A 230,686-nucleotide genomic window follows, 5' to 3' on the forward strand; every position below is an offset into this window, starting at 1 on the left:
AATTTAATTCTTTGCCTTCAAAATGTAAGCAGATTTATTTAAATAGTCAAACATTGATTTTTCTTAATATTTAATCTAATATAGTTAGTGTTTTTATTACAAAAATCTGAATTATCATACTTTGGAGGTTTCGTTATGGGAGTCATCGAGAAAATCAGCAGCTTTGCCGGAAAAACATTTACATTATGGGTGTTAATTTTTGCCGCTGTTGCCTACATTATGCCCAATCATTTCGTTTGGATTGGCAGCTATATTGTTCCTTTATTAGGGATTGTTATGTTCGGCATGGGGCTTACTTTAGAATTATCCGATTTTAAAGAAGTATTCACACGTCCTAAGGATGTTGCTCTTGGAGTAATTGGTCATTTCATCATTATGCCGTTGCTTGCATTTTTGCTCGCAGTTGGGTTGGACTTGCCAAGTGAAATTGCTGTTGGCGTCATTTTAGTAGGCTGCTGCCCAAGCGGTACAGCATCTAATGTTATGGTATTTTTGGCGAGAGGAAATGTTGCCCTTGCAGTTGCCATTGCATCCGTTTCGACGATATTAGCACCAATTGTGACACCATTGCTGATTTTGCTGTTTGCAAGTAAATGGATACATATCAGTGTAGGTTCCTTGTTTCTTTCAATTGTACAAGTTGTCATCATTCCATTAGTTCTTGGTTTTATCGTTAAACGCTTTTTTGGAAAGCAGGCTAAAGCTGGTGCTAAAGCGATGCCGCTTGTTTCGGTAATTGCGATTGTTTTAATTGTGTCTGCCGTTGTTGCTGGCAGTGCTGAAAGATTGGCTGAAACTGGGCTGATTATTTTTGGAGTCGTTATCCTTCATAACGTCCTTGGCTTTATCATCGGCTTTTTCTTTGCACGTCTTTGTGGTATGGACTTGGCCAAGCAAAAGGCTGTGGCAATGGAAGTAGGCATGCAAAATTCAGGATTGGGAGTTGCGATTGCTACAGCTCATTTTTCACCGCTGGCAGCAGTTCCTAGCGCCATTTTCAGCGTTTGGCATAACTTGTCTGGTTCGCTTCTTGCCAATCTGTTCAGCAGAATGAAAGATAAAAACAACAGTGAAGATCCAGAAATTAACAATAACCTTCATGCTTAAATGTTCAACATATATTTGCAAATCATCACCATTTAGCTGTGAAGTGAGTCTATTTCTCTTTCAAACTGACTAAAATAGTAATATTCTAAATAATAATGCTATTCAAATAACCTTATGGTAGGATAATACTATTAGATTGTCATTTCAATTCGTTTAAAGAGAGGAGAACACATACATTGATCATTAAAGTTGATGATTTACAAGGACCTGAAATTGCAGGCTTATTAGAGGATCACCTTCATAGCATGACACTTCATTCACCGCCTGAAAGCATCCACGCCCTTGATTTAGAGGGATTACGCAAGCCGGAAATAACGTTTTGGAGCGCCTGGGAGGATGGTGCGCTGTTAGGATGCGGCGCATTAAAGGAATTGGATAAAAATCATGCAGAGGTAAAATCGGTAAAGACTGCTCCTGCCCACTTGCGAAAAGGTGTTGCTAAACAAATTATGTTACATATTTTAGAAGCCGCACAATTCCGCGGCTATGAACGCTTAAGCCTTGAAACAGGCTCAATGGATGCTTTTTTGCCTGCAAGAAAGCTATATGAAACATTAGGATTTACTTATTGTGGTCCATTTGCAGATTATAAACATGATGAGAACAGCATGTTTATGACAAAGCTGCTGTAATTTTTCAAAGAAAACGGCTTTAGGAAACACACATCCTAAAACCGTTTTTTCTTTATTCTGTGATACGCAGTTTATCCCATACAGAATGCCATTTTTTTTGCTTTATTCTTGCCTCGTAAATATGTCTGTTGTTTGCCTTTTTAAAGGGCGGGGTTGGTTTAACCTCAAGGAAAACAGCATCTTTTATCCCCCATGGAGCACAAAGAACGATGCTGTCATCTTTATGAAGCTTTACTCCAAGCGCTGTAGCCGTTTCAGGAAAATGTGCTATCCCATCAGCAGAAGATTCATATGGCGGGAAGTTATTTAAAACATGCATGCGAGCTTGATTTTTTACAGACCATGGCAGATTCGGATTGTATTGTTCTAATTTTTTCTCTAGCTGCTTTTCCTTCTCTTCTGATATTTCGGTTGAGTCAAAATAAATCACATCAATATCAGCAAGAGGTGTTCTATGTGAAAAACCATGGATTTTATCCCAGATTTTTGTTCGGACAAACCCTGCACAAATCCACCAATCAGGCAAGTTGAGCTTACGGACCGTTCGTAAAATGTCCATCATCCATTCATCGTCATGAATCCACTCTTTAATGTCTAATTCTGTTTGTATCATGATTACACCCTCTTTTTTTATTGCTTCCCTTTTTATAGTAACAGAGAGCAAAAGTGAATTGTAAATATCTACTATAGGAAATCAATAAAAAAAATGCACCTTCAGCTGAAGATACACTTAAAGGATGGCCTCAAAGCTTTCCATTGTGATTGGTTTGGAGAAATAAAAACCTTGAGCCTGCTCACAGCCAAGCTGTATAAGCTTTTGTACTTGTGCTTCAGTTTCAACACCTTCTGCGATAATTTCCAGCTTAAGATTATGTGCCATAGAGATTATGGCAGAAACTACTTCAATATTGCCTTCTATTTGATCAATAAAAGACTTATCTATTTTTATGCAATCAACCTGAAGCTTATGAAGATAGGACAACGAACTATAGCCTGTACCAAAATCATCCATGCTGATGCTGATGCCCAGCTCACTTATTTTCTTTAATGTCTCATTGACAACAAGCTCATTCTTCATGACAATTCTTTCGGTTATTTCCAATTCAATAATGCTGCCGTCTATTTTGTACTTTTGCAAGAGTCCCGCAATAAATGAGACGAAGTCCTCTCTTAATAATGTGACAATTGAAATATTAATAGAAATCCTGCCGAATGTTTTCCTTGAAGTTGCCCATCTATGAATATGCTTGCACACTTGAGCAAACACATATTTTTCCAACTTTACGATTAGACCGCTTTCTTCTGCCAGCGGAATAAATTCATTGGGCGGTATAAAGCCTTTTTTATTATGTTTCCATCTAAGTAAAGCTTCAGCTCCAATAATCTTGCCGCTTTTTATATGATACTTAGGCTGATAGTAAACGGACAGCTCCTGATAATCCATGGCTTTTTGCAAATCACTCTCTAAACCGACTTTATGGTCTGCATGTAAGGACATTTCCTTGTTAAATTCCTTGAACCCATTAGCCCCTGCTTCTTTCATCTGGTACATCGCGATATCTGCGTACTTTACAAGGTCATCCACATCTGTTGTATGCTCGGGGAATCTGCTGATGCCAACACTTGCTGTCAAAATAATCTCATAACCGTCTATAAGGATTGGCTGTCTAAAAACATGATTAATAGATTTAGCAATTGATTTATACATATCCTTGTCACTACTGCCATCTGGAATGATAATCAAAAATTCATCTCCGCCAAATCTTGCCACTTTGCCGTTCTCTTCTACTAAATTATTAAGCCGTTTTGCTATTCTTTGCAGCAGACTATCCCCGAATGAATGCCCCAGAGTATCATTAATGCTTTTAAAGCGGTCAAAATCGAGGAGCATTAATGTAAACGGAGTGTTGTTTTCCACATATTGATTCATCGTAATCTTTGCAAGCCGTCTATTTGAAAGCTGTGTAAGATCATCATGAAAGGCTAGATGTTTTATTTGCTCTTCTGATTTTTTCTTTTCGGTAATATCCTCAACCAGTACAAAGGTGCCGATGAACTTTTCCTTTGTGATAATCCGGACTGCCGTAACAAAAACATCTTTTCGAGTATTATTCTTTAAAACTATTTCTGTCTCAAATTTATGAACCTTCCCTTTAAAATGACCTAATAGATAGTGTTTAATCTTCTCCTTATCCACCTTCATGAAGATTTCAGAAATGCTCTTTCCAACCAATTCCTCTTCCTCATATTCTAGTAGTTTAATTCCTTCAGAATTCACACTATTGATTACTCCAGCTAAATCGATGCCAATAACGGCAACGGGGTTATGCTCAAACAGGGATGTATAAAAGTTTGCCTTTTTATTTAAAATAGTATCTCCTAAAAAATATGGCAGCAGCATTAATAATAAATTCGCTGCGATTGTTAAGGTGAATGGAATAAAAATCTCGTAATCACTATACATATAGCCTAAATTAAATTTCAAAATAGAAACTAATACAATATAGGGGATATTTGCAAGAGACACACCTGCAAGGACAATTCCGATATATTCCAGCCTTTTTGATGTTGCTTGAAAGACATCATCAGTGGTTATCAAAATCACAAACCGGAACACAGAAAAAGCAGATCCTATTGTTAGCAAAGAAGTAGTAATATACAGGATGATATTGAAATGGAGATGATTTTTAAACATCAGGGCAAAACCAATCGTATCAGCGGCGAGAATACATACTGCTAAAAATAAACTCCCCCAAAAATATTGGCTTTCCTTCACTTCCTTGGTTTGTGCCAATGCCAGAATTACTAAGGAACCGATAAAACAAAACAAATAGATGCTGATTAAATAGAGCAGATAATTACTAGGCGAATATGGTAATGGCACCATTTGCATAATGAGATAAAGGGTTATCCAAAAAGTAAAGCCTAAGAGCAATGAACCAAAAATAAGAATTCCATTTCTATTTTTCTCATTTTCGTTCTTCCTTACTTTCTTGCTGATCCACAGCCCTAAAGCACAGCTTATGATAGACAGGATAGGAATTACGATCATATATTGTGTATGAAAATGGTCTAAGATGTGATGAAAAGGCAATGATATGACCTCCTGAAGTTTTAGCATGTTCCTATATTTCATTTATTAATCTATGAAGATTTATTATACACTACTTTTGTCATACGACTATACTGCTATTTTTTCTTTTAGTTAACAAATATTATCTTTTTAATGCACTAAAAACTGCACCTCTTTTATTAAAAGGTGCAGTTATAAAAAGATTGCTTATTTCGGATATGTCATTTCTTTCGGTTGGATATAGCTATCAAACTCTTCTTCTGTTAATAATTCTAGTTCTAATGCTGCCTGCTTTAAAGTGGAGTTATCCGCGTATGCTTTTTTCGCTATTTTTGCCGCATTTTCATAGCCGATATGCGGATTTAAGGCTGTTACAAGCATTAAGGACTCATTTAAATTTCTGTCGATTTTCTCTAGGTTTGGCTCAATTCCAACCGCACAACGATCATTAAAGGAAATAATGCTGTCACTAAGCAAGCGGGCGGACTGAAGGAAGTTATAGGCAATGACTGGCTTAAAGACGTTCAGTTCAAAATTCCCCTGACTTGCCGCAAAGCCGATTGCAGCATCATTTCCCATAACTTGAACAGCTACCATTGTCACGGCTTCACTTTGGGTTGGATTCACTTTTCCTGGCATAATAGAGCTGCCTGGTTCATTTTCTGGAATCATGATTTCTCCAATGCCGCAACGAGGCCCACTCGCAAGCCAGCGCACATCATTCGCTATTTTCATCATGTCTGCAGCCAATCCTTTTAACGCTCCATGTGCGAATGTTATCTCATCATGGCTTGTCAGTGCATGAAACTTATTTTTTGCTGATAAAAACTCTTTGTTTGTGAATAAGGAGATTTTTTCGGAAACTCTTTCAGAAAACTCTGGATGGGCATTTAAGCCTGTACCGACTGCTGTGCCGCCAATTGCCAGCTCACGCAAGTACGGCAAACTCGCTGCTATCATGCTTTCGGACTTTTCAAGCATGCGGTGCCAGCCGCTGATTTCCTGCCCTAATGTCAATGGGGTCGCATCTTGTAAATGAGTTCGCCCAATTTTAACAATTTCAGAAAACGCAGCTGCTTTTTCCTTAAAAGTCTCTTTTAGTTTGGCTATCGCCGGCAAGACCGTATCTTCCAGCTGAACAACTGCAGCCACATGAAGTGCTGTCGGATATGTATCATTTGAGCTTTGCGATTTGTTTACATCATCATTCGGATGCAGCCTGATGTCTAATCCTTTTTCAGCAAGCCATTTGTTGCCTGCAAAAGCAATCACTTCGTTAACATTCATGTTGGACTGTGTGCCGCTTCCCGTTTGCCAAACCACAAGGGGAAAATGCTCTTCAAGACTGCCATTTAAGATTTGGTCAGCACCGTAGCCAATCGCTTCCGCTTTTTCTTTTGCTAATAAGCCTAGTTCTTGGTTTACAATAGCAGCGCTTTTCTTTAAAATAGCAAAGGCGTGAATAATCTCCATCGGCATTCTTTCTGTTCCAATTGGAAAATTCTCTTTGCTTCGCTGTGTTTGTGCTCCCCAGTAACTTTCTGCCGGCACTTTAATTTCTCCGATTGTATCTCTTTCAAGACGGTACTCCATTGACATTCCTTCCTCTCTATAAAAAATGTTTTCGTTTCTATATCCTATTATATACGGTGCTGCCTGAATTTTCATATTTTTATCCTTGTAGAGAAGGTGATAATTCATTTTACATATTTTGTATATCTTAAGCAGTAACAGGAGAAACTGACATTAAGTTAACTTTAAGAGGTATTTATATGAGAATTATTGCTGCATTGATTTCCATGATCATGCCAGGATTTGGCCAAATTTATAATCGTGAGCTGTTAAAGGGCGTAATTTTTATTATTTTTGAGCATTTCGATAATATGCTTGGCAGAATTAATGAAGCTATCGCACTTGATTTTAACGGTTACCATCAGCAAGCAGTAGAAACAGCCTCATTTGACGTTCTGCTCTTTTATCCTGGATTTTATGTTTATGCAGTCTGGGATGCTTGGTTTTATGCTAAGGAAGGTGCAGATAAAACAAGGTCTGCAATTCCCTTTGTTGCTGCAGGATTTTTAGGGGAAATGGGTACGATTTTTGCTGAAAAGCTTCCCTTCCCTACACTGACTATCGGATTGTTAATGATTGTGCCAATGGGTATTGGAATGGTTATATTTCGGAATCACTGACCATTAGTTTATGTTGATATTGCCGACAGAAACGGATATGGTCAACTTGTCTTTAGCACTGGAGGCTTCTTTCACCAACTCTTTGCCCGGCCCAATTTTTTTCACAGTTAAAAGGGAGTTATTTGCTGTTATCGCTCCGTTTTTAGTGATGGCATGTATGGCTGTATTAGTTGTATAAAGTTCTTTCGGGAGCTGTATATGAACATTGCCATTAGAGACTTTTAGATAATTTTCTCCTTGAACACGCAGCAGCTCAAAACTTTTTATTCCGCCTACTTTGTTATCAATATTCACTTGGGCACTTACTTTCCCTAAAGAGACACTGCCATTGTTTGATTTAATGGCAAGCTTTCCTCCTTGAAAACTACTTAACTGAATACTTCCTACTTCGGAATTTATGGAAAGTAGCCTTAAATCCGTAATTTGACCGATTTCTGTCTTTCCGTTCTGATTAGTTATTTCTAATGTATCTATCATTCCAGAAGGGATATTTAGTGTTAACTTCGCTCTCATTTTTCGACCAGGCAAGTATTTCTTCCAGCCTTTATTTAATATATTTATAGATATATAGGCTTTATCACCTTCCTCCTTTACTTGAACAGACGGTGTAGACAGCAATGATTTTTTTCCGTTTAATTCAAGGGATAAATCCGGCTTGTCGGTAACTACTTTAAGATCGGAAAAATCTGATTGTAGAATTAGATGACTAGATTTTTTTAAACTGATGCGTTGTTCAAATTTCGTAGACATAATTCCTGCTATTGAAAATAATGCCATTATTAATACCCCTCCTAAAATAAGTCTCTTTATGGACATAGTATATCTTCCCCCCACCCTTAATATTTTAATAACTAAAATATTTAATAATTATAATATATTCTAAATTCGATAAAATATCCATTTAATTCAAAGAAAAAAACAGATCGTTGCGACCTGTTTAAGTTATATCCTCAATATGTTTAAAGAGCTTATTAATCTCTGCCAGTGTGTTGGTAATACTCAGGAGCTGTTCATCTGTAAATTTTGAAAAGATGGCGTTGACTCTGTCTTCCCCTTTTTTCGTTAAAGCAACACGGACAATACGCCTGTCATCCTGCAAGCGAATTCTTTCCGCATAGCCCATTCTTTCCAGCTTATCACACATATTAGTAGCAGCACCTGGTGTCAGTAGGAAAACCTCTGCTATTTGCGTGATTTTCAGAAATCCAAACAGTTTCAAGCGAAGCATGAGGAGCACGAGATTTTCAGATAAGTCCTCATCAAAGGTTAGCAGCCGCATAAAGTTATTGGACTTAACTTGAATATGAAACATCTCCTCCATTAAATTTCGAACTGTATCATCGTTTTGTTTTATCACGTTTAACATCCTTTGTTAATTATTTCAATAACTAAAATATATAGTGACTATTATAACTGCAAAATCTGTTTGATTGAAATCAGGAAGTATCATTTGAATTTTGCAAAAATTATCACCTTCATAATTTTAGCAAAATAAAGCCTTATCATCCAACATTAAGGATAATAAGGCTATTGTAACAAAATTTTTAAGCGGAACCGCTCTAACTAATTTACTTTCTCTGGATGAGGAATTCAAATTCTATCGTTTCATTAGCATGAATTAAATGCTCCTCATGAACCGGCGCACCCCAGCTGTCATCACCGCCAACGCCCATCTGCCTGCCCGCCACAGTCACAACTGTATAATGGATAGGCGGCAGCTCATAAACATGCTGCGCATTCTCAAGCTCAAAGGCAGTATATGGCGAGATATTACATTCAAGTGGTGTATTTACAGAAGATATTAAAATACCACGGCCATTTTTTGATGTGGCAGATACATGTCTGACACCTGTTCGATTTCCTGATTCTTGCGGCATAACATACCCTGATAGACTCTCTTCCACCTCTTGCTGAAAATGGCATAGTTTTGCGCCCATGTTCCTGTCAGAATAGTTCTCTTCTGGTCCGAGAGCATACCATTCTAGCTTTCTGTAATCTGCTGGAAGCTTAAACGCAAGCGCAAAAATCGGCAGCTGAGGCAGACTGTCAGCTCCTTTATACGCTGACTTCACATGCACACTTCCATCTGAATAAACGGTGTAGGTGACTGTTACCTCTATGTCTTGATGCACAGAGAATTCATATGTGAAAGCAACACTTGTTTGACTGTTGCTTTCCTCCACTTGAATGTCCTTACACCTACGCGCAAGACTTGCCGCATACCAGATTCCCGAATGATAGCTTTGTGAAAACCCACGGTCATTGTCTGTTGTCGCTCTCCAAAACAGTGGGGCAGGAGGTGATGAGATCATTTCTCTGCCAGCATAGCTCAAAGAAACGAGACTGCCAGATGCTTTAGAAAATAGCACAGAAAAATCTTTACCATGAACACCAATATTAACATCACCATGGACAGTTCGCAGTTCTCCAACAGGCGGACTAAATTGTTTGCTGCCCTTTTCATAAACATACTGTCCGAATGCAATCTCAAAGCCTGCTTCTGCCCAAAGGGTATTTTCCTTCAGTGTAAGTGATGCTTGAATACTATATTCACCTAAAGCTGCATCCAGATTTTCAGGCAGATCGAACTTGAAATATTGAGAGCTTTGCGGTTCAACTCCTGCCAAAGTACTTTTTCTGTACAGTTCCTTTCCTTCCAAAAACAGCTTATATTCTAATTGATAGCTGTCTGTATTTGTGAAGAGACTCTCATTTCTTATCGTGACACCATTTTCGTCTAATAAGAGCTTATAATCTTGGTAAAGATATTTAACTTCCTGCATTTTGGGTGACAGTTGGCGGTTTGCATATACAATTCCATTTGTACAAAAACCGTAATCTGTCGGCCTGTCGTCAAAATCGCCGCCATATGCTAAGTATTCCTTGCCAAACCGGTCTTTTTTATAAAGGGACTGATCGATATAATCCCAGATGAATCCGCCTTGGTACATAGGATATTTTTGTTCTAACTCTGTATATTTGTACATGCCTCCAAGTGAATTTCCCATCGCATGCATATATTCACAGCTTATATATGGCTTCTCTGGATTTTCAGACAAGTATTTTTCAATAACAGCCGGTTTTGCATACATACGGCTTTCCATATCACTTGAATCATTATAAGCACGGTTGTGAAACACTCCCTCATAATGGACGAGTCTGCTTGGGTCTGTCTCTCTGAAATAGTTGGCAACGTTCAAGATAACTTCACCAGCATAGGATTCATTCCCGCACGACCAAATTAAGATGGAAGGATGATTTTTATCGCGCTCCACCATTGAAATGGCTCTGTCCATAACAATATCTTGCCATTCCGGTTTATTTCCAGGAATATTCCACGACGGCTCAACAGCCCCCATTTTTTGCCATGACCCATGTGTTTCCAAGTTCATTTCATCAATAACGTAAACACCATATTCGTCACAGAGCTCATACCAATAGCTTTGGTTTGGATAGTGAGAAGTACGGACAGCGTTGATGTTATGCTGCTTTAATGTTTTGATATCCCACAGCATGTCTTCTTTCGAAATTGCTCTGCCTTGTCTTGGATTAAATTCATGTCGGTTCACACCTTTAAACACAATTCGTTCACCATTGAGGCGCATAATTTTATCTGATAGCTCAAATCGCCTGAAGCCGAGCCTTTGTGGCACCACTTCTGTCAGGTTGCCAGATTCGTCATAAACACTAATGAATAATGTATACAAATATGGACTTTCTGCGCTCCAAAGGGACGGCTGGTCTACATTGATTGTTAAGGACCAATTGCTTGCCTCTTCCACTCCCATTGCTGCAGCTATTGTTTTGCCCGTTTTGTCTCTAAGCTCTGCGCTTAGTTTAGACGCAGGTTTTCCTGTCAGCTTAACGGTTGCTGTTAATTTACCTTTTGTAAAAGTTTCATCCAGTTCAGGACGAACATGAAGATCTGTGATGTGAGTGGTAGGCACTGTGTAAAGATAGACATCGCGGAAAATCCCAGAGAACCTCCAAAAGTCTTGATCTTCAAGCCAGCTGCCAGTACTGCGCTGATACACTTCAACTGCAAGCTTGTTTTCCCCTTCTGCCAAATAGGGCGTGAGCTCAAATTCAGCAGGTGTGAAGGAGTCTTCACTATAGCCGACAAATTCCCCATTCAGCCATACGTAGAAAGCTGATTCTACCCCTTGAAAAGACACATTAACAGCACGCCCCTTCATATTTTCTGGAACAGAAAAATATTTGACATAACTGCCTACAGGATTATGATCGGAAGGAATTTCAGGGGGACGGATATCATTGTGGCCGTCCCACGGATACATCGTATTCACATATTGAGGCGTGCCATATCCTTGCAGCTGTATATGACCCGGAACGGTGATGTATTCCCAGCCTTCACAATCAAAATCTTTTTCATAAAACTGTTGTGGCCTGCTGTGTGGATTTTCTGCATAATGGAATTTCCAATCTCCGTTCAGACTGTGCCTGAGCTTCATCGGCACTCGAAGATTTGCCTCTTCAAATGTTTCATAATAATTATGGTCTGAATGAGCCAAAAGACGGTTAACAGCAAATACCTTCACATCTTCAAGCCAATCTAACGTTGGAATAATTTTCGTCATTGATTACACTCCCCTTGCTTCTATTTAACTGATCCCATCATGCCGGCAACGAAATGCTTCTGCATGATGAAGAAAATGAATGCTGCTGGTAATGTCGCGATAACAATCGCAGTCATAATTACGCCGAAATCGGGAGAATAGCTCGACCCAAGAACAGAAATCAATAATGGCACTGTTTGGTTTTCTGGAGACTGTAACACAACCAATGGCCATAAATAGCTGTTCCAGCTCGCCATAAACGTGATGATGGCTGCTGCTGCATAAGTCGTTTTCATTGTCGGCACATAAATCCTGAAAAAACAGCCTAGCTCTGTCAAACCATCAATTCTGCCTGCTTCCAAAATATCTTTTGGAAACATCTTTGTGCTCTGACGAAAGAAGAAAATTAAAAATGCAGTTGTAACTGTCGGCAAAATAACAGCTGCAATCGTGTCAATACCTATATATGGCGCAGATTGTGAAATCATGCCAAACATTCTGAACAAAGGCACCATTAACGCTGCAAACGGTATCATCATCGACAGCAGAAGAATGTTAAAAACCATGTCTTTCGCTTTGCTTTTGTAAACTTCAAAGCCATAGCCTGCCAGTGATGCAATCAGCAGTGATAAAACAGTAGTAATGATTGATATTTTCGCGGAATTTATCAACGCTGGAATGATCTCTACTGTTTCAAGCAGGTTTTTGAAATTTTCAACAAAATGCCCACCTGGCAATAGACGCCCCTTTGTAACATCAACTGATTTATTCGTTGCACTGACAATCATCCATAAAAAAGGGAAAATCGAAACGATTGAAACAATCGTTAAAAAACTGTAACTAAATACTTTCTTAATCATTTTTGTCACCTGCCACTTTAAACTGGATGATAGAGAAAATAACAATCATAATAACAATGGCATAAGAAACCGTTGCCGCATACCCAAAGTCTGGGGTGTATTTAAAGGAGAGATTATAAATGTACTGGGATATCGTCATCGTGGCGTTCCCTGGCCCTCCCTGGGTTATATTCATAACTTCATCAAACAGTTGGAGTGTGCCAATTGTAGAAGTAATCGATGTAAATAAAATGATCGGCTTCAGCATTGGAATTGTAATCTTAAAAAAGGTTTGAATGCTAGATGCACCGTCCATTTTAGCTGCTTCATAAATAGACTGGTCGACATTTTGTAATGCAGATAAATAGAAAATCATGTTATAGCCAGTCCAGCGCCAAGTGATTGCTGCAATAATGGCGATTTTGGCCCAAAAAGGATCTGTCAGCCACTGAATGGGCTCGGAGATAATAGAAACCTTTAATAAGAACATATTGATAATGCCATCATTACCGAATAAATATTTAAAAATAACCGAGTAAGCTACCAATGAAGTTACACATGGCAAAAAGATAGCCGTCCGGAATACACCTTTAAACTTTAACGTCTTATCATTTAACAGAACGGAGATAAATAATGCCAGCAGTATCATTACTGGAACTTGGATAATGAGATAGATAACCGTGTTTTTCACTGTTGTCAGAAAAGTCGGGTCCTTAAATAACCGGACATAATTATCAAAACCGACAAAGGTCAGGTTAGTGCCTGTTCCTGATTGAAGGGACAAGATAAAAGCTTGCACCATTGGATAAAAATAAAATAAACAAATCATGGCCGCGGCAATAGTTATAAAAGACCAACCGATCGCATTATTTTTTGTGCGCAGGCTTCTGGAAGTTCTTGCTGTCTGAAGATCCTGATTCGTTCTAGCTGGAATCACAACTCAACACTCCTTGCATTCTGTAATAAAAGAGAGCCTTGGTATTTAGTAAGAAAATCCAAGGCTCTAAAGTTTACTCGATTATTTAATCTGCGCCTCTGCCTGCTTTTGGGCATCCTCTAGGGCAGTATCAAGAGCTTTACCTTTTAAGTAGTTTTGAGCCTCTACGACAAGCAGATCTTCAATGGCATATGTGTGCAGTCCATAGTTAATTTGCGGGATTTGCTCTGTCCAGTTCGCAAAATCCGCGATGACTTGCTGACCATTAAAGAAATCATCTGCTTCTTGATATGCTTCACCTTCCACTGCTGGAGAATAAGTGCCGATAGCACCTACTTCTTTATTCAATGTTTGGTAAAAATCAACATTAGAGCCAAACGTTTTCGCTAGGAATTCAGCTGCTTTTTCTTTTCCAGGAACATTTAGAACATACCAAGAGCTTCCGCCTAAGTTAGTAGCATTAATGGAGCTTTCCACATCTGGCAAGCGCGGCATAGAAACAACTGCCCATTTACCAGCTTGAGAGCTTTCTGCTTTAACAGATGGAGTAATCCAGTTTCCTGATGGAACTGTGGCTACTTCACCGCTATTGAAACCTGCTAAAAATTGACTCCAGTCCGAAACAGGTGAAACAATATCTGCATCCAATAGTGCTTTATATGTTTCAAACGCTGTCTTTAAAGCTGTATTTCCCGATAAGTCAGGCGTCACACCATCTTCCTTTGTATACCATGATCCAGCAGACTGAATCATCATACGAATCAAACCAAGATCATTAGGGTCTTGTGTAAGCATGTTTTTGCCTGTTGCTTCCTTCACCTTTTTGCCGATTTCAATATACTCATTCCAATCAATATCCTTTAAGTCATCCACTGTATAGCCAGCTTGCTCTAAATAATCTGTTCTGACATACAAACCTGCTACCCCTGTATCAAATGGGAGACCATAGTTTTTGCCGTCTACACTTGTAGGTGCAATTTTATATTGAGCGAAATCCTCTTGCTTAAAAGAATCACTCAACTCATAGAACATGTCTGGATATGCTTGAAGAAAGCTTTGTGCACGATAATCCTCAATTAGGACTATATTTGGCAGCCCCTTCGTCGTTCCTGAGCTTAAAGACGTATTAAGCTTTTGAATGATATCATCTTGAGCGTTTTCCATTACTTCAATATCAAGGTCAGCATTTTCAGCGGCATAGGAATCTACTGCCAAGTTCATCGCCTTAATGTTGAAGTTAGGATCCCAAGCCCATACCGTAATTTTATTTGTATCCTTAGAGTCTCCTGAAGCATTCTCTGTATTGGAGCCAGATGAACAGGCTGCCAAAAGTAGAACGCTGGCTAGTATTAGTGCAAGAATCTTTTTCATCGATTTCCCCCCAAGTATGAATATTATTTGTAAGCGTTATCACTTACAACTATTATGTTATCATCCTATTGGGGTGCATCGTTAGGAAGATATTTTTGTGTTTTTGTAGTATTTTCACAAAAATGAATCCGCTTCCAATGTTCAAATAGGACTTTTTTTAGATTTTATTATTTTCTTTGAACAGGAAGGGTGATTCGTACCTTTGTTCCTTCGCCAACCTCACTGGAAATTTCCACGCCGTATGATTCGCCATAGATGAGCTGAATCCGCTCATGCACATTTCTTATGCCAATGCCAGAAAACTGCTGCTTCCGTTTTGTTTGCGGAAGATGCTCATCAGCTATTACCATCCCATCCCCATTATCAACAATTTCACAAATCAAACAGTCGCCCTCATGCCATACAAGAACATGAATATACCCTTGCGGTTTATGGATAAAGCCATGAAAAAAGGAATTTTCCATAAACGGCTGCAAAATTAGCTTTGGGATCAGAATGTCGTGACAGTTCGGTGCAACAAAATAATTCACCTTAACGGAATCGCCATAGCGCTTCTGATTAATAAGCACATAATTGCGCAAATTATTTATTTCCTGATCTACGGTAATCGTCTCATTTACATCACCAATTGTATTTTGCAATAAGGATATGAGCGAATTAATCATTGCTTCTGTTTCGGCAATATTGCCTTTACTTGCAATAAATTTAATGGATGCGAGTGTATTGTACAAAAAGTGGGGATTAATTTGCTGCTGTAAGGCAGCAAGCTCAGCATTCCGCCGTTGTTTCTGTGACAGTACGAGCTGATCGACATACTCATGTAATTCATCAAGCATGGAATTAAAGGCAATACCAATCTTTCGAGTTTCATATGTTCCTGAAACAGCAACATATTCATCAAAGTCATAATCTGATGCACTCTCAATTTGTTTGACAAGACTGGACAAAGAATTCGTCAGCCTTCTTGAAACAAGGAGAACGATAAACAGCGCTGCGATAACAATGCTTAATGAAATAAGCATAATTTTTTTCTTATCAATTAAATCACCAAAAGCTGTATGCTTATCAATGATATTGAACATGTACATATCAAAGGCTGGTACATATTCCATCATCATTATTTGCTCCTTACCCATAAACTCCCCTATCAGATAATCATCATGATCACTATTGCCAAGCTCTGAGGCATACTCTTTTAGCTCTTTAGAGGTGCTGCCGACTTTTTCTGACAAGCTGCTTGAGACAATGACGCCTTCTTTATCAACTAAAAAAACATCATTGCCTGGACTTGTATAACTAGAGTAAAATTTCCGAAATTCGTTTTCTCGTATAGATATATAAGCCGCTCCGTAAGTATATCCAGACCTATTCACAAGTGCCCGTGAAGCAACAATATAGCTGCCGCTCTCATCATCATTTAGCCGCTTGTCATATTGATAGATTAATCTGTTCGGGTTTTCAGCCGTTTTCTCCGCTAAACTGCTTTCCTTTAACTCTGTATCAGTAATTGGCCAAAACGTTCTGTCGTTTGTCGCATAGCTCAGACCATTTGCACCAACTACAATAATGCCAACCTCATATGCTGCCATATTGGGTTCAACCCGTTTAATTAATTGGCTCATCTGATAGATGGACTGAAACTGTACTGCATTTGTTTCCCTTTTTTCTGTCAATATGTCCTTTATGGCAATGCTTTGCTGTATGCTGTTAGTTGCAAGAACGACTGAATAATGATATTTCTCGTAACTTTCTTTCACTTGATTCATCACCTTCGCATTCGTAATACTGAATTTATCGAAAAAGAATTGTTCACTCATGCGAATTGTTGTCCATGTGATGGTGATGGATACGATGATAATAATCATTACAGTAATCAAGGACATCGTAATAAATAAATTGCTGTGTCTAAAACGTTCAGGAATTAGCTTCATAGTATGCTCAACTCTTTTCCACCCATTGCCTGCGCCTGAACTGGCTCGGTGATAATCCTGTCATCTTTTTGAAAACTTTACAGAAATAGCTGTGGTCTGAATAGCCGACAATTCCGCTGATTTCTGAAATTGGTGCAGTGCCTGCAACAAGAAGCTTAGATGCCTCTTCTATTCTAACTCTGTTAAGGTACTCGCTGAAGCCTTCTTTCATATGCGTTGAAAAATAGCTGGATAAATAGGATGGATTAAAATGAAAATGCTGCGCTACATTAGTAAGTGTCAAAGGCTCACGATAATGCTCATTCATATATGCAATGATGTTTTTGATATTGACATTTTCCGGCTTCGTTTTTACTGTATTAATTACCGTTTTTGTATCACGCAAAAAACACTCCAGCTTTTTAACAACTTCTTCTGCACTATTTGCCTCTTCTATTCCTTTCAAGTAAACATATTTCGACTGTTCCAAGCTATGAATCTCATATTCCATATTGCTAAGCAGGATGGTGATATTAAAAATAATATTGCTAAAAAAAGACTTATACTCATACACATCCAATGTATACATAGAAGAAATAGCTGCAACATGATCCTCCAAATAAGCAAAAGCAGAATCAAAGCGTTTACATTTAAATTCATTAATAAACCAGTCTAAATGAAATTTCTCCAGGTCTGTCACAGTGATATGCAAATGTTGTACAGTGAGAACCGGAATATCTGGAAAGTAAAAGCTGCATTTTATTAATTTTAGAATTTCTTCTTTATATATCTTTCCTATTTGCATAAAATCCTCAAATTCTCCACTTACTATCAATTGAAGATTGTATTTTATGGCCACTGTGTTTTCCAAAAAAGAGTGCAGTGCTTTAAAATTGTCCCCGTTAATAAGGAGGATGTTGTCTGTAATAAAGCAGATATAGCCTTGTTCGCTTAAACCACTGTTAATCCATGTTTTAACAGCAGAAGACAGTTCTCCTGTTCCGTCTCTCTGCTCAACTGAAACGAGACAATACTTCCTATGCAAAAAGCGATCTGTTAGTTTAAGAGAATGTTCCACTTCATAGCCTGACAGCATTTTTCGGACAGCATTCGCAACAAAGGTATTCAAAGCCTCCTCTTCATCTATTTTGCGAGCAGGCAGCCTTTTTTTCATCTTTCTCAACACAGCTAACAAACTTTCTGCATCTAGCTTTGGCTTTAGAATATAATCTAGAACCCCATTTTGAAAAGTTGAGCGCACATAATCAAAATCGCCAAAGCTGCTTAACACTACCACTTCAATATGAGGATATTTCTCCTTCACAATTCTCGTTAATTCTTCTCCATCCATTATTGGCATAACAATATCAGTAATGATAAAATCCGGCTTTACAACCTCTATTAAATCAAGAGCTTCCTGCCCATGCGCTGCCTCGCCGACAATTTCAAAGCCTTCTTGTTCCCAATTGACGTAATGCTTAATCCCCTGCCTTATCAGAATTTCATCATCAACAATAAGCAATCGGCCTCGTTCTAATGCCATTGGTTTCCCCCCTGACGGTGAGTATGTGTTAACAAAAAGCAGACATTCCCGGCTTATCAATGAAGCCTTTCCTTTAGCTCATTCACTCTAAAAATACAGTGCTAATTCATCCTATGTAGATTGATCCTTTTATAGGTTTCCTTATATTAGCATCGTTGCAAATTGGTTTAATTGCCCCCTTCCGCCGCTTTCCATTAAGTATATCACGTGTTTTATACGGTATTAACTAAAAAAATGAGAGAACGCATCGGAAAGTTATCGTATTTATCAGCAACAAAAAAAGCATAGTCTTAAGTAAACTACGCTTTTCTTAAACACTTCTGTATTATTATGGACCGCTTGTTTATCTATGCTATTAAGAATTAACAGATACTTCCTTGACCTTCGCTGCTGATTTATCTTTTGGCAGCTTAAGTGATAACAGAAATCCTAACCCGCTAACTACTGTAATAACCAAAAAAGTTATTCCTAACGCCATTTGTTCCGAACTTAAATGGTTGTCAAGGCTTGTGTAAAAAGAGACTAATATCGATATTCCAACAGAACCTGCTATCGAGGTCAAGGTACTATACACAGCTACCCCATGTCTGAATAGGTGTTGAGGCAATATATTCATAGCACCTGTTTGAACTGGCGTCATCAGCATACCAATCCCAACCATTCTTATCGTATATAAGATAACAAGGAGCAGAATTGACTTTTCTATATTTAAGATACTTAAAGGGATTGTAGATAGTGTAATAACCCCGAATCCAAGAACGACAAGCAATTTCACCCCAACTTTATCAGTGATTCGTCCAACAAATGGTGATATCAGCCCCATTAATGCCGCACCTGGCAGCAAAATAAGTCCTGAAGTAAGGGCAGAAACTCCCTCCACATTTTGCGTATATAACGGGACAATAGTTTCTGTACCAAACATTGTTCCAAATGCAATCGCAATCAGTATGCTAGAAACTGTAAATGTTTTGTATTTAAATACTCTAAATTCAAGCATTGGCTGAGCAAGCTTTAATTGTCTTTTCACTAACAATATTAGTGCAACAATTCCGATACTGACCCATGCATAAGTAATCAGGCTTCTCCAGCCTATCGATCCTGCAAGACTGAGTCCATATAGAATTCCTCCGAAAGCAAGGCTTGATAATATAATGGAAAGACTATCAATACGCTCATCTTTATTTGTTTCTGTCACATTCTTTAGTGTTACAAGCGAAAAAATTAACACTATTAAAAGCATTGGGAGAGTACCGTAAAACAGATAGCGCCATGATAAAACATCTACAACTCCTCCAGCTAAGGAGGGACCGATTGCAGGGGCAAAACAGATTACTAGAACAAGCAAGCCCATGGCACTTCCCCGCTTCTCTTTTGGAGTTATTGTTAAGATGATATTGGAGACTAACGGCATCATAATGCCCGCACCGATAGCTTGAATAAATCTTGCCATTAGCAGCATCGAAAAGGAAAAGGACAAAGCTCCTAATATAGTGCCTATTAAAAAAATGATTACAGCAGAAAAGAATAATTGCCTTGTTGTAAACCTGGCAATTAAAAATGCTGAGATAGGAACGACAATTCCATTTGTTAGCATAAAGGATGTGATAAGCCATTGTGCATTATTGGCATCTGTATGAAACTCCTCCATAATTTGCGGCAATGCTGTAATTAATAATGTTTGATTTAAGACTGCAATAAAAGTACCGACTAATAATAAGGTCATTAATATTTTTCTGTTGTGAATCGTTATAGTGGTTGATTCGTTCATCTTGTGCCCTCATTTCTGATTACATATAATTTACAACTCTCTTTCATTTTAGCGATTATCTTTTAAAAGGACTTTCTCATCCTTTTTCACAAAGTATTAAATTTTTATCCTTCCTTTACTGCTCCCTTATTTAGATTAAAAATTTATGGTCATTTTTTAATCTCTCGTACAAAGACATAAAAAAACACGCATTTATTTATCCCCTTTGCTTGCTAAAAGAAGGTTCAAAAAGAACTGCGTGTTATGATAACCCTTACATTTTATTTATTGTCTTTATTGAGATGTTTTTCATCTAAGCTTTCTCTAATTTTCGCTGCCTTTTCTTCTGTTAAGCCATACAATTTAACTGGAATAATAGCTAACAAGAACAAGATGGCTGGAGCAATATTAACTACTAGATTGATGCCGTTCATCGCTTCTGCGGTTTGTTCTGCATTGGCAACATACCCAAAAAATCCTAGTAACGAAACAGTTGCTGCACCGCCAATAGCGCTGGCAAATTTCGTAGCAATACTCGTTGCAGCGTAAGCGGTACCATCTGCACGCACCCCTTTTTTATCCTCCATTTCATCAATCGCATCAGGCACCATCGCAATTACAAGTGGAATACCGAATTGCGTTAGTCCAAAAATGAATGTCCCTATTAATAGTAACGGTATATTATTAAAATCTACAAAATATAAAAGAAGAAGTGAAAGAGATGCTAAACTGTAAGAGATGTATAACATATTTTTTTTGCCAATGTTTTTAGCAAATCTTGCAAATACGATAATCCCGATAGCTGCGCCTATGGCTGGTAAAGGCATGAATAGCGCAATTAAATCCATCCTTTTTATAACATATAGGTAGTAATAAATCTGCACTCCCATTCTGCCAAAAAAGGCGGTTAAGGAAACTAACAATATAAAGAATATACATATTAAGGATTTACTCGTAACAATAGCTGCAAGGGAATCTTTAATAGATATTTTATTTTTATTTATCGGCTGAACCACTTCCTTACATTTGAAAAAAACCATATAAAACAGCGGGATAGCAATTACTGAGAGAACAAGCGCTGTCATGGTATATCCTTTTGCCGTTATTTGCTCTCCTGTGCCTCCACTAAAAAACAAGATTAATGGCATAGAGATAACAGCAAGCAACACACTGCCTAGGTTTGTGAAAAGCATCCTGAAGGAGCTTAACGCTGTGCGTTCACCAGAATCTTTTGACATTACTGCAGCTAAAGATCCATAAGGTAAATTAACAACTGTATATAACAGCCCTAAACCGATATACGTAAACAAAGCCCAGGCAATTTTAGCTTCCGTATTTCCGCCAAAACCAGGAGCTGTGAAGGCAAGTACACTGAATAAAGCGAGAAATGGTGTCCCATATAATATATATGGTCTGAATCTGCCATATTTTGATTTTGTACGATCTGCTAAAACACCAATCATCGGATCTTTAACTCCATCTAAGATTCGAGCAACTAACATAATCATCGCAACAATTGCTGGTGTAAACCCAACTACGTCCGTATAAAAAATCGTAAGATAGGAACCGCTGAAGCTCCAAAATAGCTGACTTGCAAAATCTCCTAAACCATAGCTAATTTTGGTTGAGAAAGACAGTCTTTCCTTATCCTTCACGATTATGCTCTGTGAACTTATACTCTCTGTAACAGCATTACCATCCAAGCCTTTGCTCATTTATACTTACCCCCTTATATTATATAAATCTTCCAAATCAGTTCACTATTATAATCTCTTCCTCTCTGCCTTGTATTTACAATAAGTTAAGCGCTTACTTAATCATATTGTATATACATCACCCTCCTGCAGATATCCTTTTTTTACACTGTTAGCACATGATATTTAATCTAATAAATATCTGTTTTTACAATGGGTTAAAAATTGCATACTGCTTTTACCTAACGTTTTGTCAGCAAAAAAAAGCCCATACTTTTAGTATGGGAGCTTACCGAGCAATCAATATTATACTGTTTGTAGATTTTGTAATATTTTACGTTCCATTTGTAAGTGGCGTTTTGTCATTTCAACAGCATTTTCTGATGCTTCATATTCTGACATAATATAGCCTGTAAATTTAGAATGCTTGATAACTGGCAATATATCTTCATACGGAATACTCGCTTCTTCTAAATGATCATACATATAATGAAACTTCCCATGAAAATATAAGACATGTGGCATTATTTTCGCTAGTCCTGTTAAATCAGGTTCGCGGGTAAACGTTACAAAGCCATACATTCCCTGAAAAGCTCCCATTACCGCCTCATTCGCTCCAGCATTGATTAAACGTTGTCTAGCTTCATTTTGTGGGATGCTGTCATAGCGAAGATTAGCAGCCATTTCTAACAGCTCTAATGGCGCCCCTTTTTCTAATGCTTCATCCCAGTAAACTTTATTTGGCTTTGTTGCAAAACAGCCGAAGTCTGGAACAAAGCCAATATATTTGGATCCTGTTTGCTCAAATATTTCCACATACTCCTGAACCTTTGGAGAAGATGGTGTTTGCGGATTATGAATCTCAACACCTATTTGCACTCCGTAGTTCTCAGCATAAGGAATTAATTTCGAAACTGCCGCTGGTGATAAGTGTGGTTGTACCCTCATTAATTTACATCCCAATTTGCTTGCTGTTTTTATATCTAAAATTGTCGACTGCACTAATTCATCATCTGTTAAATCTCTTCCAGTTATGACACCTCGATCAGCACTAGCTCCGTAAGAGACAAAATCAATTCCATAATGATCGGTCATGCTTTTCATTTCATTCACGACTTTTTCACTTGCATATGGGTAAGAAGGCAGCATGGTTGCTCCAACTAGCTCAAAGCCTTCCGCCCCTATTTCTGCCGCTGAACGGATACAATCTTCTAATGATAGCTTGCCTTTTACAAAATCTGTTGAAAAACTAAATAGGGAAACTCCTAATTTTATCTCAGACATCTAATTTAGTTCTCCCTTCCTTCGTATTTAGTGTCAGCGTCTTGCTGCCGCAAGAATCTAATACTGCGTAATTGTGGTTTTCTGTATTTCCAGGAACATACATATATGCATTTCGAAGCAAGAGGGTTACATCAATCTTATAATCCCCCTCTTTTATTCCTCCTGGAGAATAAACTTTAATAGTAGCTGGCTTATCTACATTCCAAAATTCTGAAACTAAATTAGGCAATTGACCTATTGTGAATTCCTTTCCATTAAGACAGAAATTAATATCATTGGAATCAATTATTTTATCGTTTACAGCAATTGATAGCTCTTCAATGCAAGATAAGTAATGACCGCGATAATAGCTTAATCTTATTTGAAATTCATAGCCAATCTTTTTTCCATTTATTGTTGTGTTAATTAAACTATTATCTACGACAGTATCAACAAAAGGCAATTTCATTATGAACGTCATCTTGTTACTCCTTTTCAAAAATAATTTCTTTCCCTGTTTCTGCTGATTGGTAAATAGCGTCTAAAATTTTCGTTACGACAAACGCTTCCTCTGGTTTAACAAGGGGTTCTTTATCTTCTCGGACAGCCTCTAGCCATTGCTTTGCTTCGAGCACTTCTGGTGAGTTATTGCTGCCATCGAAATAGGCAATGTTTCCAACCGGTGATCTTCGCTCTTCCACTAATCGTCCATTATGTGTTGTGTTATAAACTAATTCTTTATCCTTATAACCCATGCCCGAAATGATTTCTGCTCCTCCTTTTGTGCCACAAAGAGTAGTTGCCGCTTCTTTTGCGTTTAATATGTTTAGTGCCCAGGAGGATTCAAGGAAAATAGTGGCTCCGTTGTCCATTTTGATATATCCAAATGCTGAGTCTTCTACTTCAAATGTTTCAGGATCCCACGGACCAAATAAATTTCCTTCTGTAGCTTCTGCTAAGCTGCCAAGCTTATTAAATACAGAGCCTGAAACAGAAACCGGCTTATAATTATTCATCAGCCATAAAGTAATATCTAGAGCATGTGTACCAATATCAATTAGTGGCCCACCGCCTTGTTGTGATTTATCAGGAAACACTCCCCAAGTTGGAACAGCACGACGGCGGACAGCATGTGCTTTTGCAAAATAGATATCTCCAAGCTCTTCTTTTTCACAGGATTTATATAAAGCTTGTACTTCCTCTCGAAATCGGTTTTGATAGGCTACGGTGAACTTCTTCCCAGACTTTTTCCAAGCCTCCATCATTTTCGCAGCAGCCTCTGTATTATGAGCCATCGGCTTTTCACACATAACATGTTTTCCTGCCTCAAATGCTGCAACAGTAATCGGACTGTGCATAACATTAGGTGTTAAAACGTGTACAATATCAATAGATTCATCTTTTAATAGTTCCAGATAATTCTCATAAACCTTTGCATCGGTTGATCCAAATTCCGCAGCTGCTTTTTCTGCACGTTCGATATGAATATCACAAAAAGCTACCATCTCACACATCTCTTTAAATTGCGATAATGCTGGAAAATGTTTTTGATTAGCTATTCCGCCACAACCGATAATTCCGATTCGAAGTTTACTCATTTTAAGTCTCCTTTATTTTTCAGGTATATTGGTTCCGCTTACAAAGATAATTTTACCTTTTATTTCAGCATATTCCTTTTCAATTCTTAACATCTCAAACGCAAATTTTGGACTTTTTCTAGGCTCTGTTTCAAATGTAAAACATAAGAGGTTAAAAGTTACGGTGACATTTTTAACCTCTTATGTTTATAACTATTTTTCAGGCAAAGGTTTTTTACACAGCTTGCTCCTATCTTTAAGAACCAATAAAAAAAGAGGATGAAAAATAATGATCATTTTTCATCCTCTTTTCTGGCATCTGCTCATTCTCGATATAATAAATTCAATTCATACAATCTGATTTCATGCGGCTTGAGCTCTGCAGTTATTTTGATTGCATTGTTTTCGACATAAATATGATCAACTTTCATGGAAGGTACACATCTGCGCTTTAAATATCCAACCTCGTCTGGCTTCATATCATAAACAGAACCAAAATTTAACCACTCATCAAGCACACTGCCTTGTTCTCTGTTTAGGATTTGTTCTTTCATTCTGTATTCACCCTTGGTGACACCTTGTATCTCCAATGAAATAGTAAGCTTGTCATTATTTTCAAAAATATCATATTGTTCCTTTATATCCGTGCTTCCTTCTGGATGTAAATAATAGGAATAGTCAAAGTGTTTATAATTAAAGCAGATGATTTGATATCTATCCCCTGATTTTTTGGTGATAATATAGTTCGGTCCCTTGGCAACAAGGATTTCCCCTAAATGTTTTAATAATACAAAGGCATGATAACCAGGTTTTCTGATTCCATTTTTCGTAACGAGCCCTGCTCCTCCATGGAGAAGATTTTTAGCATCTCTAAAATCACTAAAAATATCGGAAAACATCCAATAGCCCATCATATTAACATTTTGTTTAATATTATCTACAATATTCTTCACTATATATGCCGCTTTAAAGCAGCTGTCATTAAGATAATCTCTGTTAGATATGGAAATATTCCACTCTGTTACATTAAGCTCCATATTGTCAAAACCAGCGTTCAGCATAGATTCTCTTACCTGCTTAAGCTTCATCTTCATATAATCAGGATTGGTAGAGAGCATATTCTTTTTAGGAACATTTCTATCTGAATCGACTTCAATGGAGTACAAATAGATCGACAAAAAATCCGGCATTACTCCGTTCAATTTCCACTGTCGAAAGAACTTATCTAATTTTTCCCTTTCTAAATCCATAGGCAATCCACATCCACCAACTTTAGCAGATGAAACAATTTCATTTACCGTCTGTTTTAAGCAGCTGAAAATATTAAAATATCCCTCAAACTGCCCCGGGTCATGCCGGATGTTTTTAACAAAATTATTACTAGGATTCTTTAAATTATGTATAGGATCAATTTCATTGCTCCAAATTTCAAAGTACCATGTTTCCACTTCTTCAATACTGTATCGTTCAATACAATGTAATAAAAACGCTCTTAATAATTTCTTCCATTCTTCAAGTGATCTTTTACTGTTTGTTTGAAATGTGATGGTATGCTCAAAAGACTTGGACACTATTTTCGGCTTGGGTCCAAGTTCAATAAACGGTTTTAATCTATTTTTTATTAAAAAATCCAATAACTTATTTATATTTGTAAAGTTGTAAGTGGAATTATCTTTAGAATAGTCGTCCACATGCATTTCATCACTAAATAACCCCCAAAACCTCGCATAAGTAAATCCTATTTCGTTTTGCATAAAAGTGATTTGTTCCTGCATATCTGAGCTTAATATATCGGTTGCATATCCTATATTAATTGTTTTGTTCCAATATTTTGTAAAAGCATCCATCTTGCCTAATTTAACTATAATATCCTTTTCTTCAGAAATCTTCTTGGTTGAATCGTCTGCTGTAATTACATCTTCTAAATATGTACGTAATGCTCTAAAAGCCTCTTTTTTTTCAGCTGTTTTATCTTCTTTTAAGATTTCATGTTGTTCCTTTGGTTCTATATGCTGTTTTCTATATTCTATTGGTTTCACCTGAAATCTTTCATTAAAGACTCTATTAAAAGCTGCTAAATTAGGGAAACCATTGTCTAATGCAATTCGGGTAATCGATTTATTTGTGTATATTAACTCATTAACCGCATGTGCTACTCTAACTTTGTTTACATATTCGGAGAAGGTTTTTCCTGTTTGCTTTTTAAAGAACTTCGATAAATACGGCACTGTTATATATTGAATACTTGCAACCTCTTCAAGGGATAATGGCTCTCTAAAGTTATTCTCAATATATTCAAGTATTTCTACTAATCTTTCATTTTGACCATTTTCTGTTGTATAACTTCTTTTTTCAAGCGGCCTGCTATCCTTTAAATACTCTAGCTGAAGGATAGAAATTACGTTAAACACTTTCTCTAAAAAAAATACCATCGAGGAATTGCGTTGATTTAAGTAAACAGCCAACAGCTCATCTAGGCTGCTTCGCAGTTTTTGATGTGATAAAGCTATCTGTTCTATTGAATTACATTGAAATAATGGATTTTCCTGACCAAGAAGAGAGCAAGTTTGCAAATAATTCAAATGAAAAACGATAAATAAGTTATCAGAATCAGAATGAAAAGAATGCAGCTCGTTTGAATTAACAAGTAGAAAATCAGATTTATTCAGTTCGGTCGTTTTATTGTTCGCTTTTACCTGTAAATTTCCCTTTATGACATAGATTATTTCTATATCCTTATGGACGTGATCAAGGGTACTATTGCCATGCATGACGGAAATAGCTATAATTTTTGAATCTATTGAAGTTTGGACAGTTTGTGTATTAAACATCCTTTAGCCTCCATAGTTATTCTATTTTTTCTTAAAAACTGCCGCTATAATCTTGTTAAAAAAAGGGGAGGACCTGTACTTACTAAACACAGGCCCAAACTTACTATTAATCTAATAAATTACTTAATAAGGTTTGATGATAACTTACCTTTTTAATACTATCGACCTCCATAAAATCTTGTATATGCCGATTCCCTTCATATTCACTATTAATATATCCTTCGTAACCAGCCTCCGCTAATATGTCAATAATCTCCTTATACGGGATACTAGGCTCTTGATAATTCTCTGTCACATCATAAAATTTACCATGGACATGCATGATATACGGTATATAATTCTTCAAAATATGCGGATCTGTGTATATTAAATGCTTTGCCAATTCAGCATAAGCCAGGTCCACTTTATTGGAATTTTCCATACTAGCAACAATTTCTAATGTTTTATCTTTTTCCACACCGTTAGCATAGTTTTCACTTATAAATTGGATTATCTCCGGTGTGCCACCGTCACGAATATATCTTTGTTCCATAACTGGTGGTATACGTTTAACAAAAATCCCTAAATCCGGCATTATTCCAAACCACTGGGTACCACTGCTAATGATATATTCCATTCTTTCCTCAAACCAAGGAGTTCCGAACGTAAAAGGAGAATGTACTTCCAACGCAATTTTTACTCCGTACTCTTCGGCATAAGGAATACTTGCCTGTACAACTTCTAGAGGTGTTGATACTAAAGTTCTGAGAATCTTAAATCCTAGTTTCTTTGCAAGCTTTAGATCTCTTACCATCATATCTACATTTTCTTCCAATGTTAAAAGTCGATTCGCATACAATTTATTATCTAAAAAGGCATCATACGCAACAGGCTCTACACCATATTGTTCCATCCAGCCAAACCATTGCTCAACAAATTCATCGGATGCTTTCGGGTATCCAAAAAGCATTTGCTCTGGTAAAAGTTCAATCCCTTTTGCACCAGTTTTGGCAACTTCAGCAATACACTGTTCGAGATTTAATTTTCCTGTATAAAACTCTTCCTGATAACTATATAGTGATACCCCTCTTTTAATATTCGCTTTCTGTGTCATTTTTCCCACCCCCGTCATTAAATAATTAACTAATATTCTCTTCCAGTGTCAGTATCTTTTGATTTTCTCCTATATTTGGCCATGGTAGATAGGAGATTCGCAAACTAACAAATACGCGAACCTGATGCTCTCCTGGGTTTAATCCGCCTTGTTTTCGAACAAATAGTGTTGCTTTTTCGCCAAATTCCCAACGATTATTTATAACGGTTGCTAATTCTTTATAAGGGAAACTGCCGGAATTAACGGTGAACACCATATCTTCCTGTAAAAAGGCTGTTCCGTTAACTTCTAGTTCTATATGATTAATTAAAGACAATGCAATACCTCGGTAGTAGGGAATCCGGATTTTCAGCTCAAAACCTATTATTTCACCATTATCTTCTACATTCCTAAAACCTTCCTCACACACTAAATATTGTTCAAACACAGCTTTATACCTCCCTCTAATTTTAGGATGAACCGTTTCGCTTAAATTTGTAAGCGCTTTATTAAATATTTTCTATACTATATCACTTGCTATTTTTTTATACAATTTAATTTCCCATGTTTAAGACTTAGCAGCCAGATATCTGCTTACACAAAATATTGACTTAAATAATTTTTGCTAATGATAATAGAGTCTTTTCTTGATTTTAATGAATCCTCAAATGCTTTATCCTCCACTTCAATCACGGCATTGCCTGTATAGCCGATATCTGTTAGTGCAGATATATAAGTACCCCAATTAACATCACCAAGCCCAGGTAATTTGGGAGATAGATATTCAAGGGGCGCAGCCATAACTCCTACATCATGTAAACGATCTTTATATATTTTCACATCTTTAAAATGCACATGAAAGATTCGATCTTTAAATTCAAACACTGGTTTAATATAGTCCATTTGCTGCCAGACAAAATGGGATGGATCAAAATTAAGCCCAAAATTTTTACTTGGAATCAACTCAAATACTTTTCGAAAGATAGCTGGAGTTGTCATAAGGTTTTGGCCCCCTGGCCATTCGTCATTTGTAAAAAGCATTGGGCAATTCTCAATGGCAATTTTCACCCCTAAGTTTTCCGCATATTCCACAATAGGCTGCCAAACAGCACTTACCATTTTAAGATTTTCAGCTACAGACAGATGCTGATTTCTGCCAATAAAAGTGTTTACGAGATTCACATTGAGTTGTTTAGCAGCCTCTAAACATTTTTTAAGATGAGCAATATAATACTCGCTCTTTTCCTTATCCCCATCAAGAGGATTCGGATAGTAGCAAATAGCAGAGATTTTCACATTTTTAGCTTCCAGATAATTACGGATATAGTCAACATCTACATGTTCCACATCAATATGTGTTACACCAGCATATTTTCGGACCGCTTTTCCCCTTGGCCAAGCACATAATTCCACACATGCAAATCCGTTTTCTGATGCAAAATCTATGACTTCTTCAAATGTACAACCATCTAAAATAGCACTATTAAATCCCAGCTTCATTCCTACTTCTCTCCTTTTTTCAATCATGGTTTTTAACTTAGTTTATTATTCTTACTCTTTTCTCTTTATTTTTAAAAAACACAGGTTCGCCCATACTTGCAGATACATAAAAGCGATCGATAATATCCATCATATATACACCATGTTCTGCAGGAGCAGATAATTCTTCAGCAAAAACAATGCTGTTTACAAAGTGTTCAAACTCATTCTTTAGCTTTATGTTAGGATTAAGATTTGGAGTAATATCAACAGTTGTGTCAAGTAATTCAGAAAAAACCTTCAGCTCCCCGTTAATAATGCTTGCTCCTCCATTTGTTCCTAATATTTCAAGGTATGTTTGATCATGTTCAATATTAGAAGCCCAAGCAAATTCAAAATGCACAATAGCACCGGATTGAAGGCTTAGTAAGCCAGCAGCACTATCTTCTACATTAAAAACACCTGCTGGATTTCCACTGTAGCCATTTCTATTTCGAGTAGCTGTTTGGTGGAAATTTTGATAGGTTGCCCCTGTAACATATTTCGGCTCAGGCAGTCCCATTAAATAAAGAGCTAAGTCGAGAAAATGAACACCTAAATCAATCATAACCCCGCCTCCAGCAACCTCCTTATTTGTAAACCAAGTTCCTCTTCCTGGTATGCCGCTTCTTCTAATCCAACCAGTTTTCGCCTTGTATATTTCTCCTAAATAGCCGGCATCAATAAGCCTTTTTAAAAAAACCGCTTCATTTGTAAACCGATTATTTAGGCCAATCATTAACTGTTTACCTGATTTGTTTTTAGCATCGACTATTTTTTGCGCCTCTATAGCATTTAGTGCTAACGGCTTTTCACAATGTACATGGACACCGTGCAGCAAAGCATAAATAGCGATCGGAGTATGAAAGGAATTAGGTGTACAAATGCTAACAATATCTAAATTTTCTTTATCAATCATGTCAGAATAGCTAGTATAGATGTTTTTAACATGATACTTTTTTGCTATCTTATTAGCATGTTCCTGATTGACATCACAAATGGAAACTAGTTCAATATTAGGCAAACTTAAATAATTGCTTAAGTGTTTTTTTTCTGCATTACTGCCGGCTCCAATTAAGCCATATCTTAGTTTCTTAGTCATATTAATCCTCCTGCTCTTTAAAAAATGAGTTTTTTCATAAATTCAATTGTATAATTCACACCACTCTTTCCAAGTTCCCCCGTCCAGATGGGTGAATGCGGTTCAATACTTAATCCCCCTGTATAGCCTTTTGCTCTTAATAAAGAAATAAATGATTTCCAATCAGTTTGGTCCAGTCCAGCCGGAGGATCATCTACTCTTGTTCCATTAACTATTAATGAACCCTTTAAATGAATATGATTAAAACGGTCACCCCAATCTAAAGTCTCCTGTAAATAGTCTCCACCAAAATACCTGCTGTGTGACGGATCGAATTTAATCCCTAAATCTTTTAAATGACCATGAATGATTTTCCAGACTTCCGGATTATGAACAAAATTCACTTTTCTGCAATTATAGGAAGAGATTCTGACTCCCTTTGGCTTTGCATAATCAATGAGAGCAGAAAAAAACGCGATTGCTGAAGAGCAATTATCATAGTAAGATAACTCATCCACATAGTTACAACCGCTTACAAAATTTCCACATTCTAATTCACTTGCAACATCAATTAATTGAAAACACTTCTCTAACTCAGCTTGTATGACATGCCCTTGCTTATCTAAGCGAATGGATTTCCATCTGCCTATGGAAGCAACTTCTATCCCATACTGCTTTTTCCACTTTACTAATTGGTTTCGGTTCTTATGGAACTCAGCAACATCCTGGCCTTCGTTCACGCATAGTTCGATAAAATCTAATTGGCTTTGATTAGCATCCTTAAAGCTTTCTCGGGTGGGTTTCGCGATGATTCCCAGCTTCATCCTTTTCACCTTCTTGAATTAAATTCACTTACATCATTATTTAGCTCTTCCATTAAAATTTTAGACTTTCTTTCGTCCTATTTCTTTCAATCTATTAACCAAAATGTTTCGTTCCTTTATTCAAACTTTTTTAGAATAATGGGCAAAATAAAAAGAGGTTAAAAATTAACAAGGAATTTTTAACCTCTTTCTGTAATAAGCTCAGTCTGTGACAACCTCCACCTTATCAGCTACTCTGTTGTCATCCAAATGAATGACCAACCACTCACTGTCTATAGAAACTAATCCGCGCTCCATCCCAAGATGATAAACAATATTATCCTCCTCTTTAAAGTAGTTCATCTCGATATTGCTGCCTAACAAGGCAATAATCTCCTGTTCCTGTTTGCCCTTTAATGGATGGTTTGCTAATAAATCATCAATCATATAGGTTCTTTCTGTCTCATATTGAAGCCATTTATCGGTTGTGAATGTTGATTTGTATTCATTTTGGCCTAACAAATATAAACAAATGATTGGAGGAATGGTAAATAGCAGCAATGATATGCTGTTTGTAAGCGTTAGTTTACCTTTTCTCCTCATTAAGCCTGTAATCCAAATCAGCAATATGGGCACCAAAACAGCAGGAACACTTATGATGCTAAAGGAAGATTGACCAATATTAATGATAAATATACACGCAAAATAAAACAGTACGTAAAATGCTATTCCTAAAAAACGCCATATTAGCTGCCAATCTTGTTGCATTCTTTTCCTCACCTTCTATATTTTTACATCTATACTAAAATAACATAAGAATAAACAATCGGAAACACTCCTTTACAAAAAAAGAGACAATCATGTTGCGATTGCCTCTTACTTTCTTATAAATTGTATTTTCGAATCAAATATGTTGGCGTACAGCTCCATGCATGGCAATAGCTGTTGATAAGATAGCTTCCGTACGGGGAAAATTTCTTGTCATGAGGATTATAGAGCTCCCAGAAGGTATCTGCTCCGTCCTTAATCATGCCTCCCCAATATGCTTTCATTTCCAGAATGGCTCTGTCTTTGTCCCCCGCATGCAGCAATGCTTCGACTAAATGGTGGTACATATACGGTGTTGCAATGCCGATATCTGGGTTTTCTTGAAACAAACGGTTTAACAGCTGTCGATTTTCTTGCTGTGGGAGAACACCTGCCAGCACCATCCAAATTTGGCTGGCCCATGAAACTTGGCGGTCTTGCCCACTCACAAAAAATTGCTTCTCTTCATCCCATAGATGCTCTTTTGTTGCTGCCATAATTTCCTTTAGCCGCAGCTTTAAATATTCCGTTTGCTCTGTTTGAAGGATACTTGAAAGCTCTATTGCCTGTTTCATTACATAGATTAAAACCCCTTGTGAAGGTGCTTGCTTGTTCAACCCATCCTGCCAGTCGATGAACGACCACCAGTCAGGAGAGTCTCTAAGAATATCATTTTCATCCAAACGTTCTAAGGCAAGCTCCAGCTGTCTGTATGCAGTCGGCCACAGTTCTTTCAAGGTTTCTAAATCGTTTGTAGCAGCATAATAATCACGTAGTGTTGACAAGAAAAATAACGAATAATCAAATAAATACGTGTCATCAGCAATCAGCTGTGGGGCAACGAATACATTTGCAGCAACTCGGCCGCCTTTATCAGGAACTGCTGCAAACAAATACAGACAGCGTTTCACAAGATCATTTGTTTGAAAAGTTTCATAGTTTGCGAGTGCCTGTAACCGCAGATCTCCCAGCCAGAGGCGGCGGTCGCGTTTTGGACCATCCTCAAATATATCTTGCATGCAATCAGCTAGTGTCTTTATGCTGATTTCATCTAAGCTTTGTAACAGTTGATCTTCATGTAACGTTGCCACCCCTATTTGATCAGCAGAAGTTACGGCCCTGCATTCTACATTTTCAAACGCGACACGGTATTTTGGTGATGTAGCCAAAACTTCTAACTTAACGTACCGAAAGCTGTATCTTCGCGGCAGTGTGATAGCACCTGGGAGCACATCGACATAAACCGTTTCTTCCTGCAGCCATGAACTGCTTAGCCAGCCATCATAATCTGTGAACGGCTCTGCCATTTCAACTGGCATTTCACCGATTGTTAAACGCAGCTTTAGCGGGGCATCGGGAGGGCTTCCGACAGGACGAACATCAAACGAAAGATATCCTACATAGTGGTCGCCAAAATCTAGAATGAAGGAATCGTTTTTACCATAGTCATTTTGCGATAATGCGCTGATTGGTGCGATAAATTCTGTTTTCCATCCATGGATTACAGCTTCATCCGCTTTGACTTTAACCAAAGCTTTAGGACTAACAGCTGTTTCGTGAAGAACAGGCTTTAGCTTTTCTGCGGTTTCTTCGAACCCTTCGTTTCGGACAATCACTTGGTCGTCGATTTTTTGAAAGTTCATATGGCTTCCTCCTTTGTTTCCGTCTTGATGCGGGCATCAATTTCGGCTCTGATTTGCGGATAGATTTTGTCGAGATTATAAAAATGCATAATAATCATCGAAATAATCACACAAATTGCCGGAATAATAAGGTAGCCCATTTTAATTGCCAGCAATGCTTCTTTCGTTTGCACTTCATTCGGCACATAATTCCCCCATGTCAGCATCATGCCAAAAAGGGCGCCGGCAACTGCCATCGTTACCTTTCCGATAAAGCCATTCAACGCACTCAAAATCCCAGCAGCATTGATACCTGTTTTCCACTCCCCATAATCAACAGGGTCTGCCTGCATGGAAAAGTAGATGCTTTGCCGTGCTCCATGGCCAATCGCTGACACAATAGCACCTGTAATAAGAATCGCAATATTGCCGCCTGCCGCCAGCATAATGAAAAGTCCTACTAAATTAACGGCGCTTGAAATCATAAATAGTGTGCGCTTATACATTCTTTTTGCAATAATCGGTGTTAACACCGTGCCGACAATAGGAACGAATGACCCGATACCTGCAATCAGGGCAACAAGGTCTGCTCGGTCTAGATTATAAGTAAAATAGTAGATAAGCGCTCCTTGCTGAAAGAAGTAGGCTCCCCACATAAACAAAATATTCACTGCAAAAACATAGTAAGGCTTATTGCCTTTCAATGTAGATAATGCTTGTTTTACAGTTGTTTTTTCTGCTTGTACAACAACCTTCTCGCGCACATTGCGGAATGTGTAGAAGAATAAAAAGCAAGCGATTACAGAAAAGATAACCATTGTCCAAAAGAAGCCTTGAGATTGGGACCCGTTACCTAATGTATTTACCATCGGCATTGTCAGTACACTGACAGCTGTCGAGCCGAACAAGGCAAAGATAATCCGAACAGTTGCAAGCATTGTCCGCTCCTGCGGATCACTTGTCAAGTTCGGCAATATGGACGCCAGCGGGATATTAACCATCGTATAAGCAATCGACAGACCTGTATACGTAATATATGCATAAAGCAGCTTAGAAGCAGGACCCACATCCGGTACATAAAAGGCCAGTATACCAAGCAAAGCAAACGGGATGGCTCCGTATAGGAAATACGGCCGTGATTTGCCCCATTTTGTGTTAGTCTTGTCAATGATGATTCCCATCAATACATCAGCAACACCATCAATTATTCTTGTCAGCAAAAACAATAAGCTTACTTGGGCGGCTGCAATGCCGACAACATCTGTATAATAAAACATTAAATATAATCCAATCATCTGCCAAACGAGATTACATGAAAAATCAGCGGCGCCATAGCCAATGCGCTGACGCCATACACTTACTGCTCCGTTCATTCTCATTACCTCCTGTGATTCAAAAAGTCGAACTAGTTCTTACACTTATTAAAACGCTTTCTGAATACGGATACAATAAACGGTTTACAGATAAAATATGCTCTTTTTACAGATGAGGTCTTAAGCTGTGTCAATTCCCCTTTTTCCGATATTGATATGGTGTGCAATGATAATGCTCCTTAAATTTGCGATGAAAGAAGCTGCTGCTCTCATAACCAATTTCATAGGCAATGTCAGCGATGCTTTTAGAGGTGTTTTTCAAGAGAACAGCTGCTCTAACCATTCTTTGTGACTGTAGCAGTTCAATAAACGTCTTGCCGGTGCGCGTTTTTAGCATATTGCCTAAGTAATTTGGATTAAAGTTAAATACCTTTGCAAGTGAGGTTAATGTACAGTCCTTATAGTTATTTTCAATATAATGAAGAATTTCCATCATATTCGTGCGGCCGATTTTTTCGTAAGTTTCGAAGTTTTTATCAAGCTGATAAATTCGCATCAGTTCAAAAAACAAAACAGGCAGCAAGGCATTAATAATATCTGTCGAATAGTCTGTCGGAAAAAAGAACTCACACAGCAATTTTTTGATAGTATGCTGCAGTTCGTCATGCTGCTCTGAATGAAACAGAATATATCTGTCATGAAGCTGATTCTCTGTTATAGCATTCAGTAAAAATTCAGAAACGACACCTTTCCCTGTAAATTGCGACCAAAAAGCAGTGGAGAAGGTGTCTTTCTTCATAATGATATTGACGAGGATATCATCCTTCCCCAGTGCAGGAATACTGTGTGGAACATCTGTATCAAGAATACATACTTGTCCTTTCGTTAATAGTATTTCCTCACCATTTATAATTTGGCGGCATGTGCCTGAATACACATAATTGATTTCTATAAAGGAATGCATATGCAAAGGCATGTCTGCATAGCGATGATGTTTATTTATAAATATTGGTCCTCTATGAAAAAAATACTCTTCCCGCATTCTAGGGATTGCATCCCCATTTTCTATATGTAATTCATGACCATCAAAGTCATTCACATTTTCTCCTGTCTTAATTTGAAGTTCTTCAATATAATCAAGACTTCGCAATAATTCATCAAGCTGCTGGAGATTCAACTTAGCCACTCTCCCTTTCCCAATATAACCTCCCTCTTACTCTGAAAAAGTGAGCAGCATATCGATATGAGGAATATTATCCTCTAAGTAACTACTAGAAATAGACTTAAACCCAAATGAAGCGTAAAATTTCTCTAAATGACTCTGAGCCTGAATCTTGATTGCTGTCTCGTTTAGGTCATCTTGGATAAACATAATTGCTTTTTTCAGTAAATCATGGGCGAGGCCCTGTCCTCTGTATGCTTTTTTAACGAGCACTCTGCCGATTGACGCTTCTTTGTAAGACACCCCTGCAGGCAATATTCTTGCATAGGCAGCAATTTCTCCGTCTAATTGGGCGAACAAATGATAGGATTCAATATCCTTTCCATCCACCTCTAAATAAGGACAATTTTGCTCGACAACAAACACAGCTGTTCTTTCTTGTAAAATCGTATACATTTCAACAGTATTTAGCTCATTAAATGCTTTCAAATTCCATTCCATCATAAATCTCCTCGATAAGTGTATTTTATCCGTTTATTATATATGAATTTGTACAAATTTCTAACAAAAAAAGTTAAAATAGGACTCTTTCATAAATCATGTGCTTTGGCGGCAAGCTTACCTGTTTTCCTTAAGGATTGCATCTTCCACATGAACAATGCACATCCAACTTCTTTAGGTAGGAATAATCTCTTTAGATTTAATATTTAGAATTTATGAACTTTAATATTTTCCTAAAAAAATAGGAAATTTGGACGATAGAAAATACGTTCATTACATACATACTTTTTGTTTTTCTGGCAAACTCATTGAAAGATGAGGACGCAAAGCTTCAGGTCTAAGGCGTATAAAGCTACGACGGCTGGGTTGCAGGATGTTTCCATATTCTTTGCAGCCCTTGATTCTTTAAGGGCTTTTTTTGTTAGAACACATAAAGGCATCCAATACATATCATAAGGAGGAAATTATGGATTTACAGAAAGTACAGCAGTTATTTCCAAGTGAGGATGGAGATCGCGGGCAGCAATTAAGACTATTAGGTTATATTGAACAACTAATTGCCGGTATTGACAGCAAAAAAGATCCAAACAAAGCTACATTAGGTCCAATGCAAGAAAAAAGTGATGATTTCTACAAAGAAATCGTGGAGTCTGCGGCAGCTCCCGAATCAGGAATGGATATGGAGGAAATAGTCAAAAAACTAGTTGATCTATCAAACGGACATCCTTACCATACAAGAAATTTCGTAACGAATGTATTACCAATGGCAAGCATACCTGGGATTATTGGACTATTAACCACATCGATTCTAAATGGAAATAACTTATGGGATGTATATGGTCCGGCAGCTTCTGAAGCAGAGGTAAAAGTTATTTCCATGATGTCCAAGCTGGTTGGTTATGATTACAAAAAAAGCTGGGGTTATACAACTTGGGGTGGCCAAGGAGCTGTTTTCAGCGGTCTCCGTTTAGCAATTGCCAAGCAATTCCCGCATGCTAAAGAAGAAGGAATCCCTAATAACCTATACTGCTTTGCTTCTGAAAATGCTCACTACAGCTTGTTAAAATCTGTTGAAGCAACTGGAATTGGAAGCAACCATTTAATTCGTGTGAAAGCAGGCAATGACTTTGCGATGGATATGACAGATTTCAGAAGTAAACTGGAAGAAGTCATTCAAAAAGGCGGTATCCCTGTATATGTTGTCGCAACTACTGGAACAACAGATAGTTTCGGCATTGATGATGTAAAGCAAATCAAAGAAATTACAACAGAAATAGAGAAAAAGCATCAGTTAAAACCAATACATATTCATGCCGATTCTGCTTTAGGTGGTTTTTATTCCCTATTTTCATCCTATGATTTCACCCAAAATCCTCTTGGGTTTGAAAAAGAGGTTTTAGAGGGACTGCGTCATATTAATGAAAGAATGCAGCATATCTCCTTGGCAGACAGCTTATGCTTTGATTTCCAAAAGCTTGGTCAAACACCATATTTAACAAGCCTTTTCTTAATTAAAAATGGCGAAGATCTTGGTCTGCTTGATCTGGAAGAATTCGAAACACCTTATGTCGGTAATCGTGGGTATGGAAGCTACCATACAGGTTATACGTTAGAGTGTTCAAGAATGGGAAGTGCCATCGCAATATATGCTGCTTTATTGGCATTCGGCGTGGAAGGTTACCAGCAAATACTCGCTAATTATGTACGCGTAAATCTTGAGTTTAGAAAAAAATTAACAGCAAGAATTCCTAATATGGGTATCACAAACTATCAAAATATCGGTCCTATTACTACATTCCGACTCTATCAAGATACAGTTCATTGGGATTTAGAACAAAATGGCCAAGCAACGACAGAACAAATCTTACATACAAACGAATTAAACAATGAATTATTTGAAATACTTGGTCAACAGCGGGAAGATGTGTTTTTTGGAGATACGAAAAAACAATGCTTAGTGAATGCTAGTGATTCAAAAGAGCGCCTGCCGATTTATGTAGCAAAATTATTCTCCATTTCTCCATATACGGAAGTAGAACATATCGATCATTTTATTAACGCGATTGAAAATTCTATTAAAAAGATGGAGGGACTAAAAATTGAAGTTACCATCTAGAAATAAATCGATCTTATTTAAAAATATTCTAGATTTTGTTATACCGATTGCTATATTTTCTGTTATTTTTAGTGCTACTCTTTATACTTTTTCGATGAATATTATCAATAATTATGTTATTGATCAATTTGAGAATCGCTTAGAAACTGTTCTAAATGACATGGTAGAAAATATTGATCCAGCTATAGTTCAAAGCGCCGACAGCGGAAGCAGCACAAGCTATCACGAGCTAATAACTACAGTAAATCAATACCAAGTAAAACATGAGGTTGAAAATACTTATGTTCTAGCGAAAAAGGATAATAAAGAATACATTGTTGCCTTAAGCAACACAGATGCGCAGGGTTCAGACTATACTTTCTCAGATGAAATGAAAAAAACTCTTTCTGAGGGAACAACTCATTTCAGCGACATTTATAAGGATGAATTCGGCATTCACAAATCGATATTTGCACCTATTAAAGGAACAGATATGATTGCTGGAGTTGATATGGATGCTTCTTTTATCAATAGCTTAAAATCTTCAGCCCTTTATACGTCATTAGCTTTAACACTGATATTTATTATCTTAGGAATAGTCATTGCCTACTTTGTCAGCAAAAGAATTACTAAACCGATTATTTCATTAAAGGACTACGTAAATGAGGTTGCTGATGGCAACTTGGCTATAAAAGATTTAAATATAAACAGAAAAGACGAAATCGGACAGCTTGCAAGTGGAGTTCAGCATATGGTCACAGACCTTAACACTCTTATCCATAAAATTGCTAAGAACGCCCAAGAAGTTTCGACAACCGCTGAAGAACTAAGCTCAAGTGCAGAGCAAACAAATCTTTCTGTTGTTCAAGTAACTGAATCTATTCAGGAAGTTTCAAATGGTGTCGAAAATCAGACGCAAAATATTGATAAAATGAACAAAGGAATATTTAATGTTTCTAAAGGAATGGAACTCATTTTTGATAATGCAAAAGAAGTTTCCATAAACTCAAATCAAACTGCTGATATTGCCACGAATGGATCAATGGTTATTGACTCAGCGATTGAGCAAATGAATGTTATTCATCAATCGATGAAGCATACTTCTGAAGTTGTTAATAGATTAAGTACACAAACGAATGAAATCAGTGAAATTATTTCATTAATCACTGCAATTGCAGACCAAACTAACCTATTGGCATTAAATGCTTCGATTGAAGCTGCAAGAGCTGGTGAGCACGGTAAAGGATTTGCAGTCGTAGCGGAGGAAGTACGAAAATTAGCCGAAGAATCTAGAACTGCTGCAAATGACATTACAAATAAAATAGAAACGATAAAAGTAGAATCTTCCAACGCTGTAGAAGCAATGAACACCGGCTATAGCAAATTAGAAGATGGAGTTGCAACGTTTGACCAGGCTAGAGGTGCTTTTGTAAACATCCAAAAGTCAGTTGAAGGAGTTAACAAGCAAATCACAGAAGTTAATGTTGCGATTGAGGATATGAATAATGGTGTGCAGCAAGTTTCCAAATCAATGGAGGAGCTTAGCGGAATATCTGTTGAAACAACAAGTAATGTTCAACAAATTGCAGCAACCTCAGAAGAACAAACGGCCATATTTGAAGAAATTGCAAATTCAGCTTCCACTATGTCGACAATGGCTGAAAGTTTGCGCGACAGTGTTAAGAAGTTTAAATTGTAATAAGGTTAATTTAACAGGGTGTCTAAAGTTTTCTTTAGACACCCTGTTATGCTATTGATCTAACTGAGGCGGCAGCGTCTTAAATCCACTTGTTCGCTTATACAAAAAGAAGATTCCTAGCACCAGCCACACCGTGCCGAGAAGCAGCGCCAGTCTGTCCATACCAGTCCATACATATACGATGACGGCAAACCCAAGTGCCGGTAATACAAAAAATTGCAGATGATTCCAGCCTGTTGGCTTCCAAATTTGACTGCTATTAAGTTTAAGTCCCTCCCCTTTCTTCTTCACATAATACAGCCAGATAACAGAAAGATTCAGTGCAGCAAATCCAAAAAAGGCGCCGTAGTTTACTAGATTCGAAATGGTACCGATATCTACAGTGCTCCCAAGAATAAATTCAATAGCAACAATCATCATAATGTTATAATGTGGCGTATTAAAGCGTTTATTGACTCCTGCAAATATTCCCTTTGGCAAAAGATTATCACGTCCCATGCCATATAATAGTCTTGACCCCGCCGCAGTTGCCACGAGGTTAAACACTGCAAGTGAACTCAAAAAGCCAGCACTGTAAAAAAGCCCAAATCCTTCTCCTCCACTAATCACAGACACTTGATATAACACAGTGTTAATCCAATTTTCATCACTCACATAGTTCCTCCAGTCAGGAATAACTAGCATCGCTGTATAACTGCACACTACCATTGTGACTAAGCCGATACCAACACAAAGAAAAATTGCTCTTGGTATATCTTTTTTGGGGTTTCGCGTTTCCTCAGCCATTGTGGTGATTGCATCAAACCCCAAAAAGCTGAGCACCGCCAAAGATGTTGCGCCAACTAATCCTTCTAGACTATCAAAATGAAAAGGCTGAGTACTAAACAATGTTCCTGTTCCCACATCATTTGCATAAACTGCCCTGCCCCAGACTAATATACAACCCCAAACAACAAATTCACCAAGTAGTAGAAACCAAATCCCCATTTTTGACATCAGCTCTACACCGAATAAATTTAGTATCCCAATACCAATAGAGAAAGCTGCAAGTAACACCCAAAAAGGAATGCCAGGAAAATATTGTTGGACGAGATAAGCTGCACTCACAGAGGTGACAGTTGGTATTAACACATAATCTAAAGTAATAACCCAGCCTGCCAAAAAACCAAGATGAGGATTCCAACCTCTTCCTACATAGCTGTAGACTGAACCTGCTAACGGAAAATTCTTCACCATAACAGAATAGCTGTTTGCAGTCAAAAGCATGGCACATCCTGCGAGCAAAAATGGCAGGGCGACTGTGCCGCCGGACGTCGTCAGAAGGACGCCGAAGATAACAGCAGGCGCTAATGGCAGCATGTAGTTCAGCCCAAAGGCCGTCAATTGAATAATATTCATCGATCCATGTAATTCTTGTTCATAACCGAATTTTGCTGTGAGTGAATCCTGCTGGGCACTATTTTTCTTTTGCAGCTCCAAATGTTATTCCTCCTTGTTAATGTGAGTGATTATGAATGCTCGTATCCAATTCCCCTTGTTCACTGCTCATTGTTTCGGCAAAGCCTACAGTGCTGATAAGGATAATATTCATTATAAAAAATGCAGAAAAGACCTTTAGCTTCCCTTTAAACGCAGCGGGATTACTTGTTACTGTATCCTTTGTCAACAGTAACAGGACGAAGTAAACGCTAATTAAAAATAGGAAATCCATAGCAAGAATCATGAAGATTGCTTCTATCCCTGTAAGCATCACACCGAGCATGGTTCCCATCATCGCTCCCATCAGGCTTGAGGCTTGTGCTTCCATTATTCCTTTGACTCCAAAATCTTTTCCTGAAAAAACAGCAAGAGCAGCGCTTAAAATGATAGCTAAAACAGTCATTAATGCAAAAAACCCAGGAAACCATACAGCTAGCAGCAATCCAATTGTCACACTACTTGTCATGGACAAAAACATAGGAATACACGATGCATATGGACTGACTAACTTAAATTTTTTTAACTTTTGGCTCAATCCAAAGGAAATAATATATAAGATTACCATCAACAAACTTATTCCGTTTATCATGAATTCCCCTCCAAACTGGAAGGAGAAGAAAATTATTTTCTTCTCCTTCTTGTTTTAATTCGTACTGCAATTAGAATTAGAGTGACAAGCTGTTTTCGCTTTTGGCCGAGGCAAATCCAAAGCTGGATTTCGGTCGAAAAAGCCCACTGGCTTTAGCTGGAAATTGATATAAGCTGTTGGCATTACTGGCCAATCTTCTGGTCTTGTAATATGATGGTGCCCCATTGTATACCAAAGTACGATATCATCATTTTCGATATTCCGGTTTTTTGATATATACTTTGGCAAACCGTCACCGCCTTGATGCTGATTTGGATAGTTGCCTGTAGCGTACTTTTCCTTATCATCAAACTTTGTTACATAAAGATGATGTTTAAGAAAGCTGGCCCGTTTCATTACACTTGAATTTTCTCGAGCGAACGGCAGGCAATTTTCTCCTGGCATAATCTTATATCCCACAGGTGTTCCAACAGCATTTAGAGAATTGGGATTTATCACCTTCCATGTCCGCTGTGTTGCCAAATCTAACGTTCGTTGTGCCTCCAATTCTGTCTTAAAGACCTTTGTATCAATATAAAAAGCATTATCGTGCGGATTGTCTGCTCCTTGTTCTTCAGGCAAGGTATTGATTTCCATAACAGAATTGTTCATACCATCAAGCATAGTGTCTATTCTGTAATTAAAGAAATGCTGATGATAAGCGGCGTTCAGCTTTGGAGCGATTTCTGTTCCATATTTTGATTTTCCACTCTCATCAAATGTTCCTGTATTAAGCATGCCTGTCAGCTTTACTTCATTCTCAATGGTGCCGTCTTGATAAAAGCTCCAATAAAAACCATAATCATAATTCCCGACCGTACAGAAGAAAGAAATCACCAACCTGCGAGACCGGCGTGTTTCTACCTGTTCAGTTCTCCAGTCAGTATGCTTCCAGGCTATTCCATAATCCTCCTCATGTAGACATACAGCGTTCGGTATTGTCCGCACATTTCCCTTACTGTCTGTCATAACGGCATTAAAATAGCGAATTTCCCCTAAGCAGTCACAGCCCAGCGTCAACGAGTTTGCCAGCTGCCCCATTCCATATTCACCTGCGTCGAAGGCGTTTTGAGTATTGTGAGCAAAGCTTGAGTCTGCATACGGAACGACCATTTCTGACAATGCAGCCCTGTAAAGAATTGGTCGCACTACTCCTTTATCCTCATAACCAACTGTATAAAGGACAAGACCTTCTCTTGGCGTAAAACCGAAACGAATATGCCATTTTTGCCACTTAATATAATGTCCTTCCACCTCAAAGCTTGGACCTTCCGGCTGAATTATTTCCAGTGGTTTTAAGTCTGTTCTTAATGTAATACAGTCTGTTGCCTCTGGCGTGTAATTAGCATCAAGAGGCGGCAGTGGACGGATGCCGTGATCTTCAAAACGATGAATTTTCATTTTATTCAAATCGACATATACGACAATCCCTGTTAATGGGTACGCATAGCCATTATCATTCGGAAATTTTCGCACCCAGCAGATTGCCCTTGCCAGCCGCTTCCCTTCATCTTCTTTGACCCCAAAGTTACCAGCAGACCACGGATCTACCATAACAAGGTCGGGATTTGTAATTCCTCTTCTTTTTAGAGCTTCTTTAAATTCAGGACTGTTCTTCACAACCTGTTCACATTCCTCAAACTCATCCAGCATTATACCAGGTTGGACCCCCGGGATATGGTTCCATTCGAGAACCTTTCCCATAGTGATTGAAACTATTGCTTCAAAAGTTTGTTCCGATTCATTGTCTAGAATAATAAGGAAAGCTTCGCGATTAATGTCTTCACCTACCTTATATTGAAGAACAACATCCTTATCTGGTTCATTTAAAACGACTGTGCAAAAGCGAATACTCTCAGCAAGGTTTTTTTCCTGTTTAAGAATGGCTACTGCTTTTGTTATTTCCTCAGCTGTTAATGGTTCGAGGGGGTGATTGACCTTATTAATAACACTTTGAACACTCATTTTAGTTCCTCCTTGTTTTTGGTTGAACTAAATATACTTAATTTTCAGAATATAAACATTGTAAAAAACGGAACATGTTAGTTCACCTATAAAAACTATGTAAGATAATTTAACATTATTGTGGTGCAATCATAAACGGTTAACTTATAATGTTTAACAACTTGCTTATGTAAGAAATTACGTATCGTAGGAGGAATTTTATGTCTTTTCTATTCAATCCCACTCAGCCTGAAATGAAAAGGTACAGCCATTATTATGAAGAAGCAAAACCTCCTGCGTTTTTGCGGCAGGAGATTTATTTGTTCTATCAATTTAGAGTTCAGAATACTTCGATTGTCCATTTACCTGTCATACCAGATGGCTGTATTGATGTGCTTTTTTGCTTTCATCCGCACAATCCGTTTGCTGTCGTAGCTACCAGCCCTGTCGAACGCTGCACTTATGATTTCATGGCAGACTGTGACTATTTCTGTGTACGTTTTTATCCAGAGCAAACGAGCCTCCGGTTCCAATGCTCCATGAAGGAAATTAATGCTTACAAACAAATATCCTTTTTTGATATCATCCGTTGCCATCCTTCTATTTTGGAGGAATTAGCCCAATTAAAAACATTAAATGAACGCATCCACCGATTTGCCTTCTTTCTACAATCACAGACTCAGAGCGGCAATTACGACTTGAACCTAACCTCGTATTGTCTTGAAAAGATTTATACCTCTCACGGAATGTTAAATATGAAAGAATTATCTTCCCTAACCGGTTATTCTGACCGTTATATCCGCAAAAAGTTTGAACATTATATTGGCTTTTCTCCAAAAGAATTTAGCCAAATTGTCAGACTGCAAAAGTCAGTGGAAAGCCTGCTCGCTAACAATTCAGCAATTAACGAAAAGACAGTAGATAATTTTGGTTTTTATGACAAATCTCATTTCTATAAGGACTTCAAAAAGTACATGCATATTACGCCAATCCAATATAAAGGCATTTGCTCGCTGACTTAATATTATTTTAAAAAGGAAAAGAATGGTTTCCAGAGCTAATTACTTTACAGAATTCGCCCGATGTTGTATCCTCTTAAGGTAGCATATTTCATGTCTCTGTAGCTCAGTAGGATAGAGCGGCAGCCTCCTAAGCTGTGTGTCGTGGGTTCGATTCCCTCCAGGGACGTCATCATAAAAGCTGGCACTTTGCTGCCGGCTTTTTTCTGTCTGCGTCTTAAATTCTCTGCAAAAAACTGCTTATATTTATTGCTTCTCCCCCTAATTGTTTACAGCCATTTTAAAAAAATAGTAATTATTAAATAAAACGCTTGCTAAAAACTTGTAAGCGGTGTCATAATCATTTTATATCATTATCATAGTGTTAGTTTTACTTATTTAAATCATTATCCTAAAAAAGCAGTTATTTAAAGACAAGGGTATGGTGAGGCTATGTTGGTTAATAATTTGAGGGAAAAATTGCTTTCAGAAAATGAAATTGAGGCATTTGCCTTGGCATCTGGAACGGATGATCTGCATGAGATTTTATCCAGTCTAAATTCAGCTTCACAGAGTGCTGAGGATGCAGTTCTGTCAGCAGATTCTTTAATGAACAAGACAGACAAGATTACCATCATGAAACATCCCCGTTATGTCGATATTAAAGTACATAAGCATGACTTTCTAGAAATAAGCTATGCCTATATTGGCGGATTTACACAATGGATTAATGGAGAGACAGTTGTGATGAAGGAAGGCGACTTGACGATATTGGATACAGATGTCATGCATACCATCCAAAAGGCAGATAAAGACACCGTCATTATTAATATTCTCCTCCGCAAAACTTATTTCAATCATAATATTCTTGCCCGTTTGACTGAGAATGATCTCATATCTAAATTTGTGATTGATGCCATCTACAAACCGAAAATGAAAGGCCGTTACCTTTACTTTCCTTCATCAGGAAATGAAAAAATTAGAAATTGTGTGGATGCTGGATTATTAGAATATTACAATCCTGATATTGGCGGCCAAGAGGTACTCAGCTGCCATATCGTCTTATTGTTTACAGAACTTATGAGAATGTCTAAACAACAACCGAAGACGTTGGCAGAAGATGTCTCAAGTATTGCCATTGTTGATATACTCCAATATATTGAAGAGCATTATTTAACAACAAGCTTAAAGGAGGTTGCGAAGCATTTTCACTTCCATCCTAATTATTTGAGCAGGCTGCTGAAAGAAAATATCGGTAAAACATTCAGTGAAATGGTGCAAGAGCTTCGCCTCCGTCAAGCAAAGCTTCTCCTCGAAAACACACAAATGCAAATAAATCGGATTGCTGACGAAGCAGGCTACACTAATTTCAATCATTTTTATAAAAAATTTAAAGAGTATTATCATACAACTCCTGCTGATTACCGTAAACGTGTGATTTTAGAAAAAAATATTCTTGAATAACTAACATGTTTATGTACCTTAAGCCGACTGAAATAACCAGCGGTTTAGGTACATTTTTTTTTATAAAACTCAGAAATAGCTTTAAATGGAGAATTGCTTCTTTGACAATAGCTTATCTATTTTCTATAGTTAGGTAGGACTATTCTCACAATTGAAGGAGGAGGAAAATAATGATGGAGACGAAATTAAATTCCCGTGACAAAATACTGCAAACAGCTTCTCGGCTTTTTCAGCTGCAAGGTTACCACGCGACAGGCATGAATCAAATTATCAGTGAAAGCGGACTGCCAAAAGGTTCTATTTACCACCACTTTCCTCAAGGAAAGGAATCATTGGCAATCGAAGCCGTCCACTATACAAGCAGTTACATTGAAAGAAAGCTGCAAACGATTATGGATGAAATAAATGACCCTATTGAAGCAATTCAAGCGTTTATTGCCGATACTTCAAGTCAATTTGAATCACCTGAACATATTGAAGGAATTCCGATCGGATTGCTGGCAAGTGAAACGGCACTTATTAGTGAGCCGTTGCGTCTTGCATGCGTTGAGGCATTTGCAAAATGGGAAAGAATTATTGCTGCTAAACTAGTGCAAAACGGATACAACCAAGATTATGCATTAAAGATGGGCATGCTGATTAATTCCATGATCGGCGGGGGGATTATGCAGTCGATAACCCGTAAGGACAAAGCACCATTGCTGGCCATCAGTGAAATTATTCCACAAATTTTTAACAACAAAGGGTAGAATTTATTATCCCTTTGTATTATGATACTAGACAGACCGGTCTAGTCAATTACAAAGGAGATAAAAGCATGAACTTATTAAAAGAAACAGGACTACCAACAGAAAAAAAACCTTATTTACTAAGAAGCGGTGCTGGGGAACATCGTCTCTTCGGCAGACAAGTTGCCACCATAATGGCAGATTCACCTAGTACAGATAATATTTTTGGGATGGTGATGATTACTGGAGGTAAAGAGGATTCCTTTCCTTCTCATATCCATGAAAACACACATGAAGGAATATTGATTTTAAGCGGCAGACTGGAAATAAAGCTTGATGGCATCAAGTATTTGCTTACAGTTGGCGACTATGCCCACATACCTGCTGGAACTGTGCACAGCTATGTTATGAAAGCCCACAGAACAAGATTTGTCTCTTATACTGCCAATGGTGAAATCGCAGAGCTTTACCGAATTATTGGTAAACCCTACAACCAACCTGAATATCCGCCAAATGTTAATAGTGACATCCCAACTGAAGTTTTGCTGGATGCTACTTTACATACAGATATACAGTTAAAAAAACAGCCTGACATAACTTCTGAAGTAGCAAGTGTCACGAGCCTGCCTGACAGAGCAATTCCCTATGTTATCTACTCAGGTGAAGGAGACCGTCTTTTGACAGGAGATCAGCTTCATCGCATTATTGCATCACAAAAAAATACAGATGGCCAATTTATTATTGTTGCTTCAGACGGGCCTGCTGGTGACAGGATTGTTGAACATTATCATGAACATCATACGGAAACATTCTTCTGCCTTGAAGGGAAGATGACGATGTGGGCTGACGGCCAAGAGATTGAGATGCTTCCAGGAGATTTCCTTCATGTTCCAGCAGGCACCGTTCACTCCTATCGCCTAGACTCTCACTATACTAAGATGGTCGGCTTGCTCGCTTCTGGTTTATTTGAACCATTTTTCCGCATTCTTGGCGACGATTTTGAGCATTACACCTTCCCAAGTGAAGCGATGCCGCTTCGTTTCGACCGGGTTATCGAAAACTTAGATGTTCTTGATCTAAAAGTGGTCAACAAACCAAAATAAATAGCTAATAAACGATTAAAAGGAGAAGAAAAATGGTTGTCGCTGTAAATAAAGAAAAACAAGGTATAGACAGGCTGGTAACAGTTCTTGTTTTTGCATTAGTTATTTCTGTCATGAATTCCACTATGTTCAACATGGCCATTCCTTCTATTACTAGAGAGTTCAATCTGCTGCCAACAGAGGCAGGCTGGATTGTGACAGCTTACATTATTATTTATGCAATCGGGTCTGTCATTTATGGAAAGCTGGCTGACAAATATATGCTAAAAACATTGCTAACCTTTGGTTTATGCACTTTTGCAGCAGGGAGCATTCTCGGTTTTGCAGCAAGCAGCTTTCCTTTGCTTGTTGCAGGCCGCTGTCTGCAAGCGATGGGAGCATCTGTCATGCCAACTGTGTCAATGATTATTCCCACTCGCTACTTCAATAGTGAAAATCGAGGACGAGTATTAGGTTTAACATCTGCTGGCATGGCGTTAGGAACGGCGATCGGTCCAATTGTAGCTGGCTGTGTGACTAGCTTCTTTAATTGGCATTATTTATTTATTGTCTCCTTGCTGTCTCTTGTTACCTTGCCGTTTTTCCGCAAATACTTACAAGAAGAACAACAGCAGAGATATGGAAAAATAGATATGGTCGGTGCTGCCTTCCTTGCTGGAACACTCGCTTTTCTGCTGCTGGCTATAACACAAAGCTCCATTTGGTATGCTGCTTTATGTGGTTTATTTTTTATGCTGTTTCTATGGCGGATTCAATCAGCAAGAGACCCATTTGTACAGCTTTCTTTATTCAAAAATAAACAGTTCTCCTTAGGAATTGTCATTTCTGGACTTTGTTCAGGAATCGGCTTCGGAATTCCCTACTTGACACCGTTGCTGCTGCAGGATGTTAATGGACTGTCACCGATTTTGAGCGGCTTGTATATGTTTCCGAGTGCCTTACTTGCAGCAAGTTTAGGGCGAAGCGGCGGAAAACTTGCTGATTTAAAAGGGAATCATGTTCTTACTTATATCGCTCTGCTCGGTTTCTTTGTCGGCTACAGCATCCTTTCCATTGTGGCAGGCTTGTCACCGTATATTATTATGTTTGTACTAATGTTTGCTTGTATCGGGCAAACCTTTATGCAAATTGCCTTGTCCAATACTGTATCAGGCACACTCGTAAAAGCAGACGTTGGTGTCGGAATGGGGATTTTAATGATGACGAATTTTATCTCTGGTGCTCTTTTCACTACATTAATGAGCAAAGCGCTCGAAAAAGGCAGCTTTTCAGTTCAGCTGAATCCGCTCCTTCAAGCACAAGACAGTTTAAACTACAGTAATATTTACACAGTGCTTACTGTTTTAATTATTATCGTCACATTCACTTACCATTTCCGCTTTAAAAGATATAGTGCGGTGCGTGGATAAATAAGAGTATACAAAAAAGGAAGGCTAAAAAAGCCTTCCTTTTGCTATCGACTAACTAGCCTTTGAACATGAATAGCTAAATACAGCTTTTCATTGTTTGTAATATCGTAGTCGAACTGTTTCTTTATATATTCTGAGATTTTTTCTGTACATTCAACACTTCCTGGATGTTTCTGTTTAAAAGCATCATATAAAAATGAATCATCATCCGCCAAGTATGTTTTACTGTACAGCCGTTGTGCAAAAAACTTCAAATGGGTTAGAAACCGGAAATAGTTCAGCGATTCTTCATCAAATTCCATTTTATAATGATATTTAACAATATTCATAATATCCTGAATGACCTTTGTTATGTTAGCAATATTAGGCATTTCCTCACTTAAACCAGCATTGACAATATGCATTGCAATAAAGCCAGCTTCATCTTCCGGCAAATCTACTCCCAGCTTTTGTTTTACGAGCTGCAAAGCTTCCTTACCAATTGTGAACTCATCTTTGTAAAATCGTTTGATTTCCCATAATAAAGCATTGGTAATGATATGTCCTTTTTCTATTCTATCAACAGCGAAGTGAATATGATCTGTTAAGGAAATATAAAAACTGTCAGTAAAGCTTCTGCCGAGCCTGTCTTTAGCAAGCTTAATGATTTCTTCTGTCACTTCCATATATTCAATGGGGACTTCATAAAGAAGGGTCTTGAACTTTTGCGATATATCTTTATTCTTCAGCTCAAAAATCTTTTCAATTTTTTCTTCATCCACGATATCTCCTGGCTTCTTCTGCCAAGCGAGCCCCTTTCCAATAATGATGAGCTCTTCCTGCTTGTCATCAAGTACACTAATGACATTATTATTAAATACTCTGGTTATTTTCATGTAACCACCTATTCGTTTAATATCGTATGTTTCTCTTTATTATAATAGAAAAAGTGATCTAAAAGGACTATTTTTCGAAAATTCAAAAGAAGGAAAGCAACCTTCTGCTTTCCTAAAATGATGCTGATTATAGATTTTCACCGTTTGCAGCGATAACCTCTTTATACCAGTCAAAACTCTTTTTCCGTGATCTGGCAAGCGTGCCGTTTCCGTCATTATCCTTGTCCACATAAATATAGCCATAACGCTTTTTCATTTCTCCTGTTGATGCACTTACAAGGTCGATTGGTCCCCAGCTAGTATAGCCAAGCACTTCCACACCTTCATCTATTGCTTGAGACAGCTCTTTTAAATGCTGACTTAAATAATCGATGCGGTGGTCATCCGAAACTTCCCCATTATCTGTGGGAACATCAATAGCTCCTAAGCCATTTTCCACAACAAACAACGGTTTTTGGTAGCGGTCATATAATTGATTAGCTGTAATGCGGAAGCCTTTTGGATCAATTGTCCAGCCCCATTCTGATTTTTGGAGAAACGGATTTTCAATGGAACCGAACACATTTCCTGAAGTAGTCTTATTGATTTCTGGGTCTGTGCTTGTTGTTCTGCTCGCATAATAGCTGAAACCGATATAATCTACTGTATTGTTAAGCAGAATCTCTTCATCTTCTGCTTCCATTTCAATCGTAATATTATTGTCTTTAATGAATTTTTTCGCATAGCCTGGATATTTACCGCGGGACTGAATATCAATAAAGAAGAACGAATCACGGTCTTTCTCCATTGCGTCAAGAACATCGTCTGGGTTGCAGCTGTAAGGATATGTCTGTCCTGCAGCAAGCATACAGCCGATTTTTGCATCTGGAATAATGTCATGGCAAGCTTTCACAGCAAGTGCACTTGCCACAAGCTGATGATGTGCTGCCTGGTATTTCACCTGCAACTTATCCTCACCCTCTTTAAACACAAGGCCAGCTCCAACAAACGGCAAGTGAAGTAGCATGTTGATTTCATTAAAGGTCATCCAGTACTTTACTTTATCTTTATAGCGGTTGAACAAAGTTGTTGCATATTTTTCAAAGAACCCGACAAGCTTGCGGTTTCTCCAGCTGCCGTAATTCTCCACCAAGTTAACAGGTACATCGAAATGAGCGATTGTCACAACTGGTTCAATGCCATGCTTGTTCAACTCATCAAACAAATCATCATAAAATTTCAAGCCAGCCTCATTCGGTTCGGCATCGTCACCATTTGGGAAAATCCTTGCCCAAGAAATCGATAAACGCAATGCCTTGAAGCCCATTTCGGCAAATAAGGCAATATCCTCTTTATAACGGTTATAAAAGTCAATTGCTTCATGTGATGGATAGAACTCACCCTCAATTGGTTCATAAGAAGTCAGATTACCCATCATAATGTCAAATCTTTTTTGACCCGTCGGCAAAAGATCAACTGTTGTTAATCCCTTTCCATCAGCAAGATATGCTCCTTCAGCTTGGTTTGCAGCAATCGCGCCGCCCCATAAAAATCCTTTTTGAAATGCCAAAATATTTCTCCTCCTTCATATTTAACGCTGGTTAAGTAAGGAGCTGATTCCTTCCTTACTTAACCAGTCTTTTTCTTTTATTTTACATCTAGTTTCAATAACTCATCCACTGTAGTGACTTGTTTTTTATTCGTCAGCTCCATGTTGAAATCCTTGTAGTTCGTCACAACAACAGGAGTTGTTAACAACTTGCCAGCTTTACGGATTTCTTCCATGTCAAACTCAATCAACAGCTGACCTTTCTCGACATATTCCCCTTGTACTGTATGTGCTCTGAAATGCTTTCCTTCAAACTGAACAGTATCCATTCCGATATGAATTAAAATGTCAGCACCAGAATCTGTTGTAATTCCTATTGCATGATTTGTCGGGAAAAGAGCTGAAACTGTACCAGATACTGGTGCATACAGCTTTCCTTCAGTCGGTTCAATTGCTAAGCCATGACCTAATGCACCAGTTGAAAATGCTGCATCTTCTACTTCAGATAATAATTTCACTTCTCCGTTTAAAGGACTTGTAATTACTTCATGCTGTACAACCGCAGCTGCTACTTCATTAGAAGCTGCTTTCACTTCTGAATTTGAGCTGTTTTTCTGTTCTTTACCGATTCCGCCAAACAAGTATGTTAAAATGAAAGCAACTACGAATGCCACAACAATTGCGATTAATGCACCCCATAGATCCATACCAAGCCCATCAGGACTGATGTAAGTTGGTATTCCGAATATCCCAAGACCGCCAATAATGTAACCCTTTACATTAGCGAATCCTAGAACAGCTCCACCTGCAGCAGCACCAATACAGCTGATGATAAATGGTTTTTTCAATGGCAATGTAATACCATAAATAGCAGGCTCTGTTACACCGAATACGCCGGAAATAAATGCTGGAATGCTCAATGATTTCAATTTTTTATCTTTCGTTTTAATTAAGATGGCAAGAACTGCACCTATTTGTGCAAAGGATGCTGCAAATACTGTTGCAAGAATTGTATCGAAGCCCATTGTCGCCACATTGTTGATCGCAATTGGCACTAAGCCCCAGTGAAGACCGAAAATAACGATTACTTGCCATAGTCCGCCAAGCAAAATCCCTGCAATTAATGGACTTAAGTTATAAATGAATAATGAACCTGCACCGATCAAACTGCTTGCCCATGTTGCAATTGGGCCGATAACCATAAATGTTATTGGAATGACAATTAATAATGTTAATAATGGCACTACGAATGTTTTAATAACATCTGGAATAAAGGAACGAAGCCATTTTTCCACTTTTGCTGCAAAGAATGTAGACAAAATAATTGGTATAACCGATGATGAATAAGACATTAAAATCACTGGAATTCCTAAAAATGTTACATAAATTGGTGATTCAAACATGGTTCCTGCAAATACTGTGTAAAGCGGGTCACCTGTAGTTAGAGTTGAAAGGGTCGGATACACTAATGCGGCTCCGATTGCCATACCGATGAATGGTGTACCGCCGAACTTTTTGATTGCTGTATAACCTAAGAAGATTGGCAAGAAATAAAACAGAGCATCACCAGCTGCATTTAAGATTTGATACGTGCCGGATGTGTTTGTCAGCCAACCAAGTGCGACAAATAGTGCATTAAAGCCTTTGATCATCCCTGATGCAGCTAAAACTCCAAGGACTGGTGTAAAGATGCTTGAAATCATATCAATAAAGCGGCTGAATAGGGAACCTTTTGGTCCTTCCTCTTCATCAACTTGCTCTTGACCTTGAAATCCACCTACTGTGACTACAGCTTTGTATACATCTGGTACATGGTTTCCGATAACTACTTGATATTGCCCGCCGCTTTTCATCACTGTGACAACATCATCCATATTTTTTAGAACCTCTGTATTTGCCTTGCCTTCATCCTTCAGCTTAAAGCGAAGGCGTGTAATACAATGGACTACATTGGAAACGTTTTCTTTTCCACCCACATTAGCAATAATATCTTTTGCCAGCTGCTCATATTTCATTTTTGACCCTTCCTTCTTTTATCTATTTTTATATTTTGCCAAATAAAAAACCTGAGCCCACTAAATCACACTATTAACAGCGTGTTCTAGTCAGTTCAGGTTATGCCCACTTAAGGTAACATTCCATCTAGGAACTTTTATTAAGTTGTTATTTGATAGGTTAAATTTATCATGAGAACGATTACATGTCAACGCTTTCAATAAAAATATTTTTGTAACTTTACAGATTAGTTGCATTATTGAGAATAGATTTATTTGTATTATCATTTTTCCAGTTATTTTATGTATATTTTTAAAATTGGGTCGCAATCTATTTGTAGGGATAAATAGGCATTTCTTGAGCATTCCTTGTATGCTGGACTTGATTAGAACATATTGAATAATAGGTGAGAACATGTTTAAGGATATAGCAATCGAATTGAGTGTCGGCTTCATTACACTGCTGCTTATGCTAAAAGTACTCGGTAAAATACAATTTTCCCAAATAACACCTTTCGATTTCATTACAGGAATGGTATTAGGAAATTTTGTAGGTGATTCGATATTCGATGAAAGAACAACTGTTTTGGAAATTATTTTTAGCATTTTGCTCTGGGGACTGCTTATTTACATAGTTGAGTTTTTAACACAGAAATCATTTGTTTTACGCAGCTTTTTTGAAGGCAAGCCGTCCATATTGATTAATAAAGGTCATATAGACTATAAAAAGTTAAAAAAAAATCATCTCGATCTCAATCAACTGCAGCATCTGTTAAGAAAACAAGGATATTTTTCTTTATATGAGGCGGAGTATGTCATCTTAGAGCAGGATGGTAATATAAGTGTGGCACCTAAGCATCGTTACGCCACACCCACAAAAGAGGATTTACATATTGATGAACAAAAAGTCCAGCTTTCTTATGCACTCATACTTGATGGAAAAGTGGACAAGCAAAATTTACAGGAGCTGGGCTTTGATGAAAACTGGCTTAAGCTGCAATTATCTCAGCTGCAAATAAAAGATTATAAAGAGGTCCTTTATGCAGAATGGCAGGAAGACAGCGGATTACAACTATCGAAATATGAATATTCATCAAGTACTTAATTTTATTTAGGAAGGTGATTATATTGAAAAAAATGTTCATGTTGCTGCTTTTAACAATACTCCTTTATAATGGTGACCTTGTGTCTGCAAAAACAGAAGAGAAATCTGAAAAAGTAGATGGGTATTTTACAGCGGAGGATATCTTATTTTCTATTATTGAACCAAAATTAATCAGAATCGTACATAATCAATACGACAAAGACATGATCGTTAATCCAGTTAAGGTTGAAGATGTTGCCATGATGCAAAAACAGATAGAAAAAGGCAAATATAACGGCTGGTTTGAGGTTAAGCTGTCCGTATTAGTTGGCGAACCTGATGGCGAAACGAATATGGACACCGTCATTTTAGAAATTGATGCACCTAATATTGGCGGAACAGCTCCTCGGCTCGAAAAAGATGGGGTAAGCGGCATTGAGATCAAGCTTGTTAAATATTATAAAGGAAACTAAAAAAGGGCTGCCTCGCTGGCAGCCCTTTTAACCACTTTTTCTAATGCCCTTAATTAGACGTGAATATCTCTTTTCTACACTAGATTCAGACCTGTTTAATAGCTTGCTAATCTGTTTATAGGTTAATCCCTTTTCAATCAGCACATGCAGCTTTTTTAGCTCGCTTGTTGTCCAATGACGGTAGCGAACACTTGTTCTCGCCGCTTTTATGTTGCCAGACACCCATTCAGGCAGGGTTGAAAAATCTTTTTTTGACAGCTTCGTAAAGTCAATTAAGCTTTTATTCTGTTCGGCCCATTCCCAAAAATTCTTCATTTTAATGAGAATAAATTGCTTTTTATATCTCGTTACCCTCGTAACTGTCTTAAGTCCATATGCTTCCCAGCTTACAACCGTTTTCGTCGTTACGCCAAGCTTGTTTGCGAGTTCTCTTGCCGTTAACATGCCTGTCTGCTTCCTTGTTGCACCAAGACCAAGGCGGCTCAGTTTGTTGGAAACTGCTCCTGGTGTCCGCCCGAGCTCTTTTGCAATTGCAGTCACTGACCTTTGTCCAACTAATGTTTGTAGAAGATTAATTTCTTCCGCTCTCCATGGTTTTTTGCTCATACATTCTCACCAAACTTTAGTTTTAGATTTTAAATTGCTTAATAAGATTGTTTAATTCTTCTGCAAGCTGAGCCAGACTAGTGGAGGAAGAAGCAATTTCCTGCATGGATGCGAGCTGTTCTTCTGTCGCGGCAGTAACATTTTGCGTGCCAGTCGCAGTTGTATCCGCAAGTGATTTAACTTCATCAACAGATGTGTGCACTTGTTCGTTTGATGCAAGCAACTTATGGACTAGCTGCTTTTCTTCCTCTATTTGCGGCGTCACATCAGAAATAATTGTTTCAATATTAGTAAAATTAACACCAACTTCTTGGACGACCACTAAACCTTCTTGTACTTCCTTTGTAGCCTGATTGACCATGTACATTGTTGAATCTGTATCCTTTTGAATTTGGCTGACAAGCCTGGAGATTTGCTGCGCTGAAGCCGCGGATTCGTCTGCCAGCTTTTTTACTTCCTCGGCGACTACACCAAATCCCTTGCCAGACTCCCCTGCCCGTGCTGCTTCAATCGCAGCATTAAGCGCTAGAAGGTTCGTTTGGCCAGCAATACTAGTAATCACATCGTTAATATTGCCGATTTCCTTTGATCTTTCTCTAAATTCCTTGAACGATTCAGCCACAGAATGAACGGTATGATTAATTTGTGTCATTTGACCGCTGACTTTATTAATCACTTTTCTTCCATCAGCTGAAACCTCTGCAGCATTTTGGACGTTTTCTGTGATAACCTCTGTATTGGCAAGAACTTGCTTTGACATGACTGCATTATCGTCGATGATAACAGAAACATGATTCATATTGCTCGCTTGTACTCCGCTTGCTTCCGAGACATCTACAATTGTAGCGGTAATGAACTCACTCGCCTTCGTATTCTCCTCTGCGCTGGCACTTAATTGTTCTGCTGCCGCAGCCACCTGCTCAGACGTAACTTTTACCTTCATCATTATGTTATTTACATTTTGAATCATGTTATTAAATGACTTGCTTAAAAAGCCTAATTCATCCTTTGCCTCATACGTTCCTTTCACCGTGAAATCACCTTTTTCGACTTCTCCTAGAAGCTTGACAATTTCTCTAATCGGCACATTTATTGCTTTAACGATGAACAGACCAATCACAAAGCTGGTAATTGCTGATACGCTAATGGTGATGATGAGAAGGATGGTTACCTTTTTTTGCATATTTATGGAATCATGATATGCCTGTTCTGACTCTGCTTCTAATAAGCTGGTAATTTCGTGCAACAGACCGTTTACTTTCTTTCTAATTGATTCTGCCTCTTGTAAAAAAATAGCATAAGCTTCCTTGTTTTTATTTTTAACTGCCAGTTCTATTATCTTGTTATTTGTTTCAATTAAGTCCCCTCTTGCTTTCATATAATCAGCAAATAGAAGATTCACTTCTTTCGTATGATTATATTCGGATGAAGGAAATTGTTTTGTTAACTGCTCCTGGTCTATTTTCAATAAATTTAAGTTATCTATATATTGTTCATTCAAGCTATCATCACTCGCAAGCATCAGCTTAAAAATTTCCATATTAATCATTAAGCTTTTAGTTTCCATATCGTGTATTAACTTAATCGGCCCAAGGTTTTCTTTAAAAATAATCTCAGAACTTTCTGATATCTTATTTATAGTGACAATACTGAATACTCCGAGTGCTATTAATGGCACAAAAAAAGTGACAAACAGTGTCAACAATTTGTTTTTAACTTTTATATTTTTGAAAATTTTCATTTTCCACACCTTCCATTATTATTCATACTATTAAAAATATTTCCTTCACTAATGGTCTGATAGTAATCTATCAAATTAATAATCGTAAACAGATTCTGATTGAATTCTATTGTTCCTTCGCAGAACGCTCCATAAGGCATATCCAAAGCCGTTTTTTTAATACCATTTTCCTTTAAATACTCAATATAAATAGCATCGTCGATTACAAATGAAAGATATTGATCGCCAACATCATACACAACAAGTTTTGAAGAGGAAGATAAATCAGATTTCTTTTGGAACAAAAGTTCACTTGTATCAATGATTCCTGTAAGCAGCTCTTCTGCTTCTTGATTAGGATTAATTGTTAATAGCGGCGTGTATTTAAGCTTGGTAAAACCAATAAACCTGGAAGAATCCTTTATCGTTCTATTAAAAAACTCAGAGTCTTGAATGGAATCTGTCAAACACAATGTTTTCATATTTTTCAGTGACAAGGCGAAAAAGTCCTCTCCTATAAGAGTCAATAAATAACCAGTCATTCGTAACCTCCTATAATTTTTAAAATAATGAATGAAAGCTTAATAATATCCTTTTCAAATGTCTGCTCCTAACTGCTTGGCCAGCAGATAAGCTTCATGTGTTTCCACACCATCGTGAATGAAATAGATAACGTTTTCAATAGTGTCTGCATGCTTTTAGATAACTTGTTCTAAAAGTCACTCAAGACTTATTTGGGCTGCATAGCTGCATATAGTTCTGACTGACAGCAATAAATTGGTTGAAATTGATGTGTAATCATGGTGATTTGTTCTTCCAAGCAGTTCTTTTTCACCAACCGGTCTCCTGTCCTCCTTTAAGTTTGAATAGGTAAATGCAAGCACAACTTTTTACTAGTGCCTGCAAACTGAAGTCTAATATAGAAAAACCGAAGCGTAAATGTAAGAAAACTAAACACAGTGTAAAGAAAAACTTACTCTCAAAGCTAGTTTAGGAAGGAAAACAGAGGCTTAATGCTCTAACAAAGCCAATCATTAGTTTTTAGTTCTACTCTCAAATATTCCATCATCTTCTATATTTCTGTCAGTTATCTCTAACATGAAACTTCCCGTTCTAAAATTGAGACAACGAGAAAAAATTTTTTTAGTACTATTGAGATAGTGCAAATGTTATATATCCATCACTTCAGTAGTAAGCCTGAAATCCATTGTCTATTACAAGCAGGAGGACCAAGATGAATTTGGAACAAATTGATTATTTATTAGAAGTAGCAAAAGAAAAATCTATCCGTAAAGCAGCAGACAAATTGCATATAACCCCTTCGGCAATCAGCCAATCCATCCTTCAAATAGAGGCAACACTTGGAGTGACTATTTTTCGGCGTTCTAATAAAGGAACCATTCCTACATCAGAAGGGAGTATTGTTTTAAAGCAGGCATTTGAGCTCCAGTGCAAATTTAAAGAGCTGTATGAGGGAGTAAAAGGCATTGCCCAAGGAAGCTTAAGTGTTCCATTGCGAATTGCCTTCACACCAACCTTTGGAAATGTAGGCTACAATGCCTTCATGGCTTTGAAGGCAGAACATAAAGAGCTGAAGGTTGAAATACAAGAGGGAATGCATGAGGAGATTATGGAAACAATTATTAAAAATAATGGCGCATTCGACATTGCCTTAATTGTAGAAAACAGAAATCTGTATGCTTATGATGACTTGTTCCATATAGAGCCCCTTTACAGCAGCTATGTCTGTGTTGCAGTTGGCAAAAACTCCTCCTTACGATCAAAGAAGTTTCTGACCACAGCTGATTTAACAAATGAAAGCATCGCTATATTTGAAACGGCAACACATCGCGAACTAGTGAAAAAGACAGGACTAGAAGACAATTCTGTGTTTGTAACATCCAATAACAGTTTCCTAATCAGAAAGGTTGTAAAAGATGGTCATGCTATTTGTGTACTTGACGATTTTTCCTTAATGAATCATCCAGACACACTGAATGGCGAAATTATCGTGTTACCTTTTAGAAATCCACATTATATTTATCGCGAAATGTGGGCGGTATATCCTAAAGAAAGTGCTAAAAATGAGAATGTCATGAACTACTTAAACACAGTCAAAAACTTAATACGGCAAGGATGCCCATTAGAAGCATTAGGATGACATTTGTTAGGAGGGTCCATAATGGAAGCCCTCCTATCCCGCTTCATCCTTCTATTTTTATGGCAGCATTATCTCTTTGGACCACTCCATATGAATTCTTTTTAACTGTAATAAACGCAATAGTAAATGCAGTTCCGATGGCGAGGATAATGCCTATAATCGCGTATGGAAAATATGGACCAACATAGGCAACAAGGCTGACAATGCTTGAGAGAATATATCCATAAATTCTAACTCCCATTGCTGCAAAAAATGTTGCTGCAACAGTACTTCCAATTGTACAAGCAATAAATGCCTTACGGTTTTTTATCAGCACTCCGAACAAGGCCGGCTCTGTTATTCCTAAAATGGCAGAGATTGTCGCAGATAATATAATAGACTTTTCTGTCTTATTATTCGCTTTAAAAAACATCGCGAAGGTTGCTCCGGCTATGGCCATATTTGTCATAAACATCATTGGCATCAGCATATCATAGCCCTTATCTGCAAAGTTCTGCAAGGCAATCGGAGTAATGGCATGATGCACTCCGAACACAATTTCAATTGGTCTTGCTCCTCCCATTACAACCCCTGCTAATACTGGAGAGATGTCAAACAGCAGTTCTACCATATAAGCCAGCCCTTTTCCTACATAACTGCCCAGGGGACCTGATGCGATAAGTGTAAATGGAATAGTTAAAAATAATGTCAGTGTTGGTGTAAAAACTGTGCGCAAAACAGACGGCATAAACTTATCTACCCATCTATAAATATAACTTAACGCCCAAACAGAAAGAATAATAGGAATAACAGTGCCTGAGTAATTAATTACCGGAATAGGCAAGCCTATAAATTGAAATTGACTTACCTCGCCAAGCTTTGCTGCATCAAGCAAGGATGGGTACATAAAACCGCCTGCTACTGCTATAGCTAAGTATTGATTTGTTTTAAATATTTTGGCTGCCGATGCTGCTAAAAAGAACGGCAGAAAATAAAAGACACCGCTGGCAATTAAATCGAGAATGACTACTGTTTCGCTTTCCTTTGGCAATATATTGAGTGCCAGTAAGCCTGCCAAAATTCCTTTAATCATACCTGCACCTGCTATAGCAGGAACAATAGGTCCAAAAACACCAGAAACTACGTCCAGCAGTCTCCCGAATAAGCCTTTTTGCGTTTTATCTTCCTTCAATTGGCTCCCTTCATCATTCTCATTCATCTCCAGTTCCTCCATTAAAGAAGAATAGTAGGATTGTACATTTGTTCCGATTATGACTTGATACTGATCACTCTTTAATTGCTCTCCGATTACTCCGTCTATCTTTTTCATATTTTCATGATCTATCATAGACTGGTCTATTAAATCAAAGCGAAGTCTCGTCATACAATGCCAGGCCTTCTTTATATTTTCTTTTCCGCCAACATAGGCTATGATTTTTTTAACAGCTTCTTTTTCCTTCATATTCAGCATCCTTTCATAATTCAGGTAACGAACAAAGTAAAACTTGCTAAATGGAGCCTTGATTTGACAAGCAAATAATAGCACAGCATCAGCATTTATGAAAACGGTTTAAAAATAACCAAAAAAAGAGAGAATCCCTTTATTCACTTGGGTTTCAACCTTCCTGTCTCCGCAAATTGGTATGGTAAATGAACTTATACTGATTACTTACCTGACCAAATTGACTTCTAGATTGGCTCTGTGCTTAAATGAAATCACTAAATGACTTGATTTGACACGAATGAAATGAAGAGAGAAGGAGATTAATAGTTGGAACCGACAATCATTACTGACATTGCATCATTTGTCACTAACCCGCATCGCCATAATCTTATTGTGGTGAAAGTAGTAACAAATAAAGGAATTTATGGATATGGATGTGCGACTTTTCAACAGCGCCCATTAGCAGTTCAAACAATTATTGAGGAATATTTAAAACCATTGCTCCTTGGCCGGGATGCCAATCATATTGAAGACATTTGGCAAGTAATGATGGTCAATGCGTATTGGCGCAACGGACCTGTCATCAATAATGCGATTGCAGGTATTGATATGGCGTTATGGGATATTAAAGGAAAGCTTGCTAATATGCCACTTTATCAGTTATTTGGAGGTAAGTCTAAGGATGCCATTGCTGCCTACACACATGCGGACGGCCTTACGATAGAAGCGCTATTCAGTGAAGTCGACAAGCTGATTGAAAAAGGCTATCGTCATATTCGCTGCCAGCTCGGCAAATATGGCGGGAAGAACCATAAGATGCATTTGCCTACGCAAATTAGCGGAGGGGAATTTTTTGATCAGGACATCTATCGCAGGGATGTTGTCGCAATGTTTAGCGCCTTGCGGGAAAAATACGGATTCTCCATTCATTTCCTGCACGATGTGCATGAAAGGCTTTTTCCTAATGATGCCCTGCAGCTTGCGAAGGACTTAGAGGCATATAAACCTTACTTCCTGGAGGATATCCTTCCGCCTGATCAAAATGAATGGCTTGCACGATTGAGAAGTCAATGCAGCACTCCGATTGCCACAGGAGAATTGTTCAACAACCCACTTGAGTGGCGCAATCTGATTGTCAACAGACACATCGATTTTATCCGTTGTCATGTCTCCCAAATTGGTGGCATCACACCTGCATTAAAGCTTGCTGCCTTATGCGAAAATTTTGGTGTGCGAATAGCTTGGCATGGACCTTCGGATATGACTCCAATAGGTGTTGCTGTTAATACACACTTAAATATTCATTTACATAATGCGGCGATCCAGGAAGTACAGGAACCTGATGAAGAAACGAAAAAAATGTTCCCAGGAAATGTTGAAGTAGTGGATGGCTATATCTATCCTATCGAGAGAAATGGGATTGGCGTTGAATTTAATGAGGATTTGGCACGCAAATATCCTGTCATCTACCGTAAGCATGAGTGGACAGAATCACGTATTCCAAACGGCAGCATTCACACACCGTAACAGCTACATCTATTGCTTAGCCTCCTGCATGAATATGAGGAAACTAATCTTATCATAGAGGTATAATGATGAAAAAACGAGATTTCATTGCAGAAGATATTCTTAGTAAAATATATCAAAATAAATACAAGGCTGGACAAAAGCTCCCTACAGAACGGGAGCTTTCTAGTATATATGCTGTTTCAAGATATACCATTAGAGAAGCGTTAAAAAAACTTGTCAATATTGGGTGTGTATCCATTATTCAAGGTTCCGGTATCTTTGTTTCAGACACTAAATATAAAAGCCCCTTGATTTATAATTCATTAACTGAAAAAAAGTTCAACGAAATCACTTCTGAAATAATCTATTTCAAAAAAATTAAGCCTAATCAAGAATTAGAAAAGATATTTGATTTGCGCCAATTGCCTCATGCACGATTATGGGAATATAAACGAGTCAGGATTGTCGACTATCAAAAAATGCAGATTGAAACGTCGGTTCTTCCTTTTACCTATTTTCCAGATCTTAATGAAGAAAAGATAAAAAGCTCTGTTCATGATTATGTTCAGCAATGCGGTTATCACATATCCCACTTTATCACAACATATCATGCGATCAATATTACGAAAGAAGATGCAGAACTGCTTAACTGTAAAAAAGGAAGCGCAGCTATGCGGATTATTAATAGAGGAATTTTAGAAAATGGTAAAGTGTTTGAATACAGTGAAATCATTAATTTGGATTACTCTGTATCTTATTTCACTCCGTTCAACAAACACAGTCATGAATATAGAAAAAATTAAAAAGACCAGGTGCAATTTATGCCACTGGTCTGTATTTTCTTATTCCATAGTTTAAGAGTGATGCTCTACAATCTTATTCATATCTTCAAGCTTTGCCGTAACCTTCCCGGCATATGTATAATCACCGTAGCAATAAGGGTACCGGAAGTTTAGTTTATCGTTATTGCAAGTATACAGCTCAGGCGATTTTTCTACCATGTATTCAGAGTAGGATTTGGCTATTTCCTCACTGTGATTTGTCTCCTTGCTGACAACGTAATCAATATAGCCTGGTCCCATATTATAACTTTGAATAATCGTATCAATGTCTACCCCGTTTGCCTCTCCATATTTGTACATTTCAGAAAAATGGAAGACTCCTTGTTTAATACTTTCAGTCGGATCGGTGATTTCATTTCGGCTCAGGCCCGCAGATTCTGATGACTGCATCGGGTCAGTGCCTTTCCCATGACTTTCCTGATCCATAATCGCAAGCAAAACAGGTGCAAACTCATCAGGTTCGAGGTCATTTCTTTCTAATTCATTGATGATATCAGGCAAATAATTCACTAATCTAGTTTGTTCCGTATGTTTAATGGTTTTAGCGGTCACTAAGTATCCAATATACACAATCATTATTAACAGAATAAGAATCGGCAGCTTCCTTACTTTTCTTCTTTTCTTCAATTTAACCCCTCATTAAAGCAATATAATAATTTTTCGTCGTTATTTACGTTTTCCATTATACAGGATATAAGCAGAAATTTCTTTCTTCAACAGAAAGGTCAGAATATTTTTACCTTTTCGTTCTTCTGAGAGGAGATTATTAAAAAAGGAGATTGATTGGAGCGTAAAGGAAAGACTGCTACTTAGGATGAATGGGACAGGCAAGAGCCTAACACAAATCTCTTCGGTACATATTATCCTTTGCAGATCCTTGAAGAATAAAAAAGAGCAGCTATCCTTTAAGTTACATGGTGTAGAGTGAGAAAGCTGCTTTTACTAGGCTGTACTATTAAACTAACAATCATCTTCTTGCTAATAGTTCGACTGCTTCTTTCACTGGAACAACTTTCGCAAACCGCTTATTCCAAATTTTGTAGTTATAAAATTGATAGGTTTTTTCCCCTGATAAAAACTCATTATCATATGTACTGTTCGTTTCTTCTGGTATGATTACTTCGAATCCTAGCTCGAAAGCGCTTTTGCAGGTCGAATCAATACAATATTCTGTTTGCAGGCCAACTAAAACAATCGTGCTCGTTTCATTGTCTTGTAAATACTGTGTCAATCCGGTTTTTAGAAAAGCACTATTATAACGTTTTCCAAATCTCTTCTCCTTATTTATGGGAGCAATGGCAGAAAAGACTCTCCACCCATCTGTGTTTCGTTCAAGTTCCTCGCCTGGATCGTCTTCATGCTGCACATAGATTACTTCTTGATTATTATCCCTTGCAGCACTTATCAGCAGCTTTATATTCTCCACCAATTTTTGCTCATTATATGGATGTTCTGCCATCAATGCCTCTTGAACGTCAACTACCAGCAAGACTGTTTTGCCCATTGTATTCCCTCTCCTTTAACACGATAATAAGCTTTATTTGATAAATAAGGATAAATTTGAAAGGTTTGCTGCTTATACGCACCAAACCTTTTTTAAGTTCCATATGAGATTAACGTTTCGCTTTTTTGTATCTATATGTTAAAAATTTGTATAATCCATAAACTAAAGCAAGCAGCACTAGTAAGTTTAATAGCTGCCAAGCACCAGTTAAAAATGACATAGTTTTCCTCCGACAATTTCCTCGCAGATAATCTTACCATGTTTTTCAATTTGCTAATAGGGGCTATGGAAGAATTTCTTCCTAGATTATCTAGTTCTGGCGGAATGATTTCTGATAATTACAACAGATTACTTCTTATTAAACTTTTTATATGGTATATTTTAGCTATTAAAATTAGCTAGGAGGAATAGGAATGACAGTAAACGATTTTCGCAAGCCTGATTTTGAGATATCTCCCCAATTTATTAATCGCTGGTCGCCGAGGTCTTTTGTAGAGAAGGACATTTCCGAAGAGGTTTTATTCAGTGTCTTTGAAGCAGCACGTTGGGCTCCTTCAGCTTCAAATATGCAGCCTTGGAGATTTGTTATTGCTCGTACACAGGAAGATTTAGAAAAGTTTCATTCCTTTATTGTGCCAGGAAATCTTACTTGGGCCAAGCATGCTTCTGCTTTAGCTGTTATTATTTCAGAAACAAAGACGGAAAGAGGAGAAAATGCGTGGCATGCATTTGACGCTGGTACTGCATGGAGTCATCTTGCGCTAGAAGCTGCCAATAAAGGCTTGGTTACCCATGCTATGGGCGGCTTTGATAAAGAAAAAGCTCGTCAAGTTTTGAATGTGCCAGAGGAGTATGCACTTCATGCAGTAATTGCAATCGGCTTTCAAGGCGAAAAAGATGCCTTGCCGGAAAATTTGCAAGAACGGGAAATACCAAGTGGCAGACGCCCATTAAAAGAATCTCTTTTCGAGGGAACCTTTGGTAAAGAAGCTCTTAAATAACGACTAAATACATAAGAAAAGGGAAGATAGAGCAATATTCCCTTTTCTTCCTTTAAGCATTATCATCCGCATTTTCTTGTGTCGGTTCTAACCCATCCAAAATCATATAGCCTTCTTCATATTTAAAAATTGGCCTATAAACATCTCCCCAGCTTTTTAATGTTTCTTCAATGAGCATACGCAAGGAAGAAGCCGTTTCGTCTTTCTCGTTCGTATTATTCGTTTTATGTCTGCGATGATAAAGCATAAGCTCGTCAATCCAATAAAAACGGTGTGAGACAATAAGCTTTAGCAATATTCTAATATCCTCGACATACCTTCCGCCATATGGATCATCTACAGGCCAGCCGCCGACCTCTCTTACTGCAGAGGTTCTGTAGCATCTTGGCCATATAGACGTGTTTGCAAGTAAAAAATCATATGGATTAGTATAATGTCTGCCTTGTTTGATTCGCGACATATAAACCTGTCCATTTTCATCTTCAAAGCTAATATTGATATTGCCGCTGATCACAGCAACATCTTCCGGCTGTTGTTTCGCTTCATTAGCCATGCTTTGCAATGTGTTCGGATAAAGCCAATCATCAGGATCGAGCTGTACAAAAAAAGGTGTATCTATATGGCTCAGCCCTGTATTCAAGCTAGCCGATTGTCCTAAATTCTCTGGATGTCTTACATATGAAATTCTAGGATCGACAAGAAACTGTTTTACTAACTCTGGACTTTCATCGGTAGAACCATCATCAACCAACAAGATTTTCCAAGAGAAATAAGGCTGTGCGTAGATGCTGCTGATTGCATCAAGTATATATCTCCCGGGGTTATAAAACGGAATCAGGACTGTAATAATATTATCCATCTTTATTGCCTCCAACCTTTCATATTAAATACATATTTATTCTATGAGAGGAAGTATAAAAATGTATGTTCAAACATCTTCCTTTCGCAATTTTGGCATTCGCGTAGTAGATTTCAATATTTATATGTCTATTTAATATAAGCAAAAGGCCTTTTACTTTAAAAGAAAAGACCTACTTAAAACCTATTCTGTTATATGTACTATAAAAAATATAAATATTTAATTCTTATAATTAAATGTCCATATTGTTTATAAGGTATTAATAATGAGCTTCAATCGCTAAAATCCCTTCAGTATTAAAAGTATTTTATGCCTATCAATAAGGAATATTTCTTTGCACTATCCATCCTTGTCTATATTTTATAAATGAGGTTATACCAAGCTGTCCCTGCATGCTGGGACTCTGATAGACCATGGTTTTTAAATCCTAATTTCTCATAAAAAGGAATCAATTCTTCCTTGCACGTTAATGTAATTCCTAGTCTGTTATTTTTAATTACAAGCTCTTTTAATTTGTTCATCAAAAGCAGGGAAACCCCTTTGTAACGGGCCTCTTTTGCTACCGCTAATCCAAGAATACTTTGAAATCCGCCTGCAGACGGATTTTGCTGAATACTTTCAAACAAATCATCTGTTATATATGGATAAGGAATGATTGGACCATTAATATAGCCAATGATTTTCCCCTCTTTTTCCGCAACAAGAAACGTATCCTTTATTAAAGCAATTCTTTCTAAAAAGGCTTCCTTTGTTGCTGCTTCTTCTTTTGTAAACCCTTCATTTTCAATGGTTAGCAATCTTTCCAAATCCGTTTCTTTCACATTCCTTATTTGAATCATTTTTCCTATCAACCTTCCGTTTATCTATTATCCGTTCAAGCTTATTATGTATTTTTTCTAGTAACATACCGTCTAACAATTATTCTATTTTTTCACCTACTTCTTGTAAAGAGAGAATTACTTCTTACATAAAAAAACAGGAAAAAGCCTGTTAACTCTTTCCTGACATCATTCAATATGAAGGTAAATTCCATTTGATAATAAGACCTAGATGTGTGAGTCCCCCTCCGAAACCATACAAAAGCAGGCTGTCTCCCTCTTTAATTTTTTGGTCATATAATCCTAGTTGAATCGCCAGTGGGATAGAACTGGAGGATGTATTCCCATATGGTACCATGCTTGTTAAAGTCTTTTCGATTGCCGCACCTGATTTATCACAAATAGACTCAATCATTCGCAGATTCGCACTATGGGGAACGAACCAATCCAGTTCCTCTATCGTCATATCTGCCTTTTTTAAAAGCTCTGCCATTGCTCCAGGCACCGTTCTTGTCGCCCATTTATAAACCTCGCGGCCATTTTGAACCATCTTCCCGTTTGTCTTTAAAGGCTCACCATTCATTTGCTCCGACATGGCAGTTCGGTACACATGAATTCCTCCCTCTCCGTTTGTACCCATATGGGATGCCAGAAAGCTAGGATTTTCCTCATCATATTCAACGAGCATGGCACCAGCACCGTCTCCAAATAAAATACATGTCGTCCGATCTGTATAATCAGTCACCTTAGACAGCGTTTCTGCAGCTACGACGAGCACTTTTCGATGCATTCCTGAAGTAATCAGACTATTCGCGAGATGCAAGCCATATGTGAAGCCCGCACATGCAGCACTTAAATCGAATACTCCAGTAGAGCTCATGTGAAAATGTTTTTGAATTTGGGCAGCTACACTTGGGAAGCTGAAATCAGCTGTAGTTGTCGCAACAATAATAAAGTCTACGTCTTCAAGTGACTTTTTTGAGTTTGCAGCCAAATGTTCAATCGCCTTGATTGCTAATGTGGAAGAAAACTCGTCTTCTGCTGCTATCCTTCTTTCTTTTATGCCGGTTCTTTGCACAATCCATTCGTCATTTGTCTCTACCATTTGGGCCAAATCATCATTTGTCAGCCTTTTATCAGGCACGTATGTCCCGATTGCCGTTATTCTTGCTTTAGATATCATGATTGTCTCTCCCTTTGTTAATTTATAACCAGTTTATATATCCAACTATTAGTATCAGGTACTAAATTTATAATATTATTTTCTCGCTTCATTTGTCAACATACTAGTATTGGAAAAGGCACTGTCCTTTAAATAAGAAAAAGCTATTTTATATAAAATGTTTAAAGCCTTGCATCTGCGACTCAGCTCTTCAAAAACGGGCCATTACCATAAAAAAGACGCTCCTCTAAATAGGAACGTCTTCATTCTTTATCCTTGTTTTGCTGCAAGCTTTTTCTTGGAACTGCGGAAGGCATGCTCAATTTCTTCAAGTGAGCGTCCTTTCGTTTCAGGAACAAATCGTTTTATAAAAATTAGACTCAATATTCCTAATCCTACAAACAGGAAGAAGGTAGTCGATAATCCGAATGCATCAAATAAAACAGGGAATAGCAATCCTACAAGGAAATTCATCATAAACAGACAGAATATTGATATTCCCATCGCTAACCCGCGCATATGAAGGGGAAAGATTTCAGATTGCATCAACCATGTGACAGGTGAAACGGCACCTTGCTGGAATGCTAAAAATAACACCGTCAAACTGAGAATAATAAATGGCAGCATGGCAGATCCTTTCATTACAATCGAAATGATACCGATAAGCAGCAGAGATGTGCTTGTCCCTGCCATGCCGACAAATAGCATTGGGCGTCTGCCCACCTTGTCAAGCAAGGCTATTCCTACGAAAGTCGCCAATACGGAAATGACTCCATTGGCAATATTGCCGATAAGGGCAGCTTCCGTTGAAAATCCTGCATCCTTTAATATTTCTGTTCCATAATACATAATGGAGTTTACTCCTGTTAACTGCTGTATCATGGCGATTCCAATTCCTATAAGTATAATTCTGCGAACATGCGGAAGTTTTAAATCCTTAAAAGTAGCTTTTTTAAGCTTTCCTTCTTCTTTGATTGTATTTTCAATTTCCTTCAGCTCTCTTCGTGCTTGAACTCTTTCTCTTATCTTTTCAAGCACTGCCTGTGCTCCTTTTATATTACCTTTCGAAGCTAACCAGCGCGGACTTTCCGGAACGATTAGCATTCCTATCCACAACAGCACTGCTGGAAGTGTTGCGATAACTAACATATATCTCCAAACATTACCCATTTCTCCGAAAGAATTCGCAAGGATTGCATTAAATATGTAAGCGAGCAGTTGCCCTGTAACAATCATTAATTCATTTTGTGTAACAAGTCTTCCCCTTTTCTCTGCAGGAGCCATTTCTGCTAGGAAAGCAGGAACTGTCACCGATGTAGCTCCGACGGCAAGACCTAAAACAAATCTGCTTAACACCATGATTTCCATATTAGGTGCAAATGTACAGCCGATTGTTGCGATAAGAAATATAAATGCGACGCTGATGATTGTTTTCCGTCTTCCCTTCCTGTCAGCCAGCCTGCCTCCGAAAATAGCACCAAAAGCTGCCCCGAACAAAAGAGAACTAGTGACTAGCCCTTGTGTAAAAGGAGTCAAATTCAACTGGTCTTCTCTTGACATATAGGGAAGAGCACCATTTACTACGCCGGTGTCATAACCATATAAAAGACCTCCAAAAGTTGAAATGAATGTAATGAGTTTTAAGTATGCCTTTTGTGAAAGCTTCTGTTTTTTCTGCACATTTCCTGTCTTACTTGTGCGGTCTGTAGAAGATGTTCTCACAAAACCAGGTTCTTCGCTTGTTTTCATGTACTACTATCTCCCTTATAAGAAAAAATTGTGAGTTATACTTCCATTATTCTAAGAAGTGTATACAAGTTAATTACCTTTTCAGGAGATTGTTTAAACATAGAGACAGAAAATACAAGGTAAATGAAAAAAAGCTGCCATTTTGGCAGCTTAGTGTCGGACGACTTATTCTTGCTCATTTTCGACAATGAATTTTGCTTGCTTGTCCATTTTTAAACCAGCAACACATAAAACAATAATAAGAAGAAAGGCAATCAATGCCATCAGAGGAATCGTAATGAACCCAAATAAGTTAAAATAATCGGTCGTACATGATACTCTTCCACATGAGCCTAATTCCGGTGGAAACAGCATAATATAATTATGGTAAAGAGAAATGATAAACCCTATACTCGCTAATGATAAAAAGCTCCAGATTTGATTATAATCTTTCCTTATAAGAGCTAATCCAACAATGACCGGCAGAGGATACATAAATATACGCTGTAACCAGCAAAGCTTACATGGTTCATATTTCATAATCTCTGAAAAAAACAGGCTGCCGAATGTGGCAATAGTCGAGACTAGCCATACAGCCATCAAAAGTCTCTCTTTATTTTTATTTTTCACCTAACATATCCTCCTTGCTGCAGACGAAAAGTTATTGTTTTATAACTGTCATCCATGTCTTCACATTCTTAATACGATAACATAATTTTCTCCTATTAAACATGGCTTGTCTATCCAATTATGGGTATTAAGACAACCATAGGAATTAACTCTTTGTTTGCCAAACATTTTACTCACTTATTATAGTTTATTTGCGGCAATTAATGTAGGTATGAAAACAAGGTATTGACTTTTGCCAATACCTTTTATTTATTTCACTCTGCTTGTGCAATCACTTCCAGACTGCTATCCTCTGCATAATGAATGATATTAGTGATTTTGTAAAATTTTTTGTCGATTTTAATGGTTTCTCCTATGGATGGAGATGTCTGAAAGATGATCTGTTTGGATTGCCAGCCTCTCTCTTTGTCTTGATACAGTGTATTTAATCTTACCAAAAGGATCACCTCCTATCAGTGTGCTCCCCATAACATATAATTTTTTTTGTTATTTATGACAATTTTTTCTGTTACAGCTATATCTCGTCAGCAAGCTAAATGGAAAAAACAGGACATTGCTGTCCTGCTTTTTTCTAATCTTTTTGGTTATGTACTATGCTGTTTTTATAAATTCTTATTTTGTATCTTCCAATACATCTCGGATAAATAACCCTAAATTTCCGCTCGAATCAAAAAAGATTGACCATAAAAACAAAATTGGAATAGCTACTGTTAAATAACAGTATTTGAATACTTTTTTCATATCTTTTCAAACCATCCTCTCACTAAACATTACTATATTTTACCATAAAAATTTCTTTATTTCGAATAATCTCACTTTTCTGTCGTTGTATTGGAACAGAATCAAAACTTTATAATAAAATAATTTAAATAAGTCTGGTTCACTAAATGACAAATAAAGGGAAGGATTTTTTATGGGTGTAATCAGTGGCAAAGCTTTAATTGAACGTATTGACAGAATGAATACAGAAATTTGGCTGGACGGCTCCAAGCTAGTGGAAAAGCCTTCCAACCATCCAGCATTTAAAGGAATTCTTCAAGCAAAGGCTGCTTTATATGATATGCAGACAAATCCGAACAGATTAAAGGACATGACCTTTCCCTCTCCACTTACAGGCAATCCTGTCGGTTTATCCTATTTGCAGCCAAAAACGATGGAGGATTTACGGAAAAGACGTACAATGATGGAAGCCTGGGCTAAAGCGACTTATGGAATGATGGGCAGAAGCCCTGATTATTTAAATACGGTGATAATGAGTCTGGCTTCATCTGCTGGACTGCTCGCTGGTGAAGAAAATTGTTTTCCAGAAAATATTAAAAATTTATTTGAAGAAGCACGTGAAAAAGATTTGACTTTTACACATACATTTATCACCCCACAGGTTAATCGGTCCCAGGTATTTTTGGAAGACAGCAAGGAACCAATTTCCGCAAAAGTTGTAGCAAGAACCAAGGACGGCTTAATAATTAAAGGGGCACGGCTGTTGGCCACTCAAGGCGGTATTACAGACGAGGTACTCGTTTTCGGAGCACCTAAATTTGATAAAAATGAAGCGTTCGCCTTCAGTATTGCATCAGATACACCAGGGCTTAAGTTTATATGCAGAGAATCCTTTGCAGGCGGCGATTCACTCGTTGACTACCCTTTAAGCGCAAGATATGAGGAGATGGATTGTATTCTCGTCTTTGACAATGTTCTTGTTCCGTGGAATCGGGTGTTCTACTATGACAATCTTAAAGCAGCCAATGACTTTTTGAATAGGAGCTCCTTTCACCACTACGCATTGCATCAAGTGCTGATAAGACAAATAAAGAAAACTGAATTCATATTAGGCATAGCCGAATCTATAATTGACACCATTGACATTAGAGAGTATTCACATATACAGGAAAAAATGGCGGAGATTATCATCGCATTAGAGACTATGAAAGCTTTATTAGAAAAGTCCGAGCATGATGCACAGCCTGATCAATGTGGACATCTCGTACCAAATATCCTTCCTCTTCAAGTTGCAAGCAATATTTTCTCGAAAAGTTATCCCCGTTTTAGTGAAATTATTCAGTTGATTGGTGCAAGCGGACTTGTGACATTGCCGCAAGAGAAGTCTTTTCATTCTGCTATTCGCAATGATTTACTTCAATACATGCAAGGTGCAAGTAAAAAAGCGGAAGATCGCAATAAAATATTTCGGTTAGGCTGGGATTTGACGATGAGCGCTTTTGGCACAAGACAGACTCAATACGAACGATTCTTTTTCGGTGACCCAATACGCTCAGCAACCAGTTTATACAAACATTATTCATTGCAGCAGCATGTACAACAAGTAAGCGAGTTTTTAAACTTGCAGCAACCAGATGAGCACAGTTCATAAGAGCCTGTATCTTTTGATAATAGGCTTTTTTGTTTTTTATTATCTCATTGCTTTGCCCTTCTATACAATAAATGGCACAAATCTTCCTCATACATATTCAAGTTTGTTATAGGGAAAACTGAATTTGAAACTTATTAAGGAGGGTTCTAGCGCCATGAAAAAAGTAAAACATTTGCTTGCAGTCGCAGCCTTGACAGCAGTTATGACAGGGTGCGGCAATGATGATGATAATAACGGCACTGCCATGAATGATAATAATAATAACAATACCGAAAACAACTTGAACGCTGACAATATCGGCAATAACTCAGACGAACGCAATAAAGCGGACCTTGACGTAGCTGATAAAGCGGCTGAAAAGATAAAAGATATGAAAGAAGTGAAACGTGCAGTTGTCATGAAGACAGATGAAAATGCCTTTGTTGCTGTACAGCTTGAAGGAAATCAAGAAGATGGTGTAACAAATAAACTAGAAGATAAAATCGCTGACAGAGTGAAGGATACGGATAGTGAAATTGATAATGTGTATGTATCTTCAAATCCAGATTTTTATGATCGCTTCACTAATTATGCTGATGATATTGAAAATGGCAAACCAATCAGCGGTTTATATGATGAATTTGTTGAGACAGTAACAAGGATTTTCCCTAATTCCCGCTAGAAAAGTAAAACACCCAAACCAGTGGTTTGGGCGTTTTTAGTTTATTAATAAGGATAGTATGGGTATGGGTATGGCGGATATGGATAATACGGATATCCTCCATAATACGGGCCGCCAATAAGAGCACCAGCAGCTAGACCCCCTAGCAGTCCCGCAGCGAAAGGTGCACCAAAGCCGGGCCGAAAACCCCATGGACGATAAAATGGGCGTCTGCCAAAGCCAATTGGTCTTCTTAAATCATTTTGGTAAAATCCATAATTTGCAGCTATCTCATTCATCTGTAGTTTACCTCCTCTTTATAATCCCTAATAAGATATTCACCCACCCAGCGTCTTGCTTAGGTAAAAGCACTAGTCATTACGGAAAAAAATCGGAGACAAAATCAGAGGCATTCAAGAATAGCGATTTTCTTTAAATCCTTATTATTGTTTTTTGTTTTCCTGTAGCTGTCTTTTGATGATTTCCGGTAAACGGCTAAGAAGTCTTTAACAGACAACACCTTAAATCTCGCTTCTGCTTCCACCTTCATTTCTAACAGGTTATAAGCAACTCCTGCAAAGTGAGGCAGGTCTTCTTCATAGGCGAACCCTATTTCAAACCCATTTTTCTCAAACTTATGCTCGTGTAAATCTGTCAGTTCATACGACAGCTTTTCCATCATTTCCTTTAAAAGGGGCCATTTCTCCTCTATATAAGATATTGGCACAAGAATATCAATATCCTGTGGGTTAAAGTTAATACCCGTTACGACTTCAAGCCCTAATGACCCATATAAAACAGGAGTTATACCAAGGTTTTTATTTAAGGCCTTTCCTATATAGAGGAACTCTTGATAAAGTTCGTCACTTGTCACTTGACCATCTCCCTCCTTTACACCTAACTTCAGTATAAAATACCTTTAAGGATGAATAAATCATTATCTCATTTAAACAAATCAACAAAATAGCCGATATAAATATATAGTAAGACAAAAGGGGTAATAGATATGGAAAGAAAATATTTAAATGTGATGGAAGAAATTGTAGAGTCTCTTGTTACCTATTTATTACTAAGTCCAGATTTTCAGCTTTTTTGCAAGTGCGAAAAGTGTAAAATGGATATAATTGCATACAGCCTAAACAACCTGCCTCACCATTATGTAACAACAGAAAAAGGCAGACAACATGTGTTTGACCACTTAAACACAGAAGAAAACAGAAAATGGATAAATAAACGACTTATTAGCGCCATCTATCTTGTAGGAAACTACCCAAAGCATGAGCAGCAGTAACTAGCTGTTATAGAAAAATAAAAAAGGAATGAACTGGACTCACCAGATCATTCCTTTTTTGCTGTTAGTTTGTTGCTGGTTTTCTATTTGGGCTTCCTTGCTTCTCAAGCTCTTTAACTGCTTCTTGACTTGTATCGACTCGTTTAACAAACAGTGCCAGAATTAAAGCAATAGCATTAATAGCAAGTGTCACGTAGAAGGAATATTGAATTCCCTCAAGCAGCGCTTTTTGTGTAAGCAGTGCAGCTGAAGCTTCTGTCACAGAAGCTGGATCTACTCCAGCCATCATACTTTCCGCTTCGTTTTTTGTGACTGTATTCATAATTGTAACAAGTATCGCTGTCCCGATTGATCCTGAAACTTGCTGAGCTGTATTATTAACAGCCGTTCCATGAGGATTCAAACGTGTTGGCAATTGGTTTAAGCCGTTTGTCATGATTGGCATCATTACCATTGACATTCCGAACATACGCAATGTATAGACAAGAATGATATAGGCATGTGTTGAATCTATTTGCAAATGTGCCAGCATATATGTCGATACACCTGTAATAGCCAGACCTATAACGGCAAGAACACGGGGACCGAATTTATCGAACAGCCTTCCTGTGATCGGCGACATAATCCCCATAATAACTGCACCAGGAAGCATCATTAAACCAGAATCAAGTGGCGATATCCCTCTGACGTTTTGTACATATGCTGGTGTCAAAATCATCCCGGAAAACATCGCAACCGCATTAACTATCGCAATAACAGAGCCTAGCGCAAACATTGGATATTTATAAACACGCAAATCAAGCAGCGGTTCTTCCATTTTTAATTGTCGCATGATGAATACCGCCAATGCTATAGCACCGGCAATCAATGATATTAATACAACTGGATCAGACCAGCCGTCGGAGCTTGCGGAGCTGAAACCATATAACAATCCGCCGAAACCGATGGAAGATAATACAACCGATGTATAATCTAGTGTTGCATTTTTATTTTGTGTCATAACATTCTCAAGCTTCCATGCTGCCAGCAGCAAGCTGATTACAGCAAGCGGAAGAATCATTTCAAATAAAAGTCTCCAGTCATAAAATTCAACAATATAACCAGATAATGTTGGTCCGATTGCAGGAGCTGTAATCATAACCAATCCGAAAATCCCCATAGCAGCACCACGTTTTTCACGGGAGAAGCTAATTAGCATGATATTCATTAACAGCGGGCCCATAACCGAAGACCCTGCCGCTTGGATCATTCGTCCTGCAAGCAATGTGCCAAAGTTAGGAGCAAATGCTGCCAATGCAGTACCTGCTGTAAAAATGGCCATGGAGGTAATGAATAGGCTTCTGTTCGAAAATCTAGTTAACAGGAAGGCTGAAGCTGGTATTAATACACCACTGACAAGCATATAGCCTGTTGACAGCCACTGTACCGTCGAATAATCGTCAATTTTTAGGTCAACCATAATTGATGGTAATGCAACATTCAAAAGTGAGTTGTTTAGAAATGATACAAATGCACCTACAAATAGAATGGCAATCATCAAATATGGAGGTTTCTTTTGTTGTAAACTGGAATCCATATAGTTTTTGTCTCCTTACCCTTAGTAAATTAATTTATCTTTTTATTATCTGCACATGCTAATTGGAGTATGTCAGGACGTTTGATAATTTGCGCAGAGATGTTTTGCTTCTGAAGTGTGTCGACAAGCTTTTTTAATTGCATGTTGATTAAATCCTTCATCATACTTCTTCCCTGCCGAATCCCCTTTTAAGAAGATCCATTTGCTTCAGATAACTGTCAGTCGCCTCTGCAACGGTTAAATCCTTCACATACATTTGAACAATATTATGGAAGGTAACGGCTGTCATAACTCTTACCATGTGATGCAATTCACTTTCATCCTTTAGGTTCAGGTTGCTTTTGTTAATCGATTGGGAGATATTTAAGAAAAGACTTTTTTGCTTTTCTTCGTATACATTATTAGCTAATGTGTTCTCCAATTTATAGTTCATATTCAAAAAGGCGTTTTTAAAAAAGTTTTCATGATTTTGTTCTTTATGATTTGTCACCATAAATTGAAAGGACTTAATAAAGGTTGCGAATAAATCTCCGTCATTTTCCTCTAATATGGAAAGGAATCGCTTCGTATTTTTCTTGGAGATTTCACTTAATAAATAAAAATACAAATCCTCTTTGTCATCGAAATACTGATAAAAACTTCCTCTCGGAATACCTGCGCTTTTAATAATATTGGCAATAGATGCCTCATGTAGCGGAACTCTTGAAAATTCTTCTTTTGCAGCATGAATCAACGTATCTTGCTTATCTGCTGCTAAATGGAAAAATGTTTGTTTTGGCATAAGACAACTCCTACTTCCTATACATGACACAGTGTCACATCTGATAACAAAATTTATTATATGTGACAGCGTGTCATCTTGTCAATATATTAAGATGACATCATGTCACTTTTTTCGGAAAAAATCTTAAACAGATACAAGTTAGCATTTTCCTATTATTTCAAATCGATTATAGGTCTAAAAGATTACACAGTGGCACAAAAGCCCTGCAAGAGAAAACCAAAAAAAACCAGAACAAGACTCTTTCTAAAAAGGTCTTGTTCTGGCTATCTTTGAATGAGCCTGTTATTTGTTTCCTTTTTGTCTGTCTATTTCCTGCTTAAGACGACCTTCCGGTGCGAAGTCCTTTTCCCAGTTCGGCGGCTTAATGATTTTTCCGTCTTCTTCTCTAAATCTTGGTTTACCGTCTTCAAACAGCTTGCCCATATTTGCTTCTTGAACAATCTTAAACAGATTAAATGGCTCTACGCCTGCAATGACAAAGCTTCCTTGGTTAAAATACTCCACATCTGTCAATGCGTCCATTTGTGCAACAAGCACATCATCGACAGGCTTTTTCTCTGTCGTAATTTTAGCAGCGGCTTTATGAAGGCCAGCAAGAAATGCTTGAAACAGCTCCTGAAATTTTTCTTCTTTTCCGTCAGCTGTTGCATAAAGAAATTCTACAAGCTCTTCTCCTGTCCATACAGCTCTGTTTACAGCTGTTTTTTCTTCAATCGGTGCAGGTGTTTCTCCGACTTGATGTCCGAATGCTTGGTGAAAATCTTTCACCATATTATACATAATATTAAGGTCTTTATTTTGTTCGTTTCCCATAATGACTCCCTTTAAAAAAATTCTTCCATGAGTATTTTACCATTAATGCTACCAATATGGGACTTCCATTCTGTTTTTTTTGTAATCCTTGTAAGAGAATATGCGATTTCCTTTTATATAACAACGTTTTGGCCACCGCGGCCTGAACCAACGAAGCAATGTGAAAAAACATTAATTTACTAGTATTTAAACCCCTGTTATAATACTAGAGGAAAGAGGTGTTGAATCAGTGGATATATTCAGTGTTAAAGAATTGTCAGAGGTTGTACGTCATGTAGAAGTCGAAGGTCAAGGGGGTATTTTTACAGAAGAAACTGGAAAACTGCCAAAGGATTATCCAAAAGAATTTCTGAGTAGAATTGTCAACTATATATCCGATCAAGTGTTGATTAATAAGATTGATGCTTTAACCGAGGATGAAGCACTTCATATGTTTGTTAAATCCGTTTATATTGTACGAATCAAACATTTGGAAAGCCCTAATAATTTCGAGGAAAATGCACTTATAGAAAAAGTTTTTGAAGATTATATAATGGAACCTTCCGCGCTTAATTAACCTGCGCTCTTTAGATAAATGTTTTCAGGCTGTTGAGGGCATACCCAACGGCCTGAACTCTCCATATATTAAGTCCTTATCGAGTCCGTTTGTTGCGATTTAGATTACTTACGATTATTTCCACCGTATTTTTCTTTGCAAGTAAATTCTCATATTTTCTTTGAGACATTAAGTTATATTTCCAATCCGCTTGCCATTTTTTTGTTTTCAACTCATAAGTATTCACAGGTTTCCACACCTTTCCAATCATTCTAACAAAGTTTTACCCGCCTACATCATTCTGTAAACATCTTTTTTTATTTCAAAATAATAAATATTCGCTGTCTCTTTTTCAGCTGTTGGAGTACAATAATAAACAGTGAAAATAGGAATGGAGCAGTTAAATGGAAATTAGACAATTAATGTACTTTGTTGAAGTAGTAAAGCAGAAAAGCATGACGAAAGCATCTGAAAAACTGCATGTTTCCCAGCCTGCCCTTAGTAAAGGTGTCAAAAGTTTGGAAGAAGAAATCGGCATCACGCTAATTAATCGATCAAATAAAACACATGAACTAACAGATGCTGGCCAGATCGTTTACGATTACGCGCAAAAGATAATGGCTCAAATGGATGAGATGGCAACTACCCTCCACGATATGACTAATCTTGCTCGCGGGAACATTAACATCGGTATTCCGCCAATGATCGGCAGCCTCTTTTTCCCTAAAGTTATATCTGCATTTCACAAGGCGTATCCGAATATTCAAATCAATATTAAAGAGTATGGAGCGGCTAAAGTAGTCAAGAGTGTCGAAGAAGGAGAAATTGAAATTGGTATTGCCGTATTGCCAATAATGGATGAGTCTTCGTTCCACGTCTTCCACCTTGTGAGTGAAGAAATTAAATTAATTGTCCACAAACAGCATCCTCTTTCCAATCGAAAAAAAGTCCATATGAAAGAACTTATAGATGAAGAGTTTATTTTTTACAGTGAGGATTTCGCCTTATATGAAATGATGAAACGTGGATTCATCAACGCAGGATTTGAGCCGAACATCATCTTTAAAAGCTCACAATGGGACTTCATGATTGAAATTGTTGCTGCGAATTTAGGGATTTCCATGCTTCCAGAATCGATTTGCAACCGCACAACAAACAATCAAGTAAGATTTATTGATTTAGAACCAGTAACTAATTGGCAGCTTGCTGTCATAACAAAAAAAGACCGTTATTTATCTGTCGCCGGGAGAAGATTTATTGATTTTATTCTTCAGCAATAAATGATCATCTCCCCTGCTCCTCCCCCATTTACGCATCACCTTCTGCACGCACCCATTATAACTATTGGTTATTATAATTATAATAATTATGTATTTTACGAATAGCAACATTCAGCGTATGATAACTTATATAGTTAATCTAAGGTTTAAGGGCGAGCATTTATTCCATTGATTGACAGGGAAGGTGATCGTATTGAAATTTCTAATCATTATCGGGCAAATTGCTTTTATACATCTTTTTCTTTTTCTTGGAATGGGAGTAAAAATGGTTGTGTCAGTTCCGCTGCCAGCATCCATGATTGGTCTCATTTTTTTATTTATAGGTTTACAGCTTAAGTGGATTAAACTGAAGTGGGTAGAAACTGGTGCAGCCTGGCTGCTGGCTGAACTGCTGCTGTTTTTCATTCCATCTGCTGTTGGTATCGTCAACTATGAAGAAATCCTTAATATGAAAGGAATTGAAACGGTTCTTCTCATTGCTGTCAGCACCTTTATCGTGATGGGAGCAACCGGATTTACAGCAGAAAAAATCTATAATAGAAAGAGAAGTTTAAATAAATGAACATTATAATGTTTACTGTATTAACGTATATATTTTACAGAGTGACAAAATGGAGTTATAAAAAATGGAAAAATCCATTGCTACATCCGCTCCTGCTGTCACCACTGCTTTTAATTCTGTTTATCAGCTGTCTCCATATTCCAGCAGGAAGCTATTTAGAATCATCGCGGTTGTTGACACACCTGCTCGGCCCTGCAACAATCGCCTTTGCGGTGCCGATATATAAACATAAGCATCTGTTGAAAAAATATTTCGGTGTTATGCTAATAAGTGTCACAACCGGTACAGTAGTAGCTATCACGTCATCTTTTTTTCTATCACAATTAATTAATTTGCGAGCAGATTTCATTATAAGCATATTGCCGCGATCCATCACAACGCCAATCGCAATTGAAGTATCGCAGGAAATTGGCGGACTTCCGACATTAACAACCGTGTTTGTCATCATTACTGGAATCATCGGCGGGATAATTGGACCATATGCAATAAAACTTTTATCCTTGAAATCGCCTATTGCTAAAGGATTAGCTTTAGGAATGGGTGCACACGGTGTCGGAACAACAAAAGCGATGGAATTTGGCGAACAGGAAGCAACCTTTTCGACCTTGGCAATGATATTAGCTGCTTGGATTACGGTGATTTGGGGCAGTTCGCTCATTCCTTTGTTAATGAATATTACAAGCTAAAAAAAAAACTAAAATCCAAAGGATTTTAGTTTTTATTTTGAGTAAATGCTATTATTATTGACGACTTGCAACTCTCTAGTCGTTTTTTCCATATCACTGCCGCATATTGGGCATTTTGGTGTTTCAGTGCTTTTAAAATTGTCCCGAATCCAGCATTTGCATGTTTCAGATACACAATCCCAAACTACAACTTCTTCTTTTACAATTTCCTCGTTATTCTTTCGGCCAAATCCCATTGCCAAATGAAACACCTCCATGAAGCTTTGTTTGATTAGAGCCCACTATCAAAAAAAAAGAGCCCGTAAAACATAAAAAATCACTTGCAAACGTAAGAAATCTACAGACTAGACCTTAAAAACAAGTGACCAAACATATCTATCTTTCTTTTAACCTATCTTCCTATTATAACATACATATATAAAAAGTCAAATAATTAATATTCCATCTTATCATATTCCATTTCAATTGAAAAGCATTAGCTATCCTGTAAGCAATATGATATTATTTTCGAGTATGCAATAAATTCACCCATACTTTGAAATACTATGCAGTGATAGATATAGGAGGTCATCAATAATGAATATAACAGAGTATACAGTGGAAAAGATCGAAGATCCAACTGGCATTTTATCAGGAGAACGATATGAATTCTTTTTAACTCTGGAAGAGGATGAGGAGGACGAGCTGTTTGAGGACGGCACCATTCAATTAAAGGTATTGTTCTTCGTTGAGGAGTCAGAAATGAAAGTGTTAAATTATGACTTTTATAACAGCAGCCAAGACAAGTACTTGGATTTTGCTTTAGAAGAGGACGAGCTTCAAGAAGTATTTAATTTTTGCAGCAGTCATTACAAAGAGGCTTAAATTACATAAAAAGAGCAGGAGACATGTCTCCTGCTCTTTTTATTATACTTCGACCGACTTGCCATCTTCCACAATATGATGCATTAAATGCGCAAGATAGTGGATTGGACCAAAAGCGTCCTCTGCTTCTTCCTCTTCATCCTCATCAATTTGCAAATCATTTAAATGAAGTGCTATAAATTGGTAGAAGTCCTTTAATTCAAAGGAAAAACAAGCAGATGGTGTTTCACTTTCTTCCAGATATTGAAGAACTAAATACGATTCTTTTCCACTTTCATCAACTGCATCAAAATAGATGAAGTAGCCGATATTCGTATCCAACTCAAACAGCTGTCTAGTTCCACCGCTAGTTACTCGGTTAAAATCTTCTTCACTCAATTTTTGGACTGTAATGTTTTCCATTCCATCTTCTTTATGAAATTCAACAGTAAATTCTTTCATTATGTAGCACCTCTTTCTTTATCAGCCTTTATTGTAACAGACTTTGTCCAATTAACAAAAATATTGCTTCTAAAAAATTATGCTAAAAAGAACCCTGTCATTAGCAGGGTTCTTTATCATCAGCATATTAAAGTTTCGTTACGTTAACAGCTTGCGGGCCACGTGCGCCTTCTTCTATATCGAAGTTAACTTCTTGGCCTTCATCCAAAGTTTTGAATCCGTCTGTTTGAATAGCAGAAAAATGAACAAATACGTCATCTCCACCTTCTACTTCAATAAATCCAAAACCTTTTTCTGAGTTAAACCATTTTACTTTACCTGTTGCCATTTTATTGCCTCCTAGATTTAAATAACCAGGATATACATTTATATCCTTCATTTGTTTATATTAACCAATTGGAAGAGAAATTAAACATAAAAGAGAAATATTTTTATTAATCTCTATTTCTGTTTCTGTTTCTGCTTCTTCTTTCTCCGCCGCCGCTGCCGCCGCCACGGTTACGGTCATATCCACGTCCGCCTCTGTCATTACGACGACGTCCGCCAGAACGGTCACCTTTCGGCTTCTTAGAACGAAGCGGTTCAACTGCAGTCAATTTAACTGGCGTTGCATCTGGCTCTTTTGTAAGAAGCTTCAATGCACTTGCAAGCAATGTCACAGAATCAGTTTCTTCCAATAATGTTTCAGCAAGACGCTTATATTCTGCAAATTGATTTTCTTCAACTGTTTTTTGGATTTTGTTAATTGTTGCCTGTTGGTTTCCAGCCAATACATCTGTAGTAGAAGGTATCGGGTTTTTCACCATTTTTTTCTTCGTAACATTTTCAATGATGCGAAGATGATCCAATTCTCTTGGAGATACAAATGTTACAGCATAACCTTTTTTACCTGCACGGCCAGTACGTCCGATACGGTGTACATAGCTTTCAGGGTCTTGCGGAATATCAAAGTTGTAAACATGTGTCACACCGCTGATATCCAATCCGCGGGCAGCTACATCTGTCGCTACCATGATGTCAATTGTTTGTTCCTTAAAGCGACGGATTACTTGATCCCTTTTGCCTTGCGGAATATCACCATGAATTCCTTCTGCAGAATATCCACGCTTGATTAAGCCTTCAACCACTTCATCAACACGTTTTTTTGTTCTACCGAATACAATTGCAAGTTCTGGTGATTGGATGTCAAGAAGACTGCACAACACATCAAACTTTTGGCGCTCTTGTAATTCGATAAAGTTTTGCTCAATATTTGTAACCGTCATTTCTTTTGCTTTAATTTTAACAAGCTCTGGTTCAACCATGAAGCGTTCTGCTAATGATTGAATTCTTTTTGGCATTGTTGCAGAGAAAAGCAATGTTTGACGTGTTTTTGGTGTTTCACTTAGAATTCTTTCGATATCTTCAATGAAGCCCATGTTTAACATTTCATCTGCTTCGTCCAAGACGATCATTTTTGTATCTTGCAGACGAATTGTTTTACGTTCGATATGATCGATTAGACGACCAGGAGTCGCTGCAATAATTTCTGGTTTTTTCTTCAATCCGCGAATTTGGCGGTTAATGTCTTGCCCACCGTAAATTGGTAATGTACGGATGCCTTTCACTGCACCGATACGGTTAAGTTCTTCTGCAACCTGTACAGCCAACTCCCTAGTAGGTGCGATTACAAGACCTTGAACTGGTTTACCCACTTCAATTTTTTCTAAAAGAGGCACACCGAACGCTGTAGTTTTACCAGTACCTGTTTGTGCTTGTCCAATCATATCCTTGCCAGCAAGACCGATTGGAATCGCCTGTGCCTGGATTGGTGTTGGCTCTTCAAAGCCCATATTGGATAATGCTTTTTCTAAACTGCTGCTTAAATTAAAATCTGAAAAAGTGGTCAATACTTTTTCCTCCTTCATTATTGCTCATTGCATTTAATACTTATAAAGAATGGACGTTATCTATTATGATTGTCCATTTTGGATACCCTAGCCTATTTTACCCAAATTAGTAGGCATTTAAATAATCTTATCTTGAAAAATATTGGAGCAAGAGCGTTTTATAAATAATAATAAATATATACTCTCCACTTCCATTCACTTTTTTTCATGTTCTAAAACATTCTGGAAAAAAATATTAGGGGATTTAAATTCCTGATGAAAATGATTGGGTTTATGGAGAATGGCGAAGCACTTTTTGTACTACACTAAAAAAAGGTGATGCATTAAGGAAAGGCATCACCTTTAATCTAAAAATTATTAAGCTTTAGTAACGTTAGCTGCTTGAGGTCCACGGTTACCTTCAACGATTTCGAAAGTTACGTCTTGACCTTCTTCTAAAGTTTTGAAACCTTCTGATTGGATAGCGGAGAAGTGAACAAATACGTCTTGTCCTTCAGTAGACTCGATGAAACCGAAACCTTTTTCTGCATTAAACCATTTTACTTTACCTGTGTTCATTGTAAAACCTCCAAAATTGTGTTACACCTTTAAGAACTTATATAAATCTTTAGGAATCAGTGAAGCATCGCTACCTTTTCGGACATAAGCTATATTTGCAACTATGACCATCTATCCTTAAAAAACATATACCGAACTTACAAGCGTTAAATACATCATATATTCAATAGTGACTTTTGTCAAACATATTTTTTTCTTAATTAAATTCCTTCAGCAGAATCCACTGTGTGCTTCAGCAGCATACTTATTGTAACAGGACCTACTCCGCCTGGTACTGGAGTTATTGCAGATGCGTTTTCCAGGCATGCCTCATAATCGACATCACCGATATTGCCTTTATTATAGCCTGCGTCTAATATTACCGCGCCTGGCTTAATCCAGTCTCCTTGGATGAAGTTCGGCTTGCCGACTGCTGCCACTACGATATCAGCCTGTTTTACGTGGTCTGCTAAATTTGTTGTGCGGGAATGGCATGTAGTTACTGTTGCATCTTCATTTAACAGCAATGCAGATACCGGTTTACCTAAAATCGGGCTTCTGCCGACAACAACAGCATGTTTTCCGCTCGCTTTAATACCGTAATGCTCCATTATCTTCATAATGGCTGCAGGCGTACAAGATGGGAATTTGCCAAATCCAAGAGCCGTTTGCCCATAACCGAAGCTTGTTACCCCATCAACATCTTTTTCGATTGCAATCGTTTCAAATGCCTTTCTTTCGTCAATATGACCAGGAACAGGATGCTGCAGCAAAATTCCATGGACATTATTGTCGTCATTTAAGGCTTGTATCGTTTCAAGTAATTGTTCTGTTGTTGTCTCTTTATCAAGATGGATTCTTTTACTGTCTATTCCTAGCTTTGCACACGCATTTCCTTTCATGCGCACATATGTCTCGGAAGATGGATCGTCTCCAACGAGAATTGTCGCCAGACAAGGTGTTACGCCTTTTGTCTTTAACGCTTCAATTCGGCCTTTCAGTTCTTCCTTAACAGCATTCGCTACCACGTTTCCATCCAGTATTACTTTTTCAGACATGTATATCCCTCCAGGTATTGTGTTAGAAAGGTTAATTTACCTTTTGCCCAGACGACCGGCTATACACTTTTCACAGCTCCCATATGGTTCATTCCATTATTGTCGTCAGTCACTGCGAAACGAATCGTTTTTACTACGTAATCATAACATAGCTTTAATTTCATGAAAACATGTTTCGACAATAAAAAAGGCATCTCCGCATATTTGGGAGATGCCTGCTGTTTCGTGCTTGTGATAGATCTTTACTCATTTATTATTCGAAAATAATTAGACCTATGTAAAAACCGCACTTCTTGGCATATACTTAAGGGTCATGCACCGTGAAACGTGCCATACCTAAAACAATGAAAGCCCTGCCTCTCTTTCATCCTTACGGCTCCGAGGCCGTGCCAGTGTGAATTAGTTCTATGAATTAGAACGGTGGCAAAAATAACATTAACTAGAATAATTTTTTGGAAGGGTTAATCCGCATTTAGGAGATTATTTTAATGTGATTTTTGGAGAAGATTGTTAAAGTGGTGTTTGTTCTATATATCAACTGTTCCTTGTTGTCTTGCTTCTACATAACTTTACACAAGTTCTTTATGATCAATTCCGTTCTTACCTCAAATACATACAAGCAATATCATATCCTATTATTTACAGTTTGTCAATTCTATTTAAACCAAAAGATTAGTCACGGGATTGCCCGTGACTTAATTTTTTTACATTATATGATCCAATAGCTCTTCTGACTGTAAATCAGCTGGCACTGTAGCATGGAGGATTTCCTTTTCAAGCTGTTTTTTATAAAACAGCTGTTCTGCTTGATCCCATCCATAGTAGCTCGCCATATATGCCAATACCTCTTCCTTATATTGAACTGCTTCTTTGATGCCAAACAGCAGCAAGCCTGTTCTGCGCAGGAGCACATCGACTGGAGTCATCGCAAGCTCGTGTTCCAATGCATAATGCACTTTTGCCCATAAAAGCACAGGCATATTATTTTCAGCAGATGCTTTCTGTTCTTTAACAATGCGGTAAACAACCGGAGCATTGCTTCCATACATTCTCGCAACAGCTTCTGCATCTTCCTTCGTCAAGCCAGCATCCATTCCATCTGGAACAATACCGGCAACATAGCTGTCAAACTTGCTCGATCCCCCCACTTTCCCGCCAGATATTGGCAAATGCTTTGTCTGACATTCTGAAAAGCTTTTATTTGCTTTTGCAAATTTCCCACTGACTAAATTGACAACTGTTTCCGCCATTTTACGGTAGCCAGTCAGCTTTCCGCCAGCAATTGTCACAAGTCCAGACTCCGATTCCCAAATCTCGTCTTTTCTTGAAATTTCAGACGGATCCTTACCGTCTTCTAAAATCAACGGTCTAACTCCAGCCCAGCTTGATTCCACATCATCCTCTGTCACATTGACAGAAGGAAACATATATTTAATTGCATTTAAGATATATGTTCTGTCCTCCACTGTCATAGCTGGGTTAACAGGGTCTTCTTTATAGAAAGTATCTGTTGTTCCTACATAAGCTTTCCCATCTCTAGGAATGGCAAAAACCATTCTGCCGTCTGGTGTATCAAAATAAATGGCTTGCTTTAAAGGAAAAACCGATTGGTCGATAACAAGATGGACTCCTTTTGTAAGCTGCAATGTTTTCCCTTTTCTGCTGCCATCTTTTTCCCGAATGCTGTCAACCCAAGGACCGGCAGCATTAACGATAACTTCTGCGAAAACAGAATACTTCTCGCCAGTTAAAACATCTGTTACTGCTACTCCATTGATTTTCCCTTCTGTATCGTAAAGGAGATTTTCTACCTTTGTATAGTTTAATGCTGCCGCCCCTTTGTCTATCGCTTCCTTCATTACTTCTATTGTTAATCTGCTGTCATCTGTTCTGTATTCCACATAATAACCGCCGCCTTTTAATCCATCCTGTTTAACTAGCGGTTCATATGCCAAGGTTTGTTCTTTCGAAAACATTTTCCGTCTTTCCTTTTTTTTCACTCCTGCAAGAAAATCATACACCCTTAATCCAATGCTTGTCGTAAACTTGCCGAAAGTGCCGCCTGTATGAAAAGGCAACAGCATCCATTCTGGTGTTGTAACATGAGGTCCATTTTCGTAAACAACAGCCCTTTCCTTTCCGACCTCTGCTACCATTTTTACTTCAAACTGTTTCAAATATCGGAGTCCGCCATGAACAAGCTTTGTAGACCGGCTAGATGTGCCTGCCGAGAAGTCCTGCATTTCAACTAAAGCAGTTTTCATGCCTCTTGTAGAAGCATCCAGGGCAATACCAGCACCAGTAATTCCCCCTCCGATTACAAGCACGTCAAATTTGTTTTCTTTAAGTTGTTTTTTCAGTAAGTTGCGGTTTGTTTTCATTTTGGAAGTCCTCCTAAGGAATAATGTCCAACAAAAAAGAGACCACAAAGCATCATTACCATTACTTGATAACGACTTTGTGGTCTCTCCTGATCTCCGGACATTTTATTAACTTGTTTTTAGTATAACATACTTTTTTATATATTCACAGTATTTTGAATTAAATGATGTAATTTTAGTTTTTGAATGCCATTGTAGCGTTGACTGCTTTTTTCCAGCCAGCATATAGCTCTTCTCGCTTTTCTTCCTCCATGGCAGGATCGAACGATTTTTCTAACTTCCATTGTTCAGCGATTTCAGCTTGGTCCTTCCAGAAGCCGACAGCCAATCCCGCTAAATAGGCCGCACCAAGAGCGGTTGTTTCATTGATGACAGGTCTTTGAACAGGTACATTTAAGATATCTCCTTGGAATTGCATCAAGAAATTGTTCTTAACTGCTCCTCCATCTGCTCGTAATGTTTTTACGCTAATGTTCGAATCCGCTTCCATTGCAGATAAAACATCTCTCGTCTGATATGCAAGTGATTCAAGTGTAGCTCTGACGAAATGCTCTTTTGTTGTTCCTCTTGTTACTCCGAACATAGCTCCCCGCACATCACTGTCCCAATACGGAGTTCCAAGCCCAACAAATGCTGGCACTAAGTAGACACCATCTGTTGACTCCACTTTTGTCGCATATGCTTCACTGTCTTTTGCATCCTTCAGCATTCTTAAGCCGTCACGAAGCCATTGAATAGCAGATCCTGCTACAAAGATACTACCTTCTAGGGCATACTCCACTTTTCCATTCAATCCCCATGCAATTGTTGTCAGCAAACCATGATTGGAACGAACAGCTTTTTCTCCTGTGTTCATCAACATGAAACAGCCTGTTCCATACGTATTTTTTGCCATACCTTCCTCAAAGCATGCCTGACCAAATAATGCTGCCTGCTGGTCGCCAGCCACACCAGCAATTGGAATATTCTTTCCGAAGAAATGATAGTCTACTGTATGAGCATAAACTTCAGATGACGGCTTTACTTCTGGAAGCATTGACTTTGGAACAGTTAAAATTTCAAGCAGTTCCTCATCCCATTTAAGGTCATAAATATTAAACATTAATGTGCGAGATGCATTCGTATAGTCTGTTACATGCGCCTTTCCGCCAGACAGCTTCCAAATAAGCCAAGTGTCAATCGTCCCGAACAGCAATTGACCGTTTTCCGCTTTCTCTCTTGTACCTTCGACATTATCTAGAATCCACTTAACTTTTGTGCCTGCGAAATACGCGTCAATTAACAAACCCGTTTTATCTCTGAACAATTGGTTGTATCCTTGTGCTTTCAATTCTTCACATATTCCGTTCGTTTGTCTCGATTGCCACACAATCGCATTATAGACAGGCACACCAGTCTCTTTATCCCATACTACTGCTGTTTCCCGTTGGTTCGTAATACCGATGCCTTCAATTTGATCTGCCTTAATATCTGATTCTGATAAAACTGTTGCGATTACAGAGAGAATCGAACCCCAAATTTCACTAGCATTATGTTCCACCCAGCCTGGCTTAGGAAAAATTTGTGTAAACTCCTTTTGTGCTGTATGAACGATTTCCCCTTTTTTGTTAAAAATAATCGCTCTTGAACTTGTTGTCCCTTGATCTAAAGATAAAATATATTTCTCCACAAAAATACCCCCTAATTAGTTTTAAAAATTAATCTAGTATGTGAAAACTAGTATTATGCTGCTTTTTTCATTTTAATAGAATTGTTGCTTTTTGTGCCAAAAAATGCAAGCACTAACACCACTATACTTACGATGATAACTAGCCAAAAATAAGTAGATACTGTTCCTTTATAGAAATATTGATAAAATACAGAAGCTAATCCGCCTCCAAGAATTGGACCTACTACAGGAATCCATGCGTACTTCCAGTTTGAATCTCCCTTGCCTGCTATCGGAAGCAATGCATGAGCGATACGGGGCCCTAGATCTCTTGCCGGGTTAATGGCATAACCAGTTGTTCCGCCAAGAGACATACCGATTACAACAATTAATAGTCCAACTGCGATTGGGTTTAAACCTTCTGCAAACGAATTAGCTCCAATGTAAAGCAAGCCTAAAACTAACATGAATGTCCCAATTAATTCTCCAAGCAAGTTAGAAAATGTGTGCGGGATTGCCGGGCCTGTAGAAAATACAGCTAATTTCGCGCCTGGATCGTCTGTTGCCTTCCAGTGAGGTAAATAATGTAAGTATACGATGACTGCTCCGATAAATGCTCCAAGCATTTGAGCTATGATATATTCAGGCACTAGGCTCCATGCAAAATCACCATTAAGAGCAAGTGCTATTGTTACGGCAGGATTTAAATGGGCACCGCTGATACTGCCGACAGCAAAAGCACCCATCGCAACAGCTAATCCCCAGGCAACCGTTATCACAATCCACCCGCTATTATTAGAAAACGTTTTCTTTAAGTTGCTGCCCGCAACTACTCCTCCCCCAAAAACGATTAAGATCATTGTACCAATAATTTCACCTAAAAATGCAGACATTCAAAATCTCCCCCTTTACACCGAATGAAAAACAAAGTTAAAAAACAGCAAAAAAGGAGAGCACAACAGAAAAATATCACATCAAAATGTGAAAATCTGTGTGCATCTCCTTATCTCCGACACGTTTTATTAACTTGTAGGTTCATCATAACCTACTATGAAAACGCTGTCAACACATTTACAATATTTTCTCTAGAAAAATAGTAAGAACCTATTTATCCCATAATGTCCGTCTGGAAGTAGTTATGCCAGCTGCTCCAGCTTTAATCGCATTATTGACATCCGCTTCCGACCGTATTAGTCCGCCTGCTAATATCGGAACATCCAGCCGTTGTTTAATTTCTTCAATCATCCATGGCATCGTCCCTGGGAGAAGTTCAATATAATCAGGTCTTGTCCTTTGAACCAGTTTAATGCTTTTTTCAATGGCGTGGCTATCAAGAAGGAAGACTCGCTGTATGGCAATTACATTCTTTTGCTTAGCTTTTAGAATGACAGATGATTTTGTCGAAATCAGTCCATACGGCTTAAATTCCTGGCAAATAAATTCTGTAGCAAAGTCATCGCTCTTTAACCCTTGGATTAAATCCACATGATAAATCATTTTCTTGCCTGCACTTCTTGCCAGCTTGCTGATATTTTTCAATTGAGAAATATGTATTTCCAAGAAGACTCCTACTTCATAATCGCTTTCCAAAAAGGCTTCGAATTCCTTTAAATTTGATGATGCAGGTATTATTTTTTGGTCCATCTTTTACCCTCTAGTCATTTATTTTTTCTCTCTTCATAATAGCGGAAAACAAGGATGCATACTAGCAAAAATGCAAACCCAACTGCAAAGCCGCCAACAACATCTGTCGGGTAATGAACACCTAAATAAATCCTGCTTATGCCAATCATCAGAATGACCAAGCATGCAATAATAATCGTTGCTGCTTTTTTTCCTGCTGTCTTCCAGATATGCAAGAATACATATGCGGCACTTCCATAAAAAATTAAGGAACCCATGCTATGTCCACTCGGAAAACTGTAACCATGCTCTGTAATCAGCGGCAAAATATCCGGCCGCTCCCGTTTGAATATCCATTTCAAAAACTTATTAAGCAAGCCTCCAAGAGCCGGTGCACAAATCAGAAAAGCGGCAAGAGAAAATTTCCTGTAAAGGCATAAAAGCACTGTGCCAACCACGACTGCCACCGCGATAAACTTAATTGAGCCTAAATCGGTCAATATCACTGTCCATTCGGTTGTAGCATCACTTTCAAAAGACTGAATGTAATCAATAATAACTTGATCAAATGCGATTATTTCCGCTCCCTGTATTCTCGAGGCAACAAAAATAAACATGACGATAAACAATACGACTATGGTTAATATGGTAGTTACATATTTTAATGTCATTTGCTCTGTTTTATTCAATAATTCTCACCTTTCTTATAATGGATTGCCCATTTACATAGAACTGTAGACATAATTACCTAAAAAGGAAAATTTGTCAAACAAAAGCATGCAAAGGGGCAATCCCCCCTTGCATTATGCTTCTTTCGCGACTTTTTTTCTTGTTTTTGTTTTTGTCTTTACCTTTTTTTCTTCTGCTGCTGGCTGTTCCGGTTTAGTGTTGTCTATTGATGCTTGCAATGCTGCCATTAGGTCCATGACATTGGAAGTTTGCACCTTTTCTTTACTTGTAACAATTTCTTGGCCAGTTTTCTTGGCTTCAATCAATTCAAGGAGGGCTGTACGGTACTCATCCGTATACTTTGTCGGATCAAAAGCTGTTGTAAGCTGATCAATTAGCAGGATCGCTGTTTCCAGCTCTTTTTTGGCGATAGTTGCTTCTGCAGGGACATTAGGGACATCTTCAGCTTTCCTGACTTCATCAGGAAAATGAATAGTTTCCATTACTAGTGTATTTTCATACACCCTAATGACTGCAAGCTGCTCCTTCGAGCGAATGATTATTTTGGCGATACCGACCTTGCCTGATTCTATTAATGCCTCACGGAGTAGTCCGTAAGCTTTGTTACCTCCATCACCAGAAGACATATAATAACATTTATCATAATAAATAGGATCTATCTCTTCCATCTTAACAAAGTCGATAATTTCTACTGCCTTATCTTCATTTTCTTTTTGGAGCTTTTCCAAATCCTCTTTATCAAGAACAACATATTTACCTTTTGCATATTCATATGCTTTTACAATATCCTCAGGTGCCACTTCCTGTTCACATGCAGAGCATTTTTTTTCATATTTAATCGGCGCATGACATGTTTTATGCAATGTCCGCAGCTTTATATCTTTATCCTCTGTTGCTGTGTGCAGTTTTATCGGGATGTTAACTAATCCGAAGCTGATGCTTCCTTTCCACATTGTGTGCATACCATCTATTCTCCAATCCTAAATATTTCTTAGTTAATGTGTTTCTTATTAATAAGTTGGCTATTCCGCATGTCTTTCATGCAATGAAATCTTGGAAATGAATGAATTAGTCTCACTAGCGTACACTATTTCGTAAATAAACATTGTTAGGAGTACTGGTTTTATGAAATATACTGCTTCCTTTACAATAACAGAGTACCGCAAAGCTGATATGCTCTTTTCAGTAGGTGTTTCTGACAATGGAAACATCAAAAATGTCGGACAATTCAGTGAAGGATTAACAGCAAAAGAGTTAACCGCCTTATCAGGCATCTTAGAAAAGAATAAACAGTCTGAAGAAAAAGGCGTAATGACAGTCACACCTGGAATTTGTGTAGATTTAGAATTTACTTCCTTTGCCAATGGGCAAATTGAAAATCCAGTATTTCTCCAATTTGTTTTTGAAAAGTCTTGGCAGGAATGCACCTATGAAAAATTACTACAACAAATTGGCATAGAGCAACAAATTACCCACCCAGATAAGCCATTATTTCCGGGTAATGAGTTGCGCAAAATCGACTTTATTGAATATTTAACAGAAGTGAAAGATGTAATGCTTCCATTTTTACATAACCGCTTGCTAACTGTTATTCGTTTCCCGCATGGATTGTTTGGCGATTCCTTTTACCAGAAGCAATGTCCAGAGTATGCGCCTCCCTTTGTCCAGACAAGCTGGAAGGAGGATATTAATTACATTGTTTGCAATAATGAGCAGACACTTATGTGGCTTGGCAACCAGCTTGCATTTGAGTTCCATATTCCATTTGAAACGATTCTGTCAGATAGCATGCCGTCTGAAATTGTGTTTGATCTCGACCCGCCATCAAGAGATCATTTTTCACTTGCCATTAAAGCGGCCCAAATATTAAAGACCATTCTGGACGGCCTAAAATTAATCGCCTTTATAAAGATATCTGGCAATAAAGGTATCCAAGTTTATATCCCGCTTCCAGAAAAAACGTACACATATGAAGAGGCGAGAGTCTTTACTGAATTTATCGCTAATTATATGGTAACTATGGAACCAAAGTTATTTACGATTGAGCGCTTGAAAAAAAATCGCCATAACCGCCTGTATATTGATTATATCCAGCATAGTGAAGGAAAAACGATTGTTGCTCCGTATTCTATAAGAGGAAATGAAGGCGGATATGTTGCCTGCCCAATTCATTGGGAAGAGCTGACAGACAGCTTGACACCGCAGTCATACTCAATGAAATCCGTACAAAAGCGGATAAAAAACAACATAAACCCGTTTGCAGATTATTTTGAGGCGAAAAAAAAGCAGTCCTTAAAAGCTGTACTGCAGTTCATTCAGTCAAATAACTCATGAAATGAAACGGCATACAAAGAAAAGAGAACCAGCGAGTTCTCCTTTTTTTGTTTATATAAAGATTTTACATAAGCGTTTCATTAAATGGATAAATCATTTCCTTTGTAATTCCTAAATTCTCAAAAAAATGCTGCTCAATAAAGTAACTTATTTCTCTCAATTCAGAAGAAGTCGGAAAAGATGAAATATTGATTTTGGGTATATGCTCAATACATGTATTTACAGGATTTAATTCACCGGCCGATATAAGTAAATCAAACTCCTCATACATATACAGCAGATTTAAACTGGAAGGGTCCAAGCTGGATATTTTTAGCTTACTGTCAAAATGATAGGCTAATATTTCACGAATATAATCTTTTTCACTGTATGTTCTACACACAACAGCTACTTGGATTTTGTGATGGTTCCATCTCCTTATTACAGCTGCTTGTACTAAGGAGAAAATCTCAAGTGTATCAAGCTTTTTAAATAGGAGTGAGTATGGAGTCAGGCATTCCTCAGCAAGCTTTTCTATTGCTTGAAAAAGCTCGTTCTCTTCAAAAAAATCTAAGTATTGCAGAGCAGAATTTTTCACTGTTTCTGTCTCAAATTCCGTTTCAACAGATATTCGCTTTAGTGACTGATACAAGTGGAACAAGAAAATATCATCCTGTGAAATCGGAAAACCAATAAACCGATCAAGCTTTGCCAAATATTGAGCCATTGGATAGCCTCTTTCCGTTTTCATCGAGCTATGAATATATTTTAGATGCTTTGTTCGGTTAAGTGGCCTTTCCTCGCTCATTATAAATATGGAAAAATAAAGGATTTCCTGGAGCTGAACCTCTCTGCGCGGACATTTGACCATATATGGCGACAGCAGTTTAGTTAATTCGAAGTATTTGCTTCCAGCATGTGTATTCAACACTTTATCAGGATAAGAAATATAATGACCCATTGAAGCCCGATGATTGGCTATAAACAGAATAATAGTCAGTCTGTGCAGCGCCCCGGTTCTGTATGACATGGAAAAGTTGGAAAACAGCCTGACTAAATGCTCTTGGAACTTAACGGCATCAAGCCCTTCCTTCACAATATTTGTTTCAAAGGACATGAAGTCCAAATATTGCATAATGAAACGACGAATCTTCTTCTCGTCCCCGACCAAACGGAAGGGACTCGCAGTCAGCATTACTTCTGCCTGTTCGACAACTTCCTGCAGCTTTTCAAGATGCCTATAAGCGGTTGATCTGCTGATATGGACTTCCTGACATATTTGCGAAACATCAACTCCATCATTTAATAAAATGATCTTCAATGTGTGCAAATACGTGTTTTTTTCTCTGATTTGTCCCAATAGATTTTCCAGCGTTCCATTCTCCGGCTTGATAAGCCTTACTCCAAATGTTTCATTCTTTTCAAAAACCCAATCCTCCGGCAGGATACTTTCCAAAAACTCTAAATCACGCCAAATGGTCGTTTTTGAAAAACCTGTTTTATCCGAAAGAACCGCGAGGCTGTTCCACTTATCTTCACTAAGCAGCTGAAAAATTAAGTCAGAATAACGTTTATAAAATCGATTCATCCACATCACCTTTATGCCAAAGATATATTCTATTTTGTTTAATTTAATGAAATTAATGCAGAATAGACCAGTTTTTGAATGTAGTTACTAAGATTTTTTATTAAACGCCTTATCAAAGATTGACCCATCTGTACTTAATTGCTTTGACAACAGCCCTAGTACGGCTTTTTGTCCTAGACTTTTTTAATATACTGCTAATATGGTTTTTAACCGTCTTATCACTGATTTGAAGATCGTCCGCTATATCAAAATTGCTTTTTCCCTTTGCGAGAAGCTGAAGAACAGTAAGCTCTCGTTTTGAAAAGATATGAAGACCAGCCGAATTATTATCATTCCGCTGTGTTATATGACGGTATTGCTGCAGCACCTTGCTTGTAATAAACGGGTCCATATAGTTTTTCTCAGCTAGCAGACTTCTAACTGCCTCCTTCAGCCAAATCTCTATTTTCTCCATTTTGACAAACCCCATTACACCAATTCTTAATGAGGCATTAAAGTCTTTTTCCTCATCTTCCTGAAACAGCATAATAATCTTCGCTGCTGGATCTTCATCCAATAGCTCTTTCGCTGCTTCTATGCCATCAACATTAGGCATTAAGCTTGAAATAATAAAGACATCCGGGTTATGAGCCTTCTTAATTGGCAGAGCAAATCTGCCATCTTGTCCTTCTGCAATAATTTGAAAGGACTGGTCTTCTCTCAGCATTTGTCGCATTTTCTCTCTGGCACGCGGATTATTGTCTAAAAGTGCTATTGTAGCCATCAATTATTGACTCCCCTTTGAAATACTTGTTGCTTATTTCCAAACACAGCCAAAAATTCGTAACCAAATCCCAACTTTTTGAACAATAAGCAAATGTTGAAAAAGCTAGAAATTTTGATGAAAGAGGGTGCTTATTGATTAAAAAATAAGGAATTGAATGTGAATGAAATTAATAACAATCTACATTTTACAATGAGGATTAAGTTAGCTTCATCCCAATAATGAAATGCAGCTTTTCATTATCTATCATTAATTCTTTAATACTTGTTTTTATCTTATAAAAATTGAAAAATTTCTGTTAAAGCAATACATTCTTAGATTTTTATATATTAAAAATAAATCCCGGCAAAGAATTATCTCAAATGTAAAACGATTCGTTCCGTTTGAGAGCATCAACTTATGCCATTTACATGCTATTCTTGCATAGAAGACTTGTTAACCTTTCTTATGAAGGAGGAATCATGCTTTGAATAACCATATTCAGGATTTAACATGCAAATTATTGAAACATTGCCGCAGGACATTAGGACACTCCATGCGCGTTGCTGACGAACTGCATCAGTTTAGTGCTTTTATTGGTATGGGTTCATCTGCGAAGATTTTTTATATGGGGGCTTTACATGACATAGGGAAGCTGAAAATCGACCCTTCCTTGCTTAACAAGAAGGAAAAGCTGACTGAAATGGAAATGCGGGAGCTTAAGCGTCACACTCTGTATGGTAGACAGCTGTTGGAGGACAGACAAATCTTTTCCGATGAATTTTTAAATACTATTTTATATCATCATGAGAATATAGATGGGAGCGGTTATTACGGATTAAAAGGCAAAGAAATACCTCTTTTTGCGAGGATGATTCGCATCATTGACACATATGATGCTATGGCTTACGGACGAGTCTATCAAGATCCGTTATGTGAAGACCAGGTAAAACTAAAAATGGAAAAGCTTATAAGAACTGTATTTGATGATATGCTTCTTTACTCTTATTTTAGTTATCTGGAAACAAAAAAGCTTCGCTTGCTCAAGGGCGCATTGCAACACTCCTAATAAAGCGTTGCATGAGACTCGCAACGCTTTAAAAAAACTAATTTTCCATTCTGCACTCCAGGGGATCTGCTGTTACGAATGCTTCAATTATAGGATGTCTTAATGTATGATTCTCAATCCATTCTAGAAAACTGACCTTCACTGTAAGCAGCGGCTTTAACCAAACCATATTGCTTTTGTTTGCCATACTCGCAAAAGGGCAGTTGCCAGTTTCAATGGTTTTAAGAATTTTGGTGAGTTCTGCCCAATCCTTATTTGTTAATTTGCCATTGCCGACACTGCCGATATAAACCAAATGATCTGTTTGATCATAAAGACCAAGATGCAGGGAATTGGCTACACCATTTTTATATGTTACTCCGCCTATAACAGCAATCAAGTCATGTTGTTTTTTTCTTTTCAGCCAGCGCTTATCCTTGCCTCCAATGGAGTAGCTGCTTGTCAAATCCTTAAAAACTACCCCTTCTAAATCATTGCTAAGGCAGGCTTGCAGCAGCCCCTCCTTGTCGTGAAAGCTTTCGACAAGCTGCACATGCTCATTCGGTATAAAGTACTTCTTTAAAAGCTCCTGCCTTTCTGCAAGACTATGACCTGTCAGCAACTCGCCATCTAGCTGTATTATGTCAAATACCATATAGGTTATTGGCACTTGTTCTAGCATTCCTCCATTAACGCCGACACTTTTTAGCCGATCCCGTCTCATTACTTCGTAAAAAGATGGCTTCCCTTCCTTTAAAGCAATCAATTCTCCGTCCAAAATAAAAGAAGCTGCTGAAAAGTAAGCAGTTGTATCGATCAGTTCTGGATACTGTTTAGTCCGCTCATTTAATTTACGATTAAAGAGCTTTGTTTCACCAAATTCATGGTATGTTAGTATTCTTGTGCCATCCCATTTCACTTGGGCGATCCAGTTATCACCTGTAGGTATAGTTTCCGTTACGATTGGTTCGAAAGGGACAATTGGTTTCATTGTTTCAGTCCTTTTTTCTTTAAGATTCCTCAAATCGCCTGTTTTTATGCTTTGGCGAACCAAGAAATCACCAGGACTAATTAAAGTATGAATATGTAAGTAAATGAACTAGGAAGCCCTTTCAAATCTAAACAACTTATATATACTTTACACTTAACCCAAAATACACGACAACAGAGGATAGTAAAATAACAGCAAAAAACAAAATTTTTCCTTTGCTAGACCATTTATCCATCCAGCCCCATCTTTTACGATTTCTATCCAATAAGAAGAAATCCCCTGCAACTGCTAATATGATAATAAGGTACACAAAAAAAGAATTCAAAGCTGTTTACCTCCTTCATTTTCCTAGCTGTTTATTACAAATTATACCATAAAAAAAGAGCTGCATTAAAATGCAGCTCCATTAAATTAAAAAGTTTTTGCCAGATCCTTTGCTCGTGCTATGCCGTTTTCCTTGATTTCCTGCGCCTTATCCGGCATTGCTGCATGGCCTTCAATAAACAGACCTTCAAATGTCGGCACCCCAAAGAAGTGCTTAATAATAGCGTTTAAATAGCGGTGACCCATTTCTAAATCGGCTGTTGGACCTTCTGAATAGATGCCTCCGCGAGCTTGAATATGAAGGGCCTTTTTGTCTGTCAGCAATCCGACAGAACCTTGATCTGTATACTTAAAGGTCTTCCCTGCAACAGCAACAGAATCAATATATGCTTTCATAACAGGTGGGAAAGAAAAGTTCCACATCGGTGTGACGAAAACATATTTATCGCCGCCCACAAATTGATCACTTAATTCAGCCAGTCTGCTTACTTTAGACTTTTCTTCATTAGAAAGCTCATCAAACCCTTTTCCTGATTGAAGCTTGCCCCATCCACTGAACACATCACTGTCGATTTCAGGAATGTTTTCCTTATACAAATCGATATGAACAATTTCATCATTTGGATTCTGCTCTTTGTATGATTCAATAAATGCCTGTCCTGCAGCCATGCTGAAGGATTGGGAATGGTCGTGCGGATGTGCTGTAATATATAGTAATTTTGCCATTGTTAATTGCCTTCTTTCCATTAGTTTAGGCACTTATTTTTTGATGAAAGGAAGAAAAAAATACTGCTGTTGCTGTTTTAGATTCTTCCAATCGATAAACATTATTACCAATTAAAAAACCCGGAAGGCAAGTCCTTCCAGGCAAAATTTTATACAAGCTTTTCTTTTAAGTATGTTTGGGCTGCTTCCTGCAGTTTACTGTACTGAGACTCTTCCTGTTCATTGACAACTTTATCATGAAGAATAAAATCACTTAGATTGTTAAGATCTGCTTCCACACCTGCTTCATAAACATATGTTGCATTGCCGATAAGATCAATACGATACTTGCCATCATTTTCATGAACGTAACAGCGGACTTTTCCGCCATTATTGTAGACCTCGATAAATTCACCTGTGTTATTGAAGCCGTTTAAGATGGACACAAGTGATGATGCTGACATAGCTGTTCCGCATGCATTTGTAAATCCAACGCCACGCTCATATGTGCGAACATAAATATTGCCTTTGTCTAATATAGAAACGAAGCTGACATTCACTCCATCAGGGAAAAGTTCATTAGGTCCATTTACATAGCTGCTTATCTCTTCTTGCACCGAAGATTCGATTGTCTCTTTGTCGACAATTGCAATCAGATGAGGATTTGGCACAGCTAAGGCAGTAAATGTAAGCTCCGGATGAAGGCTTTCAATCTTTTCATTTAAAAGCGTCTTCTGCTCGATACGTAATGGCAAATCTGTTGTTTGGAAGGAAACGGGGGAAATCTCCACCAAATATGTTGGAATCTCTGGGAAAATGTCTGCTTCGTTGTTCACTTCAAGATTCGCTTTCATTGTTTCTATAACCGCTTCTTTCACATCAAGAAGTTCACAAACATAGCGGGCAACACAGCGTATCCCATTGCCGCACATAGATGCTTCTGACCCATCTGCATTAAAAACTCTCATGCGGGCATCTGCTTTATCACTCGGCATCACATACAATATTCCGTCTGCTCCTAATTGGGAGCTCCGGTCGCAAAAGGCAATGGCCAAATTTGCGCGGTCTTCTTCTGAGAAGGAATAGCTAGGATTGGAAATCTCGTCGATTATCAAGAAATCATTCCCGCTTCCGTGGCATTTAGTAAGTTTAATATTCATCTGTAATTTCCTCCAACGTTAACTTATATGTTACATTGTACTTCTGCAGTTGCCATTATTGCAATCATAAAACCATTGTTTTATGGACATTCGCTAAATAAATAAGCCTATGTCCTTTTGTTTAGCTTTAGGACACAGGCTCTTCATTACATTTTTTTGTCTTCCATTAATTCTTTTGCCCAATTAAGGGATTCTGCATATACTTTGAACAAGTCTTTTTCCTCAATCCCAAGCTTTCTGCAGCCTTTGCTAATTTGAACCCAGTCTGCTTTTTCGACTGCAAGCACTAGATCAAGCACATCCCTTTGTGTATTGCTTTTTCCAGAGAGCGCATCTATGATTGCTTCATCAAGGGGAACTTGAACTAATATCTCTTCCATATCAAGATTCAAGATTGAATCCATTAATGAAAACATTCCTGTCAAGAAATGTCCGGAGGTATTGATTTTCCCTGGTATGAGTTTTGCAACAGACTCACACATTCTCGCCCTTATAAGACAGTTAGACATAATCTCATACGAAATTCCATTATTCCAGTCTTTTTCTCTTACAGCCAGAACGTACAGCCATTTTTGCAGTTCCATCAGCCCGATAAGAACAATCGCTTGCCTGATGCTTGTAACCTTATGCTTAAGGCCAAAACCTAGTGTATTAATTAATTTAAGGAGCTTGTACGATAAAGAAATATCCTGTTCAATCAAATTAGAAATCATATCAATGTCTGGATCAATGGAACGAATATGTTTGGAGATACCATAATATGTATGAATATAAGCAGGTACATCATGTGTAGACATGATAGAAGGCTTTGAGAAATAATAACCTTGAAAATAATGATAGCCGGCAGTCCTTGCTGTCTCATAATCTTCCCTAGTCTCAAGCTTTTCAGCAACCATCTCTTTGCCAAGCTGTTTGGCGAGGGTCTCAATTTCAATCCTTGCAGCTTCATCCGTATTCATGAAATCAACTTTAATGATATCTGCCGTGATAAGCAATTCATAGGCATATGGATTTGTATTGTCAAAAATATAATCATCCAGCGCAATTTTATATCCTAACGCCTTTAACTCTTTGCATATATTGATTATTTTTCTGCTTGGCTCGACAGTTTCTAATATCTCTATCACGATTTCTCTCGGTTGAAAATATGTAGGCAGCCCTAGATCCAAAAGATTTTCTGTAAAGTTAATAAAACAAGGTTTTCCATCCGATAACTTTTCTATGCCTATATTTAAAAAACTATTTATGATAACATCTGCTGTCGCATGGTCTCCGTCAATATTTGGAAACATATTAACTTCGTTATTTCGATATAACAATTCATAACCGTACACTTCTTCCATTCTGTTGAACAGCGGCTGCCTAGCCACAAAAACTTCCATTGAAATACCTCCGAACTTCTTTTCTACTCATTTCAAAATATTTAGTATTATTCTAATAAACAAGGCCTTCAAAGGCTGTCGAACTCTGTAGCATTTCTAAAAAGTGACTATATGCTCTATTATAATGGGTAATTTAGCTCAGCCCAAATTTATGTGGCAGATTTTCCCCAATATCTTCAATAAAAACTGGCCGCCATAGGCATAAAACCTATAGAAGCCAGTTATTATCAGTGTGTATATTGAAGGACAAAATTTATTAGGAACAAGGAAGAAATGAAGTATAAAGGTAAAGATACTTCTTTTGCTTTTCCGAGCGCTATTTTCAAGATTGGATATAAAATAAATCCAATTGCCATTCCATCTGCAATGCTGTAAGTGAAAGGAATCATCGCAATGATAAAAAAGCTTGGAAAACTTTCACTTAAATCCTTAAGATCTAGATTACGAATATTTTGCAGCATCAGCCCGCCGATAATAATAAGAATCGGTGCAACAGCACTATTCGGAATCAGCTTTATCACAGGGATAAAGAAAGCAGAGCAAATGAAAAGCACCGCTGTCGTAACAGATGTCAGGCCTGTTTTCCCACCTGCAGCCATGCTAGCAGTGCTTTCAACCGTAGATACAGTCGGGCTGCTGCCGAAAAAGCCGGACAGAAAAACAGATACAGCATTTGCTTGAAAAGCTCGTTTAAAACGTTCCGGTTTTCCGATATATTGAACATGATTGGAAACGAGTCCAATATTTTCGAAAACTAATACCATTGATAAAGAGAACACCGCTACCCAAAATGGTATCGTAATAATCTTATCAAAGGACATATGACCAAATACACTCCAATAATCCTTTAACTGTACTGAATCGCCAGCAGCTCCTGTGTCTATCAAACCGAACATCCATGAAATCAATGTTCCAACTAAGATAGTAATCAGGAAGTTCCCTTTTACATTTCTTAAAAATAAGATAATGCTGATGATTAATGTAATGACTGTTGCCAATACATGCAAATCACTAAAGGAACCAAGTGCAATAATAGAATTACTGCCTTTTTGGACAATTCCGCCCTTTTCGAGGCCAATTAGCATCAAAAATAAGCCAAGTCCAACTGTAAGCGATTCTTTAAGGGAAGATGGTATGGACTGACTAACAATGCTTGCCAGCTTTGTAAACGCAATCAGCATGAACAAAAGCCCTGAAACAAACACGACAGCAAGCGCTTCCTGCCAGCTCAATCCCATTGACTGAACGATTGTATACGAGAAAAGCGCATTAATGCCCATTCCTGGTACAAGTAATACCGGTACATTCCCTAGAAACCCCATCAACAAACAGCCGAAAACAGATGTCAAGATGGTCGCGATAATAGCAGCTTCAAGTGGAATTCCAGCCTCTGATAAAATAAGCGAGTTGACAGCGACAATATAGACAACTGTAAAAAACCCAATCAGACCTGCAAAAAATTCCCCTTTGAAAGTAGCTTCGCTTTCTTTCATTTTAAAGAATTCTGTTATATAGTTTTTCATTTATTAAACCTGTTTAAATATAGCCCTCTCCCTACCCGCATCACTCTATAGAAGTTTTACTTCTTTGAACATAAATTTCAGTCCAAAAACTACTTACCACTTTAGGTGAGCCACAATTGAATATGATAGCAGATTTCCATTACTTTGCCAATCCTTTTACAATAAAATTGGCCAAATCCCTTTCCGCTTCCAGAAAAGAATTTGGCCAATAACTAAGATTATATCCTTTATATGTTAAACCATTTCTTTATATAGATTCGCCATTTCAATAGCGTTAGTTGCAGCTTCCCAGCCTTTGTTTCCAGCCTTTGTACCTGCGCGCTCAATCGCTTGTTCAATCGATTCCGTTGTTAATACGCCAAAGATAATTGGTACTCCTGTTGCAAGAGACGTGCTTGCAACCCCTTTAGCTACTTCATTGCTGACAAAATCGAAATGTGGAGTCGCTCCGCGAATAACTGTACCTAAAGTTATAATTGCATCGTATTTATTTGTTTCAGCTAGCTTTTTCGCAGCAAGAGGAATCTCAAATACTCCTGGCACCCATGCAACATTAATATTCTCTGTTTCCACACCATGACGCTTCAAAGCATCTTCAGCACCTGATAATAGTCGTGTTGTGATGAACTCATTAAATCTTGAAACGATGATTCCTACCTTTAAGCCGCTTCCAATTAAATTACCTTCGAATATTCTAGTCATTTTACTGTCTCCTTTTCATCTTCTCTTTTTTGTCTGTATTCTGCTAAGTCTTTTATTGTAATCATTTTCAAATCGAACTTTTGAGCTATTAATTTTAAGTCATCTACTCTAGCCATCGTCCCATCCTCTTTTAAAATCTCACAGATAATACCAGACGGGAAACTGCCAGCCAATTTTGCCAAGTCAACCGCTGCTTCTGTATGGCCATTTCTTGAAAGAACTCCACCGCTGTGTGCAATTAGAGGAAAGATATGACCTGGTCTAGTAAAATCAGCAGCTTTGGCATCTTTTTCTACCATTTTTTCAATTGTCAGTGCCCGTTCAAAAGCGCTGATTCCTGTCGTTGTGTCTTTATGGTCTATACTGATTGTGAAAGCTGTCCCACGAGGATCATTGTTGTTGCTTACCATCGGCGACAGTTCAAGATGGTCTGCAAGCTCCTTTTCTATCGGAACACAGATAAGCCCTCTGCCTTCTTTTGCCATAAAGTTAATCATATCCGGTGTCACTAACTCCGACAGACCGACTAAATCCCCTTCGTTTTCCCGGTCTTCATCATCTGTTACGATGATCAGTTTACCTGCTTTTAAATCTTCTAACGCTTCTTCAATGGAATGAAACATATTATTTCCCCCTTTTTTTGAGTTTAAATGTTTTGCCTTAATAGAAGCCGTTTTCCTTCAAAAAGTCAGGGGTAATGTTGCTGGCACGGCTGCTGTTTGCCTTGTCTCTGTTCATAAACGAATAAAAATATTTTGCCATCATATCAAATTCAAGATTTACGATATCTCCGACCTGCTTCTTACCGACAACCGACTCGGAAGAAGTATGGGGAATGATGCTTACACCTACAGAATGGTCTTTCGTCTCGAAAATGGTCAGGCTCGTTCCGTCCACTGCAATAGATCCCTTCTCTAAAATAAGATGAGAGAATTGTTCTGGGACTTCTATTTCCACGCTAATGCTGTTTTCGATAGTTTTTCTCTCCAATATTCTGCCAACACAATCTATATGGCCTGTTACAAAATGACCACCAAACCTGCCATTTGCTGCCATAGCCCTTTCTAGGTTGACAAACGAACCATTTGTCAGGCGGGATAGAGATGTATCCTTAAAGGTTTCGGGCATTACATCTGCTGTGAATTCATGTTGTTTGAAGCTAGTAACAGTAAGGCAAACTCCGTTTACGGAAATACTGTCCCCTAATTTCATATCTTCCATGATGACTTTCGCTTGTATGGCAAGGACAAGGGTTTTGCCAGTTTTTGAAATATTTTTTACCACACCCGTTTCCTCGACAATACCAGTAAACAATAAGCTTCCTCCTCTAGTTAATATTGCAGGATTTTTATTAAATAGCTGCCTTAACACCATAATTGGGGCGTTTAAAAGCAAATCTAGTTTAGTTATTAATGAGAACAAAATATAAACCGCTGCTGTATGTAATCCAGTTTTTTTCATTTTGACCATTCCTTCATAAAATCATGCAGTGCCTGCCTACAGTTGATAAATCAAATAAAAATAAAAAATCCCGTATAAATATTTATACGGGAGATTGTACAACAAATAAGCGGCTTCATATTTTAAAGGTTACGCCAAAAAAGAGCAGCTTTTTTTGATTTTTAACTAAAAAGTCATCGTCAAAAAAGCGTACCTGAAAATACACCTGTTCATACTAAACACACTTTCATTCCATTTTAGAATGATAGCAGCTTCTGTTTGCCTTCTCCCATCCAGACTATACTGTCGGCTTTGGTTTCTCACCAAATCCACCGTCTTATTATTCATAAGCCGGGTCACGGGCTTAGAGTATTTATACACTCATCACCGCCGGTTGGGAATTTCACCCTACCCCGAAGGCGACCACAACGTCGTGGTCCTTTACTATTTAATTGTTGCTAGTTTACACTAGATATACGCATAATGCAACTACTCTGCTTCAATTTTTTTAGTGCATTTATTTGAGAAAATAAATGTAACTTATTGATAGTATTAGACGTATTAACAATAAACAAACGAAAAATATTTAGTAAGAATGGAGCTAATGTATGACAGAAAATGAAGCTTTTTTATTAAAAGAATTGGATGAAGTGAAGAAATGGGAGAAGGATCAAAGCGGTCTTTGGTTTTGGGAAAAGCTAAGCCGGCTGCCCTTCAAGTTGATTGATAAATTAACACCTGCTTTCATTCAAAATAAAATCGGCCAATTGCTTGATGAAATGGGAAATTACATTCAAAGCGGCGGAAAATTGCTGAGCGACATCTCTTCTTCCAAAAAATATTATAAGCATCTTAACGTTGAAAATTTTGAAGAAGTAAAGGATCTCCCCCTCGTTGAAATGAAAGCAGCTGTCGGAAAGCTCACAAAAAGCCGGAAAACAATAGCAACATTACAAGGTGCAAGTACAGGGATTGGCGGCTTATTTACTTTAGGCATCGATATTCCCTTGCTGCTGTCGATGCAAATAAAAATTCTTCAAGACATCGCCATTTGTTATGGCTATAATCCAAATGAAAAAAAAGAAAGAATCTTTATTATTAAATGCCTACAATATGTTTCTGCAGACGTTATGGGCAAAAACACCATTCTGGACCAGCTATCCCATTTTGATGATAATTCTGAGAAGGTCCAAAGAGAGGTTGTCCTTGAAATGCAAGGCTGGAAAGAGGTTGTATTCGCCTATCGGGATGCTTTCGGCTGGAAAAAGCTATTTCAGATGGTGCCGGTCTTCGGGATTGTATTCGGCGCCTTTTCCAACCGCTCGATGATTCACGACATAGCCGAAACAGGCGAGATGTTTTACAGAAAACGTAAAGTTATCGAGAGGCTAAGCAAACCAACAAATAATGTTGCCGGTGATTAAAAGAGCTGCATACAAAAAAAGAAACGGATCAAGAAGCTTGATCCGTTTTTTCTAGTTTTGCAGGATATAATATCGGGAGCCGAATTACAAATTTAGTGCCGTTTCCTTTTTCACTTTCAACTTGAATGCTCCCTCCCATTTCTTTTATACAATTGTATACAAACATCATACCAAGACCAGTGCCATTTTTTCCTTTTGTAGAATAATATGGTTCTCCCAATCTTGACACTTCCTCCTTACTCATGCCAATACCTGTATCACTTATGGATATCACGGCTTCTTGTTTTTGTTTTATTGTTTTTATCACAAGAATGCCGCTGGAGTGCTCCTCCATTGCCTCGATTGCATTTTTGCATATGTTCACAAGGCATTGGCTGAAATATTGCTGGTTGCTCATAATATGTATGGTGCTTGTCTCCACTTCCATACGTATGGAGCTCTTATTCGCCAGAGGATGAAGCACCTGAGTGATTCGCTGTATTTCTTCTTCCACGTTTAATGCTTCTATTCCATCCATTGGGTTGGGATTAGCAAATGCCAGATAGTCCTCAATTACCTTAACTGCCTTGTCAAGCTCACTTAACGATATGTCTAAATAATTTTTTTGATTATCATTTAAAGCCGTTTCCTGCAAAAGCTGCATAAAACCCTTTACAGATGTCAACGGATTTCGTACTTCATGGGAAATGGAAGCTGCCAGTTGACTGACTGTTTCCATCTTTTGAGCTTGAAATATTTTATTTTGAACGTTCCACAGTTTTTGAATGACCTCTACTACATAAATAATTAAGCATAATACGATAGATTGGATTAGCGCATATTGCAATGCGAGCTTAATAGGAATACCAATACCAGACACCCATCTGACTGCCGCTAAAGTAATTATCGTAGAAAAAATCCCGATTAAAAAGCTGTAAAAGACTTTCTGCTTAATAGATCTCTGCAAGAACCACCTTCGCACAAATAACAGTCCAATCAAATGAATGGGAGCAACAACAAGAGTATTGATTACACCTATTCCATCAAACAAGCTTCTGTATAATATATTTACTAAAGCTAAAACGAGAGCAGCAATGGGACCTCCATACAAGGAACCAAAAATCTGAGCGACCAATCGCAAATCAAAAAGAATACCATTACCAACCTTAATAGGAAAACTTATGCATGCTATAATTGCAGCAGAAGATGATAAGATGAGGAGTGATTTCTTATTTTCCATTTGGCCATTCCTTAAAACAAATAACAGCGGAATAAAGCAGCAAAATAAAAAAAGAAAGAAACCGTTTACTAAAAAGTCGTCAAGCATGATGTATTCACCTTTCTTATCCTTTTTCTTTCATTTTATATGAAGGGAAATTGTTTCACAATGGCTATTTGCTCTCCCTTTTAAGCAGCTGCTTCAGCTTTTCCTCTGTTCCTGATCCATCTACTGGTGTGTAGATGCTGCATCTTAAATCATTCATCCCATGAACCTGAAGCGAAGTGAGATTGTACAGCATTTTCCCAGCCTTTGAATGGCGAAATTCAATCATCACCTCTGGAGCTGAGCTGACTTCACTTTCATTCCACATCACTTCAAAATCAGGGTATTTATCAATCATTGTTTCGATAAACTCAGAGTACCAATCATCTGCCATATACTGCCCTAAGTACGTGCGAAAAATAGAGAGAAAACCTTTAGCGAAATGTTCCCAATTTACAGCTAGGGCTCTTAATTCTTTTCTAGCAAATAACAGCTCAATTAAGTTTCTATTTTCAAGGGAAAGCATATTAAAATCCAAAAAAACTTGTGCAGCTGCTTCGTTCCAGCCGACGATATAGCTTCGCCTGTCTGTAATGATGGTCGGACAGTAGTGAAGTTCGCTCAATATTCTCCTTATAGAAGGTGTAATCAGTTCCCCTTCCTCCATTGGAATACCAGCATTTTTTGTCTCCTCCAATGCCAGTCCAAATAAATACCGCTTTTCATCCTTGTTCAATCGTAATGCATCTGAAACGGCTTCTAATACAGAAATGGACACTTTTATGTCTCTGCCCTGCTCAAGCCATGTATACCATGTGGTGCTTACACCGGCAAGCTGGGCTACTTCTTCCCTGCGAAGCCCTGTTGTTCTTCGCCTCCCGCCTAAAGGCAGTCCGACCATCGCCGGCTGAAGCTTTGCCCGTTTCATCTTTAGAAACTCAGATAATGCTCGCAATCGAATCTCGTCATTCATTCTTTTCACTCCTTTTTAAGATAGTACTATTTATACTAGGATAAACTACAACTTGTAATAGGATAAGTAAACGATAAAATAAAGAAAAAAACAAGCTTTTGGAGGAATGTATAATGAAAAGAGTCGTTGTGACTGGAATGGGTGTTATCTCACCAATCGGAAATAATGTAGAGCAGTTTTGGGAAAATCTCTCTAACGGAATATCTGGCATTCGCAAAATTGACCAGTTTGATGTATCTAATTCCAAAACAACTATTGCAGGAATGATTGCAGATTTTGATGCAGTCGGCAGATGGGGAGCAAAGGAAGCAAAAAAACTGGACCGCTTCGCACAATTTGCATTAGCGGCAGCAGAAGAAGCTTTAAATAGTTCAGAACTTGATTTGGAAGTAGTCGACAAAGAAAGGCTTGGAGTATACGTCGGTTCAGGAATCGGCGGCTTGAACACACTCATTGATAATGTAAATATATTAAATGACAGAGGTCCAAACAGGGTTAGTCCAAATCTAGTTCCGATGATGATTTCTAATGCGGCTGCGGCGCAAATCAGCATAAGGCTAGGCGCATTAGGTCCTTCCCTCTCCCCTGTTACGGCATGTTCCATTGGAAATACGTCAATAGGTGAAGCTTTTAACGCGATTCGCAATGATGATGCAGATATTATGTTTGCTGGTGGTGCAGAAGCTGCCATATCCCCATTATCTCTCGCAAGTTTCGGAAATGCACGAGCTCTATCGACACGAAACGAGGAACCTGAGCTCGCAAGCCGTCCATTTGATGAAGAACGAGATGGGTTTGTGATGAGTGAAGGTGCAGGGATTTTAGTGCTAGAATCATTAGAACATGCAGTTAAACGAAATGCGCCTATCCTCTGTGAAGTAATTGGATACGGAGCAAGCTCTGATGCTTATCATATGGTTGCTTCCCACCCTGAAGGCACAGGTGCTTATTCAGCCATGCGAAATGCATTGAGAAAAGCCAACATTTCACCTGCAGATGTTGACGTAATCAGTGCCCATGCAACGAGCACAAAGGTTGGTGATTTATCAGAAACGCTTGCGATCAAAAAACTGTTTGGCCAAGATGCCTATCGCATACCTGTAACAGCAAATAAATCAATGCTTGGCCATATGTTGGGCGCAGCAGGCGGCGCAGAAGCAGTCGCTCTTATTAAAAGTCTTTTGCATCAGCTTATTCCGCCAACTATCAACTTGAAAAAGAATGACGCTGACTGTGATTTGGACTATGTGCCAAACGAAGCGAGAAAAGCGCCAATAACAATTGGATTATCTAATTCCTTCGGTTTTGGCGGCCATAACTCAGCAATTGTATTGAAAAGCTATCAATAAAGTTAAGGCTGGCAATCACTTTGCCAGCCTTAACTTTATTCCATATGTGTTTGAAAGGAGCAATTCACCAATCAAGTATTTTTATTAATGATCCTTATAAGCAAATATTTTTGCCAATATGGCATAAATATGAATAATATCCTTATTAGAAGCAGAATGATGGATGGAAACAACAGGATGGTTCGGATCTAGAAATCGCTTTTGCCAATCTTTTGGCATCCATCCCTTTTTGACATTTACAATGGCAATGCCTCGTTCATCTTCTAAACAATAATCGGTAAAAGCAAGCGATCTTTTCAAGCACAGCTCTTTTTTTTCATATTTATAAACAGTTTTCGTTGCTTTGTCTGTCCGCTTCTCTTCCAACTTGCTGATAAGCTGTTTTTTTCTGTTTCTAATTTCAACACATTGTTTTTTGACTGTAAACTGATATTGCAGCATGTTTTCCCCATTATAGAACCCATACGTTTTTGCTGTGAATATATCGAAAAACGGCGGCAAATACCATCGAAATAACGTAAATTTGTCATCCCTAATCTCGCCGAGCACTGTGCCCTCACTATCAAAGATAAGCATTCTTAAAGAAGGTGCAGGTAAAAAGGATAACAAGACCGTCTTCGATTGGAGAATAGAGGTAACCTTCTGCGCCTCCAATGTATCTGTAAGCCTCTCACAGCGCCTTCTTTGAATTAAATAAGAGGCAAACGCTGTAATGCTGTATAAGCAAAATGGTATGATTAGAAGAAGAAATAGACGATTCAGCTTAACGCTAATGAACAGTGCAATAAAGAAGATGACTGGAATACAGCTAATAAGGCTCGCGTTTAAGAAGGCAGTGGCTGATTGTCTGTAGTACTTTTCTATATTCATCACAAACATGGCTCCTTACTGATATTTTCCGTTATAATCTAGTATTCTATATTCTATTAACAGCCTCTATCATCTATGATTGATTGGAGTGATATTTTTGAAAAAAATGAAATTCGTTATTATTTTTTGTGCTGTTCTATTGCTTGCTTCTACGTCTTATTATTATGTGAAGATGAAAAGAACTGCTTCTGCTGTTCCCCCTGAAGGTATTCCTTATATCATTATTCTCGGAGCAAAGGTGGATGGTGACGAGTTGTCCAAAGTATTAAAAAACCGGGCTGATGCTGCTATTTCCTACTGGAATAATAATAAACAGGCAAAAATCGTTGTTACAGGAGGCAAAGGAAATGGCGAAAATATAACAGAGGCTGCGGCTCTCAAAAACTATCTGCTCGCAAATAATATTGCAGAAGATAAAATCCTTTTAGAAGATCAGTCTACATCGACGTATGAAAACCTGCAAAACAGCATGGATTTATATAATATTACAGAAGCGGTTATCGCAAGCAGCGACTTCCACCTATACAGGGCTGTCACTATAGCCGAGAAAAAAGGGATGAAGGCCTATCCTCTTGCAGCTAAAACACCCGCTTCTGTTATTATCCCGCTTACTATTCGTGAATTTTTGGCAATTGGCAAAATGAAGATACTAGGTTTTTGACTCTTCTACTAATCGAAAAACCCCAATGGGAATATTACCATTGGGGTTTCTAACTTTAAATAAATTGTTGCTCTTTCCATTTTCCCAGAGCTGCCTTCGCATCGCGATAGCCTTGCATGTATAGATTTTCCAGCTTTTGCGGATTTCTCTCCATGCGTCCAACGACCAGCTTTTCCTGCGGTCTTACTACCATGATATTTCCTTTTTTCTCTTCCTGTTCCACATATTCCAGTGTTTCATTATATAATTTGTATCTTGCTTCCATTGCTTGCTGCAACCCTTTGAATTGGGGATACTTTCGTCTCACAAAAAAAGCAAAACGTGATTTAGATTTACGATAACCGAGATTCCTTGTTAAAATGACAACATTTCTTTTAAAGCCATCCTCCTGCGCCCTTTTTAAGGGAATCGGATCGGAAATGCCGCCATCTAGCAGTTTCCTCCCTTTGAAATCAACAACGGGTGCTAAAAATGGCAGAGAGCTAGAGGCTTCCAAAGCTTTTAGGAGCTCCTCTTTATAATCTTGTTTGCCATAAAATACACTTTCGCCTGTTTGAATATCTGTTGCACCAATTTTAAATTCTGCTTCATTGCCATAAAACGCTTCATAATCAAACGGAACCATCGTGTTAGGAATCTGATTGTAAATGAAGTCCATCCCGAAGAATTGACCTGTTTGTCGAAAATTTCGCCATGACATATATCTTGGATCTGTAACATAATCCAAGCTTACCTTTTTGTTTCTGCCAGCTTGCTGAGACATATACGAGGCCCCATAGCTTGCCCCTGCTGAAACTCCGATTACATATGGGAAATAGACATTATGCTCCAGAAAGCACTCAAGCGCACCGGCAGTATAAACCCCGCGCATGCCTCCCCCTTCCAGCACTAAACCGATATTTTCCTTCATTTCTATCCTTCTTTCTCTTACCTTCATTCTTAACTATCATAATCGATTAAGCTCATGAAAGGAAAAAAAAAGACTTTCTTCGTTAAGAAGAAGTCTTAAAAACGCATCAGAATATATAGTTGCTCCCAAACCGAGCATTTTTAACGGCAACTAATCTTAAAAGAAAATTCTTTAGTTAAAAAATTGTCTCTTTTTCTCCAGTTACCTAATAAAACGAATGGTAAGAGGTATACGATAATCAGAACCTTCATATGACTTAATAGCAGCTATAATCGTAAAGATGAAGCCAAGAAGTGCAACAATTGGCATTAGAACAAAGCCGACAAGCACAAAAATCAGCAACCAGCTAATAAAACCGTAAATGGCGTACGAGATAAGGAAATTAAAATACTCTTTACCATGATATTTTACAAATTCTGAATCACTTTTTATTAAATAAATAACTAATGGACCAAGAAATGCTGTGAAAAAACTGGAAACATAAATAAGCATGGCAAATATTCTTTCATCATGAGTTACTTCTTTGTGGAAATTCATTTTGTCCTCCCTTTTGGGTTTCAATAATATGTTGTCTTATTATATACGAGCATAGTGTTAATATGTTTCAGTTTTTATGCCCTTTTTTCTTAATTGGGATGTTAAGATAATTTTAAGGTAAATGGACTATTATTCCTTTAGGTATTCACCTATTAATCTTTCATCCTAAATTCTTATTTCATTTTTTCTTACACGTCATGTATACTAATGATTGTCTATTCTACAAATAAAATACAAATATTTTCAATAAGCGGGAGAGATGTAAGTGTCTGAACTAGTACATACAATCTTTGACTTTTTATCATCCTTAGGCTATATGGGTATAGCTTTAGGTTTAATGGTCGAAGTAATACCAAGTGAAATTGTTTTAAGCTATGGAGGCTATTTAATCCATTCTGGCCATATTAATTTTTTCGGTGCTCTCATTGCCGGTGTTATCGGCGGAACGATTGCCCAACTGTTTTTATATTGGATTGCGCTGTATGGCGGAAGACCATTTATCGACAGATACGGGAAGTATATTTTAATCAAAAGCTCTCATGTGGATGCTTCTGAAAAATGGTTTCTTAAATATGGGACGGGCATGATTTTTCTGGCGCGGTTTATCCCTGTTGTCAGACATGCTATTTCGATTCCAGCCGGGCTTGCAAGAATGCCAATTGGCCAATTCACCCTTTATACGACTGCAGCGATTATTCCATGGACCGTCTTATTTCTGTTGCTGGGAATGCGTTTAGGTGATCATTGGGAAAATATTGAAACATATGCAAAACCTTATATTACACCAATTATTATTGGAGCTGTTGTGCTGCTGGCTGCATACGTACTTCTGCAATTCCGCAAGAAAAAAAATAAATAAAGTATTTACAAAAACATTACAATTACCTATATTATTTTCAAGACTTTTTTTGTAAAATAGAAGCAGTACGATATTATTGCAGGAAAACAATAAATAAAATATAGGGAAGGCAAATGGTGCGCCACCTAATTAGGTTCTAGTGGGTTCGATTCCCACCCCGAAATTTTTTACAAGCTACAAGTTGATAAAAAATTTCGAGGGCGGAGGCACTTTTTGTTTTTCCTTTGCACACACTGCCCTCATGTATAAGGAGGGTATTTTTATGCTGAAAAAACGTGAATTGGAAGATTGCGCTGTCCTATTTGAAATGATGAAGCATCCGGATGTATTTCCCTTTGTCCGCCAAAAAGCGGCATCTTATGAAGAATATTTATTTATCACAAAACAGACGATAGAAGCAGAAGAAAAAGGTGAACTGATCTCTCGTACCATTCTTGATGAATGGCATAATCCGATAGGAACCATTAATCTTTATGATATTCAAGACGGCATCGGGTTTTTAGGAACTTGGATAGGCAAACCTTATCATGGAAAAGGATATAATAAAATAGCCAAGGAACTGTTTTTTTCAGAAGCCTTCTTTGAGCTGAATATTAACAGTATTTTAATGCGCATAAGAGAGCATAATCTCCGTTCCGTTAAAGCAGCAGAAAAACTCCCTTATGCCGTACATGCTAATGAGACAAGAAAATCGATTGTAGAAAAACTCAAGGAAGAAACAGGAGTAAGCTACGAATTATTTGAAGTCCCTAAAGATGTTTTTACACTATATACAATGCGCTCCAACCAGGAACAGACAGACGATCTGATGGAGGCATAATTATAAAGGTCAAAAAAATGCTCAGGATTTATTCCTGGGCATTTACTCGTTTGGTACAGTCAATATTTCCTTCCCATCACTTTCACCTGAACTTCCAGTACATTCGCTTAGTATGTACTTTTTTTCCGTTTCTTCCACTTTCATAAAAATATCCTTACACATGTATTCCTCAATAGAATCACCATCAACACTTGCAGAAATATTGATTTGCTTTCCGTTAAAGATTAATCTTTCAACCATACGCTGTCCTTCTATCCCGTATGAAACAAAGTTCACTTTTGCTTCTTTTCCCTTCTTTACCTTATCTATAAATCTATTTAATCCATCTAAATTTTCAATTTGATTATGATTGTCAACAACCTGTTCTACACCTATATTTTTTATCCCATATTGCTGACAACCAGACATCATGTGAAGAAGCAACAGCAGACCGATAGTAGCTCGTCTCATAAACCTATCTCCTTGTAATTTTATACAGATAATACCATAAATAGTTATTACTTACACTCATTTAGCATACAAGCTTACTTCGTGAGTCATACTTACCTTCCCTTCCTAATATAGTACACATAGGACAACTTTCTATATAGGAGTGTATTTTTTTATGATTGAATTTTTGAATACTCATATTTGGGCAAGTATATTGCTTGCAGCAATCGTATTTGGAGCAAGCCTCCTGCTGCGCAAATGGTTTACTAACTATTTTTTTAAGTTAATTCTCAGCTACACAAAAAAGAAAAAAATTCATGCTGCAAGCACTTTTCTTGTTGCTTTTGAAAAGCCTGTACGCTGGGTGTTCGTTGTCATTGGCATACAGTTAGCCTTCCTGTTCCTCCCTATTCAGACTGTAAGTTTTGAATCTAGTCTCGTCCGCTCCTGTTTTATCGGGCTGTTAACATGGGGATTGTTTAACTTGAGCAGTGTGACCACCCTATTGTTTCCTAAGCTTATGACAAAGCTGGATATTAATGTAGATAAGATTATCGTGCCTTTTATAACAAAAATGTTAAAAACACTTGTTCTTATGCTCGGTTTTAGCATTATTGCTCAGGAATGGGGTTTTAATATAAATGGATTTATCGCAGGACTTGGGCTTGGGGGACTTGCGATTGCTCTTGCAGCAAAGGAAACGGTCAGCAACCTTTTTGGCGGAGTAGTCCTGGTGACAGAAAAGCCATTTACGATTGGGGACTGGATTAAAACGCCGAGTGTAGAAGGTACAATTGAAGATATTACGTTTAGAAGCACCAAAGTACGGACTTTCGCACAAGCACTTGTAACGGTTCCAAATTCAACGCTTGCCAATGAACCAATTATTAATTGGTCTAAAATGGGAAAACGACAAGTTTCGTTTTACTTAAAGGTTGATATTCACACGAAAAAAGAAAGATTACAAGCTACCATTGCCAATATGAAAGCAGTGCTCGAGCGTCATCCTGGTGTTCACCCTGAAACCATTCTTGTTTCTCTTGAGTCCTTAAATGACAGCAGTGCTGATATATTAATTTACTTTTTCACAAAAGCTACCGATTATAATGGGTATTTACAAACAAAAGAAGATATTAACTTTCAAATTATCGAAATTATCGAGAAAAAAGATGTAGCATTTGCTGTTCCGAAAAGCACTGTCCATGTAGAGATGCCAGCTGAATTAAACACCGCAGACAGATTATTCTCTCATGGCTAAATTAACAACAGAAAAGTCATGCTGTTTTGCCATATTTTCCTTTTATCTGTGATATAATCGAAACGTTATTGAACAAAAGTGAGGAAATATGATGAATCAAACCTTTACAACAAAGCAAAAACTCAAGCAAATGTTAGTTATTTTACTGCCTGTTCTAGTCACACAGGTGGGCATGTTCGGTCTTACTTTTTTTGATACAACGATGGCTGGTCATTACAGTCCGATTGATCTTGCTGGAGTTGCTGTCGGAAGTTCTTTATGGACCCCTATTTATACTGGCTTAAGCGGTATATTGCTTGCTGTCCCTCCGATTGTCGCTCAAGCAGTCGGCAGAAAAGAGGAATCGAAGGTCAGTTTCTCCGTCGTTCAAGCAATCTATCTGTCATTATCAATGGCAGTTCTATTAATCATTCTAGGAGCTGTTTTCCTAAAACCTATCTTGCAGAGTATGGGTCTTGAACAAGAGGTTCAAGACATTGCCTTCCATTACTTAGCTGCATTGAGCACAGGCATTATTCCGATTTTCTTTTATTTTGTGCTGCGGTCCTTCATCGATGCCCTTGGCCAAACACAAGTAACAATGTTTATTACGCTTTCTGCACTGCCGGTCAATATTGGGCTGAATTACGTATTCATTAACGGTATTTGGATATTCCCAGAGATGGGCGGTGTCGGCACAGGCTACGCTACAAGTATTACATATTGGTACATGCTGTTAACTGCACTCCATATTGTTTATCATAATCAGCCATTTGCTGGATTTAAATTGCTTAGTAAATTCCATGCTGTCTCTTGGGAAAAATGGAAGGAAATCTTGAAGATTGGTGTGCCAATCGGATTCTCGATCTTTTTTGAAACAAGCATTTTCAGTGCGGTGACATTGTTAATGAGCAATTATGACACGAATACCATTGCTGCTCATCAATCAGCTATTAATTTCGCTTCCCTTCTGTATATGGTTCCGCTGAGCATTTCAACGGCGCTGACAATATTGGTTGGTTTCGAAGTTGGTGCAGGCAGGCTGAAGGATGCAAAACAATACAGCTGGATGGGTGTTTTCACTGCCATCAGCATTGCTTTTGTGAGCGGCATCATCCTGATGGCTTTCAGAGGTCCGATAGCAGGCATTTATACAAATGATGCTGAGGTGTTAAAGCTGACAGCAAGCTTCCTTATATATGCGATATTCTTCCAGCTTTCAGATGCCATCCAGGCACCTGTTCAAGGAGCATTACGAGGTTATAAGGATGTTAATATTACCTTGATTATGACACTAGTCAGCTATTGGGTGATTGGACTTCCTTGCGGTTATCTGCTTGCCAATTATTCAAGTCTCGGTCCTTTCGGCTATTGGATCGGCTTAATTGCCGGTTTGGCAACAGGTGCTGTTTTTTTAAGCAGCAGACTGTATTCCGTTCAGAAAAAACAGGCCTTGGCACATAAATAAAGGAGGAATCAAGACGATTCCTCCTTTTTTCTTTCACACTATTTATTGGCTCATTTTTAGCCATCATTTCAATAAATGCATCCACCATTGTGTGCCTCTGCCTTCATGCAAGATGGACAGGGCCTTAGAAACTGGCATCCCCTTTCTGTATGTCCTGTCTGACGTCATTGCATCAAACGCATCAGTAACTGCCAAAGAAGGATATTTCTTCGCCTTTTAGTCCGTCAGGATAGCCTTTTCCATCAAATCTTTCATGATGACTTCGCACATCTTCAAGAATGGTGGCCATTTCTTTTTGCGGCTGTACTTGTTTAAGGATGTTTTCACCAATGACTGGATGTGTTTTATGTGCATGAATCTTCCTCTGTCAGCTTCCCTTCTTTTAACAAAACATTATCAGGAATATCTATTTTGCCAATATCATGCAATATCGCTGATTTATACAATAACTCCAACTCACTTGTAGGCAGCTTTAAGTTTTGCCCAATTAACTGCGAATAGACGGCAACCCTATTTGAATGGCCTGCGGTGTATTGGTCTCGGCATTAAGGGTGGTACTGAGCACCATCATAAAACTGTCTAAGAGCTGTTTATTAAACTTTTCACGCTGAATGATTGTTTCATTCATTTCATGAAAGCCTTTGAACAATTCAGCAAACTCGTCTGTATATACCATGCTGTTTGGCTCGGAATACTTGCTTGTGCCAACACTCTCCATTAAATTTTTCAGCTGATAGATAGGTGTGATTATATCCTTAGAGAGGAATCTTGCCGTTAAAACGGAATAAACAATCGTTATAACAAGGATTACAATGGCCCAATTCCAAAACGGAAAATCTTGAATATCGCCACTGTCAATCAGCTTGACTCTTGTGGACAGCAAGATAATTACTAATGGAAGAACACTGATGCTGACTACCGTAGTTAAAAACTTCTGAAATAACCATAATAAAACAGAGTATTCGCATATCTTTGTCCTAATATTTAAACTGGTGAACATAAAGGCACCGCCAACCCCAAAAACGGCTAAAAAAGATCCAATCATGTAGTTATATAACAAACTGTTCATCAGTTTTTATAAGTATCCAAATCCATGCACCTAATTTTCGTAAAATAATATTATTATCTTATCATCAATAGGATAAAAACAACTGTTCCTTTTACCCGTCAACAGAGTGGAAAATTAATACAAGCGATTATAACACGAATTGGGTGCAAATGAATATGATATAAAAAAATCGAGCACTTCTGAAAGAAAGGATGAATTTCCAATGTTCCCATGGAATTTATTCCCTTTTAATAAAGACACGAAAAACAAAATGCAGCAAATGAGACCTGCCGAGATTCAAAAGTATGTACATGATATGATGGATAAGCTGATGCCAGAATCTCTGCAGAAAATGAACACTGATGAAATGTTCCAAAATATGTCACAAATGACGAATCGACAAACAGGAGCTGAGCCGAACAAATTTGATTATCTAGTATTTGAAACACACCATCACGTCTATGTACGAATTCCTATTAAGGAAGAAATTTGGCTGGAAAGAGTAAAGGTATACTACACCTCCAGTCAATTGATTATTCAACATATACCAGATGAAGAAAGCAAACATACAATTAATCTTCCTTCCCTTGTCAGAAGAAAGGGATCAACAGCCAATTATAAAGATGGTGTATTAGAAATCATGATTCAAAAAAACACACAGGTGCAATATTCTGAGATCGAAGTGTCGGATCTACATTAATCTTCCGAGAAAGGGTGTGCCGAAAATTATGTCGTTTGAAAACCTGGAAAAAATTTATCAGTTTCATGAAAATCCAACTAATGATATGCTCTGGAATAACTTATTTCAAGACTCGCCAAGCCAGCAGCATTTTTTTAATGGTAGGAATGCCATTAAAAGCAATAATCAGTTTCCCCCTTGTGATTTTTATACAAAGAATGGAGTTTGTTATATTGAAGTAGAGCTTCCGGGCATGACCCCGGAAAATGTTGCCGTTAAGTGTGAAGATCATACGCTTCATATTGCTGGGCATTTTAAGACACTTTGTGAAGAGTATGCCTATTATTTAAAAGAAAGGCAAAACCGGAGTTTCCATAAAGTGATTACATTGCCATATGCCATTAGGAAGGAAGAGCTTTCTTTCCAATTTAAAAACGGAATACTAATCATCCAAATACCGCCTGCATCGAAATAAAAAATCAACTCGGTTGCTTTGAGTTGATTTTTCTTGTTTGTTACCCATTATTTAAAGCTTTTATCGAAGCAGTAGAAAGGTCGTTCTTTTCCAGGAAAATGTAATTCTCCTACTTTGTTAAAGCCATTTTTCAGAAACAGATTTTGTGCTTTTTCATTGATGGCATATGTGTCTGTTTTTAAATAGAATGTGTCATTTTCAATAGCAAAAATTTCAGCGAAAGCAAGGAGCTTGCTTGCTATTCCCCCGCCGCGTATTTCAGGATCAACCATTAGCCTGTGAATAACATAAAAGTTTTTTTCCGTTAATGTCCATTCAATTAAATCATAGTTTTTACCGCCGATACGGTCAATCGCAATAGAGCCGACTACTTCTTCATCCATGATTGCAACAAATGCAGAACTGTTTTCAATATCTGTTTTAAAATCCTTTTCAGCAGGATATTTATCAGACCATTGGTCATTTCCTTCTTCATTCATTATTTTTATTGTTTTTGCTGCTATATTCATAATTGCATCTAAGTCATTTATCGTTGCTAGTCTAATTTCCACGCTCAATTCTCCTATTATAGTATTTCTTTATTATTCCCCGTTTACTTGAGACTATTTCATTTTTTCTAAAATGAACTATATGAAAAACCATTATATAAATTTCTCATCAAAAAAACCACTAAAGTACACAGCTACAGAAAATAAAATAAAATTCAAAAACGCGGAAATTTTCACATAAAGAAAAAAACCAAAGGAACTATTCCTTTGGTTTTTTCAACAACTATTATTTACCTATAAATTGCTGTGTCCAGTAATTCCCGTCAGCTACATAGCCTACCCCAATATGAGTGAAATTGCTGCTTAAAATATTAGCGCGATGGCCTTCACTGTTCATCCATGCTTTCACCACTTGCTCTGGTGTTGTTTGACCTTTAGCAATGTTTTCGCCAGCTGCTTTGTAGGAAACACCAAATTGCTTCATCATATCAAATGGGCTGCCATATGTCGGGCTTGTATGATCAAAATAATTGTTCTTGCTCATATCCTCAGACTTAGCTCTTGCAACTTTGCTTAACTCTGTATCTAGAGTTAAAGCAGGAAGACCTTGTTTAGCTCTCTCTGCATTTGTCAATTCAACAACTTCTTTTTCAAATGCACTCACACTTGAAGAAGTTTGTGTGGCTTCCGTCTTCTGTTGGTTTGCCGTTGTATCCTGTGCATTAGCAGTGTTTGCTGTTGTAGTTGTTTTATTGTCAGTTGCTGTTGTGTTTGTAGGTGCTTTTGTTGTTGCTGTCTCCTTATTTACAGTGTTGCTTGTGCTGCCATAATAGTTTTTAAGCAACTTATTTATATCAATATTACCTGAAAACTGCTTCATTAAGGCATTGATTTGCTCTTCATTAAGATTATATGATTGATACGTTACTTTCACCGCTTCTCTCTCTTGATTAGAAGCTGCATCTGCCTGATGCATAACCGGATTTGACATGAATAGAGCTGCAGCTGCTGCTGTTGAAAAGATTAACTTTTTCTTCATCTAAAAAATCCTCCTAAAATATGAATTTCTTAATATCGTATTAAAGGCTTGCTTACAGAAAAATCATATCATACGATTTTTGTCATATTTGTGGATAAAATATCCAACAAGTAAAAGCTAATTAGCTGCAGCAGCTTTTATTTCGCTTAAACCACTTATCGCCCAAAGCATGGTGAAAACTTTTCTAATTCATTAGAAGTTCAAATTATTTTACTTAATTATCCAGCAGATACATATTAAGTATGAAATTAAGTATTGACAAGTTTTGAAGCACAGTCTGTTCATAACAAATATGACAATAACTTGACTTACATAACAGGAAATCAATAATTGTTACTACTGAAAAAAGGGCTGTATATATCCAAAAAAAGGTGGAATAGTAAAAAGGAAGAAGAAGATATAAAGATGGAAGGAAGTATAGTTATGAGTACACCTTATGCTTGCCCAAATTGCCGGACAAATAGAAGCAGATTCAATATTATCCGCCAAGTGCCCCAATCTGTAAAGTTAGACCCTCAAACTGGAAATATTGTAGAAGAGTATACAGCAGATAATCTTTCCCCCTTTCATATTGGCTATAACGGTCCTGACAATCGTATCCAATGTGCAGCTTGCGGACTGGTAGATGAAGAAAGAACTTTTGCTAAATTTGGAGAGATGCGCTAATAAACAAACAAGATAAGCCGTATGCATCTGCATACGGCTTTTGTTTCTATAATGGAAAAAACTCGTCATCAATTAAAACTTTCCACGGCTCAATAGGTGAAGTTCTGACTAACGTCAGCCTTTTCATTTCACTTTTTCTTTTTTCATTTTGAATATAAAGCTGCCACTCCAAGTTTATGTGTAAAACAGTTTCAAATTGATAGTCCTTTGTCTCCTCCACTTTAAACAGCTTTACATTTTCCAGTTCTTCCAAAGCAGCTCGCCAATCCAGTTTTTCTGTACTTAAGTGGTTTAAGATTGTATTATCCTGCTCTTTCATTCCTGCAACAAAGGAGCGCACAGTATCATTTGGATCTTGCTTGTCTAGCTCCATTTTTAAAATACCAGCTGCTTTATATACCATGAGCTTATGTGATAAATCCATATTGTCGGTCTTATGGGTAGTGCTTCCTAAAAAATGAATACAAAAATGGCCTGGAAACTTATTCTGTAATGCTCCTGCCCCATGTGGCATCCCATGCATCGATGCAGCTAGCACTTGATCATCCTTCAAAACAAGAATCGATCTTCTTTTCCAGCTCCATTTTCCGCCGTAGATTTCTTTCATAATCTTTGTATCAGCTGTTGTAAGTGGCTGGACATCAGCATGCTGTGACCCTGCTCTCCGCTGTGCATGAAATAACTTGCCTGTTTCCATATCATAAATGGAAAACTTGCTGTAACGTGGAATGACCTTATCTGCTTCCTTCCATTCGAGCAGCTGAATGCCGTATGTGATTGGAGCATTCTCCTTTGTTTCAGCATGGACGTTTGACACCATAAAAAGACTTGCGGCAACAGCAACAAAAAGAATGAACTTTCGCTTTTTGAACAAAATTACCCTCCTCTACACTTTAGCTAAAGAAAGTTTGCCCGTTTTATTGATAGTTCATTCTAAGTTATTGCGGCAACTTGTCAGATTACAGATTGTCTAACTGTTCTTTGATATGCTGCCAATCAATATTTTCACCGATAAAGACTAGATTTAATGGCATCTTCATATCTTCTCTCATCATTAAGGGCATTCCGTAGGAATACTGAAATAAATCAGGGTAGTGATTTTGATGGAATTGCACATAGCCTTTAATGCGATATATAGTGTCAGGAAGCTCCTTAAGAAATGCTTCAAATTTATCTGAAGCAATTGTATGTTTAAAATGATAGACAAACGAACTAAGCTGTAACGTTTGAATTGTTGTTTTGACTGTTTCTTTCGCGAATTGCATCGTCATATCTTTCAATTTTTGTACTGGAAGCTTTGAATAACTTGTTAATATAGCGAATGCTTTCGGATTGATGCTTTGAAGCTCAAACGTGACTTTTGATTTTTCCGCCTCTGTTAACTGGTCCTGTTTATTTATTAATATCATGTTGGCATGACGTATTTGCTCAATTAGAAGCTGCCCAACTGCTGGACTCATTTTGGAACGCTCTAGCCAAAGCTTCCCATCCATAACCGTTATAATTCCTTTAAGCAATAGTTTATCAGCAAAAATGGGTGAAAGGATACTGTCCATCGTTTCAACAGGATGTGCCGCACCAGTAGTCTCTAGGTAAATTACATCTGGCTTTTCCTCTCTCAGCAGTGTTTGCAGCTGGCCTTCAAGCTTATCTTGAATCGTGCAGCACACACATCCTCCTAACAGCTCCTTCAGCGGTACATCTGCTTCGACTTCATTTGAATCAATCGATATATCACCAAATTCATTCATTAAGACTGCAACTTTTCTGCCTTCTTCCTTTTCATGAGTGAGCAGTCGCTTCAACAAAGTTGTTTTCCCGCTCCCTAAAAACCCTGATAATATAAATACTTCCGTTTTTTTCATCGTTATCCTCCTTAACTATAAAAGCATAACAATGGAAAAAGGAGGGCAAGTAGAAAATGCCGCTCCTTTCCATATTACTTTTTCAGTTCTTTATTTAGTATTTCGATTGCTTTTTTCATTTGCGTATCATTCTTTTGGATTTTTTCACTTAACTTTTCCATGAGCTTAAGCGTTGTATCTCCAGTAATGACGCCATCTACCTTTAATTTTTCTTTTTCTTGGAATTCCTTCACTGCTTCCTCTGTACTTTCATCGAAATAGCCGTTCGCATTTTCAACTTTATAGCCAAGTGCATTCAGCATTTCCTGTGCAGTTTTCACTTCATTGGAATTCGAATCCAGTTTTAACTTCGTATCTGGATTAATAATCGTCAATTTTGCATAGCTTGGAAGTTCTACTTTATAGGTCGGTTCAATTCCTTTTTCATGAATCCAGCTGCCATCTGGTGTCAACCATTTATCAGTGGTGAATTTAATATTGCTTCCATCTGATAATTCAATAGCACTTTGAACAGTACCCTTACCGAAAGACTTCACTCCGACTAACGGAACGTCTGCAGACTGATTTACAGCAGCAGCAAGGATTTCAGAAGCGCTGGCGCTTCCCTCATCAATCAATACTACTAATGGCAGCTTGTTTGCATTCGTGTTTTCTGAAGCAACTTGTTCAATTTTACCATTTTTATGCTCCACTTGGAAAATAAGCTCTCCTTCAGGAATAAACAGGTTGGCTATTTCTTGAACTTGTGTCAGCAATCCGCCTGGATTTTGTCTTAAATCAAGAACAATCCCCTTCATGCCTTTCTCTTTGAACTCATTCAGTTTATCAACAAGTTCTTGGGCTGTGTCTGACGAGAAGCTTGTGATTTGAATTTCAGCTATTCCGTCATCACGAAGTTCTCCATAAACCGTCTCAATTGGAATGGTGTCCCTGACAATATCAATTTTTAACGTATCTTCACTGCCAGCTCTCTCTATTTCAAGGCTTACAGTTGTCCCTTTTTTGCCTCTTATAAGTGTGACAGCTTCAGATGAGCTCATGCCTTGCAGGCTTTTGCCATCTACAGTCAAAATATTGTCATTCGGTTTCACTCCGGCTTTTTCTGCAGGAGACCCTTTTATTGGAGACACAACAATAATGCTGTCATCCTTTTCTTGTATTTCGGCTCCAATTCCTTCAAATGAAGAAGAAATACTTTCATTAAAGCTAGATGCCTCCTCCTGGTTCATATAATCAGAATAAGGATCATCTAATGCTGTGAACATGCCGTCAATGGCTCCATTCACCAAGTCTTCTGTGTCGACATCTTGATAAAATTTATCCTTTATCGTATCGTACGCAGAGTAAAGCTTAGAAAATTCGCTTCTGTCTGTACCAACAGTAACAGCTGGCTCTTCGCCAAACGCGAGTGCAACGGTTGTAATCCCTGCAGCTAATATAACCGTAAAGAAAATAAGCATGACAAAGTGAAATTTCTTTATGCGGATAAAACTGTGATCTTTATCTCCCGCTTCGTTTTCCTCATTTATGTTCTTTTCATTCTCCAAATAATTCACCACTTTCATTTGCCCTTTTGGCACCGCGATACATGCCTTTTATAATCAACAGTATCAAAAAAATTGGGTTAATTTATGACATAATTATGAATAAATTTTGAACAAAATATCTTTTCTTTAGATTTTTCTAACTTGTTCAAAATATTCCTCTAATGTCCAATTGTTTTCAAAGATATCTTTTGCTGATTTTTTGCCGACATACCGGTAATGCCATGGCTCAAATTTATATTTGGTGATATCCTCTTTTCCTTTCGGATAGCGAAGAATAAACCCGTAAAGATGGGCTTTATCATGGAGCCATTTTCCTTCTTTCGTGTCTTCAAACTCTTCGGTGAGCAGGAAATCGGCACTTTCAGCAGAGATATCCATTGCAAGCCCTGTCTGATGCTCACTGTTTCCTGGATATGCGACTGCTTCTTCTGCTTTTTTCTCTCCGACCTTATCAACTTCTGCCTTAAACAGAACGGACTGACGGTCGTAGGATCGGTAACCTGACACTGCATACAGGATGACACCGTCTTTTTTTGCAGCATTGAACATTTCTTCCAAGGCAGATGCTGCTTCTTTTCTCAAATAGCTTTTTTCGATGTCTTGATCTCCAAAGGAAAACAGCACATCTGGCCTTACCATATCTTCCGGTGCATAACCATCAGGTAAACCGAAATCCTTGTTGACAAGAGAGACAGTATTCGTCGGATTTTGAATAATGTTCCGGCCGTCCACCACTTTAATGTCATTGAAAAATGCTGCTTCAAGAGTCCAAGGGATTTCCTCCTCAGAACCTTCGCTTTCTGAGTCATTTTCCTGTGTGCTGTCTGCAGTTCCTTCTTCATTTGATTGCTCTGTGTCTTTATCTCCATTCCCCGTTGTTTCTTCTGAAGCCTTATCCTTATTTAAAAAGGGAATGTGTTCTGTAATGCCATCCAGTTTACTGCACCCTGTCAAAAGGGCAGTAAGCAACAGCAGCAGCGCTAGTTTTTTCATTCTCCACCCCATATTACACTTGTACAAAAGTACGCTTATTCTTTAATTGCAGCTTCGAGTGACACCTCAATCATTTCATTGAAAGTTGTCTGTCTTTCTGAAGCTGTCGTTTCCTCTCCTGTTAAAACATGGTCACTTACAGTTAATACAGACAACGCTTTGCGGTTAAATTTAGCTGCTAATGTATAAAGTGCTGCTGATTCCATTTCAATCGCTAGAATTTGGTATTTAGCCCATTTTTCCAGCTCAGAATTATCGTTATAGAACATATCTGCCGTAAATACATTCCCGACTTTAAGAGAAAGGCCCTTTTCAATGCCTGCATCATATGCCTTTTTAAGCAGATCAAAGTTTGCTGTCGGTGCATAGTCTACGCCACCGAAAGTAATGCGGTTCATTTGCGAGTCAGTTGAAGCGCTCATTGCTAAAATGACATCGCGAACTTTAACATCCTGCTGGATAGCACCGCAAGTTCCGACTCTGATTAGATTTTGAACGTTATAGCTTGTCATTAATTCATTCACGTAAATTGCGATTGAAGGAGCTCCCATGCCTGTTCCTTGAACAGAAATTCTTTTTCCTTTATATGTACCTGTATATCCAAACATATTTCTCACTTCGTTATAGCATACCGCATTCTCCAAAAAATTCTCCGCGATATACTTTGCTCTCAAAGGATCTCCAGGAAGGAGTACCGTTTCTGCAATTTCGTTTTCTTTTGCGCCAATATGTACACTCATTTTTAAGTACCTCCATTGATAAGAACATTTCAATAAAAAAATATATTAGGAATCATTTCCATATCCTAAACATTCACTATTTGTACTATATCATATTCTAGATTTGGGATAAATACAATTAATAGCAGGATAACAAAACTTTAATCGGCAATACTAATTTTAGCTTTTCCTTTGGGTTAGGAAAACATGCTAATACACACAAGTAACTTTTAAAATTTAAATGTTGAAGGAGATATTATTATGGGAAAAAAGCATCGCAATCGAATTAACTCTCCTAAAAAAAATAATCATATACCGAAAGAAGCCATTATTGCTGAACACGAAGCACATGGCAAAGAAATGTCTGCTAGAGAAAGAAAGAACTAAAAAAAGCAGGTGTGACCAAAAACAGTCACACCTGCTTTTTTAACCTGCATATTTGTTGATTAAATGATAGAGATTCCCCTTTAAGTCTGCCAGCTCCTGCTTATGAATACGCAAGGAGACATAGCTTTCATCCATATCAAGAGCCTCTGCGAATAATCCAGACAGCCCCCTTTGTTTTCTGTCAATCTGAAGCATAACATCGAGCTCATTTTCTGTAGCTGTTAGAATGACTAATTCAACCTCATCCAGCTTACCCCTAAAAGAACCGGAGACCGGAACGAATTCAAACTCCTGCACGAATGGAAGTCGCATTCGATGTGCCCGGCCTGCCTCTTTACAGCCGCCGCTTTTCATATGAAAACCCAGCTCCTCAAAAGCGTGGAACACTCCTCTAGTGAATGGAGATGGAACGATATTAATATGGTCCACATCATTCGGGTCAATAGCTTGTTTAATATCAAGGCCTGTTGAGATCCATACTTTTGTTCTGCCTATCGTAAAGGGAATATCATATGGAAGCACACTCGAAAATGGGATAACCTTTTTCTCTTTTGCCTCAATAGTAAAGGCTCCTGCAGCAAGGAATTCTCCAATCAAGGCCGTTTGTGATTCCTTTTTGTCGTCTCTTTCTATTTCGTATTGTGTATACAGTCTGACATATATGGCGTCAATATTTTGAGCAACATTGCCTCCTGTAATATTTATTTCTCCCTCTATCTGTTCACCTGGTAAATAATCGGATTTTTTCAGCACCGTATCAAGTTTTGCTGCGCCAACGCCTACACTTGCCAAGGCTTTTTTAAATATAGACATAATAATTTTTTCCTCCCGCTATTTGCAAAATGATTTTGTTGTAATCATTTACGGAAGGGATGTTATAAAAGTTTCAATTAAACTAAAAAAAAAACAATAAAAAATGGCAAGAGCATTCTCCTGCCATATGAACGAAATAACCTGCTTTTATATTAAACTGTTTTTTCCAAACTTACATTCACTATTCATCCAATTCCTCATCAATAATGCATTTCTCAAGAAGATATTCAAAAGTTATGTCAGCTAATTCTTCCATTTCATCTTCTGTGGGAACGTATCCCCTTTTTAATAGCTCACGAAAGAAAAACTCAGCAATTTCCTCCGTATCTATTATTACGTCAATCTCTTTCAAGCATATCGCCCCCTTTTGTAAGAATATATGTGACATAAGGTAAAACATGCAAAGCTTTTGTACAAATTATCGGATAAATTAAAATATTTTTCAAGAAAAAAGAGACATGTTTAGAGGGCCAGGTTCATATTTATTACTATTGACACTGCAAAACCTAAAATATCGTGAATAATGGGGGAAAATACTGTGAATAAGTTCCAGCATTTAGTCGAAGCTTTTAAAGAAGATGTGAATGAAGATAACAGCAGTATTTTAGGAATATTTGACAAAGGACTCAAAGCATTGTTTTCATTAGTATTGTTCGGCTGTATTCCTTACTTCCTATACCTTATTCTCTAATCTAGTGTAGGACAAGCTTAGAGCTTTTGCTTATCATCCTTGCTGCTTAACTGTTTTAGCTTTCTAATGGTCAGTCTCATTGCATGCTCATACTCTAAATCTTCGAACATCTCATACAATAATTGATAGTCATTATATATATCAAGCAAACCATCAATCAATTCTTGCTTTTCCTTCGTGCTTTCAAGCAGCTCTTTTTCCGACTTACGGTAAGAGCTGTTAGTTTTTTGCAAGTTTACCGGTTTCTTTTTCTTATCCATTATATATAAGAGACCCAGCTTTTGAATAAAGCTGTCAGCATTTTCTGCATCTGCCACTAAAGTGAGTTCTTCTTCCCCTGCCTCAAGCCATTCTCCATCACTAACTCTTGACAGTTCATAAATGATATCTTCCCATGCATCTGATTTGTAACGCCAAATTTCTGTGCGGAAACCCATGATTTTAAAAAGATTGGATCCATAGCCTTTTACTTTGACAAGGTCACCTATAAAATAGCGATATTCAATGTCTATTTTTTCCGTATCCATCAGCTCTCCTTCGAATTCTGACAGCATCTGCAGACTGGATTCCAAATATAATCCTTCACTTTTATTCACTTCGTAGACATGCATGTCATCAAGCCACTTCACGTCTGTGATTTTGCCAACGGTTCCATAGATAGTGATGACAACAGTATCGCCAATTTTAAACTTCGGTTTTTTTCGGTTTCCCATAGTAAAAAGTCCTCTCTAAACAGATTGTGCGATATTCGGTCCGCAAAAAGCAGCACCCTTGCCCCCACAGTCATGCTTAAAGACTTAACAACTAAAGTGGGGGATTTTAATAAGAAACTACCCTTTCATAAATCCACATCTCATCTTCATCCTTTTTTTGTTCGCTGTTTTTCTTATCTGAGATAATATATGCATCATCCTTGCTAATCGCCAATACTCATGTTCTATTTCATTTCGTTTTTTTCTAAATCAGCCATTATACAGGGAATGGACGTTTTGTTAATCCAATATATGTAGCTGACAAACTATTTTAGAATACACTTTAACCAAAACACGGGTTTCATTAAAAAATGGGCAAATAAAAAAGCATTTCGCAAAAAATGCAAAATGCTAATAACGGATTTCCTTTTCTTCTTGAAACAGATACGTTTCCCAAGCTTCATCAAAGATTCTCATACTATCCAAATAATGACCATTTAGCTCTAAATAATTGCTTATTTCATCATAATCAAAGCTGTTTTTTGGGAAGCTGTGATCTAAATAAGCATGATTGGCAAAGTGACTTATGTTATCTTTTGGCTGGGGATGGCGGAATTTCATTAAAAAATGATAAAAAGATTTAGTCATCGTTCCTCTTCCTTATCCGAAATAATATACCGTATACTATACATAACAAGAAATAATGGTGCAAGCATTATTCACTTTTTATAAGACTTCCAATCTATGCCTATTTAACGCTCCTCTTGGTTCCTATTATGTTTAATTCAGAAAAGGCAGGATATAATATAGCATGGCGATATTTAAGAAAGCGGGGAAATACAGTAACTTCTATGAAAAACAAAACTTTTATTCTAGTAATTACCAGTGTATTTGGGATAGCCTTATTTTTGCTGTATTGCCTCTATCATCCCGGCAAAACAAGCTCCAGTACTAAAAACGTCTACGACAAAATAAAGGCAAGTGAACCAGTATCCTATCTTGTAATCGGAGACAGTATCGGAAGAGGTTCTGGTGCGAGCAAGGATCAGACTAAATGGTTTTATTTGCTTGAAGATAAATTATATGACAATTATGGTTCTCCATTAAAACGGAACATGATTGTTCAAAGTGGAGCCACAGCTTTTGAAGGCTTATATAAATTCAAGAATTCCAGTATCCAAAATATTGATCTAATCTTTATCGTCTTTGGAGAAAATGACCGTAAATACATGAATAATGACGTTTTTTATTATTTATACAGCCAGCTTCTTCTCCAAGTAAAAGAAAAATATCCTGCAGCTGAAATCATTACCCTTACAGAAAGCAGTTTAGATAATGAAAATTTTGCAGACGTCATCTCTAAAGTGTCTGGGGAATACCAGGCAACAAATCTTGACATGAGAATTCCATTTCGTGAATCAGGAAAAAGAGCAGAAGAATTAACGAAGGATTTGGTTCATCCAAATGATAATGGCTATCAGCTTTATGCTGAATATATTTACAAGCATTTCAACAAACAGATACAGAACAAGGAAAAGAGTACAGAACTGCCCTTGAATGACTATGCGGCTAAAGCAATCAATATGGTAACAAACAACGATTATACATTTAAAGACAGCTCTTATGTGAAAAAGCAAGGATATTATACTACTGATGATAAGGGTGCCGAACTTGGCTTTACCTTTAAGGGCACCTATCTTGGCGCAAATGTAATAAGAGGTCCGCTGGGCGGCTTAGTTGATGTCTATATCGACGATGAATTTGTAACAAGTATTTCGACATGGTGGCCATTTGAAAAACCAAGGTCTGAGTTTATTGCCGGCGGACTTCCAGATGAAACACATAAGGTAATCTTTCGCTCAGCAGGTAAAGCTTCCTCCCATAACACTTCAGGGTATCACAGAGTGCAGATTTCGTCTGTGATTGTTCAAGACAAATAGTTAACATAAAAAAGGCAATCCTCTAAAACGGATTGCCCTTTTCTTTGTATTGATTAATCTTCAATCAAACAACACTTTGTATTTGCCGTAGCCTTCTTGCTCCAGATCTTCCTTTCTGATGAAACGAAGAGAGGCTGAGTTCATGCAGTATCTTAAGCCTGTTGGATCAGGGCCATCATTGAATACATGGCCAAGATGGGAATCAGATTCTTTCGTCCTAACCTCTGTCCTAACCATAAAGTGACTAGTATCTGTTTTTTCTACAAGATCTTCCTCACTAATAGGCTTAGTAAAACTCGGCCAGCCGCAGCCTGCATCATATTTGTCATTTGAACTGAACAAAGGCTTGCCAGAAATGATGTCGACATAAATACCATCAGCAAATTCGTTCCAATATTCATTATGGAAAGGAGGCTCTGTTCCATTGTTTTGAGTTACTTCATATTGAATTGGTGTCAGTTTGTCTTTTAATTCTTTTTTATTCATGCTTTTCCCCCCAGTTGTTTTTAATAAAAGCAGCTCTTCCTGAGCCTACATGATAGGCGTTATAATGCAGCGAATTTTTTTTGTAGTAATCTTGGTGATAATCCTCTGCGTCATAAAATACAGATGCCGGAAGTATCTTCGTTGCAATCGGCTTGTTAAATTTGCCGCTTTCTCCTAATGCTTTCTTTGAAAGTTCAGCAAGTCGTTTCTGTTCTTGATTATGATAAAAAATAGCTGTTTGGTAGGATTGTCCTCGATCAAAAAACTGGCCGCCTGGGTCTGTCGGGTCAATCTGCTGCCAATATATATCAAGCAGTTTTTCGTAAGGGAACAATTCGGGATCGAATGTAATCTGGACTGCCTCATAATGACCTGTCGTTTCAGAGCAGACTTCCTTATAAGTAGGATTTTCCTTATGGCCGCCCGTATAGCCGGAAACAACAGAAATAATTCCAGGCTCCTGATCAAACGGCTTCACCATACACCAGAAACAGCCGCCGGCAAATGTTGCTTTTTCATATTGTTTTTCCATACGATACACCTCTATTCCATTTAGTATGTATACTATCTTTTCCCTATAGGGAGTGTAACAACACTTCTTTTATTAGCTTAAACAAAATCGCCTGAGAAAGCAAAAAAGAGGCTTGCTGAATAATAAAAAGGAGTGCATGCCTGCACTCCCCATTCTCATTATTATTTTCGCTTTGCTTTTATCGTTTTTTTGATACTCTTCCATTTCTTCTTCTCATCTGACTGAGCTTTTTTATTCTGCTTTCTGTCAAGGTAAGCAAGTTCTCGCTTCATTTTGAAATAGCTGTTCAGGCGGCCTGACTCCAGCTCTCCGTCCTCTATTGCCTGTTTGACAGCACAATTAGCTTCCCCCATATGACCGCAGTCTCTAAACCGGCAATTTTCAGCCAATTCCTCGATATCAGTGAAACTCTCTAAGATACCGGCACTGCTGTTCCACAGCTGCAATTCTCTCATCCCTGGTGTATCAATCAAAACACAGCCATTAGGCAGCACGAGCATCTCCCGGTAAGTTGTCGTATGACGGCCTTTGTCATCGTCTTCCCTAATTGTTTGCACCGCTTGCTTCTCATAACCTAATAAATAGTTCGTTAATGTAGATTTGCCTACACCGGAAGATCCTAAGAGGGCAATTGTTTTTTGCGGCTGCAAGTAGTCGTTCAAAAGATCAAGCCCCCGATTCTCATGGACACTTACCGCGATTACCGGCACACCGAATGCGACTGCTTCAACTAAAGCGACTGAATCCTCTACATTGTTAGAAAGCTCTGATTTAGTAAGGAGAATCACTGGATTAGCGCCGCTTTCCCATGTCAGTGTCAAATATCTTTCGATTCTGCGCAAGTTTAAATCCTCATTCAGAGAATTAACTAAGAATATCGTATCCACATTTGCTGCTACGATTTGCTCTTCTGTAGTCTGGCCAGCTGTTTTTCTTGAAAATTTACTTTTTCTCGGAAGAACTGCCATTATTGTGCCTTTTCCTTCATTAAGCCGCGGCAGCACAGCGACCCAATCTCCTACTGCAGGATAGTCCTCTCTTCCGACAGCTTCAAAGGAAAGTTTTCCTGACACCTCACACAATAGCTCGCCGAATTCCGTAAAAATCCGGTAAATCCTCTTATGCTCTAATGCAACCCGACCTGCAATAATACCCTCTTTATTTAAGTGCGCTAATGCGCTTTTTAGCTCTTCATTGAACCCGATTTTATTTAAATCCATTTTAATCCTCCATTTTTATGCATAATAAAAAACCATAAGCACGTACAGCCCATGGTTTTCACATGCATTCAAATGCAGAATCTAATTCACTTACTTCATAAAGTAAGCGTAGGGCTGTACGATATATGCAATTGCCTTATTTACACAGATTAACTTTTTCATCGTACATCACCCTTTCCGTTATAATTAGTTATAGTATATACCATTTTTTTCTTTTTGTACATATAATTTCCGATTAGAAGATTATTTTTTAGATAGGCACTGTATCATTCGCTTTGCATAAGATGAAGCAAATTGAGCAAATAGGAGTGATACTATGAATAAACAAGGAGACAGCTTTCCCATTCATGAAGCGGGCATGTACAATCTGTTAAGCGATTATTATAAGTATACAAATCCAGAACTTCATATTTACTATTACCAAAAACATCTTCAAAGCCTGAAAATGGCACTCCCGCAAAACATAACAGCAGATACGGAAAGGCAAGCAGAATACGGCAAAATCCGCTTTATCCATGCATCTGTTCAAAAGCCAGCTGTTGATATTTTCATCAATGGAGTAAAAATATTTAAAGAGGTACCCTTTAAAAGCACTACAAATGATATGACCCTGCCAGTAGGCCGCTATCAAATAGACATTTATGAAACAGGGAAGATGGTTGATTCGCTCTGCAGCCAAAAAATCCTTGTAGAAAGTAACATCTATCATACTATTACCTTTTTAGAATCTGCCAATCAATATTTAAAGCTTTACTCCTACCGGGAAGATCCTTTTGTGCATGCAGCTGAAACAAAACTGCGTTTCATTCATCTTCATCCAAAATTGCCAGCATTAAATATTGCTGTCCAAAAAGGAGATGTTGTTTTTCCTGGTTTACACTTGAAGGCATCTACTTCTTACTTAGGGCTATACCCGATGACTGTCTATTTAGAAGCGCGAGATGCAGACACAAATAGACAAATTGCAACTCTTCCTCCTTTAACATTAAAGGAAAACAAAGCGTATTCTGCTTTGATTCTTGAAGGTTCCTCAGAGGAAGCTCCCACAGATATCTTGCTTATATCTATATAAAAAAGGCAGAATATCCATTCTGCCTTTTTACAATTGATTATTCCGTTGGCAAGAGCAAGTTGAAGCGAATTCGATTGTTTTCCAAATCAAATTCCTCTACTTCCGCCGCCATACCGTCGCCGATTTTCATATTAGTAAGATGCACATCAATAGTCTCATCATCTGGATTAATATTAACCCATGATGGAAGCTTATACTGATTCTCAATAAATTTCATTACATAGGAAACGGGAAGAGACAGCTGTCCGATACTGATCGATTTCTGTCTTAATGTAAGGTCCCCATTGTCCAATGGAATTGGTTCAAATGTAAGCTTCATTTCTATATCACTGCTAAAGATCGGCAAATAGCCAAAAAGCTCTACTTCGTCATTAAGATTTACTTCATAATGAACAGGCCCATTTAAGCCTTCTTTTTCCAAATAATTGTTGATAAGCAAAGTTAAGTCTTCTTTATTTGTTGTCACTTGAAACGGAATAACATCTTCGTTCTGTGAATCCACCCTGTCTGCCGATTTGTCAGCAGGTAAAAACACAAGGGTGACAAGGACTAACAGGATAATTATATTGATGGTTGCTAATATTAAAAAAGCTGTTTTCCATTTTTTCTTAAACAAACTCATTCTCCTCTGTTTTCTCTATTCAAGCGCTTCAATGCTAATATTTCCCCAATCGCCTCTTCTTTTACTGTCTGATAAATTTCGTCAGCAATCAATTTATAGCCTTTATCGTTCGGATGAAAATAGTCTGTATAAAGAAGGTTTTCAGATGAATCAGCAAAAATGTGTTCAATGGGCACAAAATAAGTATTGTTATATAGAGTAAGAATATTTTCTCCCGACATATTCCATTCTGTCACAATATCATTCATTTCATCCACGTCAGAAAACCATTTTGTAAAGGGATTATATACACCAACGAGGACTATCGCAGCTTCTTGATTATCTTTGCGAATTTCCTTCAGTATATTATAAAGATTCGTCTCAAATGTCTTCATTTGCCCTGTAAAATCATCGAGCTGCAAATTTGAGATATGATCGCGAACAACTTTCATAATATCATTGCCGCCTATTGTTAAAACAACCATATCTGCATCTCTGATGGAATTCTTGACTTCATCAGATTTAATTTTTTTGAGCAGCTGGTCTGTCCGATTGCCTTTAACACCAAAGTTGCTGATAGTGACGTTCCCTACTCCCTCTTCCTGCTTAAATAGTTGCTGCAGATAAGGGACATAGCCGCCTTTGCCAGTACTGTCACCAACACCCTGTGTCAAGGAATCACCGGCTGCGACAACATTCAAGTCCTCCGATATAAAGCTTTCTGGGACTTCCTGCTTCATGGCTACAACCGTTTCTTTCGAATCATTCCTATGAAAGGAAGTGTTGGTTGTACAAGAAGTAAGCAAAAAAAGCGTTATAATTGAAATCAGTAAGGTAAATGGTCTCATTGGCTAACACCTACCTTTATTGCATTTTTAATCATTATAACATATGGATAAAAGAATGGTTTTTACATTTTTATCCTTCTACCATTAGGCCAAAACTATGCAAATACTTTTTGCCTTTATTGAAAAAAGACCTATTCATTAGGCCATATATTGTTTTACAGAATGAATGATAGGTAAAAAATAGCTAAAACATTTAGTATGTATGATTGAATAGGCATTTGAAAACAAGCACTTAACTATATAGTGGGATATAAACCTTAAAAGTTGTACCCTTGCCTTTTTCACTTTCGACTTCAATCTTGCCTTTCATTTGTTCAATCATTTGATAGCTGACCATCAATCCCATGCCAGTACCCTTTTCTTTTAAGGAATAAAAAGCTGTTCCTAGTCTGCCTAATTCCTCTTCTGTCATTCCAATACCCGTGTCCTTAATTTCAAAAACCCCAAAACCAGCTTTTTTGTATAAACACACGCTTAACACACCTCCGTTAAGCATGGATTCTATTCCATTTTTAAGAATATTGATCAGCACTTGCTTCAATTCACTGCTGTTTGCGCGTATATAAACCTGCTGGATGTCACGTTCAAAAGTAATGCTTTTCGACATCAATGCATAAGAATGCATTAAGTCAATTACCTTCATGATTAAATCTTCTCCATCGACTTTTTCACTTTGTTCAATTCCAGGCTTCGCTAAAGATAAGTAATCATTAATAATTGTCTCTGCTCTGTTCATTTCTTCAATCATAAGCTTTATGTACATTCGTTCCTCTTCACTAATATGTTCTTTAGCAAGAAATATCTGCAGGAAACCTTTAACAACAGTCATTGGATTTCTTATTTCATGGGCAACAGAGGCTGCTAATTGGCCAATCGCATTCATTTTTTCCGCACGCTGCAGCTCCCGGTGGATTTTCGTGTAGTTCATAATATTGTCCATCTCGTTTAAAGCTTCTTCTACTGAATTCAGCTCAATATCCCGAGACAATGTCCCTAATTCTTTCGAGGTTTTAGAAAGTCTTGTAAAAAGCATAGCAAGCTTTCTAACCATTTCGTTAAGACTGTCGCTGATTGCCCTTATATCGGATGCATGATGGCTGTTTAGCTCCACTTCCAAATTGCCGCTGCTAATCTCCTTAAGTCCCCATATTACCTCTTTTAAAGGCAATAGAAGCTTGCTGATTGCTCTTTTCGTATAGACAAACAGAAGTGCAGCCAAAAACAAGAATAGAACCACAAGCCACAATGACAGCTTGTGAATGCTGCTAAACAAACTATCTGCTGAAATATCCATTCCTATCGCGCCGATAACATTCATGCGCTCGTCTGTTATAGGTATGAATGCAGTATAAATATGGCTGCCATTCTCCTTGCGGAAGCCGCTGTAATCCGGAATTTTTATTAGAGGAATTTTGCTCGTTAACGCTGCACTGCTTGATGTGAAATAGGCTCCATCTTGTTGAAGGACTGACCATTCCTTGCAGGAGGAAGCTTCGTCATATATACAAATATATGTTTGAAGCACTTTTTCTTGTTGGAATGTATAGCTCGATAAGAGGTGTTCCTTATCATCATCACTCATAGAGCCGCTGGCGTAAAACTCCCCATCCGTTAAATGGTGCGCTGCAAAGTTTAACAGACTGTCCGTGTGTTCAGAGACAGCTTTCTTCCACTCATGAGAAGTGATGACATAGATGGATATTATTGCAGCAATTAACAGGAAAAAAGGCATACAAAAAGAGAATAATTGAATTTTATTTAAAAGAGGAAATTGCTTCACTTTTTTCATCATGTTACCCACCAAATCCTTTTAATTCCTTTTTCTAGAAATATAACTAAAAGAATTCGACAGAATTAAACGAAATTCCTCTTATTCCGCTAACTTTTTTTATGAAAGAAGGAGACGTTTAATTGTCCCCTTTCATTTTAGCGAGTTGCTCCTCATATAAATTTCTTAATATATAGACTTTATATAACTCTAATTTTCTTTGTTCTTGTGGATGCCGGTTCAACCCTAACTCTTTTAATCGGGCAACATACCAGCCTTTTGAACCATAATATGCCATTATTCTCTCCCCCTTAAAAAAAGATCCCCTTTACACTATATGTTAATAGGTTATTTCCTATGACCTAAAGCTGTGTACAAAAAAAAGAGATTGATTAATATCAATCTCTAAAAAAAGCTATTCCGCATAATAGCTAAAACCTAAAGCTCCTTGACCTGTGTGTGTGCTAATAACAGGTGTTGTGAAATCAATTTCTATTTTATTAAACCCTGAAACTTTTTCGATTGCATCTGAAAGCATTTTCGCATAATCAAGGCTGTCGGCATGAGTTATGCCTACTCTTTTAATCGTTTTCCCAAAGCATTCCTCCGCGAACGCATTTGCTAAGAACTTTACTGCCTGTGCTCTGCTTCGCACTTTTGTAACGGGTGTGTATACTCCGTCTTCCAAGGAGGCAATCGGCTTAATGTTTAAGAGTGAACCTATAAAGGCTTTTCCTTTACCAATCCTTCCACCTTTAATTAGGTTTTCAAGGGTATCGACGACAACAAATAATTTAGTATGCTTTTTGACATGCTGAATTTTTGCTAATATGTCCTCTTTATCGACACCGTTTTGTGCCATTATAGCAGCCTCAATAACTTGGAAGGATAAGGCTTTAGAAATATACTCAGAATCAATTACGGTAACATCTGCCTCTGTTAGTGCTGCAGCGCTTCTTGCAGAGTCAACTGTTCCGCTCATTCCTCCAGTCATATGGATGGAAATAACCGTATATCCTTCGTCTGCCAATTTATTATACGTTTCAAGAAAAACTCCCACTGGAGGTTGGGATGTTTTCGGAAGATTTTCTGCTTCCTTCATTTTTTGAATAAATTCTGCTGGGTTTATATCTACTCTATCTAAAAAGGTTTCTCCGTTTATTGATATTGATAACGGGATTACTTCAATGTCATATTTTTCAATTAATTCTGATGCCAAATCTGCCGTTGAGTCTGTAACAATTTTAATCTTTTTCATTTCACACTTCCCTTAGTAAAAATCTTGCCTTTTGTAAAGCGTTTTCTTAAACTAAAATTATACATCATTAGTCCTATAAATGGCAAGCAGAATCCTAAACTGGCAATCTGGCAATAAAACACCGTCTACAACTATATAAAAAACCCCTAATGGAATCAGGGGTTTCTCTAAAAACTGTTAACGCCTTTATACAAGCAAGTTAAACAGGTTTGAATCCTTATTCAGCTCTGTATACGGAAAGCCTTTCAGATCCATTCTTTCAATAAGTCCTTTATAGTCTTCTCTGTGCTTCAGCTCCAAGCCGACTAATGCTGGACCATTTTCTTTATTGTTCTTTTTGATATATTCAAATCTTGTTATATCATCATCAGGACCGAGAACCTCATCAAGAAATTCCCTAAGTGCTCCTGCTCTTTGCGGGAAGTTAACGATGAAATGGTACAACAGCCCTTCATATAATAATGATCTTTCCTTAATGTCCTGCATTCTGTCAATATCATTATTTCCGCCGCTTATAACAACAACAACATTCTTGCCTTTAATCTTGTCCTTATATAAGTCCAACGCTGCGACAGGAAGCGCTCCGGCTGGCTCTGCTACGATTGCGTGCTCATTATAAAGAGAAAGAATCGAAGTACATACCTTTCCTTCCGGAACGAGCAGGATATCCTCGAGCAGCTGTTTACATACATCATAGCTTTTCTCCCCAACACGCTTAACAGCAGCACCGTCAACAAACTTATTAATCTTATCTAGTGTAATAACTTTGCGCTGCAGAACCGATTCTTTCATCGAAGGTGCTCCGGCAGGTTCGACACCGATCATTTTTGTCCCAGGTGAAACACCTTTAATATAAGTGCTTAACCCTGCCATCAGCCCGCCACCGCCGATGCTTGCAAACACATAATCGACAGGCTCCTCGATGTCATTCATGATTTCAATGCCTACCGTTCCTTGACCTGCAATGACATGCTCATCATTGAACGGATGGATGAACGCTCTTTCTTCCTGTGTTGCACATGCGACTGCTTCTTCATAGGAGTCATCAAACGTATCACCTACAAGAACGACCTCTACATTACTTTTCCCGAACATCTTCACCTGCGTTACTTTTTGTTTCGGTGTTGTTGCAGGCATAAAGATTTTCCCGTGCACACCTAAATATCTGCAGGCATATGCCACTCCTTGTGCATGGTTGCCAGCACTCGCACAGACTACTCCATTTTTCATCTTTTCTTTTTCCTGCATGACCATAGAATAAAAGGCCCCTCTTAATTTAAAGGAACGCACATGTTGTAAGTCTTCTCTTTTCAGATAGATATTACAATCATATTTTTCTGACAATCTATGATTTTTTTGTAAAGGAGTATGGGCCACTATGTCTTTAATTCGCTGGTACGCAATCAGAATATCCTCCAACTGCACCGTTTTTTTCATTACATTTTGTTCCATATCCACACCCTCATTTCACAGCTTTTAATTTGTACATTATAACATGTCAGAGAAGGAAATCCATCATAATAATTCTAAATTTTTTGTTTTTTCTCTACAAATCAATCGTTGGAATCAGAAAATTTTTATGATTTAAAATACATGTCAAATAGCAATAATGCTAAAATATAGACATCCTGATCGTCATTAACCGTTATTGTATGAACACCACTGACTAGATTGTTTCTTTTGATGCTGCCGACAACTTTATTGTCACACATCATTTTAGCTTCTCCATTGATTGTTCTTGAAGTGATGGTGAATCCTTCCTCACCTAACGTTCCTCTCATGGATTCCTTCAGATGAACAGCATTTTTCAAGTTAAAAACAGTCGCTGCTTTTCCGAACAATTCTCCATTTTTATAAATAAGCCAGCTTTCATTGTTTGCCAGTAATTTCTCCCGCTCCCATTCTACGCTATACACATTGTCACCAATCGAAAGTCTAAAGGATAAATACCATGGCGCTTTTCCTTCTATACAGCTGTCTACTACTCTGTGCCAGCGCTTTGTAAATAGGCGCTGATAGACACCCTTTTGCTCTTTTCCTTTAAATAGAGGTTTTGGTGTGTGCAGAAATTTTTGCAGCACATAAATAGACCAGTTCTCTGTGTTAGCCGGTATATAAGCCTGTTCCTTTTTGGAAAGAATGTTCGCAACGATATACAGCACAACAGCAGCAACTAAGGAGAGCGATGCTATCATAATCGTTGTCACATCAATCTGTCCGATGATAAAATACCTGACGACAGTACCAGAGAGTATTAGGAAAAACAGAATATATAAATGCAGCAAAGTATTTCCCCTCCTTTTCTCTTCTTTATGTACGAGTCAAGTAAGCTTTTAGTTTCCATTTTATTGCTTCATTTGTTTTAATTGCTTCAATCCAGTAAAATAAACAAGAAGGAGGGATCGAATGAAATTCTCTGTAAAAGAAGAAATTGCTAACAGCATCACCCATGGAATCGGCTTACTATTAAGTATTCCAGCGCTTGTTTTTTTAATTGTTAATGCAGCTGAAACAGAAAATCCGTGGAGGATTGTCAGCTTTTCGATTTTCGGTACGACCATGCTGCTCCTGTATCTATGCTCGACTCTTCTTCACAGCACAACATATGAAAAACTGAAGGATTTTTTTGAAATCCTGGACCATTCTGCCATCTATTTGCTCATCGCAGGGACATACACACCCTTTTTGCTTGTAGCTATTAGAGGACCCCTTGGCTGGACATTGTTCGGAATTGTTTGGGGACTTGCTGTTGCCGGAATTGTCTTTAAATGTTACTTTGTGAAAAAGTTTATTGTCGCGTCGACCATCTTGTATGTTATTATGGGCTGGCTGATTGTTTCAGCGATAGTTCCTTTATTTCAGGCTATCGGAACACAAGGTGCGGTGCTGCTCGTAATTGGCGGTATCCTTTACACAATCGGCAGCATCTTTTATGTACTGCAAAAGACACCTTACTTCCATGCGATCTGGCATGTTTTCGTCTTAGCTGGAAGCTCATTCATGTATTTTTGTATCTTATTTTATGTATAAAAAAACCAAATCAGCAGCTGATTTGGTTTTTTTCTTAGCTTTTTCGTTCATATACAAGGAAGCGGTAATCATAATCATTCTGTTCATTTCTAATCCCTTTTTCTTCACTGATAACACGCCATTCATTCCAGTCAATTTCGGGGAAATAAGTATCTGCCTCAAATTCACCACTGATTTCCGTTATGTACATTCTGTCTGTAATTTCAAGCGTTTCTTTAAATATTTCTGAGCCGCCAATAATAAAGATTTCCTCATCCTTCGTTGCCTGCCAACTATTGAATTCAGCAATGGAATACAGAACGGTACAGCCTTCACAAGAATAGTGCCTGTCTCTTGTCAGTATAACGTTTTCGCGATTAGGCAGATTCCGCCCGATAGAATCCCGCGTTTTTCTACCCATGACTATAGGATGTCCTGTTGTTACTTTCTTGAAGTACTTTAAATCTTCCGGCAGATGCCAAGGCAATTGGTTATTAAACCCTATTGCCTGCTTGTCATCCATCGCTACGATCATGGAAATCATACACTTACCACTCCTTTAATATGAGGATGTGCTTCATAGTTAACTATTTCAAAATCTTCATATTTGAATGAGAATATATCTTTCACATCTTTATTCATCACAAGCTGCGGCAGCGGCTTTGGTTCTCTAGTAAGCTGAAGCTCGACTTGCTCGATATGATTATTGTAAATATGAACATCACCGAACGTATGAATAAACTCTCCAACCTCAAGGTCACATACTTGGGCAATCATATAAGTCAAAAGTGCATAGGACGCAATATTAAACGGCACCCCTAAAAAGACGTCAGCAGAACGCTGATACAGCTGACATGAAAGCTTTCCGTCAGCTACATAAAATTGAAACAGACAATGACATGGCGGCAATGCCATATCAGGTATGTCCCCGACATTCCATGCACTGACTATCATCCTGCGAGAATCAGGATTGTTCTTAATTGTGTGAATTAATTCAGCTATCTGATCTATTGTGCTGCCGTCGCGTGCGGTCCATGATCTCCACTGATGTCCATACACAGGGCCAAGATTTCCGTCCTCATCTGCCCACTCATTCCAAATTCGCACATTATTGTCCTGTAAATATTTAATATTCGTATCTCCATTTAAGAACCACAACAGCTCATGAATAATCGAACGCAAGTGGAGCTTCTTTGTCGTAATCAGCGGAAATCCTTCTGCCAAATCGAAACGCATTTGATATCCAAATGTACTGACTGTGCCAGTTCCCGTGCGGTCCTCTTTCTTTGTTCCCGTCGTCAAGACATGCCTGCATAGATCTAAATATTGCTTCATTTATTCAACATCCTTTTCCTGCTAAAATTTCTTAGTTAATGCTGGCAATCTGTTTGTAAGTTAAAGGTGCCAGCTCCTTTAATGTTTCCTTCGTTGAACCGCCCAAATAATACATGGCAAAGGTTTCGGCAAAATATTCCTCTGGATAGTTCAAAAAATATTGGCTGTACGGAAACAGCGTTGCTTTCTCCTTATTCCAAGCAGCGGTAAAAGCTTCCGTTTTACTATAATAATTCAAAACCTTATAGTCAATGGAATGGGCAAGCTCATGAAACTCCAAATTAACGGAGCCATGCCCGCTGCCCTTTGGGCTCGCTCCAATTTTTACAAGCACTGTTTGGCCGCCGCCGATACCTGGGACATCATCCCACGTTTTTTCGGACCGATAGCCTCTTGGTACAATTCCGGCAAACTGTTGTGCCGTTGGATTATCTGTCAGCTTCCCCGTAAACAGCTTCACTTTTATGCCTTTTTTCTCGATTTTCTGCAGAAGTGACTGCGGCAGTCTATTTATACGTTTCGCAATTGCTGCTGCTTCTTTCTGGTCAAAGGCTGGTTTTGGCAGCAAAATAATATTTTGCAGGTTCGTTTGTTCAGATTGAGTCAGCTCTCCCTTAATAATGGACTGAACTGGAAAATCCTTTAGAAATATGCCATCTATGTCTTGTTGAGAATTCCCCATAAGGAAGGAGACTATGCCAATCATAAAAAACGGCATAAATCTTCTTATATGCTTCATCCTTTTCTCCCCATCTTTCTTGCGATGTCTATACATTATGTTTGAGGTTCAAGCAGATTCCTAAATTAATAATCTACTAGATTATAGCATATATTAAATCGTAAGAGAGCAGTAAAGGATATTGGAAATACCTTCAAAAAAACCTTTCAAACAGAACCAATGAAGGCTTCTATTCTGAAAGGCTAACTTGTCGTTATTAACTTACCATAACTTTTCTTTAAACGTCGAGTCCATAGTTGCGGCATAATGCAGCAAGTCCGCCTGAGAAGCCGCTTCCGATAGCATTAAACTTCCAGTCACCATTATGTTTGTACAATTCACAAATAACGACTGCTGTTTCCACAGAGAAATCCTCTCCCAAGTCAAAGCGAAGAATTTCCACATTTGTTTCTTCATTAACGACTCTGACAAATGCATTGGAAACTTGGCCGAAATTTTGGTTTCTTGAATCGGCATCATGAATTGTTACAGCAATGCCTACTTTTTCTACATGTGCAGGCATCTTAGAAAAATCGATGACAATTTGCTCATCATCTCCGTCTCCTGCGCCTGTCCGGTTGTCGCCTGTATGCTCGACACCACCGCTCGGATGTGCAAGGTTATTATAGAAAATGAAGTCCACATCATTTACTACCTTGCCGTTTGCATCTGCCAAAAAAGCAGATGCATCTAAGTCAAAATCAACTCCGCCGTCATAGCGGTTCGTATCCCAGCCTAATCCGATTACCGCTCTAGTTAAGCCCGGGTTTGTTTTTGTTAAGTCGATTCTTTGTCCTTTAGATAGATTAATGGACATCCTTTTCTCCTCCTTTTTTCTTCTGGTTAAAGCTACTATTCCTTAAGAATAAGATTTTACGACTTCACCAAGACTGCCAGCAGATGTGCCAGATCCGATTGCGCCAAACTTCCATTCTTGGCCGTGTCTGTAAAGTTCACCAACAATCAAGCTTGTCATCCCATTATAATTATCTGTCAAGTTATAGTGAAGCATAGTATCGTTTGAGCTTGGATTAACAATGCGGATAAAGGCATTTTGAATCATGCCGAAATGCTGTTTTCGTTTGATTGCATCATAAATATTAACAACAAATACAAGCCTATGAACAGATGCAGGCACTCGGCTCAACTCTACGAAAACTTGCTCGTCATCCCCTGCACCGTCTCCAGTCAAGTTGTCGCCGGAGTGCTGCACACTGCCATCTCTGCTCTTTAAGTTGCCAAAGTAAATAACATCACTGTTGCCCTTTACTTTCCCGTTCTCATCAAGCATAAGCACAGATGCATCACAGTCGACATTTCCGCCAGAACCGCCGCCGCCGAACAAGGAGCCAAATAAGCCGCCGCCACCCTTTTGCTGAACAGGATCCCAGCCTAGTCCTACCATAATTTTTGATAAACCTGGATTGCCTTTAGTCAAATCAACTTTTTGTCCTTTTTGCAGATTGATTGCCATATTGTCCACCCCTATGTATTTGTTTTTTTTATATAGTAGGGCAGAAATGTTCTGCCCTTATATTTAGCCTTTTAATTTCATTTGCTTGAAATTGTTTTGCAGCTGCTCGAGTTTTTTTGTGCCTTCTTCACGAAGTCGCTTATTCTCTTCCTCGATAGACTTTGTCTCCTGCATACCCTTCATAATGATATTCCAAGACTCTTCGATTGTCTCAATCTTAATGCTCGGCGCACCTGCCAGCCTTGCGATATCAACACTTTGCTGAGATATGTTCTGCGCATTGCGGACAAGCATCTCATTTGTACGGCGGTCAAGCTCGCTCATACTGTCTGCTACAAGCTTCTGTCTTTTAGCGGCAACAGCTTGAATCAAACCATTTTTGAAGATTGGAATTGTCGTTACAAATGCAGAGTTTATTTTACCTATCAGCTTCGTATTTCCCCGCTGCAGCAATCTGATTTGCGGTGCTGTCTGCAGGGCAACCATTTTAGCCATTTCCAAGTCATACACGCGTTGGTCGATAAGCTCGATTGCATTGCGCAATGTATCGAGCTGCATGGCTGCAAGCTGATCGCCTTGAATTGCTTTTGCTTCAATTGGAGGTAGCACTTCCTCTTTCAGCTGGTCAGATTTCATCGCACCTGCAACAGCATACTTCTCGAGTGTTAAGTAATACTGATAGTTTTGCTCATACATATTATCGAGCATATTTGTCGACTCGACCATCTCATTTTGGTACTTAGAGATTTCGACATATACTTTATCGATTTCCTGCCCCATAGACTGGTACTTGCCGAATAGCTTCTCCATTAATTTTTCGCTTTTCTTAAATAGCTTCCCGAAAAGTCCTTTTGAGGATTGTTCAAAATCCTTCTTATCAAATTTATCCATGATTCTGCCGAGCTGTTTCAAAAGTTCACCTGAGTCTTCAACTTTTGTCATTCTCATATTCCCTAAAATTTGATCAGAGAATTTCGAAATTTGGACAGCAGGCTCTTTTCCGAACTCCAATATTTGAATTTGGTCTCTTTCGTCAATCGATCTTGCCAATTGCTGCACTTCAGGCTCATTTCTTAACGAAAGCTTGATTTCAGAAACCTTATTTTCCGTTAACACATCTATCACTTGATGTTCATTACTTGAAGAATTAGATGATTGCATATTCACTGCTAATCTCCCCTTCTATTTTTTTTGAAGCCGTTTAGAATCATTTTCTTAAAGAATGATTCTTCCTTATATTCCATATCGAAAACAACATCCTCCAGCCAGTGAGCATCATAGGAGCCTTCTTGAATGAATGTCTCCATATCTGAATGACCTGGCGGATTATAAACGATAATATCTACACCGAATGAATTCAGTAAAAGCAATATAGCCGCATCTTCCCTTGTGAACAGACCGTTAAGCTCTGTTTTGTAGAGAATGACACTCGGCACATCCTGTGAATAGTCAAACTTCTGAAGCAGCTTCAGGATATCTGCAGGAATAATCAGCCCTTGTGTAAACAGAAATATGGCTGCTTCCTCTTCTGTCTCATTCGGCAAGGGCTTCAGCTGCGGCTTATCGCATATTGTGCGTATGCTTGAGGCAATTCCCTTTTGCAGCCCTAGCGGCAAGCGGCTATAGTTCCAGTAATTAGCTGTCATCATTTTGTTAATATCTAATTTCCCTTCTCTGTCGAGGGCACTTCGGTAGTGGAAACGGTAATCACTGACAACAGCTCTTGTAAACGGGAAATTCTTGATTAAAAGAGCATGGTCGACATTTACAAGACTATGCATCCGATCCCAGTATTCCTTTCTATTGCTGCTTACACCAAATACTTTAGCAAAAATAGTTGGAATTTTCACTACTCCATTGCTGACTTCAAAGTTAGGGCGAATCATTGCTTTTTCTTTCTCCAACAAAAAAAGCTCATCATATGTCGTTTTTAAGGTGACAGAAGTAGGAGTATAATCCCTTAGTTGCCATGGTTTATATAGGCCAGAACCTTCATGGTTAAGAATGCTTTCAATTTCTTTGGACGCTCTGTACGCAACCGTTGCCGTTCTCCGCCGTTTTTCAGTTGGAAACTCTTCTGCCTCTTTTGCTTGCGGATATATATGTGTAAAAGCCGGCTGTCCTTCACCGGATATTTGTGTGAGGATGTCATCACCATTTGGACTGACGACCACTAAATCACAGCCTATTGTAGCCAAGTATGTCAAAAAATAAGCCTGGCTTTTGCTGCCTGTCCCGTACCACAAAAATTGCGGCAGCCGATCTTCCGCTCTGCACTCTTCAAGACTCGGTTCAAGATGATTGATGGACCATTTAATGACATCGACAAGAATTCTTCGCAATTCGCTGCTTTTTAAGCCACTCGGCTCTGCTTCTGCAAATCGCTCCAAAACCTTAATCATCCCTTCCCTTAATTTCCTATGAATGGACGGGACTTGAGATTTCAACAGCAAATTCTCTCCATCTAAAAAAGCGACAAAGCGATTGACCGAAAGATTTTGTTCTTGCAGCAAATTCAGCACTCTTTGAATCGCCTGAAAATGCTTGTTGTCAAGCACCCTATTCAAGTGATGGTTGCTGATAAGCACAAGCCTGCTGTCATCTTGACTGACCCAATCATACAGCTGGTTATAGTATTCGTCTTCATCCATCGGAACGCCAAGCAGCTTTACAAGCACTTGTCCGAATGTGATGACACCATTTTCTTCTTTATAGAGCGGCCTGCTTTTTGGCGGCTGCTGCAATGTTGTATACCAGTTTTCCATTGATACAGGAAGTATCTGCCCATTCAGCGTGTGTAAATTAACATTCATTTTCCCACTTCCCTAAACGAACTGCTCTGTTAAATATGGCCTTGTGATTTGAAAAGGCTTTATATGTATCATAGCAAAAGTATATAGATATTGCTAAATATTTACCGTATATAAATTAGTACGTTTACTAGTCTAAAAAGTTTCATATTTTTTAAGCACTGCTTAACTTTCTAGCCTTCCAAGCAATATCTTTTGGGCTTTATATACCTATGTTCAATCCTTTTTAACGTCTCACCATTTTGAAGCAATTGCATATTATACAGTAAATCTAGGCTAAGCAGGTGTTATAATATGAGATCATTATATCGAAAAAAGTCTTATCATGAACTCGAGTCAGAACTGGAACAATTGGAGCAAGTTATAAGTTCCAAAACCTATCTTTTCTTTGATTTGTTTTTTATCAGTTTAATAATCAGTTTTGCCATAAGTGTGACCTTCAAGTCTCTTTTGCTAGGAATATTCACCTTTTTTATTTTTTATTCTGTTTTTATTGGCATCTATCGCTTGCTTTCCAAATGGTTTAAAGATTCTCCAACAGAGGAGTAGCACTCCTCTTATAAAGCCGGTGCACCGTTTCGATGATTTCTTCACCAGCATCAGCACCAGAGAAATTAGTAAGATTATAACGATTAGCATCTCGCACTTCGTCTGCTAATTCACCATGCTTTGGCATCCAAGCATGAGTACAAGCATCCAGTAAAGGAAAATCAAGGAGAGAGTCTCCTGCCCCTGCTGTAATTTTGATGCCTTCTCTTTTTTGGATAAATTTTACGGCTTCTCCTTTACACACAGGTGCTGGCATAAAATACAGCTTTCGCCCTTGCAGGGAAACCTTCCAGCCATTTTCTGATGCTATCTTTCCAATCAGTTTTTTCGTCTCAGAAGTTATTTGCTGTTCTAATATATAATAAAAGAAGAGATCATCTGCTATTTTCATAGAACCAGGTAAGGCTTGCCCGTTGACTAATTCCATCAGTTTTTCTTTTTCAATACATTGCTCTGCAAGCTTTACCTGAACTTCTTTCGTCCAATCTGACAATATTTCTCCTTTATAATGGATATTCGCACCATTGGAGGTCACACTGTAGGTGATTGGAATGTTCTCTTCGAAAATAAAGATACGCTTATATTGCTCATACGTTCTTGTCGTCACAGGCACAAATTGCAGCTGAGATGCAAGCTCCTTTAATTTTCTTAGTGCATCTGTCTTCATATAGGAGATATAGTTTCCCTTTAATCTTTCAACAGGTACCATGCTTTCATTTAATGGAGTTCCCATTTCAGACAGAGCGCGTTCTGAATAAATCAAGGTTCTGTCTAAGTCTGACGCGAACATCATCATCATTTAGCACCAACCTTTTTAATAAGACCGCAGCATGTATAGCTCATTTGAGGATATGGAATGATTTCCACATTTCGTTCTTTTGCAAGCAAAACAATATGGCGCACATATGGGCTACTTGGGTCTTTCATGAGAATTTTCCACGGAACTCTCCTTAAAAGCACCCTAGTCGTCTCTCCGACTCCTGGCTTTACGTAATTAACTGTTTCAATTCCGAAAGATTCTTTCATTTCGAGGACTTCCTTCATTCCCTTGAAAGAAACTTCCTCTTCTTTTATAACATCCGAAATTGCCTGCTCCAATTTTTCTGTATCAATATGATGAAACTCAGAAGTGATTTCTTCCAAATACTTCTCTGAGACGTCATATTCTGTTAGTTCTTCGTAAAATTTTGCACCATGGAAATCTGACTCACCTATATAGGCATCATTCAGCACGGTTCTGCTGATAAGACCAGAGACTGTTGAATTTAAACATGCGCTTGGAATTAGAAAATCCTCTCTTGTTCCATATAAATTTGTGCAATGCCCAGGGTCTGCCACTACAGCGAGTGCATCATCAAGCTCAAATCCGTGGCTGTCTTTGAATTCAGCTAGAGATTTAGTTAATTCGATGGAAATGGCTCCTTTGCCTGTCCAGCCATCGATAAATTGAATATTGCCCTCAGGATGTGTTTTTAGGATGTACAGAAGAGCATTTTCGTCAATCCCTCTGTCTCTGATGATGGAAATGCTATAATGCGGGAAGCTCATGCTGTATTTCTGCTCTAAGTAACGTTTAATCAATATACCGATCGGTGTTCCTGCCCTAGCTAAAGAGACAAGCACCGTATTATTGCCCTTTTTTCTGTAAATCTGCTCAGCAACAACAGCAGTGCAAAAGGCAACCTTCTCCTTATATTCATCCAGAGTTTCCCAAAAAACTTGGAGATATTTTTCTGGAGGATTATATTCCTTCGGCAGCGTTTCACTGTAATGCTGTCCACCCTGAATGCGGCGCTCCCGCTCCTCTGTATCGCCTTCTAAATTTAAGCTGCTTAAATCCTTTAACAGAAAAACAACATCTTCCTCTTTATAAGAGCCAAACTTTTTTAGATCGGTCTTTTCCATCATCTACACTACCTCCCACTGCAATGCACCACATTTATTTTTTTTACTCCCGTTTCTTTAAGCTTTGCAAGCAAGAGCTGAAGCTTATCTTCTTCCACTTTTCTCTCAAAGAATATAAAAATATCATCGTATGCATAAGACGGAATATTGTATAAATAATGGTCTATATGCTCATCTTCAGGGTTTAGAAAATGGATGGCTGTTTTGGCTCCATAATGGTTTTCATTATGAGGATAAATCGGGCTTCTCGTGCTGGATTGGTAGGAAACACCCTGTCCCATTAGACTTGCAATTTTCATTGGAATATACATAAACTCGCCAGTTCCAATACAGAGTGTTTGGGTGCCAAGTCTCTTTTTAGCCAAGTAATCAGCTGCTTTATCCATCCAGTGATTTTCACTTGACAGAAGTCCGAATCTTCCAGTATCCCCTAAGTAATAGCCAGGATTTTCCTTGCCTGCTAATGTTCGTGAGTAATAAGGAAGCTGGCTGTTTTCCGTAAAATCATCAAGCGAAATAAACTCCGTCTCCACATTATCCGTGATTAAAGGATTTGTTTCCTGTTGAATATCTTCGATTTGCAGCGCTCCTTCAAGACTGAATTCTCCCTTTAATAGACTCACAATGCGAATATTAATCTTGAGCTCCTGCTCTAACTGTTTTAGCTTTTGGTCATTTTCTTTGCTGCGCCAATCCAGAATGGAGACAATTGTATACTCTTTCCGCGGGAATTTCCCCTGAATATCCTTAATAATATTAATGGCAGTCTTTCCTGTCGTCAGTTCATCATCAACAAGAATGACTTCGCGAGTATTATCAAGCATGGAAACATCTATATAGCAGCGATGAGACGTAGCATGGGAGTGCTCCTCCTCAAAAGAAATTATCGATTCCATACCCTCCACTAACTCCCGAGTCGTGTGAAAAAAGGACGCATGTTGAAATGCTTTATAGAAACTGTGGCCCAGTGCAGTTGCTGTTTCGGCAAACCCGATAATAACAGGATCAGCCGTCTCCTTCCTGATGAAAGGGGCATCCTGAAAATTCGCAATGGAATGATGATAGCAGTCAAGCAATTCCTCTCTTTTTGCAGATAGACTATCTATCTTTAATTCTTCATATCTGGCAGCAAGCGCGAAACCCGTCCATAATCCAAGCTGTGGTTTAATCGGAATATGTTTTCCTAATAGCCTGCTGACAAACAAAAACGACCTTTTTTTATTGATTCTTGCCGCCATTTGAAATAGTTCTTCTGCATGCAGCTCAAATGGATTTTCCTTTATTTCAATATGCATCTTTAAATCATTTAGAATTGGCAATAAAATTTTCTTGTTTGAGTAAGTCAATGTATGTAAATTCTTCATGGAACACCCCATAAACTCTAGATTTTAGCATGATTTTCTGAGCCCAATAGAAATGGGGCTTTATTTCATTCATTTTATTGGAGAAGGAGCTTTTCATTACTCCAATCTCTCCATTACTGCTTGCAATTATATTTGCCGCGTCCAAATATTCCTCATAGCTGACAACATTTAACGCTTGTACAGGCTTAATATGGGTTGGGTGAATGATTGTTTTTCCTGTCAGGCCATTCGTAATGTCCATCAGTACTTCTCTAATCAAGCCATCCATATGCTTATCAATAAGCTGTGTTCTCATCTGCATGCCTGCCTTGCCGTATCTTTTTCTAAATGGCGTTTCCCGCAGCTGTGGTATCAGCATTCTCTCTTTGGAAGAAAAGTACTCCCAAACTGGTCCTGAAACAACATATGGACTGTCAGCGCGTAAAAATACATTGATGATATCTGTGATGCAATCGCGGATAATGGCCACATCATACACCGTTGTATCACTGTTTCTCCGAATGCCATAAAGACCGCAAAAATCAGTCGCTCCAATGCGGACATTTAAAATAAGATGTTTATATGTATCAAGAACTTTTTTAATCGATAACAGTTCTTCGAGCCTAGTCTCTTTTTCTATTATTTTCTTCGTTTCTAGTATCGGCATTGCATACAGCAAATTCCCCTTCGTATTATAGGAATCCAATTCTTGCAAAATGATGCTGCCAATTTGGGCATCAAACTTAGGAATCACAATACCTGTCAGCAAATGCATACAATCTTTAAGAGCGTTCATCAGCCGTAAAAACTGGTCAACAGAGCGAATTCTAATAAAAATCATTGGCATTTTGCTTTTCACTAATATTCCCTGCTCTATACTTGCCTTTATGTTAAGCAGCTCTTCTTTTAATTTCGCTTCTGCAAGCTCTACTTCATGATCACCGATAGAATCTTCTAAGCATATAACCATTGATGTTAAGCCGGGATGCTTGTTTATCAGAAGATCATGATAAATATTTGGTCTAGTTGCAGGCATATACAGGGTGGAGGCAAGGGCATAGGATAAAATCTCCTTATCAGAAGTTATCGACAATTCCTCAGGCTCCTTATAAAAAAGCTTTTCAACAAGCTGATTATTTAAATCGGAAAATAATTTCATTTCAGTAACTCCATTCCACTATAAAGCCTTTTGTGATTAGACTATTCTGATAATTATTATATAAAAAAAATTAGAAATTACCTTTTATTTTAATATAATATCGGTTTTCTTGCATTAATATTTTCTTGTTATGGGTAAATTTGTAATAACATGAGGATTCTGTCTTTAGATGGAAAAAAGAAGGGATGACAACTTGTCATACCCCTTCTCTCTCGTTACTTTATTAAGCTTCGCCTTGCTCTGCTTTTTTCTTATTACGATTATGAACAACAAATGTTGCTGCGAAAGCGATAATTAATATGCCAAAGAATACAATATGGTGTACATGAACACCAAACACACCTAAGAACATCTTTACAGAAATAATTAAAATCAAAATATATGCTGTGCTTTCCAATTCTGGCACACGGTCAATCAATTTCAGGAATACACCTGCAACTCCGCGCATCATCAGAACGCCGAGCATACCGCCGACAAGCAGCACCCATACTTCGTTGCTGACACCGAAAGCGGCAAGAACGCTGTCTACTGAAAAGGCAATATCCATTAGCTCAACAGCGACAACTGTTCCCCAAAATGTACCGAACAAGCGGATTAACAAACCATTTTGGTTAATGCCATGCGATTCTTCTTCGTTTTCTGCTGCTTCCTTCTCTTTTCGTTTATCGATAAAGTACTTGATTGCTAAATACGCCAAGTACGCTGCACCGAGTACCTTTACCCACCACAATTTAATTAGTAATACACCGACTCCAATTGCGATGAAGCGGAATATGTATGCTCCAAGCAAACCGTAGAAAAGAGCTTTTTTACGTTTTTCAGGCGGAAGATGCTTAACCATAACAGCAAGCACAAGTGCGTTATCAGCTGATAGCAGTCCTTCCAAAATTATAAGTGTTCCAATATATCCCCAGCTCACTGGGTCTGACAGTACTCTTCCCCACGCTTCCCAATCAAAAAACATAGAATATGTTTCGATAAAGGATTGAATAATAGCATCCATTCGTGTAAGTTCCTCCTCATTGATCGCTGTATCAGTTTTGTATTTTTTTATCTGCAATCAAATGGAAAGGCAATTGAAAAGGTTATCCCCTCTAAAAGCAACTAACAGATTAGCCGACTTGCAGTCCGAAATCTGTTGCTAATGCTGCCAAGCCGCCTTGGTAGCCGCTTCCGATTGCACTGAATTTCCATTCGTTGTTATGGCGATAAAGTTCTCCGACAACAAGCGCTGTCTCAATAGAGAAATCTTCTCCTAAGTCATAGCGGATAAGCTCTTCATTATTTTGTTCATTCAGAATACGCGCATATGAGTTAGAAACTTGTCCGAAGTTTTGGTTTCGTGCGTCACCGTCATGAATTGTAATAGTAAAAGCAATCTTTTGAACACTTGCAGGCACTGCTTGAAGGTCAATAATAATTTGCTCATCATCACCGTCTCCTGCTCCAGTTCGGTTGTCACCAGAGTGAACGACAGATCCGTTTCCGCCAGATGTGTTGTTGTAGAATACAAAATCAGCTTCAGATGTTACTTTACCGTTGTCACCAAGCAAAAATACAGAAGTATCCAAGTCGAAGTCATTTCCGCCGTCATACTTGTTTACATCCCAGCCAAGTCCTACGATAACTTTCGTTAATCCTGGGTTTCCTTTTGTTAAGTCTACTTTTTGTCCTTTTGATAAACTGATTGCCATGATTAATTCCTCCATTTTTTTCATTTTTATTATCTACGTTTCAAATGCTTCAATAGTTTCGCATTTTTATTATTTGTCGGGATTTTTTTTTAACTCATCCATTTAGGCGGAGTATTTTTATCCCAGTAGATATTGCCTAGTGCATAATGATTTTGGAAATTATCCTGAAACGTGTGATAATGAAAATTGAACCAATAGCCATCTTGCGGGGGGCGATCCCTTCTTACATGAAAGCGAATCACGTCTTGATTTTCTTTCACTATGTGGAAAATCCGCTCGCTCGTCCCAGGGCTCGGCATTTCTGTAACCGTAAGCTGGCTCAAATCTTCATCAGGGAAGCTTGAAGTCACATTGTTAATCGCTTTTTCAATATTCGGTAAAATTGCAATTCTGAATTCATCCTCAATCACCGGTTTAATCTTGCTCCCGAATTTCGTATAGCTTTGCACTTCTGCTTCTTCCATCAGCTTGCCCACGACCTTATCCCTTTCCGAACGCTCATCCAGAATCCCCGTATCAAGGGTTAATTCTTCTGAAGAGACTGGCAGCTTGCTTTCATCAGCAGGCTTTTTTTCATCACCATTGCTGGTATTGTAAAAAGCGGAAGGGGACGGAGTTACCAGTCCAAATGTTAAGATCGACACAAAGACAACAAGACTTTTTCGAATCCAATTAGGCATTGTAAACACCTCACTTTCAAAAATCCTGTTAATCCTATGTAAAGCCAGTTTTTTTCTTTGTTTAATGGTGCTCTAATATATATACAGTACTATTCAAGTATATAATAAAGTACAATTATTCAGCCACTATTTATACAGTATTATTTAAAAATTATAGCCTGTTATCCTTAATTTTCCCTATAATTCAATGATGCCATAGTGAAATTTGGCTGTTTTCCGCTGTATTCGCTGAAAACCAAAGGCTTCAAAGCGCGTGCTTTTATAATGGTCCTTCAGTACAACCCTTTCTTTGGCGACACGGCGTGCTTCTTCTATCATCGTGGTTGTCCATTCTTCATAAACAGCTAAATGCTTTAATGGTTTAATTCCATCTGAATCAATGCTTTCCTCAAACATTGGATCTAAATACACACAATCGATACTGTTTGTCTCTTTTTTTCTCAGCTCATCAAGTGCATGTCCGCTCGTCACCTTCACCCTTCGCATAGCTTCATCCATTTGCTCATCATGGGACTGCCAGACAGCAAGACCTTCTTTGACAATAAAGGCAATGACCGGACTTGCTTCCACTCCTTCAACTGCTCCTGATTTTCCAACTGCAAAGCTTGCGATAATGCTGTCAGATGCTAAGCCGAGCGTACAGTCAAAAAGAGACTTTCCCTCTGTTAGATTGCAAGCATCAACGAAAGGATCATGCTCCTCTTTTTGCAGTCTTTTAATTCGGAACATTGCAGAGCTAGGATGAAAGAAAAAAGGCTCGCTCGCATTTGCTGCAAACAGTTCATATCTTTCCTTGCCCGCCACTAACACATCTTCTTGATACTTAGTGATCAGAGATTTGACTGTCCTTTTATTTCTGTCCACATAGCTGCACTGCAGCAAGGCTGCTGCCGTTTTCGCTTTGTCTATCATTTCTTGATTTGTTCTTCCTGCAGTTGTAACTATCATTTTCATTCACCTTTCTTAACACTTAAAAGGAATTGCCTTTATAAGAAAAAAAGAGGGGCTGCTAGTGTGCCCCTCTTTGCTTGTTCTATTGCTTTTATTATTAGCAGTTTTGTTCGAAAGCAGACATCAAATTTTCCATAATCGCTTCCATGGAGTTGCCTTCAATATCATAACGAGGGATAAAATGGACAACCTGATTGTCTTTAATTAAAGCCATAGAAGGAGATGATGGCTCGATATCTCCAAAGAACTCCCTCATTCTTGCAGTCGCTTCTTTATCTTGACCTGCAAATACTGTAATAAGATTATCCGGTTTTTTCTCTGCTTGTAATACGGCCTGTGTTGCAGCAGGTCTTGCAAGACCAGCAGCACACCCACATACAGAATTAACAACAACCAGTGAAGTTCCTTTATTGCTGCTGATAAACTCCTCTACCTCTTCTTCTGTTGTTAATTCCTGAAAACCTGCGTGCACAAGCTCTGCTCGCATCGGCTTTACCATTTGTCTCATATATTCTTCATATGCCATCGACATTACTATTTTCCTCCTTTATTTATGCATGTGCTATAAGCATACAATAATGAAATGCATACATGCAACGAAATGAATCTGATTAGGCGTGTTTCTTTCTTTTTTCTTTTCCCACTCTTTTTACCTGTAAAAGATGACATGTTCGGATAACTGGACGAATAAGAAGCAAGACGCTTCCTGAGATATAAAGAACGGCACCTGTTATCTTCCAGCTCAACAGCATGTTGAAAATCGTTCCTAACAGGAATAACAGTCCAATCAGGATATCATTGATTGTATATATCGCCTGATATTTATCCTTTAAAATGATAGCTAAAGAACCGATAGAGATAACATGATTTTCTTCTTCTTCTGACTGTTTATTCATGTTTTTTAACACCTCGCTAAAAGAAATACTAGTGAATGTATTCCTTTTAACGGGGAGTCTAAACACAATTAGTCCAACAAGAAATATTTTCTAAAGTCAATCCTGCTTGCGTGCTTCAGTCATCTGTTTCCAGACAGAACCTTTCGCCTCTTCTCCAAGCTCAATTCTTTCGATAGCCATTTTAATTTGCAGACTTACTTCAAATTCAGGATCATCTTCATGAGCCTTTAATGATGGCAAAGCCCTTTCATCTCCCACTTCATACAAGAACATTGCAGCACGCCATCTTAAAAGCTTGCTTTTGTCATCTAAAGCTTTCATCATTTCTTCCATTGCTTCAGAGAAGCCTAAATCTGACAAGCAGTCACCTGCAGTTCGTCTTACTGTTACCGTTTTATCTTGAAGTGCTTTATAAAGGGACGGCAGCACGATTACATCTTCAATCATTCCGAGATATACTGTTGCCAGCCTGCGAATGGACGGCTTTTCATCATCAAGTGCTGCCGTTAACACTGGTATATCATCAACCGTCGGATCCTCACTTTGTTCTAATCTCTGATATCTAATCTTCCAATCTTCATGCTCTAAATCTTGAAAGGTCAGTTTGATTTTTTCCCGCTTGTTCAAAGTTGCTTCTGCTGTTTCTGGGTTCTTTGCAGCTTCTGCTAGGCTTGCAATTCTTTCATCAGGATATGCAGCCATCATTTCCTCTTGGACAGCTTGACCAATTTCGTCAAACTCACCGTAGCGCACTCCGAATTCCTGCCATTTTCTGCTTGCCACAACATTATCTTGCGGCATTCTTACCTCTGAAACGGCCTTCATGAATTGCTCTGGCAAGCCGTAACGCTTTTCTTCCGTTCCATCCGTCAGCTTTACTTGCATAGGTATCCCTTTGTACATTTGCACAAGCACTTTTATTTCACCGAAATGCTCGTTCACTTCCGGCTCTTTTTCTAAACTTTCTGCTTCTTCCCCAAAAGCATTTCGTACTTGGGCAAGAAGTTCCTTCCAGTCATATTTGGCATTTCGTTCAACTGCCAAGAAATCAGCAACATGGTAAACCCCTCTAATACCTTCAATTGCCAGAATGTCCTGGATTACCTTCGGTGCTTCTTCGGCATTGTCCTTTTTATAGTTATTGCTTGTTCCCATCGGCAGCTCTTCATTTAAATTGATTTTCATCGTATTCGGGCTAGGAGTAGGTTCAATCGCCATAATTTTCATCAAAAAATCCCCCTCAAAATCATTTTTTAACGGTTAACTTTCAGCAATCTCAGACAGATAGCTCCACCGTTCTATTAAAAATTCCAATTTCTCATTTAATTCTTCTTGTTCTTTAAGCAGAGCGTTGGCTTTTTCAAAGTCACTTCCTGTGTTTTCCATCTCTGTTTCAATCGCTTCAAGGCGGCTTTCGCAGTTTTCTATATCACTGTCGATTGTCGCCCATTCTCGTTGTTCATTATAGCTTAGTTTAACCTTCTTCTGTTTCGGCTGTTCTTGCTGCTTCGGCTTTTCCTTCACCGCTTTTTCTGCCTGCTCTTTTTGTTTTTCGGATTGGAGATATTCGGTGTAATTGCCGTAGTAGCTCTCTATATTACCTCCGCCTCTGAGCACTAACAGCTCTTGCGCTACTTTATCTAGGAAATAGCGGTCATGGGATACTGTAATAACAACACCTTTGAACTCATCTAAATAATCCTCCAACACCATCAGTGTTTGTGTATCAAGATCATTCGTCGGCTCGTCTAAAAGCAGGACGTTCGGCTCGCCCATTAGTATTTTCAGCAAGTATAATCTTCGTCTTTCCCCGCCAGACAGCTTGCCGATAATGGTTCCATGCGTATGGGGCGGAAACAAGAATCTTTCGAGCATTTGTGCAGCAGAGATCGTTTTCCCGTCTGTTGTCTCAATGATTTCAGCCGTCTCCTTTAAATACTCAATCATGCGCTTTGATTGGTCCATTTCTTCGTTTTCCTGCGTATAGTAAGCAATTTTCACTGTTTGTCCAATAATATAGTCACCATGGTCTAGCGGAATCTTGCCAGCAAGAATGTTAAGCAGCGTTGATTTTCCTGTACCATTATGACCGATAATGCCAATTCTGTCTCCAGGCTTTACAAGGAGATTAAAGTCCTTCAGAATCGTTTTGTTTTCAAAGGATTTGGAAGCAGACACAAGCTCAAAAACCTGTTTACCTAGCCTGCTGCCTTTTAAGGAAATATCAAGCTTGCCTTTATCCTGAACGGATGCAAGTTTGTCATCTAATTCTTCAAAGCGCTGAATTCTTGCTTTTTGTTTAGTTGAACGGGCTTTAGCACCTCTGCGAATCCATTCCAGCTCTCGTCTGAACAAATTCTTTTGTTTATCAATAGTTGCTGCCTCGTTTTCTTCTCTGATTGCCTTTGCTTGCAGAAACTCTGCATAATTGCCTTTATAGCTGTATAAATTGCCTCCCTCTAGCTCAAACATCCGGTTGGTAACCTTGTCTAAGAAGTAACGGTCATGTGTGACAAGCAGCAGGGCACCATTAAATTTACCTAAATAGTCTTCCAGCCATTTAACCGCATCAAAGTCAAGATGGTTTGTAGGCTCATCCAAAATGAGCAAATCCGGCTCTTGAATAAGGACTTGCGCAAGAGAAACACGCTTTTTCTGGCCGCCTGACAGCTCACCAATCTTTTTGTCATAAAAGCTGACGCCAAGCTTTGTTAATACAGTCTTCGTATTCGTATGAACATCCCAGCCGTTTTGGGCATCCATTCTTTTTTGGATCTCGAACAGCTCGCCGTGCAGCTTATTATTTTCCGGGTCCTTTTCTAACTTGAGCAATATTTCCTCATAATTCCGGACCACTTTCCATACTGGTGCATCACCTGTATACACATAATCTAAAACAGTCATTTCGGGATGGATTTCCGGACTTTGGGAGGAGTATGCGATTCGGTAATCTTTCGGGGCGATAATCTCGCCTTCATCAGGCAAATCGATACCTGCCACTATCTTCAGCAGCGATGACTTGCCTGTGCCATTAATACCAATCAGTCCAACTCTTTCTTTTTCACTTATAGAAAAGGAAATGGAATGAAATAATTCTTTTTCCCCGTAAGTTTTTGTTAAATTTTCAATTGAAATACTCTTCATAACTACCATTCCATTCTTTATAGAATTCTTTTAAGTAATTTTCCATCAATTGATGCCTTTTTGCTGCAATCGTTCTGGCTGTATTCGTATGAAGCAAGTCCTTTAATTTCAGGAGTTTTTCATAGAAATGCTGGATGGTGCTAGACTGGCCGCTCCGATATTCCTCTTCTGTCATGTTTTCTCTAGCACCGACAGAAGGATCGTATATGACATGTCCCTTTTTTCCGCCATATGCAAAGGTTCTAGCGATACCGATTGCGCCAATCGCATCCAGTCTGTCCGCATCTTGAACAATTTTCGCTTCAATCGACTCTGGCTCCGCGTTGTTTCCGCCGCTGTATGAAACCGTTGCAATTGCCCTTACTATATGATTTCGATCATTCTGTTCAAGCGGGAGACTTTCTAAAAACTGCTCAAGCAGCCGAGTACCTTCCTCTTTAGATTCGTTCAGTTTTGCATCTGCCACATCATGTAAAATAGCGGCAAGCTCTATAATAAATGGATTTCCGCTTGATTCTTTTTCACAGATGAAAAGCGCAGTATTTCGCACTCTGTCAATATGATGCCAATCATGGCCTGTCACATCATCTTTTAATTTATCTTTCACAAAATTCTCTGTTAATTGAATGATATCCATTATTTGAATGAACTCCTATCTATATCCTACCGAAATATTGTAACACGAATGAAAAAAATCAACTACAAAACCGTTTGAAGCACCGATACTCTTTTCCTATCTCGTTTAAAGTTTGCAAAAGAGGAAAAAGATAACTAAACAATAGAAAGCGGAAGATAAAAAGATGTCTAACTCAATGCCAAAAGAAGCAGGAATAGATCACAGCTTAGACGTGCTATAGGAAGGCTATCAATTTGTATCAAACAGATGTCAAGCTTATCAGTCTGATATATTTGAAACACATCTTTTAGGGGAACGGGCCATTTGTATGAGAGGGAGTGATGCGGCAGAGCTTTTTTACGACAACAGTAAATTCAGCATTATAAATGGCAGCAAGAAAGAATATGTAAAGAAAGGAATCTACCATTTAAACAATATTAATAGTTACCATTCCCGTTTAAAGAAATGGATACGTCGGTTTAATTTGAGTTTCTACAAAGTATTTACTATTATATTTAGTATGGTTTCAGTTCCTTGACAATAGGAATACAGAGAGTGAATTAAGTAAGAAAAAACAAATGCTTATCCTAGCAAGTGTTAACGGAACTTGGGAAACAGCAGAAACTTTACGACTTAGAGATACGGCATTTTAGGAAGAGAAAAAAACTTGGTAACTGCATTTCCAAGTTCTAAGTAGGTATAGGGAGCATAGACTCCTAACTTTATTTGATTATTGTTTCAGCTGGTGTAACTCCTTCATATTGTTTATACAATGTAACGATTTTCGTGATATACCAAGTTCTTTTGCTTGTAACCGGATTTTTCTCTAAAGTAATTAACTTATGTCCTGTTCCAAAGCTCTTGTAAGAACTTTTTAAATCATAAGCAATGCTATATATTACATTTTCATCGTTAATTTTTTCAACCTTCTAAACTATTCTATTCTTATACTTTAGTCATATGAACGTGATTATATGAGCATATGTGTATACTTTAACATAGCCAATCTAAATAACAATTTCTTCTTAGTATTTTTTTAATAACAATATTCGAAAAAGAGCATTAATCGTAATTGGGTTAATGCTCTCGTTAATAGAGGCATAAGTTATTTATTTTCTTTTGTAAGTCCTAAGTATTCGCCGGTTTTAGGATTAAATAAAACCTCTGCATTTAGACCATTTATTTTTCCATCTACACCAAGAAAAATGTAATTTTCATCTCGCATTAATCTAAAATGATATCCGTGTGAGAAAGGGGCATCTTTTGGGCTTGGTTGCAAATGATATTTTTCAACGGCATTTTTAATAATTTGACTACTATCAATATTAATTTCTAAATGTGGAATAGTTAGTTCATCGGAATTGCCAATTATTCTGTGACTTTTATGTTTGCCTTTTTCAATAACAAATACCATCTGGCGTTTAACTGATGGTAAAGCAAACACGCCTTGCCAATTTCCTTTTTTTCCATTATAGCCACTTAAAGTTTCATCATCAACACTGTTCATAAATAAAAGAATTGCTTCTTTATCGAATTTTTTCCCTAGTTCTAATCCTAAATTATACGCTTCTTTAAGAGTTAATTCTTTCTCTGGTAAATCTACTTCATAATTCCCATAGTCTATTGTTTCTTTAGCAAAACAGGAGATAGAACCCATGAGTATTAAGATAAAAAAACAAGCTAAAATAGTTTTCATTTTATACACCTGCTACCTATTGTGTAGGTAGTAGTTTTTCCATTTTCCAAATTAATAATGCTTATAGGACTATCTTTTTAAGATAGTCCCTAATGTTTTTTTAAAAATCAACCATAAAGAAACTTCTTGATTTTTGGAAAAACCTTCAAGGCTGTGTTATAAAACACATCTTCATGATACTCACTCGGAATAAGGTTTTGAATAAATTCAATATATGGTTGGAATGGAGCTAACGGCCAATCTGTCCCGAACAAAAGCTTATCATAGGAGTTGGCATATACGAGCGCATGCCTTAAATGCTGTAAAAATATTCCTTCTTGCGCCTTCTCTAACTCCGCTCTTGCCCCAACAACCAGCCCGGAAAGGTCAGCATAAACATTTCGGTTTTTATATAAAATCTCTGCACCAGTCAATGTCCATGGATCGCCAAAATGGGCCATCATAAAACGAATATTGCGATATTTCACCGCAACTTCATCAATTGCAAGCGGATGGGAATATTTCAACAACCCTCTTTCGGAGTATGTATCTCCAGTATGAAACACAACTGGCAAGTTATACTTTTCCGCTAGTTCATACACAGGATTGTATACTTTATCATAGGCATAGAACGGATAATAGCCTAAATAAATCTTTATGCCGACTACATGATCCTTGTGGATTTCCCGTTCCAGTTCTCTGATAGAAAAAGAATCTAGCTTGTATGGATTAACTCCGGCACAATAGACGATATTAGGCGGCAGTATATCTCCAAGATCAAGCCCCATCGGTGTTTGGGCCTTATAGTCGGGAAAGCCCATATGCGGCGTTTCTGTCACTCCCATGCCAATTGCTAAGACAATATTCGCATCTTTCATTTCTGATTGAACTCCGTCCGTGCTGTAATCAACTTTAGACAATGATTTTGCTGTTTCTTTAAATGATTCGATATTAGACAAATGGATGTGAGCATCAATAATTTTCATTGGTTCTCCTTTTCTATCACTCTATAATTTAGTAAACCGAAGGGATTTAAGTATGTCTAACTGTGATGATGTGACATTCATCTTATCAAAATAAAGGAAGCTCGGCAGTGTAAATACTCTGTTCTGATTGTCTCTTTCACAATTTGTCATGGAAACAAGCTGAATGATTTCATTATTTGTGTAATATTGTGTACTGATTCTGTTTCTGTCTGTGAGTAAATGCAGCTTATCCTCTGTACCTTGTAGTTTAACATGAAAGTCTTCCTTTAAAGTAATATCCTGCTCCATAGCTCCTGAAGTATAGACTCGGTTATGCAATTTATGATCAGCTAGCTGCAAAGTGCAATTGTTATGCAAAAAGAGATTTGTATGCCATTGCTCCTTCTCCATTTTTCTGCCTGTCGTTTTATGCACAGACACAAACACAGCAAGAAGAGGCAATCCTGGCATTGTGACAAAGTATTGAGAAAATGAAAGCCCTCTCCATTGGGAGTGCTGGTTAATATCTGTATCGATTCTGATACCAGACCATTTGTTTGCGAAATTATCCCACACATCGACAAACGCAAGCTTAGTCGATTCTTTCATCATAGAATAATCATTCAAATCAGGCGGACCTGCCTTCATCCCGCCGGCCCAAGGGTTCCACCAGCTTTTTGCAATCAGCTCTGGAAATGCCTGATCAAGCCATTCTGTTTCGTTTACTTGTAAGGAAAAGATACCTGGATAATAATCGGCTGCAGCGGAAATTTCCAGGATGCCGTTATGAAGACGATATGTTTCAAATCCTTTTTCGTTTATGATGTTTTTTGTTATCCTTCCTTGCGGATAAAACAGGATGTTATCAAAATAAGATTCTCTTATTTCCGTCTTCATTACTGTCGTCATTTTATTGACTGCCTGCCACGCAGCTGCTTCAAATGGTAAATGGAGCGGAGTATTGACTTTTAGATCTTGCAGATGGGCAGAAGCATTATTAATAATCAAATCCATATCAAATTTAAGCGCATTGTTGCGGTAACTGGCAAACTGATAGGATAAAGATGTATTTGCTTCAAGCATCGGGTTGCCGCCATTCCAGATTAACTCGAGACCTTTATGGATTTCCTTCTTAGAAGCTTGAATACCTGCCGCTGCTGATTCTACTTCTCTCCAATTCCTATAAGCGCCGATAGACATATACAGAGGCGGGAAGGAATAGACATTACCTTGCCTGCTTCTTTGTGACTCGAGATGCATTTTCCACCCTTCCATCCTTATTTTACTGCCTTGCGTCCAATATACACCGACAGGGCTCGACTGATCTTGAGAAAAATACCAGTTGCTGCTCATGTCTTTTGACGCAATGTCTCGCGGCTCCACCATATCGGCTTCCTTGAATACAACAACCTCCCCTTTTAAAGGTAAGTATACCTCTGCCCAATCATGATAAAAGGTCTCCTGCAGATGGATATCTAAAGAAGTCTGTTTGTTTTCAAGGAGAACCCATCTTTTCACAAGTCCTTCTGCAAATAGCTGGATGTTAAGCTTTATACTATTGTCTGGATGTTCAGTAGATTGATAATGAAGAGTGAGAATAATAGATGTCTTTTCGTAGGAGGTTTCGACTTTTTCTGGCTTCTTTTTTGACAGCTCATTGGAGTAGGGCTTGCCAAGCATCGGGGCAAACATGGCGAACGGTAAGTTCCCTGTCTGATTGGTGCCTGCTGTCATTACATTATCTGCCTTTCTGACATTCACTTGATAAATCCCATTAAAAACATGATAGTAATCTTTTGTTTCACCGAAAAATCTCTCACCAATTCCCTTTAATGCCAGTGCAATTGGTTTATTTACCGTAAGCTCACCACCTTGCCATTTCACTTGAACAAGGATGTCTTCATTCGTAAAGCCTAAAGCTAATATAGAAGCAGGTATTGATACGAACCGCTTTTCTTTGCCTTTTAGCAAAAGGCTGAATGTGGAATTTTTAAAAGACAAATATTCACTTTCAGGAAGCATAATGGTTGCCTGTACAGATTCAGTAAGATTATTTTCTAATTCCAAATCAAGAGCAATCTCGAAGCCTTCCTGCAATGCATAGTGAATCGGTTTTGCCATGATAGTTACTGGCGTTTTTGGACAGATTCCTAGTTTAAATGTCGTCATAGTGCCACCTGCTGCTATATTGACCGCAATGGTTGGGAATGTTTTGCCCTTTTCTGCCTCAGGTCCCTCGGTTAAAAAGAATGTATCTGTTATCGTCATTTCTTCTTCAACAAAGAGGCGGTGGTTAAAATCACAAATAACTCTTTCATTTGGACAGGATGATAACTCAATTAAAAGAGGAGTGGTGGACTTGTTCTTAATAAAACATGTAACTTCATGTTCTTGTCCTACGAGCAATTCATGATTTTTTAGAGATAATTCAATCGAGAAATCATCTGTTTCTAGTGCACATAAACCTCTGCCCGTTTTTTCAAAGCTTGCTTTAAGTGCGGTCTCTTTATTTACCCATTCATAGTCATAATAAGTAAACCCATCTACATTCCTTCCATCTGGCTTTAATTCCATCGTGCGCAGCATGTCCTTGTACCAGTCAATTTTAGCCATATAAGGAGCGAGCAGCTTGTCATTTAATATGGTTGGAATAAAGTTCATTAAGTGAGTATAGCTGTCTTCATCTTCCCAGAAAAAACCGCAGCGCTTATAAAGGGGGACCGCTTTCGTATTACCTGCCCATGTGTATAAGTCGAGCCGTGGCCATTTTTTATTAATAACTGCTTGTAATGCATGAAGAAGCAGCAGTTTACCGACCTTTTTCCCATGGAAATCGGGTCGAACATTTAGCAGCGGGATATATAACGAACCAACATCTTCTTTATACACAGACAGCCCGCAGTATCCTACCACCTCATCGTTATGTACTGCTAAAAAAGTATGCAGATTATCTGTGCTGCGATGCTGATCAATTATTTGTTCTTCTGTTTTTACACTGCCGCCCCAAGCCGCCTTGCTTTTGTTCCACATCTTCGCAACTTCAGCAGCAAACCGATCCTCGTACTCCACAATCTGTATATCAGCAATCGTTTGATGGATTGTCATTTAGCGAATCACCTTTTTCTTCATATTGTATGGATGGAAAACATAATCCTTCCTTTCATTTTATTTAGCAATAACCCTTTCCAATCCTATTTTCTATCGTATTATGCTTGGAAATTATTGTAAAGATATTATCATAAAATAACAGAAACTATTAATCAACAAAACTAGACAAACCTCGCTAAAGGAGATTTTTTTAAAATAGCGAACTAGTATTTAAAGTCGAAAAACTTATTTGTTCTTCGTTCATTTATTCTATCAAAACGAAAGGTGATGAAGCATAATGATGGAACAAGAGAGAGTCGCTTCTGCTACGGAGGAAATTTTATTAAGCGTTAAGGAGGCAGCTGTTGCAATTGAAGAAAGTCCTGGTGTTGTGCGCAACTGGCTTAGAGAGCTGAAAGGAGTTATTCCGGCGATTGTCGGCGAACACGGTTACCGCTATTTCGATGATAACGCAATGGAAGTATTGGAAAAGATTAAAAAGCTGCGTAATGAAGATAAATTATCTTTGCGAGAAATTGAAGATGTGCTGACCGACACGGAGCCGCAAGTTTTGCAGCAGCAAGTAGCGAAGCCGTCAGAAGAGATGCTTCAAGAGCTGAAAACAGTAAAAGAACAGCTTGAGCTGCAAATCAACTTCAATTCAGTGCTTGTTCAACAATTGAAAAAGCAACAGGAGCAAATGGATCAGCAGCATGAATTTATTGAGACACAAAAAGAACAGATTGCTGCCCTTACCGCTGCTGCTAATCAGCCTTACGTACACACATATGGTACAAGGAAAAGCAAAGACGAAGAGGATAAAGCGACGAAGGAAGCACCAGTCAGAAGAGGAGCGATATTCCGCTTGTTTTCGTATCGCTAATTTGTCATGTTAGATGATGGCATTTGTATGGACTGTTGTTAAGTCTTTTTCTATACAAATGCCATCATCCTTGATTTCTTTTAGACAGAAAGTAGTGCACCACAAGCACCGCAAAACTGGCCATCCTGCAGAAACAGCTGACTCTTTGGAAATAAATAATCAAAGGAAGAAATGCTTTTTTGCAAAGGCATATTCACTGAAACGGCTCCACCCGCATAGATAATCTGGTCTATTTGATGAATAGTGCCAGCCTGCTGTGACAGTAGAACAATCGTTTCGGCTGTCATTTGAAAAAGAGACGATAATTTATCTTCCTTGCTACCATCCCATGTATTTCCATAGCCAAAATTACTCGCAGTCAAGCTTCCGTTGATACCAATATCCTCTTCATATAAATCCTTCACAAGAACATCGATCTTATTCTTGCTGCCTTTAGAAGCAAGCTCTGTAATTTTTGCAAAATCCTGAACTCCAGTTAATAATTCTGCAAGTCCCATGATTGTTCCCCCGCCAATTCCGCTTCCTAAAACCCGCGAATGACTCTTCTTGCTAACCTTAAACCAGGAAGTACCAGTTCCGATATTAACAAGCAGGAATTCGTCATTAACATGAGGATATTCCCTATCCTTCAGCCATCTTGCTCCAGTACAGACAGCATCAAATTCAGGAAGAATGGAGGCATCAGGAAAAAACGCTTGTTTTAAATAAGCAGCCTTGCTTCCAGTAAGGGCTGTATCATTCCATTCAAAAAGCTTCAACCACTTTAGTGCAGTATCTGTTTGAGCATTAGGATATTTTCTAAAATGAATTCGTCCGTTCTGCTCAAATGCAAGCTTAATCATGGAACCGCCAGCATCTATCCCGATTTTAGCCAAACTGCTCCCTCCTTTTGTTATAAAAAAGGAAGAACAGAGTAATCCATTCTTCCCGTTTTCTTCTTATAATAACTTTTCAATATCCTCTTTCATTTCATACGGAGAAGCATTTGGAGAATACCGTTTAACTACTTTACCAGAACGGTCTACTAAAAATTTAGTAAAATTCCATTTAATCGCCTTCAGCCCCATTGCACCAGGCGCCTCATTACTTAAATGCTTGTAAAGAGGATCGGCATTTTTGCCATTCACTTCAACTTTTGCAAACATCGGGAAGGTAACGCCATAATTCAATTCGCAGAATTCAAGAATTTCATCCTCAGCCCCAGGCTCTTGATTCATAAACTGATTACAAGGAAATCCTAACACAGCAAAGCCTTTATCATTGTACTCCTCAAAAATCGATTGAAGCTCTTTGAACTGCGGAGTAAATCCGCACTTGCTCGCAGTATTGACGATAACAAGCACTTTCCCTTTATAATCATTCAGTGAAACTTCTTCGCCATTAATTTTTTTGACTTCAAAATCATAAACAGTCATCCTATCATTCCCTTCCTGTCCAAATCAATCAGCACCTTCTGCCTCTGCAAGCCAGCCAATGTTGCGAGCATATAATCAGTCATGCTGACTAAATCATCCATATCGCCTTCTGTAACTAATCTGCTGAAATCAATGGAGATATGATTATTTACTATATTATCAGAACGGAAGGGATCAACACGAATTTCCTGCTTAATAACATGTTCCGCTCCCCATACTCTTTGCAGCAAGTCCTGCAGCATCCAAACTGTTTCTTGATTATTCTTATGTCTGACATGTATCGTCAAACGAATTTCCGCTCCTATTAAATGCATTTTCTCCTCAAGCTCTAAAAGCTCTGCTGCTAAGTTTTTCAGTGAAGCATACATCGACAAAGTAATTTGAGCATTTTGTTGCCCTCTTAAGGCAAACACAAGATGAAACTCCCTGGACATTGTACTGGTATCTAAAATGTCTTTGCGATTTAAGATGTCGATTGTACCTTCAAGATCCCTATCATAAAGCTGTCCTTCTACAACCGTTTTTAAATTATCATAAGCAGTTGGGTCAAACATATATTAATCTCCTTTTTAAAAGAGGCCGATTGCTTTTCCGTCCTCATTCACATCCATTTTTAAAGCAGCTGGCTGCTTCGGCAAGCCTGGCATTGTCATTACATCTCCTGTCAAGGCAACTAGGAAACCTGCTCCGATGCTAGGTTTTAGTTCTCTTACTGTGATTGCAAAGTTACTCGGTCTCCCAAGTAGACTTGGGTCATCTGAAAGAGAGTATTGCGTTTTCGCCATACAAACAGGGAGATTACCCCAGCCGAACGCTTGGAAATCCTTGATTTGCTTTTTTGCTTTTGTGCTGAATTCGACATGGCTCGCACCGTATATTTTCGTGGCAATAGTGTCGATTTTCTCCTCAATAGAAGCATCTAAGCTGTATAAGTGTTTAAATTCATTCTTTTCTTGTTCCATAATTTCTAAAACCTTGCGAGCAAGCTCCAGTCCGCCTTCGGAACCCTTCTCCCAAACTTCTGTTAAAGCAACGGGGATACTCTGACTTGCACACAGCTCTTCTAGCACTTCGATTTCACGCTCTGTATCTGTATAGAAACGGTTAATCGCCACAACAAATGGTAGTCCAAACTGATTAATGTTATCCACATGCTTTTGCAGGTTGGCAAATCCCTTTTTTAAAGCTTCTGTATTTTCCGCTGCCAAATCACTCTTCGCCACACCGCCATGCATTTTCAATGCTCGGATGGTTGCGACAATCACAACGATTTCCGGATTAATTTGTTCATTGCGGGCTTTAATGTTCAAGAATTTTTCGGCACCAAGATCTGCGCCAAAGCCAGCTTCTGTTACAACATAATCAGCAAGCTTGCTTGCGGCAGCTGTGGCAATCACACTGTTGCACCCATGGGCGATATTGGCAAACGGACCACCGTGGATGATAGCAGGTGTATGTTCAATTGTCTGCACAAGATTCGGCTTAATGGCATCTTTTAACAACAGTGTTAGTGCGCCTTCCACACCAAGCTCGCCGACTGTTACAGGTTGTTTGTCCATATTATAGGCAATGACCATTTGGGACAGTCTTTTCTTTAAATCATTTAAATCATGTGCCAGACAAAGCACTGCCATTATTTCTGATGCAACCGTAATATCAAAACCGTCCTCTCTTGGCACACCTTGAAGAGGACCGCCCAACCCGATAACCACTTTTCTTAAAGCACGATCATTTAAGTCAACAGCTCGTTTCCAGACAATCCGTCTTTGGTCAATTCTCAGCTCATTTCCTTGGTGAATATGATTGTCTAGTATTGCGGCTAATGCATTGTTGGCTGTTGTAATGGCGTGAAGGTCACCAGTGAAATGAAGATTGATATCCTCCATCGGCAAAACTTGAGCATAGCCACCTCCTGCAGCGCCCCCTTTTATTCCCATCGTTGGCCCAAGGGACGGCTCTCTCATTGCAATAGCTGTTTTTTTATTAAGTTTTTGCAAGGCATCACCTAAGCCTACTGTAACTGTTGATTTCCCTTCTCCTGCAGGTGTCGGGTTAATTGCCGTGACAAGAATGAGTTTGCCTGACTGTTTATCTTTTAATTCCTCCAGCTTATCAAAAGAGATTTTCGCTTTATATTTTCCATACAGTTCTAAGTCATCCTCTGTTAAACCTAACCTCTTCGCAATATCGAGAACAGGATGAATGGTTGCTTGCTGTGCAATTTCTATATCTGTTTTCATTATTTTCCCGCCTTTATAAAATTTAATTTTCATTTCGTATGAATATATTCATCTTAAAAAATCTATGTACAGCATTATTTTGCCAATAATCTTATTTTACAGATGAACGAATAAAATTAAAAGGAAATATCTGAAATGTTCGTTTTTACCTTTGCCAGCATAGAAAAACAGCAAGAACACCCAAGGGGAAATATGCTGAAAAAAACTTATTTTCATACATTTCAGCAATTATATTGCGGCAAACCGAAAGGATATTTATAATAGGCTATATGTTTATACATTATTTAACTAATCTAAGTTTATGAAATACTCGGAATACAACGATAGCTTTGCTTATTGTTCTATTAATTATTCCAGCTTGGAAAATAAGGCATAACAATTGTACAACATGAAGAAAAAAGGAAAAAACAGGAGGCGAACCATTATGCCTATTAAAATTCCTCAGCTGCTGCCAGCAAGGGAAATTCTCGAAGAAGAAAATATCTTTATAATGGATGAAACAAGAGCAAAGGCTCAAGATATTAGACCATTGAATATATTAATTCTTAATCTAATGCCTGAGAAAGAAAAAACAGAAGTACAAATTCTTAGACTTCTAGGTAATACATCGCTGCAAGTCAATATCTCGCTGCTGCGCACAGCATCCTATCACTCTAAGAATACAAGTCCGAACCATTTAGAACAATTCTACACTGATTTCCAAGCCATTAAAGGTAATAAATATGATGGCATGATTATTACGGGAGCACCAGTTGAACTGATGAATTTTGAGGATGTTCAGTATTGGGAAGAGCTGACAGAAATAATGGACTGGACGAAAACAAATGTAACGTCCACATTGCATATTTGCTGGGGCGCCCAAGCTGCTTTATACCATCATTTCGGCATTAAGAAATATGAACTTGATCAAAAATGCTACGGTATCTATTCCCATGAAGTCCTTAGACCGTCTGAAAAGCTGCTGCGCGGATTTGACGACAGCTTCGTTGCACCGCATTCAAGACACACTAATGTCCAAATCCGTGAAATTGATGAACATCCATCACTCCAGCTGCTCGCTGCATCTGATGAAGCCGGTGCATTAATTATCAGCGGAAATAATGGCAAACAGATTATGATAACCGGCCATTTAGAGTATGATTCATCAACACTTGCTGAAGAGTATAAACGGGATAAAGAGAAGGGACTAGATATACATCTGCCGCTTCATTATTTTCCAAACAATGACCCAAACAGAAGACCGCTTAATATATGGCGTTCTCATGCACATTTGCTGTTTTCTAATTGGCTCAATTACTATGTATACCAAGAAACACCGTATGAGTGGAAATGAAAGGCTCGTGTTACATAAAAGAGGATTTGGCTTCCAAACAATTGTTGGAAAGCCAAATCCTCTTTTGTTATGTAAATCAGCCGTTGCTGTCAGAAAAATAAACTTCTTCAAATGGCTGGATTACGACAAATCCTTCACCGCTGAATTTCATTTGGATGGATTCACCGCTTCCTCTTCCGAAAAAGGTTTTTAACGAAACGTCTGTCACAAATTCGGGCTGCAGGTTACCAGACCATGCAACAGTTGCATTCGGGTCTGTGAAAACAGGTTTTGCTGGTGTCACTTTCAATGTGAGAGGTTCATAATGAGAAGTGATGGCAATCATCCCTCTTCCAGACAAATGAATGTTGAAAAGACCTCCGGACAGCATTCCGGCAACTTTTCTCATGAGCTTAATATCCCACTTTACAGTTGGCTCAAATGCAAGAAGATCATTGCCATTAACAAAAATCGATTCACCATTCAGATGAAGAATCGTGATTTTTTTACCTTGATCTGCAAGATATAATTTCCCTTGTCCTTCTGCTTTCATAAGAGAAGCTCCTTCTCCTGTTAAAGCTTTTTTGAACATTTTGCCTAAGCCGTGTTCGAGAATGCCTTCTCTTGTAAATTTAATGTTTCCCATGTAGGAAACCATGCTGCCAGCTTTTGCCCAAACCATTTCCTCTAAATTCACTTCCAGCATCCGCTGTGTTTCCAGTTCAAACAGTCCTTCACCTTTATCCTGCTGTTCGGTTTTTTCTACAAAGTCCTCCAAGGAATATCTGCTCATAAGTTTAATCCCTCTCTTTTCATCTATTAGGCTTACTTTTTACTAATACGATTACATTTGGTAAAAGTTTCATGATTATTTTTTCTGTTTTCGCACATACTAATCGATGATTTTGATTTTTAGCGAAAGGATGGAAAAAAAACGTGGAAACAATCGTTGCTGTCGAAAGAAATTACTTAGGTGAGATTATAAGCTTTAAAACATCAAATGAACGGATTATTTCTTACAGAAAAGCACTGCTTGAAGCAGAAGAAGGCTTGCTCGATGGTGTAAGGCTTTGTGAGGCAAGCTATGGAGATGGACAAGCGCTTATTATTGAGGATACCTTTGCGGAATACCCGCTGATTTAATCGTTATTATGTAAGAGGGGCTAGACATAGAGACACACCTTATTGACAAAGGGGGTTTTCAATAAAAAATGTCTCTCGCCTTAATTAATCCAGTTCCTCGTTTTTTCGCTGGATAATTTTAAGCTCCTCTATTCTTTTATTATCTTCCTGAAAATATTGGACTAAATCTCCAACACGATCTATTGCGTCCCAGCTTAAATGATGTTCAATGCCTTCCACATCTTCATAAATATTTTCTTCTTTTACGCCGATGATACGTAGAAGGTCTTCTAGCAGCTCATGCCGATAAACTAGCCTTTGTCCGATTTTTTTGCCTTTCGGGGTTAGTATCAGCCCTCTATATTTTTCGTATACAAGATATTCATCCTTATCTAGCTTTTGAACCATCTTTGTAACAGAGGAGGGATGCACGGACAAGGCTTCTGCAATGTCGGAAACTCTTGCATATCCTTTGTCTTCTATTAATTTATAAATTTGTTCGATATAGTCTTCCATGCTGGGTGTTGGCATATATGACCCTCCTAATTTTGCATATACTCTCAAACACTTGCCATGTTTGGCAAAACTAGAGCAGTTTCACAACTGCTCTTGTCCTTCGCTTTGGCTTATTGCCAAACACGCAAGAACGAAAATATCCTTTATGCATTTTACTATATAAGAATTAAGGAAACAAGCACTTACCCTATTGGTTCGAACATAAAACAACATGTTCTTAACTAGGCAGGAGATCGCTTGCTTATTTCTTGCTGGAAAAATCCATTTGCCAGCTGAAATAATCATTATCCTCATTTTTGACATACTTTAATACAGCGTCAAATTTATTTCCTTTTTTGCTTGTCAGTCCTTTAACTTCTGCTTCCCCTTTTTTAAGCAGTGACTTCACCATTGTTTTTGTCGGTTTTTTCTTTAATGCTGCCAAAAACTTGTCATTCTTCCAGATTACAAACTTACAGCCTTGTTTCCAATTGCTGCAGCCGTAGCCTTTTTGCCCCTCGATTACTTTATGACCGCAAACAGGACACGTGCCAAGATTCTCTATGGTTTTTTTTGTATACGAAACCTCTTGAATGGTAACAGCTTGTTCCCCTTTAATCTTTTCAACGGAATTTCTAGTGAATTCACCAATAAGCTGCAAAAATGCGCTTTTCGTGTATTTACCTTTTTCAATATCATACAGAGACTTCTCTAGCCGACCTGTGAAATCGAGGTTAAACAATTCCTTGATTGGGAATGTTTCAACAAGTGTCTTGCCTAAGTCGGTGCAGTTAAGGTTCTTCCCTTTTGCCTCTATATAGCCGATATCCTTTAGCTTCTTAATGGTCTCTGCACGGGTGGCAGGTGTTCCGATACTGAACCCGCTTAAAATGGAAACGACATCTTCTTCCGTATCGCCTGAAGTATCGAAGTTTTTTCCGCATGTTTCCATTAAGCGCAACAGTGTTTTTTCGGTATGCTCCTTTGGTGCCTGTGTCGTATGAGTAGTTGTTTCCATCTTTTTAATGTCCACTTCTTCTCCTTTGCTTACAAATGGAAGAAGGACATCCTTTGACTTGATGTTTTCCGCTTTTTTCCATCCTTCAACAAGCTGCACTTTGCCTTTTGTATGAAACACACCGTTTAAATATGCATCTAACACTTTTGTGACAATTCTCGTTTCTTCATATTCAGCAACAGGCATGAATTGCATCAACAGCCTTGTTCTAATTGCTTCATATACTTGCTCCTCATCCTTAGTCAGCTTCTTTGGAATAAGATAAGTTGGTATGATGGCACTATGGCTTTCGACTTTTTTATTATCAAAAACTCTTTTGGATGCATAAAATTTAATATCGTCTTTATACGGTAAGTTCGCTGAAATGGCGCTGACTACCTTTGCAGTTTTGCCGATCAAGCTTTCCTCTAGTGCCATACTTGCCGTCCTTGGATAGGTTATATACTTCTTTTCATAAAGACCTTGGGCCACCTTCAATACTTTATCTGCAGTCCAGCCTTTATATTTGCTCGTAATATACCCTTGCAGATTAGACAAGTTGAACAACAACGGAGGATACTCTTTCTTTTTCTGGACGGTTTTGTCTGCCACAACAGCCTTCTTTCCTACTATTTCCTGTTGTATTTGCTCGAGTTCTGCCTTTGTTTTAAACTTGTCCTCTTTGCCGACAGTATAAATGCCTGTGTATTTTCCTTCAGCAGCTAAGAATGTGCCTTGAAGCTTAAAATAATCCTCTGGCACAAATTCGCGAATTTCTTTATCTCGATCATAGATTATTTTTAAGGTTGGAAGGAGGACGCGGCCAATATTAAGGGCTTTTCCTTTCCCCTTCTGATATTTCAATGTTGTAACAGAGGTAAGATTAATGCCGATGAGCCAATCCGCCCATTGTCTGCTCACACCAGCATCCTGCAATGGCCTCATTTCACTGTTTGACCTGATTTGCTGTAAACCGTTCAATACTTCATCCGGTGTCCATTCATTCAGAAGCAGTCGGTAAACTTCCTTGTCTGTCCGAAGATTATAAATTATACTGTCTCCGATAATCTGCCCTTCCCGATCATAGTCGCAAGCCGATATAATCGCGGTGACATCTTTTCTTCTCATAAGCTGATGGATAATCCGCAGCTGTTTTTGCGCACCACTATCAGGCTTATCTCGGTTACGAGGGTCACTTTTTACTTTATATTTAAAGTTCTCCGGTATAAACGGGAAGTTTTCCATCTTCCATGTTGCCATCTTTTCATCATAATCTTTTGCATCATTCAGCTGCAGTAAATGTCCGAATGCCCATGTAATAATATAGCCATTTCCTTCAAAATAACCGTCCTGCTTGGTTTTTATTTTTAATGCATCTGCAATATTTTTTGACACAGATGGTTTTTCAGCAAGTATTAACTTCATGTTATCACCTTTTTTATATGCTTAGCCTTGAGCTTTTTGCTATCAAAACAAAAGATTCTCCTAAACATCTCCTTTTCTCTAAAGAGACAAGCATGTTCAGGTAGAATCTTTTTCATTTCTATTATATCAATTATAAGCTACTTTGAGTGATTTTTTCACTTTCAAATACTGTTCAAGCTCTTTCAGCACATTATAGAGCTGAGCCTGTTCTACAAACAAATCCCAATCCTGCGGCAATGCTTGCATCCTTATTTCTTCCTCTAGCTTTTCAAGCTTGCTCAAGAAAAGCTGTGCTGTATTACCAGGATGTATGCAAAGACTCAGTTCTTCCAAAAAATTAGCAATCGAATGGCGCTGTTCCGGAAGCCTGTTTACTGTCGTTACCTTCGCGAAAAGTCCTTCTATTATTTCTAGCTGTTTTTCCCTAATTGTAAAATACTTATAATAATAGTTTTCTTTTCGGGTAAAATGATTTTCAACATCCCTGTATGCAAGCGACTTGGCAATCTGTACTTCCTTCGCTGTTTGCATCAGCTTCAATTTATAATCGAAAGCTGACTCATTAGAACGCAGGAACTCAACCATCCCTTGAAGCATTTCCTGAAAATCCTTTTCAATCTTCTGCTGGTATACCTTCATTTCCTTGTCGAGGCTCGGCATATAGCTGTTGACTAACAGCGCTGCGCCAATTCCGATTACAATGAGCATGAACTCATTTTGAATGACATCCCAGTTCATATGGCCATTTGAATAGATATGAAGGATGATGACAGTGCTTGTTACGACGCCTTCATTTACTCTCAGCAAAACAGTTGCAGGGATAAATAACAGGAGTAACAGTCCAATCGCATACGGTTTATAACCAATCAGCTCAAAAAACACGTAGGAAAACGGAATCGCAAGCATGCATGCTATGAATCTCGCAAAAGCGCTGTGCAATGATTTCTTTTTAGAATTTTGCACACAAAGAATCGTAATGATAGCAGAAGATACGAAAAAATCAAGGCTGCATAATTGAGCAACGGTAATTCCCAAACTTACAGCAACAGCAGTCTTGAAAGTACGGTAGCCTATTTTATATTTTTTTAGAGATTTTATTAGCATTGGTCAATCACAACCTGTAACTAATAGATCATCCTGTAAAGAAACCAACTTCCCATTAATTGAAATTTCATCTCCAGTTTTCACAAACAATGATACTACACAACCGCTGAATGGAACTCCGATCTCCTTCAAATCTCCTTGATCGGTTTCGATTGTCAAAATTGTTTCCCACTCATAAAAGTATGCTTTTTCCTGAACAAAAACCTTCTTGACTGTTCCAGCAAACGGACTCAATATCACTTGATCTTCCTTAGAAATTTCATAATACGGACTTTGACTGTTCTTTACAATCGTTTCAATCATTTTTTAAAATCTTCCCTTGTAAATTTTTTGCTCCATTGGTTTGATGGACGAGCATCTAATCCAGAAAAAATAAGTCTTTTTATCATGTTAATAAAAACACATTTTCACCGACATTTCAATGGTTTCCCTCCTATTTCCACATGTTTTTTTTATGATAAGCCTTTCATTTTTATCCATAAAAAAAACCGGCCTTTTACCGGGGGGTGACTGATGAAAAACTTTGTTATAAAAGCAGCTTTTTCTTTGTGCAATAAAGGGAGCTATAGTGTCTTCGGAATTCCTCACAAATTTGAGTAGGAGTCTCCAATCAATCTTCATTCACGAACAGGAATTTTGTTCCTTCTAGAAAGATTCCTCTTTGCCTGGTTCAAAGCCGTATTTTTTGATTTGCTTTTCTGTTTGTACATACCATTTATCCCTTTCAACAATATTGGAGACCGTCAATATAAGCGAAGGGATTTTTTCTACCATAAATACAATTAATCCGATATTTTTGTTCATAATAACAAAGGATTCACCGTGAGAAAAGGTGGTCAGCTCCTTGCCTAATTGAAGGATGCTTTTGACAATAGCCTGCTTGCTTTCATCTTCCAATACAATATTAGGCGAAAAACGCAAAATCCAGTTAGCATTTTCAATCGAAAATCGATACATACTTGTCACCTTCTTTTATTGTCTTCGCAAAAAAGCATAAAAGCAGACAACTGTCTACAGCTGTCCTATTATAAACAAATCCTTTTTACTTATCATTATATGGATATGTTGTAAAAGATGATTTATGTACTTAAAAATATTCTTTTACACTAATATTCACAAGAAAACAAGCACTGTCGTGTATCCGTTTTCTTTTGTTTCGAGCTCAAAAATACTTTTTATGAAAAAACTCTATGAAACCTTGACTCTACTGGGTTAATCGTGTATATTATAGACATCATTTAACAAAATTCTGAAAAATTACTTTCTATTATTATTTTGTTCTATGAGAATATTTATTTTTCAGCACTAATGTGTCTTGAAAGGCTTAGGAGGAAACTTAACATGCAAAACGGTAAAGTAAAATGGTTCAACAACGAAAAAGGCTTTGGATTCATCGAAGTTGAAGGTGGAGACGATGTATTCGTACACTTCACAGCTATCCAAGGTGACGGTTTCAAATCACTAGAAGAAGGTCAAGAAGTTTCTTTCGAAATCGTTGAAGGAAATCGTGGACCTCAAGCTGCTAACGTAGTTAAACTATAATAAAAACTTAGAGCAACAATATCCAAGAGCTGGCATTTTGTCAGCTCTTTTTATCTTCCTCTTTATAATTTCCTGCCAGCATATCTCCGAATTTTTTTATTTCTAAGCCGACTGTACATTCTGAAATACAAAAACGGTGTGCCTGCCTTTTACCTTTTTCTATTTTGTTATGCTCATATAAAAAACAGCCTTTACAATAATCATTTATAAGCTCTTCTGCTTGCAGCAGCCATTTTTTTCTATCCGTCACAAGGCATTCTCTCCTCTTTCTAACATGATTGGCATGCAACATGTACGTTAAATTATTTGCATTTTGCTATAAATCCGCTTCTCTTCAAGAGCTTGGGTAGCCAATTTATCCGCCTCTTTATTTTCATTGCGGCCAATCGGTGTATATTTAGCATTTATTTTCATATCAGAAAGCTTTTTTTCAATGCGGTCAAGCCACTTGTTTAGAGCTTCTTCGTAGCATGGCCACTCTCCTGACAGCTGATTTAAAACTACTTGTGAATCACCTTTAAATTCACATGTTGCTCCTTTGACTTCTAATTCTTCCAACAGATTCAAGGCGTGATAAAAAGCAGCGTATTCTGCTTCATTATTGTTTTCCATATCATGAAATAATTCGTTAGCCCGAATGCGATATTTTTTTTTGCCTTGGTTGAAATAAAGGATAACTCCAAGCCCAGCTGTGTTTGTTTGCTTTCGATACCCGCCGTCAAAATAAATGACAAAATCATGGGGCTCCTCTTCCACTTCAGCATTCAGCTTAATAAGCTCCTTCAAGCTCCATTCCGTTCCATTTTCATCATAGTAAGTCAAATCCACGCCTTTTTTGTTTTTCTCCATATCTTCCCCAATTAAAATGGCTGTGCTTTGTGCCATCCAGTCAGAGGTGAAATAAACCTCTTCTTTTTTTAAGCGGTATTTGTATTCAAGCTTATATTTCATCTAAAAAGCGCCCCTTCTATATTAGATTCTATTCATTAGAAATGTTAAACGGTATAATAAAATGGTTACTAAGTTAAAATCCATATAAAATAATGTTATGTAATTTGGCTAACTTTTATAGCTTAAAGCTCAAGTCCACTGTGAATAATAATACCAGATAATTTGGAGGTTTAGAAATGATAGAAGTCTACATCGATGGTGCAAGTGCTGGAAATCCTGGTCCGAGCGGTGCTGGCATCTTCATTAAAGGGCATGGGAGCGCCGAAAAATACTCTGTGCCGCTTGGGTCTATGAGCAATCATGAGGCAGAATACTATGCGCTGATTCACGGTCTTAAGATCTGTTTAGAAAAGAACTATCGGACAGTCAGCTTTCGGACAGACTCTGAGCTTGTCGACAGAGCTGTAGAAAAAAGGTTTGCTAAAAACAAAAAATTCTCTCCCCTTCTCGAAGAAGCACTTCTTATGGCAGATGAGCTAGACTTATTTTTTATGAAATGGATTCCAAGTGCGGAAAATAAAACAGCGGATGAATTAGCCCGACTGGCAATACGCAAAAATAATCCGAATGATATGCAAAACTCATGAGGTTAAGATTCTTTTCTTGCTGTCGCTAATATTGCAACTCCCTATAGCAAATCCCTTTGAGTAGAATAATCTAAGTAAAAAACCCCCTATTATAGGGGGAATAGCTGTTCATCCTTCAAGTATGTTAATGCTTCTTTTCTTGTTGTCACCTGCGCTTTTACAAAGCGTTCAAGAAGTGACATATAAAAGCTGCCATCAAAATGCTTCTGGATTTTAAGGGTGCATTCAATAGCTGTGTTAATTAACTCATCTGCTGCATTTGTATAAGCTTTTCCGAAGTAAATAAAGCCAACCGCATCTTCCCCGAACGAAAAGCCTTTGCTTTCTAAAAACAGCAAATACTCTTCAACTGTCTTCACCTTTCGCCCAATCCTCCCGAATTTCATCTTATTTCCATGTTACTTTATTCTTCGACATATTTCTATCTTTTTTTAGTACTATATGCCCTAATGTTCCCATCAAAACACCCAGTAGAGCGCCTCCAACCACTTCCTCTGGCTGATGGCCAAGCATTTCTTTTAAGCGTTGCGGCTGCTTTTCCTCAAATGGAACCTTTTCATCTGTTTTCAGCTTTTCCATCAAGTCTCCCAAGTCATTGACTTTCAGTGTCAGCTCTCCAGTCTGGCGCCTGATTCCTTGTGCGTCATACATAACAATTAGCCCGTATACCAGTGATAAGGCAAAATCAATGGTCGGCACGCCTCGTCTTAATGCAATAAACGTCGTTAAGGATGATACTCCAGCAGAATGGGAGCTCGGCATTCCGCCAGTTTGGAAAAACAGGCGGTTATCCCATTTTTTTGTTTTTACATAATGAATGGGAATTTTCAAAAATTGAGCCAATCCGATGCTTGTTAAAGCAATGTAAACACCTTTGTTCATATCGTCACCTCAAGATTAGTTTTCATGAAATATGTTTAGATTATTCCATCCTGCAAATACTACAAATGATTATTTATTACCAAATGGTCGATTCCAACATAAGCAGGGGGTGAAATTTCATGAGCAAGGATAGAAACAGAGGCACAGCAGCAGGCGGCGTAAATCCGCAAGGCTATGGACAAGATGCTGATCAGACGCCTGCACCGAAAAGCAAGCTGGAAAACGCGGCAAAAAAGAAAAACACAAAATAAAAAACAGGACCGTACATACGGTCCTGCTACTATTCTCCTTATGCGAGAGCCTCGTCTTTTTTCTGAACGAGACGATCAAAATGCTTGAATTCTAATTCTCTGAACTTGGCAATTGCTTTATCTGGAGTGATTTGATACAGACTTTCCTCAAGAAGACAGACCACTGGCACATCACATTTAATTTCTGCCAATGTTCTGCTGAGATGGAGCATGTCCAAATCTGCTTCAATTTTGGCACGCTGACCTTTTGTCAGTGAAACAAGATTCTCTAATATTCCTTCTATGCTTGCATGACTCTGAAGCAGTTTCAAAGCTGTTTTTTCTCCAATCCCTTTTACTCCCGGATAATTATCGCTCGTATCACCCATCAAGGCCTTCAAGTCAATCATCTGCTTAGGCTGAATCCCTTTTTCCTCATAAAAACTATCTGGTGTATGCACTAAATAATTGCCATATCCTTTTTTTACAAGAGCTACTGAAATATGATCATCAAGCAGCTGCAGAATATCTTGGTCACCTGTTAATATCGTTACATGAGCTGACCCCTTCATTTTTTTGGCAATTGTACCGATGCAATCATCTGCTTCAAAACCGACAACACCTATATTGGGAATATCAAAGCTTTCCACCACTTCTTTAACAATATTAAACTGCGGCATCAATTCTACTGGTGCTTCCGATCTGTTCGCTTTATAGTCAGGATACATTTCCGTCCGAAATGTTTTGCTTCCCATATCCCAGCAAACTGCAACATGTGTTGGATTAAAATGGTCTACCGCTGTAAAAAAATGTTTAACAAACCCGTGGATTGCATTTGTTGGTAACCCCTTTGAATTTATCATAAATTGCCCTGTAACTGCTGTTGCAAAGTAAGCCCGGAACAATAGGGCCATTCCATCAACTAGCAGCAGGGATGGCTGTTTTTCTGTATTCAAATAGATCGCTCCTATTCATTTAGTCTACTCTATTATAACAGAATTCCAATCAAATTTAAGCTAGTGCGTTTTTCCATTGACAAGTGAGCACAAAAAAGGATAATCCTGCGACTATCCTTTTTTGTGGTCTTTTTTTATTTTAATACGTCAACCTTGTTATCATCATAGGAAATCCAATCACTGAAGCTGCCCGGATATAGGGACACATTTTTAAATCCAGCTGATTTCATCGCAAGATAGTTAGGAATTGCGGTTATGCCTGATCCACAATACACAATATACTGCTTTTTTTCGTCCAATTCAGTGAAGCGCAGCTTTTGCTGCTGTGCATCTTTAAATCTTCCATTCACTAAACCATCTGTCCATACTTTATTGATTGCACCCGGGATATGCCCGCTTTTTTTGTCAATCGGCTCTATCTCACCTGTAAATCTTTTATGCTCTCTTGAATCAATTAATACTGTCGCATCACTTGGCTCACGAACGAAAGCTTTAACCTCTTCATAAGTTGCTGCCATACTCCTATTCACATCAGGAACAAAATGTGATAATTCATAAGCAGGAATCTCTGCTGTAATGGGGCCGCCAATCTCGAGCCATGCCTGCATTCCCCCGTTTAATATATATACATTTTTATGTCCCATATAGTTTAAAAGCCACCACAGTCTTCCTGCAAATGCACCTTCTTTGTTGTCATAGGCGATAACAGTTGTACTATTACTAATACCTGCCTGTGCAAGTTTTTCTGTGAACAGCTCCACATCTGGAAGCGGGTGTCTGCCCCCATGCTCTTTGACTGGTCCTGACAAATCTTTTTCCAAGTCGAAATACAGACTGCCAGGAATATGATCAGACTCATACAGTTTCTGTCCTTCATCAGGATTTGCCAGACTAAAGCGGCAATCAATAATTCTTAAATTTGGACTGGACAAATTTTGCACAAGCCAATCTGCCTCCACTACAAACTCCATCTGGTCTTTCCTCCTTACCTACTGTTAGCATATGTTAATACATTTCTGTCTTTAATTGCTTGCAGTGCATTTTTCATGTTAATACGGGTTGCTTCGTTTTGGAACAGCTCTGCTTTCCCACTGTAATATTCCTCCATTTGCCTGTGGAGGGTTTGAACCATTGCTTGTTTTTCTTCTTCCAAACAGTCATTAAAATAATTAAATAGCCGCTCTTTTTCTGTTTCAAAAAAAGTATAGCTTTCGCTTTCGATTACGGTTTTTATTTCTTCGGCAAGGTATTTTCTGTCTCCTTTTTCAAAGAAAGCTTTCGGGTTTTTATAATAAGATAATGCTTTTTTAAAAAGCGCTCTGTCAAATGTTCTAAATGGAGCCAGATGGGTTAAAACATCTTCCAATCTTTTTGTATCATCAAGCTGCAGGATGATTTCTTTATTTTTTTGGCGAATGCTTTTAATCGACTGTTCAAAAAGTTCTTTTCTTTGCGCATAAAAGTAATTCTCACTTCGTAAATTGACTGCCCTCAGCTCTTGCTCCACTTCATGGCTAAGCTGCATAAGGAAATCATCCAACGCTTTTTCTCCTTCCTGTTTTCGGCTTTCGCCTTTAAGCAGGCCAGGGTGGAACGCTTCTTTCAGCCAATCATTGAACTGCAGGAATATTCTCTGTTTTAAGTAATGAACCTGCTCATCTATTTCTGCTTTCAGCTTTTTATTTAAATAAGAATGCTTCTGTTGAACAAGGAGGGAGCGAAGTTCTTGTTCTTCCCTTTTCCACCGCTCCATTTGCTCCTTTTGCTTCTCATGCTCTGTTTCAGATGTCAGGATAAAGTCCTCCAACATATGTATGCCAGCTAAACAGTCTGCTTCTGCTGCTTTCAGCATAAACGGAAGCCATTCATCCTCAATGAATTGGAGCAGACTCGCTTTAAAATGTTCCATTTGACCTTTATATGGTTCATCACCGCTAAAGAGACTGGAAACTGGGAAAATACGCGGATTTCTAATTCCATAATGCTCGAGCTGTTCATAAAGATAATCAAAGACAAGATCTAATTCCTCTTGATCCTTAGCCAAGTCAATAGCGTTCATAATAAAAAACATCTTATCCTTCTCAAAAGAATCTTTCATTCTTCCTAATTGAAGCAAAAAGGACCGATCTGCTTTAGCAAACGCGTGATTATAATAAGATAAGTACAGGATAGAATCAGCTGCCTTCATGTATTCAAAGCTTAGCTCACTATGCCTTGTATTAATGGAATCTCCGCCAGGCGTATCGACTAATACGATGCCTTTTCTTGTCAAACTGCAGTCAAAGTACACATCAATCTTCGCAATGAAGCAAGATACAGCTTCAACCGATACATAGTGCTCCAGTTTCTTCATATCCTCTGTTGTGACCGTACCTAGTGATTCTTTACGTGCTTTATACCCTTCAGAAAAAGCATCTAAATAGCGAAAGTGACTCGCCGAAGACGGGGATTTTGCTTTTTTGATCTTTCCGATGGCAAGCAAAGCTGCTTGCAAAGACTCGGCTTTTTCATGAAACACTTGCAGATAATCTTGAAGCTCACCTAATATCTCACTCTCACTTTTCCAAAAGACAACCATTTTACCATGCTGATTGTTTCTATCAACAGGGAGGATGCGGTTAATGGCTGCTGTCATCGGATTAGGCGACACTGGCAGTAAAGGATGTCCAAGCAAGGCATTAGCAAATGACGATTTCCCTGCAGAGAAAGCACCGAATAAGCAGATGGTATATTGTTTATTGCGAATGGTATCTGCTCTTCGCTCTAGATTGCGGACAACCTCCTTAAAACCTGTTAATCCTGTTAATGCTTCAGAAACAAATGCAAGCTGTTCTATCATTTCCTCCGGCTTCGTTAATACTGTTTCTGTTTTAGGCCGGACTTCCGCCTGTCTTTTTCTTTGAGTCGGTTGTGCTGCGTTGACAGGATTTATTTGCTGGACAATCGGCTCTGCTGGCTTTTCAATCAGCTGCAAATAATGAGGCTCTTCCTCTTCTTGCCGCTCCTCCATCAGTTCTGTTAAGCGGTTTTTCCATGTATCCCAGCTTGTGTTTATTTTAGCAATTTTCTGTTTTGCTTCTAGTAAGGTTTCGAGGTTTTGCTGTTGTTCTGCCAAGGCAAGCTCCTCTTGTTTTGTGAGCTCATCCTGCTCGCTTACTAAGATAGAAAACAGCTTAATCGCTTCTTTTTTTACATTGCTTTTTATGTAATCTTCGACCTCTTCACAATAGCGGAGCAAATATGTTTCTGACATTTGTGCATTTGGGTTCACAAGTGATTGCAGAGCTGTCATTTCCAAAATAAACATAGATTCTGTCATATATTGCTCTTTAAATGCACCTGCATCACCGCCCACTTTTCCGGCAATAGAACTAAAAAATTCTGTCATTGGGCCGAGCAGCTGTAACTGGACTGTTTTAACCAAAACTCCATGAAATTCTGATAATCTTTTTTCCTGTTCGTTTTTGATTTTTTGTTTGCTGGAGAAAAGTCCAAGCTTAAATTTCTTATCTTTGGAATTCAAGTAGCTTTCTGCAAGCTCTCTATTTGCATAAGGCATAATATACGCATTTTTTATAATAGAAAGAAACTCAGCTTCCCACTCTGCCTGCTGCTCCTTACGACTGACTAGACGTTGAAGCTTCAGGTTAAGATTCTCCATTTCAAGCTCTAATTTTTCTATTTGCTCCTCGCTTATTGCCTCAAGAGGCAGGCTTGCTGCTTCCAGGTTTTTCTTTTTCCGTCTTGTCATTGTATTGCTGTGGTCTGTTTTTATTTTTAAAAACGATTGATCTGCAGAGGCTTCTGCTAAGGAATGTTTATTTGCTATTTTCTCTGCTATATATTGTTTCAGCATGCTTATTTCATTTTTATTTTTGTCCATGTCTTTGATGGAAGTGTAGAATATCTTCTCAGGCACTGCCCCACTAGATATAAAAGCATGCTCTACACTTTGCTTAAATGCTTCAAAAGAGATTTCTTCTTCTCGGTGCTTATCAATCTGATTGATAATTAAAACAAAACTTTTCCCGCTGTCTACAAGCTGTTTCGTAAATTCGATATTAATTTCAGACTGAACATGATTATATTCTACGACATAAAAGAGAACATCTGACAGATGGATGCTTGATTCTGCTGCAAGCATATGAGCTTTATCAATACTGTCAATTCCCGGTGTGTCGACAAAGACGATATTGGCTGATAATTCGATATCGCTTACATTTAAGGCAACACCATTAATTAACTCCTTGTTATTCAATTGGCTGTCCACTAATTTTAAGTCTGTGCAATTGGGAAATAACAGAGGCGAGCCTTCTGTGAAATCAACTCTAACAGAGTCTGCTCCATGTTTTACCCTGATTTTATGAGCTGTAGTGGGAATAGGACTGCTCGGTAAAAGACTCTTGCCCATAAGTTCATTTATTAAACTTGATTTGCCGGCAGAATAATGGCCGCAAAAGGTAAAAATAAAATCTCCTTCATGGATCTTATTAATTAAATCCTTTACCTTTTTGCCAGCTGCAGGATCATTATAACTAGCAAGAAATTGATAAAATTCAGTGAGGTGGTTTAGTTGAAAAATGGTTGTAGGAAGCATGATTAACTCCTTTTACTTTGGTGATTAGTTTCATTTTAACCATTTTCAACATTGGAATAAAGAAAATATTTTGAATTTTACACATAAACCGAGAAAATTTGAGGAAATTTGCGAATAAAACTAGCATATCGGAGAAAAAATAACTGCAAAGCAAATATGTATTTATTTTGAGTGAGCAGATGGGGATACGTTTTTCAGAACATATTTCATAACAGATAAGTAACCGACTGCTGCTGCAGCAATAAGAACTGCGATCATAGTTGAACACCTCTTTTCTAAATGAGAGCGATTTTCAAATTCAGTTACATTTTAACATTAATGATAATCATTTTCAATATGGAGGACATTGTTTTTTTTTACAATATAAAAAAATTCCTCTAAAAAGAGGAATGAAATGTTTTGAAGGATGTTGCTGTGCATCTTTATTATAAAATGCCTGCTTTGAAATTTCATTGTAAATAGTATCCAGTACTCGTGAAAACAAGCAGGAGTATAAGCCTATATTAGTTAGGAAAATATAACCACGCTATTTTTTCCGTAAATTCCAAATTTACTTATCCAAATTTTATTTAAACTATGATAAGATGTTGTTAACTACAGTATGGGGGAATGAATTGTGACAATCACGCGAAGTGCAACAGAAATATTAAACGGGACTATTGAATCAGTTAAAAACGTAATCCCCTTTGAATTAAGTATTGATAAACCTACTTTAATCACGGCACCTTACCAGCAAAAATCATTAGGTGTTTTAATCGGTTTAACAGGTGATTTCCGTGGAAGAGTCATTATAGATGGAAACCAGGAAGTATTCGGAAAGATTGGCGAAGCGATGTTTGGAATGGTGCTGGAAGGAGAAATGCTTGATTCTTTCTCTGGAGAGCTTGGCAATATGATCGCTGGAAATCTTACTACATTTGTTTCTAAAAATGGGATTGCTATGGATATAACTCCTCCGACCGTGTTGGTGGGAGAAACGAAAATGTATGGCTTTGACAAGGCCCTTAGTTTAAAAGTGACACTTGCTGACACAGGCACTATTCACATCATTTTAATGCTTGAAGTGTAAGTTTTCGATAACAAAGAGATGGCAATTACTAGTCAACTCTTTGTTATTACAGTAATTCACTCATTTTCCTTCTGGCTTTGCACCTCTATCTTAATCTTGTTCTCAACCTTCATTCCGCAATGAGGGCATATAGTGCTCTCTTTATAAAGAATGAGGCAGTGCTTGCAATAATAATGTTCCATCAATTATCACATCCAGTTTATTATCTCTAACAGTATATTTATAAACAGCGCTTTTCGTGCATGCAAGCATACTTTCCCTTTAAAATAGAGGAAAGAGCAAGGAAATATTCCTTGCTCTTTTTTGTTTACAGCTTATAAACATTTGAGTACTTGTCATAAAGATATTGTATTAAATACTGTGCGTTTAGCCCTTCGCCAGTTACATCATTTAAAATTTCAAGCGGTTTTTTTGTTTTTCCGAACTGATGAACTTTTTCTTTGAACCATTGCTTAATCGGCTCAAGCTCGCCTCTTTCTAGAAGCTCGTCAAAGTTAGGAAGATCTTGGAGAAGTGTTTCTTTAAATTGAGCTGCATACATATAACCTAAGGCATACGATGGAAAATATCCGAAGCTTCCGCCTGCCCAATGGACATCCTGCAGCACTCCTTCCCCGTCATTTTTTGGCTCAATTCCTAAATATGACTTGTATTTCTCATTCCACACTTTCGGAAGATCTGCTACTTTCAGTTCACCGTTAAACAAGGCCTTCTCTATCTCGTAGCGAATGATAATATGCAGTGGATATGTTAATTCATCTGCTTCAATCCGAATAAGTGATGGCTTCGATTCATTGATTGCACGATAATAGTCTTCTACATCAACTTGATCAAACTGGCCGTCTGCATATTCCTTCAGCAAGGAATAATTTTTCTTCCAAAACGAAGCGTTTCGTCCGACAAAGTTTTCATAGAATAAAGATTGTGACTCATGGATACCCATCGAAGTTCCTGTACTAAGCGGTGTTCCGACAAGTTCCTCCGAAATATTTTGCTCATACAGTGCATGCCCAACTTCGTGCACAGTTCCGAACACAGCTACCCGAAAATCTGATTCCACATATTTAGTCGTTATGCGCACATCTCCTGGGTTTATGCCTGTAGCAAAAGGATGAACCGTTTCATCCAGGCGGCCTGCATCAAAATCATAGCCAATTTGCTTTAACAGCTCAAGGCTAAACCCATGCTGTTTGTCTTTTGGAAAGTGAGCGAACAAAAAGCTTGTTTCTGGTTTGTGCTGTGACTTGGCAATTTTTTGTACGAGAGGCACAATTTTTTCTCTTAACTCAGCGAAAACTTCGTCTAATATATGTACTGTAATCCCCGGCTCATACATATCAAGAAGAACATCATATGGCGTGCTGTCATAGCCCCAATAATCGATGAATTTTTTAGTTGTTGCTACTAATTTTTCCAAGTAAGGCTCAAATAAAGAAAAATCTGACTTTTCTTTCGCCTCTTCCCAAACGCTTTCTGCTTTCGATTGAAGCATCACATATTCTTTAAATTCACTCGGAGGAATCTTTTTGTTCCGGTCAAATTCCTTCTTCATTTCTTCCACTGTTTTTTTCGTGACATAAGATAACTCATCTTGAACACTTGCATCAGATAATTGGTTTAAATATTGTTCTAGCTCTTGCGAAACAGACAAATTAAATGCTTCTGCAGACAATGTGCCGACTACCTCTGTGCGCTGATCAACACCCTTTTTAGGTGCGCCTGTGCGCAAATCCCAATAAATGAGGGCCAAGGCCTCGTTGTATGCACCAATTTTTTTTATATAGGCTAAAAAATCCTGTTCTATTTCTTTAATATTGCTCAAATTTACTTCTCCTCCTTATCTGAAGCCCTCTGATTTTATTCAAAGCGTTTTCTGAAAACTATCTTACCATATTTTTCTTTCGAGGAATATAAGGGATGCTTATGTATAAATATAAAAAAGCAGTTCTTTTTTCAAGAACTGCTTAAAGTATTTATATATATGCAGGTTCTACCGGCAATGCTGCAACTACTGCATCTTTCACTTGCTTCTGCTCTTCTTTGTCCATAAGGATATGGATATGACCGCTGTCCTCATTTGTACGGATTAATCGTCCAATTCCCTGTCTTAAGCGGAGAATCATATATGGCAAATCTACTTCTGTAAATGGATCTGCTGCATTTTCACGCTTTGATTTATAAACAGGGTCATTTGGAGGGAATGGTAAGGAGTAAACAAATACATTCTCTAATGAACTTCCTGGCACATCCAGACCTTCCCATAAGTTAACAGCACATAATATAGACTCTTCTTCATTTTGGAATTTAGAAACAAGGCCGCTGATTTCTCCTTCTCCTTCAAAATAAATCGGAAGGGTGAAATCCTTTGGCAAGGCTGTCTTAAACTTCGCTAAGTCTTCCTTGCTGTTAAACAGCACAAGCGATCTTCCGCCAGCGGCAACTAGCTTCTCGATTACATAATCTTTCTTCAAATCTGTATCATCATGATTATATTCTGTCATGATTACATTCATGTTTTCGTCATAATCAAATGGAGACTCCACAGAGAAGGATAAGTACTCTTTAGCTCCTAAGCTGTTTGCCATATATTCAAATGACTTGTTATCCGATAATGTTGCAGACGAGAAGATAATCGGCTTGTTTTGGCTGAAAACATCTTCCTTCATAATATCTTGTACAAGTCTTGGCATAATTACAAGTGTCCGCTCTCCGTCATGCTCTTCAAACCAAATAATACCGTTCATTTCTCTTAAGAATAAGTGCAGGGAATGAGAAATTTGCTCCAAGTATTCTTCTACTACTTTCAAATCATACTCATTAATAACATACATCTCACTTTCAAAGACTAGTTCTTCCTCCAAATCAGAGATTAGACCTGCAAGTCTTCGGCCTTCTTTCATAACAGTATCAGTCTTTTTGATTTCCTGCTTGTCCGAACCTTCTGTTTCAAAAGAAGCATTCGTTAATGCAGCAAAAAATTGCTCGTTTTGATAGATTGTATCTTCTATAATATTTAATGTTTTTTCTCTGACATCATTGGCAAGCAGCTTAGTAAGTAGCTTTTCCAAATTTTGTTCTGTCAAGCGGTATGTCAATGCTTTTTGGGCTGCATATTCCAACAGATGACCCTCGTCAAATACGACACAGGCGCTATCTGGCAACAGTGGCAATTGACCTTCTCTTTTTCTTGATTCCTTTGTCCAAATATGCTCCATGTAAAAATCATGAGAGCAGATGATTAAATCCTTGGCATTACGATAGTAATCTCTATGCAAAGTTTGGCCACAACGGTGGCGCTTATCGCATGTGAAGCAATCCTGCATGGAATCCCATGCCACGCCGCCCCAATCTTCATCTGTCAAGTCAGGGTAATCCTTTCTGTCCCCGTATGGCGCAAATGACTGGAGTGAACCACTGCCGTGAACAAAGTCAGGTAATGTATCATAAATAGAATTATACGTGTCCTCAAACGTTATTTTTTGATCTAGCTTGTTCAAGCAAAGATATTGGTTTCTTGACTTCGCCAGACGGACATCAATTTTCAGTCCTAATGCCTGCTCCAGTTTGGCGATATCGCCTTCCTTTTTAACAAGCTGTTCGATTAACGTTTCATCAGAGCATGCGATGATAGCAGGCTTGTTCACATATCGAGCATAGCAAATGCTGTACAGTAAATACACAAAGGTTTTGCCTGTGCCAACGCCAGCCTCTGCAAATATTGTCTTTTTCTCCTTGAACGCCTTTTCAAGCTGATAAGCCATAAACACTTGCTCATCGCGAAGCTCATAGCCGGCCTCTGGAAGGATGTCATAAAAAACATCCCCAATCCATTCCCCTAATTTATCGTAAAATGATTCTGTTTTTGAAACCTCAAATGGCATGCTGTTTTGCATGATACCCCTCCATAAAATGAAATACGAGACACTCCTCACTTGACTAAAAGGAAATTTCTAAAATTATTATGCCAAGGCTTGAAGAAGTTTGCCTCTATTAAAAACTTACGCTTATCGAAATGAATGCATTTATTTATAATAGGCAATTCCAAATAAACATGCAAGAGAAAAGAGGGCCGCCAACCGCAAGCTAGGCCCCCTCTTAACTTATTGCTCTAGTATGAAAAGAGCCTCACAAAAAAAGAAAAGACAGCATCAAGTTATTCCTACTTGATGCTGTTTGATAACGAAAAATTCATTGCCTGCTTAACGGATTGCTGTGCATCTATATAAGTTTGAAGCAAATCTTCTTCGATATCTTCATTTTTAACTATGTCTAATGACTGGTTAATGGCATGCAAAATTTTTTCATAATCGATCGTATTGTCCATCATTATAAATCCCTCCACACAAAACTATATAGACTTATATATACACATGTTGAAGGGATTTTATACGCTTTTGGTTTGTCTCTTTTATGCTGATTATCGTTTTCTTCTGCCCCAGTACTACTTGATGAAGCCGTTGACTGCTCTTTGTTAGTTTTTGATCGAAATGTGGGCTTTTTACCAGTTTAACCCGATTATCTGCTTCCCAATTCCTTCATATTATATTATGGTTTTATAGAGGTGTAAACAAATACTATTAAAATCTAATTTTTCAGGTTTAATACCTGCAACAAAGAAGTTATGTTAATAGGCATTTCTAATAATGGTTTAGGATGCTTAAAGGGCTTCCTATTATCTTTACCATAATAACCATGTTTCACCTTAAATGTACTTATTTAATTTAATGTGGTATGCTTATCCGTAAGCACTTTAAATAATTTTAGTAAATTACTTGTATCTCTACTATTACTTGTGGTAGGTGTTAATACCGAAAAAGGAGATCAAAATGAAAACTAAAGCTAAAATTATAGGGACAAAGTACAATACGGACTATATACGTCCTAGATATGGTGTTAAACTTGAAACACTTGAAGGTAAGTTTTTAATTATCGATTTTGATTACACGGAAACACCTAAGCTGAAAAGCTATACGCCACGCAGTGTGTATTATGATGGGAAAGACTATGGTTCCAAGCTATCTTGGTACACAAAAGCAGTGGAAAATATGACAGTTCAGAAGTTCTTAGCTAATATTGCGGATAAACTGGATAAAAAATATTTACCTACGTTAAGTAAATAATATAAATATTAAAGACTATGCCTATTTTAAAGTGTAGTTATGAACGGCTATCATTAGCCGTTTTTTTTATTGATTTATAATAAGAAGAGAATGAAAAATACCAAATACGCTAATAAAACTACTCTTTAATATTTATTTTTACGAACAAGGGTTATTCCCTTCTTCGCTGTACGAATACATATCATTTTATTTAACAGTTTAATGTCTGCCACATTTAAAATATGTTGTATAGTACAGCAAGTCAAGAATAAGCCCAAATTCCTCCTATATATGGTTAATTCATGCAGAAAGTTCCCACACTAATTAATAACTCTTTAGGACCCTTAATATATAAAGGTTAATCCCGTTTTCTTCTGCCCCAGTACTGATAATAATCTGTTTTGATGAAGCCGTTGAAGAGCTTGCGCTTCTTCGTTGCTTTTTTGCCGTATTGTTCTTCAAATTCTTCATCTGATGTCAGCATGTAAATGGACCATGTTTCAAGCGGTTCGAATGCTTGTCCCATTTCACGGTACATCCTTTGCACTGATGGCTTGTCGCCTAAACGCTCTCCATACGGAGGGTTGCCAACAATTACACCATTTTCCTTAGGTGTTGTAAAGTCTCTTACTTGCATTTGCTTGAATTGGACTAAATCACCAAGTCCAGCCTCAAAAGCATTTTCCTCGGCGATTTTGACCATTTTATGGTCAATGTCAGTGCCTGTTATGTCAAGAGGCTGATCATAGTTTGCCAAGTCTTCTGCTTCCATTCTCACTTCATCCCATAGCTTTGCGCTCATCCAATCCCATTCCTCGGATAAGAACTCACGGTTAAAGCCAGGAGCGATATTCTGCCCGATTAAGGCTGCTTCTATCGGAATCGTGCCAGATCCGCAGAAGGGATCGACAAATGGACGGTCTGGTGTCCAGTTTGTTAGCTGTATCAAGGCTGCTGCAAGTGTTTCTTTAATCGGCGCTTCTCCTTGTCCAGTCCGGTAGCCTCTGCGGTGTAGTCCGTGCCCAGATGTATCTATTGTTAATGTAGCTACATCTTTTAATATACTGACTTCTAGTTTGAACAGCGGGCCATTTTCTTCAAGCCAGCCTGTTTTTTTATAATGTGTACTCAAAGATTGAACAATCGCTTTTTTGACGATTGCCTGACAGTCTGAAACACTGAAAAGTTTTGATTTTACCGATTTTCCTGCTACTGGAAATTGAGCGTTTACAGGAAGATAGTCATGCCAGTTCAATGCCTTTGTCTTTTCAAACAATTCATCAAAGGTAGTTGCCTTAAACTCGCCGACAACAATTTTAACTCGGTCTGCTGTCCGCAGCCACATATTGCTTCTTGCGATTGCTTTTTCATCACCTTTGAAATGCACTTTGCCGTTATCTACCGTACACTCGTAGCCAAGATCTCTAACCTCTTTCGCTACAATTGCCTCCAGCCCCATTGCAGCTGTTGCAACCAATGAATATTTTTTCATACTTTCACCTATTTTCTAAAAAATAACTAATTATGTATATCACTTATTATGTCCATTTGGCATCTGCCATTATCATTTATCTTCAAATAAAAAGATGACCTTATGTTTACCTGATTGAAACAGAGTAAACATCAGAGTCACCTTGTGCTATTTTTATCATCATAATGTAATCAACATTAACGCTTTATAAGCCATGTTCTGTTCCTTTGTACTGTAACGACCTTAAAGGCCTCGTATAAAGGCGGTAATCATCTATCTACAGATTATAAATCTGTCCTTCTCCTCGTTTAGTTCCTCAGAGAAAGTTCCCCTACCAAAATTTGGGTTTCTCGCTCGCGGGGTTTACCTCGTTCCACCCTTTTCATTTCTGAAAAGGCTCCGTCACTGTGGCACTTTCAAGGTATTCATGCCATATCCTATAAGGACTTAGGCATTTTCCCTGCCGTCAGCATAAAATATGCTGCCCTAGCTTATTTTTTGGCTAGGCACGAACACTACAGGCATCTCAGCCTGTGCGAGCATGGACTTTCCTCTACAAACAATGTTTGCAGCGATTACCAAAGCGTTGTTATTGATACATTTGCTATTATAGTATGTCCAGCTGATAATAGCAATAGCAGATTCTGGATTTTCTAATTCATTTCAAATCAATCATATAGCTTGCTTCCAAATACATGCTTTTCCAGATTGGAAAGTCTTTTTAAAATATCAAAGTTAGTTGTGCCCGCAGTAGTTGTTGGCGCCTGCGGTCTTTTGGAACTTTCGTCAACCTGTCTTTTTAAGCGCATATTCTCCTGCTGCAGCTCTTCAATTTCTTGATGTAATGTTTCATAATCCTTTATAACCAAGTCTAAAAATTGGTCTACTTCTTCTGGTTTATATCCTCGCATTGCCGTTTTAAATTCCTTCTCGAGAATATCTTTTGCCGTTAACTTAATCTTATCTGATAGCATCATATTCCGCTCACCTCAGTCAATTGCCGTATTAAATTAATTTTTCCAGACATTTAGCGATTTGTCAATTTTTCTAGAAGAAGTCTTTATTAAATTCTTCTTCCTCCACAATTGCCTGCAGATCATAAAAACTGATTAATCGAATGTCGTAATCATTTCTTTCCTTATATTGTACTGCAAGTTCGTATAAATATTTAGGGTTTCCCGTTTTTTCTGTATCATAAAACAGCAGTAATGCATCGCTTTTTTGCAAAAGAAATACATTTTTCATCCGAAACTGGTTCGGACTTTCGTATTCTTTTTTTGATACAGAGTCGACATAGTCTGCCTGCATCAATATTTCTTCATACCATTCTTTATTTTCTTCCTTCCAGCTTTGCTCCTGATTTAAAAATGGGGTGACTACTCCAAGCTTTAGTTCAGGATGACCATTTAACTGCAAATCATAGACGACCTCCGCCGCCCAAAGCTCTGTTCCCAACTGACCGCTGATGAGCACCCATTCAAGGCCCTCCTCAAGCAATTGTTCCAGTTCTTTTCTTATCGCTTTTTTTATGTATTCTACAGCAGGGTCATTTTTTTTAAACAGACCAATTTCGAATGGCTTATATCCTGAAATAGCAGCTACTTTCATTTTGTCCATTCCCTTGCCTATAAACTTCTTATTTTTTCAGTTCATGTTTAACCTTAACTAATCTATTTCTGTTCCTTTTAAAAAATGACCTTTTTATTTGCAAAATATTGTAAAAAAATAACCTTAACCTTCCTTAAGAAACATTATAAGCATTTTTGGCAAAAAGAGAAATTTTTTTCCCTCACTTCATATCAAATGGCTGCCGAGTAAGGAATCGGCAGCCACGGATTATTAATAATTATTATCTTCTAGGAAAACCGCCTGGGAAACCACCTGGTCCTCCTGGAAAACCGCCTTGGCCACCTGGGAATCCACCTGGTCCTCCTGGCGCTGCTCCAGGATAAGCTAATCCAGTAGCTGTAAATGGTACGCCACCAGGTTGTGCAGGTTGTTGAGGCACCGGAAACGGAACTGGCGCTGGCCCCATATTTGCTTGCGTATTTGTCACCACATTCTGAACAGATTGTGTGTGCGGGAAATAATGCTGATGCTCATAATTCACGTGATTTACCGTCGTTGTATGGGATGGGTGAATATGAGGAACAATATTGTTTTGGAACGTGTTATTTACACAGCATTTCGTTGGGTGTACAACAGCAGGCAGTACATTAGGTTTGCAATGCATATTAAAATCTCCTCTCCATTCTTTAAGTTTTATTATCTTACAGTAACAACTTATGTTGGGAGAGGTAATCTTGTACTAATACAAACACCTAAATTTCCACTCTTTTTAAAGCTTATAATAATGCGTATAAATTTTCTTTTAAAGATGAAAATAAAATGGCTGTCAGGCAAACGACGACAAAAAACATGAACATTACAACTTTATACAACATGCACACTCCAATAACTCATAAAATAGGATAAACTTTAATCTTATCTTATTTTAATAGGAATGGGGCTGCTAGACAACAAGGTAAATAGTGGCTATTTCAATTTCTAATTAGGCTAATATACCCATTTTCTTGCACAAACGGTTTTTCCTCTTATAAACATCTGTCATAATTCGTGTATTTTCAGCAATTTTCGTGCCTTCTATCAATTTATGGGCACGGGTTGTATATTCTAATGCCTTTTTATATTCTTTTAATTTATGTTCATAAAGCTTTGCAGCCTCTATATAAGACTCATAAACTACTTTTTCATCTATTTTGCCTTCTGCTTTAATAATATTTTCCCAGAGGGTTTGTGCTGCATCATCATTTTTGTCTTTTTTGTATTGCTTTGCCAGCACAAATTGAGCCAGTAGATTCTCTTCCTCATTGCCATTCATAATCGTTTTCAGACTTTCAACTGCCTGTGTGCTTTCTCCAAGAGAAGCGTACCATCTGCCTACCTCATATGTTTCTCTTGCTGACATAGACTCATCCTTTTGCAATAACTGAAAGCTTAAATGCGTATAGAGGGTAATAAGGGAAAGAATGTCGATTTCATTATGCTTTAAAATTCCAAGCATCCCTTCTGGGTTTTTTCTTTCCACAAAATCAAAGTAAATCATCGGCGCGAGAAATCCAGGGATATCATCTTGCCTTTCGACACCGAGTACATCCTGCTCCACAATGGATAGCTTCGCTCTTTCCAAACGGTGCTTCCACATTCTTCTAGCAGCATGATATAAATCAAAGTGGCCAAATTCCGGAAGCTTCGGCACATGCTCTCTTACAAATACATGTCTTGTCTTCACTTGCGGCCAATCAAAGGCTTTGCCATTATAAGTAACTAGTGTTGTATAATCAACATTTTCCAGAAAGCTTTTAAACAGCGGCACTTCAGAACCTGGATTTGGCAAAATATGCTGCTTAAGGACAATTTCATCCCCTTGCACTCTGGCATAACCGAGAATAAAGATGGTATTGCCAGTACCTCCCCCTAAACCAGTTGTTTCTGTATCAAAGAAGAACAAGTCTTCGGCCTGATGACCTTTTGCAGATAAGGGATGAGCATTATTTGTGTTATTCCATTCACTGACAGCTCCTAAAAAATCACGAAAGGCATAATTACCATGTTTATACTCAAGCGGATATCGAACCTCGCGAATAAGGCAGTAATTATCATCGACCCAATACGGCGCAACATTTTCATTAGTCCATACATCCATGAACGGTATTTCAGCTTGGCTTTTTGTTTCAGGGAGCCTTTTTTCACTGCTTGTTCCGCTAGTTAAATGTGGTTTTAAACGTTGCAATTTATTTTTTATAGACATGAGCAATCTCCTAATTTAAAAGCATAATGAAACATAAAAAAAGTAAACGGACAGATTAAAACAAATCGAGAATCCTGATGCTGTTTTCCTTTGCAGCAATCCCTTCTATTTCTGTTCCAATACAAGCCGGACAGCCGTCTTTGCAAGGGCATCTTTGAATTAAGTTTTTCGCTGCGGCCTTTACTTGGTCAAAACGCTTATAAACGTCTTCTGCAAGCCCGATTCCGCCAGGATAGTGATCATAAAGAAAAATGGTCGGCAATCCTGTATGATTTGCTTTTATTTGAGAAACAACATGGATATCATTTCGGTCACACATAACATGGACTGGAACAACATGCTGAAGCACATTGGAGATTCCTAACAACACTTGCTCTAATGTCTTCTCACCAAGATTTTCATCAATTTCTTTCAACTCAAGCCAAGCGGCACTTGTATGAAGCTCTTCCTCTGGCAGATGAATCGGTCCTGAGCCGATATTTTCAAATGTTGTCAACCGGATTTTCTTAAAGATAGAAGGAAGGATATTAATGGAAACATCACCATAATGGATAGCTGTCTTCTTTCTCGTTTCGGTTTTATCAATTTCCAACACCTTTAGCTGAACGGCTAAATTAGCATCTGTATAGTATTCGACGTCCACTTCGCGGACATATGCCTTTTTATGCTCCCAATCGAGCTTTTCAACTTGAAATTGAACACCTTCATGAAGATATATTGCCTCATCATGCAATAAGGTCATGGCACTAAACCGATCCATTTCGCCAATAATCTTATGACTGGCAGTCTCAGACTGATCAATTATGACGACATTCTCTTGAGAAGCAGAACGCAAACTGATATTTCCCGCTGGAAATGACTGATTTGCCCAGTAAAAAGCATCACCATTTTGATGTATTACTCGTTCTTCTACTAAATATTCCAAAATATCTTTCACATCAAGCGGCCCGAATTCTTCATTGTCTTTGAAGGGCAACTCATAAGCTGCACATTTTAAATGGTCCACTAAAATGATTAGATTCTCTGGATTGATTCGTGCTGACTCTGGTGATCTGTCAAAAAAGTATTCTGGATTTTGAACAATATACTGATCAATCGGCGTTGAGCTGGCAACCATTAATATTAAGGCCTCGCCATGTCTTCTGCCAGCACGTCCTGCCTGCTGCCATGTGCTGGCAACACTGCCTGGGTATCCGGTCATGATGCAAACCTGCAGCTGTCCGATATCAACGCCCAGCTCGAGAGCATTCGTACTTACTACCCCTAAAATCTCACCGTTTCTTAAACCTCTCTCAATTTCACGGCGCTGTTTCGGAAGATAGCCTCCCCGATACCCTCTAATGGACCTTGATCCGATTTTGTCTTTAACAAGCTCCTGAATATGACTCAATATAATTTCGACCCTAACCCTGCTGCGTGCGAACACGATTGTTTGAATTTTATTCTTTAAAAACTTTCTTGCCAGCTGATTGACTTCGACTGTGGCGCTTTTGCGAATATTCAACGGTTTATTTACAATCGGCGGATTGTAAAAAACAAAGTGCTTTCTTCCGCGCGGTGCTCCGTTATTGTCAATTAGACGCATAGGATTGCCTGTTAACTGCTCAGCGAGTTCCTTTGGATTTGCTATCGTTGCAGATGTGCAAATAAAAATAGGATCACTGCCGTAAAATTTACAAATTCGTTTAAGCCGGCGAATAACATTGGCAACATGACTGCCAAACACGCCTCTATATGTATGAAGTTCATCTATAACCACATACTTAAGGTTTTCAAATAAGCTGACCCACTTTGTATGATGAGGCAAGATTGCAGAGTGAAGCATATCAGGATTTGTTATTACAATATGGCCGGCTTTCCTGACAGCCTGGCGTATGCTTGGTGATGTATCGCCATCATACGTATAGCTTTTAATATCAATGCCCATCTCCTCAATTATCTCATTTAATTCGCTCTTTTGGTCCTGTGCTAACGCCTTAGTCGGAAAGATGTAAAGAGCACGGTTTGCGTCATTTTCAGCAATTGATTGGAGAACAGGAAGATTGTAGCATAATGTTTTCCCTGAGGCTGTCGGTGTTACAGCCACAATATTCTCTCCTTTTTTTAAGGTTACATATGCTGAGTATTGGTGGCTGTAGAGCTCGCCAATCCCTCTTTTTTGCAGGGCAAGTTTAATTCTATGATCAACACTGTCAGGCATTGGCCGCACGGAAGCTTCCTTGGGCTCAATCTCCTGCCAGTTAATAATGTTTTCATTCTTCTTTAGTTCCTCTATTAATTCAGAAAGGGATTTTTTCCTTATCATGAGTCTTCATTCACCTCTTGTACATAATATACCGAATAAACGTTTGGTTTTCCAGCATATAAATGCAAAGAAAAAGGGCCTGACGTAAGTTAGGCCCTGCTTCTTGTTACGGTCTTATGAATGATAATCCTTAACATAGTATGACGTTTATGCATTTATACAATTTTTCTTTCAAGCGAATCTTTTTCAATCTATCCAGAAATTACCTACAGAGTAAATTAGCTTGTACTGCTATCAATAAAATCGGTCAAGAGTGAATGCAGTTCTTCTGGATTTTCCAACATGCCCATATGGCCTGCATCTAGTACTTTTACTGTTACATATGGTGCAGAGGAACGAACAGCACGGTCAGCTGGAACCACCTTATCAAATTTCCCTTGTACGAGTAAAAACCTGAAAGACTGCTGGTCGATGACAGCATTGCGATCTGGACGTTTTCTCATTGCTGCTAATGTTTCCATTGCTGCAAGAGGATCTGTTTTATAGCCGATTTCTTTCACTTCCAAAACTTCCTCTTTGTTTACGAGTTTATAATCTGCTGCAAACAGGTTCGGAATAAGACCGTCGATAAACGCATGTATTCCTAAGTCCTGAATCTTTTCAATCGCTTTAAGCCTGCCTGCTTTGCCCTCATCTGTATCCGGATAAGCAGTGGAATGAATCAGGCCATAGCTTTTAAGTCTATTGGGATAATTTTCAGCAAAAGCCAATGTAACATATCCGCCGAGGGAGTGGCCGAATAAATGGACAGTGTCAATTTCAAGGGTATCTAGAAGCACTTGAACATCACGGGCTAAGTCCTCCATTTCGAATGCTTCGCCGTCAAAGCTTGATTTGCCATGACCGCGTAAATCCATGGCGATTACATGATATTTACTTGAAAGTGGCGCCATCATTTTTTTCCAATATTCTGTACTTCCGCAAAAGCCGTGAAGCAGGACAACTGTTTGTTGATTGCCTCTGCCTTGCTCCACAAAGTTAAGCTCACGGTTATCTATCGTTATTGTTCCCATAACTGTTAACTCCTTTTTTAAACGTCTTACGTATATTTTAAGCTATTTTTCCTGTATTTAAAAACATGTATTTTAAGATTTGCCAACCTTTCGTCTAGATAGTTAAGCACCCACAAATGTTTGATGCATAAACTATTCACAAAAACCTATATAAAGGAGGATGTGCTAGCATGTCATCACAATTCCCTTTTGAACCGAGAAAAAACAATCCTGAAAAGCAAGAGCCGTTTCAGTTAATAAAAAAATCCATGAATCAATTTTTCCAAGAAAGACCTGTTAAGAATTTCCTGCAGTCAATGGATGAATTCTTTAGCAATCCCTTTCCCAATATGTCCTTCCCCGTTTCTGTCAACGAAACAGCAGATGAACATATAATAAAAGCGGAGCTTGCAGGTATTAATAAAGAGCAAATTCATCTTGATGTATTTGATTATCGTTTAACAATCAGTGTCACCCATTTAGAATTAGTGCAAGAGGAGAATGAAAACCAGCAACTCGTTCATAAAAGCCAAACTTACAAAAAAAGCTCCCGAACAATCGCTCTTCCCTATATTATTGATGAAAAGAAAGTGAAAGCTTCCTATCAGAACGGTCTTTTAACAATACGAGTCAAAAAACAAAAAGGTAAAAAAATAAATATCCTTTCATAATAGATAACTGTTTTAGAGTAAAAATTTGAATTAGACGCATACTAAAGAATGTTCCATAAAGGATCATTCCTTTTTGGGCATTCCTTTTTCTTTAAATCCTGCTAAGAGGTGATTTGATGAGTTACAAAGATAATTTGGATCCTCATTCTGAGCTATTTCATCATAATTGGACTAGACCTAAACGTTCCAAGTCGCAAGTAAACGGGCATACGGAAATGTCTAGGAATAATCTTATCCTACGTCGAAATGCAAAAGCTAATCGCTGGTAAGGTGAAAAGAAAAAGCAAAAACTTGCTGCATATCTGCAGCAAGTTTTTTTTCACAGATGACTATACTTTAAATATTCCTCCAACACCTTTGACAACTCCTGTTACTTGGTTCATTGCGTTCATCATCATTCCAGCTGTATCTAGCATCTTATTGAAGTCTAAGGACCCGTCCTGTGATTTAAATGAGTTCATAAAGCCTTTGAAATTGCCTTGTTTTTTCTGGTTAAACGATTGTTTCGGATATGGATTCATATACTGCTGGTGCATGCTTTGCTGCATCATCGGCTGATACATTTCTTCTTGCTGGTGAAGCGGGTTTTGAAACACATTTTGGGTATTTGGCTTATAAGCATTTTGCGGATGAAAATAGCTTTGCTCATAACCGCCAAAAGCTTGATGCTGCTGGTTCACATCATTACCGTAATACCCTGGATAATGCTGATTCATCATTGGGTTCCATCCTTGATTCATATATGGATTAAATGTACGGTCAAACGTTTGGACGTTTTGGGGGTGAGAAGCATAGCCGTTCATATAAGCACGCCCACTGTTTGTTAAATGTCCATGCATATTTATGTTTTGATGCATTATATATCCCCTCCTATTCATGCAGCCCTCTTTTATCTTATGTATAAAATGCCTAGATGGTGCCTAACTGCTAAATGGGAAAAGGAAGCAAAAAAAAATAATGCTCCTTATTTTGAGGCTGGTTTTATACAGCTTCATAAACGGCAGAAACATTATGGTTATCTTTTTTTACAGTCTGTCTAAAACAGTCTGTAAAATAAATTGCACTGATTTTGCTGAATCTAAAAATCTTTTTTTACTCGTCTCCTTGAAAAAGGCTTGTATCGAGATAACCTCCAGATGATCAGAAGCTGTGCTTATTTGGCTTGGATGCAGATAAAGGGGTTTTTCTGTTTTCACCCACTCTTCAGCAAGATCCTTCCACTCGGCATTCCATTCTGCCACTTTATTGGCATATGGTCTGACAACCTCGTAAAAATCTTCGCTTTCTCCTGTCGATTTTACTTTTTGAAAGATGTCCACCAAGTAATTAGCACTTTCTTGTAATTCTTCTGTAAGCTCTTTTAAACGCTGAAAATTTGTCATAGCTGCACTCCAATATAACGTAAAACATGTTTTTCTTTATTTTAGTGAATTTATGATCCTAGTTCAAGTTTTAATGAAAGGCTGCTCATATACGGTTGGTGTTGATTATAATCTGATTCGTTTTGGGAAGTTAAGCATCTGTCTTCAAAGGAGGCCAACGCTCCTTCCAAGCGGTCGAGCGTTTGTTCATGCAGCATGATGTCGTTAGTCAAGGCAGTATTCCTATCCTGTAATAACTGGTCGAGTTCTACTAAGTCTTCCTGTATTCCTTCCAGTAAATTCATCAATTCCTCTTTATTATAAACAGACATCTAATCCCCTCCATGCTTATTGTGTATACTGATTTCTCTGTTTCCCTGTTAAGTCCTGCATGCCTGACAAAACTAGAAGGGATTCGTCAAAGAAAGCGGGAATTCTCCAATCGACCTTCTTCATTTCGACAGCAAAGCTTCTCTAGTTTAAAAAATGCCAGCAAGAAAAGTTTCTAGCTTTATCATCCTGTGAAGCTTTTCCTGTTTTCTTTTGTACCACTCTGTCATAGGCGCTAGTTCCACTTGGACACTGTCTTTTTTCCATTTGGCCTTCACTCTTGTATGGATACTCCAATCATTGCCGCTCGTTTCCTTTTGTATAAAAACAGGATAGCTCGTCCTAAGCATGGGCGTGTTTTTGCGGTGCCGAGGGTAAACATATTTTTCATAATCAGCCCGTGAACCTGTATGTGGTATATTTAGTGCAAATTGCAGAAAAGACTCATTTAGCCTTGTATTAAACAAAATGGCATATAATTCTTTGCCAAGCTGAATGCGGCGATCCAATGAGCTGAATGATGAGACACTCCTTCCATATATGTCTCCATTAAGTGTTGGGAAAAACACGGAACTGAAATGCCAGAAATCTTGAAACCTATAGGCGAATGTATGAAAAACCTCTTTTTGGAACAGCTTATTTTTAATGATTGGTTTTTCAATGACATTCTGTTCATTGATGATCAGGCTGAAGACAAGCCTTTTTTTATTCCCATACTGCCAATAATGCTGCCATTCCTTTTCCATAAAAGTGGAAACAGAAAAATATTTAAGTAAATGAAACATTGGCGCTCTTCTTTTCGTCGAATACTCATAGAGAAGCAGCTGTGGGTATGCATCTTGAAAAATCATCCAGTTTGCCCGTTCATACGTAGCAAATAAATTGAGGCGAGTTTTCTCGTTTAAAGACAAGGGAAACCAGCTTCCAGCCAAGTCGCACATATTCCAGCCCGCATTCCTTGACACGAGGCTTGCAAGGAGTGACCATTGGATTTCTTTATTCATGGTATAATATTCGAGATAACTGTCTGTTCTCGTAATATTATCTAAGTTATTTTTTTCTGTTAAACAGCGTATGTCTTTTATTAGCTCCTTCTCTTCAGTTGATAAGAAATGCTCATTTATACCTACCACAAAAGACACCTCTTTTTCAGAAATTATGTTATATTGTTTGTTGTTATCATGAAGTTATTCTTTCTTAGGGTTAAAAGCTGCGAGGTGAAAATGTGAAACTTCATTATCCAAACGGAAAAAAGTATATACCTAAATTAAAAACGAACAGCTCCGCCAGCAAAAAGCACAGCTACAGCAACCGGGGCATGACACTTGAAGAAGATATCAACATAACAAACCAATACTACTTAGAACTGGGCAAAGCAGTCATCCACAAAAAGCCAACTCCATTACAAATCGTAAAGGTTGACTACCCGAAAAGAAGCGCGGCAGTCATAAAAGAGGCTTACTTTAAACAGGCATCTACAACAGACTATAATGGGGTATATAAAGGCAAATACATTGATTTTGAGGCTAAGGAAACAAAGCACGGGACCTCTTTTCCCCTGAATAACTTCCATGACCACCAAATCAAACATATGCGGTCTGTTTGTGACCAAAATGGAATCTGTTTTGTAATTATTCGATTTTCTTCATCAGATGAGATATTCTATTTAGAGGCAGAAAAGCTCTTCATGTATTGGGATAGAATGCTAGATGGAGGAAGAAAGTCCATAACGAAGGAAGAGCTAATAAACACTGCCCATCCGATAGCACTTGGCTTTCAGGCGAGGATTGACTATATTAGAGTAATAGATTATCTTTATAGCTTCGATTAAGCGATATCTTTGTTGTTTGTTTTTGGAAAAGAAAGGTAGGAACTAGTATGACAGATAAATACCAAACGAGAGAGGAGCGGCGCAGGCAGCTCCAATCGGCGAATACTAAAAAAACGAAGGAGAAAAAGCCTAAAGATAAAAAGCAAAAGAACAAAAAAGGCGCCAAGCAGATCTTTAAACGGATTTTCCTTGTGCTGATCAGCCTTGGTATAGTCGGCATTATTGCAGGCGGCATCACATTTGCTGTCATGGTGAAGGATGCTCCGGAGCTTGATGAAAGCGTCTTAAAGGACTCCATCTCTTCAACTATCTATGACAAGGATGATAACCCTATTGAGAAGATTGGGGCTGTTAACAGAGATTATGTCCAATATGAAGATATCCCAGACCTTGTGAAAAATGCGGTTATCGCAACAGAAGACTCCCGATTCTTTGAGCATCATGGAATTGATCCAATCCGTTTAGGCGGTGCGGTTATCGCGAACTTCACCAACGGTTTTGGTTCAGAAGGTGCAAGTACAATCACACAGCAGGTTGTAAAGAACTTCTTCTTCAACCAGCCGCAAAAAACGCTGTCGCGTAAAGCGCAGGAAGCATGGCTTGCCATTCAGCTTGAACGCAAGTATACAAAGCAGGAAATCTTCGAAATGTATGTAAACAAGATTTTCATGTCTGAGAATATGAGCGGAATTAAAACTGCGGCAAAGGTATATTTTGACAAAGAACTAGATGAGCTGACATTGCCAGAAGCAGCGACGCTTGCCGGAATGCCACAGGCACCGAACGCTTATAATCCGTTCAAAAACCCGGACCGTGCTGAACAGCGCCGCAATATCGTCTTGTCGCTGATGAACCAGCATGGATATATATCAGAAGCGGAAATGAAAGAAGCTCAGGCAACACCGCTTGCAGACTCTCTTGTAGCGGAAGATAACAGAGAAACGTCTGATATGAAATACGATCCATACATTAAGCAAGTCATTGCGGAAATTGAAGAAAAATACCCAGATGTCAATGTATATACAGACGGATTGGAAATTCATACAACTTTAGATACGAAAGCTCAAGATTATGTAGATCAGGTGATGTATGAAGGCAATGTCGTTGAATTCCCGGATGAGGAGTTCCAAGCAGGGATTACATTGCTTGATACGAAAACAGGCGGCATTCTCGCACTTGGCGGCGACCGTGATCCTGATGTGAAGCTCGGCTTCAACTATGCAACAGAAAATCCGCGTCAGCCTGGTTCGACTATTAAACCGATCCTAGACTATGGTCCAGCAATAGAATATTTAAAATGGGGCACATATGAAACGATTGAGGATAAACCGACAACGTATAATGATGCTGCCAAAACACCAATCAATAACTTTGATAATAAGTTTCTTGGTTCAATGTCCATCCGTGAGGCGTTGGCAAGATCCAGAAACATCCCGGCATTAGAAGCATTCCGTGCAGCTGGTGCTGATAATGCGAAAGAGTTTGCCAACAACTTGGGTATCCCTCTTAAGAACGCATATGAATCCTATTCAATTGGAGGAATCGGCGGGGAAGATAAAGGGATTACCACACTTCAGCTTGCAGGTGCATACAGTGCATTTGGTAATGAAGGTGTATACAATACCCCTCATGCTGTTCGCTACTTTAAGCTGAATGATGGCACGAAAATCAATATGGAGCCAGAATCTGAAGTGGCCATGCAGGATTACACAGCGTTTATGATTACAGATATGCTGAAAAGTGTTGTTAACTCAGCATATGGCACAGGATCTACTGCTAATATTCCAGGCTTGCCGCTGGCAGGAAAAACTGGTACGACAAACTATTCATCTGATGAGATGCAAAAATATGGAATTCCGGCCGGTGCGTCACCTGATGCCTGGTTCGCAGGATATACAACGAATTACACGATGGCCGTCTGGACTGGATACGCTGAGAGGAAAAATTACTTGCGCTCCAATACTGTCAGCAATGACCAGCGGATTGCCCAGCTGCTATTTAAAAACATCATGCAATATATTTCGCAGGATGTAGAAACAGCTGATTTCAAAATGCCTGACAGCGTGGAAAAAGTCAGCATCGAAAAAGGCACATATCCAGCACGACTTGCGAGCAGCTACACGCCAAGCAGTCAAATCATGACTGAATATGCGGTCAAAGGCAATATCGTCCAGAAAGTATCTGAGAAATACAATAAGCTCGATCCAGCTAAAAATGCTAAAGCTTCCTATGATAAAGACAATGATCAAGTAAATGTGTCTTGGAGCTACGGTGATACAAGTGATGTGAAGTTTGATGTAAGTGTCAGCATTAACGGCGGTGCTTCTGAACAGCTTACAACAACATCTGATACGAGCATTAAGATTGCCAAACCAGATCCTGACAGCACGTATTCATTCACCATTACAGCTAAGAGCGGTGACATGACAAGCGACGCTGTATCAGCATCGGTCAAAATTCCTGCCAAGGTGGAAGAACAGCCTGCAGAGGAAGAAAATGAAACAGTTGACGATGGCCAAACGACCGATGATGAAAATACAGGTGAAGAGGAAACCGACAACAGCAACAATGAAAATGGCAATAACGGTAATGGTAATGGTAACAACAATAATAATGGCAACGGTAATGGTAACAACGGCAATAACTCAGATGAGGAAGCAGATGAAAACGAACCTGACGAAAACGAGCCTGATGAGAATGAGGCGGATGAGTCCACACAGTCAGATGATTCTTCTGCAGACCAATCAGAGCAAAGCGCCACAACGCCATAATAAAAAAATCGTTCTCCTTTTGAAGGGGAACGATTTTTTATTTGCGTTTAATCATTTTTATCGCAAACTGTTTTTCCAGTTCTTTAAACAGCTCATCCAGCTGGCGGTAGGAATGGTAGCCTCCAGGTCTTGATAAAATAAAGGTAAGCCTCTCTTCTGCATTAAAGGGCTTAACCGACAGCTCGTTTGCAATAAGGCCCTTTTGCAGATGAACAGGACTGTCATTCGTCCAGTACAAACATTCAAGGAAAAGACGGACCCCTGTTTTGACTGTACGTACGGTTACGTTCTTATCTTTTTTTTGAATCGCAGCCTCTATCTCTGTCCTTTTTTCTTTCCAAAGATTAAAAATGGCTGTTATACAAGCTTTTTGCTCGTCAGGATGCCATGGGTAAAGAGTGTTCAGCCCGTGGTAATAAGCTGCCTCATGCATAAAAGGCCGATTTACTTGAAAGCTTTCCGTATCATACACCTCTAGCTTCCCTTCTTTCGGATCAAGAGCAATATGCTTAATTTCCGCAGGAATATCCACTATAACGAGACTTGTCATACAAGGACACCGGCCTTTTTCATTCTTTTTTTGCCTTCTCTGCATTCTGTCAGCAGCGGACAAGCCTCACATTGAGGATTTTGGGCTTTACAATGGTATCTGCCAAAGAATATCATGCGATGATGAGTGACTGACCATTCTTCTTCTGGCACCTTTTTCATCAGCGCTTTCTCTACCTCAAGAACAGAGTCCTTCCAGCGGCAAAAACCAAGCCTTTTACTTACCCTTTCCACATGTGTATCAACAGCAATTGCCGGAATATTATAGGCAACAGACACAACAACATTTGCGGTCTTTCTTCCTACCCCAGGAAGATTAATTAATTCATCCCTGTCTTTCGGCACTTCGCCATTATAGTTCTCCAGTAGCATTTGGCACAGCTTTTGGATATTTTTCGCCTTGTTTCGAAATAGGCCAATAGACCGAATATCATTTTGAAGCTCTTCTAACGGAACACTCAAATAATCTTCTGGCGTTTTATATTTCTGAAACAAGTTTTTCGTAACCTTATTAACTAGTGCATCCGTACATTGTGCAGATAAAGCAACTGCAATGACTAATTCAAACGGATTTGCATGGACAAGCTCGCAATGTGCTTCTGGGAACATTTCGCCCATCACATCAAGACAATGTCTAATCTGATCTTTTTTCAACATGTTCTTCAGCCCTTTTTGCTAGTTTTCGCCAAAGAGATGCTCTTTGGCTCACATGATTTTTCCATTTAATAGTTTGATAGTTCACACAAGAAAAGACTGTCATTCTTATTTTCCTTAAAGAAAAGAGAATTTTAACAGTCTCTAAAATGTTACTGTTCCAGCCAATTGTAAAAGGGAACAGACTTTGTTGGTGCTTCTTCCTGCTCCTTGTTGCTGTTTTGAAAAGAACGGAACTTCTTTCCGTGGCTTTTGGCCTGCTGTATTGTCTTAATACCGTTTTTCTTCCACTCAAATAATATTCGGTCAATATAGCGGAAGTTCAGTTTCCCAGAAATAACAGCCTCTTTTAAGGCAGCTTTAATGATGACTGTATCATGGTGATCATCGTCAATCCACATACCTAAAGTCTCAATTTCGAACGGCGAAAGCGGTCTGCCGAACTCTTGTTCAAAGCATGTGTAAAGATCTGTTTCTTTTTTCTGATCGAGCACTGCTTCTTCTTTTTTATCTGCAGCCAAATATTCATCAATCAGCTTTTCCCACAGCGGTTCTACAGAATAACGCTCAAAGCGGATGCCATGATCATTTTCGCCGTCCATAATAGCGATATATCCTCGGCGAATAAGCTGACTTAGCAGTTCATGACATTCCACTGCATCAATAGACATATTTGCTGCAATTTCTGTCGGAGTCGGAAATTCATTTCCTTTATCTAAAAAAGCAAGAACTTGAAGCAAAAGAACTAGTTCCTTTTCATTAAGTTTAAGTGCATGATAATGGGTTAGAAGTGTGGTTGGAATATGGATGTTTCCTTCTTGGAGCCATTTTAGCATAACTGATTTATTCATTGTAACACCTCTAATCTAGTATAGCATACAAAAGGGTACTGCTTGTATCGTAGATATACAGGCAATTGAAGGAAACACAAGTGTCCTTCTAAAAAAACGAAAGGGAGAATGCATGGATCATCTCTAATCGATGCATTCTTCCCTTTTATGTTTATTATTATGGGTACAAACGGTTTAACAATCTTGGGAACGGAATCGTTTCACGGACATGTTCTACACCGCTAATCCATGCTACTGTTCTTTCTAACCCTAAACCAAAACCGGAATGTGGCACAGAACCGTATTTACGAAGCTCTAAATACCATTTATATGTTTCTGCATCCAAGTTATGTTCCTGAACACGTTTTTCAAGCAAGTCCATATCATGAATACGCTCAGAGCCGCCGATAATCTCACCATAGCCTTCAGGTGCAATCAAGTCAGCACATAAAACAACATCGTCCCTGTTAGGGTCTGGCTGCATGTAGAATGGTTTTAGTGATGTTGGGTAATGCGTAATGAAAACAGGCTTATCGTAAGTTTCAGCAATTGCTGTTTCATGAGGTGCCCCAAAGTCATCTCCCCATTGAATATCATCAAAGCCTTTTTCATGCAATAATTTAATTGCATCATCATAGCTGATTCTTGGGAATGGCGCTTTAATTTGTTCAAGCTTGGACACATCTCTTCCCAATGTTTTCAATTCAAGCTGGCAATTTGCCAAAACAGATTGAACGATAAAGGAGACATATTCCTCTTGAACAACTAAGTTGTCTTCGAACTCATAAAAAGCCATTTCCGGCTCGATCATCCAAAACTCAATTAAATGACGGCGTGTTTTAGATTTTTCTGCGCGGAATGTCGGGCCAAATGAGAATACTTTTCCTAATGCCATTGCTGCTGCTTCCATATACAGCTGTCCGCTTTGAGAAAGGTAAGCATCTTCATCGAAATATTTAGTTGCAAATAATTCTGTTGTACCTTCTGGAGCACTGCCTGTCAAAATTGGCGGATCGACTTTCGAGAAGCCATTTTCGTTAAAGAATTGATAGGTCGCACGGATGATTTCATTTCTGATTTTCATAACAGCGTGCTGACGTTTTGAACGAAGCCATAAATGGCGGTTGTCCATTAAGAACTCTGTTCCGTGCTCTTTTGGTGTAATCGGGTAATCTACAGATGTATGGATTACCTCAACGCCAGTAACAAGAAGCTCATAACCGAATGGTGAGCGCTCATCCTTTTGTACCTTTCCAGTAACATAAACAGATGATTCCTGTGTTACAGACTTCGCAGCTTGGAAAACTTCTTCAGCCACATCACTTTTCACCACTACACCTTGCACAAAACCTGTGCCGTCACGCAGCTGTAAAAAGGCGATTTTGCCGCTTGAACGCTTATTAGCAATCCAAGCACCTAGTTTTACTTCTTTATCAACATGTTTCGGTAATTCAGCTATAGTTGATTTAATCACAATATACTCCTCCAAAAACGATAAAATCAAAATGATATGTAATAGCAAACCCAAGGGTTAAATTAAAGCTAAAGCATGAGCATGCTTTAGGAATTTCCGTTAAAAATGCAACATTTCTTTACAAATGCCGAGTCATTTTTACATAGTTTTACTTGCTATCTATCATAACATTATACCCTTCTTGACAATCACAATCAACATAATCGCTGAAAGGATTATTTTGCAGAAAATTCTGTTCGCAGTACAAAAAAAGCGGCAAGTCCAGCCTGCCGCTTCATCGTTTTATACCGTTTCTTTTGCTGCTTTGCTTTCAACAAAGCGATGAATTCTATCCACAGCCTTCTCAAGCAATTCCAATGATGTTGCATAAGATAAGCGAATATAGTTATCAGCACCAAACCCTGATCCTGGGATAACTGCTACTAGCGCTTCTTCCAGCAAAGCAGTTGCGAACTTATCTGCATCTGCGTATCCAGTAAGCTCGACCGCTTTCTCAATATTAGGGAATAAGTAGAATGCGCCATTCGGCTTCAGACAAGTAATCCCAGGGATATCATTCAGTTTCTTATGGATGATATCAAGCCTTTCGCTAAATGCAGCTTTCATCTTTTCCAGAGAGTCTTGCGGCCCCTCATATGCTTCAATCGTTGCATATTGGGAAGGAGTTGTTGGATTGGAAGTGCTGTGGCTCGCAAGGTTTGTCATAGCGGAAATAATTGCTTTATTCCCTGCTGCATAGCCGATGCGCCAGCCTGTCATGCTGTGGGATTTTGACACACCATTGATGACAATAGTCGCTTCCTTCAGCTCCGGAGAAAGAGAAGCAATGGAAACATGCTCATTATCTCCGTATACCAATTTTTCATATATTTCATCTGAAATAATCAGAATATTATGCTCTAGACAAATCTCTCCAAGGGCAAGCAATTCTTCTTTCGAATAAATCATGCCTGTCGGATTGCTTGGCGAATTTATAATCACTGCTTTTGTTCTTGGTGTAATAGCTGATTTCAGCTGTTCAGGAGTAATCTTGAACTCGTTCTCCTCCACTCCATTTACAAAAACCGGCACACCATCAGCAAGCTTTACTTGTTCCGGATAGCTTACCCAATAAGGAATAGGAATGATTACTTCATCCCCTTCATCTAGCAGGACTTGAAATAATGTGTATAAGCCGTGTTTTGCTCCGTTCGTAACAATGATTTGATTAGGCTCATAGCTTAGACCTTGGTCTCTTTGCAGCTTGTTGATAATCGCTTTTTTCAAAAGCGGCAGGCCAGCGGCCGGCGTGTATTTTGTGTGACCTTCATTCATGCTTTTCACAGCTGCATCGATGATATTTTGAGGAGTGTTGAAATCAGGTTCGCCTGCTCCCAATCCGATGACATCATGTCCCTCTTCCTTCAAGGATTTCGCTTTTGCCGTAATCGCAAGAGTCGTTGATGGGGTTAAAGCACTTACTCTTTTTGATAATTGAACATTCATTGTTTTTCTCCTCCAAATACCATTCTTTAAAAAATTCAGATATATTCCTGCGAAGCTCTCCGTTAAGAGAGCCCTTTTTTTAGCTTAATGGCGTAATGCTTGCTAAAATTTTGTACACTTCTAAATATTTTCAATATTTCTATGCAATTCTCCTGTTTCATAATCAAAATAAAAATAATTGATTAAATCATCATCTGTGTGGGCGTACACTTCCCAAACAGGAAGACCTTCAAGCATGCCAAGACGGACTGTATCAATGGATGAAAGCTCCCTCTCCGATGATAGTTTATTAATGACTTGCTGTTTTGTCAGCCCATCTTTTTTATTTTTGACCGTCACCGCATGGCTTTTTTCTTCAATCCACACAACGATATCTTCCTTATCCTTATTTTTTCCTTCTACTACGTAGTAACTGTCATTGCCGTTATAGAGAGAAAAATTATCCATGCTGACAAGGCCTGCTTCTTCTTTTGCTATTTTTTCTGCGGTCTCACGAGCCTTGGATACTGGCTGATGAGCTGTTGTATATGTATAGATGACAATTCCGAGTACAACAACTGCCAGGCCGACAAAAGACCAAATCCACTTTTTCATTTCATCACTTCTTTATTTATGTTTTTTATTTTTCATAGAGGCCGGAGTCTTAGCTCCAGCCTCTAGTATAAAGACTGCTTGGATATTTCGTCTATTATTTTAACACAATACAGTATCCATTAAATCCATTCCTTGATAAAAAATTCAATTTCATCTAACTTCTTTCTGATTACGGGCACTTTGGGAATGGACTCTAAAAAGAGCTCTCCATAAGTGGTTGTTATGATTCTTCTGTCCAGGATTACAATAAACCCTTTATCTGTTTCGGTCCTAATCAGCCTGCCGAATCCTTGCTTAAATCTTAAGACTGCTTCTGGTAAGCTGTTTTCCAAAAACGGATTGCCGCCCATAGACTTAATACGTTCATTCTTGGCTTCATTCAACGGCTCATCTGGAGAGGAGAACGGAAGTCTTACAATAATTAAACAGGTCAGATCCTCTCCCGGGATATCAATTCCTTCCCAGAAGCTGTTCGTGCCAAGCAAAATCGCCTTGTCATAGCGCTGAAAATTCCTCGTCAGCCTCATTCTGCTGCCAGTTGTAATTCCTTGAGCCAATATCGCATAATCTGGCAGGCTTCCTCTTGCTTTAATCATTTCATACGTCTTCTTCAGCATCTCATTGGACGTAAATAAAATCAGCATCCGCCCGCTTGTAGCTTCTGCAATGGAAATGATATGTCCTGTTACTGCCTCGATATATTCATCAAGCGGCACATTATTTATATCTGGAACCTCATCTGGTACAATCAGTCTGACTTGCTTATCATACTCAAACGGAGAAGGAATCTGCTTCTCCAAATGCTTAATACTGGAAAGCCCGAGTCCGTTTGCATAGTATTCAAAATGGTTGTTAACCGTCAATGTCGCAGAAGCAAACACGACACTTTTCTTCCGAGCAAAAAGGGTCTGCTGAAGTATTTCCGCTACAGAATGAGGCTGGGCGTAGAGAATAGCCTGATTCGGAAAGTTTTTCCAGTCGACTTCAAGCCAAGCAATGCTGTCTTCCTCCCGTAAAAAAATATGGCGCAGTGTCAGCATGTATTTATCCCAATCATCCATAATTGCCTTTATTCTGTCTGCAGCCATTACTTGGTCTGCACTAAGGGGAGCTGCATCATGTGTGCTGTATAGAGCGTCCACTAATTGTATAATCGCATCTTTACAATCCTTCAGCAAAAAGATGAACCGCTCTGCAACAATCTCTACTTGCTGCCACTGAATGGAATCATCTCTTTTGATGCGGATGCTCGCTTTAGGGCTGTTCGATTTGCCGCCAGTTTTTTTCGCATAGCGGAAGATAGTTCTAAACAGCTCCTCTAGTTCAAGCGGCAAATCGGAAAGCAGTCTGTTCAGCTTCTTTTTATCTGTGTACTCCAAATTCTTCTCTTTTGAATACAGCTTGTAAAAGAGCTGCTTCTGCTCATATGTTCCTATCGATTGAATGCTCATTTTTGTGCCGAAATAAGAGAATTGATGGCCAAAATGTTTCGTGGCATTCTTTTCAAAGTGATGGCCTTCATCAATGACCGCATATTCATAATTCGGAAGCAGCCCTTTGTCACCAGACAAGTCTTGTAACAACAGCGCATGGTTTGTAATGATAATATCCGCTTTTTGCGCTGCATTTCTTGTCCGCCGATAAAAATCCTTCGGTGCCCATTCTTTAGAAAAAGACAGAGAAAAATTACCGTCATTTTTAATTTTATGCCAGTATTTCATACCGCCGCTTGACAGGTTCAGTTCATCCTTATCTCCTGTTTTCGTTTCTGTAAGCCAGATCAGGATTTGCATTTTTGTTAAAATCACATCGTAATTGTCATCCTGCTCTTTAAGGGAAACCTCAAATTTATCTAAACTGATATAATGATTGCGTCCTTTTAGCACCGTATATCCAACAGCAAATGGAAGAATTTCCGCTAAGAGCGGCAAGTCCTTGCGGGTAAGCTGTTCCTGCAACTGTGTAGTAAAAGTGCTAACAACGATTTGTTTGTTTTCTTTTTTCGCAAAAAATGCAGCTGCTATTAAATAAGCAAGTGATTTACCCACACCTGTTCCAGCCTCAATTAAACCGTGAAGATCTGTTTGAAAACAGTGAAGAACATCTGTGATCATTTCCTGCTGCCCTAATCTTGTAACATAGTTAGGCAGCACTTGCGTCATCCTGTTTTCTACTTCATTCCTGTCAAAATCTATGTATTCTTGCTTGCTCTTTGCTGACTTATCCTTTTCATCTGACCGAAGTGCCAATCCTCTGTACAGCTCCAGCCCTTCTCGAATATAGGGCAGCTTACTCTCCTTTTGAATAGCGATATTGTCTAGCAGCTGATCAAGATCGCTTTTTAACGCGCCGCTTAAACCCTCTAATTGTCTAATTGTTGCTAGCGGCAAGCCTTGTATCTTATTCAGCATAATTAATAGAAGCTCTGCCGTTACATAGGCGTCACTATCCGCTTGATGCGGACGATTATGTTCAATATTTTCTTGAATGGCCAAATCTGTCAGCTTATAGCTGTCTGCTGTCGGAAACAGGATTCTAGCCATTTCCACTGTATCAATAATCGGACCATAAAATGCTTCAAACCCAGCCTGCTCTAATTCATCCGATAAAAAAGTCAAATCAAACATGACATTATGTGCAACAAAATAGGCATCCTTTAATAAGGACTGCACCTTTTCAGCTATTTCTTCAAATAACGGGGCAGCTTCGACCATTTCGTCATTAATGCCTGTAAGTTCCTCTATAAATGGTGAAATCGGCTGCAGAGGATTCAACAGGGAGGAATACTCCTCTACTATTTTCCCATCCTCGATCACGACTGCCGCGAACTGAATGATCCGATCTCCTTTTTTAGGTGAATTCCCATTTGTCTCCAAATCGACCACCACATATTTATTCCCCATTGCATCCACCTCTAACTTTCAGTCATTCAAACGGTATCATAAAATGGAGAAAAGGAAAAGAATTTACTTCATTATAATTGCCCGTTTAGCCGTTGGATTTTGCTGCAATGCACTAAGACGATGGCAGCAAAAAAGGCCTTTTGTTCCTCTTCTCGCGCATTACTAGCTTTTACATAATGCAAGAATTATAACAAAAAGCCTTTTAAGTTTAAATAATTGTCTTTTCCGGTTCCTGTCTCAACAATTCAACAATTCGGTTGTTCTCGCCCATAATCGCGACCTTCGGCTTATGGCTGTGAGCTTGTTCATCGCTCATTAACGCATAAGAAATAATTATTACCGTGTCCCCAACTTGCACCAATCTTGCTGCGGCTCCGTTCAAGCATATTGTTCCGCTCCCTCTTTGTCCGGGAATGATATATGTTTCCAAACGTGCGCCATTATTATTATTAACAATCTGCACCTTTTCGTTTGCAAGCATACCGACCGCATCCATTATATCCTCATCTATTGTGATGCTTCCAACATAGTTCAAATTAGCTTCCGTGACAGTCGCTCTATGAATTTTTCCATTCATCATCGTTCGAAACATGTGTTTTGCTCCTTTTGCCCTATTTTTCTGTTTATAACTCAAAGATGATATTATCGATTAATCTGGCACTTGGGAAACGGACGGCTATTGCGATAATGAAAGTTCCCTCCCATACAGATGGTGCCTCGAGTTCAGGATAGGTGAGAATTTCCAAATAATCGACTTTCCCGCTCGTCTCTTTTTCAATGCGTTCCTGCAATTTGATGACTAACGGTTTTAGATGATGATTCCCTTTAATCAGTTCTTCTCTTGCGATTGAAAGAGTCTGATAAAGAATGCCTGCTTCTTTTCTTTCCACAGGAGAAAGCTTCACATTTCGTGAGCTTTTCGCCAATCCATCCTCTTCTCTGACTGTTTGAACAGCATGCAGCTTAACTGGAAAATGAAAATCTTCAATAAGTCCGGCAACGACAGCGACTTGCTGGGCATCCTTTTTGCCGAAATAGACATTATCAGGCTGAATTAACTGAAACAGTTTTGTTAAAACAGTCGCAACACCGTCAAAGTGTCCTGGCCTGCTGCTGCCGCACAGTATATCTGCCCTTTTTTGGACATGGACAGTAACGGAAGGTGTGTGTGGATACATCTCTTCTGTCGTTGGAAGAAATAAATAATCAACCCCTTCTTCTTCAGCTGCCTTCTTATCCTGTTCAATCGCTCTTGGATAAGAATCCAAGTCTTCATTCGGTCCGAATTGAAGCGGATTAACAAACACGCTCAAAACAACCACTTCATTATCATCTCTTGCTTCTTGAAGGAGGGCACGATGACCTTCATGCAAATAGCCCATCGTCGGCACAAATCCAATTGTTTTTTGTTGTTTTTTTAATTGCAGTGCCAATTGCTGCATCTCTGTTTTTGAATGAATAACTTTCATCGTTTCCCTCCATACAGTCCTTCTAATACGTCTTCGTTCATCGTATAGCTGTGCTTTGTTTCCGGGAATGCCGAAGCTTTCACTTCTTTCACATATTGCTGAAGCGCATGAAGAATCGGTTCATCTACATTTGTGTACTGCTTGACGAATTTAGCGACTCTGTCCACTCCATATGAAATGATGTCATGATAAACGAGCACTTGCCCGTCTGTATCTCGACCAGCTCCAATTCCGATAACTGGAATCGTCAACCTTGCTGCTGCTTCCTTCGCCAGCTGCATGGGGATACATTCTAAAACGATGGAAAAAGCCCCAGCTTCCTCGCATTTTTTTACATCCTCAAGCAGTTGCATAGCATCTTCCATGCTTTTCCCTTGCACTTTATAACCGCCTAATACACCTACAGACTGAGGTGTTAACCCAAGATGGGCCATCACAGGAATACCGGCATTTGTGAGTAAACGTATTTTGTCGATCACATCATTTGCTCCTTCGATCTTGACGGCATTTGCTCCTGTTTCCTGAATCAGTCTTGTGGCATTAATTAATGTGTCACGGTCTGACAAATGATAGCTCATAAACGGCATATCAATCACGATAAATGTATCTTTAGCTCCCCGTCTCACTGCTTTGCCATGATGAATCATATCCTCCATTGTGACAGAAACAGTAGATTCATAACCGAGGACTACCATTCCGACAGAATCACCGACTAGCAGCATATCAGCACCTGCCTTGGCCGCCTGCTTGGCAGATGGATAATCATAGGCTGTTACCATGCTGATTTTTTCGGCATTTTTCATTTTGATAAAATCACTTGTTGTTTTCAATACTTTTCCTCCTTTTTAGGGAGAGGGGGATATAAATAAGCAGAAAAATCCCTCTATACAAATATAGAAGGATACGTTTACTAGTTTGTTTTTTTATCCCTCTGTCCTTGTCCTCTTTGTTGGATCTAGGCAGATACATCATTTAAATGTACTACAATTACTTACCTTTTAGGTGCAGTTCAAATAGATACTGCCCAGCAATAGCATTATAGCAGACCTCTTATATGTCTTACTACAAAAAAGTTTATGATTCAATTAAGATATCGGCTGAATATATGGTATGAACTTTGCCTTCATCATCTTCAAGGAGCAGAACGCCTTGATCTGTTATTCCTTTGGCGATTCCTTCTAAAGTACCGTTCAAGGTTGTTGCTTTCACTCGCTTCCCGATACTGACTGCATAACTTTCCCAGAGAAGTTTAATTGGATAAAATCCGTTTTCCAAATAGAGAGCATACAATCTTTCAAGCTCCAGCAAAATACTTTGGACAATTGTGGCCCTGTCCCATTCCTTACCCGTTTCAATAAACAAGGAAGTCGCTGTTTCTAAAAGGTCCTCCGGATAATCTGCTGCCTCCAAATTTACATTAATGCCTATTCCGATAATTAAGGAATGGATGCGGTCACTGTCCGCCTGTAATTCTGTCAGTATACCACTCACTTTTTTTCCATTAATCAGCAAATCGTTCGGCCATTTTATCCCTGGCTCACAGCCAGTTGCCTGTTCAATTCCCTTCACGGCAGCAACAGCCATAAGCAGGGTCAGCTGTGGTGTTTGCATAATTGGAACTTTCGGTCTTAAGATGATGCTCATCCAAATTCCTTTATATTTAGGAGAGTGCCAGGAGCGTTCAAACCTTCCTCTGCCGCCCAGCTGCTCTTCCGCAATAACAATCGTCCCTTCTTCTGCACCATCATATGCCAGCCTTTGGGCAATTCTTTGTGTTGAATCCACTGATTCTTCATAATGAATATTTCTTCCAAGCTGCTTTGTTTCCAAACCAAACCTGATCTCATCTGGTATTATTTTATGAGGTACTTCTAAAATTCGATAGCCTTTTTTACGAATAGCTTCCAATACAAAGCCATCCTTTCGGAGCTCTTCAATATGCTTCCAGATAGCTGTCCGCGAACAGCCCAGAACTTCGGCTAGCTCTTGACCTGATAAATATTCATCAGGCCTATCTGCGAAGGCTTGCAAGAGCTTTGTTCTTAAATCATTTCCCACTGCTTAAGCCACTCCTTTATTGCCTTACTATCATTAGCCAGTCTATTTTCCACAACAGCGGTTTCCACATTGGCAATCGTGTCTTTCATCCAAGGACCAGGAGGCTTTCCGCTCCATTCCATCAGGTCGCGGCCGCCGATTTGCAGTTCTTCCCTGCTTTTAATCGAAAGCTTGCTGTAAGCATCTTGTACACCAATTACATCCTCGGTTTTGCCGGTAAGCACACTAAACACCTTTTCTCCACTTACAGCAATATTTAAGCCGAAAATATAAAGATTCATGCTTGTCCACTGGTGATTTTCTTGTCTCTCTATCACACTTTTTATGATAGCTTGAACCGTTTTAATACGCTTGACTGGCAGCTTCCATTTGCGCAGGAACCTGTCTGCCTCCTGATGTGAGATTTCGCACGTTATTAGCAGGAGAGACCACATCTCATTGATGTCCAAATCCCAAACGGAAAGTGCAGACAGCAAGCTTAAACCATCCTTATAGGATTTAAGCATAGGCAGATGCTCATACAGCTTTGTCTCCATCATAAGCTTAAGCGCTTCGTTTCTTGCTTCGCCAAGCAGTAATTTTTCAAACTCCGCTGTAATTCTTTCTACGGCAATCTTTTCAAGCAGCTGTCTGTTGACCTCGACTGATAAACGAGTCTGCTCCTCTAACTGAAATCCAAGGGTGCTGACAAATCGAACTGCCCGCATCATCCGCAGGGCATCTTCAGCAAACCGCTCATTTGCAGACCCTACCGTTACGATACGTTTGTTAGCCAAATCGGTTTTCCCGTCAAAATAGTCTATGATATGGCCTTGTTTATCCATCGCCAAGCTGTTCATCGTAAAATCACGTCTTTGTAAATCATCACGAAGATTACGGACAAAGGCCACGTCTTTCGGTCTTCTGAAGTCTTCATATTCACTTTCTGTCCGAAATGTTGTCACTTCATAAGTCTCGTTATTGTAAAGCACCATAACGGTTCCATGCTCGATGCCAATATCTACTGTTGCTTTAAAAATTGACTTAACTTCCTCCGGCGTAGCAGAAGTCGCAATATCAACATCATGAATCGGCTTATTCAGCAAATAATCCCTTACTGCGCCTCCTACAAAATAGGCAGCAAAGCCTGCTGCCTCTATCTCTTCAATAATTGGAATTGCAGCTGCAAACGGTTGGTTCATATGTATTCTCCAGTTAAAATTAAATCTTCATAGATTTTCTCATACTGGCTAACAATTGTTTCTCCACGGAAATGATCCATCACTCTTGCGACAGAATTGGCAGCAAACTGCTGATGCCTTTTCTGATCAAGAAGAAGGGCTACAGACTTTTCGGCAATTTCTGCTATATTGCCAAGCTCACAGATTAGACCTGTTTCCCCATCGACAATTACTTCAGGGATGCCACCGATATTCGTGCCGACACATGGAACACCGCAAGCCATCGCTTCGAGAGCAACTAGCCCAAAGCTTTCTTTTTCTGATAACAAGAGCATTAAATCACTGATACTATACAGCTCTTCCAGGTTTTCCTGCTTCCCTAAAAGCCGGACTTTAGCTTTTATGCCAAGCTCATCAACAAGCTTGCATACATTTGCCATCTCAGGACCATCTCCAACTAACAGCAAGGTTGCAGACGTTTTATCTGAAATCCCTTTAAAAGCTTTCACAACATCAGTTACTCGTTTTACTGCCCGGAAATTCGACACATGAATGATAACCTTATCATCAGGACTAATCGCAAACTCCTTCTTCAGATGAGTGGAATCGATCTTGCGGTACACACGCTCATCTATGAAGTTATAGACTGTTTTTATATCTTTTTTAGGATTAATCAGATCATATGTCTGACTTACAAGCGACTGAGATACTGCTGTGACGACATCGGATTTTTCAATGCCAAAGCGAATGCTGTCAGCTAAAGAAGAATCATAGCCTAAAACGGTTATATCTGTACCATGCAAAGTTGTGACAATTTTAACATCTCTTCCACTCATTTGCTTTGCCAAAATGGCGCATACGGCGTGAGGTATAGCATAATGGACGTGAAGAAGATCCAGCTCTTCCCGGTTTATCACTTCTGCCATTTTGCTGCTTAATGCAATATCGTATGGCGGATATTGGAAAACGGAATATTGACTTACTTCTACTTGATGAAAAAATATATTATGGTACATTTTATTTAAACGGAAGGGCATGCTTGATGAAATAAAGTGTATTTCATGTCCTTTTTCTGCAAGCATCTTTCCAAGCTCTGTAGCTATTACACCAGATCCCCCGACAGTCGGGTAACATGTTATTCCTATTTTCAGCTTTTTCATACCGTACCACCCAACAAATCATTATGTATTAATAAAGGCTTCTTCGTCTTGAACCCTTCAGCAAACTTCAGCCCGACTTCTTTACCAAAAAGGCGCTCTCTTGCTTCCACAGTTTCTATGTATCCGTTGACAAGAGGTGTATCCACACTTCCTGCAGATTTTGTAAATTGGCTTGCATAGCAGTTCAAGCTTTGTTTTTTTACTTCCATAAAGTCGCTTACGTCTGTTACAAAGTCCGGTTTATGAAAACCGTTAATCATATAGAAATAAACATTACTTGTCTTATGCGGCTCTGTACCCTTCACTTTGTAATTTCGGATGCCGGCAGAAAAAACAGCCTCTTCCACTAATTTTGAACAATTGCCATGATCAGGATGTCTATCCTCCCAGTACGGAGCAAAGACGATTTTTGGTTTCACAAGCCTGATCAGCTCCACGATTGCTTCCATATTCTCATCCACATTCCAAAGGCCTCTGTCCTTTAACGAAAGGGTAAACCGGCCATGTATGCCAAGGACCTTTCCTGCAGCAAGTGCTTCTGCCTTTCTTGTATCAACCGTACCATTTGATGATAATTCACTGCTTGTTAAGTCACAGATGATTATTTTTTTTCCCATTTGAGCATATTTGGCAATGGTAGCACCCATGCCGATTTCCACATCGTCAGCATGGGCGCCTATTGCTAATATATCAATTTCGTCTGTGCTAAATGTCTGTAATTTTGTCTGTATTTCCATGTACAATATTTCTCCAATCTATATCCCCCTGCTCTAAGCCTCTGATCAGTACTTCTCCTGTACCCATATTGGTTGCCAACGGGACAGAATAAACATCACAAAGACGAAGAAGCGCTGTTACATCAGGCTCATGGGGCTGTGCAGTCAATGGATCGCGGAAGAAGAATACCATATCCATCTTATTATTGGCGATATAAGCACCGATTTCCTGGTCTCCTCCTAATGGCCCTGAACAAAAGCGATGTACTTCCAAGCCTGTTGCTTCTTGTATCTTTGAACCAGTAGTGCCTGTTGCGAACAGGGAATGTTTCTCAAAAATCTTTTTATAAGCTACAACAAAGCGAATCATATCATCTTTCTTCTTATCATGAGCTATTAATGCGATATTCATTAATTACACCTCTACTCCATAATATTTTCTAATCCATATATTAAAACATTAGCCTTTAACACTTCATCAACGGCAAATCTCACACCAGACATAAAGGAGGTGCGATTGTATGAATCATGCTTCAAAGTCAGCGTCTCTCCCTCTGCTCCAAACATAACCTGCTGATGGGCGATCAAGCCTGGCAGCCTAATGGAATGAATTCTCATGCCGTCAAAGTCTGCTCCTCTTGCCCCAGGGATTGTTTCCTTCTCTTCTGGATGTCCTTGTTTTTTCGGCTTTCTTACTTCTGCAATCAGTTCTGCTGTTTTAACTGCCGTGCCACTTGGTGCATCCAGCTTGCGGTCATGATGCAATTCCATGATTTCCACATCATCGAAATACTTAGCAGCAAGCTTAGAGAATTTCATCATCAATACGGCACCCAACGCAAAATTAGGCGCAATGATGCAGCCCCTGTCCATCTCTTCACATAATGCCTCAAGCTCTTTCAAATTCTCACTTGTAAAGCCTGTTGTCCCTACAACTGGTCTTACGCCGTATTGAAGCGCTGTTTTGGCATGGAACATTCCGAATTCAGGTGTTGTTAAATCAATTAACACATCCGGTTTGACGTCCTGCAGACATTTTTCAACATCTGTATATATCGGTACATCATAGGAAGGAGAGCTGAAATCATCAAGTTCACTTAATCTTTTCCCCTCATGCTTATGATCCAAAACGCCGACAAGTTCAAAGTGATCAGTACGTCCTGTCAGATAAACTGCTTCCTTTCCCATTCTCCCTCTTGGTCCTGCGATTACAATTTTTACTTTTTCCACTGTCTAATACGCTCCTTTTTATTGCATCCATATGTATTATTGCATGTTTTTTTGGTTAGCAATTTAACTGCTTATGTTTCGCTTTCGTCCTTTCTTGTCCAGCGATCTTTATCCCTTGTGTTAAATTTATGCATAACTTTATTATGGGAATCTTCCAAATCAATGTTCAAACTGTTTGCTAAACAGATAAGAACAAAGAGCATGTCTCCCAGTTCGTCGGCAATTTCCTTTTCATTTTCCGAAGCCTTTTTTGGCTTTTCTCCGTAATAATGATTAATTTCGCGAGCCAGTTCTCCCAGCTCTTCTGTCAGTCTGGCAAGCATCGCCAGCGGACTGAAGTAGCCTTCCTTAAACTGTCCGATGTATTCATCCACTTCTTTTTGAAGCTCTTGCATTGTTTTCAAATCTATTCACCTCTAAAAACTGCATTATTCTGCCTATTCCCCTTCATGTTAGCTAACATTTTCTTTTTTTACAAATGTTTTTGATTATTATTTTTCGGAAAAAAAGCGGCGCCCGTCACAGCTGGTTTTTCCGTAATGAAGATTGCTCATACAAGACCGATTCGATATAATGGATAGGCTTCAATATAATTGGTTCATACTAAGGTTAAATGATGACAGCTATACATAGAAAGCAGGCGAAAAAATGTTTAAGACGTTAAAGCTCAAAAATATTTTCTTCATTGTGCTCGGATCAGCTATATTTTCTTTTGGAATTGTCCATTTCAACATGCAGAATAACTTGGCAGAGGGCGGATTCACAGGTATCACCCTTTTGTTATTTGCAAGATTTAACTGGGACCCTTCGATAACAAACCTGATTCTAAATGTACCGCTCTTTTTTCTTGGCTGGAAACTGCTCGGGCGCAATGTCCTTATCTATACCATTATTGGCACGGTAAGCGTGTCTGTATTTTTCTGGTTCTTCCAGCTGCCCCAAATCGAGCTCCATATACCACTTAAAGAGGACTTAACACTTGCTGCTTTGTTTGCAGGAACCTTCATTGGTATTGGGCTTGGCATTATCTTTCGTTTCGGCGGCACAACTGGCGGAGTCGATATTATCGCAAGACTTGTTAATAAATATTTTCACTGGAGTATCGGCAAAACGAT

231 protein-coding genes, 1 tRNA gene, 1 other RNA gene, 2 pseudogenes and 3 riboswitches (1 of these 238 only partly in view) are annotated in these 230,686 nt (G+C 38.4%); of the genes and pseudogenes, 57 read left to right on the top strand and 178 right to left on the bottom strand.

From position 1 onward, the window contains the following. Positions 1-135: 135 nt before the first annotated feature. A complete protein-coding gene (locus ACLIJJ_RS01465; RefSeq protein WP_233313597.1) occupies positions 136-1,107 on the top strand; it encodes a bile acid:sodium symporter family protein in 972 nt (323 codons plus the stop codon). A 176-nt stretch (positions 1,108-1,283) separates the two neighbouring features. Then, positions 1,284-1,739, top strand: a complete 456-nt coding sequence (locus ACLIJJ_RS01470) for a GNAT family N-acetyltransferase (RefSeq protein ID WP_233313596.1) — start codon at positions 1,284-1,286, stop codon at positions 1,737-1,739. Positions 1,740-1,791: 52 nt separating this feature from the next. Here the strand turns inward: ACLIJJ_RS01470 and ACLIJJ_RS01475 are convergent, their stop codons facing one another. From ACLIJJ_RS01475 to fumC, 3 genes are all read right to left on the bottom strand, one after another. Further along, positions 1,792-2,355 carry a nucleotidyltransferase family protein gene (locus ACLIJJ_RS01475; protein WP_341079518.1) on the bottom strand — a complete coding sequence of 188 codons (564 nt, stop codon included), beginning with the start codon at positions 2,353-2,355 and terminating at the stop codon, positions 1,792-1,794. 114 nt (positions 2,356-2,469) lie between these two features. Further along, the gene (locus ACLIJJ_RS01480) at positions 2,470-4,833 is read right to left on the bottom strand and encodes a sensor domain-containing protein (protein ID WP_237941563.1); all 2,364 of its coding nucleotides are present in this window, start codon (positions 4,831-4,833) and stop codon (positions 2,470-2,472) included. 186 nt (positions 4,834-5,019) lie between these two features. Continuing rightward, positions 5,020-6,405: a class II fumarate hydratase gene (fumC, locus tag ACLIJJ_RS01485; RefSeq protein ID WP_233314738.1), complete on the bottom strand. Its 1,386-nt coding sequence runs from the start codon at positions 6,403-6,405 to the stop codon at positions 5,020-5,022. 179 nt (positions 6,406-6,584) lie between these two features. On the opposite strand from fumC, the gene ACLIJJ_RS01490 reads away from it, so the two are divergent. Next, positions 6,585-7,004, top strand: a complete 420-nt coding sequence (locus tag ACLIJJ_RS01490; protein WP_233313593.1) for a hypothetical protein — start codon at positions 6,585-6,587, stop codon at positions 7,002-7,004. A 3-nt stretch (positions 7,005-7,007) separates the two neighbouring features. Here ACLIJJ_RS01490 and ACLIJJ_RS01495 read toward each other — a convergent pair whose 3' ends face one another. The 24 genes from ACLIJJ_RS01495 to ACLIJJ_RS01610 form a co-directional block, all read right to left on the bottom strand. Next, complete coding sequence (locus ACLIJJ_RS01495; protein ID WP_411410476.1) at positions 7,008-7,781, bottom strand: DUF4097 family beta strand repeat-containing protein; 774 nt, start codon at positions 7,779-7,781, stop codon at positions 7,008-7,010. A gap of 160 nt (positions 7,782-7,941) precedes the next feature. Next, positions 7,942-8,361 carry a MarR family winged helix-turn-helix transcriptional regulator gene (locus ACLIJJ_RS01500; RefSeq protein WP_233313591.1) on the bottom strand — a complete coding sequence of 140 codons (420 nt, stop codon included), beginning with the start codon at positions 8,359-8,361 and terminating at the stop codon, positions 7,942-7,944. Between the two features lie 211 nt (positions 8,362-8,572). Next, positions 8,573-11,602 carry a beta-galactosidase, LacZ type gene (gene lacZ, locus ACLIJJ_RS01505; RefSeq protein ID WP_411410477.1) on the bottom strand — a complete coding sequence of 1,010 codons (3,030 nt, stop codon included), beginning with the start codon at positions 11,600-11,602 and terminating at the stop codon, positions 8,573-8,575. Between the two features lie 20 nt (positions 11,603-11,622). After that, a complete protein-coding gene (locus ACLIJJ_RS01510) occupies positions 11,623-12,441 on the bottom strand; it encodes a carbohydrate ABC transporter permease (protein ID WP_233313589.1) in 819 nt (272 codons plus the stop codon). Further along, positions 12,434-13,303: a carbohydrate ABC transporter permease gene (locus ACLIJJ_RS01515; RefSeq protein ID WP_267913310.1), complete on the bottom strand. Its 870-nt coding sequence runs from the start codon at positions 13,301-13,303 to the stop codon at positions 12,434-12,436. The genes ACLIJJ_RS01510 and ACLIJJ_RS01515 overlap by 8 nt, the downstream gene beginning before the upstream one ends. A gap of 135 nt (positions 13,304-13,438) precedes the next feature. Next, complete coding sequence (locus ACLIJJ_RS01520) at positions 13,439-14,728, bottom strand: ABC transporter substrate-binding protein (protein WP_237941567.1); 1,290 nt, start codon at positions 14,726-14,728, stop codon at positions 13,439-13,441. 167 nt (positions 14,729-14,895) lie between these two features. Further along, positions 14,896-16,659 (bottom strand): cache domain-containing sensor histidine kinase, encoded by a 1,764-nt coding sequence (locus tag ACLIJJ_RS01525; RefSeq protein ID WP_233313586.1) that lies wholly within the window; start codon positions 16,657-16,659, stop codon positions 14,896-14,898. 7 nt (positions 16,660-16,666) lie between these two features. Next, positions 16,667-18,181: a response regulator transcription factor gene (locus tag ACLIJJ_RS01530; RefSeq protein ID WP_237941569.1), complete on the bottom strand. Its 1,515-nt coding sequence runs from the start codon at positions 18,179-18,181 to the stop codon at positions 16,667-16,669. A gap of 355 nt (positions 18,182-18,536) precedes the next feature. Then, complete coding sequence (locus tag ACLIJJ_RS01535) at positions 18,537-19,949, bottom strand: MDR family MFS transporter (RefSeq protein ID WP_411410478.1); 1,413 nt, start codon at positions 19,947-19,949, stop codon at positions 18,537-18,539. A 260-nt stretch (positions 19,950-20,209) separates the two neighbouring features. Beyond that, positions 20,210-21,643 (bottom strand): MFS transporter, encoded by a 1,434-nt coding sequence (locus ACLIJJ_RS01540; RefSeq protein WP_233313583.1) that lies wholly within the window; start codon positions 21,641-21,643, stop codon positions 20,210-20,212. 285 nt (positions 21,644-21,928) lie between these two features. Next, entirely contained in the window at positions 21,929-22,906 is a 978-nt protein-coding gene (locus ACLIJJ_RS01545; RefSeq protein WP_237941571.1) for a sugar phosphate isomerase/epimerase family protein, read from the bottom strand. Beyond that, the gene (locus ACLIJJ_RS01550; protein WP_341077270.1) at positions 22,899-23,366 is read right to left on the bottom strand and encodes a C-glycoside deglycosidase beta subunit domain-containing protein; all 468 of its coding nucleotides are present in this window, start codon (positions 23,364-23,366) and stop codon (positions 22,899-22,901) included. The genes ACLIJJ_RS01545 and ACLIJJ_RS01550 overlap by 8 nt, the downstream gene beginning before the upstream one ends. Before the next feature lie 4 nt (positions 23,367-23,370). Then, on the bottom strand, positions 23,371-24,483 hold the full coding sequence (locus ACLIJJ_RS01555) for a Gfo/Idh/MocA family protein (protein ID WP_233313580.1): 1,113 nt from the start codon (positions 24,481-24,483) through the stop codon (positions 23,371-23,373). 302 nt (positions 24,484-24,785) lie between these two features. Next, the gene (locus ACLIJJ_RS01560; RefSeq protein WP_411410479.1) at positions 24,786-27,293 is read right to left on the bottom strand and encodes a GH39 family glycosyl hydrolase; all 2,508 of its coding nucleotides are present in this window, start codon (positions 27,291-27,293) and stop codon (positions 24,786-24,788) included. A 106-nt stretch (positions 27,294-27,399) separates the two neighbouring features. Then, positions 27,400-28,386: a sugar phosphate isomerase/epimerase family protein gene (locus ACLIJJ_RS01565; RefSeq protein ID WP_411410480.1), complete on the bottom strand. Its 987-nt coding sequence runs from the start codon at positions 28,384-28,386 to the stop codon at positions 27,400-27,402. Positions 28,387-28,411: 25 nt separating this feature from the next. After that, positions 28,412-28,813, bottom strand: a complete 402-nt coding sequence (locus ACLIJJ_RS01570) for a C-glycoside deglycosidase beta subunit domain-containing protein (RefSeq protein ID WP_251645511.1) — start codon at positions 28,811-28,813, stop codon at positions 28,412-28,414. Positions 28,814-28,959: 146 nt separating this feature from the next. Then, positions 28,960-29,865, bottom strand: coding sequence for a sugar phosphate isomerase/epimerase family protein (locus ACLIJJ_RS01575; protein WP_411410481.1), 906 nt, complete (start codon positions 29,863-29,865; stop codon positions 28,960-28,962). 37 nt (positions 29,866-29,902) lie between these two features. Beyond that, a complete protein-coding gene (locus ACLIJJ_RS01580) occupies positions 29,903-30,985 on the bottom strand; it encodes a Gfo/Idh/MocA family protein (RefSeq protein ID WP_411410482.1) in 1,083 nt (360 codons plus the stop codon). Positions 30,986-31,002: 17 nt separating this feature from the next. Next, positions 31,003-31,788 (bottom strand): sugar phosphate isomerase/epimerase family protein, encoded by a 786-nt coding sequence (locus ACLIJJ_RS01585; protein ID WP_237941577.1) that lies wholly within the window; start codon positions 31,786-31,788, stop codon positions 31,003-31,005. Positions 31,789-31,989: 201 nt separating this feature from the next. After that, positions 31,990-32,535 (bottom strand): hypothetical protein, encoded by a 546-nt coding sequence (locus tag ACLIJJ_RS01590; protein ID WP_411410483.1) that lies wholly within the window; start codon positions 32,533-32,535, stop codon positions 31,990-31,992. A gap of 116 nt (positions 32,536-32,651) precedes the next feature. Beyond that, positions 32,652-34,217, bottom strand: a complete 1,566-nt coding sequence (locus ACLIJJ_RS01595; protein WP_411410484.1) for an alpha-L-rhamnosidase-related protein — start codon at positions 34,215-34,217, stop codon at positions 32,652-32,654. Next, complete coding sequence (locus ACLIJJ_RS01600; RefSeq protein WP_411410485.1) at positions 34,214-35,569, bottom strand: glycoside-pentoside-hexuronide (GPH):cation symporter; 1,356 nt, start codon at positions 35,567-35,569, stop codon at positions 34,214-34,216. The genes ACLIJJ_RS01595 and ACLIJJ_RS01600 overlap by 4 nt, the downstream gene beginning before the upstream one ends. A 130-nt stretch (positions 35,570-35,699) precedes the next feature. After that, the gene (locus tag ACLIJJ_RS01605; protein WP_233313570.1) at positions 35,700-36,695 is read right to left on the bottom strand and encodes an AraC family transcriptional regulator; all 996 of its coding nucleotides are present in this window, start codon (positions 36,693-36,695) and stop codon (positions 35,700-35,702) included. A 27-nt stretch (positions 36,696-36,722) separates the two neighbouring features. Further along, on the bottom strand, positions 36,723-37,172 hold the full coding sequence (locus ACLIJJ_RS01610; protein WP_341079520.1) for a GNAT family N-acetyltransferase: 450 nt from the start codon (positions 37,170-37,172) through the stop codon (positions 36,723-36,725). Between the two features lie 288 nt (positions 37,173-37,460). Next, a riboswitch (cyclic di-GMP riboswitch) is annotated at positions 37,461-37,546 on the top strand. A gap of 92 nt (positions 37,547-37,638) precedes the next feature. On the opposite strand from ACLIJJ_RS01610, the gene ACLIJJ_RS01615 reads away from it, so the two are divergent. Together ACLIJJ_RS01615 and ACLIJJ_RS01620 are read left to right on the top strand one after the other, a co-directional pair. Then, positions 37,639-39,288 (top strand): pyridoxal phosphate-dependent decarboxylase family protein, encoded by a 1,650-nt coding sequence (locus tag ACLIJJ_RS01615; RefSeq protein ID WP_233313569.1) that lies wholly within the window; start codon positions 37,639-37,641, stop codon positions 39,286-39,288. Next, positions 39,272-40,966 (top strand): methyl-accepting chemotaxis protein, encoded by a 1,695-nt coding sequence (locus ACLIJJ_RS01620; protein WP_237941581.1) that lies wholly within the window; start codon positions 39,272-39,274, stop codon positions 40,964-40,966. Before ACLIJJ_RS01615 ends, ACLIJJ_RS01620 begins: the two co-directional genes overlap by 17 nt. Positions 40,967-41,017: 51 nt before the next feature. Here ACLIJJ_RS01620 and ACLIJJ_RS01625 read toward each other — a convergent pair whose 3' ends face one another. The 3 genes from ACLIJJ_RS01625 to ACLIJJ_RS01635 are packed head-to-tail and all read right to left on the bottom strand — an operon-like array spanning position 41,018 to position 45,038. Continuing rightward, on the bottom strand, positions 41,018-42,445 hold the full coding sequence (locus ACLIJJ_RS01625) for an APC family permease (RefSeq protein WP_411410486.1): 1,428 nt from the start codon (positions 42,443-42,445) through the stop codon (positions 41,018-41,020). A 16-nt stretch (positions 42,446-42,461) separates the two neighbouring features. After that, entirely contained in the window at positions 42,462-43,034 is a 573-nt protein-coding gene (locus tag ACLIJJ_RS01630) for a hypothetical protein (protein WP_251645495.1), read from the bottom strand. 54 nt (positions 43,035-43,088) lie between these two features. Continuing rightward, positions 43,089-45,038 (bottom strand): primary-amine oxidase, encoded by a 1,950-nt coding sequence (locus ACLIJJ_RS01635; RefSeq protein WP_251645494.1) that lies wholly within the window; start codon positions 45,036-45,038, stop codon positions 43,089-43,091. Between the two features lie 200 nt (positions 45,039-45,238). On the opposite strand from ACLIJJ_RS01635, the gene ACLIJJ_RS01640 reads away from it, so the two are divergent. The 6 genes from ACLIJJ_RS01640 (at position 45,239) to ACLIJJ_RS01665 (ending at position 50,719) form a co-directional block, all read left to right on the top strand. Next, positions 45,239-46,039: a helix-turn-helix domain-containing protein gene (locus ACLIJJ_RS01640; protein WP_251645493.1), complete on the top strand. Its 801-nt coding sequence runs from the start codon at positions 45,239-45,241 to the stop codon at positions 46,037-46,039. A gap of 92 nt (positions 46,040-46,131) precedes the next feature. Continuing rightward, positions 46,132-46,205 (top strand) — tRNA-Arg (locus ACLIJJ_RS01645). A 263-nt stretch (positions 46,206-46,468) separates the two neighbouring features. Beyond that, complete coding sequence (locus ACLIJJ_RS01650) at positions 46,469-47,479, top strand: AraC family transcriptional regulator (protein WP_251645492.1); 1,011 nt, start codon at positions 46,469-46,471, stop codon at positions 47,477-47,479. 173 nt (positions 47,480-47,652) lie between these two features. Then, positions 47,653-48,228 (top strand): TetR/AcrR family transcriptional regulator, encoded by a 576-nt coding sequence (locus tag ACLIJJ_RS01655; protein ID WP_233314735.1) that lies wholly within the window; start codon positions 47,653-47,655, stop codon positions 48,226-48,228. A 68-nt stretch (positions 48,229-48,296) separates the two neighbouring features. After that, positions 48,297-49,310: a quercetin 2,3-dioxygenase gene (locus ACLIJJ_RS01660; protein ID WP_251645491.1), complete on the top strand. Its 1,014-nt coding sequence runs from the start codon at positions 48,297-48,299 to the stop codon at positions 49,308-49,310. Between the two features lie 32 nt (positions 49,311-49,342). Beyond that, a complete protein-coding gene (locus ACLIJJ_RS01665; protein WP_233313559.1) occupies positions 49,343-50,719 on the top strand; it encodes an MFS transporter in 1,377 nt (458 codons plus the stop codon). 44 nt (positions 50,720-50,763) lie between these two features. Here ACLIJJ_RS01665 and licT read toward each other — a convergent pair whose 3' ends face one another. The 3 genes from licT to ACLIJJ_RS01680 all read right to left on the bottom strand — a co-directional run bounded on the left by licT (position 50,764) and on the right by ACLIJJ_RS01680 (position 55,137). Continuing rightward, positions 50,764-51,594 (bottom strand): BglG family transcription antiterminator LicT, encoded by an 831-nt coding sequence (licT, locus tag ACLIJJ_RS01670; RefSeq protein ID WP_233313558.1) that lies wholly within the window; start codon positions 51,592-51,594, stop codon positions 50,764-50,766. Positions 51,595-51,721: 127 nt separating this feature from the next. Next, entirely contained in the window at positions 51,722-53,143 is a 1,422-nt protein-coding gene (locus ACLIJJ_RS01675; protein ID WP_245399873.1) for a 6-phospho-beta-glucosidase, read from the bottom strand. Positions 53,144-53,220: 77 nt separating this feature from the next. Further along, on the bottom strand, positions 53,221-55,137 hold the full coding sequence (locus tag ACLIJJ_RS01680; protein WP_233313557.1) for a beta-glucoside-specific PTS transporter subunit IIABC: 1,917 nt from the start codon (positions 55,135-55,137) through the stop codon (positions 53,221-53,223). A 394-nt stretch (positions 55,138-55,531) separates the two neighbouring features. Between ACLIJJ_RS01680 and ACLIJJ_RS01685 the strand changes: the two genes are divergently transcribed. Next, positions 55,532-56,221, top strand: a complete 690-nt coding sequence (locus ACLIJJ_RS01685) for a DUF421 domain-containing protein (protein ID WP_233313556.1) — start codon at positions 55,532-55,534, stop codon at positions 56,219-56,221. 23 nt (positions 56,222-56,244) lie between these two features. Beyond that, complete coding sequence (locus tag ACLIJJ_RS01690; protein WP_233313555.1) at positions 56,245-56,673, top strand: hypothetical protein; 429 nt, start codon at positions 56,245-56,247, stop codon at positions 56,671-56,673. Between the two features lie 27 nt (positions 56,674-56,700). Here the strand turns inward: ACLIJJ_RS01690 and ACLIJJ_RS01695 are convergent, their stop codons facing one another. Genes ACLIJJ_RS01695 through ACLIJJ_RS01705 form a run of 3 tightly spaced genes read right to left on the bottom strand, consistent with a single transcriptional unit; the run spans position 56,701 to position 59,541 of the window. Beyond that, positions 56,701-57,279 (bottom strand): DNA-binding protein, encoded by a 579-nt coding sequence (locus ACLIJJ_RS01695; protein ID WP_251645488.1) that lies wholly within the window; start codon positions 57,277-57,279, stop codon positions 56,701-56,703. A gap of 22 nt (positions 57,280-57,301) precedes the next feature. After that, positions 57,302-59,020 (bottom strand): methyl-accepting chemotaxis protein, encoded by a 1,719-nt coding sequence (locus ACLIJJ_RS01700; RefSeq protein ID WP_251645487.1) that lies wholly within the window; start codon positions 59,018-59,020, stop codon positions 57,302-57,304. Continuing rightward, a complete protein-coding gene (locus tag ACLIJJ_RS01705) occupies positions 59,017-59,541 on the bottom strand; it encodes a hypothetical protein (protein WP_251645485.1) in 525 nt (174 codons plus the stop codon). Before ACLIJJ_RS01705 ends, ACLIJJ_RS01700 begins: the two co-directional genes overlap by 4 nt. 692 nt (positions 59,542-60,233) lie before the next feature. On the opposite strand from ACLIJJ_RS01705, the gene ACLIJJ_RS01710 reads away from it, so the two are divergent. Then, on the top strand, positions 60,234-61,160 hold the full coding sequence (locus ACLIJJ_RS01710; protein WP_411410487.1) for a LysR family transcriptional regulator: 927 nt from the start codon (positions 60,234-60,236) through the stop codon (positions 61,158-61,160). A 43-nt stretch (positions 61,161-61,203) separates the two neighbouring features. Here ACLIJJ_RS01710 and ACLIJJ_RS01715 read toward each other — a convergent pair whose 3' ends face one another. After that, entirely contained in the window at positions 61,204-62,601 is a 1,398-nt protein-coding gene (locus ACLIJJ_RS01715; RefSeq protein WP_237941595.1) for a PTS transporter subunit EIIC, read from the bottom strand. A gap of 309 nt (positions 62,602-62,910) precedes the next feature. Here ACLIJJ_RS01715 and ACLIJJ_RS01720 point away from each other — a divergent pair, with 309 nt between their 5' ends. Together ACLIJJ_RS01720 and ACLIJJ_RS01725 are read left to right on the top strand one after the other, a co-directional pair. Beyond that, complete coding sequence (locus ACLIJJ_RS01720; RefSeq protein ID WP_233313549.1) at positions 62,911-64,110, top strand: enolase C-terminal domain-like protein; 1,200 nt, start codon at positions 62,911-62,913, stop codon at positions 64,108-64,110. A 65-nt stretch (positions 64,111-64,175) separates the two neighbouring features. Then, positions 64,176-64,895, top strand: coding sequence for a GntR family transcriptional regulator (locus ACLIJJ_RS01725; RefSeq protein ID WP_233313548.1), 720 nt, complete (start codon positions 64,176-64,178; stop codon positions 64,893-64,895). 51 nt (positions 64,896-64,946) lie between these two features. Here the strand turns inward: ACLIJJ_RS01725 and ACLIJJ_RS01730 are convergent, their stop codons facing one another. After that, positions 64,947-65,561 carry a lysozyme family protein gene (locus tag ACLIJJ_RS01730; RefSeq protein WP_282581393.1) on the bottom strand — a complete coding sequence of 205 codons (615 nt, stop codon included), beginning with the start codon at positions 65,559-65,561 and terminating at the stop codon, positions 64,947-64,949. Positions 65,562-65,901: 340 nt separating this feature from the next. Beyond that, a complete protein-coding gene (locus ACLIJJ_RS01735; protein ID WP_411229411.1) occupies positions 65,902-66,438 on the bottom strand; it encodes a cysteine hydrolase family protein in 537 nt (178 codons plus the stop codon). 413 nt (positions 66,439-66,851) lie between these two features. Between ACLIJJ_RS01735 and ACLIJJ_RS01740 the strand changes: the two genes are divergently transcribed. Then, a complete protein-coding gene (locus tag ACLIJJ_RS01740) occupies positions 66,852-67,439 on the top strand; it encodes a nitroreductase family protein (RefSeq protein WP_237941596.1) in 588 nt (195 codons plus the stop codon). Between the two features lie 52 nt (positions 67,440-67,491). Here the strand turns inward: ACLIJJ_RS01740 and ACLIJJ_RS01745 are convergent, their stop codons facing one another. The 7 genes from ACLIJJ_RS01745 to ACLIJJ_RS01775 all read right to left on the bottom strand — a co-directional run bounded on the left by ACLIJJ_RS01745 (position 67,492) and on the right by ACLIJJ_RS01775 (position 73,377). Beyond that, positions 67,492-68,298 (bottom strand): glycosyltransferase family 2 protein, encoded by an 807-nt coding sequence (locus ACLIJJ_RS01745; protein WP_237941597.1) that lies wholly within the window; start codon positions 68,296-68,298, stop codon positions 67,492-67,494. Positions 68,299-68,651: 353 nt separating this feature from the next. Further along, complete coding sequence (locus ACLIJJ_RS01750) at positions 68,652-69,137, bottom strand: GNAT family N-acetyltransferase (protein ID WP_411410488.1); 486 nt, start codon at positions 69,135-69,137, stop codon at positions 68,652-68,654. Positions 69,138-69,309: 172 nt separating this feature from the next. Continuing rightward, positions 69,310-70,299, bottom strand: coding sequence for a ketoacyl-ACP synthase III (locus ACLIJJ_RS01755; RefSeq protein ID WP_237941598.1), 990 nt, complete (start codon positions 70,297-70,299; stop codon positions 69,310-69,312). A 249-nt stretch (positions 70,300-70,548) separates the two neighbouring features. Further along, positions 70,549-72,027 carry a sugar porter family MFS transporter gene (locus ACLIJJ_RS01760; RefSeq protein WP_233313542.1) on the bottom strand — a complete coding sequence of 493 codons (1,479 nt, stop codon included), beginning with the start codon at positions 72,025-72,027 and terminating at the stop codon, positions 70,549-70,551. A 165-nt stretch (positions 72,028-72,192) separates the two neighbouring features. Next, positions 72,193-72,636, bottom strand: coding sequence for a disulfide oxidoreductase (locus ACLIJJ_RS01765; protein ID WP_233313541.1), 444 nt, complete (start codon positions 72,634-72,636; stop codon positions 72,193-72,195). 254 nt (positions 72,637-72,890) lie between these two features. Next, positions 72,891-73,073, bottom strand: a complete 183-nt coding sequence (locus ACLIJJ_RS01770) for a hypothetical protein (protein ID WP_233313540.1) — start codon at positions 73,071-73,073, stop codon at positions 72,891-72,893. A 175-nt stretch (positions 73,074-73,248) separates the two neighbouring features. Beyond that, complete coding sequence (locus tag ACLIJJ_RS01775) at positions 73,249-73,377, bottom strand: hypothetical protein (RefSeq protein WP_267913271.1); 129 nt, start codon at positions 73,375-73,377, stop codon at positions 73,249-73,251. 172 nt (positions 73,378-73,549) lie between these two features. Between ACLIJJ_RS01775 and hpaB the strand changes: the two genes are divergently transcribed. Both hpaB and ACLIJJ_RS01785 read left to right on the top strand, forming a co-directional pair. Continuing rightward, positions 73,550-75,007 carry a 4-hydroxyphenylacetate 3-monooxygenase, oxygenase component gene (gene hpaB / locus ACLIJJ_RS01780; RefSeq protein ID WP_233313539.1) on the top strand — a complete coding sequence of 486 codons (1,458 nt, stop codon included), beginning with the start codon at positions 73,550-73,552 and terminating at the stop codon, positions 75,005-75,007. Between the two features lie 154 nt (positions 75,008-75,161). Beyond that, entirely contained in the window at positions 75,162-75,668 is a 507-nt protein-coding gene (locus ACLIJJ_RS01785) for a YhcN/YlaJ family sporulation lipoprotein (protein WP_233313538.1), read from the top strand. Positions 75,669-75,712: 44 nt separating this feature from the next. On the opposite strand, the gene ACLIJJ_RS01790 is transcribed toward ACLIJJ_RS01785, so the two are convergent. Together ACLIJJ_RS01790 and ACLIJJ_RS01795 are read right to left on the bottom strand one after the other, a co-directional pair. Beyond that, entirely contained in the window at positions 75,713-75,946 is a 234-nt protein-coding gene (locus ACLIJJ_RS01790; RefSeq protein ID WP_411410489.1) for a hypothetical protein, read from the bottom strand. A gap of 104 nt (positions 75,947-76,050) precedes the next feature. Continuing rightward, positions 76,051-76,521 (bottom strand): hypothetical protein, encoded by a 471-nt coding sequence (locus ACLIJJ_RS01795; RefSeq protein WP_233313536.1) that lies wholly within the window; start codon positions 76,519-76,521, stop codon positions 76,051-76,053. A gap of 132 nt (positions 76,522-76,653) precedes the next feature. Here ACLIJJ_RS01795 and ACLIJJ_RS01800 point away from each other — a divergent pair, with 132 nt between their 5' ends. After that, on the top strand, positions 76,654-76,938 hold the full coding sequence (locus ACLIJJ_RS01800) for a late competence development ComFB family protein (RefSeq protein ID WP_233313535.1): 285 nt from the start codon (positions 76,654-76,656) through the stop codon (positions 76,936-76,938). A gap of 64 nt (positions 76,939-77,002) precedes the next feature. On the opposite strand, the gene ACLIJJ_RS01805 is transcribed toward ACLIJJ_RS01800, so the two are convergent. The 4 genes from ACLIJJ_RS01805 to ACLIJJ_RS01820 form a co-directional block, all read right to left on the bottom strand. Then, positions 77,003-78,514: a DHA2 family efflux MFS transporter permease subunit gene (locus ACLIJJ_RS01805; protein WP_411410490.1), complete on the bottom strand. Its 1,512-nt coding sequence runs from the start codon at positions 78,512-78,514 to the stop codon at positions 77,003-77,005. Between the two features lie 29 nt (positions 78,515-78,543). Further along, positions 78,544-78,678, bottom strand: a complete 135-nt coding sequence (locus ACLIJJ_RS01810) for a hypothetical protein (RefSeq protein WP_267913270.1) — start codon at positions 78,676-78,678, stop codon at positions 78,544-78,546. Continuing rightward, positions 78,675-79,295, bottom strand: coding sequence for a TetR/AcrR family transcriptional regulator (locus ACLIJJ_RS01815; RefSeq protein WP_233313533.1), 621 nt, complete (start codon positions 79,293-79,295; stop codon positions 78,675-78,677). Before ACLIJJ_RS01815 ends, ACLIJJ_RS01810 begins: the two co-directional genes overlap by 4 nt. Before the next feature lie 285 nt (positions 79,296-79,580). After that, on the bottom strand, positions 79,581-80,111 hold the full coding sequence (locus ACLIJJ_RS01820; RefSeq protein ID WP_233313532.1) for a pyrophosphohydrolase domain-containing protein: 531 nt from the start codon (positions 80,109-80,111) through the stop codon (positions 79,581-79,583). 229 nt (positions 80,112-80,340) lie between these two features. Here ACLIJJ_RS01820 and ACLIJJ_RS01825 point away from each other — a divergent pair, with 229 nt between their 5' ends. The 4 genes from ACLIJJ_RS01825 to ACLIJJ_RS01840 all read left to right on the top strand — a co-directional run bounded on the left by ACLIJJ_RS01825 (position 80,341) and on the right by ACLIJJ_RS01840 (position 83,174). Continuing rightward, positions 80,341-80,667 carry a hypothetical protein gene (locus ACLIJJ_RS01825; RefSeq protein WP_233313531.1) on the top strand — a complete coding sequence of 109 codons (327 nt, stop codon included), beginning with the start codon at positions 80,341-80,343 and terminating at the stop codon, positions 80,665-80,667. 383 nt (positions 80,668-81,050) lie between these two features. After that, positions 81,051-81,926: a LysR family transcriptional regulator gene (locus ACLIJJ_RS01830; RefSeq protein ID WP_233313530.1), complete on the top strand. Its 876-nt coding sequence runs from the start codon at positions 81,051-81,053 to the stop codon at positions 81,924-81,926. A 184-nt stretch (positions 81,927-82,110) separates the two neighbouring features. After that, on the top strand, positions 82,111-82,488 hold the full coding sequence (locus ACLIJJ_RS01835) for a CidA/LrgA family protein (RefSeq protein WP_233313529.1): 378 nt from the start codon (positions 82,111-82,113) through the stop codon (positions 82,486-82,488). Next, positions 82,485-83,174 (top strand): LrgB family protein, encoded by a 690-nt coding sequence (locus ACLIJJ_RS01840; RefSeq protein WP_233313528.1) that lies wholly within the window; start codon positions 82,485-82,487, stop codon positions 83,172-83,174. The genes ACLIJJ_RS01835 and ACLIJJ_RS01840 overlap by 4 nt, the downstream gene beginning before the upstream one ends. A 32-nt stretch (positions 83,175-83,206) precedes the next feature. Here ACLIJJ_RS01840 and ACLIJJ_RS01845 read toward each other — a convergent pair whose 3' ends face one another. Next, positions 83,207-83,410 (bottom strand): cold-inducible protein YdjO-related protein, encoded by a 204-nt coding sequence (locus tag ACLIJJ_RS01845; RefSeq protein WP_233314732.1) that lies wholly within the window; start codon positions 83,408-83,410, stop codon positions 83,207-83,209. Between the two features lie 340 nt (positions 83,411-83,750). Between ACLIJJ_RS01845 and ACLIJJ_RS01850 the strand changes: the two genes are divergently transcribed. After that, on the top strand, positions 83,751-84,038 hold the full coding sequence (locus ACLIJJ_RS01850; RefSeq protein ID WP_237941600.1) for a DUF6509 family protein: 288 nt from the start codon (positions 83,751-83,753) through the stop codon (positions 84,036-84,038). 42 nt (positions 84,039-84,080) lie between these two features. Here the strand turns inward: ACLIJJ_RS01850 and ACLIJJ_RS01855 are convergent, their stop codons facing one another. The 11 genes from ACLIJJ_RS01855 to ku form a co-directional block, all read right to left on the bottom strand. Next, positions 84,081-84,479: a cytosolic protein gene (locus tag ACLIJJ_RS01855; protein ID WP_233313526.1), complete on the bottom strand. Its 399-nt coding sequence runs from the start codon at positions 84,477-84,479 to the stop codon at positions 84,081-84,083. A gap of 127 nt (positions 84,480-84,606) precedes the next feature. Next, positions 84,607-84,807, bottom strand: a complete 201-nt coding sequence (locus ACLIJJ_RS01860; protein WP_233313525.1) for a cold-shock protein — start codon at positions 84,805-84,807, stop codon at positions 84,607-84,609. Positions 84,808-84,913: 106 nt separating this feature from the next. Continuing rightward, complete coding sequence (gene cshA / locus ACLIJJ_RS01865; RefSeq protein ID WP_233313524.1) at positions 84,914-86,368, bottom strand: degradosome RNA helicase CshA; 1,455 nt, start codon at positions 86,366-86,368, stop codon at positions 84,914-84,916. Between the two features lie 357 nt (positions 86,369-86,725). Continuing rightward, positions 86,726-86,926: a cold-shock protein gene (locus tag ACLIJJ_RS01870; RefSeq protein ID WP_233313523.1), complete on the bottom strand. Its 201-nt coding sequence runs from the start codon at positions 86,924-86,926 to the stop codon at positions 86,726-86,728. Between the two features lie 200 nt (positions 86,927-87,126). Continuing rightward, positions 87,127-87,963, bottom strand: a complete 837-nt coding sequence (locus ACLIJJ_RS01875; protein ID WP_233313522.1) for a bifunctional 5,10-methylenetetrahydrofolate dehydrogenase/5,10-methenyltetrahydrofolate cyclohydrolase — start codon at positions 87,961-87,963, stop codon at positions 87,127-87,129. 38 nt (positions 87,964-88,001) lie between these two features. Continuing rightward, positions 88,002-88,086: riboswitch (ZMP/ZTP riboswitch) on the bottom strand. Between the two features lie 581 nt (positions 88,087-88,667). Next, complete coding sequence (locus ACLIJJ_RS01880; protein WP_233313521.1) at positions 88,668-90,344, bottom strand: glycerol-3-phosphate dehydrogenase/oxidase; 1,677 nt, start codon at positions 90,342-90,344, stop codon at positions 88,668-88,670. 175 nt (positions 90,345-90,519) lie between these two features. After that, on the bottom strand, positions 90,520-92,013 hold the full coding sequence (gene glpK / locus ACLIJJ_RS01885; RefSeq protein ID WP_233313520.1) for a glycerol kinase GlpK: 1,494 nt from the start codon (positions 92,011-92,013) through the stop codon (positions 90,520-90,522). 53 nt (positions 92,014-92,066) lie between these two features. After that, a complete protein-coding gene (locus ACLIJJ_RS01890) occupies positions 92,067-92,885 on the bottom strand; it encodes an MIP/aquaporin family protein (RefSeq protein ID WP_233313519.1) in 819 nt (272 codons plus the stop codon). A 211-nt stretch (positions 92,886-93,096) separates the two neighbouring features. Continuing rightward, positions 93,097-93,636, bottom strand: coding sequence for a glycerol-3-phosphate responsive antiterminator (locus ACLIJJ_RS01895; RefSeq protein WP_233313518.1), 540 nt, complete (start codon positions 93,634-93,636; stop codon positions 93,097-93,099). 14 nt (positions 93,637-93,650) lie between these two features. After that, complete coding sequence (locus ACLIJJ_RS01900; RefSeq protein ID WP_233313517.1) at positions 93,651-94,304, bottom strand: phosphatase PAP2 family protein; 654 nt, start codon at positions 94,302-94,304, stop codon at positions 93,651-93,653. Between the two features lie 114 nt (positions 94,305-94,418). Further along, on the bottom strand, positions 94,419-95,267 hold the full coding sequence (gene ku, locus ACLIJJ_RS01905; RefSeq protein WP_237941602.1) for a non-homologous end joining protein Ku: 849 nt from the start codon (positions 95,265-95,267) through the stop codon (positions 94,419-94,421). A 163-nt stretch (positions 95,268-95,430) separates the two neighbouring features. On the opposite strand from ku, the gene ligD reads away from it, so the two are divergent. Continuing rightward, the gene (gene ligD, locus ACLIJJ_RS01910; RefSeq protein ID WP_233313515.1) at positions 95,431-96,639 is read left to right on the top strand and encodes a DNA ligase D; all 1,209 of its coding nucleotides are present in this window, start codon (positions 95,431-95,433) and stop codon (positions 96,637-96,639) included. Between the two features lie 64 nt (positions 96,640-96,703). Here the strand turns inward: ligD and ACLIJJ_RS01915 are convergent, their stop codons facing one another. Together ACLIJJ_RS01915 and ACLIJJ_RS01920 are read right to left on the bottom strand one after the other, a co-directional pair. After that, positions 96,704-98,206, bottom strand: coding sequence for an AcpB/EbpR/MafR family transcriptional regulator (locus ACLIJJ_RS01915; RefSeq protein ID WP_237941603.1), 1,503 nt, complete (start codon positions 98,204-98,206; stop codon positions 96,704-96,706). 112 nt (positions 98,207-98,318) lie between these two features. Further along, positions 98,319-98,969 carry a LuxR C-terminal-related transcriptional regulator gene (locus ACLIJJ_RS01920; RefSeq protein ID WP_233313513.1) on the bottom strand — a complete coding sequence of 217 codons (651 nt, stop codon included), beginning with the start codon at positions 98,967-98,969 and terminating at the stop codon, positions 98,319-98,321. 466 nt (positions 98,970-99,435) lie between these two features. On the opposite strand from ACLIJJ_RS01920, the gene ACLIJJ_RS01925 reads away from it, so the two are divergent. Then, a complete protein-coding gene (locus ACLIJJ_RS01925; RefSeq protein ID WP_233313512.1) occupies positions 99,436-100,017 on the top strand; it encodes an HD-GYP domain-containing protein in 582 nt (193 codons plus the stop codon). Positions 100,018-100,054: 37 nt separating this feature from the next. On the opposite strand, the gene ACLIJJ_RS01930 is transcribed toward ACLIJJ_RS01925, so the two are convergent. From ACLIJJ_RS01930 to ribE, 9 genes and pseudogenes are all read right to left on the bottom strand, one after another. Continuing rightward, positions 100,055-100,987 (bottom strand): ATP-dependent DNA ligase, encoded by a 933-nt coding sequence (locus ACLIJJ_RS01930; protein WP_411410491.1) that lies wholly within the window; start codon positions 100,985-100,987, stop codon positions 100,055-100,057. A gap of 136 nt (positions 100,988-101,123) precedes the next feature. After that, the gene (locus ACLIJJ_RS01935; protein WP_233313510.1) at positions 101,124-101,312 is read right to left on the bottom strand and encodes a hypothetical protein; all 189 of its coding nucleotides are present in this window, start codon (positions 101,310-101,312) and stop codon (positions 101,124-101,126) included. Positions 101,313-101,398: 86 nt separating this feature from the next. Beyond that, complete coding sequence (locus ACLIJJ_RS01940) at positions 101,399-102,037, bottom strand: FMN-dependent NADH-azoreductase (RefSeq protein WP_233313509.1); 639 nt, start codon at positions 102,035-102,037, stop codon at positions 101,399-101,401. Between the two features lie 149 nt (positions 102,038-102,186). After that, the gene (dapF, locus tag ACLIJJ_RS01945; RefSeq protein ID WP_233313508.1) at positions 102,187-103,176 is read right to left on the bottom strand and encodes a diaminopimelate epimerase; all 990 of its coding nucleotides are present in this window, start codon (positions 103,174-103,176) and stop codon (positions 102,187-102,189) included. A gap of 146 nt (positions 103,177-103,322) precedes the next feature. Continuing rightward, positions 103,323-104,558, bottom strand: a complete 1,236-nt coding sequence (locus ACLIJJ_RS01950; protein ID WP_411410492.1) for an EAL and HDOD domain-containing protein — start codon at positions 104,556-104,558, stop codon at positions 103,323-103,325. 227 nt (positions 104,559-104,785) lie between these two features. Beyond that, complete coding sequence (locus ACLIJJ_RS01955) at positions 104,786-106,081, bottom strand: NCS2 family permease (RefSeq protein WP_233313506.1); 1,296 nt, start codon at positions 106,079-106,081, stop codon at positions 104,786-104,788. Positions 106,082-106,315: 234 nt separating this feature from the next. Further along, complete coding sequence (gene ribH, locus ACLIJJ_RS01960) at positions 106,316-106,783, bottom strand: 6,7-dimethyl-8-ribityllumazine synthase (protein WP_411410493.1); 468 nt, start codon at positions 106,781-106,783, stop codon at positions 106,316-106,318. Between the two features lie 20 nt (positions 106,784-106,803). After that, a pseudogene (gene ribB / locus ACLIJJ_RS01965) lies at positions 106,804-107,406 on the bottom strand (3,4-dihydroxy-2-butanone-4-phosphate synthase); the annotation flags it as partial. Positions 107,407-107,443: 37 nt separating this feature from the next. Then, a complete protein-coding gene (ribE, locus tag ACLIJJ_RS01970) occupies positions 107,444-108,097 on the bottom strand; it encodes a riboflavin synthase (protein ID WP_237942306.1) in 654 nt (217 codons plus the stop codon). 403 nt (positions 108,098-108,500) lie between these two features. Next, positions 108,501-108,648, bottom strand: a riboswitch (FMN riboswitch). Between the two features lie 183 nt (positions 108,649-108,831). On the opposite strand from ribE, the gene ACLIJJ_RS01975 reads away from it, so the two are divergent. Continuing rightward, on the top strand, positions 108,832-109,647 hold the full coding sequence (locus ACLIJJ_RS01975; RefSeq protein WP_233313504.1) for an EcsC family protein: 816 nt from the start codon (positions 108,832-108,834) through the stop codon (positions 109,645-109,647). Between the two features lie 28 nt (positions 109,648-109,675). On the opposite strand, the gene ACLIJJ_RS01980 is transcribed toward ACLIJJ_RS01975, so the two are convergent. Next, positions 109,676-110,953, bottom strand: a complete 1,278-nt coding sequence (locus ACLIJJ_RS01980) for an ATP-binding protein (protein WP_411410494.1) — start codon at positions 110,951-110,953, stop codon at positions 109,676-109,678. A gap of 64 nt (positions 110,954-111,017) precedes the next feature. Next, on the bottom strand, positions 111,018-111,863 hold the full coding sequence (locus ACLIJJ_RS01985) for a helix-turn-helix transcriptional regulator (protein WP_237941607.1): 846 nt from the start codon (positions 111,861-111,863) through the stop codon (positions 111,018-111,020). A gap of 113 nt (positions 111,864-111,976) precedes the next feature. On the opposite strand from ACLIJJ_RS01985, the gene fabF reads away from it, so the two are divergent. Further along, the gene (fabF, locus tag ACLIJJ_RS01990; protein WP_233313501.1) at positions 111,977-113,212 is read left to right on the top strand and encodes a beta-ketoacyl-ACP synthase II; all 1,236 of its coding nucleotides are present in this window, start codon (positions 111,977-111,979) and stop codon (positions 113,210-113,212) included. An 84-nt stretch (positions 113,213-113,296) separates the two neighbouring features. Here fabF and ACLIJJ_RS01995 read toward each other — a convergent pair whose 3' ends face one another. Then, positions 113,297-114,085 carry a hypothetical protein gene (locus ACLIJJ_RS01995; RefSeq protein WP_237941609.1) on the bottom strand — a complete coding sequence of 263 codons (789 nt, stop codon included), beginning with the start codon at positions 114,083-114,085 and terminating at the stop codon, positions 113,297-113,299. 103 nt (positions 114,086-114,188) lie between these two features. On the opposite strand from ACLIJJ_RS01995, the gene ACLIJJ_RS02000 reads away from it, so the two are divergent. After that, on the top strand, positions 114,189-114,743 hold the full coding sequence (locus ACLIJJ_RS02000; RefSeq protein WP_233314730.1) for a YdcF family protein: 555 nt from the start codon (positions 114,189-114,191) through the stop codon (positions 114,741-114,743). 55 nt (positions 114,744-114,798) lie between these two features. Here the strand turns inward: ACLIJJ_RS02000 and ACLIJJ_RS02005 are convergent, their stop codons facing one another. Both ACLIJJ_RS02005 and ACLIJJ_RS02010 read right to left on the bottom strand, forming a co-directional pair. After that, positions 114,799-115,653 (bottom strand): patatin-like phospholipase family protein, encoded by an 855-nt coding sequence (locus ACLIJJ_RS02005; RefSeq protein ID WP_237941610.1) that lies wholly within the window; start codon positions 115,651-115,653, stop codon positions 114,799-114,801. Between the two features lie 201 nt (positions 115,654-115,854). Next, positions 115,855-116,190: a DUF4870 domain-containing protein gene (locus ACLIJJ_RS02010; RefSeq protein ID WP_251645443.1), complete on the bottom strand. Its 336-nt coding sequence runs from the start codon at positions 116,188-116,190 to the stop codon at positions 115,855-115,857. A 265-nt stretch (positions 116,191-116,455) separates the two neighbouring features. Here ACLIJJ_RS02010 and uptA point away from each other — a divergent pair, with 265 nt between their 5' ends. Then, on the top strand, positions 116,456-117,049 hold the full coding sequence (uptA, locus tag ACLIJJ_RS02015; RefSeq protein ID WP_233313497.1) for an undecaprenyl phosphate transporter UptA: 594 nt from the start codon (positions 116,456-116,458) through the stop codon (positions 117,047-117,049). A gap of 262 nt (positions 117,050-117,311) precedes the next feature. Continuing rightward, positions 117,312-117,869, top strand: a complete 558-nt coding sequence (locus ACLIJJ_RS02020; RefSeq protein WP_233313496.1) for a GNAT family N-acetyltransferase — start codon at positions 117,312-117,314, stop codon at positions 117,867-117,869. 42 nt (positions 117,870-117,911) lie between these two features. Here the strand turns inward: ACLIJJ_RS02020 and ACLIJJ_RS02025 are convergent, their stop codons facing one another. Then, the gene (locus tag ACLIJJ_RS02025) at positions 117,912-118,319 is read right to left on the bottom strand and encodes a DUF4362 domain-containing protein (RefSeq protein WP_411410495.1); all 408 of its coding nucleotides are present in this window, start codon (positions 118,317-118,319) and stop codon (positions 117,912-117,914) included. A gap of 154 nt (positions 118,320-118,473) precedes the next feature. Here ACLIJJ_RS02025 and ACLIJJ_RS02030 point away from each other — a divergent pair, with 154 nt between their 5' ends. Then, positions 118,474-119,556 (top strand): mechanosensitive ion channel family protein, encoded by a 1,083-nt coding sequence (locus tag ACLIJJ_RS02030; protein WP_411410496.1) that lies wholly within the window; start codon positions 118,474-118,476, stop codon positions 119,554-119,556. Positions 119,557-119,647: 91 nt separating this feature from the next. Continuing rightward, positions 119,648-121,003 carry an MATE family efflux transporter gene (locus tag ACLIJJ_RS02035; RefSeq protein WP_233314729.1) on the top strand — a complete coding sequence of 452 codons (1,356 nt, stop codon included), beginning with the start codon at positions 119,648-119,650 and terminating at the stop codon, positions 121,001-121,003. 63 nt (positions 121,004-121,066) lie between these two features. Here the strand turns inward: ACLIJJ_RS02035 and ACLIJJ_RS02040 are convergent, their stop codons facing one another. The 4 genes from ACLIJJ_RS02040 to ACLIJJ_RS02055 are packed head-to-tail and all read right to left on the bottom strand — an operon-like array spanning position 121,067 to position 122,072. Continuing rightward, positions 121,067-121,198: a hypothetical protein gene (locus ACLIJJ_RS02040; RefSeq protein WP_267913269.1), complete on the bottom strand. Its 132-nt coding sequence runs from the start codon at positions 121,196-121,198 to the stop codon at positions 121,067-121,069. Further along, a complete protein-coding gene (locus ACLIJJ_RS02045) occupies positions 121,185-121,292 on the bottom strand; it encodes an HD domain-containing phosphohydrolase (protein ID WP_396953798.1) in 108 nt (35 codons plus the stop codon). Before ACLIJJ_RS02045 ends, ACLIJJ_RS02040 begins: the two co-directional genes overlap by 14 nt. A gap of 55 nt (positions 121,293-121,347) precedes the next feature. Then, the gene (locus ACLIJJ_RS02050; RefSeq protein ID WP_325169553.1) at positions 121,348-121,491 is read right to left on the bottom strand and encodes an HD domain-containing protein; all 144 of its coding nucleotides are present in this window, start codon (positions 121,489-121,491) and stop codon (positions 121,348-121,350) included. Further along, entirely contained in the window at positions 121,491-122,072 is a 582-nt protein-coding gene (locus tag ACLIJJ_RS02055; protein ID WP_411410497.1) for a hypothetical protein, read from the bottom strand. Before ACLIJJ_RS02055 ends, ACLIJJ_RS02050 begins: the two co-directional genes overlap by 1 nt. Before the next feature lie 139 nt (positions 122,073-122,211). Between ACLIJJ_RS02055 and ACLIJJ_RS02060 the strand changes: the two genes are divergently transcribed. Further along, positions 122,212-122,751, top strand: a complete 540-nt coding sequence (locus ACLIJJ_RS02060; RefSeq protein WP_237941613.1) for an Hsp20/alpha crystallin family protein — start codon at positions 122,212-122,214, stop codon at positions 122,749-122,751. A gap of 28 nt (positions 122,752-122,779) precedes the next feature. Next, positions 122,780-123,205 carry an Hsp20/alpha crystallin family protein gene (locus ACLIJJ_RS02065; protein WP_233313490.1) on the top strand — a complete coding sequence of 142 codons (426 nt, stop codon included), beginning with the start codon at positions 122,780-122,782 and terminating at the stop codon, positions 123,203-123,205. Positions 123,206-123,252: 47 nt separating this feature from the next. Here the strand turns inward: ACLIJJ_RS02065 and ACLIJJ_RS02070 are convergent, their stop codons facing one another. Beyond that, positions 123,253-123,756, bottom strand: a complete 504-nt coding sequence (locus ACLIJJ_RS02070) for a GNAT family N-acetyltransferase (RefSeq protein ID WP_233313489.1) — start codon at positions 123,754-123,756, stop codon at positions 123,253-123,255. A 223-nt stretch (positions 123,757-123,979) separates the two neighbouring features. Then, positions 123,980-124,732, bottom strand: coding sequence for a CAP domain-containing protein (locus tag ACLIJJ_RS02075; protein WP_237941614.1), 753 nt, complete (start codon positions 124,730-124,732; stop codon positions 123,980-123,982). Between the two features lie 423 nt (positions 124,733-125,155). Here ACLIJJ_RS02075 and ACLIJJ_RS02080 point away from each other — a divergent pair, with 423 nt between their 5' ends. Next, positions 125,156-125,398 (top strand): DNA alkylation repair protein, encoded by a 243-nt coding sequence (locus ACLIJJ_RS02080; RefSeq protein ID WP_233313487.1) that lies wholly within the window; start codon positions 125,156-125,158, stop codon positions 125,396-125,398. A 46-nt stretch (positions 125,399-125,444) separates the two neighbouring features. On the opposite strand, the gene ACLIJJ_RS02085 is transcribed toward ACLIJJ_RS02080, so the two are convergent. The 5 genes from ACLIJJ_RS02085 to deoD form a co-directional block, all read right to left on the bottom strand. Continuing rightward, on the bottom strand, positions 125,445-126,272 hold the full coding sequence (locus ACLIJJ_RS02085) for a hypothetical protein (RefSeq protein ID WP_233313486.1): 828 nt from the start codon (positions 126,270-126,272) through the stop codon (positions 125,445-125,447). Positions 126,273-126,357: 85 nt separating this feature from the next. Further along, complete coding sequence (locus tag ACLIJJ_RS02090) at positions 126,358-127,263, bottom strand: CobW family GTP-binding protein (RefSeq protein ID WP_411410498.1); 906 nt, start codon at positions 127,261-127,263, stop codon at positions 126,358-126,360. Between the two features lie 74 nt (positions 127,264-127,337). Next, positions 127,338-128,828: a lmo1851 family serine protease gene (locus tag ACLIJJ_RS02095; RefSeq protein ID WP_282581396.1), complete on the bottom strand. Its 1,491-nt coding sequence runs from the start codon at positions 128,826-128,828 to the stop codon at positions 127,338-127,340. Positions 128,829-128,936: 108 nt separating this feature from the next. Continuing rightward, entirely contained in the window at positions 128,937-129,803 is an 867-nt protein-coding gene (locus ACLIJJ_RS02100; protein ID WP_233313484.1) for a M15 family metallopeptidase, read from the bottom strand. A gap of 35 nt (positions 129,804-129,838) precedes the next feature. After that, complete coding sequence (gene deoD, locus ACLIJJ_RS02105) at positions 129,839-130,543, bottom strand: purine-nucleoside phosphorylase (RefSeq protein ID WP_233313483.1); 705 nt, start codon at positions 130,541-130,543, stop codon at positions 129,839-129,841. 240 nt (positions 130,544-130,783) lie between these two features. Between deoD and ACLIJJ_RS02110 the strand changes: the two genes are divergently transcribed. Beyond that, the gene (locus ACLIJJ_RS02110; protein WP_282581397.1) at positions 130,784-130,909 is read left to right on the top strand and encodes a hypothetical protein; all 126 of its coding nucleotides are present in this window, start codon (positions 130,784-130,786) and stop codon (positions 130,907-130,909) included. 39 nt (positions 130,910-130,948) lie between these two features. Here the strand turns inward: ACLIJJ_RS02110 and ACLIJJ_RS02115 are convergent, their stop codons facing one another. Both ACLIJJ_RS02115 and ACLIJJ_RS02120 read right to left on the bottom strand, forming a co-directional pair. Beyond that, positions 130,949-131,722 (bottom strand): sporulation protein, encoded by a 774-nt coding sequence (locus ACLIJJ_RS02115; protein ID WP_233313482.1) that lies wholly within the window; start codon positions 131,720-131,722, stop codon positions 130,949-130,951. A gap of 181 nt (positions 131,723-131,903) precedes the next feature. Further along, complete coding sequence (locus ACLIJJ_RS02120) at positions 131,904-132,074, bottom strand: YozD family protein (RefSeq protein ID WP_233313481.1); 171 nt, start codon at positions 132,072-132,074, stop codon at positions 131,904-131,906. Positions 132,075-132,260: 186 nt separating this feature from the next. Here ACLIJJ_RS02120 and ACLIJJ_RS02125 point away from each other — a divergent pair, with 186 nt between their 5' ends. Continuing rightward, complete coding sequence (locus ACLIJJ_RS02125; protein WP_233313480.1) at positions 132,261-132,413, top strand: hypothetical protein; 153 nt, start codon at positions 132,261-132,263, stop codon at positions 132,411-132,413. Positions 132,414-132,430: 17 nt separating this feature from the next. Here ACLIJJ_RS02125 and ACLIJJ_RS02130 read toward each other — a convergent pair whose 3' ends face one another. Both ACLIJJ_RS02130 and ACLIJJ_RS02135 read right to left on the bottom strand, forming a co-directional pair. Next, positions 132,431-133,126, bottom strand: a complete 696-nt coding sequence (locus tag ACLIJJ_RS02130; RefSeq protein WP_233313479.1) for a hypothetical protein — start codon at positions 133,124-133,126, stop codon at positions 132,431-132,433. A gap of 390 nt (positions 133,127-133,516) precedes the next feature. Next, a complete protein-coding gene (locus tag ACLIJJ_RS02135) occupies positions 133,517-133,753 on the bottom strand; it encodes a YozE family protein (protein ID WP_237941616.1) in 237 nt (78 codons plus the stop codon). Between the two features lie 203 nt (positions 133,754-133,956). Between ACLIJJ_RS02135 and ACLIJJ_RS02140 the strand changes: the two genes are divergently transcribed. After that, positions 133,957-135,045, top strand: a complete 1,089-nt coding sequence (locus ACLIJJ_RS02140) for an SGNH/GDSL hydrolase family protein (RefSeq protein WP_411410499.1) — start codon at positions 133,957-133,959, stop codon at positions 135,043-135,045. A 60-nt stretch (positions 135,046-135,105) separates the two neighbouring features. Here the strand turns inward: ACLIJJ_RS02140 and msrB are convergent, their stop codons facing one another. The 3 genes from msrB to rsgA all read right to left on the bottom strand — a co-directional run bounded on the left by msrB (position 135,106) and on the right by rsgA (position 137,283). After that, positions 135,106-135,531, bottom strand: coding sequence for a peptide-methionine (R)-S-oxide reductase MsrB (msrB, locus tag ACLIJJ_RS02145; protein ID WP_233313476.1), 426 nt, complete (start codon positions 135,529-135,531; stop codon positions 135,106-135,108). Further along, on the bottom strand, positions 135,524-136,063 hold the full coding sequence (gene msrA, locus ACLIJJ_RS02150; protein WP_233313475.1) for a peptide-methionine (S)-S-oxide reductase MsrA: 540 nt from the start codon (positions 136,061-136,063) through the stop codon (positions 135,524-135,526). Before msrA ends, msrB begins: the two co-directional genes overlap by 8 nt. A gap of 161 nt (positions 136,064-136,224) precedes the next feature. Continuing rightward, positions 136,225-137,283: a ribosome small subunit-dependent GTPase A gene (gene rsgA / locus ACLIJJ_RS02155; RefSeq protein WP_237941618.1), complete on the bottom strand. Its 1,059-nt coding sequence runs from the start codon at positions 137,281-137,283 to the stop codon at positions 136,225-136,227. A 316-nt stretch (positions 137,284-137,599) separates the two neighbouring features. Between rsgA and ACLIJJ_RS02160 the strand changes: the two genes are divergently transcribed. Beyond that, the gene (locus tag ACLIJJ_RS02160) at positions 137,600-138,355 is read left to right on the top strand and encodes a DUF4397 domain-containing protein (RefSeq protein ID WP_233313473.1); all 756 of its coding nucleotides are present in this window, start codon (positions 137,600-137,602) and stop codon (positions 138,353-138,355) included. A 37-nt stretch (positions 138,356-138,392) separates the two neighbouring features. Here ACLIJJ_RS02160 and ACLIJJ_RS02165 read toward each other — a convergent pair whose 3' ends face one another. The 7 genes from ACLIJJ_RS02165 to ACLIJJ_RS02195 all read right to left on the bottom strand — a co-directional run bounded on the left by ACLIJJ_RS02165 (position 138,393) and on the right by ACLIJJ_RS02195 (position 145,115). Continuing rightward, positions 138,393-138,971, bottom strand: a complete 579-nt coding sequence (locus ACLIJJ_RS02165; protein ID WP_233313472.1) for a YpmS family protein — start codon at positions 138,969-138,971, stop codon at positions 138,393-138,395. 2 nt (positions 138,972-138,973) lie between these two features. Then, positions 138,974-139,804 carry an SGNH/GDSL hydrolase family protein gene (locus ACLIJJ_RS02170; RefSeq protein WP_411410500.1) on the bottom strand — a complete coding sequence of 277 codons (831 nt, stop codon included), beginning with the start codon at positions 139,802-139,804 and terminating at the stop codon, positions 138,974-138,976. 232 nt (positions 139,805-140,036) lie between these two features. Then, positions 140,037-141,596, bottom strand: a complete 1,560-nt coding sequence (locus ACLIJJ_RS02175) for an ATP-binding protein (protein WP_411410501.1) — start codon at positions 141,594-141,596, stop codon at positions 140,037-140,039. A 115-nt stretch (positions 141,597-141,711) separates the two neighbouring features. After that, on the bottom strand, positions 141,712-141,870 hold the full coding sequence (locus ACLIJJ_RS02180; RefSeq protein WP_233313469.1) for a YflJ family protein: 159 nt from the start codon (positions 141,868-141,870) through the stop codon (positions 141,712-141,714). A 117-nt stretch (positions 141,871-141,987) separates the two neighbouring features. Next, positions 141,988-142,830, bottom strand: a complete 843-nt coding sequence (locus ACLIJJ_RS02185; RefSeq protein WP_411410502.1) for a DegV family protein — start codon at positions 142,828-142,830, stop codon at positions 141,988-141,990. Positions 142,831-143,016: 186 nt separating this feature from the next. After that, positions 143,017-144,282 (bottom strand): threonine ammonia-lyase IlvA, encoded by a 1,266-nt coding sequence (gene ilvA, locus ACLIJJ_RS02190; RefSeq protein WP_233313467.1) that lies wholly within the window; start codon positions 144,280-144,282, stop codon positions 143,017-143,019. Between the two features lie 125 nt (positions 144,283-144,407). Next, positions 144,408-145,115: a tubby C-terminal domain-like protein gene (locus ACLIJJ_RS02195; protein ID WP_251645403.1), complete on the bottom strand. Its 708-nt coding sequence runs from the start codon at positions 145,113-145,115 to the stop codon at positions 144,408-144,410. A 121-nt stretch (positions 145,116-145,236) separates the two neighbouring features. Between ACLIJJ_RS02195 and trhA the strand changes: the two genes are divergently transcribed. Continuing rightward, positions 145,237-145,860, top strand: a complete 624-nt coding sequence (trhA, locus tag ACLIJJ_RS02200; RefSeq protein WP_233313465.1) for a PAQR family membrane homeostasis protein TrhA — start codon at positions 145,237-145,239, stop codon at positions 145,858-145,860. A 34-nt stretch (positions 145,861-145,894) separates the two neighbouring features. Here trhA and ACLIJJ_RS02205 read toward each other — a convergent pair whose 3' ends face one another. The 7 genes from ACLIJJ_RS02205 to ACLIJJ_RS02235 form a co-directional block, all read right to left on the bottom strand. After that, positions 145,895-146,383, bottom strand: a complete 489-nt coding sequence (locus ACLIJJ_RS02205; RefSeq protein WP_237941621.1) for a dihydrofolate reductase — start codon at positions 146,381-146,383, stop codon at positions 145,895-145,897. Beyond that, a complete protein-coding gene (locus ACLIJJ_RS02210) occupies positions 146,380-147,174 on the bottom strand; it encodes a thymidylate synthase (protein ID WP_233313463.1) in 795 nt (264 codons plus the stop codon). Before ACLIJJ_RS02210 ends, ACLIJJ_RS02205 begins: the two co-directional genes overlap by 4 nt. A 31-nt stretch (positions 147,175-147,205) precedes the next feature. Beyond that, positions 147,206-147,913: an anthrax toxin lethal factor-related metalloendopeptidase gene (locus ACLIJJ_RS02215; RefSeq protein ID WP_233313462.1), complete on the bottom strand. Its 708-nt coding sequence runs from the start codon at positions 147,911-147,913 to the stop codon at positions 147,206-147,208. A gap of 217 nt (positions 147,914-148,130) precedes the next feature. Continuing rightward, positions 148,131-148,709, bottom strand: a complete 579-nt coding sequence (locus ACLIJJ_RS02220; RefSeq protein ID WP_233313461.1) for a TerD family protein — start codon at positions 148,707-148,709, stop codon at positions 148,131-148,133. Positions 148,710-148,751: 42 nt separating this feature from the next. Further along, positions 148,752-149,366 (bottom strand): TerD family protein, encoded by a 615-nt coding sequence (locus tag ACLIJJ_RS02225; RefSeq protein WP_233313460.1) that lies wholly within the window; start codon positions 149,364-149,366, stop codon positions 148,752-148,754. Positions 149,367-149,429: 63 nt separating this feature from the next. Continuing rightward, on the bottom strand, positions 149,430-150,527 hold the full coding sequence (locus ACLIJJ_RS02230; RefSeq protein ID WP_233314726.1) for a toxic anion resistance protein: 1,098 nt from the start codon (positions 150,525-150,527) through the stop codon (positions 149,430-149,432). An 8-nt stretch (positions 150,528-150,535) separates the two neighbouring features. Next, positions 150,536-152,179, bottom strand: a complete 1,644-nt coding sequence (locus ACLIJJ_RS02235) for a YceG family protein (RefSeq protein WP_411410503.1) — start codon at positions 152,177-152,179, stop codon at positions 150,536-150,538. A 291-nt stretch (positions 152,180-152,470) separates the two neighbouring features. On the opposite strand from ACLIJJ_RS02235, the gene ACLIJJ_RS02240 reads away from it, so the two are divergent. Further along, positions 152,471-152,725, top strand: a complete 255-nt coding sequence (locus ACLIJJ_RS02240; protein ID WP_233313458.1) for a hypothetical protein — start codon at positions 152,471-152,473, stop codon at positions 152,723-152,725. Here the strand turns inward: ACLIJJ_RS02240 and ACLIJJ_RS02245 are convergent. The 13 genes from ACLIJJ_RS02245 to ACLIJJ_RS02305 form a co-directional block, all read right to left on the bottom strand. Continuing rightward, entirely contained in the window at positions 152,700-153,524 is an 825-nt protein-coding gene (locus ACLIJJ_RS02245; RefSeq protein WP_411410504.1) for an HAD family hydrolase, read from the bottom strand. The two genes, ACLIJJ_RS02240 and ACLIJJ_RS02245, sit on opposite strands and share 26 nt — an antisense overlap. Then, positions 153,521-154,633, bottom strand: a complete 1,113-nt coding sequence (locus ACLIJJ_RS02250; protein ID WP_233313456.1) for a cysteine protease StiP family protein — start codon at positions 154,631-154,633, stop codon at positions 153,521-153,523. Before ACLIJJ_RS02250 ends, ACLIJJ_RS02245 begins: the two co-directional genes overlap by 4 nt. Positions 154,634-154,638: 5 nt before the next feature. Beyond that, positions 154,639-155,994, bottom strand: coding sequence for a phosphoribosyltransferase family protein (locus tag ACLIJJ_RS02255; protein WP_251645398.1), 1,356 nt, complete (start codon positions 155,992-155,994; stop codon positions 154,639-154,641). Beyond that, positions 155,933-157,132, bottom strand: a complete 1,200-nt coding sequence (locus ACLIJJ_RS02260; protein WP_233313454.1) for an HpcH/HpaI aldolase/citrate lyase family protein — start codon at positions 157,130-157,132, stop codon at positions 155,933-155,935. Before ACLIJJ_RS02260 ends, ACLIJJ_RS02255 begins: the two co-directional genes overlap by 62 nt. Before the next feature lie 223 nt (positions 157,133-157,355). Continuing rightward, the gene (locus ACLIJJ_RS02265) at positions 157,356-158,135 is read right to left on the bottom strand and encodes a TerC family protein (protein ID WP_233313453.1); all 780 of its coding nucleotides are present in this window, start codon (positions 158,133-158,135) and stop codon (positions 157,356-157,358) included. A 109-nt stretch (positions 158,136-158,244) separates the two neighbouring features. Beyond that, positions 158,245-158,826 (bottom strand): TerD family protein, encoded by a 582-nt coding sequence (locus ACLIJJ_RS02270; RefSeq protein ID WP_233313452.1) that lies wholly within the window; start codon positions 158,824-158,826, stop codon positions 158,245-158,247. An 89-nt stretch (positions 158,827-158,915) separates the two neighbouring features. Next, a complete protein-coding gene (locus ACLIJJ_RS02275) occupies positions 158,916-159,506 on the bottom strand; it encodes a YpjP family protein (RefSeq protein WP_233313451.1) in 591 nt (196 codons plus the stop codon). 177 nt (positions 159,507-159,683) lie between these two features. After that, on the bottom strand, positions 159,684-160,454 hold the full coding sequence (locus ACLIJJ_RS02280; protein WP_341077456.1) for a class I SAM-dependent methyltransferase: 771 nt from the start codon (positions 160,452-160,454) through the stop codon (positions 159,684-159,686). A 100-nt stretch (positions 160,455-160,554) separates the two neighbouring features. Next, the gene (locus tag ACLIJJ_RS02285) at positions 160,555-160,989 is read right to left on the bottom strand and encodes a BrxA/BrxB family bacilliredoxin (RefSeq protein WP_233313449.1); all 435 of its coding nucleotides are present in this window, start codon (positions 160,987-160,989) and stop codon (positions 160,555-160,557) included. Between the two features lie 79 nt (positions 160,990-161,068). Continuing rightward, positions 161,069-161,353, bottom strand: coding sequence for a YrhK family protein (locus tag ACLIJJ_RS02290; RefSeq protein ID WP_233313448.1), 285 nt, complete (start codon positions 161,351-161,353; stop codon positions 161,069-161,071). 96 nt (positions 161,354-161,449) lie between these two features. Further along, positions 161,450-162,580: a conserved virulence factor C family protein gene (locus ACLIJJ_RS02295; RefSeq protein WP_411410624.1), complete on the bottom strand. Its 1,131-nt coding sequence runs from the start codon at positions 162,578-162,580 to the stop codon at positions 161,450-161,452. Positions 162,581-162,613: 33 nt separating this feature from the next. Beyond that, positions 162,614-164,497 (bottom strand): ABC-F family ATP-binding cassette domain-containing protein, encoded by a 1,884-nt coding sequence (locus tag ACLIJJ_RS02300; RefSeq protein WP_233313444.1) that lies wholly within the window; start codon positions 164,495-164,497, stop codon positions 162,614-162,616. Beyond that, positions 164,478-165,134 (bottom strand): HD domain-containing protein, encoded by a 657-nt coding sequence (locus ACLIJJ_RS02305; RefSeq protein WP_233313443.1) that lies wholly within the window; start codon positions 165,132-165,134, stop codon positions 164,478-164,480. Before ACLIJJ_RS02305 ends, ACLIJJ_RS02300 begins: the two co-directional genes overlap by 20 nt. A gap of 358 nt (positions 165,135-165,492) precedes the next feature. Between ACLIJJ_RS02305 and ACLIJJ_RS02310 the strand changes: the two are divergent. Further along, positions 165,493-165,766 (top strand): annotated as a pseudogene (locus ACLIJJ_RS02310) (IS1595-like element ISSpps1 family transposase); the annotation flags it as partial. 452 nt (positions 165,767-166,218) lie between these two features. Here ACLIJJ_RS02310 and ACLIJJ_RS02315 read toward each other — a convergent pair. From ACLIJJ_RS02315 to ACLIJJ_RS02325, 3 genes are all read right to left on the bottom strand, one after another. After that, positions 166,219-166,809 (bottom strand): hypothetical protein, encoded by a 591-nt coding sequence (locus tag ACLIJJ_RS02315; RefSeq protein WP_411410505.1) that lies wholly within the window; start codon positions 166,807-166,809, stop codon positions 166,219-166,221. Positions 166,810-166,916: 107 nt separating this feature from the next. Further along, positions 166,917-167,774 (bottom strand): amidohydrolase family protein, encoded by an 858-nt coding sequence (locus ACLIJJ_RS02320; protein ID WP_237941633.1) that lies wholly within the window; start codon positions 167,772-167,774, stop codon positions 166,917-166,919. 21 nt (positions 167,775-167,795) lie between these two features. Then, a complete protein-coding gene (locus tag ACLIJJ_RS02325) occupies positions 167,796-170,858 on the bottom strand; it encodes a GNAT family N-acetyltransferase (RefSeq protein ID WP_411410506.1) in 3,063 nt (1,020 codons plus the stop codon). A gap of 280 nt (positions 170,859-171,138) precedes the next feature. On the opposite strand from ACLIJJ_RS02325, the gene ACLIJJ_RS02330 reads away from it, so the two are divergent. After that, the gene (locus tag ACLIJJ_RS02330; protein WP_233313436.1) at positions 171,139-171,723 is read left to right on the top strand and encodes a MerR family transcriptional regulator; all 585 of its coding nucleotides are present in this window, start codon (positions 171,139-171,141) and stop codon (positions 171,721-171,723) included. A gap of 80 nt (positions 171,724-171,803) precedes the next feature. Here the strand turns inward: ACLIJJ_RS02330 and ACLIJJ_RS02335 are convergent, their stop codons facing one another. The 4 genes from ACLIJJ_RS02335 to ACLIJJ_RS02350 all read right to left on the bottom strand — a co-directional run bounded on the left by ACLIJJ_RS02335 (position 171,804) and on the right by ACLIJJ_RS02350 (position 175,378). Continuing rightward, the gene (locus tag ACLIJJ_RS02335; RefSeq protein ID WP_411410507.1) at positions 171,804-172,598 is read right to left on the bottom strand and encodes a type II pantothenate kinase; all 795 of its coding nucleotides are present in this window, start codon (positions 172,596-172,598) and stop codon (positions 171,804-171,806) included. 63 nt (positions 172,599-172,661) lie between these two features. Next, positions 172,662-173,138: a glutathione peroxidase gene (locus tag ACLIJJ_RS02340; RefSeq protein WP_237941636.1), complete on the bottom strand. Its 477-nt coding sequence runs from the start codon at positions 173,136-173,138 to the stop codon at positions 172,662-172,664. Then, the gene (locus tag ACLIJJ_RS02345; protein ID WP_411410508.1) at positions 173,135-173,692 is read right to left on the bottom strand and encodes a hypothetical protein; all 558 of its coding nucleotides are present in this window, start codon (positions 173,690-173,692) and stop codon (positions 173,135-173,137) included. The genes ACLIJJ_RS02340 and ACLIJJ_RS02345 overlap by 4 nt, the downstream gene beginning before the upstream one ends. Positions 173,693-173,707: 15 nt before the next feature. Beyond that, positions 173,708-175,378, bottom strand: a complete 1,671-nt coding sequence (locus ACLIJJ_RS02350; RefSeq protein WP_233313430.1) for a formate--tetrahydrofolate ligase — start codon at positions 175,376-175,378, stop codon at positions 173,708-173,710. A 424-nt stretch (positions 175,379-175,802) separates the two neighbouring features. Between ACLIJJ_RS02350 and metA the strand changes: the two genes are divergently transcribed. Beyond that, complete coding sequence (gene metA / locus ACLIJJ_RS02355; RefSeq protein WP_233313429.1) at positions 175,803-176,711, top strand: homoserine O-acetyltransferase MetA; 909 nt, start codon at positions 175,803-175,805, stop codon at positions 176,709-176,711. 76 nt (positions 176,712-176,787) lie between these two features. On the opposite strand, the gene ACLIJJ_RS02360 is transcribed toward metA, so the two are convergent. Next, positions 176,788-177,483 carry an AIM24 family protein gene (locus ACLIJJ_RS02360; protein WP_233313428.1) on the bottom strand — a complete coding sequence of 232 codons (696 nt, stop codon included), beginning with the start codon at positions 177,481-177,483 and terminating at the stop codon, positions 176,788-176,790. Between the two features lie 143 nt (positions 177,484-177,626). Here ACLIJJ_RS02360 and ACLIJJ_RS02365 point away from each other — a divergent pair, with 143 nt between their 5' ends. Beyond that, positions 177,627-177,833, top strand: a complete 207-nt coding sequence (locus ACLIJJ_RS02365) for a DUF3892 domain-containing protein (protein ID WP_411410509.1) — start codon at positions 177,627-177,629, stop codon at positions 177,831-177,833. An 84-nt stretch (positions 177,834-177,917) separates the two neighbouring features. Here the strand turns inward: ACLIJJ_RS02365 and mntR are convergent, their stop codons facing one another. The 5 genes from mntR to ACLIJJ_RS02390 form a co-directional block, all read right to left on the bottom strand. Continuing rightward, a complete protein-coding gene (mntR, locus tag ACLIJJ_RS02370; protein WP_233313426.1) occupies positions 177,918-178,343 on the bottom strand; it encodes a transcriptional regulator MntR in 426 nt (141 codons plus the stop codon). 226 nt (positions 178,344-178,569) lie between these two features. Continuing rightward, positions 178,570-180,729: a type IA DNA topoisomerase gene (locus ACLIJJ_RS02375; RefSeq protein ID WP_411410510.1), complete on the bottom strand. Its 2,160-nt coding sequence runs from the start codon at positions 180,727-180,729 to the stop codon at positions 178,570-178,572. A 126-nt stretch (positions 180,730-180,855) separates the two neighbouring features. Continuing rightward, positions 180,856-181,833 (bottom strand): aromatic acid exporter family protein, encoded by a 978-nt coding sequence (locus tag ACLIJJ_RS02380; protein ID WP_233313422.1) that lies wholly within the window; start codon positions 181,831-181,833, stop codon positions 180,856-180,858. Positions 181,834-181,836: 3 nt separating this feature from the next. Next, positions 181,837-182,136: a hypothetical protein gene (locus ACLIJJ_RS02385; RefSeq protein ID WP_233313421.1), complete on the bottom strand. Its 300-nt coding sequence runs from the start codon at positions 182,134-182,136 to the stop codon at positions 181,837-181,839. Between the two features lie 342 nt (positions 182,137-182,478). Beyond that, positions 182,479-182,790: a hypothetical protein gene (locus ACLIJJ_RS02390; RefSeq protein ID WP_233313419.1), complete on the bottom strand. Its 312-nt coding sequence runs from the start codon at positions 182,788-182,790 to the stop codon at positions 182,479-182,481. A gap of 384 nt (positions 182,791-183,174) precedes the next feature. Between ACLIJJ_RS02390 and cspD the strand changes: the two genes are divergently transcribed. Further along, entirely contained in the window at positions 183,175-183,375 is a 201-nt protein-coding gene (cspD, locus tag ACLIJJ_RS02395) for a cold-shock protein CspD (RefSeq protein WP_009791749.1), read from the top strand. 40 nt (positions 183,376-183,415) lie between these two features. On the opposite strand, the gene ACLIJJ_RS02400 is transcribed toward cspD, so the two are convergent. Together ACLIJJ_RS02400 and ACLIJJ_RS02405 are read right to left on the bottom strand one after the other, a co-directional pair. Next, the gene (locus ACLIJJ_RS02400) at positions 183,416-183,625 is read right to left on the bottom strand and encodes a zinc-finger domain-containing protein (protein ID WP_233313417.1); all 210 of its coding nucleotides are present in this window, start codon (positions 183,623-183,625) and stop codon (positions 183,416-183,418) included. Positions 183,626-183,672: 47 nt separating this feature from the next. Then, a complete protein-coding gene (locus tag ACLIJJ_RS02405; protein WP_233313415.1) occupies positions 183,673-184,326 on the bottom strand; it encodes a reverse transcriptase-like protein in 654 nt (217 codons plus the stop codon). Between the two features lie 176 nt (positions 184,327-184,502). On the opposite strand from ACLIJJ_RS02405, the gene ACLIJJ_RS02410 reads away from it, so the two are divergent. After that, entirely contained in the window at positions 184,503-184,913 is a 411-nt protein-coding gene (locus ACLIJJ_RS02410) for a reverse transcriptase-like protein (protein ID WP_233313414.1), read from the top strand. Between the two features lie 89 nt (positions 184,914-185,002). Here the strand turns inward: ACLIJJ_RS02410 and ACLIJJ_RS02415 are convergent, their stop codons facing one another. Beyond that, positions 185,003-185,272 carry a DUF6123 family protein gene (locus ACLIJJ_RS02415; RefSeq protein WP_233313413.1) on the bottom strand — a complete coding sequence of 90 codons (270 nt, stop codon included), beginning with the start codon at positions 185,270-185,272 and terminating at the stop codon, positions 185,003-185,005. Between the two features lie 28 nt (positions 185,273-185,300). Then, a complete protein-coding gene (locus ACLIJJ_RS02420; RefSeq protein ID WP_233313412.1) occupies positions 185,301-185,795 on the bottom strand; it encodes a divergent PAP2 family protein in 495 nt (164 codons plus the stop codon). A gap of 119 nt (positions 185,796-185,914) precedes the next feature. On the opposite strand from ACLIJJ_RS02420, the gene sspL reads away from it, so the two are divergent. Beyond that, on the top strand, positions 185,915-186,046 hold the full coding sequence (gene sspL / locus ACLIJJ_RS02425) for a small, acid-soluble spore protein L (protein WP_233313411.1): 132 nt from the start codon (positions 185,915-185,917) through the stop codon (positions 186,044-186,046). 38 nt (positions 186,047-186,084) lie between these two features. Here sspL and ACLIJJ_RS02430 read toward each other — a convergent pair whose 3' ends face one another. The 3 genes from ACLIJJ_RS02430 to ACLIJJ_RS02440 form a co-directional block, all read right to left on the bottom strand. Next, a complete protein-coding gene (locus ACLIJJ_RS02430) occupies positions 186,085-186,939 on the bottom strand; it encodes a 5'-3' exonuclease (protein WP_411410625.1) in 855 nt (284 codons plus the stop codon). A gap of 176 nt (positions 186,940-187,115) precedes the next feature. Beyond that, positions 187,116-187,952 carry a sulfurtransferase gene (locus tag ACLIJJ_RS02435; protein WP_411410511.1) on the bottom strand — a complete coding sequence of 279 codons (837 nt, stop codon included), beginning with the start codon at positions 187,950-187,952 and terminating at the stop codon, positions 187,116-187,118. Positions 187,953-187,966: 14 nt separating this feature from the next. Further along, entirely contained in the window at positions 187,967-191,578 is a 3,612-nt protein-coding gene (locus ACLIJJ_RS02440) for a dynamin family protein (protein ID WP_411410512.1), read from the bottom strand. 616 nt (positions 191,579-192,194) lie between these two features. Here ACLIJJ_RS02440 and ACLIJJ_RS02445 point away from each other — a divergent pair. Further along, entirely contained in the window at positions 192,195-192,647 is a 453-nt protein-coding gene (locus tag ACLIJJ_RS02445) for a chemotaxis protein CheX (RefSeq protein ID WP_233313407.1), read from the top strand. 307 nt (positions 192,648-192,954) lie between these two features. On the opposite strand, the gene ACLIJJ_RS02450 is transcribed toward ACLIJJ_RS02445, so the two are convergent. The 3 genes from ACLIJJ_RS02450 to ACLIJJ_RS02460 form a co-directional block, all read right to left on the bottom strand. Further along, positions 192,955-194,469 (bottom strand): carboxypeptidase M32, encoded by a 1,515-nt coding sequence (locus tag ACLIJJ_RS02450; protein WP_233313406.1) that lies wholly within the window; start codon positions 194,467-194,469, stop codon positions 192,955-192,957. A gap of 151 nt (positions 194,470-194,620) precedes the next feature. Continuing rightward, positions 194,621-196,540, bottom strand: coding sequence for an ATP-dependent DNA helicase (locus ACLIJJ_RS02455; protein WP_411229304.1), 1,920 nt, complete (start codon positions 196,538-196,540; stop codon positions 194,621-194,623). Between the two features lie 266 nt (positions 196,541-196,806). Next, entirely contained in the window at positions 196,807-196,974 is a 168-nt protein-coding gene (locus ACLIJJ_RS02460; protein WP_233313403.1) for a hypothetical protein, read from the bottom strand. 499 nt (positions 196,975-197,473) lie between these two features. On the opposite strand from ACLIJJ_RS02460, the gene ACLIJJ_RS02465 reads away from it, so the two are divergent. Beyond that, positions 197,474-197,767, top strand: a complete 294-nt coding sequence (locus ACLIJJ_RS02465) for a hypothetical protein (RefSeq protein ID WP_233313402.1) — start codon at positions 197,474-197,476, stop codon at positions 197,765-197,767. Between the two features lie 337 nt (positions 197,768-198,104). Here the strand turns inward: ACLIJJ_RS02465 and ACLIJJ_RS02470 are convergent, their stop codons facing one another. From ACLIJJ_RS02470 to ACLIJJ_RS02505, 8 genes are all read right to left on the bottom strand, one after another. Beyond that, positions 198,105-199,238: a THUMP domain-containing class I SAM-dependent RNA methyltransferase gene (locus ACLIJJ_RS02470; RefSeq protein ID WP_233313401.1), complete on the bottom strand. Its 1,134-nt coding sequence runs from the start codon at positions 199,236-199,238 to the stop codon at positions 198,105-198,107. A gap of 182 nt (positions 199,239-199,420) precedes the next feature. Then, an RNA gene (rnpB, locus tag ACLIJJ_RS02475) (RNase P RNA component class B) lies at positions 199,421-199,804 on the bottom strand. 81 nt (positions 199,805-199,885) lie between these two features. Next, positions 199,886-200,191 carry a cell division regulator GpsB gene (gene gpsB / locus ACLIJJ_RS02480; protein WP_233314724.1) on the bottom strand — a complete coding sequence of 102 codons (306 nt, stop codon included), beginning with the start codon at positions 200,189-200,191 and terminating at the stop codon, positions 199,886-199,888. 73 nt (positions 200,192-200,264) lie between these two features. Continuing rightward, positions 200,265-200,825 (bottom strand): SLOG family protein, encoded by a 561-nt coding sequence (locus ACLIJJ_RS02485; protein WP_233313400.1) that lies wholly within the window; start codon positions 200,823-200,825, stop codon positions 200,265-200,267. A gap of 241 nt (positions 200,826-201,066) precedes the next feature. Beyond that, complete coding sequence (locus ACLIJJ_RS02490; protein ID WP_267913266.1) at positions 201,067-201,450, bottom strand: CotD family spore coat protein; 384 nt, start codon at positions 201,448-201,450, stop codon at positions 201,067-201,069. Between the two features lie 318 nt (positions 201,451-201,768). Beyond that, on the bottom strand, positions 201,769-203,028 hold the full coding sequence (locus ACLIJJ_RS02495; protein WP_411410513.1) for a ribonuclease H-like domain-containing protein: 1,260 nt from the start codon (positions 203,026-203,028) through the stop codon (positions 201,769-201,771). Between the two features lie 55 nt (positions 203,029-203,083). Then, the gene (locus tag ACLIJJ_RS02500) at positions 203,084-205,330 is read right to left on the bottom strand and encodes a DEAD/DEAH box helicase (protein WP_233314723.1); all 2,247 of its coding nucleotides are present in this window, start codon (positions 205,328-205,330) and stop codon (positions 203,084-203,086) included. Positions 205,331-205,551: 221 nt separating this feature from the next. Then, entirely contained in the window at positions 205,552-206,346 is a 795-nt protein-coding gene (locus tag ACLIJJ_RS02505) for an alpha/beta fold hydrolase (protein WP_411410514.1), read from the bottom strand. A 170-nt stretch (positions 206,347-206,516) separates the two neighbouring features. Between ACLIJJ_RS02505 and ACLIJJ_RS02510 the strand changes: the two genes are divergently transcribed. Then, the gene (locus ACLIJJ_RS02510; protein ID WP_233313397.1) at positions 206,517-206,996 is read left to right on the top strand and encodes an Hsp20/alpha crystallin family protein; all 480 of its coding nucleotides are present in this window, start codon (positions 206,517-206,519) and stop codon (positions 206,994-206,996) included. A 116-nt stretch (positions 206,997-207,112) separates the two neighbouring features. Then, the gene (locus ACLIJJ_RS02515; RefSeq protein WP_233313396.1) at positions 207,113-207,265 is read left to right on the top strand and encodes a YpzG family protein; all 153 of its coding nucleotides are present in this window, start codon (positions 207,113-207,115) and stop codon (positions 207,263-207,265) included. A gap of 60 nt (positions 207,266-207,325) precedes the next feature. Here ACLIJJ_RS02515 and ACLIJJ_RS02520 read toward each other — a convergent pair whose 3' ends face one another. The 4 genes from ACLIJJ_RS02520 to ACLIJJ_RS02535 form a co-directional block, all read right to left on the bottom strand. Next, positions 207,326-207,853 (bottom strand): YppG family protein, encoded by a 528-nt coding sequence (locus ACLIJJ_RS02520; RefSeq protein WP_233313395.1) that lies wholly within the window; start codon positions 207,851-207,853, stop codon positions 207,326-207,328. A 168-nt stretch (positions 207,854-208,021) separates the two neighbouring features. Next, complete coding sequence (locus ACLIJJ_RS02525; protein WP_233313394.1) at positions 208,022-208,378, bottom strand: YppE family protein; 357 nt, start codon at positions 208,376-208,378, stop codon at positions 208,022-208,024. A gap of 50 nt (positions 208,379-208,428) precedes the next feature. Then, on the bottom strand, positions 208,429-208,689 hold the full coding sequence (locus ACLIJJ_RS02530) for a hypothetical protein (RefSeq protein ID WP_411410515.1): 261 nt from the start codon (positions 208,687-208,689) through the stop codon (positions 208,429-208,431). A gap of 147 nt (positions 208,690-208,836) precedes the next feature. After that, complete coding sequence (locus tag ACLIJJ_RS02535) at positions 208,837-209,820, bottom strand: DUF2515 family protein (RefSeq protein WP_237941647.1); 984 nt, start codon at positions 209,818-209,820, stop codon at positions 208,837-208,839. Positions 209,821-209,912: 92 nt separating this feature from the next. On the opposite strand from ACLIJJ_RS02535, the gene recU reads away from it, so the two are divergent. Together recU and ACLIJJ_RS02545 are read left to right on the top strand one after the other, a co-directional pair. After that, on the top strand, positions 209,913-210,518 hold the full coding sequence (gene recU / locus ACLIJJ_RS02540) for a Holliday junction resolvase RecU (protein WP_411229301.1): 606 nt from the start codon (positions 209,913-209,915) through the stop codon (positions 210,516-210,518). A 47-nt stretch (positions 210,519-210,565) separates the two neighbouring features. After that, on the top strand, positions 210,566-213,289 hold the full coding sequence (locus ACLIJJ_RS02545) for a PBP1A family penicillin-binding protein (protein ID WP_237941648.1): 2,724 nt from the start codon (positions 210,566-210,568) through the stop codon (positions 213,287-213,289). 37 nt (positions 213,290-213,326) lie between these two features. On the opposite strand, the gene ACLIJJ_RS02550 is transcribed toward ACLIJJ_RS02545, so the two are convergent. The 17 genes from ACLIJJ_RS02550 to ACLIJJ_RS02630 form a co-directional block, all read right to left on the bottom strand. Continuing rightward, positions 213,327-213,839, bottom strand: a complete 513-nt coding sequence (locus ACLIJJ_RS02550) for a YpoC family protein (RefSeq protein ID WP_411229300.1) — start codon at positions 213,837-213,839, stop codon at positions 213,327-213,329. Further along, a complete protein-coding gene (nth, locus tag ACLIJJ_RS02555; protein WP_237941649.1) occupies positions 213,836-214,495 on the bottom strand; it encodes an endonuclease III in 660 nt (219 codons plus the stop codon). Before nth ends, ACLIJJ_RS02550 begins: the two co-directional genes overlap by 4 nt. 149 nt (positions 214,496-214,644) lie before the next feature. Beyond that, complete coding sequence (locus tag ACLIJJ_RS02560; protein WP_237941650.1) at positions 214,645-215,343, bottom strand: DnaD domain-containing protein; 699 nt, start codon at positions 215,341-215,343, stop codon at positions 214,645-214,647. 157 nt (positions 215,344-215,500) lie between these two features. Then, on the bottom strand, positions 215,501-216,793 hold the full coding sequence (gene asnS, locus ACLIJJ_RS02565; RefSeq protein ID WP_233314722.1) for an asparagine--tRNA ligase: 1,293 nt from the start codon (positions 216,791-216,793) through the stop codon (positions 215,501-215,503). A 285-nt stretch (positions 216,794-217,078) separates the two neighbouring features. Beyond that, the gene (locus ACLIJJ_RS02570) at positions 217,079-218,281 is read right to left on the bottom strand and encodes a pyridoxal phosphate-dependent aminotransferase (RefSeq protein WP_411410516.1); all 1,203 of its coding nucleotides are present in this window, start codon (positions 218,279-218,281) and stop codon (positions 217,079-217,081) included. Between the two features lie 120 nt (positions 218,282-218,401). Beyond that, positions 218,402-218,875 (bottom strand): cell wall elongation regulator TseB-like domain-containing protein, encoded by a 474-nt coding sequence (locus ACLIJJ_RS02575; protein WP_233313385.1) that lies wholly within the window; start codon positions 218,873-218,875, stop codon positions 218,402-218,404. 119 nt (positions 218,876-218,994) lie between these two features. After that, positions 218,995-221,778: an ATP-dependent DNA helicase DinG gene (gene dinG, locus ACLIJJ_RS02580; RefSeq protein ID WP_411410517.1), complete on the bottom strand. Its 2,784-nt coding sequence runs from the start codon at positions 221,776-221,778 to the stop codon at positions 218,995-218,997. A 208-nt stretch (positions 221,779-221,986) separates the two neighbouring features. Further along, positions 221,987-222,370, bottom strand: coding sequence for an aspartate 1-decarboxylase (gene panD, locus ACLIJJ_RS02585; protein ID WP_233313383.1), 384 nt, complete (start codon positions 222,368-222,370; stop codon positions 221,987-221,989). A gap of 31 nt (positions 222,371-222,401) precedes the next feature. Then, positions 222,402-223,247 carry a pantoate--beta-alanine ligase gene (panC, locus tag ACLIJJ_RS02590; RefSeq protein WP_233313382.1) on the bottom strand — a complete coding sequence of 282 codons (846 nt, stop codon included), beginning with the start codon at positions 223,245-223,247 and terminating at the stop codon, positions 222,402-222,404. Next, positions 223,244-224,077 (bottom strand): 3-methyl-2-oxobutanoate hydroxymethyltransferase, encoded by an 834-nt coding sequence (gene panB / locus ACLIJJ_RS02595; RefSeq protein WP_411410518.1) that lies wholly within the window; start codon positions 224,075-224,077, stop codon positions 223,244-223,246. The genes panC and panB overlap by 4 nt, the downstream gene beginning before the upstream one ends. Before the next feature lie 244 nt (positions 224,078-224,321). Then, a complete protein-coding gene (locus tag ACLIJJ_RS02600) occupies positions 224,322-225,305 on the bottom strand; it encodes a biotin--[acetyl-CoA-carboxylase] ligase (protein ID WP_233313380.1) in 984 nt (327 codons plus the stop codon). After that, positions 225,290-226,486 carry a CCA tRNA nucleotidyltransferase gene (locus ACLIJJ_RS02605; protein ID WP_233313379.1) on the bottom strand — a complete coding sequence of 399 codons (1,197 nt, stop codon included), beginning with the start codon at positions 226,484-226,486 and terminating at the stop codon, positions 225,290-225,292. The genes ACLIJJ_RS02600 and ACLIJJ_RS02605 overlap by 16 nt, the downstream gene beginning before the upstream one ends. Continuing rightward, positions 226,483-227,625: an N-acetyl-alpha-D-glucosaminyl L-malate synthase BshA gene (gene bshA, locus ACLIJJ_RS02610; RefSeq protein WP_233313377.1), complete on the bottom strand. Its 1,143-nt coding sequence runs from the start codon at positions 227,623-227,625 to the stop codon at positions 226,483-226,485. Before bshA ends, ACLIJJ_RS02605 begins: the two co-directional genes overlap by 4 nt. Next, positions 227,622-228,362 carry a bacillithiol biosynthesis deacetylase BshB1 gene (bshB1, locus tag ACLIJJ_RS02615; protein WP_411410519.1) on the bottom strand — a complete coding sequence of 247 codons (741 nt, stop codon included), beginning with the start codon at positions 228,360-228,362 and terminating at the stop codon, positions 227,622-227,624. The genes bshA and bshB1 overlap by 4 nt, the downstream gene beginning before the upstream one ends. Beyond that, on the bottom strand, positions 228,331-228,753 hold the full coding sequence (mgsA, locus tag ACLIJJ_RS02620) for a methylglyoxal synthase (protein WP_251646275.1): 423 nt from the start codon (positions 228,751-228,753) through the stop codon (positions 228,331-228,333). The genes bshB1 and mgsA overlap by 32 nt, the downstream gene beginning before the upstream one ends. Before the next feature lie 11 nt (positions 228,754-228,764). Beyond that, positions 228,765-229,571 carry a 4-hydroxy-tetrahydrodipicolinate reductase gene (gene dapB / locus ACLIJJ_RS02625; protein ID WP_251646273.1) on the bottom strand — a complete coding sequence of 269 codons (807 nt, stop codon included), beginning with the start codon at positions 229,569-229,571 and terminating at the stop codon, positions 228,765-228,767. A gap of 71 nt (positions 229,572-229,642) precedes the next feature. Next, positions 229,643-229,966 carry a nucleotide pyrophosphohydrolase gene (locus ACLIJJ_RS02630; protein WP_233314721.1) on the bottom strand — a complete coding sequence of 108 codons (324 nt, stop codon included), beginning with the start codon at positions 229,964-229,966 and terminating at the stop codon, positions 229,643-229,645. Between the two features lie 253 nt (positions 229,967-230,219). Between ACLIJJ_RS02630 and ACLIJJ_RS02635 the strand changes: the two genes are divergently transcribed. Beyond that, positions 230,220-230,686, top strand: partial view of a YitT family protein gene (locus ACLIJJ_RS02635; protein ID WP_233313372.1) — the 5' portion only. The gene runs 412 nt beyond the window's last position; the window shows 467 of its 879 coding nt (coding positions 1-467); the start codon lies at positions 230,220-230,222; its stop codon lies off the right edge, out of view.

Source organism: Niallia laureatilytica (assembly GCF_046613985.1).
Taxonomy (GTDB): domain Bacteria; phylum Bacillota; class Bacilli; order Bacillales; family Cytobacillaceae; genus Niallia.

What these genes read in the sequence shown, in the direction of transcription:
- ACLIJJ_RS02110 (WP_282581397.1), top strand. Translation starts at nt 130,784, where the DNA reads ATGGGAAAAAAGCATCGCAATCGAATTAACTCTCCTAAAAAAAATAAT.
- ACLIJJ_RS01840 (WP_233313528.1), top strand. Translation starts at nt 82,485, where the DNA reads ATGAACATTATAATGTTTACTGTATTAACGTATATATTTTACAGAGTG.
- ACLIJJ_RS01545 (WP_237941571.1), bottom strand. Translation starts at nt 22,906, where the DNA reads ATGTCTGAGATAAAATTAGGAGTTTCCCTATTTAGTTTTTCAACAGAT.
- ACLIJJ_RS01635 (WP_251645494.1), bottom strand. Translation starts at nt 45,038, where the DNA reads ATGAGTGTTCAAAGTGTTATTAATAAGGTCAATCACCCCCTCGAACCA.
- ACLIJJ_RS01650 (WP_251645492.1), top strand. Translation starts at nt 46,469, where the DNA reads ATGTTGGTTAATAATTTGAGGGAAAAATTGCTTTCAGAAAATGAAATT.
- ACLIJJ_RS01585 (WP_237941577.1), bottom strand. Translation starts at nt 31,788, where the DNA reads ATGAAGCTGGGAATCATCGCGAAACCCACCCGAGAAAGCTTTAAGGAT.
- ACLIJJ_RS01805 (WP_411410490.1), bottom strand. Translation starts at nt 78,514, where the DNA reads ATGGATTCCAGTTTACAACAAAAGAAACCTCCATATTTGATGATTGCC.
- ACLIJJ_RS02575 (WP_233313385.1), bottom strand. Translation starts at nt 218,875, where the DNA reads ATGAAAAAGTGGATTTGGTCTTTTGTCGGCCTGGCAGTTGTTGTACTC.
- ACLIJJ_RS01950 (WP_411410492.1), bottom strand. Translation starts at nt 104,558, where the DNA reads ATGGAAGTTTTTGTGGCTAGGCAGCCGCTGTTCAACAGAATGGAAGAA.
- panC (WP_233313382.1), bottom strand. Translation starts at nt 223,247, where the DNA reads ATGAAAGTTATTCATTCAAAAACAGAGATGCAGCAATTGGCACTGCAA.
- panD (WP_233313383.1), bottom strand. Translation starts at nt 222,370, where the DNA reads ATGTTTCGAACGATGATGAATGGAAAAATTCATAGAGCGACTGTCACG.
- ACLIJJ_RS02020 (WP_233313496.1), top strand. Translation starts at nt 117,312, where the DNA reads ATGCTGAAAAAACGTGAATTGGAAGATTGCGCTGTCCTATTTGAAATG.
- ACLIJJ_RS02525 (WP_233313394.1), bottom strand. Translation starts at nt 208,378, where the DNA reads ATGACAAATTTTCAGCGTTTAAAAGAGCTTACAGAAGAATTACAAGAA.
- ACLIJJ_RS02245 (WP_411410504.1), bottom strand. Translation starts at nt 153,524, where the DNA reads ATGATGATGATGTTCGCGTCAGACTTAGACAGAACCTTGATTTATTCA.
- dapF (WP_233313508.1), bottom strand. Translation starts at nt 103,176, where the DNA reads ATGAATATTAAACTTACTAAATGCCACGGAAGCGGGAATGATTTCTTG.
- ACLIJJ_RS01930 (WP_411410491.1), bottom strand. Translation starts at nt 100,987, where the DNA reads ATGAAACCAATTGTCCCTTTCGAACCAATCGTAACGGAAACTATACCT.
- ACLIJJ_RS01830 (WP_233313530.1), top strand. Translation starts at nt 81,051, where the DNA reads ATGGAAATTAGACAATTAATGTACTTTGTTGAAGTAGTAAAGCAGAAA.
- ACLIJJ_RS01680 (WP_233313557.1), bottom strand. Translation starts at nt 55,137, where the DNA reads ATGAAATATGAGCAGCTGGCAAAAGATATTATTGCTAATGTGGGTGGA.
- ACLIJJ_RS01595 (WP_411410484.1), bottom strand. Translation starts at nt 34,217, where the DNA reads ATGAACTTTCAAAAAATCGACGACCAAGTGATTGTCCGAAACGAAGGG.
- ACLIJJ_RS02440 (WP_411410512.1), bottom strand. Translation starts at nt 191,578, where the DNA reads ATGCTTCCTACAACCATTTTTCAACTAAACCACCTCACTGAATTTTAT.
- ACLIJJ_RS02260 (WP_233313454.1), bottom strand. Translation starts at nt 157,132, where the DNA reads ATGAAATTATTTTCCGATTTAAATAATCAGCTTGTTGAAAAGCTTTTT.
- licT (WP_233313558.1), bottom strand. Translation starts at nt 51,594, where the DNA reads ATGAAAATAACCAGAGTATTTAATAATAATGTCATTAGTGTACTTGAT.
- ACLIJJ_RS01600 (WP_411410485.1), bottom strand. Translation starts at nt 35,569, where the DNA reads ATGAACGGAGCAGTAAGTGTATGGCGTCAGCGCATTGGCTATGGCGCC.
- ACLIJJ_RS02385 (WP_233313421.1), bottom strand. Translation starts at nt 182,136, where the DNA reads ATGATTGAAACGATTGTAAAGAACAGTCAAAGTCCGTATTATGAAATT.
- ACLIJJ_RS01855 (WP_233313526.1), bottom strand. Translation starts at nt 84,479, where the DNA reads ATGAAAGAATTTACTGTTGAATTTCATAAAGAAGATGGAATGGAAAAC.
- cspD (WP_009791749.1), top strand. Translation starts at nt 183,175, where the DNA reads ATGCAAAACGGTAAAGTAAAATGGTTCAACAACGAAAAAGGCTTTGGA.
- ACLIJJ_RS02255 (WP_251645398.1), bottom strand. Translation starts at nt 155,994, where the DNA reads ATGAAGAATTTACATACATTGACTTACTCAAACAAGAAAATTTTATTG.
- ACLIJJ_RS02160 (WP_233313473.1), top strand. Translation starts at nt 137,600, where the DNA reads ATGAATAAACAAGGAGACAGCTTTCCCATTCATGAAGCGGGCATGTAC.
- ACLIJJ_RS02545 (WP_237941648.1), top strand. Translation starts at nt 210,566, where the DNA reads ATGACAGATAAATACCAAACGAGAGAGGAGCGGCGCAGGCAGCTCCAA.
- ACLIJJ_RS02220 (WP_233313461.1), bottom strand. Translation starts at nt 148,709, where the DNA reads ATGTCCATTAATCTATCTAAAGGACAAAGAATCGACTTAACAAAAACA.
- ACLIJJ_RS02055 (WP_411410497.1), bottom strand. Translation starts at nt 122,072, where the DNA reads ATGAACAGTTTGTTATATAACTACATGATTGGATCTTTTTTAGCCGTT.
- ACLIJJ_RS02115 (WP_233313482.1), bottom strand. Translation starts at nt 131,722, where the DNA reads ATGTCTATATTTAAAAAAGCCTTGGCAAGTGTAGGCGTTGGCGCAGCA.
- ACLIJJ_RS02025 (WP_411410495.1), bottom strand. Translation starts at nt 118,319, where the DNA reads ATGAGACGAGCTACTATCGGTCTGCTGTTGCTTCTTCACATGATGTCT.
- ACLIJJ_RS02380 (WP_233313422.1), bottom strand. Translation starts at nt 181,833, where the DNA reads ATGCTAATAAAATCTCTAAAAAAATATAAAATAGGCTACCGTACTTTC.
- lacZ (WP_411410477.1), bottom strand. Translation starts at nt 11,602, where the DNA reads ATGACGAAAATTATTCCAACGTTAGATTGGCTTGAAGATGTGAAGGTA.
- ACLIJJ_RS02345 (WP_411410508.1), bottom strand. Translation starts at nt 173,692, where the DNA reads ATGTTTGACCCAACTGCTTATGATAATTTAAAAACGGTTGTAGAAGGA.
- ACLIJJ_RS01740 (WP_237941596.1), top strand. Translation starts at nt 66,852, where the DNA reads ATGACAGTAAACGATTTTCGCAAGCCTGATTTTGAGATATCTCCCCAA.
- ACLIJJ_RS01465 (WP_233313597.1), top strand. Translation starts at nt 136, where the DNA reads ATGGGAGTCATCGAGAAAATCAGCAGCTTTGCCGGAAAAACATTTACA.
- ACLIJJ_RS01510 (WP_233313589.1), bottom strand. Translation starts at nt 12,441, where the DNA reads ATGATTAAGAAAGTATTTAGTTACAGTTTTTTAACGATTGTTTCAATC.
- ACLIJJ_RS01525 (WP_233313586.1), bottom strand. Translation starts at nt 16,659, where the DNA reads ATGAAGCTAATTCCTGAACGTTTTAGACACAGCAATTTATTTATTACG.
- ACLIJJ_RS02340 (WP_237941636.1), bottom strand. Translation starts at nt 173,138, where the DNA reads ATGACTGTTTATGATTTTGAAGTCAAAAAAATTAATGGCGAAGAAGTT.
- ACLIJJ_RS01890 (WP_233313519.1), bottom strand. Translation starts at nt 92,885, where the DNA reads ATGTCTGCATTTTTAGGTGAAATTATTGGTACAATGATCTTAATCGTT.
- ACLIJJ_RS01560 (WP_411410479.1), bottom strand. Translation starts at nt 27,293, where the DNA reads ATGTTTAATACACAAACTGTCCAAACTTCAATAGATTCAAAAATTATA.
- ACLIJJ_RS02000 (WP_233314730.1), top strand. Translation starts at nt 114,189, where the DNA reads ATGAAATTCGTTATTATTTTTTGTGCTGTTCTATTGCTTGCTTCTACG.
- ACLIJJ_RS02405 (WP_233313415.1), bottom strand. Translation starts at nt 184,326, where the DNA reads ATGAAATATAAGCTTGAATACAAATACCGCTTAAAAAAAGAAGAGGTT.
- ACLIJJ_RS02180 (WP_233313469.1), bottom strand. Translation starts at nt 141,870, where the DNA reads ATGGCATATTATGGTTCAAAAGGCTGGTATGTTGCCCGATTAAAAGAG.
- ACLIJJ_RS02230 (WP_233314726.1), bottom strand. Translation starts at nt 150,527, where the DNA reads ATGCAATCATCTAATTCTTCAAGTAATGAACATCAAGTGATAGATGTG.
- ACLIJJ_RS02490 (WP_267913266.1), bottom strand. Translation starts at nt 201,450, where the DNA reads ATGCATTGCAAACCTAATGTACTGCCTGCTGTTGTACACCCAACGAAA.
- ACLIJJ_RS02560 (WP_237941650.1), bottom strand. Translation starts at nt 215,343, where the DNA reads ATGAATAAATCAGTTATGCTAAAATGGCTCCAAGAAGGAAACATCCAT.
- ACLIJJ_RS02130 (WP_233313479.1), bottom strand. Translation starts at nt 133,126, where the DNA reads ATGGGAAACCGAAAAAAACCGAAGTTTAAAATTGGCGATACTGTTGTC.
- ACLIJJ_RS01590 (WP_411410483.1), bottom strand. Translation starts at nt 32,535, where the DNA reads ATGCAACAAGATTGGCAGCTAATATGGCGTTTTTTAGGAATAGCATTT.
- ACLIJJ_RS02035 (WP_233314729.1), top strand. Translation starts at nt 119,648, where the DNA reads ATGAATCAAACCTTTACAACAAAGCAAAAACTCAAGCAAATGTTAGTT.
- ACLIJJ_RS01745 (WP_237941597.1), bottom strand. Translation starts at nt 68,298, where the DNA reads ATGGATAATATTATTACAGTCCTGATTCCGTTTTATAACCCCGGGAGA.
- nth (WP_237941649.1), bottom strand. Translation starts at nt 214,495, where the DNA reads ATGTTGAAAAAAGATCAGATTAGACATTGTCTTGATGTGATGGGCGAA.
- ACLIJJ_RS01775 (WP_267913271.1), bottom strand. Translation starts at nt 73,377, where the DNA reads ATGAAAAAAGTATTCAAATACTGTTATTTAACAGTAGCTATTCCAATT.
- ligD (WP_233313515.1), top strand. Translation starts at nt 95,431, where the DNA reads ATGAAATATACTGCTTCCTTTACAATAACAGAGTACCGCAAAGCTGAT.
- ACLIJJ_RS02290 (WP_233313448.1), bottom strand. Translation starts at nt 161,353, where the DNA reads ATGAATAAACAGTCAGAAGAAGAAGAAAATCATGTTATCTCTATCGGT.
- ACLIJJ_RS01875 (WP_233313522.1), bottom strand. Translation starts at nt 87,963, where the DNA reads ATGTCTGAAAAAGTAATACTGGATGGAAACGTGGTAGCGAATGCTGTT.
- ACLIJJ_RS01580 (WP_411410482.1), bottom strand. Translation starts at nt 30,985, where the DNA reads ATGACTAAGAAACTAAGATATGGCTTAATTGGAGCCGGCAGTAATGCA.
- ACLIJJ_RS02095 (WP_282581396.1), bottom strand. Translation starts at nt 128,828, where the DNA reads ATGAAAGTGGTGAATTATTTGGAGAATGAAAAGAACATAAATGAGGAA.
- ACLIJJ_RS01665 (WP_233313559.1), top strand. Translation starts at nt 49,343, where the DNA reads ATGGTTGTCGCTGTAAATAAAGAAAAACAAGGTATAGACAGGCTGGTA.
- ACLIJJ_RS02505 (WP_411410514.1), bottom strand. Translation starts at nt 206,346, where the DNA reads ATGGGAACAATAACGATAGATAACCGTGAGCTTAACTTTGTGGAGCAA.
- ACLIJJ_RS02470 (WP_233313401.1), bottom strand. Translation starts at nt 199,238, where the DNA reads ATGAAAAAATATTCATTGGTTGCAACAGCTGCAATGGGGCTGGAGGCA.
- ACLIJJ_RS02360 (WP_233313428.1), bottom strand. Translation starts at nt 177,483, where the DNA reads ATGAGCAGATATTCCTTGGAGGACTTTGTAGAAAAAACCGAACAGCAG.
- ACLIJJ_RS01535 (WP_411410478.1), bottom strand. Translation starts at nt 19,949, where the DNA reads ATGAACGAATCAACCACTATAACGATTCACAACAGAAAAATATTAATG.
- ACLIJJ_RS01850 (WP_237941600.1), top strand. Translation starts at nt 83,751, where the DNA reads ATGAATATAACAGAGTATACAGTGGAAAAGATCGAAGATCCAACTGGC.
- ACLIJJ_RS02185 (WP_411410502.1), bottom strand. Translation starts at nt 142,830, where the DNA reads ATGAAAAAGATTAAAATTGTTACAGACTCAACGGCAGATTTGGCATCA.
- ku (WP_237941602.1), bottom strand. Translation starts at nt 95,267, where the DNA reads ATGCACACAATGTGGAAAGGAAGCATCAGCTTCGGATTAGTTAACATC.
- ACLIJJ_RS01640 (WP_251645493.1), top strand. Translation starts at nt 45,239, where the DNA reads ATGTCTTTTCTATTCAATCCCACTCAGCCTGAAATGAAAAGGTACAGC.
- ACLIJJ_RS01630 (WP_251645495.1), bottom strand. Translation starts at nt 43,034, where the DNA reads ATGATAAACGGAATAAGTTTGTTGATGGTAATCTTATATATTATTTCC.
- ACLIJJ_RS02375 (WP_411410510.1), bottom strand. Translation starts at nt 180,729, where the DNA reads ATGAAGTTAATACTTGCTGAAAAACCATCTGTGTCAAAAAATATTGCA.
- ACLIJJ_RS01715 (WP_237941595.1), bottom strand. Translation starts at nt 62,601, where the DNA reads ATGAAGGAAAAAGAAGCTGTTAAAAAAATCATAGCCTATGTTGGCGGA.
- metA (WP_233313429.1), top strand. Translation starts at nt 175,803, where the DNA reads ATGCCTATTAAAATTCCTCAGCTGCTGCCAGCAAGGGAAATTCTCGAA.
- bshB1 (WP_411410519.1), bottom strand. Translation starts at nt 228,362, where the DNA reads ATGGAAATACAGACAAAATTACAGACATTTAGCACAGACGAAATTGAT.
- ACLIJJ_RS01810 (WP_267913270.1), bottom strand. Translation starts at nt 78,678, where the DNA reads ATGATGAAGGATTTAATCAACATGCAATTAAAAAAGCTTGTCGACACA.
- ACLIJJ_RS02010 (WP_251645443.1), bottom strand. Translation starts at nt 116,190, where the DNA reads ATGAATTTCCACAAAGAAGTAACTCATGATGAAAGAATATTTGCCATG.
- ACLIJJ_RS02305 (WP_233313443.1), bottom strand. Translation starts at nt 165,134, where the DNA reads ATGGATATCATTCAATTAACAGAGAATTTTGTGAAAGATAAATTAAAA.
- ACLIJJ_RS02390 (WP_233313419.1), bottom strand. Translation starts at nt 182,790, where the DNA reads ATGTATCGATTTTCGATTGAAAATGCTAACTGGATTTTGCGTTTTTCG.
- ACLIJJ_RS01610 (WP_341079520.1), bottom strand. Translation starts at nt 37,172, where the DNA reads ATGGAATGGAATTTGAAAGCATTTAATGAGCTAAATACTGTTGAAATG.
- ACLIJJ_RS01845 (WP_233314732.1), bottom strand. Translation starts at nt 83,410, where the DNA reads ATGGGATTTGGCCGAAAGAATAACGAGGAAATTGTAAAAGAAGAAGTT.
- ACLIJJ_RS02350 (WP_233313430.1), bottom strand. Translation starts at nt 175,378, where the DNA reads ATGAAAACAGATATAGAAATTGCACAGCAAGCAACCATTCATCCTGTT.
- ACLIJJ_RS01725 (WP_233313548.1), top strand. Translation starts at nt 64,176, where the DNA reads ATGATGAAAAAACGAGATTTCATTGCAGAAGATATTCTTAGTAAAATA.
- ACLIJJ_RS01685 (WP_233313556.1), top strand. Translation starts at nt 55,532, where the DNA reads ATGTTTAAGGATATAGCAATCGAATTGAGTGTCGGCTTCATTACACTG.
- ACLIJJ_RS02270 (WP_233313452.1), bottom strand. Translation starts at nt 158,826, where the DNA reads ATGGCAATCAGTTTATCAAAAGGACAAAAAGTAGACTTAACAAAAGGA.
- ACLIJJ_RS02320 (WP_237941633.1), bottom strand. Translation starts at nt 167,774, where the DNA reads ATGAAAATTATTGATGCTCACATCCATTTGTCTAATATCGAATCATTT.
- ACLIJJ_RS02510 (WP_233313397.1), top strand. Translation starts at nt 206,517, where the DNA reads ATGTCATCACAATTCCCTTTTGAACCGAGAAAAAACAATCCTGAAAAG.
- ACLIJJ_RS01790 (WP_411410489.1), bottom strand. Translation starts at nt 75,946, where the DNA reads ATGAATGAGATAGCTGCAAATTATGGATTTTACCAAAATGATTTAAGA.
- ACLIJJ_RS02135 (WP_237941616.1), bottom strand. Translation starts at nt 133,753, where the DNA reads ATGACTAAATCTTTTTATCATTTTTTAATGAAATTCCGCCATCCCCAG.
- ACLIJJ_RS02300 (WP_233313444.1), bottom strand. Translation starts at nt 164,497, where the DNA reads ATGAAGAGTATTTCAATTGAAAATTTAACAAAAACTTACGGGGAAAAA.
- bshA (WP_233313377.1), bottom strand. Translation starts at nt 227,625, where the DNA reads ATGAAAAAGCTGAAAATAGGAATAACATGTTACCCGACTGTCGGGGGA.
- sspL (WP_233313411.1), top strand. Translation starts at nt 185,915, where the DNA reads ATGAGCAAGGATAGAAACAGAGGCACAGCAGCAGGCGGCGTAAATCCG.
- ACLIJJ_RS02420 (WP_233313412.1), bottom strand. Translation starts at nt 185,795, where the DNA reads ATGAACAAAGGTGTTTACATTGCTTTAACAAGCATCGGATTGGCTCAA.
- ACLIJJ_RS02030 (WP_411410496.1), top strand. Translation starts at nt 118,474, where the DNA reads ATGATTGAATTTTTGAATACTCATATTTGGGCAAGTATATTGCTTGCA.
- ACLIJJ_RS01520 (WP_237941567.1), bottom strand. Translation starts at nt 14,728, where the DNA reads ATGAAAAAGATTCTTGCACTAATACTAGCCAGCGTTCTACTTTTGGCA.
- ACLIJJ_RS02495 (WP_411410513.1), bottom strand. Translation starts at nt 203,028, where the DNA reads ATGTCTATAAAAAATAAATTGCAACGTTTAAAACCACATTTAACTAGC.
- ACLIJJ_RS02410 (WP_233313414.1), top strand. Translation starts at nt 184,503, where the DNA reads ATGATAGAAGTCTACATCGATGGTGCAAGTGCTGGAAATCCTGGTCCG.
- ACLIJJ_RS02630 (WP_233314721.1), bottom strand. Translation starts at nt 229,966, where the DNA reads ATGCAAGAGCTTCAAAAAGAAGTGGATGAATACATCGGACAGTTTAAG.
- ACLIJJ_RS02430 (WP_411410625.1), bottom strand. Translation starts at nt 186,939, where the DNA reads ATGGCCCTATTGTTCCGGGCTTACTTTGCAACAGCAGTTACAGGGCAA.
- ACLIJJ_RS02280 (WP_341077456.1), bottom strand. Translation starts at nt 160,454, where the DNA reads ATGATAGTTACAACTGCAGGAAGAACAAATCAAGAAATGATAGACAAA.
- ACLIJJ_RS01915 (WP_237941603.1), bottom strand. Translation starts at nt 98,206, where the DNA reads ATGAATCGATTTTATAAACGTTATTCTGACTTAATTTTTCAGCTGCTT.
- ACLIJJ_RS01985 (WP_237941607.1), bottom strand. Translation starts at nt 111,863, where the DNA reads ATGAATGACGAGATTCGATTGCGAGCATTATCTGAGTTTCTAAAGATG.
- ACLIJJ_RS02550 (WP_411229300.1), bottom strand. Translation starts at nt 213,839, where the DNA reads ATGACAAGTCTCGTTATAGTGGATATTCCTGCGGAAATTAAGCATATT.
- mgsA (WP_251646275.1), bottom strand. Translation starts at nt 228,753, where the DNA reads ATGAATATCGCATTAATAGCTCATGATAAGAAGAAAGATGATATGATT.
- ACLIJJ_RS01980 (WP_411410494.1), bottom strand. Translation starts at nt 110,953, where the DNA reads ATGCTTGACGACTTTTTAGTAAACGGTTTCTTTCTTTTTTTATTTTGC.
- fabF (WP_233313501.1), top strand. Translation starts at nt 111,977, where the DNA reads ATGAAAAGAGTCGTTGTGACTGGAATGGGTGTTATCTCACCAATCGGA.
- ACLIJJ_RS01615 (WP_233313569.1), top strand. Translation starts at nt 37,639, where the DNA reads ATGGATTTACAGAAAGTACAGCAGTTATTTCCAAGTGAGGATGGAGAT.
- gpsB (WP_233314724.1), bottom strand. Translation starts at nt 200,191, where the DNA reads ATGCTATCAGATAAGATTAAGTTAACGGCAAAAGATATTCTCGAGAAG.
- ACLIJJ_RS01695 (WP_251645488.1), bottom strand. Translation starts at nt 57,279, where the DNA reads ATGAGCAAAAAACCATGGAGAGCGGAAGAAATTAATCTTCTACAAACA.
- ACLIJJ_RS02455 (WP_411229304.1), bottom strand. Translation starts at nt 196,540, where the DNA reads ATGCAAAACAGCATGCCATTTGAGGTTTCAAAAACAGAATCATTTTAC.
- ACLIJJ_RS02175 (WP_411410501.1), bottom strand. Translation starts at nt 141,596, where the DNA reads ATGATGAAAAAAGTGAAGCAATTTCCTCTTTTAAATAAAATTCAATTA.
- rsgA (WP_237941618.1), bottom strand. Translation starts at nt 137,283, where the DNA reads ATGGATTTAAATAAAATCGGGTTCAATGAAGAGCTAAAAAGCGCATTA.
- ACLIJJ_RS02285 (WP_233313449.1), bottom strand. Translation starts at nt 160,989, where the DNA reads ATGTCGATGGCATATGAAGAATATATGAGACAAATGGTAAAGCCGATG.
- ACLIJJ_RS02315 (WP_411410505.1), bottom strand. Translation starts at nt 166,809, where the DNA reads ATGAAAACTATTTTAGCTTGTTTTTTTATCTTAATACTCATGGGTTCT.
- ACLIJJ_RS02515 (WP_233313396.1), top strand. Translation starts at nt 207,113, where the DNA reads ATGAGTTACAAAGATAATTTGGATCCTCATTCTGAGCTATTTCATCAT.
- msrB (WP_233313476.1), bottom strand. Translation starts at nt 135,531, where the DNA reads ATGAATAAAAAAGAATTAAAAGACAAACTGACACCAATTCAATATGAA.
- ACLIJJ_RS02100 (WP_233313484.1), bottom strand. Translation starts at nt 129,803, where the DNA reads ATGAAAAAACTAGCGCTGCTGCTGTTGCTTACTGCCCTTTTGACAGGG.
- ACLIJJ_RS01530 (WP_237941569.1), bottom strand. Translation starts at nt 18,181, where the DNA reads ATGGCATTAGAACGAGGCCGATTGCTTATTGTTGATGATGAAATTCTG.
- ACLIJJ_RS01575 (WP_411410481.1), bottom strand. Translation starts at nt 29,865, where the DNA reads ATGAAGCTGGGATTTAATAGTGCTATTTTAGATGGTTGTACATTTGAA.
- ACLIJJ_RS01880 (WP_233313521.1), bottom strand. Translation starts at nt 90,344, where the DNA reads ATGAAAACAAACCGCAACTTACTGAAAAAACAACTTAAAGAAAACAAA.
- ACLIJJ_RS01705 (WP_251645485.1), bottom strand. Translation starts at nt 59,541, where the DNA reads ATGACTGGTTATTTATTGACTCTTATAGGAGAGGACTTTTTCGCCTTG.
- ACLIJJ_RS02235 (WP_411410503.1), bottom strand. Translation starts at nt 152,179, where the DNA reads ATGAATGTTAATTTACACACGCTGAATGGGCAGATACTTCCTGTATCA.
- ACLIJJ_RS02605 (WP_233313379.1), bottom strand. Translation starts at nt 226,486, where the DNA reads ATGAACCAACCGTTTGCAGCTGCAATTCCAATTATTGAAGAGATAGAG.
- ACLIJJ_RS02090 (WP_411410498.1), bottom strand. Translation starts at nt 127,263, where the DNA reads ATGAAAAAAACGGAAGTATTTATATTATCAGGGTTTTTAGGGAGCGGG.
- ACLIJJ_RS02570 (WP_411410516.1), bottom strand. Translation starts at nt 218,281, where the DNA reads ATGAATGTTCAATTATCAAAAAGAGTAAGTGCTTTAACCCCATCAACG.
- ACLIJJ_RS02265 (WP_233313453.1), bottom strand. Translation starts at nt 158,135, where the DNA reads ATGGATGCTATTATTCAATCCTTTATCGAAACATATTCTATGTTTTTT.
- mntR (WP_233313426.1), bottom strand. Translation starts at nt 178,343, where the DNA reads ATGCCAACACCCAGCATGGAAGACTATATCGAACAAATTTATAAATTA.
- ACLIJJ_RS02065 (WP_233313490.1), top strand. Translation starts at nt 122,780, where the DNA reads ATGTCGTTTGAAAACCTGGAAAAAATTTATCAGTTTCATGAAAATCCA.
- ACLIJJ_RS01785 (WP_233313538.1), top strand. Translation starts at nt 75,162, where the DNA reads ATGAAAAAAGTAAAACATTTGCTTGCAGTCGCAGCCTTGACAGCAGTT.
- msrA (WP_233313475.1), bottom strand. Translation starts at nt 136,063, where the DNA reads ATGGAAAAACAATATGAAAAAGCAACATTTGCCGGCGGCTGTTTCTGG.
- ACLIJJ_RS01760 (WP_233313542.1), bottom strand. Translation starts at nt 72,027, where the DNA reads ATGAAAACAAGCGAAGAACCTGGTTTTGTGAGAACATCTTCTACAGAC.
- hpaB (WP_233313539.1), top strand. Translation starts at nt 73,550, where the DNA reads ATGGGTGTAATCAGTGGCAAAGCTTTAATTGAACGTATTGACAGAATG.
- ACLIJJ_RS01750 (WP_411410488.1), bottom strand. Translation starts at nt 69,137, where the DNA reads ATGATTCAAATAAGGAATGTGAAAGAAACGGATTTGGAAAGATTGCTA.
- ACLIJJ_RS02325 (WP_411410506.1), bottom strand. Translation starts at nt 170,858, where the DNA reads ATGACAATCCATCAAACGATTGCTGATATACAGATTGTGGAGTACGAG.
- ACLIJJ_RS02330 (WP_233313436.1), top strand. Translation starts at nt 171,139, where the DNA reads ATGATGGAACAAGAGAGAGTCGCTTCTGCTACGGAGGAAATTTTATTA.
- ACLIJJ_RS02530 (WP_411410515.1), bottom strand. Translation starts at nt 208,689, where the DNA reads ATGTCTGTTTATAATAAAGAGGAATTGATGAATTTACTGGAAGGAATA.
- ACLIJJ_RS01735 (WP_411229411.1), bottom strand. Translation starts at nt 66,438, where the DNA reads ATGGGCAAAACAGTCTTGCTGGTAGTTGACGTTCAAGAGGCATTGATG.
- ACLIJJ_RS02460 (WP_233313403.1), bottom strand. Translation starts at nt 196,974, where the DNA reads ATGATGGACAATACGATCGATTATGAAAAAATTTTGCATGCCATTAAC.
- ACLIJJ_RS02205 (WP_237941621.1), bottom strand. Translation starts at nt 146,383, where the DNA reads ATGATTTCCATGATCGTAGCGATGGATGACAAGCAGGCAATAGGGTTT.
- ACLIJJ_RS01820 (WP_233313532.1), bottom strand. Translation starts at nt 80,111, where the DNA reads ATGGGAAACGAACAAAATAAAGACCTTAATATTATGTATAATATGGTG.
- fumC (WP_233314738.1), bottom strand. Translation starts at nt 6,405, where the DNA reads ATGGAGTACCGTCTTGAAAGAGATACAATCGGAGAAATTAAAGTGCCG.
- ACLIJJ_RS02520 (WP_233313395.1), bottom strand. Translation starts at nt 207,853, where the DNA reads ATGCATCAAAACATAAATATGCATGGACATTTAACAAACAGTGGGCGT.
- ACLIJJ_RS01655 (WP_233314735.1), top strand. Translation starts at nt 47,653, where the DNA reads ATGGAGACGAAATTAAATTCCCGTGACAAAATACTGCAAACAGCTTCT.
- ACLIJJ_RS01955 (WP_233313506.1), bottom strand. Translation starts at nt 106,081, where the DNA reads ATGAAAAACTATATAACAGAATTCTTTAAAATGAAAGAAAGCGAAGCT.
- ACLIJJ_RS02295 (WP_411410624.1), bottom strand. Translation starts at nt 162,580, where the DNA reads ATGAAAATTATGGCGATTGAACCTACTCCTAGCCCGAATACGATGAAA.
- ACLIJJ_RS01895 (WP_233313518.1), bottom strand. Translation starts at nt 93,636, where the DNA reads ATGGACCAAAAAATAATACCTGCATCATCAAATTTAAAGGAATTCGAA.
- ACLIJJ_RS02140 (WP_411410499.1), top strand. Translation starts at nt 133,957, where the DNA reads ATGAAAAACAAAACTTTTATTCTAGTAATTACCAGTGTATTTGGGATA.
- ACLIJJ_RS01755 (WP_237941598.1), bottom strand. Translation starts at nt 70,299, where the DNA reads ATGATATCTAAAGCAAGAATAACGGCAATCGGGACATACGTGCCTGAT.
- ilvA (WP_233313467.1), bottom strand. Translation starts at nt 144,282, where the DNA reads ATGGAACAAAATGTAATGAAAAAAACGGTGCAGTTGGAGGATATTCTG.
- ACLIJJ_RS01860 (WP_233313525.1), bottom strand. Translation starts at nt 84,807, where the DNA reads ATGGCAACAGGTAAAGTAAAATGGTTTAACTCAGAAAAAGGTTTTGGA.
- ACLIJJ_RS01710 (WP_411410487.1), top strand. Translation starts at nt 60,234, where the DNA reads ATGAATTTGGAACAAATTGATTATTTATTAGAAGTAGCAAAAGAAAAA.
- ACLIJJ_RS01940 (WP_233313509.1), bottom strand. Translation starts at nt 102,037, where the DNA reads ATGGCAAAATTACTATATATTACAGCACATCCGCACGACCATTCCCAA.
- ACLIJJ_RS02075 (WP_237941614.1), bottom strand. Translation starts at nt 124,732, where the DNA reads ATGAAGAAAAAGTTAATCTTTTCAACAGCAGCAGCTGCAGCTCTATTC.
- ACLIJJ_RS01550 (WP_341077270.1), bottom strand. Translation starts at nt 23,366, where the DNA reads ATGACGTTCATAATGAAATTGCCTTTTGTTGATACTGTCGTAGATAAT.
- ACLIJJ_RS02080 (WP_233313487.1), top strand. Translation starts at nt 125,156, where the DNA reads ATGAGTACACCTTATGCTTGCCCAAATTGCCGGACAAATAGAAGCAGA.
- ribH (WP_411410493.1), bottom strand. Translation starts at nt 106,783, where the DNA reads ATGACTAGAATATTCGAAGGTAATTTAATTGGAAGCGGCTTAAAGGTA.
- ACLIJJ_RS01490 (WP_233313593.1), top strand. Translation starts at nt 6,585, where the DNA reads ATGAGAATTATTGCTGCATTGATTTCCATGATCATGCCAGGATTTGGC.
- ACLIJJ_RS01815 (WP_233313533.1), bottom strand. Translation starts at nt 79,295, where the DNA reads ATGCCAAAACAAACATTTTTCCATTTAGCAGCAGATAAGCAAGATACG.
- ACLIJJ_RS01495 (WP_411410476.1), bottom strand. Translation starts at nt 7,781, where the DNA reads ATGGCATTATTTTCAATAGCAGGAATTATGTCTACGAAATTTGAACAA.
- ACLIJJ_RS01870 (WP_233313523.1), bottom strand. Translation starts at nt 86,926, where the DNA reads ATGAACACAGGTAAAGTAAAATGGTTTAATGCAGAAAAAGGTTTCGGT.
- ACLIJJ_RS02250 (WP_233313456.1), bottom strand. Translation starts at nt 154,633, where the DNA reads ATGATGGAAAAGACCGATCTAAAAAAGTTTGGCTCTTATAAAGAGGAA.
- ACLIJJ_RS02215 (WP_233313462.1), bottom strand. Translation starts at nt 147,913, where the DNA reads ATGAAGCATATAAGAAGATTTATGCCGTTTTTTATGATTGGCATAGTC.
- dinG (WP_411410517.1), bottom strand. Translation starts at nt 221,778, where the DNA reads ATGGGGAATAAATATGTGGTGGTCGATTTGGAGACAAATGGGAATTCA.
- ACLIJJ_RS02240 (WP_233313458.1), top strand. Translation starts at nt 152,471, where the DNA reads ATGAGATCATTATATCGAAAAAAGTCTTATCATGAACTCGAGTCAGAA.
- ACLIJJ_RS02465 (WP_233313402.1), top strand. Translation starts at nt 197,474, where the DNA reads ATGAAAACTAAAGCTAAAATTATAGGGACAAAGTACAATACGGACTAT.
- ACLIJJ_RS02170 (WP_411410500.1), bottom strand. Translation starts at nt 139,804, where the DNA reads ATGAGACCATTTACCTTACTGATTTCAATTATAACGCTTTTTTTGCTT.
- ACLIJJ_RS01920 (WP_233313513.1), bottom strand. Translation starts at nt 98,969, where the DNA reads ATGGCTACAATAGCACTTTTAGACAATAATCCGCGTGCCAGAGAGAAA.
- ACLIJJ_RS01800 (WP_233313535.1), top strand. Translation starts at nt 76,654, where the DNA reads ATGGAAAGAAAATATTTAAATGTGATGGAAGAAATTGTAGAGTCTCTT.
- ACLIJJ_RS01540 (WP_233313583.1), bottom strand. Translation starts at nt 21,643, where the DNA reads ATGAGCAAAGGCTTGGATGGTAATGCTGTTACAGAGAGTATAAGTTCA.
- ACLIJJ_RS01565 (WP_411410480.1), bottom strand. Translation starts at nt 28,386, where the DNA reads ATGACACAGAAAGCGAATATTAAAAGAGGGGTATCACTATATAGTTAT.
- ACLIJJ_RS02045 (WP_396953798.1), bottom strand. Translation starts at nt 121,292, where the DNA reads ATGGCCACCATTCTTGAAGATGTGCGAAGTCATCATGAAAGATTTGAT.
- ACLIJJ_RS01555 (WP_233313580.1), bottom strand. Translation starts at nt 24,483, where the DNA reads ATGAGTAAACTTCGAATCGGAATTATCGGTTGTGGCGGAATAGCTAAT.
- ACLIJJ_RS01975 (WP_233313504.1), top strand. Translation starts at nt 108,832, where the DNA reads ATGACAGAAAATGAAGCTTTTTTATTAAAAGAATTGGATGAAGTGAAG.
- ACLIJJ_RS02210 (WP_233313463.1), bottom strand. Translation starts at nt 147,174, where the DNA reads ATGAAGCAATATTTAGATCTATGCAGGCATGTCTTGACGACGGGAACA.
- ACLIJJ_RS02225 (WP_233313460.1), bottom strand. Translation starts at nt 149,366, where the DNA reads ATGGCAATCAATCTGCAAAAAGGACAAAAAGTTGATTTGACTAAAGGC.
- ACLIJJ_RS02485 (WP_233313400.1), bottom strand. Translation starts at nt 200,825, where the DNA reads ATGAAAGTAGCTGCTATTTCAGGATATAAGCCATTCGAAATTGGTCTG.
- ACLIJJ_RS02005 (WP_237941610.1), bottom strand. Translation starts at nt 115,653, where the DNA reads ATGAAGGAAAATATCGGTTTAGTGCTGGAAGGGGGAGGCATGCGCGGG.
- deoD (WP_233313483.1), bottom strand. Translation starts at nt 130,543, where the DNA reads ATGAGTGTACATATTGGCGCAAAAGAAAACGAAATTGCAGAAACGGTA.
- ACLIJJ_RS02275 (WP_233313451.1), bottom strand. Translation starts at nt 159,506, where the DNA reads ATGCCTAATTGGATTCGAAAAAGTCTTGTTGTCTTTGTGTCGATCTTA.
- ACLIJJ_RS02435 (WP_411410511.1), bottom strand. Translation starts at nt 187,952, where the DNA reads ATGGAGTTTGTAGTGGAGGCAGATTGGCTTGTGCAAAATTTGTCCAGT.
- ACLIJJ_RS01700 (WP_251645487.1), bottom strand. Translation starts at nt 59,020, where the DNA reads ATGAAAATTTTCAAAAATATAAAAGTTAAAAACAAATTGTTGACACTG.
- trhA (WP_233313465.1), top strand. Translation starts at nt 145,237, where the DNA reads ATGAAATTCTCTGTAAAAGAAGAAATTGCTAACAGCATCACCCATGGA.
- ACLIJJ_RS01660 (WP_251645491.1), top strand. Translation starts at nt 48,297, where the DNA reads ATGAACTTATTAAAAGAAACAGGACTACCAACAGAAAAAAAACCTTAT.